The 193,410-nt window shown below is 71.8% G+C and carries 161 protein-coding genes, 6 tRNA genes, 6 pseudogenes and 1 riboswitch; of the genes and pseudogenes, 76 read left to right on the forward strand and 97 right to left on the reverse strand.

Annotated features, from left to right (window positions below; all coding sequences use genetic code 11):
* Positions 1-378: 378 nt before the first annotated feature.
* From IF99_RS0110015 to pknB, 6 genes are all read left to right on the forward strand, one after another.
* Positions 379-1,194: an FhaA domain-containing protein gene (locus IF99_RS0110015; RefSeq protein ID WP_030996035.1), complete on the forward strand. Its 816-nt coding sequence runs from the start codon at positions 379-381 to the stop codon at positions 1,192-1,194.
* Between the two features lie 10 nt (positions 1,195-1,204).
* A complete protein-coding gene (locus tag IF99_RS0110020) occupies positions 1,205-1,726 on the forward strand; it encodes an FHA domain-containing protein FhaB/FipA (RefSeq protein ID WP_030996036.1) in 522 nt (173 codons plus the stop codon).
* 160 nt (positions 1,727-1,886) lie between these two features.
* On the forward strand, positions 1,887-3,416 hold the full coding sequence (locus IF99_RS0110025) for a PP2C family protein-serine/threonine phosphatase (RefSeq protein WP_030996037.1): 1,530 nt from the start codon (positions 1,887-1,889) through the stop codon (positions 3,414-3,416).
* Positions 3,417-3,441: 25 nt separating this feature from the next.
* Entirely contained in the window at positions 3,442-4,866 is a 1,425-nt protein-coding gene (locus IF99_RS0110030) for an FtsW/RodA/SpoVE family cell cycle protein (RefSeq protein WP_030996038.1), read from the forward strand.
* The gene (locus tag IF99_RS0110035) at positions 4,863-6,314 is read left to right on the forward strand and encodes a peptidoglycan D,D-transpeptidase FtsI family protein (protein ID WP_030996039.1); all 1,452 of its coding nucleotides are present in this window, start codon (positions 4,863-4,865) and stop codon (positions 6,312-6,314) included. Before IF99_RS0110030 ends, IF99_RS0110035 begins: the two co-directional genes overlap by 4 nt.
* A gap of 237 nt (positions 6,315-6,551) precedes the next feature.
* Positions 6,552-8,516 (forward strand): Stk1 family PASTA domain-containing Ser/Thr kinase, encoded by a 1,965-nt coding sequence (pknB, locus tag IF99_RS0110040; protein ID WP_030996040.1) that lies wholly within the window; start codon positions 6,552-6,554, stop codon positions 8,514-8,516.
* A gap of 134 nt (positions 8,517-8,650) precedes the next feature.
* Here the strand turns inward: pknB and IF99_RS0110045 are convergent, their stop codons facing one another.
* The 5 genes from IF99_RS0110045 to IF99_RS0110065 form a co-directional block, all read right to left on the reverse strand.
* The gene (locus tag IF99_RS0110045) at positions 8,651-9,403 is read right to left on the reverse strand and encodes a class E sortase (protein ID WP_030996041.1); all 753 of its coding nucleotides are present in this window, start codon (positions 9,401-9,403) and stop codon (positions 8,651-8,653) included.
* Between the two features lie 32 nt (positions 9,404-9,435).
* Complete coding sequence (locus IF99_RS0110050; protein WP_030996042.1) at positions 9,436-10,710, reverse strand: class E sortase; 1,275 nt, start codon at positions 10,708-10,710, stop codon at positions 9,436-9,438.
* Positions 10,707-11,372, reverse strand: coding sequence for an aminodeoxychorismate/anthranilate synthase component II (locus IF99_RS0110055; protein WP_030996043.1), 666 nt, complete (start codon positions 11,370-11,372; stop codon positions 10,707-10,709). The genes IF99_RS0110050 and IF99_RS0110055 overlap by 4 nt, the downstream gene beginning before the upstream one ends.
* Positions 11,369-11,545 (reverse strand): hypothetical protein, encoded by a 177-nt coding sequence (locus IF99_RS34290; RefSeq protein ID WP_030996044.1) that lies wholly within the window; start codon positions 11,543-11,545, stop codon positions 11,369-11,371. The genes IF99_RS0110055 and IF99_RS34290 overlap by 4 nt, the downstream gene beginning before the upstream one ends.
* Before the next feature lie 303 nt (positions 11,546-11,848).
* Entirely contained in the window at positions 11,849-12,631 is a 783-nt protein-coding gene (locus tag IF99_RS0110065) for a DUF881 domain-containing protein (protein ID WP_030996045.1), read from the reverse strand.
* 159 nt (positions 12,632-12,790) lie between these two features.
* Between IF99_RS0110065 and crgA the strand changes: the two genes are divergently transcribed.
* On the forward strand, positions 12,791-13,051 hold the full coding sequence (crgA, locus tag IF99_RS0110070; protein WP_030996046.1) for a cell division protein CrgA: 261 nt from the start codon (positions 12,791-12,793) through the stop codon (positions 13,049-13,051).
* 437 nt (positions 13,052-13,488) lie between these two features.
* On the opposite strand, the gene IF99_RS0110075 is transcribed toward crgA, so the two are convergent.
* Positions 13,489-14,532 (reverse strand): rhomboid family intramembrane serine protease, encoded by a 1,044-nt coding sequence (locus tag IF99_RS0110075; RefSeq protein WP_030996048.1) that lies wholly within the window; start codon positions 14,530-14,532, stop codon positions 13,489-13,491.
* Positions 14,533-14,754: 222 nt separating this feature from the next.
* Complete coding sequence (locus IF99_RS0110080; protein WP_030996049.1) at positions 14,755-15,282, reverse strand: peptidylprolyl isomerase; 528 nt, start codon at positions 15,280-15,282, stop codon at positions 14,755-14,757.
* Positions 15,283-15,535: 253 nt separating this feature from the next.
* On the opposite strand from IF99_RS0110080, the gene IF99_RS0110085 reads away from it, so the two are divergent.
* Positions 15,536-16,222, forward strand: coding sequence for a DUF5324 family protein (locus tag IF99_RS0110085; RefSeq protein ID WP_030996050.1), 687 nt, complete (start codon positions 15,536-15,538; stop codon positions 16,220-16,222).
* Positions 16,223-16,480: 258 nt separating this feature from the next.
* Here the strand turns inward: IF99_RS0110085 and IF99_RS0110090 are convergent, their stop codons facing one another.
* Together IF99_RS0110090 and IF99_RS0110095 are read right to left on the reverse strand one after the other, a co-directional pair.
* Complete coding sequence (locus IF99_RS0110090; RefSeq protein WP_030996051.1) at positions 16,481-16,747, reverse strand: hypothetical protein; 267 nt, start codon at positions 16,745-16,747, stop codon at positions 16,481-16,483.
* Between the two features lie 171 nt (positions 16,748-16,918).
* Positions 16,919-16,991: transfer RNA gene (locus IF99_RS0110095), tRNA-Ala, on the reverse strand.
* A 253-nt stretch (positions 16,992-17,244) separates the two neighbouring features.
* Between IF99_RS0110095 and IF99_RS0110100 the strand changes: the two genes are divergently transcribed.
* Together IF99_RS0110100 and IF99_RS0110105 are read left to right on the forward strand one after the other, a co-directional pair.
* Positions 17,245-17,922, forward strand: a complete 678-nt coding sequence (locus tag IF99_RS0110100; protein WP_030996052.1) for a helix-turn-helix domain-containing protein — start codon at positions 17,245-17,247, stop codon at positions 17,920-17,922.
* Positions 17,923-17,930: 8 nt separating this feature from the next.
* On the forward strand, positions 17,931-19,103 hold the full coding sequence (locus IF99_RS0110105; protein ID WP_030996053.1) for a serine/threonine-protein kinase: 1,173 nt from the start codon (positions 17,931-17,933) through the stop codon (positions 19,101-19,103).
* 7 nt (positions 19,104-19,110) lie between these two features.
* Here the strand turns inward: IF99_RS0110105 and IF99_RS0110110 are convergent, their stop codons facing one another.
* The gene (locus IF99_RS0110110) at positions 19,111-20,427 is read right to left on the reverse strand and encodes a hypothetical protein (RefSeq protein ID WP_030996054.1); all 1,317 of its coding nucleotides are present in this window, start codon (positions 20,425-20,427) and stop codon (positions 19,111-19,113) included.
* Between the two features lie 229 nt (positions 20,428-20,656).
* Positions 20,657-20,785 (reverse strand): DLW-39 family protein, encoded by a 129-nt coding sequence (locus IF99_RS32185; protein ID WP_007824483.1) that lies wholly within the window; start codon positions 20,783-20,785, stop codon positions 20,657-20,659.
* 245 nt (positions 20,786-21,030) lie between these two features.
* On the opposite strand from IF99_RS32185, the gene IF99_RS0110120 reads away from it, so the two are divergent.
* On the forward strand, positions 21,031-21,717 hold the full coding sequence (locus IF99_RS0110120) for a DUF6344 domain-containing protein (RefSeq protein WP_030996055.1): 687 nt from the start codon (positions 21,031-21,033) through the stop codon (positions 21,715-21,717).
* 663 nt (positions 21,718-22,380) lie between these two features.
* On the opposite strand, the gene IF99_RS0110125 is transcribed toward IF99_RS0110120, so the two are convergent.
* The 9 genes from IF99_RS0110125 to dnaA form a co-directional block, all read right to left on the reverse strand.
* Positions 22,381-22,454, reverse strand: a tRNA-Ile gene (locus IF99_RS0110125).
* Positions 22,455-22,513: 59 nt separating this feature from the next.
* Positions 22,514-23,287, reverse strand: coding sequence for a DUF3566 domain-containing protein (locus tag IF99_RS0110130; protein WP_234340640.1), 774 nt, complete (start codon positions 23,285-23,287; stop codon positions 22,514-22,516).
* A 17-nt stretch (positions 23,288-23,304) separates the two neighbouring features.
* Positions 23,305-25,929 carry a DNA gyrase subunit A gene (gene gyrA / locus IF99_RS0110135; protein ID WP_030996057.1) on the reverse strand — a complete coding sequence of 875 codons (2,625 nt, stop codon included), beginning with the start codon at positions 25,927-25,929 and terminating at the stop codon, positions 23,305-23,307.
* 116 nt (positions 25,930-26,045) lie between these two features.
* On the reverse strand, positions 26,046-28,226 hold the full coding sequence (gene gyrB, locus IF99_RS0110140) for a DNA topoisomerase (ATP-hydrolyzing) subunit B (RefSeq protein WP_030996058.1): 2,181 nt from the start codon (positions 28,224-28,226) through the stop codon (positions 26,046-26,048).
* A gap of 663 nt (positions 28,227-28,889) precedes the next feature.
* Positions 28,890-29,432 (reverse strand): DUF721 domain-containing protein, encoded by a 543-nt coding sequence (locus tag IF99_RS0110145; RefSeq protein ID WP_030996059.1) that lies wholly within the window; start codon positions 29,430-29,432, stop codon positions 28,890-28,892.
* 77 nt (positions 29,433-29,509) lie between these two features.
* Positions 29,510-30,673, reverse strand: a complete 1,164-nt coding sequence (recF, locus tag IF99_RS0110150) for a DNA replication/repair protein RecF (RefSeq protein WP_030996060.1) — start codon at positions 30,671-30,673, stop codon at positions 29,510-29,512.
* Between the two features lie 81 nt (positions 30,674-30,754).
* Positions 30,755-31,636, reverse strand: a complete 882-nt coding sequence (gene gnd / locus IF99_RS0110155) for a phosphogluconate dehydrogenase (NAD(+)-dependent, decarboxylating) (protein WP_030996061.1) — start codon at positions 31,634-31,636, stop codon at positions 30,755-30,757.
* 78 nt (positions 31,637-31,714) lie between these two features.
* Positions 31,715-32,845, reverse strand: coding sequence for a DNA polymerase III subunit beta (gene dnaN, locus IF99_RS0110160; RefSeq protein ID WP_010268730.1), 1,131 nt, complete (start codon positions 32,843-32,845; stop codon positions 31,715-31,717).
* 2,524 nt (positions 32,846-35,369) lie between these two features.
* Positions 35,370-37,463, reverse strand: a complete 2,094-nt coding sequence (dnaA, locus tag IF99_RS0110165) for a chromosomal replication initiator protein DnaA (protein ID WP_030996062.1) — start codon at positions 37,461-37,463, stop codon at positions 35,370-35,372.
* Positions 37,464-37,936: 473 nt separating this feature from the next.
* Here dnaA and rpmH point away from each other — a divergent pair, with 473 nt between their 5' ends.
* From rpmH to IF99_RS0110205, 9 genes are all read left to right on the forward strand, one after another.
* Positions 37,937-38,074: a 50S ribosomal protein L34 gene (rpmH, locus tag IF99_RS0110170; RefSeq protein WP_003956500.1), complete on the forward strand. Its 138-nt coding sequence runs from the start codon at positions 37,937-37,939 to the stop codon at positions 38,072-38,074.
* Positions 38,075-38,095: 21 nt separating this feature from the next.
* Positions 38,096-38,467 (forward strand): ribonuclease P protein component, encoded by a 372-nt coding sequence (gene rnpA / locus IF99_RS0110175; RefSeq protein ID WP_030996063.1) that lies wholly within the window; start codon positions 38,096-38,098, stop codon positions 38,465-38,467.
* A complete protein-coding gene (yidD, locus tag IF99_RS32195; RefSeq protein ID WP_078655040.1) occupies positions 38,464-38,859 on the forward strand; it encodes a membrane protein insertion efficiency factor YidD in 396 nt (131 codons plus the stop codon). Before rnpA ends, yidD begins: the two co-directional genes overlap by 4 nt.
* 3 nt (positions 38,860-38,862) lie before the next feature.
* Positions 38,863-40,206 carry a membrane protein insertase YidC gene (gene yidC, locus IF99_RS0110180; RefSeq protein ID WP_030996064.1) on the forward strand — a complete coding sequence of 448 codons (1,344 nt, stop codon included), beginning with the start codon at positions 38,863-38,865 and terminating at the stop codon, positions 40,204-40,206.
* Between the two features lie 15 nt (positions 40,207-40,221).
* Positions 40,222-40,743, forward strand: coding sequence for a protein jag (locus IF99_RS0110185; RefSeq protein ID WP_030996065.1), 522 nt, complete (start codon positions 40,222-40,224; stop codon positions 40,741-40,743).
* A gap of 235 nt (positions 40,744-40,978) precedes the next feature.
* Entirely contained in the window at positions 40,979-41,698 is a 720-nt protein-coding gene (gene rsmG, locus IF99_RS0110190) for a 16S rRNA (guanine(527)-N(7))-methyltransferase RsmG (protein ID WP_030996066.1), read from the forward strand.
* 329 nt (positions 41,699-42,027) lie between these two features.
* A complete protein-coding gene (locus IF99_RS0110195) occupies positions 42,028-43,101 on the forward strand; it encodes a ParA family protein (RefSeq protein WP_078655041.1) in 1,074 nt (357 codons plus the stop codon).
* Positions 43,098-44,213, forward strand: a complete 1,116-nt coding sequence (locus IF99_RS30695) for a ParB/RepB/Spo0J family partition protein (protein WP_030996068.1) — start codon at positions 43,098-43,100, stop codon at positions 44,211-44,213. The genes IF99_RS0110195 and IF99_RS30695 overlap by 4 nt, the downstream gene beginning before the upstream one ends.
* Positions 44,214-44,426: 213 nt before the next feature.
* On the forward strand, positions 44,427-45,044 hold the full coding sequence (locus tag IF99_RS0110205; protein WP_030996069.1) for a GNAT family N-acetyltransferase: 618 nt from the start codon (positions 44,427-44,429) through the stop codon (positions 45,042-45,044).
* Between the two features lie 95 nt (positions 45,045-45,139).
* Here IF99_RS0110205 and trxA read toward each other — a convergent pair whose 3' ends face one another.
* From trxA to IF99_RS0110240, 7 genes are all read right to left on the reverse strand, one after another.
* Positions 45,140-45,478: a thioredoxin gene (gene trxA / locus IF99_RS0110210; RefSeq protein WP_030996070.1), complete on the reverse strand. Its 339-nt coding sequence runs from the start codon at positions 45,476-45,478 to the stop codon at positions 45,140-45,142.
* A gap of 47 nt (positions 45,479-45,525) precedes the next feature.
* A complete protein-coding gene (trxB, locus tag IF99_RS0110215) occupies positions 45,526-46,518 on the reverse strand; it encodes a thioredoxin-disulfide reductase (RefSeq protein WP_030996071.1) in 993 nt (330 codons plus the stop codon).
* Positions 46,519-46,708: 190 nt separating this feature from the next.
* Entirely contained in the window at positions 46,709-47,158 is a 450-nt protein-coding gene (locus IF99_RS30700) for a hypothetical protein (RefSeq protein WP_234340641.1), read from the reverse strand.
* Positions 47,159-47,733: 575 nt separating this feature from the next.
* Positions 47,734-48,492, reverse strand: a complete 759-nt coding sequence (gene sigM / locus IF99_RS0110225; RefSeq protein ID WP_030996073.1) for an RNA polymerase sigma factor SigM — start codon at positions 48,490-48,492, stop codon at positions 47,734-47,736.
* Positions 48,493-48,524: 32 nt separating this feature from the next.
* Complete coding sequence (locus IF99_RS0110230; RefSeq protein WP_030996074.1) at positions 48,525-50,261, reverse strand: protein kinase family protein; 1,737 nt, start codon at positions 50,259-50,261, stop codon at positions 48,525-48,527.
* Positions 50,262-50,371: 110 nt separating this feature from the next.
* On the reverse strand, positions 50,372-52,609 hold the full coding sequence (gene murJ / locus IF99_RS0110235) for a murein biosynthesis integral membrane protein MurJ (protein ID WP_030996075.1): 2,238 nt from the start codon (positions 52,607-52,609) through the stop codon (positions 50,372-50,374).
* 47 nt (positions 52,610-52,656) lie between these two features.
* On the reverse strand, positions 52,657-55,011 hold the full coding sequence (locus tag IF99_RS0110240; RefSeq protein ID WP_078655042.1) for a DUF6049 family protein: 2,355 nt from the start codon (positions 55,009-55,011) through the stop codon (positions 52,657-52,659).
* Between the two features lie 250 nt (positions 55,012-55,261).
* On the opposite strand from IF99_RS0110240, the gene IF99_RS0110245 reads away from it, so the two are divergent.
* The gene (locus tag IF99_RS0110245; RefSeq protein ID WP_030996077.1) at positions 55,262-56,731 is read left to right on the forward strand and encodes a CCA tRNA nucleotidyltransferase; all 1,470 of its coding nucleotides are present in this window, start codon (positions 55,262-55,264) and stop codon (positions 56,729-56,731) included.
* A 204-nt stretch (positions 56,732-56,935) separates the two neighbouring features.
* Here IF99_RS0110245 and IF99_RS0110250 read toward each other — a convergent pair whose 3' ends face one another.
* From IF99_RS0110250 to IF99_RS0110260, 3 genes are all read right to left on the reverse strand, one after another.
* A complete protein-coding gene (locus IF99_RS0110250; protein WP_030996078.1) occupies positions 56,936-58,216 on the reverse strand; it encodes an MFS transporter in 1,281 nt (426 codons plus the stop codon).
* 146 nt (positions 58,217-58,362) lie between these two features.
* Positions 58,363-59,445, reverse strand: coding sequence for an inositol-3-phosphate synthase (locus IF99_RS0110255; protein ID WP_030996079.1), 1,083 nt, complete (start codon positions 59,443-59,445; stop codon positions 58,363-58,365).
* Between the two features lie 55 nt (positions 59,446-59,500).
* Entirely contained in the window at positions 59,501-60,169 is a 669-nt protein-coding gene (locus IF99_RS0110260) for a PadR family transcriptional regulator (protein WP_030996080.1), read from the reverse strand.
* A gap of 370 nt (positions 60,170-60,539) precedes the next feature.
* Here IF99_RS0110260 and IF99_RS0110265 point away from each other — a divergent pair, with 370 nt between their 5' ends.
* Both IF99_RS0110265 and IF99_RS0110270 read left to right on the forward strand, forming a co-directional pair.
* Positions 60,540-63,224, forward strand: a complete 2,685-nt coding sequence (locus tag IF99_RS0110265; protein ID WP_030996081.1) for a transglycosylase domain-containing protein — start codon at positions 60,540-60,542, stop codon at positions 63,222-63,224.
* Positions 63,225-63,435: 211 nt separating this feature from the next.
* Complete coding sequence (locus IF99_RS0110270) at positions 63,436-64,950, forward strand: glycosyltransferase family 87 protein (protein ID WP_030996082.1); 1,515 nt, start codon at positions 63,436-63,438, stop codon at positions 64,948-64,950.
* 93 nt (positions 64,951-65,043) lie between these two features.
* On the opposite strand, the gene IF99_RS0110275 is transcribed toward IF99_RS0110270, so the two are convergent.
* The 3 genes from IF99_RS0110275 to IF99_RS0110285 all read right to left on the reverse strand — a co-directional run bounded on the left by IF99_RS0110275 (position 65,044) and on the right by IF99_RS0110285 (position 68,056).
* The gene (locus IF99_RS0110275) at positions 65,044-66,075 is read right to left on the reverse strand and encodes an alanine racemase (RefSeq protein ID WP_030996083.1); all 1,032 of its coding nucleotides are present in this window, start codon (positions 66,073-66,075) and stop codon (positions 65,044-65,046) included.
* Positions 66,076-66,177: 102 nt separating this feature from the next.
* Positions 66,178-67,299 carry a lipid II:glycine glycyltransferase FemX gene (locus tag IF99_RS0110280; protein ID WP_030996084.1) on the reverse strand — a complete coding sequence of 374 codons (1,122 nt, stop codon included), beginning with the start codon at positions 67,297-67,299 and terminating at the stop codon, positions 66,178-66,180.
* Positions 67,300-67,723: 424 nt separating this feature from the next.
* Positions 67,724-68,056 (reverse strand): hypothetical protein, encoded by a 333-nt coding sequence (locus IF99_RS0110285; RefSeq protein ID WP_030996085.1) that lies wholly within the window; start codon positions 68,054-68,056, stop codon positions 67,724-67,726.
* Positions 68,057-68,323: 267 nt separating this feature from the next.
* Between IF99_RS0110285 and rpsF the strand changes: the two genes are divergently transcribed.
* The 4 genes from rpsF (at position 68,324) to rplI (ending at position 70,034) form a co-directional block, all read left to right on the forward strand.
* On the forward strand, positions 68,324-68,614 hold the full coding sequence (gene rpsF, locus IF99_RS0110290; protein WP_007824576.1) for a 30S ribosomal protein S6: 291 nt from the start codon (positions 68,324-68,326) through the stop codon (positions 68,612-68,614).
* Positions 68,615-68,691: 77 nt separating this feature from the next.
* Positions 68,692-69,276, forward strand: coding sequence for a single-stranded DNA-binding protein (locus IF99_RS0110295; RefSeq protein ID WP_030996086.1), 585 nt, complete (start codon positions 68,692-68,694; stop codon positions 69,274-69,276).
* Between the two features lie 57 nt (positions 69,277-69,333).
* Complete coding sequence (gene rpsR, locus IF99_RS0110300) at positions 69,334-69,570, forward strand: 30S ribosomal protein S18 (protein WP_008746874.1); 237 nt, start codon at positions 69,334-69,336, stop codon at positions 69,568-69,570.
* Positions 69,571-69,587: 17 nt separating this feature from the next.
* The gene (gene rplI / locus IF99_RS0110305) at positions 69,588-70,034 is read left to right on the forward strand and encodes a 50S ribosomal protein L9 (protein ID WP_030996087.1); all 447 of its coding nucleotides are present in this window, start codon (positions 69,588-69,590) and stop codon (positions 70,032-70,034) included.
* A 342-nt stretch (positions 70,035-70,376) separates the two neighbouring features.
* On the opposite strand, the gene IF99_RS0110310 is transcribed toward rplI, so the two are convergent.
* On the reverse strand, positions 70,377-71,714 hold the full coding sequence (locus tag IF99_RS0110310) for an MATE family efflux transporter (RefSeq protein ID WP_030996088.1): 1,338 nt from the start codon (positions 71,712-71,714) through the stop codon (positions 70,377-70,379).
* Between the two features lie 385 nt (positions 71,715-72,099).
* Here IF99_RS0110310 and dnaB point away from each other — a divergent pair, with 385 nt between their 5' ends.
* Positions 72,100-73,647, forward strand: a complete 1,548-nt coding sequence (gene dnaB / locus IF99_RS0110315) for a replicative DNA helicase (protein WP_030996089.1) — start codon at positions 72,100-72,102, stop codon at positions 73,645-73,647.
* Positions 73,648-73,750: 103 nt separating this feature from the next.
* Positions 73,751-73,882, forward strand: a pseudogene (locus IF99_RS34830) (dipeptidase); the annotation flags it as partial.
* Here IF99_RS34830 and IF99_RS35450 read toward each other — a convergent pair.
* The gene (locus IF99_RS35450) at positions 73,855-73,986 is read right to left on the reverse strand and encodes a hypothetical protein (protein WP_267882236.1); all 132 of its coding nucleotides are present in this window, start codon (positions 73,984-73,986) and stop codon (positions 73,855-73,857) included. The pseudogene IF99_RS34830 and the gene IF99_RS35450 sit on opposite strands and share 28 nt — an antisense overlap.
* Positions 73,987-74,182: 196 nt before the next feature.
* Here IF99_RS35450 and IF99_RS0110325 point away from each other — a divergent pair, with 196 nt between their 5' ends.
* Positions 74,183-75,181, forward strand: a complete 999-nt coding sequence (locus IF99_RS0110325) for a phosphotransferase (RefSeq protein ID WP_030996090.1) — start codon at positions 74,183-74,185, stop codon at positions 75,179-75,181.
* A 99-nt stretch (positions 75,182-75,280) separates the two neighbouring features.
* Here IF99_RS0110325 and IF99_RS0110330 read toward each other — a convergent pair whose 3' ends face one another.
* A complete protein-coding gene (locus tag IF99_RS0110330) occupies positions 75,281-75,922 on the reverse strand; it encodes a maleylpyruvate isomerase N-terminal domain-containing protein (protein WP_030996091.1) in 642 nt (213 codons plus the stop codon).
* A 40-nt stretch (positions 75,923-75,962) separates the two neighbouring features.
* Positions 75,963-76,820, reverse strand: a complete 858-nt coding sequence (locus tag IF99_RS0110335; protein WP_030996092.1) for a DMT family transporter — start codon at positions 76,818-76,820, stop codon at positions 75,963-75,965.
* Positions 76,821-76,961: 141 nt separating this feature from the next.
* On the opposite strand from IF99_RS0110335, the gene IF99_RS0110340 reads away from it, so the two are divergent.
* Positions 76,962-78,377 (forward strand): serine hydrolase domain-containing protein, encoded by a 1,416-nt coding sequence (locus IF99_RS0110340; protein ID WP_234340642.1) that lies wholly within the window; start codon positions 76,962-76,964, stop codon positions 78,375-78,377.
* A gap of 203 nt (positions 78,378-78,580) precedes the next feature.
* Here the strand turns inward: IF99_RS0110340 and IF99_RS0110345 are convergent, their stop codons facing one another.
* The 7 genes from IF99_RS0110345 to IF99_RS0110375 form a co-directional block, all read right to left on the reverse strand.
* On the reverse strand, positions 78,581-79,033 hold the full coding sequence (locus IF99_RS0110345) for a GNAT family N-acetyltransferase (RefSeq protein ID WP_030996094.1): 453 nt from the start codon (positions 79,031-79,033) through the stop codon (positions 78,581-78,583).
* 74 nt (positions 79,034-79,107) lie between these two features.
* Positions 79,108-79,587: a MarR family winged helix-turn-helix transcriptional regulator gene (locus tag IF99_RS0110350; RefSeq protein WP_030996095.1), complete on the reverse strand. Its 480-nt coding sequence runs from the start codon at positions 79,585-79,587 to the stop codon at positions 79,108-79,110.
* 111 nt (positions 79,588-79,698) lie between these two features.
* Positions 79,699-80,580 carry a GNAT family N-acetyltransferase gene (locus IF99_RS0110355; RefSeq protein ID WP_037826713.1) on the reverse strand — a complete coding sequence of 294 codons (882 nt, stop codon included), beginning with the start codon at positions 80,578-80,580 and terminating at the stop codon, positions 79,699-79,701.
* Between the two features lie 169 nt (positions 80,581-80,749).
* Positions 80,750-81,232, reverse strand: a complete 483-nt coding sequence (locus tag IF99_RS0110360; protein ID WP_030996097.1) for an NUDIX domain-containing protein — start codon at positions 81,230-81,232, stop codon at positions 80,750-80,752.
* A gap of 93 nt (positions 81,233-81,325) precedes the next feature.
* A complete protein-coding gene (locus IF99_RS0110365) occupies positions 81,326-82,246 on the reverse strand; it encodes a LysR family transcriptional regulator (protein WP_030996098.1) in 921 nt (306 codons plus the stop codon).
* Between the two features lie 197 nt (positions 82,247-82,443).
* Positions 82,444-83,562 carry a cystathionine gamma-lyase gene (locus IF99_RS0110370; protein WP_030996099.1) on the reverse strand — a complete coding sequence of 373 codons (1,119 nt, stop codon included), beginning with the start codon at positions 83,560-83,562 and terminating at the stop codon, positions 82,444-82,446.
* 180 nt (positions 83,563-83,742) lie between these two features.
* Complete coding sequence (locus IF99_RS0110375) at positions 83,743-84,135, reverse strand: phage holin family protein (protein ID WP_030996100.1); 393 nt, start codon at positions 84,133-84,135, stop codon at positions 83,743-83,745.
* A 66-nt stretch (positions 84,136-84,201) separates the two neighbouring features.
* Between IF99_RS0110375 and IF99_RS0110380 the strand changes: the two genes are divergently transcribed.
* From IF99_RS0110380 to IF99_RS0110390, 3 genes are all read left to right on the forward strand, one after another.
* Positions 84,202-84,519: a cupin domain-containing protein gene (locus IF99_RS0110380; RefSeq protein ID WP_030996101.1), complete on the forward strand. Its 318-nt coding sequence runs from the start codon at positions 84,202-84,204 to the stop codon at positions 84,517-84,519.
* A 313-nt stretch (positions 84,520-84,832) separates the two neighbouring features.
* On the forward strand, positions 84,833-85,051 hold the full coding sequence (locus IF99_RS0110385) for a DUF5326 family protein (protein ID WP_030996102.1): 219 nt from the start codon (positions 84,833-84,835) through the stop codon (positions 85,049-85,051).
* Positions 85,052-85,532: 481 nt separating this feature from the next.
* Positions 85,533-85,988 carry an SsgA family sporulation/cell division regulator gene (locus tag IF99_RS0110390; protein ID WP_030996103.1) on the forward strand — a complete coding sequence of 152 codons (456 nt, stop codon included), beginning with the start codon at positions 85,533-85,535 and terminating at the stop codon, positions 85,986-85,988.
* A gap of 91 nt (positions 85,989-86,079) precedes the next feature.
* On the opposite strand, the gene IF99_RS0110395 is transcribed toward IF99_RS0110390, so the two are convergent.
* Positions 86,080-87,588: a YibE/F family protein gene (locus IF99_RS0110395; RefSeq protein ID WP_030996104.1), complete on the reverse strand. Its 1,509-nt coding sequence runs from the start codon at positions 87,586-87,588 to the stop codon at positions 86,080-86,082.
* 71 nt (positions 87,589-87,659) lie between these two features.
* Positions 87,660-87,808, forward strand: a riboswitch (TPP riboswitch).
* On the opposite strand from IF99_RS0110395, the gene thiC reads away from it, so the two are divergent.
* Together thiC and IF99_RS0110405 are read left to right on the forward strand one after the other, a co-directional pair.
* Entirely contained in the window at positions 87,801-89,603 is a 1,803-nt protein-coding gene (gene thiC, locus IF99_RS0110400) for a phosphomethylpyrimidine synthase ThiC (protein ID WP_030996105.1), read from the forward strand. (Overlaps the previous riboswitch by 8 nt.)
* A 118-nt stretch (positions 89,604-89,721) precedes the next feature.
* Positions 89,722-90,162, forward strand: a complete 441-nt coding sequence (locus IF99_RS0110405; RefSeq protein ID WP_030996106.1) for a DUF2448 domain-containing protein — start codon at positions 89,722-89,724, stop codon at positions 90,160-90,162.
* Positions 90,163-90,387: 225 nt separating this feature from the next.
* Here IF99_RS0110405 and IF99_RS0110410 read toward each other — a convergent pair whose 3' ends face one another.
* The 3 genes from IF99_RS0110410 to IF99_RS0110420 form a co-directional block, all read right to left on the reverse strand.
* Positions 90,388-91,302: a hypothetical protein gene (locus IF99_RS0110410; protein WP_030996107.1), complete on the reverse strand. Its 915-nt coding sequence runs from the start codon at positions 91,300-91,302 to the stop codon at positions 90,388-90,390.
* A gap of 475 nt (positions 91,303-91,777) precedes the next feature.
* Positions 91,778-92,926: a metallophosphoesterase gene (locus IF99_RS0110415; protein WP_030996108.1), complete on the reverse strand. Its 1,149-nt coding sequence runs from the start codon at positions 92,924-92,926 to the stop codon at positions 91,778-91,780.
* 1,381 nt (positions 92,927-94,307) lie between these two features.
* The gene (locus tag IF99_RS0110420) at positions 94,308-95,435 is read right to left on the reverse strand and encodes a LacI family DNA-binding transcriptional regulator (RefSeq protein WP_078655043.1); all 1,128 of its coding nucleotides are present in this window, start codon (positions 95,433-95,435) and stop codon (positions 94,308-94,310) included.
* 564 nt (positions 95,436-95,999) lie between these two features.
* On the opposite strand from IF99_RS0110420, the gene hisC reads away from it, so the two are divergent.
* The 5 genes from hisC to IF99_RS0110445 all read left to right on the forward strand — a co-directional run bounded on the left by hisC (position 96,000) and on the right by IF99_RS0110445 (position 105,959).
* Positions 96,000-97,085 (forward strand): histidinol-phosphate transaminase, encoded by a 1,086-nt coding sequence (gene hisC, locus IF99_RS0110425; RefSeq protein WP_030996110.1) that lies wholly within the window; start codon positions 96,000-96,002, stop codon positions 97,083-97,085.
* 1,017 nt (positions 97,086-98,102) lie between these two features.
* A complete protein-coding gene (locus tag IF99_RS0110430) occupies positions 98,103-99,728 on the forward strand; it encodes a cytochrome ubiquinol oxidase subunit I (RefSeq protein ID WP_030996111.1) in 1,626 nt (541 codons plus the stop codon).
* A 21-nt stretch (positions 99,729-99,749) separates the two neighbouring features.
* The gene (gene cydB, locus IF99_RS0110435; RefSeq protein WP_030996112.1) at positions 99,750-100,751 is read left to right on the forward strand and encodes a cytochrome d ubiquinol oxidase subunit II; all 1,002 of its coding nucleotides are present in this window, start codon (positions 99,750-99,752) and stop codon (positions 100,749-100,751) included.
* 240 nt (positions 100,752-100,991) lie between these two features.
* Positions 100,992-104,585, forward strand: coding sequence for a thiol reductant ABC exporter subunit CydD (cydD, locus tag IF99_RS0110440; protein WP_030996113.1), 3,594 nt, complete (start codon positions 100,992-100,994; stop codon positions 104,583-104,585).
* 288 nt (positions 104,586-104,873) lie between these two features.
* Positions 104,874-105,959 carry a M23 family metallopeptidase gene (locus tag IF99_RS0110445; RefSeq protein WP_199806478.1) on the forward strand — a complete coding sequence of 362 codons (1,086 nt, stop codon included), beginning with the start codon at positions 104,874-104,876 and terminating at the stop codon, positions 105,957-105,959.
* Positions 105,960-106,034: 75 nt separating this feature from the next.
* On the opposite strand, the gene IF99_RS0110450 is transcribed toward IF99_RS0110445, so the two are convergent.
* Positions 106,035-106,958 carry an HAD family hydrolase gene (locus tag IF99_RS0110450; RefSeq protein ID WP_030996115.1) on the reverse strand — a complete coding sequence of 308 codons (924 nt, stop codon included), beginning with the start codon at positions 106,956-106,958 and terminating at the stop codon, positions 106,035-106,037.
* A 1,034-nt stretch (positions 106,959-107,992) separates the two neighbouring features.
* Positions 107,993-108,160, reverse strand: a pseudogene (locus IF99_RS34835) (LLM class flavin-dependent oxidoreductase); the annotation flags it as partial.
* Here IF99_RS34835 and IF99_RS33925 point away from each other — a divergent pair.
* Both IF99_RS33925 and IF99_RS0110465 read left to right on the forward strand, forming a co-directional pair.
* Positions 108,077-108,472 carry a hypothetical protein gene (locus IF99_RS33925; protein WP_158716587.1) on the forward strand — a complete coding sequence of 132 codons (396 nt, stop codon included), beginning with the start codon at positions 108,077-108,079 and terminating at the stop codon, positions 108,470-108,472. The pseudogene IF99_RS34835 and the gene IF99_RS33925 overlap by 84 nt on opposite strands.
* Positions 108,473-108,558: 86 nt before the next feature.
* The gene (locus IF99_RS0110465; RefSeq protein WP_030996116.1) at positions 108,559-109,125 is read left to right on the forward strand and encodes a hypothetical protein; all 567 of its coding nucleotides are present in this window, start codon (positions 108,559-108,561) and stop codon (positions 109,123-109,125) included.
* A gap of 133 nt (positions 109,126-109,258) precedes the next feature.
* Here the strand turns inward: IF99_RS0110465 and IF99_RS0110470 are convergent, their stop codons facing one another.
* The 3 genes from IF99_RS0110470 to IF99_RS0110480 all read right to left on the reverse strand — a co-directional run bounded on the left by IF99_RS0110470 (position 109,259) and on the right by IF99_RS0110480 (position 112,043).
* Positions 109,259-110,224: an FAD-dependent oxidoreductase gene (locus tag IF99_RS0110470; RefSeq protein WP_030996117.1), complete on the reverse strand. Its 966-nt coding sequence runs from the start codon at positions 110,222-110,224 to the stop codon at positions 109,259-109,261.
* A 343-nt stretch (positions 110,225-110,567) separates the two neighbouring features.
* Complete coding sequence (locus tag IF99_RS0110475; RefSeq protein ID WP_051703433.1) at positions 110,568-111,041, reverse strand: NUDIX domain-containing protein; 474 nt, start codon at positions 111,039-111,041, stop codon at positions 110,568-110,570.
* Between the two features lie 66 nt (positions 111,042-111,107).
* Complete coding sequence (locus IF99_RS0110480; protein WP_030996119.1) at positions 111,108-112,043, reverse strand: FkbM family methyltransferase; 936 nt, start codon at positions 112,041-112,043, stop codon at positions 111,108-111,110.
* A 103-nt stretch (positions 112,044-112,146) separates the two neighbouring features.
* Here IF99_RS0110480 and IF99_RS0110485 point away from each other — a divergent pair, with 103 nt between their 5' ends.
* Entirely contained in the window at positions 112,147-112,647 is a 501-nt protein-coding gene (locus tag IF99_RS0110485) for an AAA family ATPase (RefSeq protein ID WP_008746724.1), read from the forward strand.
* Here the strand turns inward: IF99_RS0110485 and IF99_RS0110490 are convergent.
* From IF99_RS0110490 to IF99_RS0110505, 4 genes are read right to left on the reverse strand one after another with little or no spacing between them, the layout of a single operon-like run.
* Positions 112,605-113,495 (reverse strand): glycosyltransferase family 2 protein, encoded by an 891-nt coding sequence (locus IF99_RS0110490; protein WP_030996121.1) that lies wholly within the window; start codon positions 113,493-113,495, stop codon positions 112,605-112,607. The genes IF99_RS0110485 and IF99_RS0110490 overlap by 43 nt on opposite strands.
* Complete coding sequence (locus tag IF99_RS0110495) at positions 113,492-114,721, reverse strand: glycosyltransferase (RefSeq protein WP_030996122.1); 1,230 nt, start codon at positions 114,719-114,721, stop codon at positions 113,492-113,494. Before IF99_RS0110495 ends, IF99_RS0110490 begins: the two co-directional genes overlap by 4 nt.
* Positions 114,718-115,422, reverse strand: coding sequence for a hypothetical protein (locus IF99_RS0110500; RefSeq protein ID WP_030996123.1), 705 nt, complete (start codon positions 115,420-115,422; stop codon positions 114,718-114,720). Before IF99_RS0110500 ends, IF99_RS0110495 begins: the two co-directional genes overlap by 4 nt.
* Positions 115,419-116,573, reverse strand: coding sequence for a glycosyltransferase (locus tag IF99_RS0110505; RefSeq protein ID WP_030996124.1), 1,155 nt, complete (start codon positions 116,571-116,573; stop codon positions 115,419-115,421). The genes IF99_RS0110500 and IF99_RS0110505 overlap by 4 nt, the downstream gene beginning before the upstream one ends.
* 143 nt (positions 116,574-116,716) lie before the next feature.
* Between IF99_RS0110505 and IF99_RS0110510 the strand changes: the two genes are divergently transcribed.
* From IF99_RS0110510 to IF99_RS0110520, 3 genes are all read left to right on the forward strand, one after another.
* The gene (locus IF99_RS0110510; protein ID WP_030996125.1) at positions 116,717-117,688 is read left to right on the forward strand and encodes a helix-turn-helix domain-containing protein; all 972 of its coding nucleotides are present in this window, start codon (positions 116,717-116,719) and stop codon (positions 117,686-117,688) included.
* A gap of 5 nt (positions 117,689-117,693) precedes the next feature.
* Positions 117,694-118,254: a peptide deformylase gene (locus tag IF99_RS0110515; RefSeq protein ID WP_234340644.1), complete on the forward strand. Its 561-nt coding sequence runs from the start codon at positions 117,694-117,696 to the stop codon at positions 118,252-118,254.
* Between the two features lie 96 nt (positions 118,255-118,350).
* Positions 118,351-119,253, forward strand: coding sequence for an LLM class flavin-dependent oxidoreductase (locus IF99_RS0110520; RefSeq protein WP_030996127.1), 903 nt, complete (start codon positions 118,351-118,353; stop codon positions 119,251-119,253).
* 25 nt (positions 119,254-119,278) lie between these two features.
* Here IF99_RS0110520 and IF99_RS33930 read toward each other — a convergent pair whose 3' ends face one another.
* From IF99_RS33930 to IF99_RS0110550, 7 genes and pseudogenes are all read right to left on the reverse strand, one after another.
* Positions 119,279-120,703, reverse strand: coding sequence for a hypothetical protein (locus IF99_RS33930; RefSeq protein WP_158716588.1), 1,425 nt, complete (start codon positions 120,701-120,703; stop codon positions 119,279-119,281).
* On the reverse strand, positions 120,697-121,308 hold the full coding sequence (locus tag IF99_RS33385; RefSeq protein ID WP_158716589.1) for a hypothetical protein: 612 nt from the start codon (positions 121,306-121,308) through the stop codon (positions 120,697-120,699). The genes IF99_RS33930 and IF99_RS33385 overlap by 7 nt, the downstream gene beginning before the upstream one ends.
* Positions 121,309-121,414: 106 nt before the next feature.
* Positions 121,415-121,657, reverse strand: a pseudogene (locus IF99_RS0110530) (LLM class flavin-dependent oxidoreductase); the annotation flags it as partial.
* Positions 121,658-121,796: 139 nt separating this feature from the next.
* Positions 121,797-122,702 carry a bifunctional 5,10-methylenetetrahydrofolate dehydrogenase/5,10-methenyltetrahydrofolate cyclohydrolase gene (locus IF99_RS0110535; protein WP_051703434.1) on the reverse strand — a complete coding sequence of 302 codons (906 nt, stop codon included), beginning with the start codon at positions 122,700-122,702 and terminating at the stop codon, positions 121,797-121,799.
* Positions 122,703-122,836: 134 nt separating this feature from the next.
* The gene (locus IF99_RS0110540; RefSeq protein ID WP_078655045.1) at positions 122,837-123,466 is read right to left on the reverse strand and encodes a cyclodeaminase/cyclohydrolase family protein; all 630 of its coding nucleotides are present in this window, start codon (positions 123,464-123,466) and stop codon (positions 122,837-122,839) included.
* 118 nt (positions 123,467-123,584) lie between these two features.
* Positions 123,585-124,217 (reverse strand): RNA 2'-phosphotransferase, encoded by a 633-nt coding sequence (locus IF99_RS0110545; RefSeq protein ID WP_420705660.1) that lies wholly within the window; start codon positions 124,215-124,217, stop codon positions 123,585-123,587.
* A gap of 258 nt (positions 124,218-124,475) precedes the next feature.
* A pseudogene (locus IF99_RS0110550) lies at positions 124,476-125,375 on the reverse strand (alpha/beta fold hydrolase); the annotation flags it as partial.
* A gap of 600 nt (positions 125,376-125,975) precedes the next feature.
* Here IF99_RS0110550 and IF99_RS0110555 point away from each other — a divergent pair.
* From IF99_RS0110555 to IF99_RS35580, 5 genes are all read left to right on the forward strand, one after another.
* Positions 125,976-127,028, forward strand: a complete 1,053-nt coding sequence (locus IF99_RS0110555; protein WP_030996134.1) for an ABC transporter ATP-binding protein — start codon at positions 125,976-125,978, stop codon at positions 127,026-127,028.
* Complete coding sequence (locus IF99_RS0110560) at positions 127,025-127,912, forward strand: ABC transporter permease (protein WP_030996135.1); 888 nt, start codon at positions 127,025-127,027, stop codon at positions 127,910-127,912. Before IF99_RS0110555 ends, IF99_RS0110560 begins: the two co-directional genes overlap by 4 nt.
* Positions 127,909-128,820, forward strand: a complete 912-nt coding sequence (locus tag IF99_RS0110565) for an ABC transporter ATP-binding protein (protein ID WP_030996136.1) — start codon at positions 127,909-127,911, stop codon at positions 128,818-128,820. The genes IF99_RS0110560 and IF99_RS0110565 overlap by 4 nt, the downstream gene beginning before the upstream one ends.
* An 18-nt stretch (positions 128,821-128,838) precedes the next feature.
* Entirely contained in the window at positions 128,839-129,564 is a 726-nt protein-coding gene (locus IF99_RS0110570) for an ABC transporter permease subunit (RefSeq protein ID WP_030996137.1), read from the forward strand.
* Between the two features lie 392 nt (positions 129,565-129,956).
* Complete coding sequence (locus IF99_RS35580) at positions 129,957-130,406, forward strand: hypothetical protein (RefSeq protein WP_030996138.1); 450 nt, start codon at positions 129,957-129,959, stop codon at positions 130,404-130,406.
* Positions 130,407-130,891: 485 nt separating this feature from the next.
* On the opposite strand, the gene IF99_RS0110580 is transcribed toward IF99_RS35580, so the two are convergent.
* The 8 genes from IF99_RS0110580 to IF99_RS0110615 form a co-directional block, all read right to left on the reverse strand.
* Positions 130,892-131,728, reverse strand: coding sequence for a Cof-type HAD-IIB family hydrolase (locus tag IF99_RS0110580; protein WP_030996139.1), 837 nt, complete (start codon positions 131,726-131,728; stop codon positions 130,892-130,894).
* A 68-nt stretch (positions 131,729-131,796) separates the two neighbouring features.
* Positions 131,797-133,086 (reverse strand): serine--tRNA ligase, encoded by a 1,290-nt coding sequence (gene serS / locus IF99_RS0110585; RefSeq protein ID WP_078655046.1) that lies wholly within the window; start codon positions 133,084-133,086, stop codon positions 131,797-131,799.
* 657 nt (positions 133,087-133,743) lie between these two features.
* Complete coding sequence (gene efeB, locus IF99_RS0110590; protein ID WP_030996141.1) at positions 133,744-135,069, reverse strand: iron uptake transporter deferrochelatase/peroxidase subunit; 1,326 nt, start codon at positions 135,067-135,069, stop codon at positions 133,744-133,746.
* A 75-nt stretch (positions 135,070-135,144) separates the two neighbouring features.
* On the reverse strand, positions 135,145-137,175 hold the full coding sequence (locus tag IF99_RS0110595) for a copper resistance CopC/CopD family protein (RefSeq protein ID WP_234340646.1): 2,031 nt from the start codon (positions 137,173-137,175) through the stop codon (positions 135,145-135,147).
* Positions 137,176-137,185: 10 nt separating this feature from the next.
* Positions 137,186-137,668 (reverse strand): copper chaperone PCu(A)C, encoded by a 483-nt coding sequence (locus IF99_RS0110600; RefSeq protein ID WP_037826729.1) that lies wholly within the window; start codon positions 137,666-137,668, stop codon positions 137,186-137,188.
* 128 nt (positions 137,669-137,796) lie between these two features.
* Positions 137,797-138,483, reverse strand: a complete 687-nt coding sequence (locus IF99_RS0110605) for an SCO family protein (protein WP_030996144.1) — start codon at positions 138,481-138,483, stop codon at positions 137,797-137,799.
* Positions 138,484-138,557: 74 nt separating this feature from the next.
* Positions 138,558-139,376, reverse strand: a complete 819-nt coding sequence (locus IF99_RS0110610; RefSeq protein ID WP_030996145.1) for a YcnI family protein — start codon at positions 139,374-139,376, stop codon at positions 138,558-138,560.
* Between the two features lie 129 nt (positions 139,377-139,505).
* A complete protein-coding gene (locus tag IF99_RS0110615) occupies positions 139,506-140,261 on the reverse strand; it encodes a hypothetical protein (protein ID WP_030996146.1) in 756 nt (251 codons plus the stop codon).
* Between the two features lie 353 nt (positions 140,262-140,614).
* On the opposite strand from IF99_RS0110615, the gene IF99_RS0110620 reads away from it, so the two are divergent.
* Complete coding sequence (locus tag IF99_RS0110620) at positions 140,615-141,052, forward strand: ATP-binding protein (protein WP_030996147.1); 438 nt, start codon at positions 140,615-140,617, stop codon at positions 141,050-141,052.
* Between the two features lie 227 nt (positions 141,053-141,279).
* Here the strand turns inward: IF99_RS0110620 and IF99_RS0110625 are convergent, their stop codons facing one another.
* Together IF99_RS0110625 and IF99_RS0110630 are read right to left on the reverse strand one after the other, a co-directional pair.
* Positions 141,280-142,746: an aminopeptidase P family protein gene (locus tag IF99_RS0110625; protein WP_030996148.1), complete on the reverse strand. Its 1,467-nt coding sequence runs from the start codon at positions 142,744-142,746 to the stop codon at positions 141,280-141,282.
* A 256-nt stretch (positions 142,747-143,002) separates the two neighbouring features.
* The gene (locus IF99_RS0110630; RefSeq protein ID WP_030996149.1) at positions 143,003-144,412 is read right to left on the reverse strand and encodes a PP2C family protein-serine/threonine phosphatase; all 1,410 of its coding nucleotides are present in this window, start codon (positions 144,410-144,412) and stop codon (positions 143,003-143,005) included.
* Between the two features lie 900 nt (positions 144,413-145,312).
* On the opposite strand from IF99_RS0110630, the gene IF99_RS0110635 reads away from it, so the two are divergent.
* A complete protein-coding gene (locus IF99_RS0110635) occupies positions 145,313-146,059 on the forward strand; it encodes a bifunctional DNA primase/polymerase (RefSeq protein WP_030996150.1) in 747 nt (248 codons plus the stop codon).
* A 382-nt stretch (positions 146,060-146,441) separates the two neighbouring features.
* Here the strand turns inward: IF99_RS0110635 and IF99_RS0110640 are convergent, their stop codons facing one another.
* From IF99_RS0110640 to IF99_RS0110650, 3 genes are all read right to left on the reverse strand, one after another.
* Entirely contained in the window at positions 146,442-147,416 is a 975-nt protein-coding gene (locus IF99_RS0110640) for a DUF5926 family protein (RefSeq protein WP_030996151.1), read from the reverse strand.
* A 615-nt stretch (positions 147,417-148,031) separates the two neighbouring features.
* Entirely contained in the window at positions 148,032-148,742 is a 711-nt protein-coding gene (locus IF99_RS0110645; protein WP_030996152.1) for an ATP-binding protein, read from the reverse strand.
* A gap of 524 nt (positions 148,743-149,266) precedes the next feature.
* Entirely contained in the window at positions 149,267-150,118 is an 852-nt protein-coding gene (locus tag IF99_RS0110650) for a glycerophosphodiester phosphodiesterase family protein (protein ID WP_030996153.1), read from the reverse strand.
* A 518-nt stretch (positions 150,119-150,636) separates the two neighbouring features.
* On the opposite strand from IF99_RS0110650, the gene IF99_RS0110655 reads away from it, so the two are divergent.
* Both IF99_RS0110655 and IF99_RS0110660 read left to right on the forward strand, forming a co-directional pair.
* Positions 150,637-152,295 carry a S1C family serine protease gene (locus IF99_RS0110655; RefSeq protein ID WP_030996154.1) on the forward strand — a complete coding sequence of 553 codons (1,659 nt, stop codon included), beginning with the start codon at positions 150,637-150,639 and terminating at the stop codon, positions 152,293-152,295.
* A 43-nt stretch (positions 152,296-152,338) separates the two neighbouring features.
* Positions 152,339-152,425 (forward strand) — tRNA-Ser (locus tag IF99_RS0110660).
* A gap of 141 nt (positions 152,426-152,566) precedes the next feature.
* Here the strand turns inward: IF99_RS0110660 and IF99_RS0110665 are convergent.
* Positions 152,567-152,908: a hypothetical protein gene (locus IF99_RS0110665; RefSeq protein WP_051703436.1), complete on the reverse strand. Its 342-nt coding sequence runs from the start codon at positions 152,906-152,908 to the stop codon at positions 152,567-152,569.
* A 163-nt stretch (positions 152,909-153,071) separates the two neighbouring features.
* On the opposite strand from IF99_RS0110665, the gene IF99_RS0110670 reads away from it, so the two are divergent.
* The 4 genes and pseudogenes from IF99_RS0110670 to IF99_RS34845 form a co-directional block, all read left to right on the forward strand.
* The gene (locus IF99_RS0110670) at positions 153,072-154,022 is read left to right on the forward strand and encodes a phosphotransferase family protein (protein ID WP_030996156.1); all 951 of its coding nucleotides are present in this window, start codon (positions 153,072-153,074) and stop codon (positions 154,020-154,022) included.
* A 348-nt stretch (positions 154,023-154,370) separates the two neighbouring features.
* The gene (locus tag IF99_RS0110675; protein ID WP_030996157.1) at positions 154,371-155,096 is read left to right on the forward strand and encodes a hypothetical protein; all 726 of its coding nucleotides are present in this window, start codon (positions 154,371-154,373) and stop codon (positions 155,094-155,096) included.
* Between the two features lie 219 nt (positions 155,097-155,315).
* Complete coding sequence (locus IF99_RS0110680) at positions 155,316-156,179, forward strand: class I SAM-dependent methyltransferase (protein ID WP_030996158.1); 864 nt, start codon at positions 155,316-155,318, stop codon at positions 156,177-156,179.
* A gap of 563 nt (positions 156,180-156,742) precedes the next feature.
* A pseudogene (locus IF99_RS34845) lies at positions 156,743-157,044 on the forward strand (hypothetical protein); the annotation flags it as partial.
* Positions 157,045-157,367: 323 nt separating this feature from the next.
* Here the strand turns inward: IF99_RS34845 and IF99_RS34850 are convergent.
* On the reverse strand, positions 157,368-157,616 hold the full coding sequence (locus IF99_RS34850; protein ID WP_234340648.1) for a hypothetical protein: 249 nt from the start codon (positions 157,614-157,616) through the stop codon (positions 157,368-157,370).
* Positions 157,617-158,056: 440 nt separating this feature from the next.
* Here IF99_RS34850 and IF99_RS0110690 point away from each other — a divergent pair, with 440 nt between their 5' ends.
* From IF99_RS0110690 to IF99_RS0110705, 4 genes are all read left to right on the forward strand, one after another.
* On the forward strand, positions 158,057-158,893 hold the full coding sequence (locus IF99_RS0110690; protein ID WP_030996159.1) for a glycoside hydrolase domain-containing protein: 837 nt from the start codon (positions 158,057-158,059) through the stop codon (positions 158,891-158,893).
* Positions 158,894-159,335: 442 nt separating this feature from the next.
* Entirely contained in the window at positions 159,336-159,980 is a 645-nt protein-coding gene (locus IF99_RS0110695) for a SigE family RNA polymerase sigma factor (protein WP_078655048.1), read from the forward strand.
* Positions 159,981-160,457: 477 nt separating this feature from the next.
* Positions 160,458-162,107, forward strand: a complete 1,650-nt coding sequence (locus tag IF99_RS0110700) for a long-chain fatty acid--CoA ligase (RefSeq protein ID WP_030996161.1) — start codon at positions 160,458-160,460, stop codon at positions 162,105-162,107.
* Between the two features lie 242 nt (positions 162,108-162,349).
* Complete coding sequence (locus IF99_RS0110705; RefSeq protein ID WP_030996162.1) at positions 162,350-163,108, forward strand: FadR/GntR family transcriptional regulator; 759 nt, start codon at positions 162,350-162,352, stop codon at positions 163,106-163,108.
* Positions 163,109-163,191: 83 nt separating this feature from the next.
* Here IF99_RS0110705 and IF99_RS30710 read toward each other — a convergent pair.
* A pseudogene (locus IF99_RS30710) lies at positions 163,192-164,843 on the reverse strand (L-lactate permease).
* Between the two features lie 618 nt (positions 164,844-165,461).
* Between IF99_RS30710 and IF99_RS0110715 the strand changes: the two are divergent.
* Genes IF99_RS0110715 through IF99_RS0110725 form a run of 3 tightly spaced genes read left to right on the forward strand, consistent with a single transcriptional unit; the run spans position 165,462 to position 168,717 of the window.
* Positions 165,462-166,283, forward strand: a complete 822-nt coding sequence (locus IF99_RS0110715; RefSeq protein WP_030996163.1) for a (Fe-S)-binding protein — start codon at positions 165,462-165,464, stop codon at positions 166,281-166,283.
* Positions 166,280-168,061 (forward strand): LutB/LldF family L-lactate oxidation iron-sulfur protein, encoded by a 1,782-nt coding sequence (locus IF99_RS0110720; protein WP_030996164.1) that lies wholly within the window; start codon positions 166,280-166,282, stop codon positions 168,059-168,061. Before IF99_RS0110715 ends, IF99_RS0110720 begins: the two co-directional genes overlap by 4 nt.
* Entirely contained in the window at positions 168,058-168,717 is a 660-nt protein-coding gene (locus tag IF99_RS0110725; protein WP_030996165.1) for a LutC/YkgG family protein, read from the forward strand. Before IF99_RS0110720 ends, IF99_RS0110725 begins: the two co-directional genes overlap by 4 nt.
* Positions 168,718-168,856: 139 nt before the next feature.
* Here IF99_RS0110725 and IF99_RS0110730 read toward each other — a convergent pair whose 3' ends face one another.
* The gene (locus tag IF99_RS0110730; RefSeq protein ID WP_030996166.1) at positions 168,857-173,176 is read right to left on the reverse strand and encodes a PAS domain-containing protein; all 4,320 of its coding nucleotides are present in this window, start codon (positions 173,174-173,176) and stop codon (positions 168,857-168,859) included.
* Positions 173,177-173,649: 473 nt separating this feature from the next.
* Positions 173,650-174,108 (reverse strand): SSI family serine proteinase inhibitor, encoded by a 459-nt coding sequence (locus tag IF99_RS0110735; protein WP_030996167.1) that lies wholly within the window; start codon positions 174,106-174,108, stop codon positions 173,650-173,652.
* Positions 174,109-174,430: 322 nt separating this feature from the next.
* Between IF99_RS0110735 and IF99_RS0110740 the strand changes: the two genes are divergently transcribed.
* Positions 174,431-174,521 (forward strand) — tRNA-Ser (locus IF99_RS0110740).
* Between the two features lie 267 nt (positions 174,522-174,788).
* Positions 174,789-174,861 (forward strand) — tRNA-Arg (locus IF99_RS0110745).
* 114 nt (positions 174,862-174,975) lie between these two features.
* Here the strand turns inward: IF99_RS0110745 and IF99_RS0110750 are convergent.
* Positions 174,976-175,494, reverse strand: coding sequence for a hypothetical protein (locus IF99_RS0110750; RefSeq protein WP_030996168.1), 519 nt, complete (start codon positions 175,492-175,494; stop codon positions 174,976-174,978).
* Positions 175,495-175,694: 200 nt separating this feature from the next.
* Here IF99_RS0110750 and IF99_RS0110755 point away from each other — a divergent pair, with 200 nt between their 5' ends.
* From IF99_RS0110755 to IF99_RS0110765, 3 genes are all read left to right on the forward strand, one after another.
* The gene (locus IF99_RS0110755) at positions 175,695-176,570 is read left to right on the forward strand and encodes a DUF2797 domain-containing protein (protein ID WP_234340649.1); all 876 of its coding nucleotides are present in this window, start codon (positions 175,695-175,697) and stop codon (positions 176,568-176,570) included.
* Between the two features lie 239 nt (positions 176,571-176,809).
* Complete coding sequence (locus tag IF99_RS0110760; RefSeq protein ID WP_037826718.1) at positions 176,810-177,574, forward strand: response regulator transcription factor; 765 nt, start codon at positions 176,810-176,812, stop codon at positions 177,572-177,574.
* 664 nt (positions 177,575-178,238) lie between these two features.
* On the forward strand, positions 178,239-179,015 hold the full coding sequence (locus tag IF99_RS0110765) for a TetR/AcrR family transcriptional regulator (protein ID WP_030996171.1): 777 nt from the start codon (positions 178,239-178,241) through the stop codon (positions 179,013-179,015).
* Between the two features lie 184 nt (positions 179,016-179,199).
* Here IF99_RS0110765 and IF99_RS0110770 read toward each other — a convergent pair whose 3' ends face one another.
* From IF99_RS0110770 to IF99_RS0110790, 5 genes are all read right to left on the reverse strand, one after another.
* Positions 179,200-179,670, reverse strand: coding sequence for a PPOX class F420-dependent oxidoreductase (locus IF99_RS0110770; RefSeq protein WP_030996172.1), 471 nt, complete (start codon positions 179,668-179,670; stop codon positions 179,200-179,202).
* 50 nt (positions 179,671-179,720) lie between these two features.
* Positions 179,721-180,230, reverse strand: a complete 510-nt coding sequence (locus IF99_RS0110775) for a tetratricopeptide repeat protein (protein ID WP_030996173.1) — start codon at positions 180,228-180,230, stop codon at positions 179,721-179,723.
* 179 nt (positions 180,231-180,409) lie between these two features.
* Positions 180,410-181,228 (reverse strand): YceI family protein, encoded by an 819-nt coding sequence (locus tag IF99_RS0110780; RefSeq protein ID WP_030996174.1) that lies wholly within the window; start codon positions 181,226-181,228, stop codon positions 180,410-180,412.
* A gap of 178 nt (positions 181,229-181,406) precedes the next feature.
* Complete coding sequence (locus IF99_RS0110785; RefSeq protein ID WP_030996175.1) at positions 181,407-183,956, reverse strand: MFS transporter; 2,550 nt, start codon at positions 183,954-183,956, stop codon at positions 181,407-181,409.
* A 13-nt stretch (positions 183,957-183,969) separates the two neighbouring features.
* Positions 183,970-184,455 carry a MarR family winged helix-turn-helix transcriptional regulator gene (locus IF99_RS0110790; protein WP_030996176.1) on the reverse strand — a complete coding sequence of 162 codons (486 nt, stop codon included), beginning with the start codon at positions 184,453-184,455 and terminating at the stop codon, positions 183,970-183,972.
* Positions 184,456-184,991: 536 nt separating this feature from the next.
* Here IF99_RS0110790 and IF99_RS0110795 point away from each other — a divergent pair.
* On the forward strand, positions 184,992-185,198 hold the full coding sequence (locus IF99_RS0110795) for a hypothetical protein (protein WP_030996177.1): 207 nt from the start codon (positions 184,992-184,994) through the stop codon (positions 185,196-185,198).
* 78 nt (positions 185,199-185,276) lie between these two features.
* Here IF99_RS0110795 and IF99_RS0110800 read toward each other — a convergent pair whose 3' ends face one another.
* From IF99_RS0110800 to IF99_RS32220, 4 genes are all read right to left on the reverse strand, one after another.
* On the reverse strand, positions 185,277-186,362 hold the full coding sequence (locus IF99_RS0110800) for an RNA polymerase sigma factor SigF (RefSeq protein ID WP_030996178.1): 1,086 nt from the start codon (positions 186,360-186,362) through the stop codon (positions 185,277-185,279).
* A gap of 263 nt (positions 186,363-186,625) precedes the next feature.
* Entirely contained in the window at positions 186,626-187,450 is an 825-nt protein-coding gene (locus IF99_RS0110805; RefSeq protein WP_030996180.1) for an RNA polymerase sigma factor SigF, read from the reverse strand.
* 299 nt (positions 187,451-187,749) lie between these two features.
* Positions 187,750-187,923 (reverse strand): hypothetical protein, encoded by a 174-nt coding sequence (locus tag IF99_RS33390; RefSeq protein ID WP_030996181.1) that lies wholly within the window; start codon positions 187,921-187,923, stop codon positions 187,750-187,752.
* Between the two features lie 229 nt (positions 187,924-188,152).
* On the reverse strand, positions 188,153-188,524 hold the full coding sequence (locus tag IF99_RS32220) for a hypothetical protein (protein ID WP_234340650.1): 372 nt from the start codon (positions 188,522-188,524) through the stop codon (positions 188,153-188,155).
* A 121-nt stretch (positions 188,525-188,645) separates the two neighbouring features.
* Between IF99_RS32220 and IF99_RS0110815 the strand changes: the two genes are divergently transcribed.
* The 3 genes from IF99_RS0110815 (at position 188,646) to IF99_RS34860 (ending at position 189,998) form a co-directional block, all read left to right on the forward strand.
* Positions 188,646-189,077, forward strand: a complete 432-nt coding sequence (locus IF99_RS0110815) for a DUF3592 domain-containing protein (RefSeq protein WP_030996182.1) — start codon at positions 188,646-188,648, stop codon at positions 189,075-189,077.
* Positions 189,078-189,115: 38 nt separating this feature from the next.
* Positions 189,116-189,499 (forward strand): DUF3592 domain-containing protein, encoded by a 384-nt coding sequence (locus IF99_RS0110820; RefSeq protein WP_030996183.1) that lies wholly within the window; start codon positions 189,116-189,118, stop codon positions 189,497-189,499.
* Positions 189,500-189,779: 280 nt separating this feature from the next.
* Positions 189,780-189,998 (forward strand): hypothetical protein, encoded by a 219-nt coding sequence (locus tag IF99_RS34860; RefSeq protein ID WP_234340651.1) that lies wholly within the window; start codon positions 189,780-189,782, stop codon positions 189,996-189,998.
* A gap of 94 nt (positions 189,999-190,092) precedes the next feature.
* On the opposite strand, the gene IF99_RS0110830 is transcribed toward IF99_RS34860, so the two are convergent.
* The 5 genes from IF99_RS0110830 to IF99_RS0110850 form a co-directional block, all read right to left on the reverse strand.
* Positions 190,093-190,317: a hypothetical protein gene (locus tag IF99_RS0110830; protein ID WP_199806479.1), complete on the reverse strand. Its 225-nt coding sequence runs from the start codon at positions 190,315-190,317 to the stop codon at positions 190,093-190,095.
* A gap of 116 nt (positions 190,318-190,433) precedes the next feature.
* Positions 190,434-191,423: an aldo/keto reductase gene (locus tag IF99_RS0110835; protein WP_030996186.1), complete on the reverse strand. Its 990-nt coding sequence runs from the start codon at positions 191,421-191,423 to the stop codon at positions 190,434-190,436.
* Positions 191,424-191,779: 356 nt separating this feature from the next.
* Positions 191,780-191,867: transfer RNA gene (locus tag IF99_RS0110840), tRNA-Ser, on the reverse strand.
* Between the two features lie 65 nt (positions 191,868-191,932).
* Entirely contained in the window at positions 191,933-192,424 is a 492-nt protein-coding gene (tadA, locus tag IF99_RS0110845; protein WP_051703439.1) for a tRNA adenosine(34) deaminase TadA, read from the reverse strand.
* A gap of 68 nt (positions 192,425-192,492) precedes the next feature.
* Positions 192,493-193,059, reverse strand: coding sequence for a hypothetical protein (locus IF99_RS0110850; RefSeq protein WP_030996188.1), 567 nt, complete (start codon positions 193,057-193,059; stop codon positions 192,493-192,495).
* Between the last annotated feature and the right edge of the window lie 351 nt (positions 193,060-193,410).

Below are 193,410 nucleotides of genomic sequence, written 5' to 3' on the forward strand. Positions count from 1 at the left end.
GCCCCGCCCGGAGCGCCCCCCATCCGCCCCCTTCGCTCCCCCTGTCACCCCCGTCCCGACCCCGCCCCCGCGCAGCTCGGGGCCGAGGTGGGGGACACTGGGCGGTGAGCGGCTTTACGATCCCTGTTCGAGAGGACGGGGGCGGAAGCGGCTCACGGACCAACACCGCGTATCTGTACCGGATTCGGCGCACTCGCGGCACTGTCGGCGGGTACGTCTTGTGAGGGGCGACACTCGTGGCCGGAGGCGACATGGGGAACCACCTGTTTTCCCCGCGCGTGGATACGATCAGTAAGCAGTACCAGTAGCGGTACGCAGGAAGTACAGAACGCGGTACAGACGCAGTACAGCGACGAGCACGGCTTGGGAGGTGCCCTCATGGGAGTCATGAAACGGTTCGAGCAGCGCCTCGAAGGTCTGGTCAACGGCACCTTCGCCAAGGTCTTCAAGTCCGAGGTGCAGCCCGTCGAGATCGCCGGAGCGCTTCAGCGCGAGTGCGACAACAACGCGACGATCTGGAACCGGGACCGGACGGTCGTGCCCAATGACTTCATCGTCGAGCTGAGCGCCCCCGACTTCGAGCGCCTCAGCCCGTACTCCGGGCAGCTCGGCGACGAGCTGGCGGGCATGGTGCGCGACTACGCCCAGCAGCAGCGGTACACCTTCATGGGCCCCATCAAGGTCCACCTGGAGCGCGCCGAGGACCTCGACACCGGCCTCTACCGCGTCCGCAGCCGCACGCTCGCCTCCAGCACCAGCGCCGAGCCGCAGCACCAGCCGCCCGCCGCGCCGCCCGGCTACGGCTACCCGCCCCGCCCCGTGAGCGCACCGCCGATGCCCCAGGGCCCGCCTCCCGGCCAGCCCCACGCCCAGCCCGTGCGCCCCGCGCCCGGCGGCTTCGGCGGGCAGGACCGGATCAGACGCTGGGTCGAGATCAACAACAACCGCCACCAGATCACCCGCTCGACGCTGGTGCTCGGCCGCAGCACCGAAGCCGATGTGCGGATCGACGACCCCGGCGTCTCGCGCCGGCACTGCGAGATCCGGACCGGAACGCCCTCGACGATCCAGGATCTCGGGTCCACCAACGGCATCGTGGTGGACGGGCAGCACACCACCCGCGCTACGCTCCGCGACGGCTCGCGGATCGTCGTGGGCAACACGACCATTATTTTCCGGCAAGCCGAAGGGTGAAGCGGGGGCAATGTCAGAGCTGACCCTGACGGTCATGCGGCTGGGTTTCCTGGCTGTTCTGTGGCTGTTCGTCATCGTGGCCGTCCAGGTCATCCGCAGCGACCTGTTCGGTACGCGTGTCACCCAGCGCGGTTCGCAGCGCCGGGCCCAGCGCGGGGGTGGCGACGGGGGCAGGGCACGCGCCGCCGGCAGTCCCCCGCCGCAGCGCCAGCAGCAGGGCGGCCGGCAGCGCAGGGGCGCGCCCACCAAGCTGGTCATCAGCGAGGGCAGTCTCACGGGCACGACGGTCGCCCTCCAGGGGCAGACCATCACGCTCGGCCGCGCGCACGATTCCACGATCGTCCTCGACGACGACTACGCCTCCAGCCGTCATGCCAGGATCTACCCCGATCGCGACGGGCAGTGGATCGTCGAGGACCTCGGTTCCACCAACGGCACCTACCTGGACCGCAACCGGCTCACCACGCCGGCCCCCGTCCCGCTGGGCGCGCCGATCCGCATCGGCAAGACCGTGATCGAGCTGCGGAAGTAGTACGACAAATGAGCGAGCGGAGCGAGCGAACCCCGGCGCACGTGAAGGCGTCCGCCGCGGCGGTCCCCGACGCGGAACCGACCGTGCTCCCGACCGGAGGGTGGGCAGTGTGGCTCGACAGGACCGGTTGTCCCCGGACCAGCCGAGAGGCGAGGTACGCATGAGTCTTTCGCTGCGTTTCGCCGCCGGCTCGCACAAGGGCATGATCCGTCAGGGCAACGAGGACTCCGGCTACGCCGGCCCCCGGCTGCTCGCCATCGCCGACGGCATGGGCGGCGCGGCGGCGGGCGAGGTCGCCAGCTCCGAGGTGATCTCCTCGCTCGTCGATCTCGACGACGAGATCCCCGGCTCCGACATCCTCACCTCGCTCGGCGTCGCCGTGCAGCGCGCCAACGAGCGCCTGCGCGTCATGGTCGACGAGGACCCCCAGCTCGACGGCATGGGCACGACGCTCACCGCGCTGCTCTGGACCGGCCAGCGCCTCGGCCTCGTCCACGTCGGCGACTCGCGCGCGTACCTCCTGCGCGACGGCGTCCTCACCCAGATCACCCAGGACCACACCTGGGTCGCGCGCCTCGTCGACGAGGGCCGGATCACCGAGGAAGAGGCCACGACGCACCCGCAGCGCTCGCTGCTCATGCGCAACCTCGGCAGCGCCGACCAGGTCGAACCCGATCTCTCCATCCGCGAGGTGCGTCCGGGCGACCGCTACCTGCTCTGCTCGGACGGGCTCTCCGGCGTCGTCAGCCACCAGACGATGGAGGAGACCCTCGCGAGCTACCAGGGCCCGCAGGAGACGGTCCAGGACCTCATCCAGCTCGCCCTGCGCGGCGGCGGCCCCGACAACGTGACGGTCATCGTCGCCGACGTCCTCGACGTCGACCACGCCGACACGATGTCCGTCGCCCTCAACGACACGCCCGTCGTCGTCGGCGCGGTCGCCGAGACCCAGCACCCGTCCCACGACGACGGCGCGATGCAGACCCCGGCCGGTCGCGCCTCGGGCCTCGGCCGCCAGGCGCAGGCTTCCGCGGGCTCCGGCGGGGGGGCCTCGTACTCCTCCGACGACTGGGACGAGGACGGCGACTACGGGAAACCGCGCGGCGACAGGCGCTGGCTGAAGCGGAGCCTGTGGACCGTCGTCGCGCTCGCCGTGATCGGCGGCGGCCTCTACGGCGGCTACCGCTGGACCCAGAACCAGTACTACGTGGGCGTCGAGGACGACCACGTCGCCCTCTACCAGGGCATCAGCCAGGACCTCGCCTGGGTCGACCTCTCGAAGGTCGCCCGCTCCCACCCCGAGATCGAACTCAAGTACCTGCCGCCCTACCAGAAGAAGCAGGTCGAGAGCACGATCACGGAGTCCTCGCGCGCCGAGGCCCAGAAGAAGATCGAGGAGCTGAACACCCAGGCCGGCGCCTGCAAGAAGGACGCCGAGCGCCGCAAGGCAGCCGCCAGGGCCCAGGCCGAGAAGGAGGCCAGGGACAAGCGCGCGAAGGAGCAGCGGGACAAGGAGCGGCAGGACAGCGCGGGGACCCCGCAGGGCGTCACCCCGGGCACCACGCCCGGTGGCACGAGCACCGCGAACCCCGTCGCCTGGCACGCCACCAAGACCGCAGCAAGCCCGTCGCCCGGCCCCAGCCTCTCGGAGGAAGAGCAGAAGCTGGTCCCGCTGTGCGGAAAGCAGTAAGCGCCACAGGGGGCCGGATCACACCATGAGCAGCAGTACGACACAGACCTCGACCATCGGTTCCATCGGCGCGCCCAGCCGCCGCAACACCGAACTCGCCCTTCTCGTCTTCGCCGTCGTCGTCCCGGTCTTCGCCTACGCGAACGTCGGGCTCGCGATCGACGGCTCGCTCCCGGCGGGCCTGCTCGGGTACGGGGTCGGGCTCGGCCTCCTCGCGGGCGTGGCGCACCTCGTGATGCGCCGCTTCGCCCGGTACGCCGATCCACTGCTCCTGCCGCTCGCGACGCTGCTCAACGGGCTGGGGCTGGTGATCATCTGGCGGCTCGACCAGTCCCCGCGCCTCCAGCAACTACCGACGTTCTCGCTCGCCGCGCCCAAGCAGCTCATGTACTCGGCGATCGGCATCGCGCTCTTCGTCGGCGTCCTCGCGCTGCTCAAGGACCACCGCATCCTCCAGCGGTACACGTACATCTCCATGGTCGGCGCGATCTTCCTGCTGCTCCTGCCGCTCGTGCCGGGGCTCGGCGTGAACGTCTTCGGCGCGAAGATCTGGATCCGCGTCGGCGGATTCCAGATCCAGCCGGGGGAGTTCGCGAAGATCGTCATCGCGGTCTTCTTCGCCGGGTACCTCATGGTGAAACGGGACGCGCTCGCCCTCGCGAGCCGCCGCGTCCTCGGCCTGTACCTGCCGCGCGGCCGTGACCTCGGCCCGATCATCGCCGTCTGGGTCGTGTCGATCCTCATCCTGATCTTCGAGACCGACCTCGGTACCTCGCTGCTCTTCTTCGGGATGTTCGTCGTCATGCTGTACGTGGCGACCGAGCGCACGAGCTGGATCATCTTCGGTCTGCTGATGTCGGCGGTCGGCGCGGTCGGTGTCGCCTCCTTTGAACCGCACGTACACAGCCGTGTACAGGCGTGGCTCGACCCGATGCGCGAGTTCTCGCTCAGTCAGAAGGGCGTGGGGGGCCACTCCGAGCAGGCCATGCAGGCGCTCTGGTCCTTCGGCTCCGGCGGCACCCTCGGCACCGGACTCGGCCAGGGCAACTCCGACCTCATCAAATTCGCCGCCAACTCAGACTTCATCCTCGCCACCTTCGGCGAGGAGCTGGGGCTCACGGGTCTCATGGCGATCCTGATCATCTACGGGCTCATCATCGAACGCGGCCTGCGCACCGCCCTCGCCGCCCGCGACCCCTTCGGCAAGCTGCTCGCGGCCGGCCTCTCCGGGGCCCTCGCGATCCAGGTCTTCGTCGTCGCCGGCGGTGTCATGGGCCTCATCCCGCTCACCGGTATGACGATGCCGTTCCTCGCATACGGCGGTTCTTCCGTCATCGCCAACTGGGCGCTCATCGCCATCCTGCTCCGTATCAGCGATACGGCCCGCAGGCCGGCCCCGGCACCCGCACAGAACTCCGATGCCGAGATGACGCAGGTGGTCCGCCCGTGAACAAGCCGCTCCGTCGCATCGCCATCTTCTGCGGGCTGCTCGTCCTGGCGCTGCTGCTCCGCGACAACTGGATCCAGTACGTCAAGGCCGACAGCCTCCAGAGCGATGAGGCCAATCCCCGCGTCACCATCGAGCGCTACGCCCAGCCGCGCGGCGACATCATCGCCGACGGCAAGCCGGTGACGGGCTCGAAGAACACCAACGGAGTCAGCTACAAGTACAAGCGCACCTGGAAGGACGGTCCCATGTGGGCGCCGGTCACCGGGTACTCCTCGCAGCTCATCGGCGCGACGCAGCTCGAAAACCTGAACGACGACATCCTCACCGGCAACGACGACCGGCTCTTCTTCCGCCGTACGCTCGACATGCTCACCGGCAAGAAGAAGCAGGGCGGCAACGTCGTCACGACGATCAACACAGCCGCCCAGAAGGCCGCGTTCGACGGGCTCGGTTCCCGCAAGGGCGCCGTGGCCGCGATCGACCCGTCCACGGGCGCGATCCTGGCGCTGGCCTCGACGCCCTCGTACGACCCCTCGTCCTTCGCGGGGATCTCGAACAAGGACGGCGAGACCTTCGCGAAGCTCGACAAGGACAAGGACAAGCCGCTCACGAACCGCGCGCTGCGCGAGACGTACCCGCCCGGTTCGACCTTCAAGGTCGTGACCGCGGCGGCGGCGCTGGAGAGCGGCAAGTACCAGCCGGACCAGAAGACGGACACGCCGCTGCCGTGGATCATGCCCGGCACGAAGACGCCGCTGAACAACGAGGGGAACATCCCCTGCAAGGACGCGACGCTGCGCAACGCGCTCAAGTACTCGTGCAACACCGTCTTCGGCAAGATCGGCGCGGACCTCGGGCAGGACACGATGCTGGAGGAGGCCGAGAAGTTCGGCTTCAACGCCAAGCACGACGTCCCGGTGCGCACCGCCGCCTCGAACTTCTCCAAGGACATGTCGCCCGACGGCGTCGCGCAGTCCTCGATCGGCCAGTTCAACACCGCGGCGACCCCGCTCCAGATGGCCATGGTCGCCTCGGCCGTCGCCAATGACGGCAAGCTCATGAAGCCGTACATGGTGAGCGAGCTCCAGTCGCCGAGCCTCGACACGATCGAGAAGACCGAGCCGAAGGAGATGAGCCGCCCGCTGTCGGCGGAGAACGCGCAGAAGCTCCAGTCGATGATGGAGACCGTCGTCAACGAGGGCACGGGAACCAACGCGAAGATCCCCGGCGTCACCGTGGGCGGCAAGACCGGTACGGCGCAGCACGGTGTCGCGAACAGCGAGCTGCCCTACGCCTGGTTCGTCAGCTACGCCAAGACCGGCGAGGGCTCCCCCGTCGCCGTCGCCGTCGTGGTCGAGGACGGCGCCGCGGGGCGCGACGACATCTCCGGTGGCGGTCTCGCCGCGCCGATCGCCAAGGCGGTCATGGAGGCGGTCGTCAAGAAGTGACCCCCCGCGTGCCCCGGAAGCGGGGTCCCGGCGGTGCGAGAGGTGACCGGAATCGCCCCTCCCGGGTGAAGCCGGTCACGGCCCCGCCGCATCCGCGCACGTGGCGGTACCGGTCCGGTATCAGCTTGCCGGTCCGGGCCGGGAGGCGTGGTACGGGGCGGGTACGGTAAGCCGGACAGCACACCGCCGGACCACACACGGGTGCGGTCGGGATCGACGGAGAGGGCTGGATCAGTTATGGAAGAGCCGCGTCGCCTCGGCGGCCGGTACGAGCTGGGCCACGTGCTCGGCCGCGGTGGCATGGCCGAGGTGTACCTCGCCCACGACACCCGTCTCGGCCGCACCGTCGCGGTCAAGACCCTGCGCGTCGATCTCGCCCGTGATCCCTCGTTCCAGGCCCGGTTCCGGCGGGAGGCCCAGTCCGCGGCCTCGCTCAACCACCCGGCGATCGTCGCGGTCTACGACACCGGCGAGGACTACGTCGACGGCGTCTCGATCCCGTACATCGTCATGGAGTACGTGGACGGCTCGACGCTGCGCGAACTCCTGCACTCGGGGCGCAAGCTGCTGCCCGAGCGCTCGATGGAGATGACCATCGGCATCCTCCAGGCGCTGGAGTACTCGCACCGCGCCGGGATCGTTCACCGCGACATCAAGCCCGCGAACGTCATGCTGACGCGCACCGGGCAGGTCAAGGTCATGGACTTCGGCATCGCCCGCGCGATGGGCGACTCCGGTATGACGATGACGCAGACCGCGGCCGTCATCGGCACCGCGCAGTACCTCTCCCCCGAGCAGGCCCAGGGCGAGACGGTCGACGCGCGCTCCGACCTGTACTCGACGGGCTGCCTGCTCTACGAACTCCTCACCGTGCGGCCCCCGTTCATCGGTGACTCACCCGTCGCGGTCGCCTACCAGCACGTACGCGAGGAGCCGCAGCCGCCGAGCGTCTTCGACCCCGAGATCACGCCCGACATGGACGCGATCGTGCTCAAGGCGCTCGTGAAGGACCCGGACTACCGCTACCAGTCCGCCGACGACATGCGCGCCGACATCGAGGCGCTCCTCGAAGGCCGCCCGGTCGCCGCGAGCGCCGCGATGGGCATGGCGGGCGCGGGCGGCGGCTACGGCTACGGCGGCGACCAGCCGACGCAGGCCTTCAACGGGCAGAACGGCGCGGGCCCCACCTCCATGCTGCCCCCGGTCAACCCGGACGACGGCGGCTACGGCTACGGCGAGGAGCCGCGCGGACGGCGGCGGCAGGCGCCACCGAAGAAGAACCACACCTCGACGATCCTCCTCGTCGTCGCCGGCGTCCTCGTCCTCGTGGGCGCGATCCTCATCGGCAGCAAGTTCATGGGCGGCGACGACAAGGGCAGCGACAAGGTCACCGCGCCGAGCTACGTGGGCAAGACCTTCGCCGAGGCGAAGGTCATGGCGCAGAACAACGGCGACTTCGAGCTGAAGAAGGTCAGCGAGCCCTGCAAGGACCAGCCGGCGAAGAAGGTCTGCAAGCAGGACCCGGTCGCGGGCACCGAGGTCGACAAGGGCTCCACGATCACCCTGACCATCTCCACGGGCGCCCCCAAGGAGACCGTCCCCGACGTCACCGGGCTCACCTACGAGACGGCGCAGGCCAAGCTCCAGAAGCTCGGCTTCGAGGTGAAGCAGGAGACGAAGGAGTCGGAGCAGAAGGAGGGCGTGGTCATCGAGCAGAGCCCGAACGGTGACACCGACCTTCAGATCGGCAAGACGATCACGCTCACCGTTGCGCGCGCGAAGGAGATGGCCACGGTCCCGAGCGTCGTCAACCAGAGCTGCGACGACGCGACGGCCCAGCTGGAGAAGAGCAACCTCAAGGCGAACTGTGTCGAGAAGGAGAACGACACCGTTCCCGAGGGCACCGTCTTCGAGCAGAGCCTCGCCCCCAACACGCAGGCGGAGCCGGACTCCGTCGTGACCCTCTCGGTCGCCAAGAAGCCGGAGGAGCAGGAGCCCGAGAAGGTCAAGATCCCGGAGGACATCCGCATGAAGTCCCTCCAGGAGGTGCAGGGCATCCTCGGCGGCCTCGGGCTCCAGGTGAACGTCCAGCCGGGGATGCCGAACGACCCGGGCTCCAGGGTCATCAACTCCAACCCGGGACCGGGCTCGGAGGTCGACAAGGACACGCCCGTGACGGTCTACACGATGCCGGGCCGGTAGGGCCAGTACGCGTACGAGGAGGGGCGCCCCCGCAGCGGGGGCGCCCCTCTTCCTGTGCGCTGCGCCCTCAGGGGCGTTCCGTCCTGGGGGGCGTTCCGTCTTCGTGAGCGGCTTCTTCGGCCTCGCGCGGTCCGCTAGCGCAGTTCCTTGGGAAGCGTCCGCTTCGCGTCGACCGGGTCGACCCGTTCGAGCTTGCCCCACACGATGTACCGGTAGTTCGACGTGTAGACAGGCGTGCACGTCGTGAGCGTGATGTACCTGCCCGGCTTCTTCACACCCGCCTTCTCCGGCACCTGGTCGAGCACCTCGACGTCGTACTTCGAGGTCTGCGGGAGGATCGCGAAGACGCGGTAGACGTACCAGCGGTCCTTCGACTCGAAGACGATCGGGTCGCCCTTGTCGAGCTTGTCGATGTTGTGGAACTTGGCGCCGTGCCCGTCGCGGTGCGCGGCGAGCGTGAAGTTCCCCTTCTCGTCCTGCGGCAGCGCGGACTTGACCGGGTCGGTGTAGTAACCGGCCACGCCGTCGTTGAGGATGTCCGTCGCGGTGCCCTTCTTGACCAGCACCTCGCCGTTCTTCATCGCCGGTACGTGCAGGAAGCCGATGCCGCTCTTCGCGTCGAAGGCCCTGGAACCCTGCTTCGGCTGCCGCGCCCAGTGGTCGCGCACGCGGTCGCCCTGCCGGCCCGCCTCGCGGTCGGCGACGACGTTGGTCCACCACAGCGAGTAGACGACGAAGAGGGCGAGGACGAGTCCGGTGGTGATCAGCAGCTCGCCGAGGAATCCGAGGAACCCGGCGGCCCTGCCGCGGCGCGGTCGCCCGGCGGATTCGGACGGTTCGGTCTCCGCGCCGTCCGCGGGCGCCGTCTCGTCCTTGGTTGCCGACACTCTGTACGCCCCGTTCCTCGGCCCGCGCTCGCTCACAGCAGCGCGTCGGGCTTGCCTTCGCCCCGCGGCCGTTCCTCGACCATCTTGCCCCAGACGATCATCCGGTACGTACTGGTGAATTCCGGCGTGCAGGTCGTCAGAGTGAGGTAGCGGCCCGGCTTCGTGAAGCCCGATCCGGCCGGTACGGGGTGCAGGACGGCGGTGTTCGCGGGCGAGGTCTGCGGGAGGATGCTCGTCATTCTGTACACGAAATACGTATCGCGGGTTTCTACGACGATGGGGTCACCCGGCTTGAGGCGATTGAGGTAACGGAAGGGCTCTCCGTGCGTGTTGCGGTGTCCAGCGAGCGCGAAGTTGCCGCTCTTCGCGGCGGGCATCGCCGTCTTGAGCGCGCCCTGCCCGTAGTGGCCGACCATCCCCTTGTCGAGGACCTTCGCCTTGCTGACGCCCTCGGCGATCGGGACGACGACGTCGAGCTTGGGGATCGTGAGGATCGCGAAGCCCTCGCCGGGCTGGAAGGCGCCGGGGCTGCGCTTGCCGTCGGCCCAGTCGTCCTGGAGCTGGTGCGCGGCGCCGTTCGCCTCGCGGTGCGCGCGCACGTTCGTCCACCACAGCTGGTACGCGACGAAGAGGAGCATCACGAGGCCGAGCGTGATGAAGCCCTCGCCGAGCGCCGCGCTGACGCGGGTCCCCGCACTCGGCCTGCGCGCCCGCTCCGCCCTGCGCGCCTCGACGCGCGAGAGGGGCCGCCCGTCCTGCGGCGGGCTGCCGACGGCACTCGCCGGGGCCGGGGCGGGGGCTCCGGGGGCGGTACGGCGATGCCCTCCGGCGCGGCGGCGTCCCTGGCCGGTACGGGACGCCCCGGCGGAGCCCGTCCCCCTGGCGCCCTTCGCGGCGGCGCGGCGGCGCGCGGCACGGCCCTCGCCGGGAGGCGGCCCGGGGACGGGCGGCACGGAGACGGGGGACCCGGGGGCGGGGGACCCGGAGGCCGGGGGCCGCGCGGGGACGGCCCCCCGCGCGTCCAGGAGGCTCGCCGGGAGCCGCAGGGCCATCGTGGAGTCGTCGTCAGGCCCCGGGGTCTCCCGACCCTCCGGAGCCCCGGCCTGCGGGGCTCCGGAGGCCGGGGCCCGCGAGACTTCGGAGGCCGGGGCCTGCGGGGACTCGGGGCTCGGGGCCGCCGCGGGGGCGGGAACGACGGGCGTTCCCATGACCGGTGTGCCCATGACCGGTGTGCCCATGACCGGCGTGTCCGTTAACGGCGCGCGCGGCTCGCGTCCCGTCTCGTGCTCGGGCCGCAGCGCGGTCACGCCGAGGCCCTGCCCACCACCGGCGCGAGTCCTGCCGAGCGGCCGACCGCGCCCGTGTCGCCGCAGGCGGCGAGCCAGTTGGCGAGCATGAGGTGGCCGTGCTCGGTGAGCACCGACTCGGGGTGGAACTGCACGCCCTCGACCGCGAGTTCGCGGTGGCGCACACCCATGATGATCCCGTCGCGGGTGCGCGCGGTGACCTCCAGGACTTCCGGCAGTCCGGTGGGCTCGGCGGAGAGCGAGTGGTAGCGCGTCGCGGTGAAGGGCGAGGGGAGCCCGGAGAAGACGCCACCGCCCTCGTGCAGCACCTCGGAGGTCCGCCCGTGGAGCAGTTCGGGGGCCCGGCCCACGACGCCCCCGTAGGCGACGACCATCGACTGCATCCCGAGGCAGACCCCGAAGACGGGCAGGCCCGTGTCCCCGCAGTGCCGCACCATCTCGACGCACACCCCGGCCTCCTCGGGGGTGCCGGGGCCCGGGGACAGCAGGACGCCGTCGTAGCGGGCCGGATCGGCGTCGGCGGTGCTCACCTCGTCGTTGCGCAGCACCTCGCACACGGCACCGAGCTGGTGGAGGTACTGGACGATGTTGAAGACGAAGCTGTCGTAGTTGTCGACGACGAGCACCCGGCTCGCGGTACGGGCGGGGGCCTCGGTGGTCATCGCACTGCTCGCATTCCCTGGTCGACGGTGACGTCGTTGAAGGGGAGCAGCGGCTCCGCCCACGGGAAGACGTACTGGAAGAGGAGGAAGACCACGGCGAGGGCGAGGACGAGCGAGAGAAGCGCCTTGATCCACGTGTTTCCCGGCAGATGCCGCCAGATCCACCCGTACATGTGCCGTGCCGTCCCTGCTGTCGCTCTTGCCGTTGTGCCGTTCGCTGCCGTCACCCCGGCCTTCCCGAAGGCTCCGGGGGTGCGGCCCCAGCCTAAAGGGACGAGGGCCCGCCGCGTGGGCGTGCTGCGGAAAGCCTTGGTGCGGCGCGAGGTTGTTCTTTACCCTGCGGGACCTCGCCGGGACTCCGCGCGGCCTCGCGGGGGCTCCACGCCTCGCGCGGAGCCGGTGGACTCTTGCCGCGCTCCGCCCCACCTTGCGGTGCTGCGCCGGGCCTCATGGGGCCCGCGGAGGCCCGCGCGGCCTCAGTCCACCGGCTCCGCGTAGTGCAGGTCCACCGTGCCGGTGTACCCCGGCAGGGTCCTGGTGCCCTCGTCCTCGGCCTTCCAGCCGAGCCCGTAGGCGTTGACGTAGAGCATGTAGTTCTGGATCGCGGAGGACTCCGAAAGGGCCGTGCGCAGCTTGTCGGGGTCACCTACAGCGGTGATCTTGTAGGGCGGCGAGTAGACGCGGCCCTGGAGGATCAGGGTGTTGCCGACGCAGCGCACCGCGCTCGTGGAGATGAGCCGCTGCCCCATGACCTCGATGCCGCGCGCCCCGCCCTGCCACAGCGCGTTGACGACCGCCTGGAGGTCCTGCTGGTGGATGACGAGGTCGTTGGGCTGCGGCTCCGGGTAGCCGGGGAGCTTGGGCCCGGCGTCGGGGGGCGCGTCCTGGAGCGTGACGGAGACGGCCTGGCCGCGCACGGGCCGCGTGCCGGCGCGGTCCTCGATCCCGGTCAGCCGCTTGTCCTCGGCCTCGCTGCGCCCGTCGTCGCGGGCGGCGAGCGATTCGACGTGGCGGCGCAGCGCGGTGTTCTCGCGCTCGGCGTCGCCGTTCTTGTCGCTGCGCTCCTTGATGAGGTCGGAGAGCTTGAGGAGCGAGGCGTCGGTACGGATGTTGGTGCCGCGCGCGGTGTGGAAACTCGTGAAGAAGATCAGCCCGGCGAGGGCGAAGACCGCGAGGGTGAGGATTCTCGCGGGGCGGAAGCGGAACCCGTGGCCTGCGGGGCTGGATCGCTTCGGGGGGGAGTCGGCAGAATTGCTCAACGTACCCTGATCTCCTTCGGCGCCGTGGAAGCACTACGCTAACGGACGCCCGGAGGGTCCCGGGGTCCGCCCGAGCGCCCGAAGAGCGCCCGCCCCGTTCCTTGCGGCCGGCCTCGTACGGCTCCGCACCGAACAGCGCATCGACAGGAGAGCCCCCTCGTGCCGAAGTCCCGTATCCGCAAGAAGGCCGACTACACGCCGCCGCCCGCCGCGAAGCAGCAGGCGACGACGGTCAAGCTCAGCAACGGAAGCTGGGTCGCCCCGCTGATGCTGGCGATGTTCGCCCTCGGGCTCGCCTGGATCGTCGTCTTCTATGTGACGGACGGCAGTCTGCCGATCGACTCGCTCGACAACTGGAACATCCTCGTCGGCTTCGGCTTCATCGCCGCGGGCTTCGGCGTATCGACCCGCTGGAAGTAGCGCGCGAGCCGTACCGGCCGGGGTCCTGGTCCACCGGGACTCCGGCCTTCGGCGTGCCCGCGCACAGGGCCGTGCACAAGCCCTGCCCTGAGTTATCCACAGCGCTATCCACACTGGGGAAAAGTTCAGACGATCTGTGGATAACTCTCAGAGGGTTGACGCCGGTATGACCGCGAAGGGCATGCCGGAACCCCTCCCGCGTGCACGTTCGAACGCGGCTCGACAGAAAAAGCTCCTCACGAACCCGCAGGTCAGGGCCAGTACGGTGCCCCACACCCTCCAGCCCCTCCTCCGAACGCACACCTCGCGACACCGCCCGTGTACGAGCTGTGGACAACTGGGCTCGAACATTCGAACACCTGTGCATAAGCGGGGAGCGGTGGCCCTCGATGGCTCGCTCCGGTGAGCGAGCCGCTCAGAGGCCGGGGCAGGTCAGCTCACGTCAGGGCGGCGGTACGGACGAGCACGCAGACGACGAGCGCGACGAGGACGACGGCGCACGTCCCCCACTGCACGAGCGCGCGGTGCCGGCGGGGCGCGTAGACGAGTCCGGCGGCGACGAGCACGCCGACGACGAGGCCACCGATGTGGGCCTGCCAGGAGATGTTGCTCCAGCCGAAGGTGATGATCAGGTTGATCACGAGCAGCGCGACGAAGGGCCGGACATCGGCCCGGACGCGCAGCACGAGGATGCCGGTCGCGCCGAAGAGGCCGAAGATCGCGCCGGAGGCACCGAGGGAGGCGGTGTTGGGGGCCGCGAAGAGGTAGCAGGCCACGCTGCCGCCCACGGCGGCGAGGAGATAGAGGGTGAGGAAGCGCGCGCGCCCCAGCATCGACTCGATGGCCGGGCCGAGGAACCACAGGCTCAGCATGTTGACCGCGATGTGCCAGATCTGCTGGTGCAGGAAGGCGGCGGTGAGCAGCCGGTACCACTCGCCCTCCGCGACCCCGACGAGGTGGTCGGCGCCGTAGTAGGGAAGCGCCCGCCCGATCATCTCCAGGTTTTCGAGCAGCCGCTGCTGATCGGGGACGGCCTGCACGAGCAGGAAGACCGCGAGGTTGAGCGCGATCAGGATCTTGGTGACCAGCCGGGGATCGCCCTGCACGACTCCGCCCGCGAGGGTCCGCGGCCGGGCGTCCCCGCGCGGAGCACCGCCCGCGCCGCCACCCCGCTGCCACGGCCGCGACACCCGCGCCGCCGCGCTCGCCCCGCCGGGCGCGCCCGCCGGGACCGGCACGGGGCCGCCGCCCTGCCGTACGCAGTCGGGGCACTGGAAGCCGACCGAGGCGCTGATCATGCAGTCCGTGCAGATGGGCCGCTTGCAGCGGGTGCAGCTGATGCCCGTCTCCCGCCCCGGGTGGCGGTAGCACGAGGGGGCCGCCGCCTCCGGGCCGCCCGGTCCGGCCGCTCCGGGGCCGCCCGGTCCCGTCGGCTCCCCGCCCGGCACACCGGCGCTGCCGGGCTGGTCCTTCGGGTCCATGGGGCTCCTCCCTGAGCCGAGTGCGCCACCGCCGCTCGGCGGGGTCGGGACGTGGGCACGCCCCGTCCCCCTTGACGGATGGACGGGGCGTTTTGTTCCCGCGCGGCTCGGCTCCCGCTGGGCGGGCCGGGGAGCCCGTGGCGGGGAGACCCGGCTCCGGGAATCCCCGCGCGACTCACTGCGGCCCCGCGGGACCCCGCGCGGGAAACGCGCGAGAGCGCCTCAGCGGCTCTCGATCACCACCTGCTCGATGACGGCGTCCTTGAGCGGACGGTCGGTGCGCGGGTTGGTGGCGGTGCCGGCGATCGCGTCGACGACCTTCTGGCTCGCCTCGTCCTCGACCGCGCCGAAGATCGTGTGCTTGTTGTTCAGCCAGTCCGGCTTGCTCACGGTGATGAAGAACTGCGAGCCGTTGGTGCCGGGGCCCGCGTTCGCCATCGCGAGCAGGTACTCGCGGTCGAAGCGCAGGTCGGGGTGGAACTCGTCGGCGAACTGGTAGCCGGGGCCGCCGGTGCCGTTGCCGAGCGGGTCGCCGCCCTGGATCATGAAGTTCTGGATCACGCGGTGGAAGATCGTGCCGTCGTAGAGCGGCGCGTTGGTCTTCTCGCCGGTCGCCGGGTTGACCCACTCGCGCTCGCCCTTGGCCAGCTCGACGAAGTTCGCGACCGTCTTCGGGGCGTGGTCCGGCAGCAGCCGGACCTGGATGTCGCCGAAGGTGGTCTTGAGGGTGGCGTAAAGCTGCTCAGCCACGATGTGCCTTCCGTTGTCCTTGAAGCTCTCGCCCCGATCCTCGCACGGACGGCCCCGGGAGCCACGCCCCGTCGAACCCCTGTACGAGAACGAGTGCGGCCTCGCGCCCCGCCCGGCCCCGCCTCCGGTCCCGCCCCGCGCCCCGGCTGACCCGGATGGCCCGCCACTTGGCCCCCGTACGGCGATCCGGCGGGCATGATCGCGCCGGGGGTGGAAAGGTGAAATACCGTACGCCACCGAGGAGGAGGAACCCGTGACACGCATCGACAGCGTGCGCGCCGCGACGGGCTCGGCGAGGGAGAGCGTGCTGCACGCCGCGGAAGCGGTTGCTCCCTACGCCGACACCGCCCGCGAGCGCGCCGCGCTCTACGCCGGCGAGGCCCGTTCCCGGCTCGCGCCGAAGGTCGCCCAGGCCGCCGACCAGGCCAAGGTGCAGTACGACGCCTACCTGGCCCCGCGCCTGGAGCAGGCCCGTACCCACATCCCGCCGCGCGTCGACGAAGCGGCCCAGCAGGCCGCGGTCCAGGCCCGCAAGGCCGCCAAGCAGACCCGCAAGGCGGCCCACCAGGCCGCCGACTACTCCCGCCCGCGCATCGAGCAGGCCCGCGCCGCCGCGACCCCGGTCGCGGAGGAGGCGAGCGCGCGCAGCGCGGCGGCACTCGCCGCACTGCGCGGCCAGGTCTCGCCGAAGGACGTGCAGAAGCTCGTCAAGAAGAACCAGCGCCGCCGCGGCGGTGGCTTCGTCAAGGGCCTCGCCGTCGTCACCCTGCTCGCGGGCGGTGCCTACGCCGCCTGGAAGTGGTGGGACAAGCAGGCGAACCCGGACTGGCTCGTCGAGCCCCCGGCCCCCACCGAGGTCCCGGAGAGCGGCGGCCACCTCAGCGCGGTCGACGGCACCTCCGACGCCGAGTCCCCGTCGAGCGCCGAGCACAAGGGCTGAGCCACCGGCCCTCCCGCACGCGTACGCCCCCGGACGGAGCCTTTCCGCCCGGGGGCTTTGCACGCCCCGGGCCGGGCGGCGTTCCCTGGACCAGGGACAAGCCGTTGTCCTCGTGGGCCGAGGGCCGGTCGGCTCGCGCGATGTTCCACGTGGAACAGGGACCGAGCGGCCGAGCGATGTTCCACGTGGAACACGCGCCGACCGCCCTTCGCTGCCGGGAAACCGGGATGGCCCCGCGCCGCCGACCGCCCCGCCGCCTCAGGCCGGCAACTGGTCCACGTACCGCTTGGCCGTCACCAGCGAGACCCCGGGATGGGCCTCCCGTACCTCCTTGACGGCGGCGACCTTCCCCCGCTTCCGCGCGACCTCCCGCACCCGCCCCGCGTCCACCTGCCGCCGGAAGCCCTCGTAGGAGCCGTACCGCTCCTCGAAGACCCGCGCCCGCTTCCGTGCGCCCAGCCGGCTCACGAGCCCGGCCGCGAGCACCACGGCCATCCCGCCGTACAGCGCCGCCTCACCGATCATCGCTCTCCCCCCTTGTCCGTGTCCGGACCGCTTTCCCGGCTCCTCCCCCGGCTTCGCGCGGGCGAACCCGTCACTTGCCCGGGAGGGGAGCGCGGGGGAGGTGGAGTCGCCGTGGACTCCCGACACGAAAGAGCCCCCCTCGCGCGCGGCGAGGGGGGCTCCGACCTGCGGTGGACCCTAGGAGAGTCGAACTCCTGACATCCGCCATGCAAAGACGGCGCTCTACCAACTGAGCTAAGGGCCCTGGATGCCGTGCCACCGCCGGAAGCGACGCTGACACCTGCCACAGGATAGCGGTACACCCCCCGGCTTCCGCAAAAAGCGATGCGGACGGCCCCAGGAGGCGGCCTCGCGGGGCTGCCCTCGGCGGGGACCGCTCCGTAGGATGCGGTCAGGCACGTGGGGCCGGAGGGGGCCCGGGCAACCGGCCGCCGGCGCACGGCCGGTGGTTCGCCCGTACGAACCGCGCCTGTGGGGAAGCCAAGGGGAGACGCGCCATGGACGCAGCACACCGGGAAGCGACGGCGAGAGCGGCGACGGGGGAGAGCGCCCGGCTCCCGCAGCCCTCCACGGAGACCGCCCGCCTCCCGCAGGAGAACGCCCCGGAGACGGCCCGCCCGCACGAGGAGCGTGGCCGGAACCACGAAACCGCCGCGAAGTCGCGGGAGTTGCAGCGCGTCTGGTACGGCGAGCCGCTCGGCACGCTCTTCCGCCGCCTCATCGACGACCTCGGCCTCAACCAGGCCCGCCTCGCCGCGGTCCTCGGACTCTCCGCGCCGATGCTCTCGCAGCTCATGAGCGGCCAGCGCGCCAAGATCGGCAATCCGAGCGTCGTCCAGCGCGTCCAGCTCCTCCAGGAACTCGCGGCCCAGGTCGTCGACGGCAGCGTCCCCGCCGCCGAGGCCACCCTGCGGATGGACGAGATCCGCGCCTCGCGCGGCGGTTCCGTGCTCTCCACCGGACAGACCGGCTCGACGAGTGGCGGCGCCCCCACCGTGCGCCGCGTCGTCCGTGAGATGCAGGCCCTCCTGCGCTCGGTCGCCTCCGCCCAGGACATCGTCGCCGCCGCCGCGCTCATCGCCGACGACCACCCCGAACTCGCCGAGCTGCTCCGGGTGTACGGGGCCGGGCGCACCTCCGAAGCCATCGACCACTACGCCACGCACCAGGGCTGAGCGCCGCCATGGCCGAGACTTTCGCGGGCCGTTACGTCCTCGCCGACCCCATCGGTCGCGGCGGCGCCGGAGCCGTCTGGCGGGCCTGGGACCGACGGCGCCGCCGCTACGTGGCGGCGAAGGTGCTGCACCGCCGCGACGCGCACACGCTGCTGCGCTTCGTACGCGAACAGGCCCTGCGCATCGACCACCCGCACGTCCTCGCCCCGCGCAGCTGGGCCGCCGACGACGAGCAGGTCCTCTTCACGATGGACCTCGCACGCGGCGGCAGCGTCGAGCGCCTCGTCGGCGACTACGGGCCGCTGCCGCCCGCGTACGTGTGCGTCCTGCTCGACCAACTGCTCGCCGGGCTGGGCGCGGTGCACGCCGAGGGCGTCGTCCACCGCGACGTGAAACCGGCGAACCTCCTCCTCGAAGCGACCGGGACCGGCCCCCCGCACCTGTGGCTCTCCGACTTCGGCATCGCCGTGCACCGCGACGAGCCGCGGCTTACCGAACCTGACCACGTCGTCGGCACCCCCGGCTGGATCGCCCCCGAACAGCTCCTCGGCGCCGAACCGGACGTACCCGCCGACCTCTACGCCGCCGGGCTCGTCGCCATCCACCTCCTCACCGGCGGCCGCCCCGACGCGCAGGGCCTCGTCGCGGCCTACGCGCGCGGCGTCCCGCCCGCGCCGCGCGACGTCCCCGCGCCGCTGTGGGAGGTGCTCGGCCCGCTCCTCCACCCCGATCCGCAGCACCGTTTCCGCACCGCGACGGCCGTGCGCAAGGCCCTCGCCGAGGCCGCACGACTCCTTCCGGAGCCGACGGCAGACGAGGAGCCGATCGAGGTCTTCGACCAACTCGGCCCGCCGCCACCCGGTTTCACCGAGCGGGGCCCGCTCCCGCGCCCCTTCGACCCCGAGGTCCCGTACGAGCGGAGCACGCCGCCGTACGCGCGCGGGACGACGCCGCCGAGCTCGGCCTCGCTGCCGCACGCCGCCCCGACCACGACCGTGGCCCGCCCCGTTCCCCCGCCGCCCGCGCACCCGCCGGTCCCGGGGCCCGTGCCCCGGCGCGCGGAGCCCGCGGCGCGGCCACGGCCAGGCGGCGGGCCGCCTGCCAAGGTCGCGGTGCCCGTCCTGCTGCTCGCGCTCCTGTGCTTCGCCGTCGGCTTCTGGGCGCTCACCCAAGCCCCCTGATGTCGCGTCAGGCGGTACGCCGTCCCCGCAGCCGCCACACGCCGAGCCACCCCACCAGCGCGAGCCCCGCGGCGAAACTCCCGGCCGCGAGCCGGCGCATCCCCTCCCCGCCCGGCGCGGCGGCCCGCCGCTCCCCCCGGGGCCCGTTCCCCGCCGGGTCGTCCCCCACCTGGAAGATTCCCGGGTCCCCGGAGTAGGTGACCGCCTTGCCCGCGCGCCCCTCGTCCCGCACCGCGACCCGCAGGACGACCCCGAGCGGCTCGTCCCCGTAGGCCGCCGCGAGCTCCGGGCTCAGCGAGACCCGCACGACGTAGGTCCCGGGGAAGCGCAGCGTGCGCAGGCCGCCGCCCGCGTAGCGGTTGGCGAAGGAGACGGGGGCACCCGTGTCGAGGTGCGCCGATGCGGGCGTGCCCGCGTAGAAGGCCACGTCCGAGACGACCTCGGCCCGCACGGGGCTGTCGAGCGCGGCCCGCAGCGCCGAGGCGACGGTCTTCCCGCCCGAGCCGCCCGCCACGGCACTGCCCAGCTCGACCTCCACGGAGGCGCGCCGTCCCCAGTCGAGCGGCAGCGCGTAATAGCGGGTGGTACCAGGACGCAGCCGGTCGCGCCACGTCCCCGGGCCGATGCGCGCCCTGTCGCCCAGGTGGGCGGGCCCCTTGCCGCCCTCGCGCTCGCGCGGCGTCCCGCCGGGCGGCGCGGGCGGGGTGCTCGTGGCGCGCGGCGGCGCCGTGGCCGGGGGAGCGGTGCGCGGGGCGGGCTCGGTGAAGAGCCGCAGGTCGAGCGCCCAGGCGGCGACCGAGGGCGCCACCTCGTCCGTCCCGCGCCCGGTCGTGCGCTCCACGACGACGTAGTACGTGCCGGGCGCAGCGCACTGCCCGGTGAGCCGGGGCGTCTGCTCGACGACGGCGCTCATCGGCCGTGCCCACGGGGTGCCGGCCGCCTGCGCGTCCGCGCTGTCGCAGTACCCGCCCTCCGGGCTCCGCAGGGCGACCCGCACCCCGTCCCCGTAGGTCAGCCGCGTGCCCGCGGGCGGCACGGCGACGACGGAGGCGTAGGACTCGCCGCCGCCCGGGAGTTCGACGCGGTAGTACAGCGCCCCGTCGGAGGGCCGCACGCTGCTGCGGTACGGCGTCCCGCCCTCCAGGACGGGCGCCTCCGCGCTCGACGCGACACCCCGGACCGTGCGCGTGCCGGGAGCGAAGGCGTAGTCGCCGAAGGGGTCCCGCGCCGCCGGTGCGGGACCGGCCGCCGCGAGGACGAAGCCCAGCCCGAGCAACGCGCCCGTGCCCGCGCGCCACGCCGTCCGTATCCGCCTGCCCCGCATCCGCAGCCCCCTGTCCCCCGGGAGCCCGCGCCCCCACGCCCGGCCCATCCTGCCGCCCCGCACAGCCCGCTGTCCCGCACGAGCGCCGAATTCACGGCAGCGGCAGGCCCCTTGGGGGCAGGGACGCCCGGGCGTGCCTCCGGGGTGCCCCACCCGGGGAGCCCGGACACGACAACGGGCCCCGGTCGCCCGTGGCGACTGGAGCCCGTTTCAGCGGGAGCGCGACTGCTCAGGAACCCGAGGGAACCGAGTCGGTCGCCTCCGTCCACAGATCCTGCTCGGCGCGATCCGCCTGGATCTGGCGGTACACGAGGAGCCCGCCGATGGCGGCCAGTGCGACCAGGAGAAGCTTCTTCACCGCGCGACCTCGTCCTTCTTTGACGTTCAGGGACCTCTGCCGCCCGACTATACACACCGGCCCATACCACTCGGCGCCCCCTTCGGCACCCGGGCGGCAGCCGTCCCCCGGACTGTCAGGGGACCTCCGTCCGAGTGACGTTCATCAGAAGAACTGCGCGCCACGGGCGTCGCTCCCTCCCTGGGCACCGTCGGTACACATCATGAGGAAGTACGCAAATCGACCAAGCTGAAAGCGAGCACACCGTGGCTGCCCAGACCTTCTCGACGCTGTGGAAGGCGCTCGTCGGCGCTTTCCTCGCGCTCTTCGCCTTCCTCGGCTTCACGGCCGCCCCCGCCCAGGCCGCCGCCCCCACGACCCCGGCGCCGCAGCCGCGCGACCTCCCCTGCGAGGAGAGCGGCCCGCAGGGCTTCGCCGTCGCCCCGGCCCTCTTCGGGCCACCGCCCGTCCAGGGGCGTTCGCTGCCGCCCACGATGAAGCAGCGCATCAGGGCCGAGCAGCACGGTTCCTCACCGTCCTGCCGCCAGCTCGTCGTCCCGCTCGACCACCCGTACACCACGGGCCCGGCTCCCGCACTGCCCGCCGCACGCGCGGCGCTCGGAACCCCCCGTACGGCAGCCTCGGCCGTCTCCCCCGCCACGGCGCACACGCACGTCACACCAGGCACCTCCGAGCCGGTCGCGGACACGCTCGCGCCCTCGCTGCCCGCCGCACGCCCCGCCGAGTCCACGCCGGTCGCGGCCCCCGCCCCGCTCGCCCCCGGCATCCCGGCCCCTGCGGACGCCCTCGACTCCGCCCTGTCCCGCCCGGCCGAGACCCCGCTCGCGCTTCCCGGCATCCCGGCCGCCCGCGAGCACCACGACAGCGCGCAGGCGCGCCCGTCGTCCGCCGGTCTCCACAAGACGGCCCCGCTCGTCGCCTCCGCCCCGTGAGCCGCCCTCCCGCCGCCGCGCACGCGCCACCCCGCCCTGTACCGCGCGAGCACCACGACGCGCCCCCGGTCGCCGGACGCCGGAAACCCTCACCGGCACGACCGCCCGAACCACCTGAACCGCCGGAACCACCACCGTCACCGGCCCTCGCACCAGCACCGCAAGCACGAGCAGCGCAGGCGCCGGCACCCTCGGCGCCACGACGACCGGCACCACCCACCGGGGCACGCCGCCCCGGCCCCGTACGACCCGCGCGGCATCCCCCAGAGCCCGCCCGCACACCGGGCGTCCCCAGGGCGACACCTCCGTCCTGCCCCCGCCCCGCCCTTGCGCACGTCCCTCCAGCACGTCCCGTCAGCGCGACGCACCCTCAGCCCGCCCCCCTTCTCCACGCCCGCCCACGTCCCCCTGTTGCGTATCCCCTTGTACCGTGCCGTCCCTGTCCGCAGGACCCCGCACGCCCCGCGCGACCCCGCGCTCCCGCCCCCGGCCCCCGGCCGCAGGGGCCATTGGCCGTATCCCCACCCGTATCCCCCGTGCCTCCCCCGCGTCCCCCGCGTCCCCTCGTCTCTCCCCGCCTCCCCCTCGCCCCACCGCCAGGCGCCGTCCCCCCGGAGACAGCAAAAGACCCCCGGTCCTGAGACCGGGGGTCTTTCGTGTCGGTGGGGCTAACAGGACTTGAACCTGTGGCCTCTTCCTTATCAGGGAAGCGCTCTAACCGTCTGAGCTATAGCCCCGCGCGCTCGCGCGCTGACCTCTGAAGATTAGCGCACGAGGCGGCCAGTCCCAAAATCGGTTACTCGTCCTCGGCGAGCGTGAGCTCGACACCGCCGAGGAAGCCGGCCGAGAGGTTGTAGATGAAGGCCCCGAGCGTGGCCAGGGCCGTCATCAGGACGACATCGATGACCGCGATCACCGAGGTGAACATGAGCACCCGCGGCAGCGAGAGGAAGGACTCCAGATCGAAGCCGCCCCCGTCACTGGAGCTCGTCGCCTCCGAGACGGTGTCGCCGACGGTGGAGAAGACGCCCATCGCGTTCATCACCATCCACAGCACCGCCGCGGCGACGATCGTGCAGATGCCGAGCGCGATGGAGAGCAGGAAGCTCACCTTCATGACCGACCACGGGTCGGCCTTCGCCACCCGCAGCCGCGCCTTGCGCGTGCGCGGCACCGGACGGGCGCCCGTCCGCGGCTTGCGCACGCCCCGGCCAGCGGAGCCACCGCCCGAGGTCCCGCTCAGGCCGCCGGGCCCCTGACCGCCCGTGGGCGGCTGGTACGCCTGCGGAGGCTGGTACGGAGCGGCCCCCGCGGACTGCGTCGCCGCCGGGCCACCGGCGCCGCCGTGGCGGCCACCGCCGACGGTCCCCTGGCCCGTCTGCCCCTGCGGGCCCACCGCGCCACTGCCGTAGGGATCGGGCCCGCCGCCGTACTGCTGCGCTTGCGGGCCTCGGGTATCGGTCACAGTTCCCCCCTGGGAATCCGGTGCGCGCCGGCGTCTGCCGCTCCCGGAACCACGGTCGCCCTCCGGCGGGGTCCCGTTGGTGCCCGCGCCCGTGGTTCCAGTCACGTCCTCACTCCTCGCGCTTATTCAGCCGAAGGCTCCGTGCCCTCGGCCGTGCCCTCGGCCGGGTCCGCCTGGGGTTCCTCGTCAGGACCGTCCGCGTCGACCTCTTCGGCCTCGCGTCCGGCCTCGGCGTTGCGCGCGACGGCCACGACGGCATCGCGCTTGCCCAGGTTGATCAGTTGGACGCCCATGGTGTCACGGCCCGTCTGCCTGATCTCATTGACTCGCGTACGAATCACCCCGCCCCCGAGCGTGATGGCGAGGATCTCATCGGTCTCCTCGACCACCAGCGCACCGACGAGCGAACCCCGGTCCTCGACGATCTTGGCAGCCTTGATGCCGAGGCCGCCACGTCCCTGGACCCGGTACTCGTCGACGGGGCTGCGCTTCGCGTAACCGCCGTCGGTCGCGGTGAAGACGAACGTACCCGCACGCACGACATTCATCGAGAGCAGTTCGTCCCCGTCACGGAAACTCATGCCCTTCACGCCCGAGGTGGCGCGGCCCATCGGGCGCAGGGTGTCGTCCGTCGCGGTGAACCGGATCGACTGCGCCTTCCTGCTGATGAGCAGCAGGTCGTCGTCGGCCGAGACCAGCTCGGCGCCGATCAGCTCGTCATCGCGGCCGTCGTCGGTCTCGCGCAGGTTGATCGCGATGACGCCACCGGAGCGGGGCGAGTCGTAGTCCTTGAGCGAGGTCTTCTTGACCAGGCCGCCCTTGGTCGCGAGGACCAGGTACGGGGCCGCCTCGTAGTCCTTGATCGCGAGGATCTGCGCGATCGACTCGTCGGGCTGGAAGGCGAGCAGGTTCGCGACGTGCTGCCCGCGGGCGTCGCGGCCGGCGTCCGGCAGCTCGTACGCCTTCGCCCGGTAGACCCGGCCCTTGTTGGTGAAGAAGAGCAGCCAGTGGTGGGTCGTGGTGACGAAGAAGTGGTCGACGATGTCGTCTTCCTTCAGCTTCGCCCCGCGCACGCCCTTGCCGCCCCGCTTCTGCGAGCGGTAGTCGTCGGTACGGGTCCGCTTGACGTAACCGCTGCGGCTGATCGTGACGACGATGTCCTCCTCGGCGATCAGGTCCTCCATGGACATGTCGCCGTCGAAGGGCACGAGCTGGCTGCGACGGTCGTCGCCGAACTTGTCGACGATCTGGCCGAGTTCGTCGCTGACGATCTGCCGCTGCCGCTCGGGGGAGGCGAGGATCGCCTTGTACTCGTCGATGCGCCGCTGGAGTTCGTCGTGCTCCTGGGTGAGCTTCTGCCGCTCCAGGGCCGCGAGACGGCGGAGCTGCATCTCCAAGATCGCGTTCGCCTGGATCTCGTCGATCTCCAGGAGGCCCATCAGGCCGCCGCGCGCGTCCTCGACGGTCTCGCTGCGGCGGATGAGCGCGATGACCTCGTCGATCGCGTCGAGCGCCTTGAGCAGACCGCGCAGGATGTGGGCGCGCTCCTCGGCCTTGCGCAGCCGGAACCGCGTGCGCCGGACGATGACCTCGATCTGGTGGGTGACCCAGTGCCGGATGAAGGCGTCGAGGGAGAGCGTGCGCGGCACACCGTCGACCAGGGCCAGCATGTTCGCGCTGAAGTTGGTCTGGAGGTCCGTGTGCTTGAAGAGGTTGTTGAGGACGACCTTCGCGACCGCGTCCCGCTTGAGGACGACGACGAGCCGCTGTCCGGTGCGCGAGGAGGTCTCGTCACGGACGTCGGCGATGCCGCCGATCTTGCCGTCCTTGACCAGGTCGGCGATCTTCTGCGCGAGGTTGTCCGGGTTGACCTGGTACGGCAGCTCGGTGACGACGAGGCACTGCCGGTTCTGGATCTCCTCGACCTCGACGACCGCGCGCATGGGGATGGAGCCGCGCCCGGTCCGGTAGGCCTCCTCGATGCCCTTGCGGCCGACCACGAGGGCACCGGTGGGGAAGTCGGGGCCCTTGATGCGCTCGATGAGCGCGTCGAGGAGTTCCTCGTTGCCCGCCTCGGGGTGGGCCAGGTACCACTGGGCACCGGCCGCGACCTCGCGCAGATTGTGCGGGGGGATGTTGGTGGCCATGCCGACCGCGATGCCCGCCGAGCCGTTGATCAGCAGGTTCGGGAAGCGCGAGGGCAGGACGTCCGGCTCCTGGGAGCGGCCGTCGTAGTTGTCCGAGAAGTCGACGGTCTCCTCGTCGATGTCCCGCACCATCTCCATCGAGAGGGGGGCCATCTTGCACTCGGTGTACCGCATGGCGGCGGCCGGGTCGTTGCCCGGGGAGCCGAAGTTGCCGTTGGAGTCGACGAGCGGCATGCGCATCGCCCAGGTCTGGGCGAGACGGACGAGGGCGTCGTAGATCGAGGAGTCACCGTGCGGGTGGTAGTTCCCCATGACGTCGCCGACGACGCGGGCGCACTTGTAGAAGCCCTTCTCGGGCCGGTAGCCGCCGTCGTACATCGCGTAGAGCACGCGGCGGTGCACGGGCTTGAGCCCGTCCCGCACGTCGGGCAGCGCACGCGAGACGATGACCGACATCGCGTAGTCGAGGTACGAGCGCTGCATCTCGGTTTCGAGCCCGACGGGCTCGACGCGCATCGCGAGTCCTGCGACGCCCTCGCCGGCTGCGGGGATCGGCCCCGTGGGTTCCTCGTCGGGAGTGGGGGTGTTCTCGTCGGCCATGTGCCGTACTGGTCCTTTCGGCCTGCTCGCTATCCAGGGGCTGTCCGGCCCGGTGCTCCGGGCCCGGGCTCCGGTGTCTGGGGGCGCGCGGGCCGCCGGACACCGGAGGGGGATGCCTAGATGTCGAGGAAGCGGACGTCCTTGGCGTTGCGCTGGATGAACTGGCGGCGCGCCTCGACGTCCTCGCCCATGAGGACGGAGAAGAGGTCGTCTGCCTGAGCGGCGTCGTCGAGGGTGACCTGGCCGAGAACGCGGTGGTCCTGGTCCATCGTCGTCACCCGCAGCTCCTCGGCGTCCATCTCGCCGAGCCCCTTGAAGCGCTGCACCGCGCCCTCGCGCAGCCGCTTGCCGTTCTCGCGGCCCAGGGTGATGAGCGCGTCCCGCTCGCGGTCGGAGTAGGCGTAGTCCACGTCGTCCTTGCCCCACTTGATCTTGTAGAGCGGGGGGCGCGAGAGGTAGACGTGCCCTGCCTCGACGAGCGGGCGCATGAAGCGGAAGAGGAAGGTCAGGAGCAGCGTGTTGATGTGCTGCCCGTCGACATCGGCGTCCGCCATCAGGATGATCTTGTGGTAGCGGAGCTTCTCGATGTCGAAGTCGTCGTGCACCCCGGCGCCGAAGGCCGAGATGAGCGCCTGGATCTCCTGGTTGTGGAGGATCTTGTCGACGCGGGCCTTCTCGACGTTCAGGATCTTGCCGCGGATCGGCAGGATCGCCTGGTACATCGGGTCACGGCCGGACTTCGCGGAACCACCGGCGGAGTCGCCCTCGACGATGAAGATCTCGCACTTGGTCGGGTCGTTGGACTGGCAGTCCGAGAGCTTCCCGGGGAGCGAGGCCGTCTCCAGGAGGCCCTTGCGGCGCGTGAGGTCGCGGGCCTTGCGGGCGGCGACACGCGCGGTCGCCGCGGAGATGCCCTTGCGGATGATGTCCGAGGCTTCGTTCGGGTTCCGGTCGAACCAGTCCGCGAGGCGCTCGTAGACGATCTTCTGCACGAAGGTACGGGCCTCGGTGTTGCCGAGCTTCGTCTTCGTCTGGCCCTCGAACTGCGGCTCGCCGAGCTTGACGGAGATGATCGCCGTCAAACCCTCGCGGATGTCGTCACCCGTGAGGTTCCCGTCCTTCTCGCGGAGCAGCTTCTTGTCGCGGGCGTACTTGTTGACGATCGTCGTCAGCGCGCCGCGGAAGCCTTCCTCGTGGGTACCGCCCTCGTGGGTGTGGATCGTGTTCGCGAAGGAGTAGACCCCCTCCGTGTACCCGGCGTTCCACTGCATCGCGACCTCGACGGAGAGCAGCTTCTCCTTGTCCTCGGCCTCGACATCGATGACCGAGGGGTGAATGACCTCGCCCTTGCGGGAGTTGAGGTACTTCACGAAGTCGACGATGCCGCCCTCGTAGTGGTACGTGACGGTGCGGGCCTGGGGCGGCTCCTCCGCGTCCACGACGTCGGCGCTGTCGGCGCCGGCCGTGGCCTTCGCGGACTCGCGCTCGTCGGTGAGCTTGATGGTGAGGCCCTTGTTGAGGAAGGCCATCTCCTGGAAGCGCCGCGCGAGGGTCTCGAAGGAGTACTCGGTGGTCTCGAAGACGTCGCCATCGGCCCAGAAGGTCACCGAGGTGCCGTGCTCCTGCGTCGCCTCGCCCTTGTGCAGGGGGGCGATGGGCACACCGCGCTCGTACTGCTGGGTCCAGACGTGACCGTCGGTCTTCACCTCGACCTCGACGCGCGTGGAGAGCGCGTTGACGACCGAGACGCCCACGCCGTGCAGACCGCCGGAGACCGCGTAGCCGCCACCGCCGAACTTGCCACCCGCGTGCAGGACGGTCAGCACGACCTCGACGGCCGGCTTCCCCTCGGAGGGCACGATGCCCACCGGGATGCCTCGCCCGTTGTCGACGACCCGGACGCCGCCGTCGGAGAGGATCGTGACGTCGATCGTGTCGGCGTGCCCGGCGAGGGCCTCGTCGACCGAGTTGTCCACGACTTCCTGGACGAGGTGATGCAGGCCGCGCTCACCGGTCGAGCCGATGTACATGCCGGGGCGCTTGCGTACCGCGTCCAGCCCTTCCAGGACCGTGATCGCGTTGGCGTCGTAGGACGACTCGGGAAGGCTCGATGTTTCACGTGGAACATCACCGCTCACCGCGTCCGCCTCCACCTCGGCCGCCGCCGATGTTTCACGTGAAACATCGCTCTGCCCCGGGTCGGGCACGGCGCCGGGGCCGTCCTCGTCCGGGGTCGACGGATTGTTCTCGTTGGGGTTGCCGGAATCGGCCACGAAGCGCCCTTTCTGGCACAGCACAGACCTGAACCCGAAGGGCGGGAGCGGCTGCGTCGTTCTACTCGGCGTTAGTCGGCGGTGCGGTGTCTCGCGGTGTGCGAGGTGGTGCGGTGCTGCTGAAGCGGGGCTCACCGAGCGTCGATCTCTCGTCACTCGCCAAGCCCCCGCTCCGGGAGCGGGATTACTGCTCAGTCTACCGGTAACGCCGACAGTGATGGGGGTTTGCGGGTAGCTGAGTACGCATGTGCCGCCCTCAACCGACCGCTTCCGACTCCCCATATGCGGACCGGGGCTTCAGGGGGCTCACAGCGGCACTCAGCGCTTCGAACCGGTTCCGGGGTGTCAACCACCGGTGACGACTCCGCACCGGACCCACCCAAGTCCCCAAGAACCCCAGGTCAGAGCCGTCGTCGCGGAGGCGGGCAAGCCCTTTCGGCGGGGCGGACCGGGCGTCCGCCAGGGCGCGCGGAGTACGGCCGTGAGGGGCCGTGCCCGCAGGGGCACCTGTGCAGGGGGCGTACGGGAGGGGGCGGGGGTGGGGAGGGACACATGAGCGGATCGCGGCCGGGTGCGCGAAGCGGGGGCTGGTCTCCGGGGGCGGGATCGGGCGGGCCGCGGAAGGGGGCTCGCGGCGGGGACATGCCGAGCGCCGTGGGCACGGTGCAGGACTTCGGGGAGCGGACCCTAGTCCCAGGTGTCCCTGTCCCCCCGGCTGCCGGGTGCCCGGAGCGGACCGTAGCGGCGGGCCGGGCTGGAGGGGCCCTCGATGCGCAGCAGCCGCACGGTGTCGGGGCCGAGGGCCTCGTTGAGGCGGGCAACGAGCTGGGGGGCGAGGAGGCGCAGTTCGGCGGCCCAGGTGCTGGAGTGGCAGCGGATGCGCAGCACCCGCTCGTCCTCGTCGTAGTGCTGGGGCTCGCAGTTGCGTGCCACGTTCTCGCCGACGATCTGCGGCCAGCGGTTCATGACCCCGCCGACGGCCGCGCGGGTCTCCCAGCCGCGATCGGACATGAGCCGGTGGATGGCGGCACCGAAGGCGAGCGGCTCGCGCCCCTCGCCCCGGGCGCCGCGCCGGTTGCCCCGCCGCTCGGGGCCGCGCGCGTGGACGCCGAGTCCCTGTTCGCGGGCCTGCTTCTGGGCGGCGCGCAGCGCCTCGCGCGCGAGGTCGGCGCCCGACCCGGCGGGCTTCGGCGCGGACTGCCCGGCGGGCCGGACGGGCTGTTCGGGCACGGCGGCGGCGTCGAGAGCGGGCTGATGCGCGCCGGAGGACTGCCCCGACGCCTGCCCGCCCTTCGGCTGCTCCTCGCTCATGCGCGCCGCACCGTCCCCTCGGAGACCGCGTACCTGGTGCCCTTGAGCGGGGCGGGTACGTCTTCCTCGACGGCCGCGGTGACGAGGACCTGCTCGCCGGGAGCGACGTGCTCGGCGAGGCGGTCGCGGCGGCGGGCGTCGAGTTCGGCGAAGACGTCGTCGAGGATCAGGACCGGCTCGCCGCTGCGCTGCCCCTCGGGCCCGGGCGCCGTCTGCGGGCCCCAGGGCTCGGCACGGAGCAGGTCGTACGAGGCGAGGCGGAGCGCGAGCGCGAACGACCAGGACTCGCCGTGGCTCGCGTACCCCTTCGCGGGGAGGTCGCCGAGCTTGAGGAGAAGGTCGTCGCGGTGCGGCCCGACGAGCGTCACGCCGCGCTCGATCTCCTGCTTGCGCACCTCGCCGAGCGCGGCGAGCAACTGCTCGTAGAACTCCTCGCGGCGGTGCGCGGGGCCGGGCGCGGAGGGCCGGTACTCCAGGAGCGCGGGCCCGCCACCGGGGGCGAGCTGCTCGTAGGACTTGTCGACGAGAGGGTGCAGCGCGGCGATGAGGTCGGTGCGCTGGGCGAGGAGTTCGGCGCCCGCGCGGGCGAGGTGCTGGTCCCAGATGTCGAGCGTGGACAGGTCGAGGGTGCGGCCGCCGTGGCGGCGGGCGAGCGCGGCGGACTTCAGCAGCGTATTGCGCTGTTTGAGGACACGCTCGTAGTCGGAGCGGACCCCGGCCATCCGGGGGTGGCGCGCGGTGAGGAGCTCGTCGAGGAAGCGGCGGCGCTCTCCGGGGTCGCCCTTGACCAGGGCGAGATCCTCGGGGGCGAAGAGCACGGTGCGCACGATGCCGAGCACGTCGCGCGGGCGGACCTGCGAGGAGCGGTTGATCCGGGCCCGGTTGGCGCGGCCGGGGTTGATCTCCAGCTCGACGAGCTGGCTGCGCTCGCCCTGGGTCACGGCGGCGCGCACGAAGGCGCGCTCGGCGCCGGCCCGGACGAGGGGCGCGTCGGAGGCGACGCGGTGGCTGCCGAGGGTCGCGAGGTAGCCGACCGCCTCGACGAGGTTGGTCTTGCCCTGCCCGTTGGGGCCGACGAAGGCGGTGACGCCCGGTTCGAGGCTCACCTCGGCGCGCTCGTACGAGCGGAAATCGGCCAGCGACAGATGCGTGACGTGCATGGGCTGAGCGGGCTCCTCGACTCCCGGCGCGGGGCGGCGCGCGTCACGTCGACCGTGCCGCACACCGCCCCGCCGGGCGTCCTACTTGCTGTTCTTCTCGACCGCGTGGCCGCCGAACTGATTGCGCAGCGCGGCGATCATCTTCATCTGCGGCGAGTCCTCCTGGCGCGAGGCGAAGCGCGCGAAGAGCGAGGCCGTGATGGCGGGGAGCGGCACGGCCTTGTCGATCGCGGCCTCGACCGTCCAGCGGCCCTCGCCGGAGTCGGCCGCGTACCCGCGCAGCTGCTCCAGGTGCTCGTCCTCGTCGAGCGCGTTGACCGCGAGGTCGAGGAGCCAGGAGCGGATGACGGTCCCCTCCTGCCAGGAGCGGAAGATCTCCCGCACATCGGTGACCGAGTCGGCCGCCTCCAGGAGCTCCCAGCCCTCGGCGTACGCCTGCATCATGGCGTACTCGATGCCGTTGTGGACCATCTTCGCGAAGTGGCCGGCGCCGACCTTGCCCGCGTGCACGGAGCCGAAGTCGCCCTCGGGCTTCAGGGCGTCGAAGACCGGCTGCACCTTGGCGACGTTCTCCGCCGTGCCGCCGTACATCAGCGCGTAGCCGTTCTTGAGGCCCCAGACGCCGCCGGAGACGCCGCAGTCGACGAAGCCGATGTCCTTGAGCCCCAGCTCGACCGCGTGCTTCTCGTCGTCGGTCCAGCGGGAGTTCCCGCCGTCGACGACGACGTCGCCCGGCTCCAGGAGCCCGGCGAGTTCGTCGATCGTGGACTGGGTCGCGGCACCGGCCGGAACCATCACCCAGACGACACGCGGGCCCTTGAGGCGGCTCACCAGCTCCTCGAGGCTGCCGACGTCCGAGACGTCCGGATTCCGGTCGTAGCCGATGACGGTGTGGCCTGCGCGGCGGATGCGCTCGCGCATGTTGCCGCCCATCTTGCCGAGGCCGATGAGACCGAGCTCCATCACTGTTCCTTAGGTCGCGTGCTGGCTTTCGTACCGGTGTCCGAGCCTACTGCCGGGGGGCCGCGCACACCTGTGGGCTCAGCCGCTCAGCCGTACCGGCATGATCAGGTACTTGTAGGCGTCATCGGCCTCGGCGTCGACGGCCGGACGACCGCTCAGCAGAGCGGGCTTCGTCGAGGTCGTGAAGGAGAGCTGGGCGACCGGCGAGTCGATGGCGCTGAGCCCGTCGAGCAGGAAGGTCGGGTTGAAGGCGATGGAGATGTCGTCGCCTTCGAGCTGCGCGTCGACACGTTCCACAGCCTGTGCGTCGTCGCTGGAGCCGGCCTCCAGGATCAGCACGCCCTGCTCGAAGCTGAGCCGCACCGGGGTGTTGCGCTCGGCGACGAGGGCGACGCGCTTGACGGCCTCGACGAAGGGCGCCGTCTCGATGACGGCGACCGAGTTGAACTCGGTCGGGAAGAGCGTGCGGTACTTCGGGAGGTCGCCCTCCAGGAGCCGCGTGGTGGTACGGCGGCCCGCGCCCTCGAAACCGATGAGGCCCTCGCCCGAACCGGAGCCGGAGAGCGCGATCGTCACGTTGTCGCCGTTGGTGAGCGACTTGGCGGTGTCGAGGAGCGTCTTGGCCGGGACGAGCGCGACGGCCGAGATCTCGGCGTCCTCGGGCTTCCACAGGAACTCGCGGACCGCGAAGCGGTAGCGGTCGGTGGAGGCGAGCGTGACGGTGTCGCCCTCGATCTCGATGCGCACACCGGTGAGGACGGGGAGCGTGTCGTCACGGCCCGCGGCGATGGCGACCTGCTGGGCGGCGGAGGCGAAGACCTCACCGGGCACGGTGCCGGTCGCGGAGGGCATCTGCGGCAGTGCCGGGTACTCCTCGACGGGGAGCGTGTGCAGCGTGAAGCGCGACGATCCACAGGTGACCGTCGCCCGTACACCGTCTGTGGAAATCTCCACGGGCCGGTTGGGCAGGGCACGGCAGATGTCGGCGAGGAGCCGCCCGGAGACGAGGACCGTGCCCTCCTCCTCCGTCTCGGCCTCGACGGAGACCCGCGCCGAGACCTCGTAGTCGAAGCCGGAGAGGCTCAGCGTCCCTTCCTCCGCCTTCAGCAGCAGGCCCGCCAGGACCGGAGCCGGCGGGCGAGCCGGGAGGCTGCGTGCCGCCCACGCCACTGCCTCCGCGAGTACGTCGCGTTCCACCCGGATCTTCACCTGAGCCCGCCTCCTGCGTGATTCCTGCTCGTCTGCCGCCGCTCGCTGTTTCTCGCGGCAGCTGCGCTGTCTGGTGCCCCCTCCGCTCGGGGCCGGGACCGTGTCGCCCCCGGCGAGGGGGAGCGAGGTGTCCCTCGGGCCTCGGCGGGGAAGGACGTCTGTGCCCAGTCTGACGTACCGCACTGACAGCTGGTGCCCTTGGTCGTCAAATCGGCCTCCGGGCTCTTCGGAGCCCTCGGAGCGAGTTGTGCACAGGCCCCGCTTCGAAACGAATTCCCAGCTCTCTCTAGTCGTTAGTAGTAGTAGGGCCTGTGGATACCGTGGATAACCTCGTTTCCGCAGCTCAGAGCCGGTTTTTTATCCCCAGGTCCTGGGGACGGCGCCTGGGGAGAACCCGGGGTAACTGTGGACAGCCGAAAGTTGTGCACAGGCCGTCCACAAGAGGGGCCGACTTGTCCCCAGCTGCGTCCCCAGATTCGCGACCGTTTCCCACAGGGGGCCCGTCAGCTTCACTGTGACGCCTTTCACTCGCCCTGGTGAGAGCGAGTGTTTCGTTGCCGAACAGTGGACAGCCCTGTGGAGAAGCTGTGCACAACCACCCTCTCCCTGTGGGCAGCCGACCGAACCCGGTGGACAAGCCTTCCGGGCGGCCTGTGGACAAAAAGTTCTCCACAGCCTGTGGATAACAGTTTTCCACTAATCCCCAGCCACCTGACCAGCCAGGACCGTGTCCACACACCCTCCCCTGTGGACAGGATCTGGACAACTCCACTGTCCCCACCATGTGGAGGAAAAAAAGTCGCCGAATCTGTGGACAACACCCGTAACCCGCCGGGGAATCGAACAGCAAGGGGAGGGACAAGCGGGCGGGGCGGGGTGCGGTGAGGGGTGGGAAGCGCGGGCGGAGAGGGGCGGCAGGGCGGATTGGGGGTAGTTGGCGGGCGCGGGAGGGGAGGTGACGGAGGGACGGGAAGGGGTGGCGCGAGGGCGGTGGGCGGGGGAACGGGCGTGAGGGGCACTCAGGGGCTGGTCGGCGCGGGCGGAGGCGCGGCGGCACAGCGGCGGGGGCGTGACGGGGCGTTTCCCCGGCGGTGGGGATGGTGGGGCGTCAGGGAGAGGGGGCGCGGGCCTCGATGGCAGGTCAGGTTGAGGGGGTGCGTCGGCGGGTGGGGTGTGGATGGGCGGGCGGAAGACCGTGGGGGTGGGGGCGAACAGGCAAGGGCAACGGTCCGGGCTGGCTGTTTGACTGCCGCGCGGGGGCCGCATCGGCTCCGTGACCTCGCGCGCGTTTTGCGGGCGCGGCGGGCGGCGGCCCGGGTGTGCGGGCTCGCGGGGCGCACCACGTCTCGTGTTGTGCCGGACTACGGGGGGCCGGGCGTACGCCGAGGACGGACCGTCTTGGGGGGTGAGGACGAGGCCGGGTGAACGCTGCGCTGTGGCGCGGCGGTTGGCTGTGTGCGCGTCGAATCGCGAGAGGGCGCCGGGCATCCGAGTGCTGTCTCGTGGGGTGCGCGGGGCGGGGCCGGGGTGCGGTTGGGGTGGGGTGCAGCCGGGATGGCGTCGGGGTGCGGGCCGGTCGGGGAGGGGGCGTGACCGGTGTGACCCGCGCGGGGATGCCGCACGGGCTTCGTTCTGTCCCTGCGGCTGGCTCCAGCCTCGCGGCCTTTGCGAGACGCAGGTGGGGCGACGCGAAGGCGGCGGGAGAGAAGCTGCGTCAGGTGAATCGCTCTCAACGGCGTTGGCAGCGCCGTTCGATGGGCCGGTCAGGAGGTTTTGGCACGCGGGCCCGGGCCCGGCAGCCCGAGTACATGGGCAGGGCGCAGGTGTTCCGTACTGGGGTAGCCGGGAGGCGCTTGCTGTACGGCAGCGCCGGGCCACGCACCACCGCACAGCGGACAGCCCCCACCCGCCCTGGGGGGCTCCCCTGCATCCATCATTTCGCGGATCGCAAGCCGCTCCCCACCATTCCCCCCAATCTGTGGATAACCAAGGCCGAATGAAAAATCCCGCCACTCTTTTCAGTGACGAGATTTCAGCGACGATGCAAGAGAACCCACAGACCAGCGGATCAACGGACCAAGGGACCAGCGCCCAAGCGGACTCACCCTCCCGCGCGGTCACGTCCCGCCTCGGCCCGCAGCTACGCCACCGAGCGGCCTGTGCCCCCGGCAACGCGCCTGTCTCGAAGACCCGCACTGCTGGGGCGACCGCACCGCTTGAGGACCCGCACCACCTCACCGCCTCGAGACGCCAGGGTCCGCAACTCCACGGCCTCGAAATCGCAAGGCCCGTCCCACCTCAAGCCCCGCACTGCCGCCCACCCCACCCCGCGACGCGCCTGCGCCCCGTCACTTGCCCGCGCCCGGGCCCCGCGACCCGCCTGCGCCCCGAGTCTCACGACCCATCTGCGCCGCGCGCCCGGACCTCCGTGACGCGCCTGCGCCCCGGGCCCCCGCCCCGGACCTGCCTGCACCGCGCGCCCCGGGCCCCGCATCCCCGCCGCCGCCCCCGAAACCCCCGCCAATCACCCGTTCTTGATCCGGTTGGTCAGCTCCGTGACCTGGTTGTAGATCGAGCGCCTCTCCGCCATGAGAGCGCGGATCTTCCGGTCGGCGTGCATGACGGTGGTGTGGTCGCGGCCGCCGAACTGCGCGCCGATCTTCGGCAGGGAGAGATCGGTCAGTTCGCGGCACAGGTACATCGCGATCTGCCGCGCCGTGACCAGGACCCGGCTGCGCGAGGAACCGCACAGGTCCTCGACGGTCTGCCCGAAGTAGTCGGCGGTCGCCGACATGATCGCGGAGGCCGTGATCTCGGGCGAGGCATCCTCGCCGCCTGGGATGAGGTCCTTGAGCACGATCTCCGTGAGGCCGAGATCGACGGGCTGCCTGTTCAGCGAGGCGAAGGCCGTCACGCGGATGAGCGCGCCCTCCAGCTCACGGATGTTCCGCGAGATGCGCGAGGCGATGAACTCCAGGACCTCGGGCGGCGCGTTGAGCTGCTCCTGGACCGCCTTCTTGCGCAGGATCGCGATACGGGTCTCCAGCTCCGGCGGCTGGACGTCCGTGGTCAGTCCCCACTCGAAGCGGTTCCTGAGCCGGTCCTCCAGCGTCACCAGCTGGCGCGGCGGACGATCGGAGGAGAGCACGATCTGCTTGTTCGCGTTGTGCAGCGTGTTGAAGGTGTGGAAGAACTCCTCCTGCGTCGACTCCTTGTCCGCGAGGAACTGGATGTCGTCGACGAGCAGGATGTCCATCTCGCGGTACCGCTTGCGGAAGCTGTCGCCCTTGCCGTCGCGGATGGAGTTGATGAACTCGTTCGTGAACTCCTCGGAACTCACGTACCGCACCCGCGTCCCGGGATACAGGCTGCGCGCGTAGTGACCGATCGCGTGCAGCAGGTGCGTCTTGCCGAGGCCGGACTCGCCGTAGATGAAGAGCGGGTTGTACGCCTTCGCCGGTGCCTCGGCCACCGCGACCGCGGCCGCGTGCGCGAAGCGGTTGGACGCGCCGATAACGAAGGTGTCGAAGAGGTACTTCGGGTTCAGCCGCGCCGTCGGCTCGCCCGGACCCGCCGCGGGCGCGGGCTGCGCGGCCAACGGCCCCGGCGCTCCGCTCGGTGCCAGCGACGGTCCGGCCTGCGAGGGCAGCGGCACACCGGCGGGGCCGCGCTGCCTCCCGGGCCCCGGCCGCGCCGGCTCCTCGCCGCGCTCCCGCTGCTCACCGGCGCCGTGCTCCTCGTACCCGCGCACCTCCTCGCGCGGGCGCTGCTCCTCGTAGCCGCGCCCGTACCCACCGCGCACACCCGGCTTCTCGTACGTCCCGCGCTGCTGCTCGTACGGGGACGAGGGACGCTCCTGCTCGTAGCGCTCCCCGGAGTCGTAGCGCTCGCCCGAGTCATAGCGCTCGCCGGACTCGTACCTGTCCCCCGCGTCGAAGCGCTCCGGACGCTCGCCGCGTTCGGAGCGGTCCGGCTGCTCGTACCGCTCGTCTCGGCCCTCGCGCCCGTCCTGCTTCTCGTACGGGGGGCGCTCGGCCGGTGGCTGACGGTAGTCGCCGCGGCCGCCCTGGCCGTACGCGTCGGACTCCGTGTAGCCGAGGCGTTGCTGCTGCCAGCCGTAGCCCTCGTGCACGCGCGGCCAGGAGCCGGGCGCCTGGTACTCGTGGTAGACGGGACGGACGTGCGGGCCGCGCTCGATCGGCGGCTCGTAGGGCTGGGCCTCGATCTGCTCGTACCGCTCCTGATTGTCGTAGCGCGGCTGAGCCGGCTCCTCGAAACGGGGGCGCGGGACCTGGACGGGCTCCTCGTAGGGGGGGGCCGCGGGAGCGTCGCCCATCGACTCGTCGACCGTGATCGCGATGCGGATGGGGCGCCCGCACTCGCGGCTGAGCGTCTCGCTCACGACCGGGGCGAGCCGCCCCTCCAGAACCGTCTTGGCGAACTCGTTCGGCACCGCGAGCAGCGCCGTGTCGGCGACGAGCGCGAGGGGCTGGCAGCGCCGTACCCAGTGCTCGTCCTTGCCCTCGACGCCCGGGGCCCTGCTGTCGGGGCCTTCGCCGAGCAACTGGTCCACCACGCGCGGCCACACTGCGGCAAGATCGGCGGGTACATCAGCCACAGGGCACGCTCTCTCACACGGTTCCGGCGCACTCCGTGGAGTGGTTCCGGGGCGGGTTCACACAGGTCGGATCGGGGTCGATCAGTGGCTGGGGCTCAGCCGCGGCATCCGGGAAGGCTTCCCGGGCGGCGGCGTGGCACAAAGGCACGCGGATTCCAGTCCAGCCACGGTAGTCATCGGGGCCAGTACGGTTCAAGTTGTTGTCCACAGCCTGTGCACAGTGTCGCGCACCCGGCCTGGTTTGACCGGAAGAGCCGCGCCCGCGTACCGTGCACAGGTCGAGTTGTCGATGGCTGCTGCCGCCTGCCTCCGATGGGCATGGATCGCAACCGAACTTCACGATTCCGATGAGTCGCGGTCCGGGTGATCAATACAAAAGCGGTGCACTCGGTGCGTTGAACGAGCTACTCGTGGGCGCACGGTGACAGCCAGGGCGACGCCCGCCACCTATCGATCTTTACTGGAGCCCCCGAGTGAGCAAGCGCACCTTCCAGCCGAACAACCGTCGTCGCGCCAAGACCCACGGCTTCCGGCTGCGGATGCGTACCCGTGCCGGCCGCGCGATTCTCGCGTCCCGCCGCAGCAAGGGTCGCGCCCGTCTGTCCGCCTGATCCTGTACAGGTCATGACGCCGTGCTGCCTTCTGACAACAGGCTGAGGCGGCGCGAGGACTTCTCGACCGCAGTACGCCGAGGACGCCGCGCGGGTCGCCCGCTGCTGGTAGTCCATCTCCAAAGCGGTTCCACGGACCCGCACGCCACCGGGGAGAGCCCTCCCCCGGTGCGTGCGGGTTTCGTCGTGAGCAAGGCGGTCGGCAAGGCCGTCGTGCGCACCTCGGTGAAGCGGAAGCTTCGTCACCTCATACGGGACCGCCTTTCGCTTCTGCCCCCCGGTAGCCTGGTGGTCGTACGCGCGTTGCCCGGGGCGGGCGACGCCGATCACGCCCAACTGGCCCGAGACCTCGACGCCGCCCTGAAGCGGCTGCTGGGAGGGGGCACCCGATGAAGTACCCACTGCTCGCGCTGATCAAGCTCTACCAGTGGACCATCAGCCCCTTGCTGGGGCCGGTGTGCAAGTACTATCCGTCGTGCTCCCATTACGGCTTCACGGCCATCGACCGCCATGGAGCGATCAAAGGGACGGCGCTGACCGCCTGGCGCATCCTGCGCTGCAATCCCTGGTCGCACGGTGGGGTCGATCACGTACCGCCGCGCAAGCGCCCTCGATGGCACGAGGCGCTGCGTGCTGCCTGGCGGTCGCGGTCCCAGGGACCCGCCGCCACTTCTGTGTCTCCCGAGGGCGGTACGCCCCCCGAGGGTGGTGCCCCGGCCGGGGTCAGTGCCCCGGACTCATCCAGCCCGGTCGCCGAGACCCCGTCCCCCGCTCAAGGAGCCTGATTAGTGGACACGATTGCCAGTTGGTTCAGTTTCATCACGACACCCGTCTCCTGGGTGATCGTGCAGTTCCACACGCTGTACGGATGGATCTTCGGCGCTGACACCGGCTGGGCCTGGGGCCTGTCCATCGTGTCCCTCGTGATCATCATCCGGATCTGCCTGATCCCGCTCTTCGTGAAGCAGATCAAGGCGACCCGCGCCATGCAGACGCTGCAACCCGAGATGAAGCGCATCCAGGAGCGCTACAAGAGCGACAAGCAGCGTCAGAGCGAAGAGATGATGAAGCTGTACAAGGAGAGCGGCACCAACCCGCTCGCCTCGTGCCTTCCCATCCTCGTGCAGTCCCCGTTCTTCTTCGCGCTGTACCACGTGCTCGACGGCATCGCGTCGAACAAGAAGATCGGCGTCATCAACGACAAGCTCCTCGACTCCGCCCAGCAGGCGCACATCTTCGGTGCCCCGCTCGCCGCGAAGTTCACAAGCGGCGCCGACTCGCTCGGTGCCGACCTCACCACGGTGCGCATCGTCACCGCGTTCATGATCATCATGATGTCGGCCTCGCAGTTCTTCACGCAGCGCCAGCTGATGACGAAGAACGTCGACACCTCCGTGAAGACCCCCTTCATGCAGCAGCAGAAGCTGCTCATGTACGTCTTCCCGATCATGTTCGCCGTCTTCGGCATCAACTTCCCCGTCGGTGTTCTCCTCTACTGGCTGACCACCAACGTGTGGACCATGGGCCAGCAGATGTACGTCATCCGCCAGAACCCGACTCCCGGCTCGAAGGCCCAGGCCGCCTACCTGGAGCGCCAGCTCAAGCACCTCACCCACACCGGCAAGGTCCGCACCAAGCGCGACCGCACCGCGATCAAGGCGATCGTCGCGAAGGGCCGGGAGCGCAACGAGGCCGAGCGGAAGTTCATCAACGGACTGAACAAGGCCGGCTTCGCGGCCCAGCCCGACGGCACCATCGAGAAGGGTGAGAGCTCGGTCGCGACCCTTGAGGGCGACGAGACCACCACCGGTGCCGTGCCGCGGCGCCAGCAGCCGAAGCGCCAGTCGAAGTCGCAGCGGCAGTCCGGTACCGCCGCTGGTGGCGGCGCGGCAACCGGTACGGACGCGGACTCCTCCGGCACGGGCAAGGGCGGCGCCGGCGGGGCCAAGCCGCAGGGCGGCAACCGGCCCACGCAGAAGAAGAGCGCGGGCAAGAACACGGGCGGCGGCTCCACCGCCGCGAAGCCCGCGGGGGGCGGCAAGTCCGGTGCGTCCGGGTCCGGCTCCCAGGCCAAGCAGGGTCAGCGCAAGGGCGGCCCGCAGCGCCCCAAGCACCCGTCCTCCAAGAAGTAAGAAGGAGTCCAGCCCGTGACGGAAGGCACTACCTCCGCCGCTCCCGAGGAAGCCACCGACGGTGGCGACTCGCTGAGCCGTCTGGAGCAGGAAGGCGAGATCGCCGCGGACTACCTCGAAGGTCTGCTCGACATCGCCGACCTCGACGGTGACATCGACATGGACGTCGAGGCCGATCGTGCCGCGGTCTCCATCGTCAGCGACAGCGGCCGGGACCTCCAGAAGCTGGTCGGCCGCGACGGCGAGGTCCTGGAGGCTCTCCAGGAGCTGACCCGGCTCGCCGTGCACCGGGAGACCGGTGACCGCAGTCGGCTGATGCTGGATATCGCGGGCTACCGCGCCAGGAAGCGCCAGGAGCTGAGCGAGCTGGGGACCCAGGCCGCAGCCGACGCGAAGAGCAGCGGTGAGCCGGTCCGCCTGCGTCCCATGTCGCCCTTCGAGCGCAAGGTCGTGCACGACGCGGTCAAGGCGGCGGGACTTCGCAGCGAGTCCGAGGGCGAGGAGCCGCAGCGGTTCGTCGTCGTCCTGCCCGCCTGAGCCCGCAGGAACGGGCGCGACAGGTACGTCCGTACCGGCCGCGCCCCGGGTGGCCGGGGGGACCCGGCCCGCAGTCCCCGTGTCCGGCCCCGTCTGACCACAGACGGGGCCGGATTGCGTCGGGCGTCCCGACGCCCTGTCCCTCTTTCTTTCCCCTTTTCACGTAGCTGTTCCAGAAACGAGCCCCCGGCCACCGCGGCCGGGGGCGAGAGCGCGGTACGGAAGGACGGTCCCCGTGACGGAGGCAGCACAGCTCCCCCCGGCCCCGGAGGTGGCCCAGCAGGTCTTCGGCGAGAGCTTCGCCGATGCGGTCCGGTACGCGGAACTCCTCGCCGACGCGGGGGTACGCCGCGGGCTGATCGGGCCGCGCGAGGTGCCACGGCTCTGGGAGCGCCACCTCCTCAACTGCGCGGTGCTCTCCGAGGTCGTCCCCGAAGGGGTCACCGTCTGCGATGTGGGCTCGGGTGCCGGGCTTCCCGGTATCCCGCTCGCCCTGGTCCGCAGGGATCTCAAGATCACTCTCCTTGAGCCGCTCCTCCGGCGCACCAACTTCCTCACCGAGGTCGTGGAACTCCTGGGCCTCGATCACGTGACGGTGGTCCGGGGGCGGGCCGAGGAGGTCCTCGGCACCCTCCAGCCCGTCCACGTCGTGACCGCTCGTGCCGTGGCCCCGCTGGACCGCCTCGCAGGCTGGGGCGTCCCGCTCCTGCGGCCGTACGGCGAGATGCTGGCGCTCAAGGGCGATACCGCTGAGGAGGAGGTCCGTCAGGCGGGCGCCGCGCTCAGCAAGCTCGGTGCCGTACGCACCTCTGTCCTGCACGTCGGCGAGGGCCTGGTGGACCCGCTCTCGACCGTCGTCCGCGTCGAGGTGGGGGAGAGCCCGGGCGGGGTGCGCTTCGCGGCGAAGCGGGCGAAGGCAGCGCGGACGGGACGGCCGCCCCGGAGGCGACGCTGAGGAGCCGTTGCTGAGAGGTGCTTGCCGAGCGGAAGCGTTCGTCTCTGAGAAGGGGCGGGGGGGTGTTTTTCGTGAAAAAACGCCCCCCCCCCCTCTTCTTGGGGGGGGGGGGGGGCGGGCCGCGGGGGGGGGGGCACGTGAAACATCGCTCGTTGCTTCAGGGCATCATCGGCCGGGGCCGCTCGGCGGCCGAACCGCGCGAACGCAGGCCCCTGGGGAAAACTTCGGGGAAGTCTGCACCGCGCTCACTCGGAAGAGTGGCGGGATTTTCGGAAAGGGCGAGTCTATCCACAGAAGACAGGACCTCACTGGTTGCAGGGGCTCCCGGCATGGGAGGCTCTGTTCAACGCGAGCCTGAAGTCGAGGAGGGTGAATCCTTGCGGTCCGATGCCCCTATCGCAGGACCGATGACCGAACCGGTCCCCGGTCCCCGTACCGAAGCAGAGGGCGATGTTTCACGTGAAACATTGCCGTCCGCTCAGAACATCCCGGTCGTTCCCGGTGGTCAACGCGCTGCCGCGGAAGCCCTCGGCCGTAGCGCCGAGGGAATGCCGCGTCCGGAACAGACCCGGGTCATGATCGTGGCGAACCAGAAGGGCGGAGTGGGGAAGACCACCACCACCGTCAATCTCGCCGCGTCCCTCGCCCTGCTCGGCTCGCGTGTTCTTGTGATCGACCTCGATCCACAGGGAAACGCCTCGACCGCCCTGGGGATCGACCACCACGCCGAAGTCCCTTCCATCTACGACGTGCTGGTGGAGAGCAAGCCGCTCTCCGATGTGGTGCAGCCCGTACGTGATGTCGAAGGACTCTTCTGCGCCCCCGCCACCATCGATCTCGCCGGCGCCGAGATCGAACTCGTCTCGCTGGTGGCTCGGGAGAGCCGCCTCCAGCGGGCGATCCAGTCGTACGAGCAGCCGTTGGACTACATCCTCATCGACTGCCCACCCAGCCTCGGCCTGCTCACCGTGAACGCACTGGTGGCCGGAGCCGAGGTACTCATCCCGATCCAGTGCGAGTACTACGCCCTGGAGGGCCTCGGGCAGTTGCTGCGCAACGTCGAGCTCGTGCGCGGGCATCTCAACCCCGCGCTTCACGTCTCGACGATCCTGCTGACGATGTACGACGGCAGGACGCGCCTCGCCTCGCAGGTGGCCGATGAGGTGCGCAGCCACTTCGGAGCGGAGGTGCTGCGGACGAGCATTCCTCGCTCGGTCCGCATTTCCGAAGCTCCCAGCTACGGCCAGACGGTGCTGACGTATGACCCGGGTTCCAGTGGTGCTCTCTCCTACTTCGAAGCGGCTCGTGAGATCGCGCTTCGGGGAGCGGGGGTCTTCGAGGTCCCGGACTCCGCCCCTGGCACAGAGACCGAACAACACAGCATGGTGGAGGGGACACAGTGACAACACAGCGCAGGGGGCTCGGGCGTGGGCTCCAGGCCCTCATCCCGACGGCGGCGTCTGCCGAGAAGGCTGCCGCCGCCACGGCGACGCGGCAGGACGTGCCTCGGGTGCCGGCGGCCGGCGGACCCGCACTGGGCGAACGAGGCGTGGCAGCGGCCAAGCTCACGACGTCTGCCGAGAGCGATGTTCCACGTGAAACGTCGGAGAGCGGGCAGCGGAGCGGGCTGCCCCCGGCTCCGGAAGGCGCCTTCTTCGCGGAGCTTCCGCTCGATCAGATCATCCCGAACCGCGATCAGCCGCGCGCGATCTTCGATGAGGACGCTCTGCGTGAACTCGTCGACTCCATCAAGGAGGTGGGGCTGCTTCAGCCCATCGTCGTGCGCCAGCTCGACGAGAAGCAGTTCGAGCTCATCATGGGTGAGCGCAGGACGCGGGCGAGCAAGGAGGCCGGCCTCACGACGATCCCCGCGATCGTCCGGGCTACGGAAGACGACCGGCTCCTCCTGGACGCCTTGCTGGAGAACCTGCACCGCTCCCAGCTCACGCCGCTCGAAGAGGCACACGCCTACGAGCAGTTGCTCAAAGACTTCAACTGCACCCAGGAGGAACTGGCGAAGCGGGTGGGCCGTTCGCGTCCGCAAGTGACCAATACGCTCCGCCTGCTGAAGCTCTCGCCGTCCGTGCAGAAGAAGTTGGACGCGGGAGTGCTCTCCGCCGGTCATGCGCGCGAGTTGCTGTCGGTGGAGGACTCCGCCGAGCAGGACAAGCTTGCCGAGCGGATCATCAGGGAAGGGCTCTCCGTCCGCGCCGTGGAGGAGATCACCCACCTCATGCGCTCACACCCCGGTCCGGCGAAGACTGCGCCGAAGCCCCGGGCGGGCTCGGTGACCTCGCCGGCGCTCAGTGAGCTGGCCGGTCGGCTCTCGGATCGCTTCGAGACGCGCGTGAAGGTGGACCTGGGGCAGAAGAAGGGGAAGATCGTCGTTGAGTTCGCCTCAGTGGACGACCTTCAGCGCATCCTCTCCCAACTTGCCCCGGGTGAGGGTTCCCTCTTCTCTAAGCAGCCCCGGGCGCAGGAGGAGAAGGACGAGAAGGACGAGGGCGACAGCTGATCCCTCTCTCTCGGGGCCGATGTTTCACGTGAAACATCGGCCCCGACTGATGTGGTGGAGCGGAAGCGGTGCGCTCTTTGCCCGCCTGGTGTTGGCCCGGCGGCGTCATGGATACGATGCGACCGGGTCGGGCGTTTCGGGCGTCGGTGAGCACCGCCGCGCCGGTGGGCGGTGAACCGGAGCGGCGGCCCAAGGAAGTGAGGAACTGCCTGCATGGGGCGTCGCCTGGTACCTCTCACCCTGGACAATCTCGCCGATCTGCCGACGCCGTGTCGGGAGTGCGTCTTCTGGGAGCTCGACTCGGTCCGTGGCGGTGAGGCCGTGGCGCAGGGCACGGCGGCGCGGGAGAAAGAGGCCTGGCTCTCCAGCGTCCTTCTGGAGTGGGGCTCCAGTGGCCGCCTCGTCTACGTGGACGATGTCCCCGCGGGCTTCGTGCTCTACGCGCCTCCCGCGTACGTGCCGCGCTCCACGGCCTTCCCGACGAGCCCGGTGAGCCCCGACGCCGTACAGCTCATGACCGCCCGCGTCCACCCGGGCTTTCAGGGACAGGGCCTGGGCCGGGTACTCGTGCAGACGGTCGCCAAGGACCTGTTGCGGCGCAACTTCAAGGCGATGGAGGTCTTCGGGGACACCCGCGGGGCTTCTGCCACGTGTCTCCTGCCCGCAGAGCATCTGCTCGCGGTGGGCTTCAAGACCGTGCGGGCGCATCCGACGAGGCCGCGCTTGCGGCTGGAGTTGCGGTCCACGGTCTCCTGGAAGGAAGACGTGGAACACGCGCTGGACCGGCTTCTCGGCGCCGTCCAGAAGGAGCCGACCCTCCGACCGCTCTGAATCCGCGATGTTTCACGTGAAACAGCGGGCCCCATGTTTCACGTGAAACATGGGGCCCGCCGTGATCGTCCCGGCGCGGACGCGCCGCGTGGGACTCAGGCAGTCGGCGACACGAAGGCGTCGAGGTCGCGCAGAATGGCGGCCTTCGGCTTCGCACCGACGATCGTCTTCACGACCTCGCCGCCCTGGTAGACGTTGAGGGTCGGGATGGACATGACGCCGTACTTGGTCGCCGTCTCCTGGTTGGCGTCGATGTCGAGCTTCACGATCTCGATCTGCTCGCCGTACTCCTTGGCGATGGCCTCCAGGGAGGGGGCGATCTGGCGGCAGGGACCGCACCACTCGGCCCAGAAGTCGACGAGAACGGGCTTGTCGCTCTTGAGCACGACCTCTTCGAAGTCGGCGTCGGTGACGCTCTTCAGGTTGCCAGCCACAGGGGGCTCCTTCATTCCAACGGGGGGTGGGGTGGAGAGGAACCGGGTCAGACGGCGGCCGTCTGCTCCGGAGCCGGGGTCTTCTCGGGCTCGGGGGTCTGCTCCGAGTCCGAGAGGGCAGCCAGGTAACGCTCGGCGTCGAGAGCCGCGGAGCAGCCCGTGCCGGCGGCGGTGATGGCCTGCCGGTAGGTGTGGTCCACGACGTCGCCCGCGCCGAAGACACCGGGCTGGTTGGTGTGGGTCGAGGGGGCCTGGACCTTGAGGTAGCCCTCGTCATCGAGGTCGAGCTGACCGCGGAAGAGATCGGTCCGCGGGTCGTGCCCGATCGCGATGAAGAGTCCCGTGACGCCGAGTTCGCTCTGCTCACCGGTCTTGAGGTTGCGCAAGGTGAGGTGCGAGAGCTTCTGGTCGCCGTGGATCTCGGCCACCTCGCTGTCCCAGACGAAGGAGATCTTCGGGTCGGCGAAGGCACGCTCCTGCATCGCCTTGGAGGCGCGCAGGGTGTCCCGGCGGTGGACGATGGTGACGGACTTGGCGAAGCGCGAGAGGAAGGTCGCCTCCTCCATCGCGGTGTCGCCGCCGCCGATAACGGCGATGTCCTGGTCCTTGAAGAAGAAGCCGTCGCACGTCGCACACCAGGAGACACCGCGCCCGGACAGCTCGTCCTCATGCGGCAGACCGAGCTTGCGGTGCTGGGAGCCGGTCGTGACGATGACGGTCTTGGCGCGGTGGACGGTGCCCGTCGTGTCCGTCACGGTCTTGATCTCGCCCGTGAGGTCGACGGAGACGATGTCGTCCGGGATCAGCTCGGCACCGAAGCGCTCGGCCTGGGCCCGCATGTTGTCCATGAGCTCGGGGCCCAGGATGCCCTCCTGGAAACCGGGGAAGTTCTCCACGTCGGTCGTGTTCATCAGCGCACCGCCGGCCGTGACCGCGCCCTCGAAGACCAGCGGCTTGAGCGACGCGCGGGCGGTGTACAGGGCGGCCGTGTAACCGGCGGGGCCCGAGCCAATGATGATCACGTTTCGCACGTCACTCACGGCTTGCTTCCTCGTCTCTGCCGACTGCGTCCACTACGGAGGGAAGGGCTCTCGGTGCCTTCATCCCACCCAACCGATCCTACGGGCCGGACATTCCCGCCCCGCCCGTGGCTCACGGTCCCGGCTGGCACGAGACAGCAGCGGCCCCGGGATCAGCACGCGTGGGCGCAGGAGAGAGGCACTGGGCACCTCACCGGGGGTAGGAGGCGGAGTGAAGTACTTCGCCCTTCGCGGCGGGGCGCCGAGAGGCGCAGGCGGCGTCCACGATGTACGCGGTGACCCGCGCGGTGTCACTGCTGTGGGGCAGCACCACGAGGTACGCGTCCCGGCCCAGGTACGTTCCCTTCTCCACGCCGAGGGCCGTCTCCTCGCGCCCTATCCCCTGTGCCACACACCGTGGCACCACGGGGGCGTCCGCGCGCAGCGGCGTCTCGACACCCGTCTCGTGCTGCGGCTGCCGAGTGCTCGCGGGGGCGGTGCCCGCACTCTTGGGGCTGTTCGGGGAGGCGTTTCCCGTGTCCTGGAGCAGCGCGCTCACCTCCCTCTTCAGCGGGCTCCCGGAGAAGACCAGGGACTGCTGGCTCTGCTCGGCGGAAGGGGAGCGTTCCTCCTCACCGCTGCCGAGTGAGGAAAGCAGCAAGGAGCCGGCGCCCAGCGCGAGCACGGTAGCCGTGCCGCCCCAGAACAAGCGACGCCTCGACCTCCCCCTCGCCCCCCGCCTACCGGGACCACTCGGAGCGGGACGGGCGGGCGTGGGGCGCGTGCGCCGCGATGTTTCACGTGAAACATCACGAGGCGGAGAGGGAAGCGAGAGGGCGGCAGGGGATGTTTCACGTGAAACATGAGCGTCGAGCGGGGACACCGTGCGGGACGTTTCATGCGCAGCCGCCGCGCCCGATGTTTCACGTGAAACATCGGAGAGGCCTTCCTCGTAGTCCTCCCTGCCGCGTGTTTCACGTGAAACATCCGCCTCCTCCGCCACTTCGCGAAGCGCCGCGTCGATCCGCGCGCTCACGTCCGCCGGAAGGGGCGGCGGAGCCGGGAGGGCGCCGAGCAGCGAGCGGATCTCCGCGAGTGAGGAGTAGGTCTCCGCGCAGTCGGGGCAGCCGGTGAGGTGTCCGCGCAGGGTGGCGCTGTGCTGGGGCGGCAGAAGGCCTTCGGCGAGGTCGGCGAGTTCCTCCGGGGTGGGGTGCCCGGTCGGTTCCGTTCGCGGGGTCATGCTCGCCCACCTCCGTCCTGTGCCGTCGTGGGGTCCTGGGGAGCTGCTTGCGGTGGGACGGGAGTGCCCGCTCCCTGGTTCCCCTTGTCGGGTCCCTTTCGGCCGGGCGGGGGAACGGTCGCCGGAAGGGATGCCCCCCTCGGTCCCTTGCGTGGTGCGGCAGGCGCCCCCGATTCCGTGGAGCCCGTGCGGAGGTGGCTGAGCAGCGGGAGGAGGCGGGCGCGACCGCGGGCGCATCTGCTCTTGACGGTTCCCGGAGCCACGTCGAGGATGCGGGCGGCCTCGGCGACGGGATAGCCCTGCATGTCGACGAGGACGAGGGCGGCGCGCTGTTCGGCCGGGAGGGTGCGCAGAGCGGCGAGGAGTTCGCGGTGCAGATCGGCACGCTCGGCGGGGGCTTCCGCGGATTCCTCCGGGCGGAGCAGGTGCTCCAGGCGGACCGTGTCCTCGACGGGGGAGGTGTGCCGGGCCTCGGCCTTGCGGGCGCGGTCCAGGCAGGCGTTGACGGTGATGCGGTGGAGCCAGGTGGTCACCGCGGACCGGCCGCCGAAGGTGTGGGCGGCACGGTAGGCCGAGACGAAGGCGTCCTGTACGGCGTCGGCGGCGTCCTCGCGGTTGCCGAGGGTGCGCAGGGCGACGGCCCACAGCCGCTCGCGGTGGCGGCGCACGAGCTCGCCGAAGGCTTCGTGCTCGCCCGCGACGTGCCGGGCGAGCAGGTCGTGGTCGCTGAGTTCTCCGTACCGGCCTTCGTCCACGCTGCCCTCTCCCTGCGGACGCCGACTCGAACCTAGCCCATGAACGTCACATCGGTAATGGCTTGCTTGTATCCGGCACCGCTGAAGCCGTCCTTGGCCGCGTACGGCATGGCCGTGATCCACATGACCACGTAGCGGGCCTTCACGGGCTTCTTGGCCTTGATGGTGACCTTGGAGCCGCTGGTGGAGTTGTCCGCGATCTTCTTCATCCCGGAGAGCGGGGCGGAGGAGGTGAGCGAGTCGGTGGCGTAGAGCGTCACCGTCGTGTGATCGCCGGGGTACAGCATGTCTATCGACGCCGTGGAGAGGTTCTTCTCGGACCCGAGGTCGTAGGTGATGCCCACGCCCTTCTTGAAGGCCGGGTTCATGTCGGGGCCGTCCGCGTAGGACTTCGTCCGCCAGTAGGTGTCGCCCTTGCCGTCGTACGTGAACCCCACCTGGTCGGTGTGCTGCGGGGTGCCGTCCGGGTAGTACTCGGCCGCGTCCTTGACGGGGAGCTGCTTGGGGGTGGCGGCGGCCTTCTCGCCGGAGCCCTTGTCGATCGTCGAGTCGCTCTTCGGCTTCTCGGGGCTCTTGTCGAGGAAGGTGTCCGCGAGCTGCCAGCTGCCGAGGCCGAGGGCCACGATGAGCAGACCGGACACACCCCACTTGAGCGCGCGCCCGGTGCGTCCCTGGAGCGGGGGCGGCGGGGCGGGAGGCGCCTGGGGCGGTGTGGGACCCGCGGGCGGCCGCCCGTACGGGTTCTGCGGGAAGGCGGGGGCCTGGTACTCGGGCGGCGCGGTGTAGGCAGGCTCGGGCGGGCGGATGCGGGGCAGCTCGTCGACCGCCGCGGCGAGCTCCGCGGGCGTGGTGCAGGGCGGCTCCTGCCGCGAGGCGGTGGCGCCCTCGTTGGCGAGCGCGCGCACGGACAGCTCCGACAGGCCCCGGTGGACACCGGCGCGGACCTGGTCGGGCGGGAGCAGACCGACGCCCTTGGGCAGTCCCGAGAGTCCGTAGGCGTCGTCCTCGTACGGCCAGCGCTGCGTGAGGGAGGCGTACAGGAGGGCGCCGATGGCCTCCGTGTCGGCGCGGGCGGGGTCCTCGGTCGTGACGCCGCGCAGCGCGGCGTTGACGGCGAGTCCGCGGATCCGGTACTGGCCGGTCGACGTGCGCAGCACGGAGCCCGGGTTGAGCCGGAGGTGGGAGAGACCGGCCCGGTGGGCCGCCGCCATCGCCTGGGAGACGTGGCGGACCATCTCGTACGCCTCGTGCGCCTCCAGCGGTCCGGCGGCGAGCAGTGTGGTCAGCTCGGTGGCGTCGGGGAGCCACTCGTGGACGACGTAGACGAGGTCGTTGTCCTCGACGGCGTCCAGGATCTGCACGAAGCGCGGATCGCTGAGGAGGGCCGTGGAGCGGGCCGCCGCGAGGACCTCGCGGGCACGGGGGTGCTCGGAGGGCAGGAGGTGGACGCCGACCGCGCGGCGGAGTTTTTCGTCCACGGCGCGCCAGCTGCTGAAGCCGTCGAGCCGGGTGAGGCACTCCTCCAGGCGGTAGCGTCTGGCCAGCTTGTGGCCGCTGTGCAGCTCGGGAGGCGTGGCGGACTCGGCCCCGCCGGTGGGGGGCTCCGCCTCGCTCTCCTCCTCCTCGCTGTGCTGTGTGTCCTCGTGCCCGGTGTCCCGCTCGGGGGCACCGGCCTTCGCGTCGGCCGTGGCCTGCTCCGCCTGAGCGGTCTGCGGTTCCTGACCGCTTTCCCGGGCCACGTCGACGGCAGACGTGCTGCGTTCCGCCACCGTCGTCCCTGCCTCCCCATCCGTTGCGCGCCCGTTGTGGCGCCGAACCAATTGTGCCCACGGACCGGCGTAATGCACGACACGCGGTGAGCGCCGAGGGTTGTGCCCGTTCAGCGGCCGAGCCGTCCGCGCACCATACCGATCATGGAGTTGAGCTCTGCGATCCGCATCCTCCGTGCTGCCACGTAGAAAACTCCGAGCAGGGCGATTCCGCCCACGACCAGGGAGATCAGCGCGCCGCCCGCCCCGTTGCCGAGTGCCTTGAGGAGGGCGTAGGCGAGGCCGCCGCCGACGAGGGCCGCCGGGATGGACGCGCCGATGAGCCGCGCGTAGGTCCGTACGACGTGCGCGCCGTCCAGATCGCCTCCCAGCCGCTTGCGCAGGCGCCGCCAGGCGATGCCCACGCCGACGACGTAGGCGAGCCCGTAGGAGCCCGCCATCCCGGCGACCGCCCAGCGGGCGGGGAGCACGAGGAAGCACAGCCCGGAGGCCGCGGCGTTGGTCACGGCGACGATCACGGTGTTGTAGAAGGGGGTGCGGGTGTCCTCGTAGGCGTAGAAACCGCGCAGGACGACGTACTGCACCGAGTACGGGATGAGACCGAGGCCGAAGGCCATCAGGACGAAGCCGATGCCGCGCGCGCCCTCGCTGCCCGAGCCCGCGTAGAGCAGCAGCGTGGTCGGCACGCCGAGGGCGAGGAACGCGAAGGCGCACGGGACGATCGCGACGGCGGAGGTGCGCAGCCCGTAGGAGATGTCCTCGCGGACCGCGGCGGCGTCGCCGTCCGCCGCGGCGCGTGAGATGCGCGGCAGGACGGCCGTCATGACCGAGACCGTGATGATCGCCTGCGGCATCTGCCACAGCAGCAGCGCGTAGTTGTACGCAGTGATGCCGGTGCCGGTGACGCCGTCCTTCTCGGCGGCGTGCCCGGCGGCGGTCGCGAGCTGGGTGACGACGACCATGCCGAGCTGGTTGGCGAGGACGAAGAGGAAGGTCCACTTGGCGAGGCCGATCGCCTTGCCGAGGCCGTGGCCGCGCCAGTCGAAGCGGAGCCGGAGCTTGAAGCCGGCGTCGCGGAGGTAGGGGACCATGGCGAGCGCCTGGACGACGAGACCGAGCAACGTGCCGATGCCGAGGAGCCGCACGCCGTCCGGGGTGACGTTCCCGGCGCTCACGCCGGAGGAGGTGTAGCCGCCGAAGACCCAGATGAACGCGCCGAACGTGGCGATGATGACGATGTTGTTGAGGACCGGGGTCCACATCATGGCGCCGAAGCGGCCGCGTGCGTTGAGGATCTGCCCGAGGACGACGTGGACGCCCATGAAGAACATCGTGGGCAGGCAGTAGCGGGCGAACTCGATCGCCACCGCGCGCTGCGACGGGTCGTTGGCGATCTCCGTCGACATGAGCCGGATGAAGAGGGGCGCAGCCAGGACACAGACGAGGGTGACCGCGGCCATGAGCGAGACGACGAGGGTGAGGAGCCGGTTGGCGTACGCCTCGCCGCCGTCGTCGTCGTTCTTCATCGCGCGGACGAGCTGCGGGATGAAGACGGCGTTGAGGGCGCCGCCACCGACGAGGACGTAGATCATCGTCGGCAGTGTGTTGGCGACCTGGTAGGTGTCGTTGAGCGTGCCGACGCCGATCGCGCCGGCGACGACGAGGGTGCGCAGGAAGCCGGTGATGCGGGAGACGATCGTGCCCGCTGCCATGAGCGCGCTGGACTTCAGCAGGCTCGCGGCCCGGTTGGCCTTCGCGGGCGCGGCGGCGGGGGCCTCGGGCTCCGGTTCGGGCGCCGGGGGGTGGGCCGCGGGTGCGCTAGTGCCCTGCTGGTCGCGGTAGAGGTGGGCGAAGGCGTTCTGCTCCTCGCCGGGGCGCCCGCCGATGATGCGGTCGACGCCGACGAACTTGGTCGTCCGCGGGTCGTCCCCGTACGGCAGGTGCTGCGAGGGGCCTTCGGGCTCGGGGGCGGGGGTCCGCGCCCACAGGCGGGGGTCGGGGCCCTGGGGAGCGGCGGGCGGGGGGCTGTAGAGCGGGCCGTTCTCCTGGTAGGTGCCGGGCGGTGGCGGGGGGTGCGCCGAGCGGTCGTAGTACGCCTCGGTGACGGGGTCCTGGGCGTACGGGTTCTGGCCGCCGTAGGGGTCCTGCTGGTAGGCGTCCTGGAGGTAGGCGTCGTGCGGGGGCTGGGCGGTCTGCGGGGGCGGCGGGTACTGCTGGGGGGCCGGCCCGGGGTACGGCTGTGCCGGGCCGGGCTGTGCGGCGGGGCCGTCCTGCCCCGGCGGTTGCTGCCCGTCCGGGGCGGGGCCGCTCGCGCCCTGCCCACGGTCACCGTCGTACGGCGCGTTCATGGTCTACCCCACCTCATCGTCCCCTGGCCCGGGAGCCACGACATTGCTCAGCGGTCCACTCTCTCACCCGCACCGGAACGCTCGATGTTTTCGCTTCCGGTGTCGGGGCCCGCCGCGGAGTCCCCCGGCGGGTTCTCGGCGGGGGACTCCGGGCTGTCCGTGGCGGGGTCGCGCGGCGTGTCCTCGCCCGCAGGGGCGGGGCCGCCGTCCCCGGGGCCCTGGGGCCCGGGCGCGGTGTCGGCGCCGCCGGTGCCGTCCTCGCGGGCGCGGCGCTTGCGCTGGGTGTACATCCGGAGCCCGGCGAGGACGAGGAGCAGGACGCCGCCGGCGATGATCAGCATGACGGTCGAGGTGACCTCGGTGGCGTCCACGCTGAACTCGACGGGCTGCCCGTAGGGCCGGTTGTCGTCCGTGACCAGCTGTGCCTTCACCAGCACCGGGCCGTTGGCGTTGATCGTCGTGTCGAACTTCACCGTCTGGCTGTGCCCGGCGCCGATCTTGACCGGGCGTTCCTCCCAGGGGCCCTCGCCGATCTTGAGGCGTGTGGGTTTGGTGGAAGTCAGCCGCACCTTGAGGTGGCGCGCGTCCTGGAGCAGGTTGTTCTGCACCGTGACCGGGATGGTGGCGCTGTGGCCCGAGAGCTTCGCGTCCGTCTTCGGGATGAGCCGCACCTGCCGGACGAGCGAGTCGAGGTAGCCGCGCACGTCGGTGCGGTACGTCGCCGCCTGAGCGGCCCGGCCGCGCCAGGAGGTGGCGACGGCGCGGTCCATGGCGAGACCGAAGGGGGTGATGACGCGCTCGGGCTTCTGGAGGATCTCCTGGAAGCTGTCGAGCCCCTTCTGCGTGGTGTGCAGCGAGGTGAAGGCGGCGGTGGGCAGTTCCTGCGCGCGCAGCGACTTCGGGTACGCGGAGCGCGGCGGCACTCGCGTGTTGGCCTGCGGGTCGGCCTTGGTCTTCGCCGCCTTGTCGAGTTCCTGGGAGAGCGACCAGCGACCGCCCTGGAGAGCGCGCAGCGCCGTGGCCATCGCCTCGGCCTGGGCTGTCGTGGGAGTGCGCTGCGGGGCGACCACGACCGTGCGCTGCTTCTGCTCGTTCTGCCGGGTGAGCGCCAGGCTCTGGGCGAGGAAGCGCTGCACCGCGAGGGTGGAGCTCTGCGGGGAGTCCATGGAGCCCTCGAAGGCGGTGGACAGGCGGCTGTCGCTGACGACCGCGGTGACACCGCCGCCGATGGGCCGGGCGGCCGAGGGCGTGTACAGGAGGCTGTCGGGCTCGCTCAGGCTGTCGCTGCGCGCGATGACCTTCGTCGCGCCCGCCGAGGTGGCCACGTCGACGATCGAGCGGTCGATCGCCCCGTCCACGGGCCAGGCGTAGTCCGTGCTCACCTTGACGTCGAGATCGGTGTCGGGGATCGACAGGGTGATCCGGCCGACGTCCGTGGCGGTCTTGAGGCGGGCGAGGGTCGTGGGGATCTTGGCGCCGTTGTGCGCGATCGAGGCGAGGTCGGGGTCGCCGTAGGGCAGGGCGACGACGGATTGCCCGGTGAGGGCCTTGCCGAGCGCGTTGAGCCAGGTGGCGGCGGCGTCCCGGTTCTTCTTGGACCCCGCGACGGTCTTGCCGTCCGCGCCGGCGAGCCGGTAGCCGTTGGCCATGTCCGCGACCGTGTTGATCAGGTCGGGGTCGATCACCCAGGTGACGTCGAGGCTCTTGCCGAGCGAGACCATCCGGTCGAGACGCCCGCCGGGAAGGATCTCCTTCGCCAGGTCGTCGTTCTCGAAGACGTTGTTCTGGTCGTCGCCACCGCCCACGGTGCGGGCGCCGACGTGGGCGGTCGAGACGAGCGGCCACAGGACCGTCGTTTTCGACTGGCGGGCGGTGGGTTCCGGTTGCCAGGGGAGGTACGTGCGCTTGATCCCGAGGACCTGTTCCTGCCACGGGACGCCGCTGGTGCGGCCGTCGAAGGAGACGCCGATCTGGTAGACGCCGTCGGCGCCGAGCTGGAGATCCTTGACCGGCACGGAGACGGAGAAGGACTCCTTCTGCTTCGGCTTCAGCTTGTCGACCTTGTGGTCGTACTTGTCGGCGATCTCGTTGCCGTCGAGCCCCGGGGTGTAGCCGGAGCGGCCGTCGGCGACGTCGATCGCGCTGCGGCTGCTGAGCAACTGCCCCGCCCGCAGCGCGACGTGCCCCTCGGTGATCGTCTCCTTGCTGCGGTTGGTGAGCGTCCCGGTCACCGTGACGGTGTCGCCGGCCTCGGGTGCCTCGGGGGTCAGCCCGGTGAGCTGGACGTCGACCGTGCGGGAGCCCGTGGGCTCGGCCGCCGCGGGCTGCCGCGGGGTGTCCGCCTGGGCGGGCGTGAGGTGCGCGAGGAGCCCGAGAAGCGGCACCGCCGCCGTGACGGCCATCACTCGTCGCAGCCGTCGCCGGGCAGGGGAGGGGCAGGGGGTTCGATGGGTTGCTGCCGCCTCGGCCACGCGCTCGCCCGTCCTCGTCGTCGTCAGTGGTCGGTGGTTGTCGCTTGATGCGTCCACGCATGGTAACGAGGTCGGCTGGGCCGAAGTGCCGCGGAGTCGGCTGGGCGATCTTGTGAAGGCCGAGGCCGGGCGCTCCGGCACGATTCGGAGGGCGCGGCGGGGCCACGTACCCTCTCCTGTTGTGCCGAACGCCAACCATGACCCCAGCAGTGCACTGAGCCAGGTGCAGCAGCGCGCGGTGAGCGAGCTGTTGCGTGTCTCGCCCGTCGCGGACGAACTCGCCCGTCGTTTCGAGGAGGCCGGCTTCACGCTGGCGCTGGTCGGGGGTTCGGTACGGGACGCCCTGCTCGGCAGGCTCGGCAACGACCTCGACTTCACGACCGACGCCCGTCCCGAGGACGTGCTCGCGCTCGTGCGGCCCTGGGCGGACGCGGTGTGGGAGGTGGGCATCGCCTTCGGCACGGTCGGCTGTCAGAAGGCGGCGCGCGTCGGCGAGGAGGAGCAGAGCTTCCAGATCGAGGTCACGACGTACCGCTCCGAGGCGTACGACCGCGGTTCCCGCAAACCGCAGGTCTCCTACGGTGACTCGATCGAGGAGGACCTCGTCCGGCGGGACTTCACCGTCAACGCGATGGCGGTGTTCCTGCCCGAGAAGCGGTTCGTGGACCCGCACGGCGGCCTGGACGATCTCGCCGCCAAGGCGCTGCGCACGCCGGGCACTCCCGAGGCGTCCTTCTCGGACGACCCGCTGCGGATGCTGCGCGCGGCGCGCTTCGCCGCTCAGCTCGACTTCGAGGTGGCTCCCGAGGTGGTCGCCGCGATGACGGCGATGGCCGAGCGCATCGACATCGTCTCGGCGGAACGCGTGCAGGGCGAGCTGAACAAGCTGCTGCTCTCCGCCCACCCGGTGAAGGGACTGCGCCTCCTCGTCGGCACCGGGCTCGCGGACCGGGTGCTCCCCGAACTGCCCGCGCTGCGGCTGGAGAGCGACGAGCACCACCGCCACAAGGACGTCTACGAGCACTCGCTCACCGTCCTGGAGCAGGCGATTGACCTGGAGGAGGACGGCCCCGACCTCACTCTGCGCCTCGCCGCCCTCCTGCACGACATCGGCAAGCCGAAGACGCGGCGCTTCGAGGGCGACGGCCGGGTCTCCTTCCACCACCACGAGATCGTGGGCGCCAAGCTCGCCAAGAAGCGGCTGGCGGCGCTCAAGTACTCCAACGAGCTGATCCGGGACGTCTCCCGGCTCATTGAGCTGCACCTGCGCTTCCACGGCTACGGGACCGGGGAGTGGACCGATTCCGCGGTACGGCGCTATGTGCGCGACGCGGGCCCGCTGCTCACCCGGCTCCACAAGCTCACGCGCTCCGACTGCACGACGCGGAACAAGCGCAAGGCCAACGCCCTGGCCCGGGCCTACGACGGCCTGGAACAGCGGATCGAGGAGTTGCAGGAGCAGGAGGAGCTGGACGCGATCCGCCCCGACCTCGACGGCAACGAGATCATGGCGCTCCTCGGCATCGCCCCCGGCCCCGCGATCGGCAAGGCGTACGCCTTCCTCCTCGATCTGCGGATGGAGAAGGGCCCCCTCGGCAAGGAGGCGGCCGGCGAGGCGCTCAGGGAGTGGTGGAGCGCCCAGCAGCAGTGAGGGAGAACGCCCGGCGGCAGCGCGTGAGCGGATCCTGGCGCGATGTTTCACGTGAAACATGAGGACGTCCGCCGCAGGGGCGTGCCGCGCGATGTTTCACGTGAAACATGAGGACGTCCGCCGCAGGGGCGTGCCGCGCGATGTTTCACGTGAAACATCCCGAGGTGCCCCGTGGATGTTTCACGTGAAACATCCCTCCCCTCCTCAGCTCGCCCGCGCCGGTACCCCGAGCGCGCGCCCGGCCAGCACGGCCACGCACGCGTAGATCACGGCGACCCCCAGGACGAGCGTGACCGAGCGCCCGTCCCCCGGCAGGACGAGGGCGGAGGCTCCCGCCGCACCGACGAAGGCGACGTTGAAGAGCACGTCGTACACCGAGAAGACCCGTCCTCGGTAGCCGTCCTCGACCTCGGACTGCACCACGGTGTCGGTCGCGATCTTCGCGCCCTGGGTGATGACGCCGAGGAGGAAGGCGAGCGCCATCATCACGGGCTCGACGAAGAACGGGCCCGCGAGCCCGGCGAACACCGCCGCGAGGGCCGCGCAGCCCGCGATCCAGCCGAGCGGGCCGAAGCGCCGGATCGCCCACGGGCTGAGCAGCGCCGCCACGAAGAAGCCCGCCGCCGAGAGGCCGAGGGCGAGCCCGAGCAGGGCGAGGCCGTCCTCCTCCGTCGTCGACCACGCGTACCGGCAGAGCATCAGCAGGGTGACGGTGAGCGCCCCGTAGCAGAAGCGCAGGAGGGTCATCGCGGCGAGCGAGCGCGCCGCGGGACGGCGGGCGGGGCCGGCGAGGTGGCGCAGGCCCTGGAGGAGGCCCTGCGCGGACGCGGCGAGCGCGGCGCGTACGTGGGCACGGGGTCGTTCCTCCAGGGCCGGGCCGAGCACGTCGACCGGGATGCGGAGCGAGGCGAGCGCGGTGGCGAGGTAGAGCGCGGCGCCGAGCAGCACGACGGCGGCGTCCGAGTCCCGGCCGAGGAGCCGGACGAGGAAGGCCAGACCACCGCCCACCGTGGCGGCGAGAGTCCCGGCGGTCGGGGAGAGCGCGTTGGCCACGACGAGACGGGGGCCGTCCACGACCCGGGGCAGCGCGGCGGAGAGCCCGGCGAGGACGAAGCGGTTGACCGCGGTGACGCACAGGGCCGCCGCGTAGAAGAGACCGTCGGGGACGCGGCCGAGGATCAGCACGGCCGTGAGCGCGGCCAGCAGCACGCGCAGCAGGCTGCCGTACAGGAAGACCTGGCGGCGCCGCCAGCGGTCGAGGAAGACGCCCGCGAAAGGGCCGACGAGAGAGTAGGGGAGCAGCAGGACTGCCATCGCGGAGGCAATCTGGCCCGGGGTCGCCTGCTTCTCCGGGGAGAAGACGACGTAGGTGGCGAGACCGACCTGGAAGATGCCGTCCGCGGCCTGGGAGAGCAGCCGCACGGTGAGCAGGCGGCGGAACCCGCTCCGCTTCAGCAGGAGACGGAGATCGGGGAGGACAGCCATGCGGCACAGCTTCACACGCGGGGTACGGGCTCCCGCGCACAGGTACGGCGAAGGGGCCCGTACCTGTGCGGTACGAGCCCCTCCGGACACACGGTTCCCGGCGCTCATCGCCGCGGGGGCGGTGGGCCGGACGGAGTGTCAGCCGCTCAGCGCTCGACCTCGCCGCGGATGAACTTCTCCACGTTCTCGCGAGCCTGGTCGTCGAAGTACTGGACCGGCGGGCTCTTCATGAAGTAGCTGCTCGCCGAGAGGATCGGGCCGCCGATGCCGCGGTCCTTGGCGATCTTCGCGGCGCGGAGCGCGTCGATGATGACGCCGGCGGAGTTCGGGGAGTCCCAGACCTCCAGCTTGTACTCCAGGTTCAGCGGGACGTCACCGAAGGCGCGGCCCTCAAGGCGCACGTAGGCCCACTTGCGGTCGTCGAGCCACTGCACGTAGTCGGACGGGCCGATGTGCACGTTCTTGGCGCCGAGGTCCCGGTCGGGGATCTGCGAGGTGACGGCCTGCGTCTTGGAGATCTTCTTGGACTCCAGGCGCTCGCGCTCCAGCATGTTCTTGAAGTCCATGTTGCCGCCGACGTTGAGCTGCATCGTGCGGTCGAGGACGACACCGCGGTCCTCGAAGAGCTTCGCCATCACGCGGTGCGTGATGGTGGCGCCGACCTGCGACTTGATGTCGTCGCCGACGATCGGGACACCGGCCTCGGTGAACTTGTCGGCCCACTCCTTGGTGCCCGCGATGAAGACGGGGAGGGCGTTGACGAAGGCGACCTTGGCGTCGATGGCGCACTGGGCGTAGAACTTCGCCGCGCTCTCGGAGCCCACCGGCAGGTAGCAGACGAGGACGTCGACCTGACGGTCCTTGAGGACCTGGACGACGTCGACCGGCTGCTCACCGGACTCCTCGATCGTCTCGCGGTAGTACTTGCCGAGACCGTCGAGGGTGTGGCCACGCTGCACGGAGACGCCGGTGCTGGGCACGTCGCAGATCTTGATGGTGTTGTTCTCGCTGGCGCCGATGGCGTCCGCGAGGTCGAGACCGACCTTCTTGGCGTCCACGTCGAAGGCGGCGACGAACTCGATGTCCTTGACGTGGTAATCGCCGAACTGCACGTGCATGAGACCCGGGACCTTGCCCTCCGGGTCGGCGTCCTTGTAGTACTCGACGCCCTGCACCAGCGAGGCGGCGCAGTTGCCCACGCCGACAATGGCTACGCGAACCGAACTCATTCCGGTTGCTCCCTGTGTGATCTCTGAGTCCTATGAGAGCCGCGGTGCTGCGGTCTCAGGTGGGTGTGCCAGGCGAATCCGGCCGGGAGTCGCTCCCGGACCGGGGCAGATCGCCCGGCGCTCCCTTCTGCCGCTCCGCGTCCCCCGGCCGGGAGGTCCGCAGGTCGCGGCCCACGCGCTCGCTCTCGATCAGCTCGTTGAGCCAGCGCACCTCGCGCTCCACGGATTCCATGCCATGGCGCTGGAGTTCGAGGGTGTAGTCGTCAAGACGTTCCCGGGTGCGGGAGAGCGAGGCCCGCATTTTCTCCAGGCGCTCCTCCAGCCGGCTGCGACGGCCTTCCAGGACGCGCATGCGCACATCCCGGGAGGTCTGGCCGAAGAAGGCGAAGCGGGCGGCGAAGTGCTCGTCCTCGTAGGCGTCCGGGCCGGTCTGGGAGAGCAGCTCCTCGAAGTGCTCCTTGCCGTCCGCGGTGAGCCGGTAGACGATCTTCGCGCGCCGCCCGGAGAGGGCGGTGGCGGGTTCGCCCGGGGCGGCGGCCGACTCCTCGGCCAGCCAGCCCCGCGCCACCAGCGTCTTGAGGCAGGGATAAAGGGTTCCGTAGCTGAAGGCCCGGAACACCCCCAGCGAGGTGTTGAGGCGCTTTCGCAGCTCGTACCCGTGCATGGGGGATTCGCGCAGCAGGCCGAGGACGGCGAATTCAAGGATGCCCGCACGTCGGCTCATCCTCTCCTCCTCCTTCTCCCGGACCGCCGTAGCGCGTCTTTATCTCGTGCTGATGTATCGAGTCGATACATCAGCACGATAGAGGGGTGTCCTCGTGACGACAAGTGGAGGCTCAGTGACCGGCGTCACATCGCTGTGAGGATGGGAGCAAGTTGCCTGTTTTGGGGTGAACTTCGGAGTCTGTGCAGTGAGCCGGTGCGTAGTCTGGGCGCCATGCTGTCCACCGGGAACCAAGAGGCGCCCGGGAACGTCGTCGTCCCAGACGTAGTGCGCGCGAACCCGCTGAGGGCTCCGCGCCACGACGAGGGAACCGCTTCAGCCGCCGTTTCCAGGCGCGTAAGCCTGCGCCTGCCCGAGGAGTAGTCGTTCGATGAGCGAGCACCGTCGCAAACCGCCGCAGCCGGAAGGCGGCGGACGGGCCGCGGCCCGACGCGCCCGTTCCGGGAATACGGGACGCCGGGCGACGTCCCGTGGTTCCGCCCCTTCTTCCTCCGCGCACGGCTCAGCCGGTGTGGAACCGCCGTCCCACGGAGGCGGACGGGCGGAGGCCCGGCGCGCCGCCCAGCGCGGCAGCGGCGGGCGCAGGCGCGCGGCCCCGGCGGGCCAGGGCGGCGGAAGGCGCGGCGGCCCCCCGGCGAAGAAGCGCTTCATCGACTACCCGCGCGCGGGCAAGACCGGCGTCGGGCGCTGGATTCCCTCGTGGAAGCTCGTCACCGGCCTCTTCGTCGCCTTCATAGGCGGGCTCATGGGCATCGCGGGCATCGCGTACGCGATGGTCGAGGTCCCTGACGAGGCGTTGAGCGCCAGGGCGCAGAACAACGTCTACTACTGGGCCGACGGCAGCCAGATGGTCGCCACGGGCGGCGAGAGCCAGCGCAACCGGCAGATCGTCCACCTCGACCAGATCGACAAGTCGATGCAGTACGCGGTCATCTCGGCGGAGAACAAGTCCTTCGAGACGGACAGCGGCGTCGACCCCATGGGTATCGGCCGCGCGCTCTTCAACATGGCCAAGGGCGGTCAGACGCAGGGTGGTTCGACCATCACCCAGCAGTACGTCAAGAACGCGGTGCTGGACGATCAGGAACAGACCCTGACCCGCAAGTTCAAGGAACTGTTCATCTCGATCAAGGTGGGCACGACCAAGAGCAAAGACGAGATCATGGCGGGCTATCTGAACACCGCCTATTACGGTCGCGGTGCCTACGGGATTCAGGCCGCCTCGCGCGCGTACTTCGACAAGGACGCGGTCGATCTCAACCCCAGCGAATCGGCACTTCTCGCAGCCGTCCTCAAGGGCGCCACGTACTACGACCCGGCGGGCGTGGCCTCGGACAACCCGGCGAAGACCACCAAGGAAGCCAACACGGTCCGCGCGACGGAGCGCTGGGCCTGGATTCTCGACGAGGAGGTCAAGGACGGCCACCTCAGCCAGAGCGAGCGGGCCAAGTACACCGAGCTGCCGAAGACGAAGCCCCCGCGCGCCAACAGCGCCCTCGGCGGGCAGGTCGGCTACCTCGTGGAACTCGCCAATTCCTGGGTGACGAGCCACAGCGAGGAAACGGGCATCAGCCAGAACAAGCTGAACCAGGGCGGCTACCGGATCTACACGACCTTCAAGAAGAGCAGGGTCAAGGAGCTGGAGAAGTCCGTCACCAAGGTCTACGACGACAACATCGACCCCAAGAAGCGCCCGAAGACGGACAAGCACGTGCAGTTCGGCGGCGCTTCGGTCAACGCGCGGACCGGGGCGATCGAAGCGATCTACGGCGGTACGGACGCCCTCACGCACTGGACGAACAACGCCGACGTCACCGGCGCGCAGGTCGGCTCGACCTTCAAGCCGTTCGTGCTCGCCGCCGCGATGGAACACGGGGTGCGCGACCCGAAGCTCGGTCCCAACCAGGACGACTCGACACGCACGCCCGTTTCGCAGATGAGCATCTACAGCGCCAAGAACAAGCTGAAGATCAAGAAGTACGACGGCACCATCTGGACCGACAAGAACGGTGACCAGTGGCTCCAGACGAATGACGGTGGAGAGTCCCCCAACGCGGACGACAACAACCGCATCACCCTGCGTGAGGCGATGCAGCACTCCATCAACTCCGCCTTCGTCCAGCTCGGTATGGATGTCGGCCTGGACAAGGTCAAGGACGCCGCGATCAAGGCCGGCATCCAGGACGGTCCCAATATCTTCGCCAGCAACAACTACCCCTCCTTCTCGCTCGGTACGTCCTCGCCCAGTGCGATCCGCATGGCGGGTGCGTACGCGACCTTCGCGAACGAGGGGGAGCAGAACGACCCGTACTCGGTGACCAAGGTGGAGAGCGAGAAGGGCACGCTCTTCCAGCACAAGAAGAAGAGCAAGTCCGCCTTCCCCAAGCCGGTGGCCGACAACGTCACCGACGTCCTCAAGAACGTCGTGGAGAAGGGCACCGGTACCTCGGCCAAGATCCCGGGCCGGGACGTCGCCGGAAAGACCGGTACGACGGACGGCAACAAGTCCGCGTGGTTCGTCGGCTACACCCCGCAGGTCTCCACCGCGATCGCCATGTTCCGCTTCGACGACAACGCGAAGAACAAGCAGCGCAAGTTCGAGGAGATGTACGGGACCGGCAACCAGACCTCGATCCACGGTGCCTCCTTCCCGGCCCAGATCTGGAAGGACTACATGCTGCTGGCGCTCAAGGACGCGCCGAAGGAGTCCTTCCCGAAGCCCGAGAAGATCGGCAAGGTCGTCGAGACGGTCGACTCCCCGCCCTCGCCGAGCAAGGAGCCGTCGGAGTCCCCCTCCGATTCCCCCTCGGAGTCGCCCTCGGATTCCCCCTCCTCCGAGGCCCCGCCGAGTCCCTCGGAAACGGAGTCGGAGAACACCTGCGGTCCCCTCGACTTCGACTGCCAGGACGGCGGTGGCGACGAAGGCGGTGACGGCGGGGACGACCAGGGCGGTGACAATCAGGGGCCGGGCCAGACCTCCGGGCCACCCTCGCCCTCGGTACCAGGGGAAGGGGACCCCGGGGGCGAGGAGGACAACGGCTGGTTCAAGCCGTGACCACGCCGGGATGATGTTCCACGTGAGACATCAAGCGGCCGGATGTTTCACGTGAAACACCGGCCAGCCGGATGTTCCACGTGAAACATGGGCAGCCCGCCCGAGTCGGGCGTACGAGGGCCGCGGTACCGACATCCGGTACCGCGGCCCTCGCCGTCTTCCGGCCCCGCCCGGCGTTCCCGGCCACCGCCGCTCAGGCACGTACGGCAGGATGGCCGTCATGACGAGTACCCGCGTGCAGCAGTCCGGGCCGGTGCTACCCACCGAGGAGGACGCCGTCGCCGCCGAGGGCAGCGAAGTGCTCGGCGGCCCGGTGGGGCGTCATGCCCTGCTCGGCTCCACGTGGTGGACGCCGGTACGGGTCGTCGCGCTCGTCGCCCTGGGGCTCTTCGCGCTCGGCATGGTGCAGAAGATCCCCTGCTACAACGGCGGCTGGTTCTTCGGGGCGAACGCCCAGTACACGCACGCCTGCTACTCCGACATCCCCCATCTCTTCCAGGGGCGCGGCTTCGCCGACGGACTCGTTCCCTACTTCGACCGGCTCAGCGGCGACATGGAGTACCTGGAGTACCCCGTGCTCACGGGCGTGTTCATGGAGGTCGCCTCCTGGCTCACCCCGGGCGGGGACGACCTCGTCCACCGTGAGCAGGTCTACTGGCTCGTGAACAGCGGGATGCTCATGATCTGCGCGGTGGTCCTCGCCGTGTGCGTGAGCCGCACCCACCGCGGCCGCCCCTGGGACGGCCTGCTCGTCGCTCTGGCCCCCGCCGCCGCGCTCACCGCCACCATCAACTGGGACCTGCTCGCCGTCGCGCTCACGGCCGTCGCGATGCTCCTGTGGTCCCGCGAGCGCGCCTTCGGCTTCGGCATCCTCCTGGGCCTCGCGACCGCCGCGAAGCTCTACCCGGTCCTGCTCCTCGGGCCCGTGCTGCTGCTGTGCTGGCGTACCGGGCGCTGGCGGGAGTTCGGCAAGGCGCTGGGCGGTACGGCGGCGGCCTGGCTCCTCGTGAACCTCCCCGTCATCCTCCTCGCCCCGGACGGCTGGGCGAAGTTCTACACCTTCAGCCAGGAGCGCGGGGTGGACTTCGGTTCCTTCTGGCTCATCCTGACCCAGCGGCTCAGCTCCCCGCCGAGCACCGACACGATCAACACGCTCGCGACGCTGCTCATGGTCCTCGCCTGTGCCCTCCTCGCCGTGCTGACGCTCACCGCTCCACGCCGGCCGCGCTTCGCCCAGCTCGCCTTCCTCGTCGTCGCGGCCTTCATCCTCACCAACAAGGTCTACTCGCCGCAGTACGTCCTGTGGCTCGTGCCGCTCGCCGCGCTCGCCCGGCCGCGCTGGCGGGACTTCCTCATCTGGCAGGCCGGAGAGGTGCTGTACTTCCTCGGCATCTGGCTCTACCTCGCCTACACGAGCGGCGGCAAGGGCGCGATGGGGCTCTCCCAGGAGGGCTACCACCTCGCGATCTGCTGCCACCTGCTCACCACGCTCTACCTCTGTGCCGTCGTCGTGCGGGACATCCTGCTGCCCGAGCGCGACCCCGTCCGTGCCTCCGGCGACGACGACCCCTCGGGCGGAGTCCTCGACGGAGCGCCCGACCTCCACGTGTACGGCCGCGCCGCGAGGCCGCCCCAGCACGGCGGCGGGACGTACACGGACTGGGGCAAGAGGCCGGAGGAGCCGGCGGAGCCGTTCGCGGACGAGGAGCCGGAGCGGCGGGCCTGACAGGGCCGTCGCGACGAGTACGGAGAAGGGCGCCCCCTCGCCAGGGGGCGCCCTTCTCCGTACCCGAGCCCGTACCCGCCGCGCGGGCCGCGCTCAGTGCTCCACGAGCCGGTCGTACTGCGTCGTCGTGTGCCGCAGGTGCGCGACCATCTCCTCGCCCACCCGGGGCTCGGCGGCGTCGCCCGGCACGAAGAGGATCGAGACCTGCATGTGCGGCGGCTCGGCGAACCAGCGCTGCTTGCCGTCGTGGACGAACGGCGAGAGGTTGCGGTTGACCGTGGCCAGTCCGGCCCGCGCCACGCCCTTCGCGCGCGGCATCACGCCGTGCAGTGCCTTCGGCGCCTCAAGCCCCACCCCGTGCGAGGTCCCGCCCGCGGCGACGACGAGCCAGCCGTCCGAGGCCGCCTTCTGCTGCCGGTACCCGAAACGCTCACCCTTCGCGACCCGGGTCACGTCGAGGACCGTCCCCCGGTACTGGGTGGCGTCGTGGTCACCGAGCCAGAGCCGGGTGCCGATCCGCGCGCGGAAGTTCGTCTGCGGGAACTGCTGGCTCAGCCGGGCCAGTTCCTCCGCCTTGAGGTGGCTCACGTACATCGTGTGGAGCGGCATCCGCGCGCCGCGCAGGGTGTCCATCCACGCGATGACCTCCTCGACCGCGTCCGTGCCGTCGGTGCGGTCGAGCGGGAGGTGGATCGCGAAGCCCTCCAGGCGCACGTCGTCGATCGCGCTGCCGAGGGCCTGGAGGTCGTTCCGGGTCACGCCGTGCCGCTTCATCGAGGACATGACCTCGATCATCACGCGCGCGCCCACCAGGGCGCGGACGCCGTCCACCGAGGAGACCGAGCGGATCACGCGGTCGGGGAGCGGTACCGGCTCCTCACCGCGCCGGAAGGGCGTGAGGACCAGCAGATCGCCGCTGAACCAGTCCTTGATCCGCGCGGCCTCGTACGTGGTGCCGACAGCGAGCATGTCGGAGCCGAACCGGGTCGCCTCCTCGGCGAGCCGCTCGTGACCGAAACCGTAGCCGTTGCCCTTGCAGACCGGGACGATCCCCGGGAACTGTTCCAGGATGTGCTTGTGGTGTGCCCGCCAGCGCGTGGAGTCGACGTAGAGCGTGAGCGCCATGGCCGGTTCCGGACCTTTCTTCTAGCTGTGTGGTGCGGAGGGGAGCCGGGTCGCGCGGGACCCGGCGGGGACCGGGGGCGGCGACTCGGGGGAAGGGGGAGGTCAGCGGCGCGACATGTACATGTCGAGCGCCTTGTGGAGCAGCTTGTTGAGCGGGAAGTCCCACTCCCCGAGGTACTCCGCCGCCTCTCCCCCGGTGCCCACCTTGAACTGGATGAGACCGAAGAGGTGGTCGGTCTCGTCGAGCGAGTCGCTGATGCCGCGCAGGTCGTAGACGCTCGCGCCGAGTGCGTAGGCGTCGCGCAGCATCGCCCACTGCATCGCGTTCGACGGGCGCACCTCGCGCCCGATGTTGTCCGAGGCGCCGTACGAGTACCAGACGTGCCCGCCGACGACGAGCATCGTGGCCGCCGAGAGGTTCACCCCGTTGTGGCGTGCGAAGTACAGGCGCATCCGGTTGGGGTCCTCGCTGTTCAGCGCCTGCCACATGCGCTCGAAGTACGCCTGCGGACGGGGCCGGAACTTGTCGCGGATCGCGGTGATCTCGTACAGCCGCTGCCACTCGGCGAGGTCCTGGTAGCCGCCCTGGACGACCTCCACGCCGGCCTTCTCGGCCTTCTTGATGTTGCGCCGCCAGAGCTGGTTGAAGCCCTTGTGGACCTCCTCCAGGGAGCGTCCCGCGAGGGGCACCTGGAAGACGTAGCGGGGCTGGACGTCGCCGAAGCCGGCGCCGCCGTCCTCGCCCTGCTGCCAGCCCATCCGGCGCAGCTTGTCGGCGACCTCGAAGGCGCGCGGCTCGATGACGTCCGCCTCGATGTCGCGCAGCCGCTTCACGTCGGGGTCCTGGATGCCCTGCTTGATCGTCGGCGCCTTCCAGCGGCGGATGACGACCGGCGGGCCCATCTTCACCGAGAAGGCGCCCTGCTTCTTGAGGTGCGCCAGCATCGGCTGGAGCCACTCGTCGAGGTTCGGCGCGTACCAGTTGATGACCGGGCCCTCGGGAAGGTAGGCGAGGTAGCGCTTGATCTTGGGGAGCTGCCGGTAGAGGACGAGCCCGGCGCCGACGAGCTGTCCGGTCTTCTCGTCGATCCAGCCGAGGCTCTCGGAGCGCCACTCCGACTTCACGTCTGCCCAGGCGGGGACCTGCATGTGGCTGGCCGCGGGCAGGCTCTGGATGAAGGCCAGATGGTGCTCGCGGCTGATGGTCCTCAGGGTCAGGCTCATTCGGGGCGCTCCTCGGGCTGGTGTGTCCCCGTCGGTACAGGGCTCCGGCTCTCGCGCCGAAGCCTACTGCGCCTGTCCGGGGCGCTCACTGGGCCGTACCGCTCGCCGGGGCGGCGCGGAAGCGGGGAGACGGCCGGGCGGGGACCGCGGCGGGCGGCGCGCACTGCTCCAGGCGGGCGACGGCGGCGAGGCGGCGGGCCCGTGCGGAGGAGCGTTTTTCATACGGAGCCGGGGGCCTCTCGCGTCTCTACGGGGCGGAGGCGGCGGTACGGGGACGGGGTGTGGTGGGTCCGGCGGCGGGACGAAGCGGCGGGGCGGTCGCCCTCCAGCGGCGGCAGCCCGCGGCCCGCGGTGCCGGGCTCCCCCGCTGGTGGGCGGGCGGATTCCGGCGCCACGGGCCGTTCGGCTCGGGCGGCCCTGGGGCTCAGCCGCCGATCAGGCCGCCGAAGAGGCCGCCATGGGCCATGCCGACGAGAAGGCCGACTCCCGCGGCGCCCATGCCGATGATCAGTCCGAAGCGCTCCCGGGTGGTGACGGAGATGTACTGCCCCCAGCCGCCGACCGCGAGGCCCGCGAGCCCCGTCCAGGAGCTCAGCAGGTGGAAGCTGTGGAAGAAGGACGAGATGAAGGCCAGGAACCCCAGCAGGAGTGTGAGTGCGGTGAGGGCGTTCTGCAGGGGGTGTGGCCGCCCGTCTCCGGAGACGAGCGAGTTCGCAGAGGGCTGATGTGTGGACGGGGGACGCATTGCCTGTGCCATCGGGCACCTCCTGACGGGACCGGTGCCCTGTAGCGCCGGTCACATCCTTTCTGTACAGATTGCGTCCCCCCGGGTCCGGATTTCAACCGGAAGCCGGTGTGCGGGTACTGTGTACCGTCTGCGCCGGTGTCTGTCCGGTCACCCGGACGGCCCTCCTCCTCGGCGGAGGGCTCGTTGTCCGTGGGGCCCAGTACCGTCGCTACGCATGAACAACCCTCCTGCCACGGATTGTCCGTGGCCGCTGAGTCCGAAGGAGGTGGGTTACCTATGCGTCACTACGAGGTGATGGTGATCCTCGACCCCGATCTGGAAGAGCGCTCGGTCGCTCCCCTGATCGAGAGCTTCCTCTCCGTGGTCCGTGAGGCCGACGGAAAGGTCGAGAAGGTCGACACCTGGGGCCGTCGTCGTCTGTCCTACGAGATCAACAAGAAGCCCGAGGGGATCTACTCGGTCATCGACCTCCAGGCCGAGCCCGCGGTCATCAAGGAGCTCGACCGTCAGATGAATCTGAACGAGTCGGTCCTCCGGACCAAGGTCCTCCGTCCCGAGACCCACTGAGCGCTCTGGCTCAGGGACTCGCGGACGTCGAGTAGCCACGTACCCGCCAGAGCACATTCCGCCGAGAGGTACATCCCATGGCAGGCGAGACCGTCATCACGGTCGTCGGCAATCTTGTCGACGACCCGGAGCTGCGCTTCACCCAGTCCGGTGCGGCCGTCGCGAAGTTCCGCGTCGCGTCCACGCCGCGCACCTTCGACCGGCAGACCAACGAGTGGAAAGACGGCGAGAGCCTCTTCCTCACGTGCTCGGTCTGGCGGCAGGCCGCGGAGAACGTCGCGGAGTCGCTTCAGCGCGGCACCCGCGTCATCGTTCAGGGCCGGTTGAAGCAGCGGTCCTACGAGGACCGTGAAGGCATCAAGCGCACGGTCTACGAGCTGGACGTCGACGAGGTCGGCGCCAGCCTGCGCAATGCCACCGCCAAGGTCACCAAGACCAGCGGCGGGGGCGGGCGCGGCGGTCAGGGAGGCTACGGCGGAGGCCCGCAGGACGGCGGCTGGGGCGGAAACCCCGGTGGCGGTCAGCAGCAGCCGCAGCAGGGCGGCGGCGGTGCACCCGCCGGCGACCCCTGGGCCACCGGTGCTCCCTCCGGCGGAGGGCAGCAGGGCGGCGGCTGGGGCGGGAACTCCGGCGGCGGCTACTCGGACGAGCCCCCCTTCTAGGACCTCCGGGTCCTGGGGGTGGGCCTTCCCACTTCTTGATCACACAGGAGAAACACCATGGCGAAGCCGCCTGTGCGCAAGCCTAAGAAGAAGGTCTGCGCATTCTGCAAGGACAAGGTCACGTACGTGGACTACAAGGACACGAACATGCTGCGGAAGTACATTTCCGACCGCGGCAAGATCCGTGCCCGCCGCGTGACCGGCAACTGCACCCAGCACCAGCGCGATGTCGCCACGGCCGTGAAGAACAGCCGTGAGATGGCGCTGCTGCCCTACACGTCCACCGCGCGCTGAGAGAGGGTGACCATCGCATGAAGATCATCCTCACGAACGAGGTCTCCGGTCTCGGTGGCCCCGGCGAGGTCGTCGACGTCAAGGACGGGTACGCCCGTAACTACCTGGTCCCGCGTGGTTTCGCGATCCGCTGGACCAAGGGTGGCGAGAAGGACGTCGCGCAGATTCGTCGCGCGCGCAAGATCCACGAGATCGCCACGATCGAGCAGGCCAACCAGATCAAGGCCGAGTTGGAGGGTGTCAAGGTTCGCCTTGCGACCCGCTCCGGCGAGGCCGGCCGTCTGTTCGGCTCCGTGACCCCGGCCGACATCGCCTCGGCGATCAAGGCCGCGGGTGGCCCGAACGTGGACAAGCGCCGCATCGAGCTGACGACGCCGATCAAGTCGCTCGGCGCCCACGAGGCGTCCGTGCGTCTGCACCCCGAGGTGGCCGCCAAGGTCAACATCGAGGTCGTCTCCGCCTGAGCGTCCCGCTGACGCTGAAGCAGCGAAGGGGCCGCACCACTCGTGGGTGCGGCCCCTTCGGCGTTTGTGGGGTCCGCGCATTCGGCGTGTACGGGGTCGGTCGCCGCACGGGGTCGGGGCGGGGCGCAGGGGCCGACGCCCAGGGTGTGTGCACCGATGGCGGGTACGGGCGAGGCGGCGCGTACGCGGCTCGGGCTGAGCGGGAGCGTCCGATGCGGTGCGTACAGGTCCCCCAGGCTCGCGGGTCTACACCCGGTGCGGCGCGTACGTGCCCGGTGGGCGTTTCACGTGGAACATCCACCGGCGGGCTCGCGATGTTTCACGTGGAACATCCCCGCCGCCTCAGCGGCTCGCCCCGGTCACGACCCAGCCTCCCGAGCGGGAGCGCAGCCAGAGGGTGAGCATCCGGACCACCATCATGAGCGCCATCGCCCCCCACAGCGCCGTGAGCCCGCCGCCCCACACTGGGACGAGCAGGGCGACCGGCGTGAAGACCGCCAGGGTGAGGATCATCGCGGCGGCGAGGTAGCGCCCGTCACCCGCCCCCATCAGCACCCCGTCGAGGACGTAGACGATCCCGCAGACCGGCTGGACGAAGGCGACGACGAGCAGGGCGGGGAAGGCGGCGTCGTGGACGACGGCGTCCCCGGAGAAGAGCGGGATGTACAGCGGGCGTCCGGCGATGACGAGGGCGCCGAGGACGACGCCGGAGGCGATGCCCCAGTGGACCATCCTGCGGCACACATTCCTGGCGCCCTCGGCATCGTCCGCGCCCAGGTAGCGCCCGATGATGGCCTGGCCCGCGATGGCGATGGCGTCGAGGGCGAAGGAGAGCAGGCTCCACAGGGAGAGCACGATCTGGTGCGCGGCGATGTCGGCGTCCCCGAGCCGTGCCGCGACGGCTGTGGCGATCATGAGGATCGCGCGCAGCGAGAGGGTGCGGACGAGGAGCGGGGCCCCGGCGCGTGCGCTGTTGTGTATCCCCGCGAGATCGGGGCGCAGGGAGGCGCCGTGGCGGCGGGCGCCGCGTACGACCACGTAGAGGTAGACGAGCGCCATGCCGCATTGGGCGATGACCGTGCCCCAGGCCGAGCCGGCGATGCCGAGGCCCGCCCCGTACACGAGGACGGCGTTGAGCACGCCGTTGGCGAGGAAGCCCCCCACGGCGACGTAGAGCGGTGTCCGGGTGTCCTGGAGGCCGCGCAGCACGCCTGTCGCCGCGAGGACGATGAGCATGGCCGGGATGCCGAGGGCGGAGATGCGCAGATAGGTCGTGGCGTAGGGGGCCGCCGTGCCCGAGGCACCGAAGAGGTCGACGAGCCAGGGTGCGCCGGGGAGGGCGAAGGCGACGACCAGGAGTCCCAGAGCCAGGGCCAGCCAGATACCGTCGATCCCCTGGCGCAGCGCGGCGGCCAGGTGGCCCGCGCCGACGCGCCGGGAGACGGCCGCCGTCGTCGCGTAGGCGAGGAAGACGAAGACACTGACCGCCGTGGTGAGCAGGGCGGAGGCGACGCCGAGGCCGGCGAGTTGCGGGGTGCCGAGGTGGCCGACGATGGCGCTGTCCACCATGACGAAGAGCGGTTCCGCGACGAGGGAGCCGAAGGCCGGGAGGGCGAGAGCGATGATCTCGCGGTCGTGTCGGCGCGGGTCCGTGCGGGACTGCTCGGGAGGGCGGGGCATGGATTAAATCTAATCTTCCACAGGTAAGAGACGCAAAGCTCTGCGGCCCTTACGTAACCATGCGGCGGTCCCGCTCGGGGGCGCCTGGTTTCGTGATCTTGGGCCACTCGGGAAATTTTTTCTTCCCCACAGGCGGTGGATGAGGAAAACCCAGGTCAGGTCGGGTCCCCGTGCGGGTGGCCGGGCTTGTTCACAGACCTTTCCACCGGCTCATGCACAGGTTCGGGCGAGTTCTCCACAGCTCTGGGCTGGTTATCCACAGTGCCTGTGGATAACCAGATTGGCTGACGGTGCCGACGGGCCTAACGTTATGCGGCGCCCACCGTGCGGCGGCGCGTGGAACGGTACGGCAAGGTCCGTTCCACGGATGTGAGGAGGAGGCCCGGTGAGCATTTCCGAGCCCTTGGACGATCCCTGGGCCGAGAGCGGGCCCGGTGACCGACTGCCCTCGACCCGCAGACGCCGCGAGGACGACGACCGGGGCGGGCGGGGGGACGGACACGGCGGGCGCGGTGACCAGGCCCGCAGCGGTCAGGCACGGGAGGAGCAGGGGCGCGGCGAGCGCCACGACCGGGGCCGGGAGGGCGGCGACTGGGACGGCCCGGCCGCCTTCGAGCGCGTACCCCCGCAGGACCTGGACGCCGAGCAATCGGTGCTCGGCGGCATGCTGCTCTCCAAGGACGCCATCGCCGACGTCGTGGAGATCCTCAAGGGCTCCGATTTCTACCGGCCCGCGCACGAGGTGGTCTACCAGGCGATCCTCGACCTGTACGCGAAGGGCGAGCCCGCCGACCCGATCACGGTGGCCGCGGAGCTGACCCGGCGCGGGGAGATCACCAAGGTCGGCGGAGCCCCGTACCTGCACACCCTCGTGCAGACGGTGCCCACGGCGGCCAACGCGGAGTACTACGCCGAGATCGTCCACGAGCGGGCCGTGCTGCGCCGCCTCGTCGAGGCGGGCACGCGCATCACGCAGATGGGATACGCGGCGGACGGCGACGTCGACGAGATCGTCAACAACGCGCAGGCCGAGGTCTTTAAGGTCACCGAGCAGCGCACGAGCGAGGACTACCTCCCGCTCGGGGACATCATGGAAGGCGCGCTCGACGAGATCGAGGCGATCGGCTCGCGCAGCGGCGAGATGACCGGTGTCCCGACGGGCTTCGCGGACTTCGACGCGCTCACCAACGGCCTGCACCCCGGACAGATGGTCGTCATCGCGGCCCGCCCCGCGATGGGCAAGTCCACCCTCGCGCTGGACTTCGCCCGCGCGGCGTCGATCAAGAACAACCTCCCGAGCGTCATCTTCTCGCTCGAAATGGGCCGCAACGAGATCGCGATGCGCCTCCTGTCGGCCGAGGCACGCGTCGCCCTGCACCACATGCGCTCCGGGACGATGACCGACGAGGACTGGACCCGCCTCGCCCGCCGGATGCCCGAGGTCTCCGCGGCCCCGCTCTACATCGACGACTCGCCGAACCTGTCGATGATGGAGATCCGCGCGAAGTGCCGGCGGCTCAAGCAGCGGAACGACCTCAAGCTCGTCGTGATCGACTACCTCCAGCTCATGCAGTCCGGTGGCAAGGGCCGCGCCGAGAGCCGCCAGCAGGAGGTCTCGGACATGTCCCGAAACCTGAAGCTGCTCGCGAAGGAACTGGAGATCCCGGTGATCGCGCTCTCGCAGCTCAACCGTGGACCCGAGCAACGCACCGACAAGAAGCCGATGGTCTCCGACCTGCGCGAATCGGGATCGATCGAGCAGGACGCCGACATGGTCATCCTGCTGCACCGCGAGGACGCCTACGAAAAGGAGTCCCCCCGCGCCGGCGAGGCCGACCTCATCGTCGCCAAACACCGCAACGGCCCGACCGCCACCATCACGGTGGGCTTCCAGGGCCACTACTCCCGCTTCGTGGACATGGCGCAGGTGTGAGGGGGGAGAGTTCCCCCTTTCGTGGCCGAGTCCCATGAGCGGCGGCCAAACGATGGCCTGTCTGGCGCGAACCTGAGACTGGCGGGCCACGACGTGTGCGTCCATGACGGAGATCGTTCTGATGTCCGACCGGAAGGTCGCAGCCGTGCCTGTGAAGGAGTGCGGTGAACGGCTCGTGGATGTGCGACGAGTCAGTCCCCTGCTGGCCTACGAGCGGAAGGGGCAGGACTGCGCGAAGGGCTGGCGTGCCCCGTCCGGCCAGCGGTACGGAAAGACACGGGTGCCCGCCTCTGCCGCCATGGTCACCTGGGTGGTGAACGACGGGACGTCGACGACCATGAGGTACGTGGCCTCCCTGGCGAGGAGCCCGGCGGTGATCGGCCTCCGCTCGGACCGGGGCAGCCGACGGCGTGGACCGGCCGTTCCCCGAGCGGCGATGCTGCCGGATCGCGCGTGGGCCGCGCTTCCGGGCGGCTCGCTCCGACCGCCTCGTAAAAGGCTGGAGAGCCGTGGCCCCGACTGTTCTGATGGCTGGATGGACGACGACGCCGAGGTTGTGGAGCGAGGGCGGTACGAGGGCGTGGCGACGCCCTGGGACGGGGCGGCGTGGCGCCGTGCGGCCCTGGACTGGACCGGGGAGGCGCTCGCCGCGCGGGGGCTGCGCCAGCGCGGGCGGCGAACAGTGCGCTTGCGGCCGTGGTCGGTGCTGGTGCGGGTGCCCGTGGAGGGTAGGGGCGACTGCTGGTTCAAGGCGCATCCGCCGGGGAGCGCCTTCGAGGGCGCGTTGACGGAGGCGCTCGCGCGGTGGGTGCCGGACTCTGTGCTGCGTCCGCTCGCGGTCGACACCACGCGCGGCTGGACGCTGCTCCCGGACGGCGGGCCGCTGGTCCTCGACGTGCTCGACCGGCTCGACGCGAGCGACGGGCAGCGGCTGTGGGAGGAGGTCGTGCGGCGGTACGCGGAGACGCAGCGGACGTTGACCGCGCACGTCGGGGAACTCGCCTCGCTCGGCGTCCCCGTGGTCCCGACAGCGGCGCTGCCCGAGTTCTTCGACGACGTGCTGGCGAGCGCGCGCACGGCGGCGGAGGAGCGCGCGAGGCTGGAGGCGCTGCGGCCGCGCGTCGCGGAATGGGCCGGGGAACTCGCCGCCCTGGGCGTCGCGGACTCGCTCGACCACGCCGACCTGCACGAGAAACAGGTCTTCCACCCGGCGGCGGGCCGTTTCACCTACTTCGACTGGGGAGACGCGCTCGTCTCGCACCCTTTCGCGAGCTTCCTCGTCGCCGCGCGCGCCGCCCGTGAACGGTACGGGCCCGCCGCACTGCCCCGGCTGCGAGACGCCTACCTCGAACCCTGGACCGGCGGAGGTGCGAGCGCGGCCGAGCTGCGGCGTGCCCTCACGCTCGGCGCACGGCTCGGCGTCCTCGGCCGCGCCGCGTCCTTCGGCCGCCTCTTCCCGGGCAACGACGACGGGGAGTTGCCGCAGGCGCAGGGGCGCTGGCTCTCCGAACTCCTCCGTGAGCCGGTGGCCTGACCGCGCCTCAGGAGATGCCCGGATGAGCGACCTCATCTGATGGCTGATGCGCGTGGGACGGCACGACGCGGGGCGTCGTACGCCGTGACCGCCCGTTCCTCAGCCGAGGACGAGGCGTACCGGGGCGGACGCGCGTTCCTCGGGGGTGGGCGTGCGTCGGCCCGTACCGACGAGCAGGGCCTCTCGGTCCGAGAAGGAGGGCGGGAAGGGGGCGCCCGCGATGCGGCCGAGGAGGGCGCGGGAGCTTTCGAGGCACGCGGCGGGGGGCGCGGCGGCTTCCGGGAGAGGGGCGATGAGGTCGAGGTGGTGGAGAGTCCACTCCAGGACATAGGCGGAAAGGTAGTCCGCCACCGTCAGGACCTGTCCCCGTGTCCCGACGTGTGCCTCCGGCGCGGCGAGGCGGGCCGCGCGTCCCGCCGCCCAACCGACGTCGTCCAGGTGGGACTTCAGCAGCGCCGGATCCTCGTAGGCCGCCGCGAGACGGACGGTGAGCGCGTCGAGCGGGTCGGTGCCGTCCGGTGGCGTCTCGCCCACCTGCCAGTACGTCACGGCGTCGCGCGTCGGCGCGCCCCGCTCGGGCGTGGCGAGGGTGATGAGGACGTCCTGCGTGCCGATGACGAGGTGGCAGACGAGATCCCGTACGCGCCAGCCCGCGCAACCGCTGGGCCGGTCGAAATCCTCGTCGCGGAGCCCGGCGACCGTGTCGAGCAGGGAGGTGAGGGCCTGGGAGAAGAGATCCACCCGGGCAGGCTACGCGGCAGAGGCGGGGCGCGCGGCTTCGTTATGAGGCGAGGTCGCGGATGTGGGGGACCGCGCGGGTCAGCGCGAGGACGCCTGCGGCGATCAGTGCGACGCCGAGCAGCTCGGGCACGACGAGCCAGCCCAGGTGGAGGCGTTCCTGGAAGACGAGGACGCCGAGCAGAAGGCTGACCGTGGCGTCACCGATCGTCAGGGCGGGCTGCGAGGCGGCGAGCGAGCCCGCCTGCAAGGCGTTCTCCAGGAGCAGGAGGGCCGCGATGCCGGTGAGCGCGAAGCCGTAGGTCTGCCAGGAGGCGAGGAAGGCGCCAGGACCGTGGTCGGCGAAGGTACGGGTCGCCGACTTGAGGAGCGCCGCGGTCAGCGCGTTGCCCACGGCCGCCGCGAACCCGAGCACGCTGGCGCGCAGCAGCGAGGAGCGGGTGCGGCGCGCGATGAAGACCATGAGGCCCATCGCCGCGAGGCACAGTGCCACCGCCGGAGTCCAGCGCTCGGCCGAGGCCTGGCTCGTGCCCCCGTGCGGGGCCGCGCAGCCGAGCAGCAGCACGAGGCCGGCGACGACGCTCGCGATCGCGTACCAGCCGGTCACCGGCATCGTGCGGTGCAGCAACGGCAGCCCGATGAGCAGCGCGAACGGCAGCTCCAGGATGAAGACCGGCTGGACGAGCGCGAGCGGCCCGTTCGTGAGCGCGAGGGCCTGGAAGAACGCGGCACCGATCACGCCGCCGATGCCGAGGAGCCAGGCGGGCCGGTGGGCCAGGGCGAGAACGAGGCGCAGGCCGCCGCCCCGGGACTGGTTGGCCGCGGCCTTGCGCTGGAAGGCGGTTCCCATCGCGTTGCTCGCGGCGCCGAGTACGGCGAAGACGACAGCCAGGATGATCACGTCACCTGACTCCCCGTTCTCACGGCGCGTCTCACGCCTCCCGGCGGCACGTCCGCCCTACGAAGGACGGGCGCGTGGGGGAGCGGCCCCGGGCCGAAAGGGGCTGGTGGCGCCGGGCGGCGGCCGATTAGCGTGCCACGCATGACTTCCTTCGACGAGGCCGGCGGCGCGTCCGGCGAAAAGCCCGGCGAGGTGTCCGGCGCACTCCTGGACGGGACGCGGCGGGCGCTGCTGCGCCGGATCGCCGTGGCACAGGCCGAGCAGCGGGTGCCGTCCGTCGTGGCGGCGGTGACGCGGGGCGGACGGCAGGTGTGGAGCGGAGCACGCGGCCGGGTCGACGGGCACGCCCCCGACGACCAGGTGCAGTACCGCATCGGCTCGATCACCAAGACCTTCACGGCGGTGCTCGCGCTGCGCCTGCGCGAGGAGGGCCTGCTCGAACTGGGCCAGCCTGTGGAGCGGTACGTGCCGGATGCGGGACTCGGGGCCGAGGTGACGGTGCGCCAACTCCTCGCTCACACAGGGGGCCTGGCGGCCGAGGCGCCCCCGCCCTGGTGGGAGCGGACGCCGGGGAGTCTGCGCCCGCGGCTCACCGACGTGCTGGGCGCGGAGCCCTTCCGTCACGAACCAGGGTTGCTGCACCACTACTCCAACCCCGGCTTCACGGTCCTCGGCGCGCTCGTCGCCGCCGTGCGCGGGAGCACGTGGGAGGAGGCCCTGCGCACGGAGATCCTGGAGCCGCTCGGCCTGCGGCGGACCGGGGTACGCCCCGAGGCGCCGAGTGCCTGTGGCTGGGCCGTGCACCCGTGGGCAGATCTGCTCCAGGAGGAGAAGGTGGAGGATCTGGGGATCATGGCGCCGGCGGGGCAGCTGTGGTCCACGGCCGCCGACCTCGCCCGCTTCGCGGACTTCCTGCTCCACGGGGACGACGAGGTGCTCGGCATCGAGGGGGTGCGGGAGCTGCGTGTTCCAGCGGCCCCCGGGGACGGGGACAGCGGGTACGGCCTCGGCACGCAGCTTCTGCATCGCGGGGGCAGGGACCTGGCCGGGCACACGGGCTCCGTGCCGGGGTTCACGGCCGGGCTGTGGATCTGTGAGAAGGAGGACCTCGGCGCCGTGGTGCTGGGCAATGCCACGTCGCAGCTCAGCTCGGGGACGCTCGCCGCCGAGCTGCTCGAACTCGTGGCGGAGGCCGAGCCTCGTATCCCCGAGCCGTGGAGGCCGCTGCCGCACGTGGACAGGGAGCTTCTGGCGCTCACGGGCCTGTGGTACTGGGGAAGCGACCCGGTCGCCGTACGTCTCCGGGCAGGTGGGGGGCTGGAACTCGGCCCGGTCAAGGGCGGGCGGCAGTCCCGCTTCGTACCTGCGGACGACGGGAGCTGGGTGGGACTCGACGGCTACTACTCGGGCGAGGTGCTGAGCGTCGTACGGGGGACGAAGGGCGAGGTGAGCCACCTCGACCTGGGTTCCTTCGTCTTCTCGCGCGAGCCGTACGCGGAGGGCGGCCCGACGCCCGGCGGAGTCGTGGCGAAGGGGTGGCAGGGGCTGCCGGGCTGAGGCCGGGGATGTTCCACGTGAAACATGGGGCGCCGACCCCTGAGGGGTACGTCCGCCCCTGTGAGGGGGCGACCCCGGGGGATGTTCCACGTGGAACATCCCCCGGGACAGCTCAGCCCCGGGGGTTCTGCCGTGTTTCACGTGAAACATTCCGTGTGCGCGGCCCGCGATGTTTCACGTGGAACATGGGGTGCGGGGCGGGCTCAGAGCGTGAGTTTGAAGCCGACGTGCGAGTCGACGAAGCCGAGCCGCTTGTAGAAGCGGTGGGCGTCGGTGCGGCTGGCGTCCGAAGTGAGCTGGACCAGGCTCGCGCCCTGGCGGCGGGATTCCTCGATGGCCCAGGTGATGAGCTGGGTGCCGAGACCTCCCCCGCGAGTCGTCGCGGACACCCGTACGGCCTCGATGATCGTGCGGGTGGTGCCCTGCCGGGACAGGCCGTGCAACACGCTGAGCTGCAACGTGCCCACGATCTCGCCGTCGCTCTCCGCCACGACGAGGTGCTGGTTCTTGTCCTCGTCGATGCGGGCGAACGCCTCGCGGTAGGGCGTGAGGTCGTCCGGGGACTCACGCTGGGCGCCGAGCGGGTCGTCCGCGAGCATCGCGACGATCGCGCTGATGTCGTTGTGCGTGGCCGGGCGTATGTGAAGGGTGCTCATGCCCGCGATCCTAGGCGCGGCGTCCCGGGCGTCACCGGAGTTCCCCGGCCGGGGGCCCGAGCGGCCGGTCCGGTTCAGGCGGGCTGGCCGAGGAGCCGGGGCGAGGCGTCCAGCTGTTCCATGGCGGTGACGAGCGGGGCGAGTTGCGGGTCGAGTGCGGCCTCGTCGAGTGCGGCGCGCAGGGCCGCGTCATTGGTGGGACGGGCCTCTTCCAGGAGGGCTCGGCCCGCTTCGCTCACATCCGTGTAGATGCCGCGCCGGTCGGTGGGGCAGAGGTAGCGGGCCAGCAGGCCACGGTCCTCCAGGCGCGTCACGAGGCGTGTCGTCGCGGACTGGCTGAGCACGACGGCTTCCGCGACCTGCCGCATCTGGAGGTGGCCGCCGTCGCCGTCGTGCTGACGGCTGAGGACGTCGAGGAGGGAGTACTCCCGCACGCTGAGGTCGTGTGCCGCCTGGAGGGCGCGTTCGATGCGCGTCTCGATCCGGCTGTGCAGCAGCGAGAGGGCGGACCAGCTGTGCGCGAGCGCCGTCAGAGCGGGGTCGGTCGCCGTCATCGTTCTCCTCCGTCCGTCCCGGATGTTCAGCCTAGGTCACATACGAAATAACCACTCGCTGCAACTATACGGCGTATGCAAATATTCCGGCCGGTTCCGGGCCCCGCTCGCTCAGCCCGTCGCCGTGCTGAGCGGCGCGTACCGCCGGGGCCGGTCCCCGGGCAGTGCGGCGGTACCGCGCAGCATCAGGCGGCTGCGGAGTACGGGACGCAGACCGTGGGCGGTGAGCCAGCCGCGCAGTTCCTCCTGGTGGCTCTCCAGCACGATCCGTACCGGCGTACGTGCCCCGTGGACGAGGTCGGCGACCAGAGCCTGCGCGAGGAGCGGCTCGCGGGCGACGAGGGGGCCGAGGAGAGCGGCGTGCGGTTCGGTGCGGAGGGCGGCGAAGCCGAGGACCCGGCCGTCGGTGTCCTCGGCGAGACTCATCCGGTCGGCGAAGGCAGGGAGCCGGGCGAGCAGGGGAGTGCGGTCCAGGCCGAAGACCTCCCGGTCCACATCGAGCAGAGCGCGCAGATCCCCGGCGGTCGCCCGCCGGACCCGGACCCCGGGAACCGGTCCCGCGGTGACGAAGTGCCCCTCCAGCGTCTCGACATCCCCCGTGGCCGCCGCGCGGAAACCGAGGTCCTCGTAGAGCGGCGCGCGCTCCTCGCTCGCGTAGAGAGCGAGGGCTTCGACGGGCTCCTGAGCGATCACCTCGCTGAGCAGGCGGCGACCGAGCCCCCGGCCCGCGTGGTCGCGGCTCACGAGCAGCATGCTGAGCACGGTCAGGCCGGAGTGCCCCTCGGGGCCGTAGCGATGACTGACACAGACGGCGCGGAGCCCACCGCGCGGGTCGTCGATGCCGTATCCGGTGCCCGCCGTCAGCAGCAGGGTCCACAGCCGTCGGTCGGGGAACCAGCCTCTGTTCTGTGCCAGCTCCAGGCAGTGCGGGAGATCGTGCAGGGTCAGCCTGCGGAGAGCCAGAGCGGCGGACGGCGGAGGAGTGGGCAGCACGCGCTCAGGCTTACCGACGTCAGGGGCGTGCGTCCACCCTCTTTTCAGACTACGGACCTGTTCCGCGGTGAGGGATGTTTCACGTGGAACATCGCGTGACGCGGGAACAACGTGCGGATGCTCGCCGGATGACTCACGAGGAGCGGCGCCCCGCGCGGTCTGCGCCGCGTCAGCCGAGATCCGCGTCGAGGAGGGCGAGTACCCCCTCGATATTGCCGTCGAGGTAGTGCCGCAGGGAGAGCGGGACGAGGTGGACGGAGGCGATACCGACACGGGTGAAGGGGATGCGGACGATCTCGTAGGTTCCACAGGGCTGTTCCATCTCAGGTCCGTGCCGCTGCTCCAGATCCATGGACACGAGGCGGCAGACGAAGAAGTACTGGACTTTGACCCCGGTGGCGCCGCCGTCCGCGCCGATGTGTTCGACCGTGTCCACGAAACACGGGACGACATCGGTGATCTTCGCGCCCAGCTCCTCGTGGACCTCCCGGTGCAGGGCGTCGATGACGGTCGCGTCCTCCGGCTCCACGCCGCCCCCCGGGGTGACCCAGTAGGGATCGACGCCCGGCTTGACGCGCTTGATGAGGACAAGGTCCTCGCCGTCGAGCAGGACGGCGCGAGCGGTGCGCTTGACCACGGGGCGAACGGTCATGGAAGGAATGTGGCCCGGGTTGTTTCACGTGAAACATGCGCGCCCCGGGCGCTTGAGGGCCGCGCCTGGCGTGGAGCGTGCTCCGGGGCACGTTCAGCTCCATTCCGCCGCCGCGCGCAGCAGGCGGTCGTGGGCGCGGGAGAGGTGGGGCAGGGCGAGAGTCCCCGTGCGGGCGACGAGGAAGTATGTACGGAGCGGAGCCACCGCCGGATGGAGCAGGAGCCGGAGCCGTCCCTCGGTGAGGGGGTCCGCGCAGAGGTAGCGCGGCAGGACCGCGAGGCCGGCACCGGCGAGGACGCAGCCGAGGACGGCCCGCAGATCGGGGACGATCACCGCACCGGGGCCCGGGGGCAGCGCGTCGAAGACGGTGGTCCAGTACCGCGCGACGAGGGGCAGCGACTCGTGGCAGTCGACGAAGGGGAGTGGCTGAGCACGGCCTGCGCCCGGCGTCGGGCCGACGCCGTGGAGGCGCTCGACGGGGAGCCGGTCCGCCCAGGCCGGCGCCGCGACGAGGACGAGTTCCTCGTCGCACAGCGCGGTAGCCGTGAGCAGTCCCCCACGGGGGCGGACCGTGCTGATCGCCAGATCGTGATGCCCTGCGGCGAGCCCTGCGAGGCTCTCCTGCGCGGTGCCGAACGTGGCCCGGATCCCTGAACCCGGGCCGTCCCCCTTGTCGATGCCGCTGAGCGCGGGCAGTGCGCGTTCGGCGAGGAACTCCGGGGGCCCTGTGAGGTGGAGTGTGCGGGCCCGGCTCCCGCTCGCGGCGACACCACCCTCCGCGATCTCCAGGAGGGCGTCGAGGTGCGGGGCCGCTTTGTGGGCTAGTTCCTCACCGAGCGACGTGGGCGTCACCCCGCGCGCCTGGCGCAGGAAGAGCGGGCGGCCCACTTGGCGTTCGAGGGCTCTTATCTGGGAGGTCACCGCGGGTTGCGAAAGGCCGAGCAGGGCGGCGGCACGGGTGAAGGAACCCGCCCGGTGCACGGCGACGAAAGTGCGCAACAGGGCGAGATCCATCGCGACTTGCCCCTCCCGGTGGTCGGCCCCGGAGCGGACCCGGGCGGTCAACGATAGAGCTGGCGGTACCCCGTCGTCTCTCCAGGGAGGGGAGAGGGGAAAGCAGTCAACTGCCCTGGGACGGGCGGCCCTTCACACAAGCCGTGGTGGTCCGGGCCACCAGAGGGCTCGGACCACCCGCGTGCCTTCCGGTCCGCTCAGTCGCCGCTCTCGTCGAGCGCCCGCAGCACGTCGGCCACGAGGTCCTCGGTGTCCTCGACGCCCGCCGAGAAGCGGATGAAGCCCTCGGCGACCGCGTCCCCGCCCCAGCGACGGCGCCGCTCGGCGGTGGAGCGCACGCCACCAAAGCTCGTGGCGTCCTCGACGAGCCGGGCGGCGGCGAGGAAGCGCTCGGCGTGCGCGCGCGAGGGCAGCGTGAAGCCCAGGACGGTCCCGTACCGCAGCATCTGCGCCGTGGCGAGCCGGTGCGCGGGATCCTCGGGGAGGCCGGGGTAGCGCAGGCCGCTCACCTCGGGCCGGGCGCGCAGTGCCTGCGCGACGGCCAGCGCGTTGGCGTTCTGCCGGTCGAGGCGCAGCTGGAGCGTCGCGAGCGAACGGTGCGCGAGCCAGGTCTCCATGGGGCCCGGGATGGCGCCGATGATCTTGCGCCAGCGTCGTACGCCTTCCAGGAGGGCCGGATCGCGCGTGGTGACGTGGCCGAGGAGGATGTCGCCGTGGCCGGTGAGGGCCTTGGTGTCGGAGGCGACGGAGAAGTCCGCGCCGAGGTCCAGCGGGCGCTGGCCGAGCGGCGTCGAGAGGGTGTTGTCGACTCCGACGAGCGCCCCCTTCTCGTGCGCGGCGGCGACGAGCCGCCGGATGTCACAGACGTCGAGGCCGGGGTTCGAGGGCGACTCGATCCATAGCAGTCGCGCACCGTCGAGCGCGTCGAGTGGGGCGGCCTCTCCGGTGGGGGTGACGCGCACGGTCACGCCGTACGCGGTGAGCTGTTCGCGCACGAGGGGCAGGACCTGGTACCCGTCCGAGGGGAGCACCACGGTGTCCCCGGCCCGCAGCTGGGAAAAAAGCACCGCCGAGATCGCGGCCATCCCGGAGGCGAAGAGCAGCGTCCCCGCCTCTTCGCCGGGCGCCTCCAGCTCGCTGAGGGCGCTTTCGAGGTGGGCCCAGGTCGGGTTGCTGTCGCGCCCGTACGTATAGGGCCCGGCTACCTCTCCCGGGAGGTGGAAGTGCGCGGCGAAGACCGGACCCGGCATGGTCGGTTCGTTGCGTGCCGCCTCCGGCAGTCCCGCGCGCACTGCCCTCGTTCCGTCGCCGGTCATGCTGTCCCTCTTCTCGTCCGCTGCCGCTCCCCGGCCGTCTGCCGGGCCGTGAACGGGCTGACCGTCACCGCTCCCGCACCGCGCTGTGCCGGGTCCCCAGGATGGGGCACGCGGCGGCCTGCCCGGGAGGCGGCCCTCCCCGGGGGAGGGGCGCGACGGTGGGGCCCTAGCGCCGGGGGCTCAGGCGCGCTCGGTGGGGCGGCCGTCGGGCAGGGCGAGCGAGACGGCCCAGGAGACGACCGAGACGATGAGCCCGCCGAGCACGGCGGTCCAGAAGCCGCTGACGTGGAAGGGGACGTGGAGGAGGCCGCAGATCCATGACGTCAGCAGCAGCATGAGGGCGTTCACGATGAGGGTGAGAAGCCCGAGGGTCAGGATCAGGAGCGGCAGGGTCAGCAGCTGCACGAGCGGTTTCACCAGGACGTTCACCACGCCGAAGACCAGTGCGACGATAATCAGCGTGAGCGCCCTGTGGCCGGTGTTGTGGCCGGTGAGGGTGATGCCGTCGAGCAGCCACACGGCCACCGCGAGGGCCGCCGCGTTGGCGAGGGTCCTGAACACGAAGGTCTTCATGGGCTGATCGTGACAGACGTGGGCGGTACCGGCGGCACCGGAGCGGCGAAGGGGTGGATGAAGTCGATGAAGGCATTCCGGCTGGACGAGCTGGACCTCGAACGGTCCGTGAACGACGGCGCGTACCTGCAGTTCCTGCGCGAGCGGAACATGTCCGTGGGGCTGTACGCGCTCGACGCGGGGGCCACCGACCCCCAGCAGCCGCACCGGCAGGACGAGGTCTACCTCGTGGTGAGCGGACGGGCCGCGCTGACCGTGGGGCAGGAGACGACGGAGGTCGCGCGCGGCAGCGTCGTCTACGTACCGGCGGGGACGCCGCACCGCTTCCACCACATCAGCGAGGATCTGCGGGTCCTCGTCGTCTTCTCGCCGCCGGAGGGCTGAGCGGGCGCCGGGGAGCGGACGCCAGGGAACCCGGCGAGCGGCCCGGGCGAGCGGCGCCGGCGACACCGCCGGGAGGGAAGCGGGCCCGGACGGCGCCCCTGAGAGGGAGCAGGCACCCGAAGTCGACCCTGAGAGAGAAAGGCCAGTTCAGCGGGGGCTTTCTCAGGGTTCCCCGGGGACAGGGGGCGCTGTCCCCTAGGGGTACGAATCAGGGATAAGCCAGGGTTGCCGAGTGCCCACTCGCCGGGTTTTCCCCCCTAGCATCGAAGCAGGCCGGGCAGGACCCGGAACCGGTTGAAGCGAGGTAGCAACGATGGGTGTGCGGGAGATAGTCACGGACTTGCCGTGGTGGGTGAAGTGGGTGGCCGTTCCGCTCATCGCGCTGGCGATCTTCGGCGGGGTGATCGTCTCGATTCTGAGCGTGGTGGTCGGCCTGCTCTTCAAGGTGCTCGTCTTCGTCGTCGTGGTCGCGGCGCTCGTGTTCGTCGTGCGGAAATTCAAGGAGTCGGCGGGGCCGGGAAGCCGGCACTGACCGAGTGCCTCCGCCGGTCGGCGCCGCGCCCGTCGCGCGGCCACCGGCGGGGGACATCCGCGTCCCGGAGTTGACGGGGAGCACCCCGAATGGACGCTCTTGACCATCAACTCCCTTCCGCAGGAGTGCCTTTGCCCTCCGCTGATGCATAGCTCTGCGTGACGCTTGGGCCGTCGGTGTCGCCGCCTGGGGCCGGTGTGTTCGTATGGCCCATGCGGGCCGAAGGGGTGAACGTGGGCGAATCCCCGCGTGCCTTGCATGTGCGGACCGCCTGGGGGCAGCCGGAATACGGGTGATCGGTGCCGGGGATTCCACGAACCGCCCGGGCGGAAACCGCTCGGACGGATTTTCCCGCTCGTTTCTTCCCGCAATCAGCAGCAGCGGGATCACGCACTGTGATGTGATGTGTTCACTGAGCTAGATGTCAGGAGTGTCAGGGGATTTTCCTCTGGCAAGGTGACGGCAATCGACGGGGTTGGCGATGCGCGAGTCCGTACAGGCAGAGGTCATGATGAGCTTCCTCGTTTCCGAGGAGCTCTCGTTCCGTATCCCCGTCGAGCTTCGCTACGAGGCCGCCGATCCCTACGCGGTCCGGCTGACCTTCCACCTGCCCGGTGATGCCCCGGTCTCGTGGACGTTCGGGCGGGAACTGCTCGCGGACGGCATCGACGAGGCGTGCGGCGACGGGGATGTGCGGGTCTCGCCCGTGGAGCCGGAGCCCCTGCTCGACGGCGAGGGCCCCGGAGAGCTGCACATCAGGCTCCAGGTCGGCGCCGACCAGGCCCTCTTCCGGGTGGGCATGGCGCCGATCGTCGCCTTCCTCGACCGGACCGACCGCCTCGTCCCCCTGGGTGAGGAGCGTGCCTCCGCGGACTTCGAGAGCCACCTCGACGACGCCCTGCACCGCATCCTCGCCGAGGAGCCGAGCGCGGGCTGAACCCCGGAGCCGGGGCGTCCCCCGTGCCCGCGGCGGCCCGCCCGCTCTTCGTGCGCGCAGCATCCTGAGGTCTCCGCGGTGCTCCCGCTCCTCAGTGTTTCCTGCGGCGTCCGCCGCCTCCGAGCAGCCGCCCCGCGGCCGGGCCGGGCACCTCGGCGTGCGGGGGAACGGCCTGAACGGGGGACGACGGCGGGTGCGGCACACGGTCCGCCGAGACCACGAGCGTCGCGAGCGCCGTCGTGACCGGCACCGAGGCGACCAGGCCGATCGAGCCGACGAGGGTCCGCACGATCTCCTCGCCGACGAGTTCGCTCGTCGCGACCGCGCCCACGTCGCTCCGCGCGAGCGAGAAGAGCAGCAGGAGGGGCAGCGCGGCCCCCGCATAGGCGAGGACCAGGGTGTTGACCACCGAGGCGATATGGTCGCGGCCGATCCTGATCCCCGCGCGGTACAGCGCGCGCCGCGTCATCCCGGGGTCGGCCTGGTGCAGCTCCCAGACGGCCGAGGTCTGCGTGACCGTCACGTCGTCGAGCACCCCGAGCGAGCCGATGAGCACTCCCGCCAGGAGCAGTCCGCTCATGTCGATGTGCGGGTAGAGCCCGTGGATGAGGCCCGTGTTGTCGTCGGTGTTTCCGGTGAGCGCCGCCCAGCCGATGAAGAGCGAGCCCAGCACCCCGATGAGCAGCAGCGAGGTGAGGGTGCCGAGCACCGCGACGGAGGTGCGCGCGCTGAGCCCGTGGCACAGGTAGAGGGCGATGAGCATGATGGCGCTCGCCCCGACCACGGCCACGACGAGCGGATTCGACCCCTCCAGGATCGCGGGCAGGATGAAGAAGGTCAGCACGAGGAAGCTCACCGCGAGCGCCACGAGGGCCATGAGCCCCCGCATCCGCCCGACCGCCACGACGACGAGGGCGAAGACCGCGGCGAGCACCACCATCGGCGGGGTACGGCCCACGTCCGTGACGGAGTACTGGAGCGCGCGCGGCGCGTCGGGCGCGTAGGCGAGAACGACCTCCTGGCCCGCGTGGAGCCGGCGCGAGGTGTCGGGACGGATCAGCTCGGGGTAGCGGTGCCCCTTGTCCTTCCCCTCGGTGACCTCGACCGTCGCCTGCTCGCAGACCCCCGCCGCGTGCTCCCCCGAGGCCGCGTCAGAACCCGCGCCCGACGACCCCGCGCCCGACGATCCCGTGCCGCCGGACTCCGAGGTGCCGCCGGATTCCGAGGAATCCGTACCGCCGGACGACGACGGGTCCGGCGGGCCGTTCCCGCCGCTCCCCTGCCCCGAGCCGCCTCCGGCCGCGTCGTTGCAGCCGACGTGCTCCATGCCGACGACCTTGCCGCTGACGGTCTGCCGGTCGAAGCCGACGCCCGACCGCTCGTGCGCCCCCGGAGCCCCGGGCCACAGCAGGACGAGCCCGGCGACGACGACGGCGGCGAAGGGGACCAGGACCGCCGCGATGACCGTGCGCAGCCGGCGCGAACCGGGGGCCGCCGGGCCGTGGTGGTGGCTGTGCCCGTGGCCCGGGGAGGGATGGTCGCCCTCCGGGGACGAGGGGGGCGGCGGGGGCGCCTGAGGCGTGGGAGGTAGCGTCGTCACCGGCCGATCATCGCAAGAACCGAGGGGGCCCTCTGGCCAGCACGCCCGGACGGGCGCTAGCGTGGCACGTGATTTGTCCCCGCGGGAGCTCGGAGCACCGGGCTGAGAGGGCGCTGATCTCCTCGTGCGGCCGCACACGCGGCCCAAGGGAGGAACGCTGCGCCGACCGCTGAACCTGTTACCGGGTAATGCCGGCGTAGGGAGTAGGTCTCATGACCACATCGGACGCGCACACCCCTGCCTCCGCACAGCAGCACGACACCCCCGCACCCGTCCACGCCCTCGGTGCGCACAAGGCGTACGTCGAGGGTGAACGGGCGGGGCTGCGGGTGCCCGTGCGGAAGGTGCACCTGAGCGACGGCCGTGCGCTGACGCTGTACGACACCTCGGGCCCGTACACCGATCCGTCCGTCACCACGGACGTACGGCGCGGGCTCGACACCCTTCGCGCCTCGTGGATCGCGGCGCGCGGCGACACCGAGACGTATCCGGGCCGGAGGGTCCGGCCGGAGGACAACGGCCTTCAGCACACCGTCCCGCGTGGCGGTGTGCGCGAGCTGGACGCCGTCTTCCCCGGACGCCCGCGCCGTCCGCGCCGGGCCCGTTCGGCGGCGCCGGTGACGCAGCTCGCCTACGCCCGGCGGGGCGAGATCACGGCGGAGATGGAGTACGCGGCGCTGCGCGAGGGCGTCGCCCCGGAGGTCGTACGCGAGGAACTGGCCACCGGGCGGGCGGTACTACCCGCGAACATCAACCATCCCGAGAGCGAGCCGATGGTCATCGGCAAGCGGTTCCTCGTGAAGATCAACGCGAACATCGGCAACTCGGCGGTCACCTCCTCGATCGAGGAGGAGGTCGAGAAGATGACGTGGGCGACGCGCTGGGGCGCGGACACCGTCATGGACCTCTCGACGGGCCGGGACATCCACACGACGCGGGAGTGGATCCTGCGCAACTCCCCCGTCCCCATCGGCACCGTGCCGCTCTACCAGGCGCTGGAGAAGGCCGGCGGGAAGGCGGAGGAACTGAGCTGGGAGCTGTACCGCGACACGGTCGTGGAGCAGGCCGAGCAGGGCGTCGACTACATGACCGTGCACGCCGGGGTGCGGCTCGCGTACGTACCGCTCACCGCGCGCCGGACCACCGGCATCGTCTCGCGCGGCGGTTCCATCATGGCGGCGTGGTGCCTCGCGCACCATCAGGAGTCCTTCCTGTACACGCACTTCGAGGAGCTGTGCGAGATCCTCGCGGCATACGACGTGACGTTCTCGCTCGGCGACGGTTTGCGGCCGGGCTCCGTCGCGGACGCCAACGACGAGGCGCAGTTCGCCGAGTTGCGCACGCTCGGCGAACTCACCGCCGTCGCACGCGAGCACGGCGTGCAGACGATGGTCGAGGGCCCCGGGCACGTACCGATGCACAAGATCAAGGAGAACGTCGAACTGCAGCAGGAGCTCTGCGACGGGGCGCCGTTCTACACGCTGGGGCCGCTGACCACGGACGTCGCGCCGGGCTACGACCACATCACCTCCGGCATCGGCGCCGCGATGATCGCGTGGTGGGGCACCGCGATGCTCTGCTACGTCACGCCGAAGGAGCACCTGGGGCTTCCCGACAGGGACGACGTGAAGACCGGCGTCATCACGTACAAGATCGCCGCCCACGCCGCCGATCTCGCCAAGGGGCACCCGGGGGCGCAGGAGTGGGACGACGCGCTCTCGCAGGCACGCTTCGACTTCCGGTGGGAGGACCAGTTCAACCTGTCGCTCGATCCTGAGACGGCGCGCGCCTTCCACGACGAGACGCTGCCCGCCGAACCGGCGAAGACGGCGCACTTCTGCTCCATGTGCGGTCCGAAGTTCTGCTCGATGCGGATCAGCCGGGACATCAGCGAGCGCTTCGGGACGGAGGGGGGTACGGAGCTGAGCAAGGAGGAGATCGCGGCCGGGATGATGGAGAAGTCACGGGAGTTCGCCGCTTCGGGGAACCGCGTGTATCTGCCGCTGGCGGAGTGAGCGCGGCTCTCTGCGCGGGCGGGGAGGGGGCCCTCCTGGGGCGTACTCGCCCGGTTCCGGGGTCACTTCGCCGCTCGGTCGCGGGTTTTCTCCGGTGCTGAGCGGCAACCCGAAGGCCATGACTGGAGAGAACCCGCAGACCAAGCACTCCCGCGACGCCGTGGCCGGTTCGGCCTCCGCGACCGGGACCGAGGATGCCCCGGTGGCGGCAAACGTGTCGGAGAAGGCCGATGGGGCGCTCTCCGCGGCCGGGGTGAAGACGGAAGAGGCCGCCGAGGCGGCGCGGGCACGTGTCCGTGCCGCCGGAGCGGCGGGCAAGCGCGTGGAAGCCAAGGCGAGGACCGGCGTGGACGCCGGGCGGCGCAAGGTCTCCGAGGTCTCGGAGAAGGCCGTCGCCTCGGCGGGCACGGCTTGGCAGACGGCGCGCGAGCACAAGGTGGCCGTGACGAGCGCCGGCGCCGGGCTGCTGACGGTGGCCACGGCCTCGTTCCTCGCGGGACGGAAGTCCGGGGTACGAGCCGTGGGGCCGCTCACGCGGCTGACCGGCGGAAGGCTGTAGCGGGGGATCGGTCCCTCGTGGCCCGATGTTTCACGTGGAACATCCACTGTGGTGTTTCACGTGAAACATCGGGCTTTTCCGCGTGGGGTGCGGGTGCGGATGCGAGTGCGGGCGCTGGTGTGGGGGGCTGGGAGGCGGGTGCGCTCGGGCCACGTCGGCGAGTACGGGGGCACACCGCGCTCCGTACGCGGGGAACGGCCTGCGATGTTTCACGTGAAACATCGCTCACTCCGGGCGGTGCTCCGGGCCGCCGTAGTCCGGGCTGCTGAAGTCGGGGCTGGAGTAGCGGGGACGGGAGGCCGCCTCGCCGTCCGCCTCGGGGCTGCTGAAGCCAGGACGGTGGTAGCCGAGCCGGGGCATACGGGAGGGGCCGCCGCTACGGCTGGGCATGGGACCGTCCCGCGCGGGGCCCTCCTCAGCCGGTATGCCCTCCCCGCCCTGCTGCTCGAAGCGCGCGTGCTGCTGGAAGAACGGCAGGAACCCCTTTTCCAGCAGGGCACGTTGCCAGTCGGCACGGGCGCGGTCCACCTCCTCGGTCTCCGGATCGGGCGCGGCCGTGCGCGGACGGCGCGGATCGGCGGGGAGCGCGGTGGCTCCGTTCCGCAGCGCGGCGAGGAGCAGGGCGGTCCCGGCGACGAGGATGGCCGCAGCCGCGAGAACGGCGAAGATCCAGCCCGCGGTGAGCAGGGCGTCCCCGATGACGTGCTCGCTGTCCAGGAGTCGCAGCAGGTAGCCGATGAGCAGCAGGACGACGGCGGCGACCCCGGCGAGCACCGGGGTGAGCGCGGCGACCACGACGACAGCCCCGGCTCCTGAAGCCTCGGTCACCTCGCCGAGCGCCGCGGCGAGCCCTCCGCTCTCCTGCGCCCGCGTCGGCACGTCGGCCTTCTCGGTGTCCCCGGCCGTGCGTATCCGCAGGTCTTCGCGGACTCTGACGTAGCGCTGGTACTCGGGCGCGGCGGCGGCCGCGAGGGGAGCCGCCGAGTCGAGCGCCAGGGCCTTCAGGCGCGTGGCGGGGAGCTGCCCGTCGGGACCCGGCGCGGCCGGCCGTGGGACGGCCTGGCGCAGGGCCTCGTCGAGGACCCGCTCGAACTCGGGGTGGTCCTCGGGCAGCAAGTGCGGAGCGCTGTTCATGTGCATCCCCCGATGCTCCGTAGGGCCAAGGCGCCCGCTGGGTGCGGGCAGAGGGCGGAAGCGGAGGAGAGCCTGCTACGGATAAGGCGATGGTAGGCCGGGGACGGCGCAGGGTAACAGGGTGTTTCCGGAAATTGACCGGTCGTACGGTGGGACGCGGCGGCACGTGCGCCCCCCGCACGCCGGGTGGCGCGCCCGTCCGGGCAGGCAGGGAGGGGCGTACGGGCGGCGAGCGCGTGCACGCGCGGGGCGGCGGGGGGATCGCCCGTACGCCGGAGCGGGGGCGGCGTGCGGACATGTGGCGGTGGTACAGGGCCGGGGCGGGTGGCGCCGCGGGCCGCACGGGACCTTGCGGGGTGGCGGCTGCCTGCCGCAGCGTGTGGGCAGTGGAGGGCCTACAGTGCGGCATCGTGGCGCCGCACGGCACGGCGGCAGGGGGCAGCGGGGGTCCAGCGGGGAGGGCGCGAGGCCGGGGTAAGCGTCAGGTAGGGAAGGGCACTTGACGTACCAGCAGCGTCCCCGCCATGGTCACTCCGCCGTCCATCGCGACGGCCAGCCGGTCGGCGTAGATGTGCGGCTCCTCGATCACCGGACGCGGGGTCTCCTCACCGTCCTCGGTTCCGACGTCGCCGAGCAGATACGGGATGGGGCTGTGGCCGTGGACGATACGGGAGCCGCCGAAGGTGTCGAGCAGCTCGCGCGCCGCCTCGGGGCCCGTCTGCTCGTCACGGAAGGCGAAGCGCTTGGTGAACTTGCGGAAGAGGTCCCAGCATTCGTCCGGATCGTTGCGCGTGAGGACCTCGTGGATCGTGTCGTTGACGGCCTCGATCGTGGAGCCGTAGTCGAGGTAGGCGGTGGTGTCGGAGTGCACGAGCAGGTGCTCGTCCTCCTCCACGATCGCGTCGAGCCGGGACATCCACTGGAGGTGGACGTCCTGGAGCCGGTCCATGTCCGCCTTCTGGCCGCCGTTGAGGAGCCAGGCCGCCTGGAAAGTGGCGGTACCCGCTCCGGAGCTGACCGGGGTGTCGCCGAAGCGGCGGGCGCCGAGGAGGAGCAGCTCGTGGTTGCCCATGAGGGCCTTGCAGTAGCCGCCGGCGGCGGCGGCCTCGGCCGAGAGGCGCATGACGAGGTCGATGACCCCGATGCCGTCGGGGCCCCGGTCAGTGAAGTCGCCCAGGAACCAGAGCCGGGCGTTGCCCGCGGCCCAGCGGGCTTCCTCGTCGAGAAGGCCCTGCTCCTGGAGGGCGGCGACGAGTTCGTCGAGATACCCGTGCACGTCGCCGACGACGAAGAGCGGGCCCGGGCCGTCCGCGTGCGCCTGGGGCGCGGCTTCCGGCTGGGAGCCGATGACGGGCAGGTCGCGCTGAGTGGGGGTGTAGTCCTCGTCCACGGGGGCCTCGGGGCCGGCGGACGGGACGGCCTCGGGCGTCGTCGCCGCCTCGGGGGCCTGGCGCTCGGCGTACGCCTGAGCCGCGTCCGCGTACCTGTCGCCCTCGCCCGGATAGGGCTCGGCCCCGTCCGCGAAGGCTTCGGGCTGGGGCATGTAGGCGGGGACGCGGAAGTCGCGCACCGTCGGTGTTCGTTCCGCGGGTCCCTGACCGGCCCCCTGAGTCATTGACCCCTCCACCACGATCGCGCCGCTCCCCACCGCCCGGCCCGCTCGGTCGCAGCGGCCCTCGGTGTCGTGCGCCCATCATAGGAATGCGGTGCGGGGTGTGGGACGCATCAGGGTGGTGAATCCCGCCGCACTCCGCCCCCGGACGGCGTTTTGAGCCGAAATGGCGGGGCGCGGCGCCCGTTCGGCTCCGGAAACGCCGCGACGAGCCGCGGAACCGGTCCCCCGTAGGGAGTACCGGGTGAGGGAGGTGACGGCCCGTGAGGGAAAGGACGGTGAACAGCGAGGCGTGCCGGAACAGCGGCAGGCTGCTCCTGAAGCTCTGCCCCGGGGCCGTCGCGGCTCAGGCGCCGCCGCTTCCTGGTGCTGTGCCGCCTCAGAGGACGGGCTGCTGCGCCTGAGGGCCATGATCGGGCTCTGGGGCCACGTGCGGGGGGTGAGCGACGGACGAAGGCCGGGGGCGGGTCGGCGAAGTCCCGCACAACACCCGCAGCGCCCGGCAGGGGCCCCACCCTCGGAAGGCGAGTACGACACGTCGCTTTGCCGTGGGGCCGCCGGGAGCGGTGGGCTCTGTGAGGCGCTGTGGTCCCGGGCCAGCGGGGCCGCCGAGGGGGCCGACCTCGTGGGCGGCGTCGAGGCGTGGCCTCGGGGTGGTGGTCCGCCCGGAACACCGGGGTCCCGGGGGCGTGCGGTTTTGCAGTGGCCTCGGGGCGGTGCGGCGACTTCCGGAGCGGCGTCCCCACGATGTGGATGCGTGGCGTGACGTCTGCCTGGCCTCCTGATCAGTGGGGTTCCCGGGGCGTGTCCGCGAGGTCCCGTGCGGTGCGGTCGGTGTTCGGCACGTGCGCTCGGTGTGCCGGTTCCAGGTCCTCGTAGTGGCGTCTCGTCGCCGCCTCCGGAACGAAGCGCGGTCCCGAGGGGACATGGCACCAAGATCACCACCGCCCCGGGGCTCCCAAGCCGACCTTTCGAGGCTCTGCTCGGAGGCACCTTCGTGAGGACGCGCGGCCTTCGAGGCTTCGACACCTGCCGGGGCCACGTGGTCCGAGGAGTGTCACACCGTCCCCGGGCCATGTCCTCGAAGCCGCCTCGTCCGTTTCGTGGTCGCGCCCTCTCTGTAGCGACGCGGCCCAGCAAGGCCACCGGCCCGGCGCCGCGCCTTGACGCCACCACCCCAGGCCGCTGCCGGTGGTCAAAGCGAACCCGGGAGCTGCCCCACCTCCCGGGTCCCGTCCCCGAGCTGCGAACCGGGTCGCGTGCCGAGACGCTGTAACCGCCTCGGGGCAGCGGCCCCAGAAGGGCCCCGACCGTGCTCCAGGGGCCTCGGCGTCCGAGGTCGCGGCCCCCGAACCGCCCCCGGCCCCCGTCGCGTCCCGCCGTGCGTCCGTCCGCCCCGCTACCCCCTCCCCTCCCCCGACTCCCGTGGCGGGCTCACCTTCGTGCGAGGAGACCGGCGTTGGGACGAAGTGCGGATGATCAGTTCCGTCGGGATGACGCGTTCCAGCTGGTGCGGTGCGCCGATGCCCTCGATCGCGTCGATGAGGAGCTGGACGACGGCCGTGCCGATGCGGCGCGGCTTGAGCGAGAGCGTCGTGACGGGCGGCTCGGTCGAGGCGTAGACCGTCGACTCGCTGCAACACACGAGGAGGAGGTCCTCGGGAACGCGGAGCCCGTACCTGCGTGCCGCCGCGAGCAGATCCGTGCCGTTGGGGTCGAAGAGACCGTAGACGGCGTCGGGGCGGTCGGGACGGGCCAGGAGCCGGTCGGCGGCGACCGCGCCCGCGCAGGGGTCGTGGGCCGGGTACGACTCCAGGACGGGGTCCTGTCCCACCCGGCGGCACCATTCGAGGTAGGCCGTCGTGGAGAGCCTGGTGTACGTGTCGGTCGTGTTCCCCGTGAGGAGGCCGATCCGGCGAGCCCCCGAGTCCGCGAGGTGGTCGAGTATGCCGAGGACCGCCGCCTCGTGGTCGTTGTCCACCCAAGCCGTCACCGGAAGGGTGCCGTCCGGTCGCCCGTCCGAGACCACCGGAAGCCCCTGCCGCACGAGTTCCGCGACGACCGGGTCGTGGTCGGCCGGGTCGACGACGAGGGTGCCGTCGAGCGCGACGTTGGACCACACGTCCACCGGGCTGAGGCGCGAGGTCGCCGGGAGGATGACGAGGGCGTAACCCCGGTCGAGCGCGGCGGAGGTCGCCGCTCTCGCCATCTCGGCGAAGTAGGCGAATTCCGTGAAGGTGAAAGGTTCATCCCCGTACGTGGTCACGGTCAGGCCGATCAGGCCCGATTTGCCCGTACGGAGGGTGCGTGCCGCCGCCGAGGGGCGGTAGCCGAGTTGCTCGGCCACCTCCCGCACATGGTGGCGGGTGATGTCGGGGAGGCGGCCCTTGCCGTTGAGGGCGTCGGAGACGGTCGTGATCGAGACCCCCGCCGCCGCTGCCACATCTCTGATTCCCGGCCGTCCGGACCGTTTGCCCCTGCGGGGAGTTTCCGCTCGGCTCACCTGTCGCTTCCCTGCTGCTGTCATGGGTTGCCGATAGTAGGGGTCTGTCAGGGGGGTACGGCGGGTGCATATGCAGACCTGTGATGTCACGTTTCTGCAAGGCGACACCCCGTCAAAGCCCTTATATTGCAAGGAACTTAGCCGCTCCCGAGCTGGCTACCCGCCAGTGGGCCGGTGGTACGGCGCCTCTCTGTGCGGGCCGCTCCGGGGGTGCGGCTCACCTGTACGGGCGATGCGCGCCACGGCGCCAGCCAGCGGCGCACGCAGATGAGCGCGCGCCCCTGGCGGTCGCCGCGAAGAAAGCACCGCGGGCGGCTCTGTTCCGGTCTCCCCCGGAGGGCGGCCGACGGCACCTCTCTCGCGAGGCGAGGTGAGGGCGCCCGCGTCAAGGTGAGGGCGCGTGGGTCATTTCATGCGCGGGATACCTACCGGGAGCGCTCTCCACGGTGTCCAATATGCGGACGGGCGCGGCGAGAGCGGCCTGGCGGCGATGGGCGATCCCCGGCCGGCCGGGAGGCTCGAGGGTCCGTTTCCCGGGGCGGCACGGGCCGCGCGGGAATACCGGCACGTACAGAAGGAGGTCCCGCGGTGAGCGGTACGAACCCCAGACTGCGAGCGGTACTGGACGACATCCCGGCCTACGTGCCGGGCAAGGCGGCGACGGGCGGGAACGGCCCGGCGTTCAAGCTGTCCTCCAACGAGAACCCGTACCCGCCGCTCCCCGGGGTGATGGAGAGCGCGCTCACCGCGGCGGGGAAGCTCAACCGCTATCCGGACCTCGCGGCGACGGGCCTCGTGCAGGCTCTGGCGGAACGTTTCTCCGTGCCGGCCTCGCACCTCGCCACCGGTACGGGCTCGGTCGGTGTGGCGCAGCAACTGTTGCAGATCACCGCTCAGGCCGGTGACGAGGTCGTCTACGCCTGGCGCTCCTTCGAGGCTTACCCGATCATCACCCGGATCAGCGGGGCGAAGGCCGTCGAGGTCCCGCTCACGGGCGACGAGGAGCACGACCTCGACGCGATGCTCGCGGCCGTCACCGAACGGACCCGGCTCGTCTTCGTCTGCAACCCCAACAACCCCACGGGGACGGTGGTGCGGAAGGCCGCGCTGGAACGCTTCCTCGACCGGGTGCCCTCCGATGTGCTCGTGGTGCTGGACGAGGCGTACCGGGAGTTCATCCGTGACCCGGAGGTCCCGGACGGGGTCGAGCTGTACCGGGATCGGCCCAACGTGTGCGTCCTGCGCACCTTTTCGAAGGCGTACGGTCTCGCCGGGCTCCGGATCGGGTTCGCGATCGCGCACGAGGCGGTGGCCGCCGCACTCCGCAAGACCGCCGTCCCCTTCGGCGTGAGCCAGCTCGCGCAGGACGCCGCCGTCGCCTCGCTCGCCGCCGAGACCGCGCTCTTGGAGCGCGTGGACGCCCTCGTCGTCGAACGCGCGCGTGTCGCGGGGGAGTTGCGCGCCCAGGGATGGACCGTCCCCGAGACCCAGGCCAACTTCGTCTGGCTCCGGCTCGGCGAGCGCACCCTCGACTTCGCCGCCGCCTGCGAGCGCGCGGGTGTCGTCGTGCGCCCCTTCGTGGGCGAGGGTGTCCGCGTCACCGTGGGGGAGACGGAGGCGAACGACCTCTTCCTGTCGGCTGCGGCGGGTTATCGCAAGGAACTGGGCCTCTGACCGCCTGTTTCGCGCATACGTGACGGAGCCGCCGGGCGCAGAGGGGGCGGGGCCCGTCCCCGGAGGGGCGCGCGGCGGCTCCTTCACGCCCACCCGACGCCGCGCGCCGCGCCGCCCCACCGCCGCGACCGGGCCGCGATGCGATGCCCGCCGGGCGGATGCCGCGCCCCGGCCGCCCGGTGTCGCGCCCGCCCCCTACCCTCGCCCGGGACGCTGCGCCCGTCCGCAGGCCGCGACCGTAGAAGGCCCGCCCGCGACGTCACACCCATCTGCGATGTCCCGCACGCTCGCGACGTCACGGTCCCCCGTGTGGTGAGGCCGTTTGCCGCACGCGAGGCCGGACCGCCCCGCCCCCGGCAGAGGCCCGCTCGTCACGTAGTACGCAGGCGAGGCCGGCACCCCGGCGCATCGGCGAGCCGGACCGGCCTCACCCACGCACTCGCCCCTGATCCGCGCAGAGAGCGCTAGGGCCTGTCTTCAATCTCGCCTCTGCCGCGCGACGCCCGGTACGCACTCTCGCCGCACCGGCCGAAATCCCAAGTACGCCCAGTACGACGGATTCCCATCGGCCCGGCCCCTTCGGCACCGCCCTGCCCTCACCGGCCCCTGCCCTGACCCTTCGGGGCACGGTCCCGCCCCCTGCCCTTTGCCCCGCCCCCTTCCGCCCTTGGCCCGGAGCGGAGGGCTCCGTACCGCTGTAGCGGACGTCACAGCGCCCGGTTTCGTAGGCCCGACGAGGCTCAAAGATGCCCGCAAAACCTCGCAAACCTGACAAAACCAAGCGGACAAACCCCTTAAAACGGCATCCCGCAGGGCTCCCGCCCCGGGGACCCCCTGTTCGCATGAAACGACGGTGGGACATAATGCTTGTGAATGTGAACGCTTTCACAAGCTCGCCCGACTGGGGCCGCTTTGCCCTGGGCGAATGCGGATCAATCGGGAGCCGTGAGAGCGGAATCAGGTTGTGCCCACGGTGTCCACCGCGTGCACAGAGATCAGCGGAGCGAGGAGGATTTCGTGGATCTCGCACTGGCGCCCGAGACGCTGGCCCGTTGGCAGTTCGGCATCACGACCGTCTACCACTTCCTGTTCATACCCCTGACCATCTCGCTCGCCGCGCTCACCGCCGGCCTGGAGACGGCCTGGGTCCGTACCGGCAAGGAGAAGTACCTCAGCGCGACGAAGTTCTGGGGGAAGCTCTTCCTGATCAACATCGCGATGGGGGTCGTCACCGGGATCGTGCAGGAGTTCCAGTTCGGCATGAACTGGTCCGACTACTCGCGGTTCGTCGGTGACGTCTTCGGGGCGCCCCTCGCCTTCGAGGCGCTCATCGCCTTCTTCTTCGAGTCGACCTTCATCGGTCTGTGGATCTTCGGCTGGGACAAGCTGCCGAAGAAGCTGCACCTCGCGACCATCTGGCTGGTGTCGATCGGCACGATCCTCTCCGCGTACTTCATCCTCGCGGCGAACTCCTGGATGCAGCACCCCGTCGGCTACCGCCTGAACAAGGGCACCGGACGCGCCGAACTCACCGACTTCTGGGCCGTGCTGACCCAGGAGATGACCCTCACGCAGATGTTCCACACGCTCGCCGCCTCCTTCCTCACCGGTGGCGCCTTCATCGTGGGCATCGCGGCGTGGCACCTGGGCCGCAAGCGCCGGGCGAAGCACGACAAGCGGCACATCGCCACGATGAAGACCTCGCTGCGGCTCGGTCTCGTCACGCTCGTCGTCGCTGGTCTGCTCACCGCGATCAGCGGGGACTCGCTCGGCAAGGTCATGTTCAAGCAGCAGCCCATGAAGATGGCGGCGGCGGAGGCGCTGTGGGAGGGCCAGGACGCCGCACCGTTCTCGATCTTCGCCTACGGGGACGTGGACAAGGGGCACAACAGCGTCGCCTTCGAAATCCCCGGCATCCTCTCCTTCCTCTCCGACAACGACTTCACCTCGCACGTCCCGGGCATCAACGACACCAACAAGGCCGAGCAGGAGAAGTACGGTCCGGGCGACTACAAGCCGAACATCCCGGTCGCCTTCTGGGGCTTCCGCCTGATGATCGGCTTCGGCATGACCTCCTTCGCCCTCGGCCTCGCGGGTCTGTGGCTGACCAGGAAGAAGTTCATGCTGCCGCACCACCTGCGGGTCGCCGAGGACGAGATCCCGCACCTCGTGCTCTGGCGGGACAAGGTGCTCAGCCCGCGCTTCACCAAGCTCTTCTGGCTCGCCGCGCTCGCCACGATGTGCTTCCCGCTCCTGTCGAACTCGGCAGGGTGGATCTTCACCGAGACGGGCCGCCAGCCCTGGGCGGTGTACGGCCTCTTCAAGACGGCCGACGCGGTCTCGCCGGGCGTCTCGCAGGCCGAGGTGATCATCTCGCTGAGCGCCTTCACGCTCCTGTACGGAGTGCTCGCCGTGATCGAGTCCAAGCTCATGATCACGTACGCGAAGGCGGGCCCGCCCGAGCTGACGGAGGCCGACCTGCATCCGCCGACGCGCATCGGGGGGCGGCCCGGCCCAGCTCGTACGGGCGGAAGCGGCGGCGCGGCGGAGAGCGCGCCGGGAGACGCCCGTGACGCCGATCGCGAGGCCGCGCGGGACGAGGACGATGACGACGCCGACCGGCCGATGGCCTTCTCCTACTGAGCCCGAAGGAGGGAAACGACCATGGAACTCCACGACCTCTGGTTCGTGCTCATCGCCGTCCTGTGGACCGGCTACTTCTTCCTGGAGGGCTTCGACTTCGGCGTCGGCGTCCTGACGAAGCTGCTGGCCAGGGACCGTACCGAGAAGCGCGTCCTCATCAACACCATCGGCCCGGTCTGGGACGGCAACGAGGTCTGGCTGCTCGCGGCGGGCGGCGCCACCTTCGCCGCCTTCCCCGAGTGGTACGCGACGCTCTTCTCCGGCTTCTACCTGCCGCTCCTGGTCATCCTGTTGTGCCTCATCGTGCGCGGCGTCGCCTTCGAGTACCGCCACAAGCGGGACGAGGAGCGCTGGCAGCGCAACTGGGAGCACGCCATCTTCTGGGGCTCCCTGCTGCCGGCCTTCCTGTGGGGCGTCGCCTTCGCGAACATCGTGCGCGGGGTGAAGATCGACCGCGATCTGGAGTACGTGGGCAGCCTCGGCGACCTCCTCAACCCCTACGCGCTGCTCGGCGGGCTCGTCACACTGAGCCTCTTCACCTTCCACGGCACGGTGTTCACGGGGCTCAAGACCGCCGGTGACATCCGGCACCGGGCCCGCGCCCTGGCAGTGCGGCTCGGGCCCGTCACCGCTGTGCTCGCGCTCGGCTTCCTGGTGTGGACCCAGGCGGACAGCGGCAACGGGAAGAGCCTCGTCGCCCTGGTGGTCGCCGTGCTCGCGCTCGTCCTCGCGCTCCTCGCGACCCTGCGCGGGCGGGAGGGCTGGGCCTTCGCCCTCTCCGGGGTGACGATCGCCGTCACGATCGCGATGTTCTTCCTGACCCTCTTCCCGGCGGTCATGCCCTCCTCGCTCAACAGCGACTGGAGCCTCACCGTCGAGAACGCGTCGTCGAGCCCGTACACGCTCCGGATCATGACGTGGTGCGCCGCCGTCGCGACCCCGCTCGTCATGCTCTACCAGGGCTGGACGTACTGGGTCTTCCGCAAGCGCATCGGGACGCAGCACATCGCCCGGGCGCGCTGAGACCGGTGCGGGCCCGTCGGCCGGCGACCCGACGGGCCCGCACCTTCCTCTCGCGGCGCCGATCGCGTACAGCCAGGGCTTCCATACGGCCGAGGCCCCGTACGGGACCCGTGCCAGAGGTCCCGTACGGGCTCCGGGCCCGAGGCCGCCCGCAGCGGAAGAAGTCACCCCGACGCTCTCGCCTCGCTCCACCCCGCTGACCATCCCCCCATCCGCCTCGCTCGCGGAAGGATGTTTCACGTGAAACCTGTAGATCCCCGGCTCCTGCGGTACGCACGCGCCACCCGCTTCTTCCTGGTGGCCGTGGTCGGACTCGGGGTGCTCGGCGCCCTGTTGGTGGTCGCGCAGGCGATGCTCATCGCCGAGGTCGTCGTGGGCGCCTTCCAGCACGGCAGGGACGCGGGCGAACTGCTGCGCCCGCTCCTGCTGCTCGTCGCGGTCGCGGGCGGGCGCGGGCTCATCTCCTGGCTCACCGAGACGACGGCGCACCGCGCGAGCGCGGCGGTGAAGTCCGAACTGCGGCAGCGGGTGCTGAGCAAGGCGGCGGCCCTGGGCCCGGACTGGCTCGAAGGCCGCCGGACCGGCTCGCTCGTGAACCTCGCGACACGCGGTGTCGACGCGCTCGACGACTACTTCTCCCGCTACCTCCCCCAACTGGGACTCGCGGTCGTCGTCCCCCTCGCCGTGCTCGCCCGGATCGTCACGGAGGACTGGGTCTCGGCGGCGATCATCGTCGTCACGATCCCGCTCATCCCGGTCTTCATGATCCTCATCGGCTGGGCGACGCAGAAGCGGATGGACCGCCAGTGGCGGCTGCTCTCGCGCCTGTCGGGGCACTTCCTCGACGTCGTCGAGGGGCTGCCGACGCTCAAGGTCTTCGGCCGCGCGAAGGCGCAGGCCGAGTCGATCCGCCGGATCACGGGCGAGTACCGCCGCGCCACGATGCGCACGCTGCGGATCGCCTTCCTCTCCTCCTTCGCGCTCGAACTCCTCTCGACGCTCTCCGTCGCGCTCGTCGCCGTGACGATCGGCATGCGGCTCGTCCACGGCGACATGGACCTTTACGTGGCGCTCGTCGTGCTCGTCCTGGCTCCCGAGGCGTACCTTCCGCTGCGGCAGGTCGGCACGCAGTACCACGCGGCGGCCGAGGGACTCGCCGCCGCCGAGGAGGTCTTCGAGGTCCTGGAGACGGAGGAACGGACGGCGGGCGACGCGGACGCGCCGGAGGGCGAACTGCTGATCGAGAACCTGACCGTTCGCTACCCGGGTCGCACCGCACCCGCGCTCGAACGGGTCTCGCTGCGGGTGCGCCCGGGGGAGACCGTGGCGCTCGTGGGCCCGAGCGGTGCGGGCAAGTCGACGCTGCTCCAGGCCGTCCTCGGCTTCGCCCGCCCCGACACGGGCCGGGTGACCGTGGGCGGCACGGATCTCGCGGAGATCGACCCCGCCTCCTGGCACGCGCGGATCGCCTGGGTCCCGCAGCGCCCCGCGCTCTTCGCCGGCACGCTCGCGGAGAACGTCCTCCTCGCCCGCCCCGATGCCACCGAGGCCGAGGTCGTACGCGCGCTGTGCGACGCGGGGGCGTGGGACTTCGTACGGGAGCTGCCCGAGGGCGTGCGGACGGTGCTCGGCGAGGACGGCGCGGGGCTCTCGGCGGGACAGCGGCAGCGCCTGGCGCTGGCCCGCGCCTTTCTCGCCGACCGCCCCGTCCTCCTCCTCGACGAGCCGACCGCGGCGCTCGACGGCGCGACCGAGGCGGGCGTCGTCGAGGCCGTGGGGCGCCTCGCGGCGGGCCGCACCGTCCTCCTCGTCGTCCACAGGCCCGCGCTGCTCGCGGTGGCGGACCGGGTGGTGCGGATCGAGGCGCCCGCCAGGGCGGAGACCGCGTCACGGGATGGTGTTCCCGTCGCTGTCGGTTCTGCGGCCGTTTCTGCTGGTACGAGGCCGGAGACGCCGTCCGCGGGGGCCGCCCGGCCCGTGCCGGGGGAGTCCGGGACGCGAACGGGTGGCTCTCCTCTCGCCCGTGTGCGGGCCCTCGGCGGCGCGCACCGGCGGCGGCTCGCGCTCGCGCTGCTGCTCGGGGCGCTCGCACTCGCGTCCGCCGTGGGACTCATGGCGACGTCCGGATGGCTCATCTCGCGGGCCTCGCAGGAACCGCCGGTGCTCTACCTCATGGTGGCCGTCACCGCGACGCGCGCCTTCGGTATCGGGCGGTCCGTCTTCCGGTACGCCGAACGGCTCGTCTCGCACGAGGCGGTGCTGCGGATGCTCGCGGACACACGCGTCGCCGTCTTCCGCGGGCTGGCTCGCCTCTCCCCCGCCGGGCTGCGCGACCGCAGGCGCGGCGACCTGCTCTCGCGGCTCGTCGCTGACGTCGACGCCTTCCAGGACTACTGGCTGCGCTGGCTGCTCCCCGCGGGGGCCGCGTTCCTCGTGAGCGCGGGCGCGGTCGGCTTCACGGCGTGGCTGCTCCCCGAGGCGGGCGCGGTGCTCGCCTCGGGACTGCTGCTCGCGGGCGTCGGCGTCCCGTGGCTCACCGCGCGGCGGGCCCGCGCCACCGAGCGGCGGCTCGCCCCCGCGCGCGGCGTCCTCGCCACGCGCGTCACCGAACTCCTGACCGGTACCGGTGAACTGACCGTCGCGGGCGCGCTGCCGGACCGGCTGCGGGCCACGCGGGCGGCGGACGCCGAACTGACCGGCATCGCGGCGCGCGCGTCCGCCTTCACCGCGCTCGGCGACGGCCTCACGTCGCTCTTCACGGGTCTCACCGTCGCGGGTGCGGCGGCGTGCGGTGCGAGCGCCGTCGTGGACGGGCGGCTCTCCGGGGTGGCCCTCGCCGTGGTCGTCCTCACCCCGCTCGCCGCCTTCGAGGCGGTGCTCGGCCTGCCGCTCGCGGGGCGGCAGCGGCAGCGCGTACGGCGCAGCGCGGAGCGCGTGTACGAGGTCCTGGACGCGCCCGCGGCCGTACGGGAACCCGAGCGGTCGGCCGAGCCGCCCGCCTCGCCCTTCCCGCTGCGGCTCGAAGGAGTGGTGGCGCGCCACCCGGGCGCGGCGAGGCCCGCGCTCGACGGCGTGGACCTGACGCTCGACGCGGGGCGGCGGATCGCCGTCGTCGGGGCTTCCGGCGCGGGCAAGACGACGCTCGCGCACGTCCTGCTCCGCTTCCTCGACGTGGAGAGCGGCGCGTACCGCGTCGGGGAAACGCCCGCCGCGGCCCTCGACGGGGACGCGGTGCGCGAGGTCGTCGGCCTGTGCGCCCAGGACGCGCACGTCTTCGACAGTTCCGTACGCGAGAACCTGCTCCTCGCGCGCAAGGACGCCACCGAGGCCGAGTTGCGGACGGTGCTCTCGCGGGCGCGGCTCCTGGACTGGGTGGACACGCTGCCCCACGGGCTCAGCACGCTCGTCGGGGAGCACGGGGCACGGCTCTCGGGCGGTCAGCGCCAGCGGCTCGCACTCGCGCGCGCCCTTCTCGCCGACTTCCCCGTCCTCGTGCTCGACGAGCCGGCCGAACACCTCGACCTGGAGACCGCCGACGCGCTCACCCGTGACCTGCTCGCCGCGACCGAGGGGCGCACGACGCTCCTCATCACCCACCGCCTGGCGGGCCTCGAAGGCGCGGTGGACGAGGTCGTCGTTCTCGACGAGGGGCGCATCGTGCAGCGCGGCGACATGAGCACGCTGCTCCGCACCCCGGGCCCGCTCCACCGCATGTGGCGCCAGGAGCGGGCGACGGACGCGCTGCGCGGAGCGGTGGGGGTGACACCGGCCGGGGCGGCCCCTGCGGAGGACAGCGCGTCGGCGGAACGGGACACGGTGACTGCCGCGCCCTGAAGGGCGGGCCGTGCGGGGAGGCGGGCGTCTCGCACCGACGCGGGGTGACGATGTTTCACGTGAAACATCGGGGGTGTCCCGGACGAGGGCGATGTTTCACGTGAAACGTGGAGGGCGGTCGGACGCCCAGCGAGCGGGACGTTTCACGTGAAACATGCGGTGAGGCGCTTGAGGGATGTTTCACGTGAAACATCATCAGGCCCCCTCCTCCTCCGTACGGCTCAGTGGGTCCCCCGGGTGTACGCGCTGCGGAGGCGCGCGCTCTTCGCGGCGCCCACGATCCGGGTCATGGCACTCCGATCCGGAACTCCCGCGCCACCGCGTGGCATCCTCGTGGCCTCGGCCCTGTGTCTTCTCCTGCTCGGCGCTCTCGGGCTGACCGGCTCGGCGGCCGGGGCGGATCACACCGAGAACGACGGGCCCGCGACGCCGAGTGCCGAGGTCGCGGTTCTCTACCGCGAGGCGGCCGTGGCGACCGCGAAGTACGAGGAGGGACGGAAGGCCGTCCAAGCGCTGCGGGCGAAGTCGCGGGCCCTGGAGGCGCATCTCACGAAGGAACGCGGACGGCTGCGGCTGTTCCGCGAGGATGTCGGGCGCCTCGCGCGGGCGCAGTACCGGGGCCATGACGACGGTCTCTCGCTCACCGCCAACCTGCTCTTCTCGGATGACCCCGAGACGCTGATGGACAGCGTAGGGCTCGCGGGCATCGGTGATCGGGCGGTGACCCACCTCGTGCAGCGTTCGGCCCGCGCCGAGGACGCCCTGGAGAAGGCGGAGCGGGAGGTGCGGGCGAACCGTCGGGCCGTGGAGGCGCGCACCGCGCACATGGCCGCGCTCAAGAGGCAGGTCGACGCGAAGCTCCACAGCGCGCAGACCCGGCTCCAGGCGCAGGGGGAGAGCGCGGTGCTCGCGGGACGCTGCCGGGGCGCGACCCGGATCAAGCAGGCGGCCTCCGAGTACCCGAAGGGGCGGTGGGTGACGCCCGTGCAGAACTTCGTCCTGTCGGCGGGCTTCGGCGGCTCGGGAAGCCACTGGTCGCAGGGGCATACGGGGCAGGACTTCGCCGTCGGGATCGGCACCCCGGTCCGGGCCGTGGGCGGGGGGCGGGTCGTGCGCGTCTCCTGCGGAGGGCCCTTCGGAATCGAGGTGGTGCTCCAGCACCCCGGCGGCTACTACACGCAGTACGCGCACCTCTCCTCGGTCGCCGTGGACCAGGGCGAGACCGTGCGGACGGGGCAGTGGATCGCCCAGTCCGGCACGACGGGGAACTCGACCGGCCCCCATGTGCACTTCGAGGTGCGGCTGACCCCGGACTACGGCTCGGCGGTCTCGCCGCTGCCGTGGCTGCGGGAGCACGGGGTGCCGGTGGGGTAGTGCCCCTGCCATGTGCGTGAGCATGTGCGGAGGCTGGCCGGCGGGGGCCGCCCAGCCGCCCACGGGGTGGAGCGCTCAGGCCAGCAGGCGTTCGATGACCGCGGCGACGCCGTCCTCCGTGTTCGGGTGCGTGACGGCCGAGGCGGCGAGCCGGACCTCGGGGTGAGCGTTGCCCATCGCCCAGGAGCGGCCGGCCCAGGTCAGCATCTCGATGTCGTTGGGCATGTCCCCGAAGGCGATGACCTCCTCGGGCGCGATGCCCCGTTCCGCGCAGCATTGCGCGAGCGTGCTCGCCTTGGACACCTCGCGTGCGCTGATCTCCAGGAGCGCGGTCGGGCTGGAGCGGGTGACGGTGACGAGGTCGCCGACCGTGTCCCTGGCGAGCCGGAGGAAGGCGTCCGGCGCGAGTTCGGGGTGGTGCGCGAGGAGCTTGAGCACGGGCTCGGACTCCTCGCTGCCGGGCAAGGGCGCGGAGCCGGACCCGAGGAGCATGGTGATCGGGGCGATGCTCGACGCGGGGTCGAGATGGAGGGGCGGATAGCCCGGCTCGTGGTGGATGCCGCCCGTGCGCTCGACGGCGTACTGCGTACCGGGCGCGGCACGTCGCAGCCGCGCGGCGACATCGAGCACCGTGGCGGAGGGCAGCGGCCGGACCCGTACGAAGCGGTAGGGCACGCCGCGTTCCCGGTCGGGGGTGCGCAGATCGACGATCGCGGCGCCGTTGCCGCAGATCGCGAGACCGTGGCCGTCCACGTGCCCGGCGACCACGTCCATCCACCGGGCGGGCCGCCCGGTGACGAAGAAGACGGTGACGCCCGCGCGTTCCGCCGAGGCGAGAGCGGCGAGGGTGCGCGGGGAGACGGTCTTGTCCTCGCGGAGCAGGGTCCCGTCGAGGTCCGTCGCGATGAGGCGAGGTCTGGGGCCGGGCGGGATCTCGGGCCAGGCACGGGCGGAGACGGCGGGCGGCGCGGGACGGGGGGAACTGTCCGCGAGCCGCAGCCGGTTGGTGACGGCGGCCTCCACCGCGGCGGTTTCCTCCGCTTCGGCTTCCTCAGCCGCGCTCGCCTGGCCGTTCGCGCAAGTCGGGAACGCTTCCTCACGGCTGGGCGGCTCGGGGGAGGGCTCCGGGCCGGTGCTCCCGCACACCGGCGCGGCCGGTGGCTCGCCGTTCGGGCGGGCGCCGGACTGCGAAGACCGGGACGGACAGTTCGTGCCGGGCTGGACGGCCGCAGGCCCTGCGGTCGGAGAGGTCGCTGAGGTCACTTCGGCATTGTCGCGCATATGCCAGCACGGGCGTGCGACTTCCCGCACAGATGAGCCATTCGCGCCCCCTAAGAGCGCAATCCTCCTCGCGAACGCATCGGACCGCTAAACAAACCCCCTGTCCTGGACAGACGCCGCTTTCCGGTCAGCCGCTCCCGCGGCGCCCGGGGGCGTACGGCCCGTACGCGCCCCTCCACCGCCCCGCCACCCGTCACCCCGCTCCCCCACACCCGTCCGCGCACCTCCCGCCCCTCACCGCGCCCGAGTGCCCTCTCCCAACCGGGCCGGGCCCCGCCCCGTGCCTCCCGACCTGCACACCGGCCACCCCTCACGCCCCGCCGCTCAGGCCCCTCCGCCTCCTCGCGTGGCCGCCCCCCAGCGACGCGAAGGGCTGCCGTCCGGGCACGGCCTTCGGCCACGGGGAATCGGCCGAAAAGGGGAGCGGGACGGCCGTACACCCGACAACGGCCGGGTGCCCGCACTGAGCCCACAGTCCGTGAACAGTGAGATGCACGCCCCTTGGAGACACGCCGACCGGCACCGCGCAGGCTCCCCGTCGACACTTCCGCTGCGGAGCGCCGCTGCCCCCGAACCCGGCCGGAGCGTGCAGCCCGACGCCGCAGGCCGCCCGACGCCGCACGCCGCCCGACGGCGTGCGACGCCGGCGGCGTGCGGCACCCGACGCCGCATGCCGCCGGATGCCACACGCCGCCCGGCGGCGCTTCCGCACGTGAGAGCGCCCGCACGTCATTCAGTGCGGCCCCGGGCCCTCACCCCAGCTGTGACAGCCCCTCGGTCGCGATGCGTTCGAAGACCGCCTGGTCGGCGGCGAAATCGGAGTCGGCGATCGGCCAGTGGAGTACCAACTCGGTGAATCCGACCTCGCGTTGGCGACCGGCGAAGTCGACGAAGGCGTCGAGCGAGGTGAGTATCGTGGAGCCCTTTCAGCCCGTCGCCCGCCCGGAAACAGCACGGCCCGGCGCGCCCGCCCGCCCGGACAGGCCGGGCGGGCATGGTGGACGCTTCCGACCGCCACCGGTACGGCTCCCGAGCCTCGCCAGTCCCGGGGCCACAAGCGCCTGATGAAGCGTTGGTCTCACACGGGCGAGGAACGAGGTGGAAGCTACTTCTGGTGTTCCGACGCGCTGATAGTCGGGCATCCGGGTATCGGCAATATGACGCGGGCCCTGACCGAGCTCATTGATGCCGGCGACCTCGGACGTATCCTCCTGCCGCTCGACGACGACTAAAACCGCAGGGTGATCACGACGCCGCTACCCTCGCTCCGTGACTGGTCACGTCACCTCCGCACCGGACCGAGGACCAGAAAACGTTCATGACGTCGTCTCCCGACACTGTCCGCGCGCACGCGGCTGCCACTTTCGACATCGATTCCCGGCTGCCCGCGCAGGTCTTCCGCGAGCTGGCTGACGAAGCGGTGGTCTTCGAGTTCGATCTGCTGCTCACACCTGACGCCTGGCCGGCGCTCGCCGCGATGGCCAGGCTGCACGGTGACCGCCAAGTAGACCTCCTTGTGATCGAGGGGGCGTATGTCTCCGGACGGGCGTTGTCGTTCTCCATTGAGGCCACGCCGGACGACTACTGGGCGGAAGTCGGGTTCGACTCGGGCCGGGAAGCGCTGGAATCGATCACCATAGCGGCGCAGACCGTCGCACTGACCGGCTCTTCCGGACGCTGGGGCATCTGGGCCGAGCGGGACCCGGAGATTGCGGTCGTCCGAGGATTCCCGGAAGCGACTGCGCGGCGCGAATGGATTAGCCACTACGGACCGTGCGTCGACATCGCCGACGCCATGGCGTCCTGGATGCGGCTCGCTTTCCGCGACGCGCGTGTTCCAGACGAATACGCCGCCAGGTTGGTCGCCAACTACGGCACCGGCTAGGTGGATAAGGGGCCCGCTCAGAGTCCGCCGCAGCGCTTTCGCAACGATGAGAGGCACTGAATTCCTCGCTTGATTGCAGCGCGCTGCGGCCGCATAGGAGCACGGCCGATCTCCGCACATCGAGCTCGGAGACCTACAGACGCGCACGTCTCGGTTGCGCCGACCCGAGCACTTCCCCGGCGCACCCCCACGACAACGTCACCCCCGCACGCCCATGCCCGTAGTTGTGCACGACCCGCGCCCCGCCCGCCGCCCACGTCTCCTCCACGCGCACGGCGGCGCGGGTCGGCCTTGCTCCGACCCGGTGCTCCAGGACGCGTGCCCCGGCCAGTCGCGGCTCGACCTCCGCGCAGCGGGCGAGAATCCCGGCCGCCGCCTCGTCGCCCCGCGCGAGGCCGCCTTCGCCCTCGACCGCCGTACCGCCCAACACGACTGTCTCCCCGTGCGGGTAGAAGCACAGCAACTCCGGCGAGGTCCCTGTGCCCTCCGAGAAGAACTCCGTCAGGCCCGGGTTCCCGACCACGACGTGTTGACCGCGAATCGGTCCCAACCCAGGGTCCCGGGCCAGCTCCCGTGCCCCCATCCCCGAGCAGTTCACGAGCACGTCAGCCGGCCCCGCCTCCGCGGGCGAGGTCACGTGCCGCTGCTCGACCGTCCCTCCGGCCGCGTCCAGCAGGCGCAGCAAGTACCGCAGGTAGACGGGCATGTCGATCAGCGGGACGGTGAACCGGTACCCGGCCGTGAACCCCGGTGGCAGCTCGGCCGCCTCGCACGGGCGGTAGTCCGGCAGTGTCGTCGCCCACTCCGGTGGAGCCTCCGCCGTACGGGATGCCTCGACGCCGCTCGTCAGACGTACGCCCGTCGCCGGGTCGCCCGCCAGATCCCGGAAGACCTCCAGCGACCGTCGGCTCCACTCGTCCACCTTGGCCTTCGGCTCGACCAGGTACGGGCCCCACATCGCGCCCGCCGCCAGCGACGTGACCCCCGGGATCTGCTCGGCCACCACGTGCACCGCCAGTCCCGCCTCCGCGAGAACGACCGCGGTGGTGAGCCCAGCGACGCCCGCTCCGACAACGACGACGCGCCTGCGTTGTGTCACGTCTACGGCTCCCCAAGCTCTGCGGATTCCGGCCCGGCGCCGCATCTCACGCCCCCTCGGAGTACACCGGGTTGAATCCATTCTCCGCCGGTCTGCCCGGCCTGGGTGTTCTCCCGCAGCCATGCCGGCCTCCGCAACGCCACCGCCGCCCGCATCGTCGAGCGAGTCCAGGCTGCCCGAGTTCACAACACCAGCCCCACCACGCCGTCCACGCACCCGCACCCGCCGTGGCGACCGGCGCCGAGGACCGCCAGCGTCCCGGCACGTCGATGCCGAGAGCCAAGGGAAGCGACTGAATTCCCGAGCGCGCCCGGCGAAAGGGCTTGAGGGCGCCCGCCCCCACCTACCGCGCGGTGACCGACCATCCGTGGCGAGAGAAGGAGGGACCTCCTTCGTGGTAGGCGGCCAGTGCCTGCGCGGAGGTCGGGAACGCCGGTTCGGGGAGGTGGTCCGCCGCCACCCACCGGGCGGCCACGTGCTTGTCCGGCTCGGTGTTGATCAGTTCGCCGGTCCACTTGTCGGTGGCGAAGACGAAGAGGACGAACTGGCCGGCCTGGTCAAAGCCCTGCTCTACGTGAATGACCTGGACGAGTACGAGATCGGGCGGGTCGACGAGCAGGCCGGTCTCCTCCTCAAGTTCGCGCGCGGCGGCCTCGTCCAAGGCTTCACCGGGCTCGGCCTTGCCGCCGGGGAGGGTCCAGGCGGGCTGCGGAGACCAGTTGCGGGCGGCGTAGAGCACAGCGGCGATCGTGCGGTTGTTCCGGTCGTGGACGATCACGCTGACCACGTTGCGGCTGTTCATGACGTTGGTGGTCACGGTGCCACTCCTTGGTGAAGTGCCTGAGGATTCCGGTGATCCGGGGAACTGAGACTGGCTCCGCGGCTAGGACAGCCTGGTCGCTCGGCGCCCGAGCGTGAGCCGGGCGGCGTCGGTGCGCGAGAAGACGAGGTCGGTCATGTGCTTCGGGGGTTCGGTGCACCGGACGGGCGACTTCGGTCGGCGCATGGCTCGGGGGTACGTGGCCGGGTCGTAGTCGTTGGTGAGCGTGTATGGGTGGAAGCCGTGCTCGCGCAGGGCGTCGATGATGCCGGTGGCGCTCTCGCCCTGCCTGGCCAGGAGCTTGGGGGTGACTTCCACGACCAGCTCCACATCCTCACGAAGATGGGGCAGTGCGGGCCGCAGCCCCCTGACCGCCGCTGCCTCGGCGCCCTCGACGTCGATCTTGATGACTCGGGCGGTGGCGAGTTCGGTCTGGTCGAGGAGTTCGGTGAGCGGTGCGGCCGGCACGTTGAAGGTGGAGTGGAAGTGGCGGGGCCGGGTGGCGGTGGTGTGGCCGAGGTTGGCCGGGTCCTCCAGGTACAGGGTCAGCGTGCCGGTGTGGTCGGAGGCGGCGGCGCGGACGGGGCGGATGTTGGTCCGGTGGTTGGCGGTGGCCGCACTGGTGAGGTCGTCGTGGAACTGCGGGGTGGGCTCGATGGCGACGACCCGGCCGGTCGGTCCGACCGCGTGGGAGGCCAGGAGGCTGAACGCGCCGCGGTGAGCCCCGACGTCGATGAAGGTGTCCCCGGGCCGCAGGCGGTCGCGCAGAAATGTGCTCAGGTTCGGCTCCCACTCGCCGAAGAGGTACTGGTAGCGCTGGATGACGTCGCTGGTGGTGACGGTGATCAGGTCACCCGAGCGCAACCGGGCCTTGGTGTCGAGCGGACGGGTTCGCAGGTGGTCGTCGAGGAAGCGGTCGACGAGCTGGGCCTTACCGATCGTTCCGGGAGTGTGGCGGACGTAGGCCCGCAGGAGGCGGGCGAGTGCGGAGGAGGGCACGCGTGTGCTCCTTCAGGTGGCGGAGAGGGCGGAAGGCGGTTCCTGAGTAGGCCGTGGTGGCAGACTTGCTGGTGACCATGGGTGGTGGTGAAGGGAGTTGTCGGTGACCGAGAGTGCTCCGGTGGTGTTCCTGCTGGTGGGGATCACCGGTTCGGGGAAGACGACCTACGCCCGGCGGGAGCTGGAGCCGCAGGGGGCGGTTCGGCTGTCGGTGGACGAGGTCGTCCACGAGCGGCACGGCCGGTACGGCGTCGACTACCCGGAGAACACCTACTTCGAGAAGGAGGCCCCGGTCGTCGCAGAACTACACTCCCGGCTGGTCGAGTTGGTCTCCGAGGGCCGGGACGTGGTGTGGGACCACGGGCTGTGGCCGCGCAAGGACCGCGACACGATGAAGGAGCTGGTGGAGTCGGCCGGCGGTCGGTGGCGCCTGCTGTACTTCCCGGTCGAGCGGGACGAACTGCTGCGCAGGCTGGCCGAGCGCAACCAGCGGGGGGACGCGAACGCGCTGATCGTGACCCCCGAGGCGCTGGACGACTTCTTCGCCCGCTTCGAGGCGCCTCACGGCGAGGGCGAGGAGATCGTGGAGCCGGGCCGGCTCTGACGGGGCGGTCGCCAGGCGGTGGCGATACGGGCGGCTTCGGTGGCCCAGCCGTGGGGCATCCGCTCCAGGGTGACGTGGCGGAAGCCGAGGCGGGGGTCGGAGACGTCGATGCGCCTGTTGTGGCGGTCGACGTGCTCCAGCAGGCGGCCGGCCTCGTCCCGGACGGCGGGGCTCTGCTCGCTCCATGCGCCGGAGGCGAAGCGGTCGACGCGGCGGCGGAGGTCGTCCAGAACACCGGAGCGCCACTTGAAGTGGTGGACGCAGGCGAGGGCCTGCGGGTCGGGCTTGCGGCCGGGTGCGCGGTGGTTGCCGGAGGCGACGGTGACGTCCGAGAGGGCGAGGACGATCTTGCGGGGGTCGCCTCGCAGGAGACGGTGGGTGAGGTGGCCGCCGAGCGGAAAGGTGCGGTCGAGCCCACTCTCGGGACGCCAGAGGGCGAGTCTGCCGTCCGCGCTGACACGGTCGAGCATCAGGCCGCCCACAACCGCCCGGCCGTTCTCCTCGGCATCCGCCGCCACGTCGTTGAGCGTGGCCGGGTAGGTCTGGAACTCGTCGGAGTCGGCGAGCAGGTGCCAGCCGGGGCCTGCCTGCTCGCGCAGAGCGTCGCGCAGTTCGGTGTTGGTGTGCTCGTGCCACGGCCCGGTGCTGACCAGGCTTGTGGGTAGGCCGAGTTCCCGGGCGGTGTCCAGCAGTTGGCGACGCCAGGCGTCAGGGACGTGCTCGGCGAAGTGGAAGGCGAGGTGGAAGCGCTCGACGCCGAGCCCACGGTAGTGGGCGGTCCAGGCGTTCAGCAGAGCCGGTTCGACCGCGCCGATCACGGCGACCAGCGCGGGGGCTGCGGGCATCATCGGTGCTCCTTGATCAGCTCGGTGTAGGTGTCGATGAGGTAGGCGGCCTGCTCGGTTGCCGACGGCATGTCCACTGCCGTGGGGGCCTTCAGTCCCGGCCGCTCCGGCGGCCCGTCCGCCAGAGCGTCGAGCGCAGCGGCAAGGGCACACGGGTCGCCGGCCGGGACCACCCGGGCCCAGCGCTGCCCGGCCAGCCGCTCGGTCAGGTCCGGGTCGTGGTCGGAGACGATCAGCGGGACACGGAGCCGGGCGGCGTCCATGACCAGGCCGGACTCCTTGCCCGTACCGGGACACCGGGCCACTACGGCGGCGTCGGCGGCGGCGTAGACCAGCCGGAGTACGTCTTCGCCGACCGGGCCGGGCACGGTGTGCACCCGTACGCGGGGCAGGCGGTGCCACCGTTCGAGTACCGCGTCGTCCAGCGGAGTGCCGCAGACAAGGACGTGCAGCGGCTCGGTGAGACGGGCCAGGGCCGCGTCGATGGTGGCGATGTCCTTGTAGGGCCACCAGCCGCCGATCAGGCAGACCGCCGCTGCCGAGGAGGAGATGGTGAAGGCGGCGCGGGCTCCGTCGCGTTCGGCGGCGGTGAGGGGCTGGCCGTCGTCGACCGCGAACACCCGTACCCGCCCCGGGAGATGGGGGAAGAACGGGGAGAGCCGGTCGCGGACGGCGGTGGTCGGGTAGAGGGCGATCACGCGCTTCTCGCTCCGCCGGGCGAGCCGGCCGAGCAGCCGGACCGGCGAGTCTTCGGTGGTGACCAGCTCGTGCACGAACCGCAGGTGCGGGGTGCCACCGAGGAGAGCGGCCAGGCCGTGCAGGGCTTCGCTCGCGCTGAGGATCACCACGGCCGCCGGCTGAGAAGCCAGGCGGCGGGCGGTGCGCAGGCATCCGGCTTCGGTGAGGCAGCGCGCGACCAGGGTGATTTGGTGCGGGAGCCGACGGAGCGGCAACGGCCAGCGCCGTGAGCGGAAGGCGCGCTTGCCGACGGTTGAAAGGCGCTCCGCCGCGCGCGCTGCGGCCAGCAAAGTCTTCGCCGCCGGGCCCACCGGCCGCGTGGCGACGCGGGCGCCGGACGGGAGCAGCGGCCCGGGTCCGTCGGCGATCCCCTGCGGGGTGATGACCACGGCACCCGGACGGGCGGCGGCGAGCGCCGTCAGCGTGCGCTGGTGGTGCCCGCCGCCGAGGTGCGCCAGCGGCTCGATCAGGACCAGTGGGCCCGTACTCATCCGGCGACCGCCTGCTCGCCGTGCAGCGCGATGAAGTGCCGGTGCAGCGTGAGCGGGTCGTTGAGCGCCTCGAAGCGCTCGGGGTCACGAGCCGCAGTACGAGCGAAGTCGATGCCGTCGCGGGCCCCGGCTGCCGCGTAGTCGGCGAAGTCGCCGTCCTTGCCGGCCGTCCACGCCTCGATACGTTCCTGGGCGGAGGAGTCGGTCATGCCGTACTCGCTGCCGCGCGCGAGCATCGCGCACTCCCGGAAGCCCGCCTTCCAGGCATGGAACGGGGTTTGGTTGAAGAGGGTGACTCCGGCGCTGTGCGGGCTGAACTCGACCCGGCCGGGCAACGCCGCCAGTACGTCGACGGCCTGGCCCATCTCCCGCAGTGCGCTGGTGCGGATGAGCTTGAGACCGCCGTAGCCGTAGGTGAGGCCGTTGACCGGGTTCACGGCCTGCCAGACCCGCATCGACACGCCCGCTGCCAGCGGCTCCACCGCGTCGGCAGAAAAGGCGGGGTCGATGGCGAAGTCGCCGTCGGCGAGGAAGAACTGCTCGGTATCGGTGAGTTCGGCGGTGAGCCGGTAGGCGCGACGCATCCCGCGCACCCCGTGCAGGCGCTTGACGGTTCCGCCCAGCACACGGGCCAGGCGGGTGTGCAGGGAGTCGGCCAGCGGCTCGTCGTAGGAAAGCAGGACCGCGTCGAAGCCGGTCACTTGATCGCCTCCAGGTAGCGGGCGGCCACCGCGGCGGGAGCCAGGTCACTGGTGGAGGCGTGCGCGCGCTTGGCGTGCACCAGGTAGAAGTCCCGGTCGGTGGCGAGGCGTTCGGCGATGCGGACGGCCTGGTCGTCCGTGTCGAACACCAGCTCCGGGTCGAGGTGCTCGGCCAGCCAGCCGATGCGAGGGCCGATCACGGGCAGGCCCATCGCCTGGCAGTCGATGACCGACATGGACCAGGGGCAGCCGGGCCGGAACGGCGCGATGCCGAAGTGAGCGCCGGCCAGCAGGTTGCGGTAACGGATGCGGTCGCCGCGGTCGGAGGCGATGGCAACGCCGTCCATCGAGGCAAGCTCCTCCAGGTTCCGCTCGGGGCTGGGGTCCAGCCGGACCCGCTTGGCGCTACGGGTGCCGAACAGGTCCATCACAGTGAGCCGCACCGGGGCCTCGGCGACGAGGCGGCGGGCGAGCCGGGTGAAGCGGGCGGTGCCGTAGTGGGCGTACAGGCGGTGGTTGTAGATGCCGACAGCCCGGCCGTCCGGCGGGGTGATCTCGGCGGGGTCGCGGACCAGGCGCACGTCCCTGGGCGCGGGGACCACATGCAACTTGTCGCTGATCTCGATACCGGTGCGGGTGGCGGCAGCGGCAGTCCAGGAGGCGGCGGTGCCGGAGTGGACGAGGACGCGGTCGCAGGCCGCGAGACCGGCGGCGAAGGCCAGCAGCACGCTGCGGCCCAGCCCACCGTCGTCCATCGCGGGGTCCGGCACCAGCCGGCCGGTGTCGCTGAAGGAGAACGGCAGGTAGTGGCAGTAACCGGCGATCCTCGCGTCCACTCCGGCTTCCAGGAGCGCGGCACGGATCGCGGGGGCGGCCTCGATCTGGTTGGCCACGACCACCTCAGGCTGCTCGCGACGGAACAGCCGGACCAAGGCGCCGACGCTCGGGTCGAAGCGGGCCCGGTACTTGGTCGACGGCGACGTGATCTGCACGAACTCCACGCGGCCGCCACCGGCCGGCACGGGAGCGGCCACGGTGACCTCGACCCCGGCGTCGACCAAGGCCGGGGCCAGCATGTCGGCGAAGGTATAGCCGGAATCGGCAGTGAGCTGACTGGAGTTGGAGACGTTGAGCAAGTACAGCAGGCGCATCGCTTGAGCCTTCCTTCTCTCGGCCCGGGTGGAGACCCGGGCTGGCAGAAGAAGGAAACCGGCGACCAGGAGCGTGACAGAATGATGAATCGAGATCACTCACGGTTCATTCATCTCATCCAGCAGTCGGGGCGGGGGCCTTGATGGACGAGCGCGACGACAGCCCGACCGTCGAACAAGCCGCCGAGGCGTTCGCAGCGGAGCTCGCGTACTGGCGCGAGGTGCGCGGTCTGTCCAAGCGCGGGCTCGCCCTCAAGATGGGCTTCGACCCGTCGTACGTGAGCCACGTGGAATCCGGCCGGCACAAGCCGACCGGAGACTTCGCGCGTCGCTCGGAGGAGACCCTCAACGCGGGCAAGGCCCTCTGGAAGCGCTGGCTGGACTACGAGGCCGCCAAGAACCGAACGGCCCCGGCGGCGGCTCCACCCGCCCCACGCCGCCCCGAGCAGCCTTACGCGACGGGCTCAGCGATCATCGTGGCACACGACGGCGCCCGCCTGGACTTCGACGGCACCCACTACCGGCTGACAATGCGCCGACTGTTGCGGAACACCGGCAGCGAGCCGATCACCCGCTACCTGATCCGCATCAGCGTCGACCGCTACCCCGGCGAGCCCGAGCGCTCCAACGCCCACTACCGCGAACACCCGCTCACCTGGGACGAACTCGCGCTGACCGCGACATGCCACGGGGAGACGATGAAGTGGCAGACAAAGCACGATCGCGACGCGTTCAAGGAAGTGTGGCTGCTGTTCGAGAACGAGCAAGGCCGCTTCCCGCTCTACCCGGGTGAGGAGGTCTGGATCGAGTACGCCTACTCGGTCGGCGAGGAGAAGTGGGGCCGCTGGTTCCAGCGCGCGGTCCGCCTGCCCACCGAGCACCTCGAAGTCGAACTTGCCTTCCCCGCCGACCTCGACCCAGCCGTATGGGGCACGGAGTCATCGATGACGGCCGAGGCCGCGCCGCTGCGGACCGCCCCGATCCGGCGGGAGGAGGAGGGAATGCGCGTCTTCTCCTGGAGCACGTCCACGCCGGCCCTCCACGCTCGGTACCGTCTGGAGTGGCGGTTCCGGGCCGGACCCGAACGCCCAACGACACAAAGAGAGATCAGGTGATCCAGGTGCGGCCCAGCCTGCAGATGCGTGACCTCGGCGTCGTCCAAGAGGGCGCCCCCATCCTCGCCGAGCCCGCCCGACCGTTCGACCTGCCCGCCGAGCGCGAGGCCGCCGAGGAAGTCGTCGAGAAGCTGTTCACCGCGATGGAGCGCATCGGCCAAGTCCACCCCTTCGCCAAGGGCATGGGCCTCGCGGCACCGCAGATCGGTATCAGCCGGGCCGCTGCCATCGTCCGGCCCGCTGCCCCGGACGCTCCGGCGATCGTCCTGCTCAACCCGCGGATCACCGACCGCTCCGACGAGACGGACGAGAAGTTCGAGGGCTGCCTGTCCTTCTTCGACGTGCGGGGTATGGTCCCCCGCCCGCTGTGGATCACCGTGGAGGCCAGCACACTGGACGGCCAAGTGGCCACCACCACCTACGAACGCGGAATCGCCCGCCTGATCCACCACGAGATCGATCACCTTGATGGCCTGCTCTACACCGCTCGTATGGCAGCGGGCGTCGAGCCCATCCCCGTCGAGAAGTACCGGCAGACGGGAAGGGCGTGGGCATACGAGCGGTGAAAGTCGGCACGGCGCGTTCAGCCGCAAGTGCGGGTGCCGGCCCGCGCGCGAGCCGCGGAGCTGGGACGGCTCGGTCCCCGGCGTAGGCTCGGCCGCATGAGCATGCGCCTGAGCACCGTGATCCTCCCTGTCGACCGCTGGCACGAGGGAGGCCGCGCGAAGTGGCAGCGCGCGGAAGAGCTCGGCTTCCACACGGCGTACACCTACGACCACCTCTCGTGGCGCACCTTCCGCGACGGCCCCTGGTTCGGCGCCCTGCCCACTCTCACCGCCGCCGCCACCGCCACGGATCGCCTGCGCTTGGGCACCCTCGTCACGTCACCAAATTTCCGCCACCCCGTGACGCTCGCCAAGGAGCTGATCTCGCTCGACGACATCTCCGGCGGCCGGGTCACCCTCGGCATCGGAGCGGGTGGCAACGGCTTCGACGCCACGGCGCTCGGCCAGGAGCCGTGGACGCCGAAGGAGCGCGCTGACCGTTTCGGCGAGTTCGTACCGCTGCTCGACCGCCTGCTCACCGAGGACGCGGTGACGGACCGGGGCACGTTCTACTCGGCCGAGGAGGCCCGCAACATCCCCGGCTGCGTCCAGCGCCCCCGCTTGCCCTTCGCGGTCGCGACAACCGGCCCACGCGGCCTGAAGCTGGCCGCCCGCCACGGCCAGGCATGGGTCACGACCGGCGACCCGAAGCTCTACGAGGAGGGCACACCGGAGCAGTCGCGGGAGGCCCTCCGCGGCCAGATCGCCCGCCTCGGCGCGGCGTGCGAGGCCGCAGGCCGCGACGTCGCCGCCCTCGACAAGATCCTCCTCCACGGCTTCACCCCCGACCGCAACGGACCGCTGGCCTCGCTCGACGCGTTCGTCGATTTCGCGGGCCGCCACCAGGAACTCGGCTTCACGGAGATCGCCATCCACTGGCCGATCCCGGACTCGGACTTCGCTGTGGATCTGGCGGTCTTCGAGCGGATCGCTACTGAGGCCATCGGGCTTCTTAGCTGAGGACACGATGGCGCGCTCGTCTGACCTACACACCGTCGAACGTCGGCTGAGTCCAAGGTTGGTCAGGCGGCGGACCCTGGGCCCCCAGTAGGTCTGCAATCTGCTCGGCCTCGTCATCCGAGAGCGGCAACAACATACGGACCGTCGTGCCAAATAGTGTGTCGAGACGTACCTGCGTGCGTGCACCGCGCGCACTGGCCGTCCGAGTCCCAAAGGCGCATTGCAGTGTCACACCGGAGGCGACTTTCGCGTCAGCCTCAATTACGCCTTCCGCCTGCCCAAGAGCACTGCTGATTCCGTCAAGTTGCACGTCCCGGGAAATGTCGTCTCCCGGACCGCCATACCCCACGTGGCGATCGGTGACCACCATACTCAGGGAAGTGAGCGGGATGTTGAATCGAGCGGCGCGAGCTCTAATTTCGTTTAGAAGGGGAAGGTCGTGCTCCTCCGCTGTTGGCAGTTGGCGCCTGGATTGAGCAGCCATGACCTGGAAGCCCGGGGCCTGCAGGATCAGTCGACCTGCCCTGATCCCCCACCGCCATGGGCCTGCATCTGAAGGAGCCGACTCGGGCATAATCATGCAGACACGACTTGTCCACGATTGAATTGCCTGCCGCATCAGGTGCTGCAGGTTCTCCGAGTCGGAAACGGCTGTCCGTAGCAGCGTGGGGAGGCTTAGCATGCGGACCACGCGATTCCAGAATCGCGTGTCCGGAATCGCTTCGGACTCCAGCAAATACGTCAGCGCTGTCTCGTCAAGCTGGCCGAGGAGCCTCTGCGGACCAGGGAAACTGGCAAGGCTGGCCCCACCACCCTGCCAGAGCGCGGCTAGGAAGGCCGCCATACGGTCAGAGACGTCAACGGTCATCTGGCCTGTAAGGGCATCAATAGCCTCACGAGTTGGCTCTGTGTCTCCTGTGCGTGCCGCCTCGGCACCCCTAGCAACAGTGGCAACAAACCGCTCGGTTTCAGGACCGTCGAGCTTGCCTCGCCCGCCTTCGAGTACGGACCGCGACACCAGTTGGGGGAGGTTCGGACGCTCAACCTGTGGCTGGAGAGCATCGAGTGCCGGGGTGTCAAGTAGTAGTTTCGGGTCTATCGCTCGGCGGAGAGATGATTCCACTGAAGCGCGCTGAGCTGGAAATCGCCCAAGAGTCAGCAATACAGGGCTCTCGGTCGCTGGGAGGCGCTCCAAGTCATCTTGCAACTCATGCTCGTTTGCAGTGGTCCGCAGATAGATAAACCTTCGCGGGGTGCGTGGCTGAGTAGGCCACTGCACAACCATGTCGGGCACATGTGTGTGATTAAAAAATTCAGTCAAGGTGACTGTGGCGTGCGGATCCAATCTCCTGAAGTGGTTAGCCACCGCGCTTTTGACCCCGTCGACCATGATGCGGTCGTTAGGTTGATCCATGGCCTGCGCGATCAATTGCTCAACGACGTTCACCATGAGCCATCCCCCCTGCGTGTGAGCTCACCCGCCACGATGGCTTCCCAATCCTTGAGCGGCACAAGCGTCTCCTGCTTGTCCGAGAGCACGATCAGCCAAAGCCTTTCGGCGACAGATTGCGCGAGAGCACGATCGAGCTTCCCTTTGGCCTGATCGAGATCGGTGGTGCCAAAAATGCGTTCGCAATTTTGTAGAACGGCGGACTCCACCAGTGTCGACGACTGCAGTGTGGCCCAAGAATTCGCGCGAAATGGTGCCCAGGTGATCCACATAAAGTGATCGCTTAGGTGATGTCCGGCCTGAGCGGCGACATAGCACTTAGCGAGGAAGGCGTCGTACTGAACTCCCTGATCGCCAGGCTGGCTGTAGTTCTTAATCTCCGCGCAGAAGGCGTCGTGATCATAAGGCTCGCCGCGCATGGCTCCTCCCAGGTCGAAGGAGAACGTTTGACCTCCATGCGGCCACGGCACGGTTAGACGGCGCCCACAGGACGGGGAGTCCGTGTTTGCGTAGGCGGTACGAATGCGCATGGTGCTCTCGAGCCACTGCTTGGCTCTACGTGCTCCCGAAAAGCCCTTGAGCTGGGCATCCTCACCAACTACCACGCTTAACACCCTAGGACGATGACCACACCGTTGTCTCGCGATTGCGTGATTCGGGCCGCCTCTGCCGTGCATGGGGTCAGCTGTGGCCAAACACAGCAGCTCACCCCGTGATAGGTGAACGAGCCTTGACCGACGTGACGAGCGTTCCCAGGCGCAGCCTGGTTGTGGCTGTGGCGGCGGCCGTGAGGGTGGGGAGGGCGGCGAACCAGGGGCCGTCGCGGAAGGTGCGCCAGGAGAGGTGGTCGTAGGTGTACGCGGTGTGGAAGCCGAGGTCTTCGGCACGCGTCCACTGGGCGCGGCCTCCTTCCGACCAGCGGTTCACGGGGAGGATGACAGTACTCAGACGCATGAGAGGACTTTACGAGGTGGACCGTGCGCCTGTCCGCACTCTTGTGTGAGGCCCGTCCCCACGGTTGCCCTGATCGCTCGGCCTCCTCGCGTGCCGCGATGTTTCACGTGGAACATCGCGCGCGACAGTCCGCCGCGGCTCAACCCCGCAGGCCCTCCCTGATCCCCGCTTCCCGCGCCGCCCGCACCACGTGGGCGAGCAGCACCGCCGTCGTCACCGGGCCCACGCCGCCGGGAACGGGGCTGAGCGCTCCGGCGACGCGTGCCGCGCCGGGGGCGACATCGCCCGTGAGGCCGCCGTCCGGGGTCGGGTTGGTGCCGACGTCGATCACGATCGCGCCGGGGCGTACGTGCTCCGCCGTGAGGAGACCCGGCTGCCCCGCGGCGGCGATCAGGATGTCCGCCTCACGCGTGACCTCGGGCAGGTCACGTGTGCGCGAGTGGCACACCGTCACGGTCGCGTCGCGCGCGAGGAGCAGGTGCGCGAGCGGTTTGCCGACGACCGTGGAACGCCCCACGACGACCGCCCGCGCCCCGCGCAGCGGGATCTCGTAGTGGTCGAGCAGTGCGATCACGGCCTCGGCGGTCGCGGGCGCGAAGGCCGCCAGCCCGGCGGCGAGACGGCCGAGCGACAGCGGGTTCGCGCCGTCGATGTCCTTCGCCGGCGGCACCGCCTCGGCGAGCGCCCGCGCGTCGACGCCCGCGGGCAGCGGGGTCTGGAGGATCACGCCGTCCACGGAGGTGTCCTCGCCGAGTCCGCGTAGCGCGTCCCGTACCTCCTCCGTGCTCGCCCGGGGACCGAGGTGGACGACCTCGTGGAGCAGCCCGGACTTCCCGGCCGCCGAGACCAGGGAGCGCACGTACCAGGCGCTCGACTCGTCGTCGGTCGCCGTCACGACGGCGAGCTTCGGCACTCTCCCGGCCTCGGGCGCGGCCTCGACGGCGGCGCGCGTCCCTTCGCGCAGCGAGGCGGCGAGCGCCTTCCCCGACAGAGAGCGGGCGCCTTCGCCGCTCTCGGTACCGGCCGGGTTCAGTGGGGCGTTCATGAAGGCTCCTCGGTGCGGGGAGGGGGGTGGCGCGGTGGGGCTTGGGCGGCGCGGGCAGATGCGGAGGGTGGGGCGGGCGTCGGGCAGGCGCGGAGGGCGGCGCCCGTGGCGGTATGTACGGGGAGCGGTCCCGCTCAGGGCCGCAGCCGGTTCCGGACCTCGGCTGTGACCGCCTCGGCGCGGGCGAGGAGAGGGCCGGTGCGCCCGAGGGTCGCGGTGAGGCGCTCGCGGGCCTCCGCGTCCTTGATACCGCCGAGGTTGACCTCGACGTTGACGCGCGCGGTGCTCGCGGCGGCGCGCGCGGCTTCGGCCGCGGCGGCGACATCGGTGACGACGTTCGGGTTGCCCACCGGCAGCAGCTCTTCCGCGAGGCTGATGATCCGCTCCGTCAGGGACAGGAGTGTGGCCGGGGGAGTCGCCGCGCCGAGCAGCGCCGCCGCGATGGCGCCGGAGCGGGCGGACTTCTCCGCGGGCGTGTTCTTCGGGAGCCGGTAGGCGTCCGTCACGGCGGTGAAGGCGGCGGCGTCCTCGTCGGCGAGGGTCAGCGCGCGCTCGCGCAGGTCGTCGGCCTCCGTGGTGATCCGCGCGATGGCCTCGGCGTGCGCCGCGTAGGCGGGGCCCGTCGAGTAGCGCGCCACCATGGCGACGAGCGCCGCGCCCTGCGCCGCGTGCACGGCCGCCGCCGCGCCGCCGCCGGGGGCCGGCTCGCGCGCGGCGAGCCGGCCGAGGTAAGCGTCGAGCGGCGTGGTGCGCACGGCGGGCACGGGCGTGGGGGCGTGGGTTCCTGGCGACTCGCTCATGCGGTGATTCTCCCGTGCGGGACGGCTGCTTCAGGCGCTTTCCGGACCGTTTCGGCCGACGAGGGCAACGGCTGACCGGGACTCAGCCCGACCGCGCGTCCGGGAAGCGCAGGTAGCCGGGTGGGACGTGCGCGGTGAGCCAGACGCCGTTGCCCGAGCGCAGGAACGTGGCCCCGTCCTCGTGCAACCGCCCCGCGCTCACCGTGAGGACGACGGGCCTGCCGCGCCGTGCCCCGACGCGGCGCGCGGTCGCGCGGTCCGCGGAGAGGTGCACGTGGTGCCGCGTCATGGGGCGCAGACCTTCCGCCCTTATCGCGGCGAGTGCGGCGGGCCGGGTGCCGTGGAAGAGGTACGGCGGCGGCGCGAGCGGTACGAGACCGAGGTCGACGGGGACCGAGTGGCCCTGCTGGGCGCGGATGCGGTCGCCCTCGACGGCGAAGCGGCGCTTGTCGTTGCCCGCGACGACCCGGGCCAGATCCGTGCGCGTCGCGGGCAGGCTGTGGCGCGCCGCGGCGTCCAGGAGCGGGCCGATGGCGGTCCATCCGGCCTCGTCGAGCGTGATGCCGATGCGGTCCGGCGCGTGGCGCAGGTGGCGGGAGAGGAAGCGGGAAAGGGCGACGAGACCGCGGTCGAGGGCGTCCTCGGGCACGCCTTCACTGGCGGGCCCTGTCGTGCCCGTCTTCGGCGATTCGTTCGGTAAGCGCTTCTCGCTCATGCGTATCAGCAGACCATCGGATCAGTAAGATCGCACCGCGTTTTTGCCTCACTCGTATGGCTGAACAGGTTTGATCCACAAGCAACTCGACTTATCCACAGGGATATTGGCGCTTCTGTGGATAACTGGCCTGCGATATGTGGCACTTGTCCAATTGCGCGCTCGCGGTGCGCGGTTGTGTGATGCGCCATCAACAGGCTGTGGGAACAGGCGCCTTGACGTCCTGGCCCGCCCTCCTCACTCCGTGTGCTCCCTCAACTCATCGCGCTCCGAGACGAAATCGGCGATCCATCCGGCGAGCAGCTTCGGCTGTGAGCGCGGCAGCCAGTGCTTCGCGGGGACAGCGCGGCGGCGCAGCCCGCGCGGGGTCCAGTCCCCGACCTTGTCGTAGAGGTAGGGGGAGAGGAAGGCGTCGCGCGTGGGGACGACGAGCTGCACGGGGATGTGGGCGAAGGCGTCCGGGCGCGGCCTGCGCAGCCGGGGAAGGATGTTGTCGCGGTAGAGCCAGGCGCCGTTCGCCGCGTCGGAGGGGAGCGAGGCGGTCGGGTACGTGGTCGAAGCGAGCTTCTCGGTACGGCGCAGCAGGCGCGGCCAGGCCCGGCCGAGCGGCCCGCGCCAGGCGAGTTCGGGCAGGCGGGGCAGGTGGAGAGCGCCGATGTACCAGGACTTGAGGCCCTGGTCGACGAGTTGGAGCAGTCCCTCGGGGCTCGGGTGCTTGCCGCGCGCGGCGTACCAGTGGCCGAGGTGGTCGAGCGAGGGCCCGGAGATCGACGTGAACGAGGCGATCCTGCCCTGCGTACGGCCCACGGTGGCGAACTCCCAGCCCTGCACGGAGCCCCAGTCGTGGCCGACCAGGTGCACGGGTCGCGTGGGGCTCACCGCGTGCGCGACGGCGAGGAAGTCGTCGGTGAGCTTCGGCAGCGTGAAACCGCCGCGCAGGGGCAGCGGTGCGCTGGAGCCGCCGTGTCCGCGCACGTCGTAGGTGACCACGTGGAAGCGGTCCGCGAGATGGTCCGCGACCTCCTCCCAGACCTCCTGCGAGTCCGGGTAGCCGTGCACGAGCAGCACGGTGGGCCGCGCCGCGTCCCCGCGTTCGAGCACCCGCAGCCGCACGCCGCCGGTCTCCACCCAGCGCTCGCGGACGCCGGTGGGCGGCACGGACGCCTCGCCCTCGCGGTCCGGGCCGGCGCCGGTGCGGGTACGGTCCCCGGAGTCGGCGTGGGTACGGTCCCCGGCACCGGCCCGGCTCGCACGGTCCGGGCCGCCCGCCCCGCCCGTACGGTCCGCCGAACCCTCAGCCGCGCCCGCGCCGCCCGTACGGTCCGCCGCGCCCGCCCCGCCCGTACGGTCCGCCGCGCCGTCAGCCGCCCCCGCGCCGCCCGCCTCAGCCGTTGCGCCCACGTCCGCCGCCTCACCCGCGGCGCCGTCGCCCCGCCCCGTACCCTCTTCCGCTCGTCGTTCAGGCACCCTGCCCCCTGTCCGTCCGGCGGACCCGTGCGGGTCCGGCTCCGGTGACGACCGTCGCAACCCCGTGCCGTCCGCGTCAAGACCCAGGTGTTACCCCGGGAAACCCCGAGGGAGCTGCGGAAACCTTCCTTCACAGGTGCGACGGGGGCGAAACCGCAGGCCGGGAGCGGTCGCCTCCGCCCTGACCCCGCAGGACCCTTAGGGGGCCCGTAGTACCCGAGAGGGAGCCGAAGACCAATCCACAGGTTGACGACGCGTGGGGGCCGGGCCACTAGCGTCTTCGCTGTGACTGTGATCGCGACCGAAAGCCTGAGCAAGCGGTACCCCAAGGTGACCGCACTCGACCGGCTCACCGTGGAGGTCGGGCCCGGGGTGACCGGGCTCGTCGGCTCCAACGGGGCCGGTAAATCCACCCTGATCAAGATCCTCCTCGGCCTGTCCCCGGCCACCGAGGGTCGTGCCGCCGTGCTCGGACTCGATGTCGCGAGCCAGGGCGGTGAGATCCGCCGCCGCGTCGGCTACATGCCGGAGCACGACTGCCTGCCGCCCGACGTCTCGGCGACCGAGTTCGTCGTCCACATGGCGCGCATGGCGGGGCTCCCCGCCACCGCCGCGCGCGAGCGCACGGCCGACACCCTGCGCCACGTCGGCCTCTACGAAGAGCGCTACCGCCCCATGGGCGGCTACTCGACGGGCATGAAGCAGCGCGTCAAGCTCGCGCAGGCCCTCGTGCACGACCCCGAACTCGTCTTCCTCGACGAGCCGACCAACGGGCTCGACCCCGTCGGCAGGGACGACATGCTCGGCCTCATCCGCCGTGTGCACGCCGATTTCGGCATCTCCGTCCTCGTCACCTCGCACCTGCTCGGCGAACTGGAGCGCACGTGCGACCACGTCGTCGTGATCGACGGCGGCACCCTGCTGCGCTCCAGCTCCACGAGCGACTTCACGCAGACCACGACGACCCTGGCCGTCGAGGTCACCGACTCCGAGGCGCACCCGGACGGCACCAAGGCGCTGCGCGAGGCCCTCGCCGCCGCCGGGATCGCCCTCGCCGAGGGGCCCGCGGAGCAGGGCCTGCCGGGCGCGGGCCACATCCTGCTCCTGGAGGCCGCGGGCGAGCAGACGTACGACCTCGTCCGCGACACCGTCGCCGACCTCGGTCTCGGCCTCGTCCGCATGGAACAGCGCCGCCACCACATCGCCGAGGTCTTCCGCTCCGGGGCGCCCGCCGCCACCGGGGCGCCGGACCGCGGCGCCCCCGCACTGCCCCAGCCCACCGGGTCCTCCCCGTCCGCCGCCGCAGCCGCCGGCCCGTCCCCGCAGGAGGTGCGGAACCGATGACAAGCCCCGCCGGGTCCTCGACGATCCACGACATCGGCTACCGCCACTACGACGGCCCCCGCCTGGGCCGCACCGCCATCCGCCGCGCGCTCTACGCGCAGTCCCTGCGCGGCAGCTTCGGCCTCGGCCGTGCCGCGAAGTCCAAGGTGCTGCCCCTCCTGCTCTTCGGCGTCATGGTCCTCGTCGCCGGCATCATCGCGGCCGTCACCATCCAGGCGAAGCTCACGGACCTGCCGCTCGACTACACGCGGTACGCGATCATCATGCAGGCGATCATCGGCCTCTTCCTCGCCGCCCAGGCACCCCAGGCCGTCTCGCACGACCTGCGGTTCAGGACGATGCCGCTCTACTTCTCCCGCCCCCTGGAGGCCGCGGACTACGTGGGCGCGAAGTTCGCCGCGACGGCGACCGCCCTCTTCGTCCTCACCGGCACCCCGCTGCTCGTGATGTACATCGGGGCGCTCCTCGCCAAATTCGACGTCGCGGAGCACACCAAGGGCTTCGCACAGGGACTGGTCTCCGTGGCGCTCCTCTCGCTCCTGTTCGCCGGTATCGGGCTCGTCGTCTCCGCCATCACCCCACGCCGCGGCTTCGGTGTCGCCGCCGTCATCGCCGTCTTCACCATCAGCTACGGCGCCGTGAGCACCCTCCAGGGCATCGCCTACACGCAGAGCAGCGGCAGTGCCGTCTCCTGGCTCGGGCTCTTCTCGCCCATCACGCTCATCGACGGAGTGCAGACCGCCTTCCTCGGCGCCACCCCGGCCTGGCCGGGCGGAGAGGACCTCTCGGTCGCGCAGGGCCTCGTCTTCCTGCTCCTGGTCCTCGGCCTCGTCGCCGGCTGCTACTCGCTCCTGCTGCGCCGCTACCGAAAGGCCGTGCTGTGACCACCCTCCACCTCGACCACACCTCGCGCTGGTTCGGCAACGTGGTCGCCGTCAACGACGTCTCGATGACCGTCGGCCCCGGCGTCACCGGGCTGCTCGGGCCCAACGGCGCGGGGAAATCGACCCTCATCAACATGATGGCGGGCTTCCTCGCCCCCTCGGGCGGCACCGTCACCCTCGACGGCACGCCGATCTGGCGCAACGAGGAGAGCTACCGCGCGATCGGTCTCGTCCCCGAGCGCGAGGGCATGTACGACTTCCTCACAGGGCGCGAATTCGTCGTCGCCAATGCCGAGTTGCACGGGCTCGACGACAAGGCGGCGACGAAGGCGCTCGCCACGGTCGAGATGGAGTACGCGCAGGACCGCAAGATCTCCACGTACAGCAAGGGGATGCGCCAGCGCGTCAAGATGGCGTCGGCGCTCGTGCACGAGCCGTCCGTGCTGCTGCTCGACGAGCCCTTCAACGGGATGGACCCGCGCCAGCGGATGCAGCTCATGGACCTGCTCCGGCGCATGGGCGACGAGGGCAGGACCGTGCTCTTCTCCTCGCACATCCTGGAGGAGGTCGAGCAACTCGCCTCGCACATCGAGGTGATCGTCGCCGGGCGGCACGCGGCGAGCGGCGATTTCCGCCGTATCCGCCGCCTGATGACCGACCGGCCGCACCGCTACCTCGTGCGCTCCAGCGACGACCGGGCGCTCGCCGCCGCGCTCATCGCCGACCCGTCGACCGCCGGTATCGAGGTCGACCTCAAGGAGGACGCGCTGCTCGTCCAGGCCGTGGACTTCGCCCGCTTCACCACGCTGCTCCCGCAGGTCGCCCGCGCGGGCGGCATCCGCCTGCTCACCGTCTCGCCGTCCGACGAGTCGCTGGAATCCGTCTTCTCCTACCTCGTCGCGGCCTAGCGGGCCGGAAGGAGTCCGATGTACCACCCCACCGTCGCCCGGCTCACCTACCGGGCACTGCTCGGCCGCCGCCGCGCGCTCATCCTCTTCGTCCTGCCCGTCCTCCTCCTCGTCATCGCCGTCTTCACCCGCGTCCTCGCCGGGGCCGACAACAGCACGGCGGGCAACGTCCTCGGGGGCTTCGCGCTCGCCACGATGGTCCCGATCATCGGCGTCATCGCGGGTACGGGCGCGATCGGCCCCGAGATCGACGACGGCTCCGTGCTCTACCTGCTCGCCAAGCCGGTGAAGCGGCCGACGATCATCTTCACGAAGCTGATCGTCGCGATCGCCGTGACCATGGCCTTCGCCGCGGTGCCCACGCTCATCGCCGGTCTCATCCTCAACGGCAACGGCCAGCAACTCGCCGTCGCCTACACCGTCGCCGCGCTCGTCGCCTCCATCGCCTACGCGGCGATCTTCCTCCTCCTCGGCACGATCACCCGGCACGCGGTGATCGCCGGGCTCGTCTACGCGCTGGTCTGGGAGGCCCTCTTCGGCTCCTTCGTCGCCGGGGCGCGGACGCTCAGCGTGCAGCAGTGGGCGCTCGCGCTCGCTGAGAAGGTCGTGGGACGACCGGACCTGGTCAGCTCCGACGTGAGCCTGCCGGTGGGCATCGTGCTCCTCGTCGCGGTGACGGTGCTCGCCACCTGGTACGCCGGTCAGAAGCTGCGCAGCCTGAAGCTCGCGGCGGGGGAGGAGTAGCGGGCTCCAGCGGGCTGCTCCGGGGCGGCGCGCGGGTGGCCAGGGGCTCGTGCGGGGCGGACGTGCCGGGGGCGGGTGCTCCGGCTTCGCGCGGGGCGGGCGGGCCGCGTGCGGGCGCCTCGGAGGCTCGTGCGGGGCACTCCGGCTGCTCGCGCCGCCTGCCCGGCTGCTCGCGCAGGCGGACCCGGGCGCGGGCGCGGCGCACGGTGCTTCCCGGAGGGGGTTCGGGAGGCCGGGGTGGTGCTCCGGGGTACTCACGCCGTTTTGATGTCGTGCGCGCGACACTGGAGGAGAAGGGACGGATCGGTATGAAGTGTGCCCAATGCACTCATCGTGCCGGGCCCGTGCAGACGACCCGCCGCCGGTCCCCGGACTCGTGAGGAGCGGAACCCATGACCGGACACGACAGCCCACCCCCGGAACAGCCGGACCGCTCGGCCCGCCCTGAGGCGGAGGACCGCGGGGACGCGGAGACGGGTTCCGGTGCGGAGGGGAAGGCCACTGATCCCCGTACGGGTACGGGGGTGGACGGCTCCGGAGCGGGCGACGGGCGCGAGGGAACCGGGGCCCGCGAGGCCCGGACCGGTGACGGGGAAGCGGAAGCCGAAGAAGGCGCGGACGAGGGCGGGGACTGGGACGACGTGGAGTTCGACATGGACTTCATCCGGGCCGCGGGCACCGCGGAACCCTCTGCGCGGGCGCGGATGCTCGCCGCCCGCTGGCGCGAGGAGGGCGGCCCGCCGTCGCCTCAGCCGTGGCGTGCCGACGAGCCCCCGGCCGGCTGGTTCTTCAGCCGCTCCCGGCGGGCGCGGAGGCGGAGGAAGCGGCGCGGGGACGGCTGAGCCGACGCGGATGACGCTCTCTCCCCGCCCGGGGAAACCGCTCATCCTCCCGCCCGGGACTTCAGGCCGTGCCCGGCGCCGTCGTCGGAGTTCTCCGACCGGGGCGGGAAGGCAGCCGAAACGTAATGAAAAAGACCTGGCGCGGGCGGGCGGGGGCGGGCAGAGTTGTGCGTGCCGGACCCCTCACCCGAGTCCGGTCTCCACGGGGAGTGGAACGTGGCGCGGACCTCCGCGTCCCCCACGCTCCCGAAGGGCGGACCCTCGCGTCCGAGCAGCTCCGGAGTCGACCACCTCCGCTCCGTCGAGCTCCGCGCGACCCGCCCGGGGCGGTCTTGGTGCGCTTGTCGCCCCGGACCGCCCACCCCCTGGGGTTGACCCGTACGCCACACCCGCCCGCGGCGTACGGGTGTGCCCAAAACCGCGCGCGACCCCAGACGGCCCGCGCCCGCCGCAAGCCCCGGCTCAGGCCCTCGGCCGCCGCGCTCTCACGCCCCGAGCAACCGCTCCAGCACCACGGCGATCCCGTCCGCGTCGTGGGACAGCGTGATCTCGTCGGCTACGGCCTTCAGGTCCTCGTGGGCGTCCGCCATGGCGACGCCGTGGGTGGCCCAGCGGAACATCGGGATGTCGTTGGGCATGTCGCCGAAGGCGATCGTCTCGGACGCCTTGACGCCCAGACGGCGGGCGGCGAGAGAGAGGCCGGTGGCCTTGGTGAGACCGAGCGGCAGGAGTTCGACGATTCCCTCCCCGGCCATCACCACACCCACGAGCCGGCCCGCGATCTCGGCGGCCACCGTGGCGAGGGCGTCGTCGCTCAGCTCGGGGTGCTGGATGTAGACCTTGTTGATCGGCTGGTCCCACAGCGCGGCGAAGCGCTCCGAGTCGTCGAGCCGGATGGAGGTCAGGTCGCCCTCCTGGACCCGGTAGCCGGGTCCGGTGAGGACGTCGCCGTTCAGGCCGTCCCGGCTCACGGCGAGGGCGAGGGGTCCCGTGTGCTCCTCGATCAGCTCGATCGCCCGCCGGGCGAGCCCGCGCTCCAGCGTCACCGAGGTGAGCAGTCGCCCGCTCCCGGCGTCGTAGACCTGTGCGCCCTGCGCGCACACCGCGAGCCCCTGGTAGTCCAGCTCCTCCAGGACCTTCTTCGTCCACGGCACCGCGCGCCCCGTCACGATGATGTGCGGCGCGCCCGCCTCGGCCGCCGCGACGAGCGCGGCGCGCGTACGCGGCGAGACGGTGTCGTCGGAGCGCAGGAGCGTCCCGTCGAGGTCGGTGGCGACGAGCCTGTACGGGAAACGGCCGGGCCCCCGGGCCTGCCCGGGCACGGCACCGGTCGCGGGCACCCCGCCCGTCACGAGGGGCGTCCCGTCCCCCGTACGAACGGACTCGGCGCTCACTTGGCGTGGGCCGGGGCGACCGGCTCCAGGACCTCGCGGCCGCCCAGGTACGGCCGCAGCACCTCCGGCACCCGCACCGAGCCGTCCGCCTGCTGGTGGTTCTCCAGGAGCGCGACGATCGTGCGCGGGACGGCGCACAGCGTGCCGTTGAGGGTGGCGAGCGGGCGGGTCTTCTTGCCGTCGCGCATCCGGATGGACAGGCGCCGCGCCTGGAACTCGGTGCAGTCCGAGGTCGAGGTCAGCTCACGGTACTTGCCCTGCGTGGGAATCCACGCCTCGCAGTCGAACTTCCGCGCCGCGGAGGAACCGAGGTCACCGGTGGCGACGTCGATGACGCGGAACGGCAGCCCGAGCGAGGTCAGCCACTGCTTCTCCCAGTCGAGGAGCCGCCGGTGCTCCGCCTCGGAGTCCTCGGGGGCGACGTACGAGAACATCTCCACCTTGTCGAACTGGTGGACGCGGAAGATGCCGCGCGTGTCCTTGCCGTGCGAGCCGGCCTCGCGGCGGAAGCAGGGCGAGAAGCCCGCGTACCGCAGGGGCAGCCGGTCCGCCTCGATGATCTCGTCCATGTGGTAGCCGGCGAGGGCCACCTCGGAGGTGCCGACGAGGTACAGGTCGTCGTCCTTGAGGTGGTAGACGTCCTGCCCGGCCTGGCCGAGGAAGCCGGTACCGTCCATCGCCTGCGGGCGCACGAGCGCGGGCGTGAGCATCGGCGTGAAACCGGCGGCGGTGGCCTGGGCGATCGCCGCGTTGACGAGGGCGAGTTCGAGGAGCGCGCCGACGCCGCTGAGGTAGTAGAAGCGCGAACCCGAGACCTTCGCGGCGCGCTCCACGTCGATCGCGCCGAGCAGGTGGCCGAGCTCCAGGTGGTCCTTGGGCGCGAAGCCCTCGGCCTCGAAGTCGCGGATCGTGCCGTGCGTCTCCAGGAGGGCGAAGTCCTCCTCGCCGCCGACGGGGACGTCGGGGTGGACGAGGTTGCCGAGGCGGCGCAGGAGGTCCTGCGTCTGCGCGGCGGCGTCGCTCTGCTCGGCGTCGGCGGCCTTGACGGCGGCGGCCAGCTCGCCCGTCCGCTTCAGCAGTTCCTGCTTCTCGTCCCCCTGTGCCTTGGGGATGAGCTTGCCGAGCTGCTTCTGCTCGGCGCGCAGTTCGTCGAAGCGGACCCCGGAGGAGCGGCGGCGCTCGTCGGCGGAGAGGAGGGAGTCGACGAGCCCGACGTCCTCTCCTCGGGCACGCTGCGAAGCGCGCACACGGTCGGGGTCCTCACGAAGCAGGCGAAGGTCAATCACAGAGCCAGGCTACCGGGGCGGCGGTCCTCGGCTCGACCGGGATTCGGGGGCGCCTCGGCTCCGGGGGGACGCATCGGCTCGGGGGCGTGATCATTTCGGCGGCCCACTGGAGCAGTAAGGGCGAAATGGGTGATTTGCCGGAATGCCGTCGCGGCTCATTCCGCATTCCCCTCGGTGGGTCGCGCTGGTGGGCGTACGGTCGCGGAGATCGCGAAATGGCGCGGGGCGCCCGGTCGGGCCGTACGGGAAGGCCCTCCGGGGGCGGTACGGGGCGGAGTTGTCCACAGGGGCGCGCGTTCCCGAAAAGTTATCCACAGGCTGCGGATGGTCGCTGTGGATGTCGGAATGCGAGGTTCCGAATCCAGTCGTTCGTTCCGTGGATTTCCCTTTCGAAACCTTCTAGGCGACCCCTTTCGGGTGGAAATTCTCGTTCCCATAGAGTCGATCAAGGGGAAAGTGCCGTCGAATGGCGGTGAACCGGCCGGAGCGGCCCAGAAATGACTGTGGACGGACGGGGCGGTCGTAGAGGTCTCTAGGGCGATTTATCGACCATGTCGGGCGCGTCTGTCGACTTGTCCCCAGGTTCGGGCGCCTGCCTGTGGATAACTCTGTGGACAACTTCCTCATCTTGTCCGACGAGATGGCGAGGGCGGGAGGTCAGCCCTCCAGCAGCCTCTGCCCCACGTACTCGCCCTCCCTCGCGCCTCCCGGCACCGCGTAGAGCCCGCTCGCCTCGTGGCGGATGTACTCGGAGAGCGCGTCGCCGCGGTCGAGCTTGCGCTGCACCGGGACGAAACCCCGCAGCGGGTCCGCCTGCCAGCACAGGAAGAGGAGCCCCGCGTCCGGGACGCCGTCCGCGTCGATGCCGTCGTGGTACGAGAACGGACGGCGCAGCATCGCGGCCCCGCCGTTCTGGTCGGGGCGGGTGATGCGGGCGTGGGCGTTGAGCGGAATGACGAGATCGCCGTTCCCGTCCGTCGCGTCGAGTTCCGGTGCGGTGTGTTCCCCGCCCCCGGTGAGCGGGGCGCCGGTGGATTTCCGGCGGCCGATGACCTTCTCCTGCTCCGCGAGCCCGAGCCCCTCCCAGTCGTCGAGCAACATGCGGATACGGCGCATGACGACGTACGAGCCGTTCGCCATCCACTCCGGACCGTCCTCGGGTCCCACGAAGACGCGCTGGGCGAAGTCCTTGTCGCTCTCCTTCGGATTGCCCGTCCCGTCGAGCTGCCCCATGAGGTTCCGCGCGGTCCGGGGGCTCGCGGTCGCGCCCGGGGAACGGTTGAAGCCGTTCATCTGCCAGCGCACCCGCGCCGTCCCCCGCGCGTCCTTCTGGAGCGCGCGCAGCGCGTGGAAGGCGACGAGCGCGTCGTCGGCGCCGACCTGCACCCACAGATCGCCGTTGCCGCGCTTCGGGTCGAGGTGGTCCGAGGAGAACTGCGGCAGCGGCGCGAGGGCTTCGGGCCGCCGCTTCTCCAGCCCGGTACGGCCGAAGAAGCTGTGCCCGAAGCCGAAGGTGACCGTGAGCGAGGCGGGCCCGGCGTCGAGCGCGACACCCGTGTCGTGCCCGTCCGCCGCGACCGGCTCGCCCGCCATGAGCCGCCCGGCCGTCTCCGACCAGCGCCGCAGGAGGTTCGCCGCCTCGCGCCTGCCCTTCCCCGCGAGCAGGTCGAAGGCGAGGAGGTGGCCCTTGGCCTGGAGCGGGGTGGTGATCCCTGGCTGGTGCCGCCCGTGGAACACCGCGCGGCGGGCGCCTAGCCGGGTGAGCGCCTCCGTCGGCCCCTCGTCCTCCCCCGGCGCGAGGGCGTACCCCACGCCGCCACCGACGGCTCCCAGGGCGAGCCCGGTGGCTCCGGCGGTGCCGAGCAGCGCGCGCCGGCTGACGCCCGCGGGGTGCTCCGGGGCCGTACGGTCCTCGGCGGCCCGGGACGTGGCGGCCGTCCGGCCGGTGGTGGTCCGGTCCTGGGACGGGATGCGGTCTGTCATGGTGCTTCCGTGCTTCCGTGCTTTCGGTGCGGTACGGCGCGCGCCGCCGGGGCGGCTGTGCGTGCGCCCGGGGTCTCAGCCGACGCGGACGGTCTTGTCGACGGTGACCTGGTCGATGTCGGAGGTGCGGATGGTGACGCCGAGCTGCCAGTCGCCCGCCATCGGGATCTGCACCCCGGACGCGCTCCAGTGCCCGGCCGCCAGGTGCTGCGGGCGGACCGCGATCGGGCCGAGGTTCTTCTCGGGGAGCGTGAGCGAGAGGCGGACCTCGGGCACGTCGAAGGGCGCGCCGCCCGGGCGCTCGATGTAGACGTGCACGGCGTTGGCCCCCGGGCGGCCCGGGTCGATGTCGAGCTGGACGGTGCCCTTGCCGTTCGACCCGCCGGTGTCGAAGGGGAGTTTCACGGAGACGGGCGCGCCGCTCGTGGCCCCGCTCGCGCTCTTCGCCGCGGCGACCTGTTCCTCGGTACGGGCCGGCTCGGTCGTGGTGAGGACGGTCGTGACGCCGAGCAGGACGACCGCGATCCCGGCCTCCCACAGTACGGAGCGGCGCAGCCCGGAGCGGAGCGGATCGGCGTCCCTGGTCCGCTTCTCCTTCGCGACGCGGACGGCCGCCCGCTGCCGCGCGAGCTGGGCGGCCCGCACGGGATCGGGGGCGTCCCCGCCCTCGGCGGCCTTGCCACCGCCGCCTCCTTCCCGTGCGACGGCCTTCTTCGTACGCTTCGGCTCCGCCTTCCGCGCGGCGGGAACCCGCTTCCCCGCCGCCTGCGCCGCCGACTCCCCGCCTGCCGGGAGGCGGTTCGTCCAGCGGCGGGAGAAGAAGGCGACGGCGACGAGGACGACGACGAGCCCCACCTTCACGAGGAGGAGGCGCCCGTAGGAGGTGTCGGTGAGCGCCGACCAGGTGCCGACCTGACGCCAGGACTGATAGATCCCGGTGCCGACGAGGACGACGACGCTCGTGAAGGCGAGCCGTGAGAAGCGGTGGACGGCCGCGGACTCGACGGAGGGATCGCGGTAGAGGGCGACGAGCAGGGCGGCGAGTCCGCCGAGCCAGGCCGCCACCGCGAGCAGGTGCAGGATGTCGACGGGCATCGCGACGGAGGTCTGGAGCCCGGCCGAGGCGTGCTCGGCGAGCGCCCAGGTCGAGGCGAGGCCGAGCGCGACGACGGGACCGCCGATCGCGAGCCCGAAGCCGAGGTCGCGGCGCTCGGCCGCGTCCTCCCGCCGCGCGTACGCGCCGAAGAGCACGGCGATGAAGAGCGCGGCGACGGCGAGCAGGAGCAGCCGCGAGACGAGGGCGGCGCCGGGCTTCGTCTGGAGCACGTCGCCGAGCGCGCCGAGGTCGAAGACGTCGGCGAACTCCCCCGAGCCCGTGTACGCGCCGCGCAGCAGGAGCAGTGCGAGGGTCGCGGCGGTGAGCGCGGCCCAGCCGCTCACGACGAGGCGTTGCAGGGCCCGCAGCCGGGTCCCGCGCGGCCAGCAGCCGAGGACGAAGGCCGCGCCGCCGACGAGGACGACGAAGCCCGCGTACGCGACGTACCGCCCCACGTCGTAGAGGAAGCCGACGAGCCCGCCGCCCGCCTCGGTCTCGGGGACGACCGCGCTCGTCTTGGAGGGCGCGCCGATCGAGAAGGTGAAGGCACCGGCGACGGGGTGGCTGTCGGCGGAGACGACCTGGTAGGCGACGGTGAAGGTGCCGTCGGGGAGGCCGGCGTGCAGCTTCACCGCGTAGCGGGCACGGGAACCGCTGCTCAGCTCGGTGAGCCTGCCGGTGTCGACGCGCTCGCCCGAGGGGTCGAGAACGCGGACCGCGTCGTCGGAGACGCCGATCTTCTCCGAGAAGTCGAGCACGACGCGCTCGGGCGCGGTGTCGAGCACCGCGCCCTGCTTCGGGTCGCTGTCGACGAGCGCCGCGTGCGCCGAGGCGGGCGCGGCCCCCGCGAGCACCGCGAGCAGCGCCGCGGCGAGGCTCGCGAGGAGGAGGGCGAGCCTGCGGCCACCGGGGGCACGGCGGCGGCCCGCACCGGGCCGGCCGCCCCCGGGGGCGCGACCGGCCCCCGGGGTGCGGGCGGTGCTCAGAGCGAGTGGTGCGGGGCTGCGCATCGGGTGCTCCTCACTGCTTGTCCTGCGTCTCTCCCGCCGAGGGCGGCTGGTAGGTCGTCTCCTTCACCGGCAGGACGGCCTTGACGGCGCCGGACGTGGCGAAGTGCAGGGTGACCGTCACGGTCTCCCCGCGCTTCGGCGTGTGCCGGAGCCCCTCGAACATGAGGTGGTTGCCGCCGCGCGCGAAGTCGAGGCGGCCGTGCGCGGGGACCGCGAAGGAGTCCTGCTCGCGCATCTGGCCGTTCTCGGTGCTGTGCAGGGTCACCTCCTCGGCGAGCGGACTGGTCACGGAGGTGAGGCGGTCGGCGCCGCCCTTGTTGGTGACGACGAAGAAACCCGCGGCCATGTCGTGGCCGACCGGCTGCGGCACGTAGCCCCCGCTGACCTTCGGCGCGGGCTTCGCGTCGTCGCCGCCGCTGTCGCCGCCGCAGGCGGTGAGGGTCAGGGCGAGGCCGCCCGCGAGGAGCGCGAGCAGTTCCGCACGCCCCCGCACGCCCCGTCCACGCGCCACCCGCGCGCCCGGCGTCCCGGAGGCCTCGCGCGGGCCGCCTGCCGCCGAGGTGCCGCCGGGCCCGCCTGCGGCCGAGGTGCCGCGCGGGTCGCGTACCCGTGCCCGGGCCGTCACGGCTTGCGTCCCTCGACGAGCCGGGGCAGGTCCTTGGTGTAGTCGTCGGCGGTCGCCTGCTCGCCGTACAGGACGTAGCCCTTGTCGGTCTTCGGCGAGAAGGCGACGACCTGGGTGCCGTGGGTCGAGACGGTCTTGCCGTTCTTGTCCTTGTGCGCGGGCTCGACGCTGATGCCGAGCCGGCGCGCGCCCGCCTGGATCGCGTCGAAGTCGCCGGTGAGGCCGATGAAGTCGGGGTCCTGGCCCTTGAGCCAGGAGCCGAGCGCCTTCGGGGTGTCGCGCTTCGGGTCGGTCGTGATGAAGACGACCTGGAGCTTGGCGCGCTCGGCGGCGGGCAGCTTCTTCGCGGCGATGGCGATGTTGCTCATGGTGAGCGGACAGACGTCGGGGCAGTTGGTGTAACCGAAGTAGACGAGCGTCGGCTTGCCCGCCGTCCGCTCCCGCAGGTCGAACTTCTCGCCCGTCGTGTCGGTGAGGACGAGGTCCGGCTTCGTGAAGGGCTGGTCGAGCACGGTCGCCGCCTTCTGCGAGTCCGGGGCGGCCGAGACGTCGAGGACGGCGGCGTCGTTCTTCTTGTCGTCGTCGCTGCCGCCGCAGGCGCCGAGGGTGAGCGCGGCGGCGGTGGCGAACGAGGCGGCCAGAAGCGTCGAACGGCGGAGACGGGTGGTGCTGGTGGTGCGCATGTGCGGAGTCCTGAGGTGAGGAGAAAGGGGGTGGAGGGGCGGGGCGCCCCGGGGAGCGCCCCGCCCGCGGTGCGTCAGTCGGTGGCGGTGGTGCGGCGGCGGCCCGCGAGCACCCCGAAGGCCACCCCGGCAGCGCCGACGACGATGCCGACGACGGCGAGGACCCGCGCGGTGGTGTCGGACGAACCGCTGTCGCTGTCGGAGGAGGCCGTGGCCGTCTCGTCGTGAGCGCCGTCGCTCTTGCCCTTGGCGTCCGTGCCGCTGGTCGCCGTGCCGCCCGCGGCGCCGTGCGCGTCCTCGGCCGCGGCGCTCAACGCGAGCACGGGCGCGGGGTCGTCCGGCTCGCTGCCGTCGCTCTTCGGCTCCTCGATCCACCGGACGACCTCCTTGTCGGAGTACGTCTGGAGGGCCTTGAAGACGAGCTGGTCCGCGTCCTCGGGCAGAGGCCCGACCGAGAGCGGGAACTGCTGGAACTGACCGGGCTCGACGCCCTTGCCCTCAGCGGTCCAGGTGATCTTCGTCGGGGCCTCGGTGACCTTCTCGCCGTGCATCTCGACCGGCTTGTCGAGCTTCGCCTCGGTGACCTTGACGGTCCAGCCGGGGACCGGCTGCGGCTGCACGGAGGCGAGCGGGTGGTCGCTCGGGAGGCTGACCTCCAGCTTCACGGTCGAGGCGTCGTCGCGCTCGTTGGGGACCTTGAAGTTGACGGTCGCGTAGCCGCCCTTGGCGGCGGTCCCCTGCGGGGCGACGCTGACGTGCGCGGCGGCGGGGCCCGCGAGGACGAGGACCCCGGAGGCGGCGACCGCGCCGAGGACCGCGAGGCGGGTACCGCGACGGCGGCGCCCGGCGGGGGCGGTGGTGGGCGCGTACGTCTCGTCGTACGAAGCGTGCATGGCGAAACTCCACTTTCGGCAGTGGGGAACGGTGAGGTGGCCACCCGCCCGTCGAAGGGCGCGCGGCGGCACGACGCGGCGGCACCGGGGCACGGACGGAACCGGGCCCGGCGGGTGTGCCGGTCGTGGTCAGGCGGCGAGAGTCAGGCCCGCGCGCGGCGGGCCCCGCCTGGTCACCGAGTGCCGCAGGACGGCCCCGTCCCGGGGCAGCCGTTCCTCGTCCCCGCGGCCGGCGCGCGGGCGCCGCAGCAGCGCGAGGACCGCGAGCCGCAGCCGTACCAGAGCGAGCGCCCACCGCAGGCCGCGCAGCCGCGCCCCGGCGGCGACCGCCGCGAGCAACTGCGCCGACAGACGCAGGAGCCCGAAGAGGGACCGCTCGCCGTGGCGCAGGAGCCAGCCCGCGACGAGCGCAGCGAGCAGGTGCAGGAGAAGCATCGGCAGCGAGGGCAGCAGGCCCATGCCGGAGTGCGCGTGCGCGGCCGGGTCGTCGAGGCCGGCGGTCGCGAGGATGTGGTGCGCCTCCAGAGGACTCAGCGAGGAGGCCCCGGCGCCGCACACGAGGCGCGCGGCGCGTTCGGCGGCGCTGTCCTTCGCCGCGTCCATCGCCATGCCCTGCTGGCCGAGCCCGAAGAGGGCGTGGAGGCCGAGCTGTCCGGCGGCGAGCAGCGCGGCGATGCCGGGCAGGGAGCGTTCCCGGCCCGCGAGCGGGCAGACGACGAGGAGGACGAGGAGGAAGCCGAGGCCCAGGCTCCCCAGCGGAACACCGGCCCCCGAGGCCGTGGAGTGCCCCAGCGCGGACAGCGCGACGCAGACCGCGGTGAACACCGCGGCCCTCAGCAGCCGGAGTGCGGCTCCGGCGCGCGTGAACACGTGGGGGGCAGCCATGGCGGCCCCATCATCCCACCGCCGTCCCCGGCGCGGGCGGGCAGGTCCGCAAGGTCCTGAAGGTCTGCTTGGACGGGGATGGCGGCGGTACGGGGGAATGGGAACGTCCGGCGTGCGACGGGCGTGACAGGTGGGGCGCCCGGGGCGGGGGACCGGTGGCCGACACGCGACGGCTGTGACGCGTGGGACCCCCGGGACGGGGGACGGGTGGCCGACAGTGGCGTGAAGTTCCCGCCCGATTCACGTGGTTCGCCCCGTATTGCCCTGACTTCATGCTGTCAAGAGGGCGGTTGAGAGGCGGGGTTGACGGCAATACGTACTTCTATGTCGAGCCGCGCACAGGAGGCTGGAACATGAGCATCTGGTGGTCACTCCATCTGCGGCGCGAGGCCGCGAGCGTCCCGCTCGCCCGGAAGCTGCTCGCCGGTGCCATGGACACGGCCGGCGTCGATCCCGAGACCGCGTTCGACCTCTCCCTCGCGCTCACCGAGGCGTGCGCCAACGCCGTCGAGCACGGCGGCGAGAGCACCGCGAAGTACCGCGTCACGGTGCGCCTCGACGAGGAGCGCTGTCACGTCGAGGTGAGCGACTCGGGGCCGGGCTTCCCCGGCCGCCGCGGGGTCCCGCTGCGCCGCACCCGCCTGGAGGCGGAGAACGGCCGCGGGCTCGGCATCATCAGCGAACTCTCCGACCACGCCCAGTTCCGAAACCGCGCGGGCCGCGGCGGCGCGGTCGTCCGCTTCGACAAGCTCGTGAAGTGGCGCGAAGGCGCCCCGCTGGCGGTGGCCTGACGGGAAGGGCGGTGGGCTGCCCGCCGGGAAACGCCGGACCGGCCTGACGGGTCATCGGCGGCGGCCTGCCGGGGGACGGCATCGGCGGCGGCCCGCCGGGAACGCCGGTGGCTGCCCGCCGCCGTGCCCAGACGGCGCCTGACCGGGCCACCGACGGCCGCTCGGGTCGCGCCGACGGGCCGGCGCCCCCCAGGGAGACCGGCCCGTCGCGTACCTCCGTGTGCGGCTCAGCCCTGGACGCGCGCCATCCACGCCTCGATCTCGTCCGCCGTGCGCGGCAGCGCGGCCGACAGGTTCCGGTTGCCGTCCTCCGTGACCACGAGGTCGTCCTCGATCCGCACGCCGATGCCCCGGTACTCCTCCGGCACGGTGAGGTCGTCGGCCTGGAAGTAGAGGCCGGGCTCGACCGTCAGGCACATGCCCGGCTCCAGGACGCCGTCCTTGTACGTCTCGGTGCGGGCCACCGCGCAGTCGTGCACGTCGAGGCCGAGCATGTGCCCGGTGCCGTGCAGCGTGAAGCGACGCTGGAGACCCAGTTCGAGCACGCGGTCGACGGGGCCTTCGAGGATGTTCCACTCGACGAGCCGGGTGGCGAGCACGCGCTGCGCGGCCTCGTGGAAGTCCGCGTACTTGGCGCCGGGGCGCACGGCAGCGATCCCGGCCTCCTGTGCCTCGTACACCGCGTCGTAGATCTTGCGCTGGAGCGCGGTGAAGCTGCCGTCGATCGGCAGTGTGCGCGTCACGTCGGCGGTGTAGAGGGTGTGCGTCTCGACCCCGGCGTCGAGGAGCAGCAGCTCACCGGGGCGGACCGGGCCGTCGTTGCGGACCCAGTGCAGGGTCGTGGCGTGCGGCCCGGCGGCGCAGATCGAGCCGTAACCGATGTCGTTGCCCTCGACGCGGGCGCGGAGGAAGAAGGTGCCCTCGATGTAGCGCTCGGAGGTCGCCCGCGCCTTGTCGAGCACCTTCACGACGTCCTCGAAGCCGCGCACGGTGGAGTCGACGGCCTTCTGGAGCTCACCGATCTCGAAGGCGTCCTTGACGAGCCGCGCCTCGGAGAGGAAGACGCGCAGCTCCTCGTCGCGCTCGCCCGTCACCTTGTCGGTGAGCGCGGCCTCGATGCCCGCGTCGTAGCCGCGCACGACCCGTACCGGGCCACTCGCTTCGCGCAGCGCCCCGGCCAGCTCGCGGACATCCTTCGCCGGGAGGCCGAGCAGCTTCTCGGACTCGGTGAGCGAGTTCCGGCGGCCGACCCACAGCTCGCCCTGGCCGTCGAGCCAGAACTCGCCGTTCTCACGGTTCGAGCGGGGCAGCAGGTAGACGGTCGCCTCGTGGCCGCTCGCGGTCGGCTCCAGGACGAGGACGCCGTCCTGCGTCTGGTCGCCGGTGAGGTACGCGTACTCGACCGAGGCGCGGAAGGGGTAGTCCGTGTCGTTCGAGCGGACCTTCAGGTTGCCCGCGGGGATCACGAGGCGCTCACCGGGGAAGGCGGCCGACAGCCGTGCGCGCCGCGCGGCGGTCTCCGCGGCCTGCGGGATCGGCTTCAGATCGTGCAGCTCCGTGTCGGCCCAGCCGGTCCGCATGCTCTCCGCCAGCTCGTCCGAGACATTGCGGTAGAGACCGTTCTTGCGCTGCTCGATGGCCTCCCCCTCCGCCCCGTCCTCGGTGCTCGGAACCTGCTGTCCGCCGTCCTGCATGGGCTGTCTCCTTTACGAACGCCTGATTCAGCCATCGTACGGTTGTCCGCACTGTCGGCCAGGGCGTGCGCGAGGGCGCGAGGGGCGCGCGGGGGTGGGCCGTGGCCCAACTCCGGTACGGACTCCGCTCCTCCCGACGCGGCGGCGGTACGGCTGTGAGCAGGACAACAGCACAGGGCGTGATGTTTCACGTGAAACATCGCAAGAAGGGCCCTCGGCGATGTCCCACGGGGAACATCGCCGTTCCGGCCGGGGCTCAGTCGAACGTCAGCACGAGGAGCGCCAGGTCCTCGCCCGTGGGCAGCGCCCGCTCCGGCAGCAGCCGCCCCAGGAGATGGTCCGCGAGTGCACCCGGATCGCGCCGCAGCCGCAGCGGGGTGCTCGCCGCCGCCGCGTGCAGCCGGACGAAGGCGCGGTCGGCGGTGTCGCCCGTGGCCCGCAGCAGCCCGTCCGTGTAGCACACGAGCGACTCGCCGGGCTCGGGCCGCACCTCGACGCTCGGCGCCTCCCAGCAGCTCAGCATCGTGAGCGGCGCCGAGACGGTGCTCTCCAGGTACTCGACGCGGCGCGGGCCGATCAGGAGCGGCGGCGCGTGCCCGGCCCCCGCGAAGCGCAGCCGTCTGCCGTCCTGGCCGAGGTGCGCGTAGAGCGCGGTCGCGCTGCGGCCCGGCTCGCTGAGGCGCAGGACGAGTTCGAGGTCGGCGAGCACCGCCGCCGGGTCCTCGCCCTGGAGCACGGCGTACGCGCGCAGCGCCCCGCGCAGCCGGGACGCCGCGGCGAGCGCCTCGGGGCCATCGCCGCTCGCGGTCCCCACCGCGAGCCCGCAACCCCCGTCGGGCAGCGTCAGCGCCTCGTACCAGCTTCCGGCGCCACCGGGACCGGCGAGCCAGCGGCCCGCGAGGCGCGCACCGGGGACACGGGGCAGCGTCCCGGGGCCGAGATGGGCGCGCAAGGCCGCCGCCTCCCGTACCGCCGCGTCCCGCGCGCCGAGCACCAGGAGGTGGCCGGCGGCCTCGCGCGCGTAGAGCGAGAGGAGGCGGCTCTGCCGGGAGGAGGGAGCGGTCGGCTCGGGGAAGGTCCACAGCGCCGAGGCGAAGACGCGGCCCGCCTCGCAGAGAGGCACGGCGTACGTGGCGGCGCAGCCCAGGCTCCGCGCCACGGCGGCGCAGCGCGGGTCGAGGCCGGGTTCGGCGAGGAGGTCCCTGCGGGTCACGGGCGCGCCGGTGCCCGCCGCGAGCAGCGCGCCGTGCGAGGTGCACTCCTCGGGCAGCGCCTCCAGACGGCCGAGTTCGCCGCGGTCCAGGCCGAGACCGTGGAGGCGGGCGGGGTGGGCCGAGGCGCGCGTGAAGCGGACGAGGCCGCGTTCCGCGCCGAGCAACGTGGCGCCCGCGCGCAGGAGTTCGCCGAGGGCGTCCTCGGTCGTACGGGTGCGGTGCAGTCGTTCGCTCAGTTCGTGGAGCGTGCTGAGGTCGAGCAGCCAGGAGGCGAGGCGCTCCTGGAGGGCGAGCGGCGCGCGGGCCGGGGCGCCGCCCGGCCGGGACTCCCCGGCGCGGGGAGCGCTCGCGGGGGAGGGGAGCGAGGCGTCGGCGGAGGCGTCGGCATTCTCGGCGGAGGAGGGCTGCGGGGAGTGGGTTCCGGCCACTTTCGGGGCGGGTGGGGTGCTCATGGTGTCCGGCTCTCTGACAGGTGCCGGTGGCGCGTCAGCATCGCAAACCCCCAAAGTGTGCTGCGACTGGGCGAGAGATTCACATCTACACGGGTACGTCACGGCATGTCCAGCATTGTCCGGTGCTGTTTCCCGGTGTCCGTGGCCCCGGCAACGGCACAGGCGCGGGGTGGTCGCGGGGCGTGTGTTCCGTCGCACGGTGCCAGGTTGGCCGGAAAAAGAGGTGTGGACAGGGGGCTGGGGTCGACTGGAGGAGTTCGCCCTCCGGCGACGCCGGAATGCGAACGGCGCTCGGAGAGCGTCACCGAGGTCGCTCGGGGTACTTACGTGGTGGGGCTGCGGACCAGTGGGGGTTGGGCCGGAACCCGGTGACGCGCGGAAAGCGTCCTGAACGACAGCACAACGGGGCGGTACGGCAGGGAGCCAGGCGTGACGCGCCGGAATCCTGGCCGACCGGGGCTGGGGCCCGCCGGGGCGGGCGGGCCCACCACCGGCCGGACCACGCCGGTCCGGACCACGACCGGCCCGCGGGGAGCCCGCGCACCGGCCAAGGGCCCCGGCGCGAGTACGCGTCCGCCCGGCGCGCACGTACGACAGCGACACGCGACAGAGACCACGTACGACGGAGACCACGTACGACTCCGGCCGGCGCGCACCGCGGACAGCGCGGGGCCGCCCTCGGGCCGGACCGCACCAGGCGCACGTACGACAGCACCACACGCACGCTCGGCGACCGGGCCGCGCTCCCCCGCCCGGAACAGCACCGGCACCGCACGCACCACCGGCACCGCAGGCAACACCCGCGCCGCAGGCACGCTCCCGGCGCGGGGAACGGCAGACAGACGATCCGCACCGCAGTGGTGTGGCTCCTCGGCGTCCCACGGAAAGGAACGAGCGCGCATGTGTGAGGTCCCCGGAAAGCACCGCGGCTCAGGACCGGGCCGTACGGACGGCCCCGGCAACCCCGAGGCCGCCGCGCTCTTCGCGACGTGCTGGAAATGGCCGGTCCTGCCGGGCGCCGGTACCCGCCCCGCGCGCCGCGCCCCGCGCGCCCTGCGTCCCGCCGCCCACTGCGCCTGCCCCGACCCGCTGTGCGCCCGCCCGGGCGCGCACCCCTTCGAACCCGGCGTGCTCGCCGCGACGACCGATCCGCGCATGGTGGCCTGGTGGTGGCGGCAGCGCCCGGAGGCTCCCGTCCTGCTCGCGACGGGCGAGGGCGGGGCGCCCTGCGCGCTCAGCGTGCCCGCCGCCGCGGGCCCGGCGGCGCTCACGGCGCTCGACCGCGCCGGGGTGCGCCTCGGCCCCGTCGTCGCGGGCCCCGAACGCTGGGCGCTGCTCGTCGCCCCGTACGACCTCGCCCGCCTCGGCGCGCTGCTCTACGCGATGGACAGCGTCCCCGGCACGCTGCGCTTCCACGGCAGCGGCGGCTACCTCGTGCTGCCGCCCTCGCGCACGGGGGCCGGGACGACGAGCTGGGCGCGTGAACCGCTGCCTGAGCGGGAGGACGCGGCGGGGGCAGCGACGGCGGGAGCGCGGCCGGGTGCAGGGGGCGGGACGGCGCGTCCGTGGCTGCCGGAGGTGGAGACGGTGCTCGGGCCGGTCGTGGAGACGCTCACCCGGCCGTGGGTCAACGCGCCGGAGTTCTGAGCGCGGGGGCGGGGGAGGGACCGAGCCGGGGAGCGCTGCCGAGACGGCGAGCGGCGTCGGCGGGGCCGTGCCAGGGGAAGGCTCAGCCGGGGAATGAGGCCGATCCGGGGGACGCGGGGGCGCGTTTCGCTGCGCGCGCCGCCGCCCGCGTACGGAGCGCGCGCCGCCGCCCGCGTCCGGACATGAAAGGGCCCGGTTGCTGGCGACGGGGGATGCACCAGCAACCGGGCTAGTTGAACGGTAACAAGAGATCGCCGGTTCGCAAATTCGATCTCATCCGTTCGGGCGCGGTCTCAAGCGGACTCTGCCTCCGGCTGTGACCTGGTTCACGCGGGTGCGCGGGCGTTCACGCGGGTGCGCGGCGCGCGTCCGGCGTCATCCCTCAGTTGAGCGTGACCTGGCGGTTGGTGAGACCGGCGCGGGCACGGCGTTCCTCGGCGGTGAGCGGCGTCGTCGCGGCGAGCGCCGTGTCGAGGCGCTCGGCGAAGGCGGCGGCGGGCTTCTCGGTGTCCGCCGCGCTCATCGTGCTCGGCAGGTCCCAGACGGGCACGGTCAGCCCGTGCGCGCGGAAGGAGCCGACGAGCCGGGTGCCCTCGCCGAGCGAGGACTCACCGGCGGCGTGGAGCCGTGCGAGCGCGTCGAGCAGCTTCTCCTCGGGCACGGTCGTGACCCACCGCAGATGGTTCTTCTCCGGCACCTCGCACCAGTACGCGGCGTCGACACCGCTCAGTCGCACGGTCGGCACCGCCGCCGCGTCGGCGCGCTCCAGGGACGCCGTGACCTCGGCGGACGCGTTCCGCGCCTCGCCCTCGGGCAGCCAGAAGGCGAAGCCCTCGTGGACCTCGGGAACGAAGGGCGCGCCGAGATCCAGGAGGTCCTGGAGGCGCGGCCCGTCGACCGGGGCGCGCCGCGCCTCGACCGGGTTGCCCGGCTCGGCCGTGAGCGCGCGGCGCAGCGTGTCGGCGAGGTCGCGGCTCAGGTCGCCCGAGGCGGTGTCGTTCTGGAGGCCGAGCAGGACGGAGCCGTCCTCACGGCGCAGCGCGGGCCAGGCCATGGGCAGGACGGTCGCGAGGGTCACGGCGGGCACGCCCTCGGGCAGTCCGTCCGCGAGGTGGAGCGGAACGGTCGCGGCCGGCACGAGTTCGCGCAGCGCGACCCAGTCGGCCTCACCGGGCAGGCCCTCGAACGGGCGGCTGACGAGCTCGGTCGCCGCCTGCGCGGCGGCGCGCCCGTGACACGCCTTGTACCGGCGGCCCGAACCGCACGGGCAGGGCTCCCGTGCCCCGACCACCGGCACCTCACCGCCCGGGAACGCGGTGCTCGCCTTGCCCTTGGACTGCGGGCGCTTCTTGGCCATCGTCGGTGTTCTCCCGTCACGGCTCGGCAGGTACGGCGGCGAGCCTAACGTCTCGGGCCTTTGCGTCCCGACGCACTCGAACAGGTGAACGGAGGCGGGGGCGGGAGCGAGGCGCCGTGGACGGCCGTTCGGGTGGGTGAGGGGTCCGGGAGGGGGCCGGGTCCGCACGTCCGTGCGGAGGGGGTTTTGATGCGGGGCGGCGCCGTGCGGCTGGTGGTGCGCGGCGGTGGCGGGTGGCGCGCGAAGACGGTCGGGATTCGGGCAGGGAGAAGGGGGGATGGTGCCCGAGCGGGCACGGGGTGGGGAGCAGGGGGCGCGCTGGAGGGGGCGGGTGCTTCCGCTGCCTCTCCTTCGTCGCGCACCGCACCGGCTGCTCGCGCGGGCGGGAACGGGTCGGACGTAGCGGCAGCGGGCGGCTGGCCGCGCGGGCGGGGGCTTCTCGGCGCTGGTTCGGGGCGGCGAGGAGGGTGGCCCGTGCAGGTGAGTGGCCGTCAGCCCTGCTGAAGGACTTGCCTCCTCGCGCCTGCCCCCGCGACTTACCTCTGCTCAGGGTTCGGCCCGGTCTGCGGCGCTCGCGGGGTCCCGCCTTCGCTCCCGCTCAGCCCCCCTCGACGGTCAGCTCGCTCCGCCGAAGCGCGGTGTCCCGTACGGGGAGCCACCGAAACCGCCGCCCCGCCCGAAGCCCTTGCCCCGTCCGAAGCCGCTGCCGCCGTTGAGACCGCCGCTCTTTCCCCTGCGGCCCCCGCTGCCGCCCCCGGTGGTCTCTGGCTCCGTGTCCCCGAAACCGGTCTCGTCGAGACCCAGTTCCGCCAGCCCCGGGACGGCCGTCGCGCCGGTGACGCGGCTCGCGAAGTCCTCGGCGCGGTGGTCGTCGGGAGAGAGCGTGGCCCACACGGTCACCTCGCCGTGCGGTTCGTCCCTGACGCCCCACTTCTCCGCGAGCGCCGTCACGATGCCGAGACCACGGCCACCGTGCGCGCTCACCGACGGGGTCGAGGGAACGGGCCGGGTGGGACCCCCGCCGTCCGTGACCTGCACGGTCAGCCGACCGCCGGGCGTCACCTCCCAGGCGGCGAGGACGTCACCCTCCTCGAACTCCTCCGCGCCCGGACGCGTCGTCTCCTCGGGCAACGGCCTGCCGTGCCGACAGGCGTTGCTGAGCAGTTCGGAAAGGACGAGGACCGCGTCGTCGATGACCGGGTCGGGTACTCCGTGCCCGGTCAGCTCGTCCCGCAGCCGATGCCGTGCCCTGTGTACGCCCGATGGACCGTGCGGTACGGCCATGCTCGACGACGCGGGTACCTCCTGTGCGACCACCGTTGCCACCCCCGGAACCTCCTTCACCCCCACGCCAGGGAGTCAATGCCCCCCTGGACTGGACCGGAAACCGGCCAACGGCCGCGGTCCGGAGGCATTCGCCCCGCCCACCACGCAGCGAGTGCGCCGGAGCACTCCGCGTACAGAACGGCCCGCGCGGAAGACAGCGGTTACCACGAGCGGACCGGACCGACCGGTTCCGTGCCGGGCACGCGGCCCGCGCCGGGGGCTCACTCCACCCCTGGTGTCCTGCGAACATGTCTTCGTCATATGCACGGGGCGCCCACCTGCGGTACCCCGCCCCGGACAGGCGCCCGGGCCGCCCGCGCGTGCCGCCCGCGACCCCCCCGCGCCCGGCGCTCCCCCGCCCGCGACCCGCCCACCTCTCCATCACGCCCTACCGCAAGACGTTTTCCAGCCGCCGCCGGGGCCCCGTCCCGGCCTTCTGCCGCCGGGGCCCGTTCCCGGCCCCTCCGCCGCCCGGTGTCCGCTCCCGGCCTCTCCGCCGCGGGACCGCCAGGAGCCGCGCCGTCTCACCGCCCGAGCTGCTGGAGCACCGCCCGGGGCCGGTTCGTGATCACCGCGTCGACGCCGAGCCGTACGCACAGATCCACGTCCGCCGGATTGTTGACGGTCCAGACATGCACGGGGTGCCCCGCCTCCTGCATCCGCGCCACGTACGCGGGATGGTTGCGGATCAGCCGGATGCTCGGCCCCGCGATCCGCACCCCCGGGGGCAGGCGCCCCTCGCGGTGCCGGGGGGAGGCGAACTGGGTGAGGTGAACGGTCGGCAGGAGCGGCGCGAGCACCCGCACGCGGTTCAGCGACCTCGCCGAGAAGCTCATGACCCGAACGGGCGAGGGGGCGGGCAGGAACGGATCGCCCGTCCCTTCCTCGTTCTCGGCGACCCCCGTCTTGCCCGTGAGCCCGAAGCGTTCGAGCAGGTGGATGAGGCGCTCCTCCACCTGCCCGGCCCAGCGGGTGGGGTGTTTCGTCTCGACGGCGAGTTCGAGCCGCCGCCCCGAGGCGTTCGTGTCGACCAGAAGTTCGAGCAAGCGTTCGAGGGTCAGGACGGAGGTGGTCTCCGGGTCCCAGTCGGGCGACTCCTCGGCCTCGTCCCGGCCCTTCCAGGAGCCGAAGTCGAGCGCGGCGAGTTCGGCGAGTTCGAGCGCCGAGACGGCACCGCGCCCGTTCGACGTGCGGTTGACCCGCCGGTCGTGGACGCACACGAGGTGCCCGTCCGCGGTCAGGCGGACATCGCATTCCAGGGCGTCGGCGCCCTCCTCGATGGCCCGCGCGTAGGCCGCGAGCGTGTGTTCGGGCGCGGCCTCGGAGGCGCCGCGGTGGGCGACGACCTGGGGGGTGTGGTGTCGAGCGTCGGTCACGCCGCCATGCTCGCACCGCCCCCCTTCCCCCGCGCGGCACATAGAGCGACCGGGGATGCCACCGCTTCTTCGCCCGCGCCTCCCGCGCCCGGCTCCTGTGCGTGCGCCCCGCCAGGGCCTGTACGAGGCGTGTACACGCCCTGTGCGGGGCCTGGGTGGGGGCGCGCGCGGGGGGCGTGCGGGGGTGTTTGATGGGGGCGTACGGGTGCACGTCCGGAGTCTTCCGGGGCGCACTCCAGTCGGGTTGCCGTAGGTATTCCGGTGGGCCGAAGGGTGCGCTCGCGGTGATGATCGACATGACGCGTACACACAGGGTCGGCTTACAGTGCCCTGACGTGCGGTGGGAAAAGCTGACCGCAGACGAATGACCGTGGACGACGATCGTGCGCAACGATCGAGAAACCCAGTACCGGCGCTCCGGCGCCGGGCGGGTGGACGGTTCGCCGGGAGGCGGCCGTGCACCCACTCGTGGGACCCGTACCGACCGTGGGACCGCCGTGACCGAGGAGACTGAGCCCGTGAGCACCGAGAACGAGGGCAACGAGGTACCCCCCGCCCCGTCCGCACCTCCCGCTTCGGCCGAGGGCTCGGAGCGGCGAGCGGAGACCGTCCCGAGCGACCGGACGGGTCCGGCCGCGCCGAGCGAGCCGGGCGCCCCCGCCCCGGCGGCGCCCGCCGCCGAGCCCTCACCGCGCACCATGGCCTTCGACAAGCCGGTCACCCGGCCGGAGTCCCAGGCCGCCACCGGCGCGGCCCCCGAGGCCGGCGTCCAGCCGCCCGCCATGCCCGGCCGGCCCCCGCAGGCCCCCTCCGCCGCTTGGCCCCCGCCCCCGCCGCCGGTCCCCGCCTACCAGGCCGGTGGCCCGCAGCAGGTCCACCCCGGCGTGCCCGGGGCCCCCGGTGAGGGACAGCAGGACGCGCGGCACGGCCAGGGCGGCTACGCCGCCTACGGCGCGGGCGACGCCCAGGGCTACGGCGGCTACGGCGGTGACCAGGGCGGCCACGGAGGCTGGGGCGGCGGTCCCTTCCAGCAGCCGCAGCCGCCCCGCCGCAAGCGCGGCCGGGGCGCCTTCCTCGCCGCCGTGATCGTGGCCGCGCTCGTCGCGGGCGGCGTCGGCGGCGGCATCGGCTACTGGGCCGCCGACCGCGACGACAACGGCACGGGCTCCACGACGATCGCGGCGGCCGACAGCCCCGCCAGCACCAAGCGCGCCGCCGGTTCCGTCGCGGGCATCGCCCAGGCGGCCCTGCCGAGCGTCGTGACGATCGAGGCGCAGGGCGGCGACGGCGAGGGCTCCACGGGCACCGGCTTCGTCTACGACAAGCAGGGCCACATCCTCACCAACAACCACGTCGTCGCCTCCGCCGCGTCGGGCGGCAAGCTCACCGCGACCTTCTCCAACGGCAAGAAGTACGCGGCCGAGGTGATCGGCCACGCGCAGGGCTACGACGTCGCGGTGATCAAGCTCAAGAACGCCTCGGGCCTCAAGCCGCTCGTGCTCGGCGACTCGGACCGTACGGCCGTCGGCGACTCGACGATCGCGATCGGCGCCCCCTTCGGCCTGTCCAACACGGTGACCACGGGCATCGTCAGCGCCAAGGACCGCCCGGTCGCCTCCAGCGACGGCGAGAGCGCGAAGAGCTCGTACATGAGCGCCCTCCAGACCGACGCCTCGATCAACCCGGGCAACTCCGGCGGCCCGCTCCTCAACGAGCGCGGCCAGGTCATCGGCATCAACTCGGCGATCCAGCCCGGCAACTCGGGCGGCGGCCTCGGCGGCGGCTCCAGCCAGGGCGGCTCGATCGGCCTCGGCTTCGCCATCCCGATCAACCAGGCGAAGCGGGTCGCCGAACAGCTCATCAAGACCGGCACCCCGGTCTACCCGGTGATCGGCGCGACGGTGTCCCTTGAGGAGGGCATGGACGGCGCCACGGTCTCCGACCAGGGCACGGGCAGCGACCCGGCCGTCACCCCCGGCGGCCCCGCCGCCAAGGCCGGTCTCAAGTCCGGCGACACGATCACCAAGCTCGACGACACGATCATCGACAGCGGCCCGACGCTCATCGGCGAGATCTGGACCCACCAGCCCGGTGACAAGGTCAAGATCACCTACAAGCGCGACGGCAAGGAACGCACCACCGAAGTCACCCTCGGCCAGCGCAAGGGCGACGACTAGACCGGTACGCTGTACCCCGCCCCACCGGCCTCCGGCGGGGCGGGGAGGGTTGCCCGAGCGGCCTAAGGGAACGGTCTTGAAAACCGTCGTGGTGGCGACACCACCGTGGGTTCAAATCCCACACCCTCCGCCCGAGGTCGCAAAGACCGCAGCTCAGAAGGGGCGCACCGCAGACGCGGGGCGCCCCTTCGGCGTGTGGGGTGTCTCAGGCTGAGCGCGTAAATCCCGCCCGTGACCAGGGCGTGCGGGCCATACACGGGCCAAATCCGAGCTACTCCGGGGCCTCAAGTGCGGCGGAGATACGGCGGTTGGCCTCGGTCTGGTCCTTGCGGAGCACCTTCGCGTAGAAGCGGTAGAGGACGGCAACGCTGTGCCCGGCGCGGCGGGCGACCTCGGCGGGCTCAAGGCCCTGCTCGATCCACAGGGACACGCCGGCGGCGCGGTTGCAGTACGGGTCCTCGGCGAGCGGCGTCTTGAGTTCCTTCGGGGTGAGGACCGCTTCGCGGGCGGCCTGCCACGCCTCGGTGTACTCGGTGGAGCGCAGTCGGCCGCCACGGACGGCGGGGAAGAGGCGGCCGTCGGTCGGAGGCCGAGAAAGGTCTTCTCGGGCCACGGGCTCGCCCTTCTTGGGTCGTCCGCCGCCCCTCCCGGACGTGCCTCCCCGCCGCGCCGGTGTCTTCTCCCCCCAGTGAGCACCGGGGCGCCCCCAGGCCGGGCGGTCGCGCACGGTGGCGTGCTCCTCCCTGCACCGAGAGCGGGTGACATACCGTCCGGGGATGGGGAATGCGGAGGCAGTGGGGGCGGAGGCGGCGGTCGCGTGGGCGCGGGAGATGCTGCCCGCGGGGGACCGGGTTGTCGGGGTGGAACGGCTGCGGGGCGGCTGGACCTCGGAGATGCGGCGACTGGAGGTGCGGGGGGTCTCGGGCTCGTACGGGGTGGTGCTGCGCAGCTTCGTGAAGGAGTTCTACGTGCGGCACGCCGCTGGGCTGCTGCGGCGCGAGGCCGATGTGCTGCGCCTCCTGGAGGCGGAAGCCGGGGTGCCGGCGGCGCGGTGTCTCGGGGTCGAACCGGCGGGAGAGCCGCCGTCCTTGCTGATGACGCTGCTGCCGGGGAGCGTGCGGCTCGACGAGGAAGGGGCGGAGCGGCGCGCCGAGTTGCTCGCCCGGCAGCTTCTGGCCATCCATGAAGTGCGGCCCCCGGCCGCCGAGAGGCGGCCCCGCGTCTACGAGGCATGGACCTCGTCGGCGCGGGTGCGGGTCCCGGAGGGGACACGCCGGCCGGACGTGTGGGCGCGAGCCATCGGCCTCATCGGTGCCGCCCCACCGCCGTACGTGCCCCGCTTCCTGCACCGCGACTTTCATCCCGGCAACGTCCTCTTCACGGGGACCGGCGCGGAGACCGCTGTCAGCGGCGTCGTCGACTGGGTCGAGACGTCGTGGGGGCCCGTCGACCTCGATGTCGCCCACTGCTCGACCGCGCTCGCGCTGCTCCACGGCGTGCCCGCCGGGATGCGCTTCGCCGAGCGGTACGTCGCGGCGGGCGGGACGCTGGCTCCCGAACCCGCCGCGCACTTGTACTGGCGCCTCCTCGACGCGCTCGCCTTCGCGCCGGACGCCGAGAAGGTCGCCGAGCCGTGGCGCGAACTCGGCCGTACCGACCTCACGCCCGCGCTGCTCGGCGAGCGCTTGGAGGAGTACGTGGCCGAGCTGCTGCGACGGTACGACTGAGAGCCGTCCCGGCCCTCGCCCGGGCATCAGGCTCACGCCCGGCCCCTCCTGCTCACCGCACGGCGGGTATTGCGGGTCCAGTGCAGGTGTCGGCGGGGCGGGAAGGGCGCCGGTTCGCGGAAGCGGAGCGAATTCCGGCCGGGTAGGAGCGTGGACGTGACACCGAGAGGGGCGGGCGGTCGGCGGCGATGTTTCACGTGGAACATCATCAGGGGGGTGGGAAGTGCGGGATGTTTCACGTGAAACATGTGCCCTATTCCATGAGACTTGGACGATGTTTCACGTGAAACATCCGGTTATGCGACGTACTTATAGGGATGTTCCACGTGAAACATCGAGATACGCGGGGTGTTCATGACGGAGGTCCGAAGGCTGGAGCCCTGGGAAGGCGCCCCGGAGAGCGCCATCGGCCGGGTCTGGTACGTCAGTTACGGCTCCAATATGCGGCTCGCCCGCTTCCTCGCGTACGTACGAGGTGGGCGGGCCGAAGGCGGAGCGCTGGAGCACCCGGGGTGCCGCGATCCCGAACCCCCGCGCTCCTGGGCGGCTCTGGAGTTGCGGGGACGGCTGTACTTCGCGACGGAATCGCGGATCTGGGGCGGCGGGCGCGCGTTCTTCGAGCCGCCGGACGGCTCGCGTGTGCGGCAGGCGGACCGCGACACGGGGCTGATCGGCTCCGACGCCGGGCAGGCGGTCGCCGGGGCGCTGGGTAGCGTCTCGGGCGCTGGGCGAGTGCTCGCGCGGGCTTACGACGTGAGCCGGGAGCAGTTCGCGGACGTGGCCGCGCAGGAGATGTACCGGGCGCCGGGTGACGGGCCCGGTCTGGAAACGGTGCTCGCCGGCGGTGAACGCGCGGTGCGGTGCGGCCCCGGGCGTTATGAGACGTTGCTCTGTCTCGGCGCGCTGGACGGACGCCCCGCCCTCACCTTCACCGCACCGTGGCGGGCGGCCGACGCGGTGCCCAACTCTCCCTCGGAGCGTTATCTGGCCCAGCTTGCCGGGGGGTTGGCCGAAACGGAGGCGTGGAGCGCGGCCCGCATTCGTGCCTACCTGGCGGCGGCAGCGGTGGAGTAGAGCGTCGTTTCCCGGCCGGGTGCGGGACGTTTCCCGGTCGCTCTGCGTGCCGGGCCGTCGCTCCTCGGCCGCATGCTCGTTGCTCTGGACAGGGCTCCGTCGGCCCGGCGTCCGTCGCCGCGTACCGCCGGGGACAGCACGACGGCACGACAACACGACGGCACGACGCATAGACAGCGCACGGCGACAGAGCACCGACGACGGAGTGAGGTAACGGGCGTGGTTTCCGGCTGGGAGTGGGACGAGACGCTGTTCTCGGGGGCTGCCCCGTACTACGAGCGCGGGCGCTTGCCGTACGCGCCGGGGCTCGCCAAGGCGCTCGCGGGAGCGCTGCGTCTGGACGGGCGCGGACGCCTGGTGGACGTGGGCTGCGGCCCCGGCACGCTGACGCTGCGGCTCGCACACCTCTTCCGCGAGGTCGTGGGCGTCGACCCGGACCGGGGAATGATCGCGGAGGCGGGTCGGCGTGCCGCGGGCGCCGGGTTGACGGGCAAGGTGCGGTGGGTGCGGGCGCGGGCCGAGGAACTCCCGGCGGGGCTGGGCAGCTTCACGGTGGCGACCTTCGGCCACTCCTTTCACTGGATGGACCAGGAACGGGTGGCCCGCACTGTGCGCGCGATGCTGCGGCCGGGCGGCTCGCTCGTGCACGTGGCGGATCTCAAGGAAGAGGCGCGGACGCATACGGGGCTGCCGTACCCGGGCGTGCCGCACCAGGCGATCGAAGAGCTTGTCCAGCACTACCTCGGGCCCGTGCGCCGCGCGGGACAGGGGGTGTTGCCGGAGGGGACGCCGGGCGGCGAGCGCGACGTGCTCGCGCGCTCGGGCTTCTCGGGCCCGGAGCGGCACGTGATCCCGGGCGGCCAGCCGCTGGAACGCACCGACGACGACCTCGTGGCTTGGGTCTTCTCGCACTCCTCGGCGGCCCCCCACCTCTTCGGCCCGCGCCGCGAGGACTTCGAGGCCGAACTGCGCCGCCTGCTGCGCGAGACGTCCCCACCCGGTCTTTTCTCCGAACGCCTCCCCAGCACCGAGGTGTTCGTGTGGCGGCGCGAGGACACGTTCGCGGAGCCGGAACGGGTGTGAGGCGAGGCAGGGGCGTGTCGCCCGGGCCTCGCGGGCCGGGTTTCCGCGAGGCCGTGCCGCTTGGGCGGCGGGGTCGTGTGGGGTAGCGCTTCTTGCGGGGCCCGCCGGGGCGTGAGGCTCGCGGATGGGCGGAGCCGCGATCCATCCCCCTTGTTTCGAACGTCAGTTCGCGCAGGGGGAGGGTGTGCGAGGGGTGCGGTGGCGCGTCAGCGGCGCGCGGCTGCCTGGCGCGGTGAGAGGGGCTAAGGCTCTCGTCCAGGGCTGATCTCGGGGTCGATCTCAGGGTTCACCCTGAGGAACCCTGATACGCCACGCGGGTGTATTTCAGGGTCATGTGGGGTTTATCCAGCGAGCATCACGCGTGCGGGCGAAAAGTGCCCCGTGGGCTGGTTCTACGGCTGTCACCTGGGCAATTCTGGATGCACGACGTCGCACAGTTCACTCCGGAACGGTCGGCCAACCGCTCCGGTGTTTACGCGGGGTTGACCGGCCCCTCTACTCATCGCAAGAGGACCGGGTCAGCCGACGACCGCACCGGTCATCCCAGTCAGTGGAGGAAGGACATGACAAGCATCCGTACCGCCCGCCCCTCGCCCCTGGCGCCGCGCTCCGGCTCGCCGCCGCGCCGCTCACCGGCGTCGCGCAGGCCGACAACGGCGCCGCCGCGGGCGACGGATCGAACGCGGCCGTGTCGGCGCTCGGCGCCTCCGGTATCGGCGGCGACAACTTCGGTAACTCATCCACGACTCAGCGGCGGGCCGTAGGAGCAGGCGCCTCGAACCAGAGCGACTTGGCCCAAGCCGCCGCCTTCACGGCCATCGACCAGCACCACTTCAATCCGGCCGTCGACCACACCGATCTCTGGTCGTCGTTGGGGCCCGGAGTCACGCGGTACGACCGAGGCGAACGCCCGCCAGAGCGCGCCCGGGAGGACGCGACTCGTGGCAAGACACGGACGCCGAACTCGATACGGGGCGGCGCCCTGGAGGAGCGAGAGGGAGAGGGGTGCACCCGGAGGGCCTGTAACCGGTGTGAGTGCTTGAGGCGGTACGAGGACGCCCGAGCGGCGCGGCGTGCGGGGGCGCACCGAGCGGCCGCGAGACGAGAACAGCGGTAACGGCGCGCACGGCGCCGGGGGACGACAACGGCCCGAGGGGGAGAGGGGCCCGCAGGGGGAGACATGGGATTTCAGGGGGCGGAGACCCGGACAACGCGCCCGGGCCGGAAGTGGACGGCACCGGCGGGCGAGAATTCCGGGACACCGGAAAGAGCCTCGTACGGGGCGGCGAGGGGCGCCTCGTACGAGGAAGCGAGCACCACCGGCGAGGCGTCGACCGCCACGCCGGGAGACGGTGATCCGGTCGGCAGCAGGTCTCGGCCGGTCGGCCGGTTCGCGACCGGAGCGACCGCGCAGGGCGTGGCGGCGGGCAGGGCCATCGGCGGGACGGGCGAGACGGGCCGGGTGGCCGCTGGCGGTGTACGCGCGGGGACGCGAGGGGCGACGTGCGGCGTGCGTGTCGTGACGCGGGCGGGCGGTGGCGGCGTGTGGGTCGTGACAAGGGTGGCCGGTGATGACGGGCGGGCCACGACGCGGGGTGATGACGGTGATGACTGGGGCTTGTGTGCCCCGGCACGAGTCGTCGGGGGCGGCCGGCGGGGTGCTGCGCGGTCGGTGTGGCGTGACCCGAGGGGGAGGGGCCCTGTCTCCGGAGTGAGGACGGCGCCCCACGGTCCGCGCGAGCCTGTCGCGGCGGACGGCCCCGGCCCGCGCGGGGGCGCGTGGGCGGCGGAAGACGGGCAGACGAGGGAGTCGGCGCGAGGCGGGGTGTGTCCACCCGGAGGGCAGGGCTTGGAGAGCCTTGACTCGGGGGATGCGAATGCGACGACTCGCGGGCACGGTCCCGCTCCGGCTGGGCGTCCTGGGTTCTGTTCTCCTCCTTCTCCTCGGGGGTGCCTCTCCCGCATCCGGCGGGGAAGGGCCCGCCTGGTCGGCGCGCGGGGTGGCGACCTACACGGGGCGCGCCTTCGACACGTGCACCGCGCCGCCGCTGGCGACGATGCGGGCGTGGCGGGACTCGCCGTACCGGGCCGTGGGCGTGTACGTCGGCGGCCGGGCACGCGCCTGCCCGCAGCCGGAGCTGGACGCGGGCTGGCTGCGCGAGGTACGGGGACTGGACTGGTCGGTGCTGCCGCTCTACGTCGGCTCGCAAGCGCCCTGCGTCGAGGCCGAGAACAAGAAGAAGTACCGCCTGGGCGGGGACCCCGCGGGCACCGGGACGGAGGAGGGACGCGACGCGGTCCGGTCGGCGCGGGCGCTGGGGATCACCCCGCGCAGCCCGTTGTACCTGGACGTGGAGGCGTACGACGAGCGGCGGGCGGAGTGCGCGCGGGCGGTGCTCTCCTTCGTGCGGGCCTGGGACCGGGCGGTCACCGCGGAGGGATACGTACCGGGTTTCTACAGCAGCGCGGATTCCGGGGTGGCCCAGTTGGAGCGGGAGCGGCGGGCCGGGACGGCGAACCTGCCGGAGGTGATGTGGTTCGCGCACTGGACGGGAAAGGCCTCGCTCGACGCTCCAGGGGTACTGGCGCCGCAGGCGTGGACGCCCCAGCGACGCATCCACCAGTACAAGGGGAACGTGAAGGAGACGTACGGCGGAAAGACGCTCTCGATCGACAGGAACCAGGTGGACGCGCCGGTCGCGAGCCTCGGCTGAGCCGTTGCCCGGCTCGCTCCACCGGAGGGGAACGAGGCTCAACCCTGAGGGGGCCGGGGTGCGTCCTCCCCCTTCAGGAGGTGGTGCGGACCCCCCGTCCTACTCCCCAAGGGGGACGGGCGGCCGGGACCTGCGGGCGATCCCCGGCACGCGCCGCGCTTCTAGCGTGGGGGATATGACTGTGACCGAGGTCCCCAGGCGCCTTGCCGCGCCGGCCGCCGCACCGACCGCCCCCGCGCGCACCGCTCAGCGGTCCTCGCAGGCGTCCGTGCCCGCGTCCGCGGGTCCCCGGCCGTCCGCGGCGCCGGCGACCCCCGTACCCCCGCGTGGCCCGTCAGCCCCCCGCCCGCCCCGCATCTCCCCGGACCGCGACCGCGCCACCGCCCGCGCGATCGCGGACCACACGGCAACGGCCCGCAAGACGGAGGCGCGTAGGGCGGAGGTGCGTGGGACGGAGGCTCGTGGCAGAGAGGCCCCTCACGCGGAGGCTCGCAGGACCGGGGCCCGTACGAGCGCGGAGCCGGTCCCGGCCTCCGCGCCTCAGCCCGGCAGCGGGCGGGCCCGTGCCCGCTCCTCCCGCACCGCACCCGCCCTCCCCCTCACCTTCGAGTCCTACGTGCGGGCCCGGGGATCGGTGCTGTTGCGGACCGCGCGGTCGCTCACGCCGAATCCGTACGACGCGGAGGACCTCCTCCAGACCGCGCTGGCGAAGACGTACTCCGCCTGGGAGCGGATCGAGGACCACGGGGCCGTGGACGGGTACGTGCGCCGGGCGCTCGTCAACACGCGGACCTCGCAGTGGCGCAAGCGGCGCGTCGACGAGTACTCGTGCGCGGAGCTTCCCGAGCCCGAGCCGACGCCCGTGTCCGATCCGGCGGAGGCGCAGGCGGTGCGCGACGCGATGTGGCACGCGGTGCGCAGGCTCCCGGCACGGCAGCGGGCGATGGTCACGCTGCGGTACTACGAGGACTTGAGCGAGGCCCAGACGGCGGAGGTGCTCGGCGTCTCCGTGGGAACGGTCAAGAGCGCCGTCTCGCGCGCCCTCGCCAAACTCCGCGAGGACCGCGAACTGGTTTTGATCCGCTAACCCCAGGCCCGCGTGCCCACCCTGCGGCGCGCTCCACCTGGGTCCGCGCCGACCCCGCGCCCGGCCCGCGCGCTTGCCCTGCGGCGCCTGACCCGGGTCCGCGCCGACCCCGCGCCCGTCCTGCGCGCCTGCCTGGCGGCGCCCGACCCGGGCCCACCCCGAGCCCGCGCCCGGCCCGCGCGCTCACCCGGCGGCGCCCGACCCGGGGCCGCCCCGAGCCCGCGCCCGGCCCACGCGCCCGCCCTGCGGCGCCACCCCGGTCCGCCCCGAACCCGCGCCCGGCACGCACGCCTGCTCACCGCGCCCCGGTCCCCCCTTCGCGTGTTCCGTGAATCGATTGGCTGCCGCTAGTGACATACCGCCTGGTATGTGCGCAGAATCAGGCCACGACCCCCACGGGCCGCACAGCACCCCCACGGACCGTTGAGACGACAGAGCCGTTGCCTACAGGCGCGTAGCGCCCATCGGGAGGACGCCGTGCTGAGCACGATGCAAGAGACCCCGCTCCTGATCAGCAGGATTCTGGAGCACGGGCGGAGGATTCACGGGCGTTCGACCGTGACGACGTGGACCGGTGAGGCGGAGCCGCACCGCCGTACGTTCGCCGAGATCGGCGACCGCGCCGCCCAGCTCGCCCACGCCCTTCGTGACGAACTCGGAGTCGAACCCGGTAGTGTTTTGGGGACTCTGATGTGGAACAACGCCGAGCACGTCGAGGCGTACTTCGCGCTTCCGTCCATGGGCGCGATCCTGCACACCCTCAACCTCCGCCTGCCCGCCGCGCAGCTCGCCTGGATCATCCAGCACGCCGAGGACAAGGTGATCATCGCGAACGGTACGGTGCTGCCGCTCCTGGCGCCGCTGCTGCCGCAGCTGCCGGAGGTCGAGCACGTCGTGGTGTCCGGCGCGGGCGATCGCTCGGTGCTCGAAGGGACCGGGGTGCGCGTCCACGACTACGAGGAACTGCTCGCCGGCCGTCCGACCACGTACGACTGGCCGCAACTCGACGAGCGGGAGGCCGCGGCGCTCTGCTACACCTCCGGCACGACGGGCGACCCCAAAGGGGTGCTCTACTCGCACCGGTCGGTCTACCTGCACTCGATGCAGGTCAACATGACGCAGTCGATGGGTCTGACCGACCGCGACACGAGCCTCGTCGTCGTGCCGCAGTTCCACGTCAACGCCTGGGGCCTGCCGCACGCGACCTTCATGACCGGCATCAACATGCTCATGCCGGACCGTTTCCTCCAGCCCGCGCCGCTCGCCGAGATGATCGAGTCCGAGCGCCCCACGCACGCGGCGGCCGTACCGACCATCTGGCAGGGGCTGCTCGCCGAGCTGACGGCGAAGCCGCGCGACGTCGGCTCGCTCGGGCAGGTGACGATCGGCGGTTCGGCGTGCCCGCCCGCGCTCATGGAGGCGTTCGACCGGCTGGGGATGCGGGTCTGTCACGCCTGGGGCATGACCGAGACCTCGCCGCTCGGCACCGTGGCGCGCGCCCCGGGCACCGCCGACACCCCGGAGAAGGAGTGGCGCTACCGGCTCACGCAGGGGCGTTTTCCCGCCGGGGTCGAGCCGCGGCTCATCGGCCCGAACGGGGACGTACTGCCGTGGGACGGGGAATCGGCCGGTGAGCTGGAGGTGCGCGGCTCGTGGATCGCGGGGGCGTACTTCGGCGGCACGGACAAGGAGCCGGTGCGGCCCGAGGACAAGTTCAGCCCGGACGGCTGGCTGCGCACCGGGGATGTCGGTGTCATCTCGGAGGACGGCTTCCTCACCCTCACCGACCGGGCCAAGGACGTCGTGAAGTCCGGCGGCGAGTGGATCTCCAGCGTGGCGCTGGAGAACGAGATCATGGCGCACCCGGATGTCGCCGAGGCGGCGGTCATCGCGGTGCCGGACGAGAAGTGGGGCGAGCGCCCGCTCGCGACGGTCGTCCTCAAGGACGGCGCCACGGCGGGACCGGCCGAGCTGCGCGCCTTCCTCGCGGAGCGCGTCGCGAAATGGCAGCTTCCCGAGCGCTGGTCGGTGATCGAGTCGGTGCCGAAGACGAGCGTGGGCAAGTTCGACAAGAAGGTGCTGCGCGCGCGGTACGCGGAGGACGGGCTCGACGTCACGGTGCTCTGAGGCGCGGGGGCTGCACGGTGGCTCCAGGAGGCACGACGGCCTTTCCGGCCGGTACGGGGGCGAGGCACGGCACCTGCGCGACCCGCCCCGCCCCCCGTACGGTCTGGGCGCTCCGCCCCCAACCCAGGCCGCCCGCCCGTACCGCACCCACCACCGCACAGCCCCCGCCCACAGGTCCGACCATTCCCCGTGTGTGACATAGATTGGGGGACCTCACGTCGGTTCCTGTCGGGGAGGTGCGCATGGCCGCGGAGTGGCGACCGGTGCGGCAGGCGCGTACCCATGAGCTGGTTCTGGAGCGCATCGAGGAACAGGTGCTCACCGGAGAGCTGAAGGCCGGCGACCGGCTGCCCCCCGAACGCGAACTCGCCCCGGCGCTCGGCGTCTCGCGCTCCGCGCTCCGCGAAGCGCTGCGGGTGCTGGAGACGATCGGGGTACTCGTCGCCCACCCGGGGCGCGGTGCCGACGCCGGCGCCAGGATCGTACGGAACCCCGACGACGCCCTCGGCCGTCTCCTCCGCCTCCACTTCGGCCTCGGCAGTTACCGCCTGGAGGACGTGCTGGAGGCCCGCGTGGTCCTGGAGCGGTCCAGCTTCGAGGCCGCCGCGCGGCAGGCGGCGCCCGAGGAACTCGACGAGGCCGCCGGCATCCTCGGCCGCCTGTGCGAACCCGGCCTCGGCCCGGCCGAGTTCAACGAACTGGACACCGCCTTCCACGTCGCCGTCGCGCGGTCCTCCGGCAACCGCCTCGTCTCCACGCTCACCGCCGCCGTGCGCGAGTCCGTCCGCCCCCTCATCCTGCGTGCCCTCGAAGCGGCCGAGGACTGGCCCGCCACCGCGGCGGCCCTGAACGCGGAGCACACCGAACTGCTCCGCCTCGTCCTCGCCGGAGAGGCCACGGCCGCCGCCGACCTCGCCGAACGCCACATCCGCGGTTTCCACGGCACGCTGGTGAACGACGAATCGGCCGAGCCTGAAGGCGAGGCGGACGGCGAGCGGTAGAAGCCGGTCCCACGTGAAACAGGGGGAGCCCCGACTCCTGGGGCCCCCTCATGTTTCACGTGAAACAACGTCGCCCCGCTCCCTCACGCGAGCATCCACGACAGCACCGCCGTGGACTGGAGATACACCAGCGCACACAGCACGAGCAGCATCCCGAGGCTGTACTTGGCGACCTCGCGGAGCAGGACGCGTTCGCTGCCCGGCTCCTCGACGGCGGTCGCTGCGATGGTGAGGTTCTGCGGGCTGACGAGCTTGCCGACGACGCCGCCGGAGGAGTTGGCGCCGACGAGGAGGGTCGAGTCGATGCCCGCCTTGTGGCCCGCCGTCTGCTGGAGCGTCGCGAAGAGCGCGTTGGCGGAGGTGTCGGAGCCGGTGACGGCCGTGCCGAGCCAGCCGAGGATGGGTGAGAGGAAAGCGAAGGCGCCGCCCGCCGCCGCGAGCCAGGTACCGATCGCGACCGTCTGACCGGACTGGTTCATGACGTAGCTGAGCATCAGGACGGTCGCGACCGTGGCGATCGCGCCTCGCATGGTGACGATCGTGCGCCCGGCGGTGCGCAGGCTGAGCCTCGCCGACATCGGGTACTGATCCTTGTCCTTGACCAGGCTGTAGACGATCGTCACGAGGACGCCCGAGACGATCAGCAGCGTGCCCGGGTTGGCGAGCACTTCGAGCGAGTAGACCGCGCTCGTCGACGGTGTGCCATCCCGGGGTGACGATCTCGCCGTGGAGCCCCGGCCACTCCCACCTGATGTTCGCGACGCTCAGGATGCCGGGCATGTCGAAGCCGCCGACGTCGATCTTGGCGACGGCGAAGATCGCGATGACGAGGACGTACGGGAGGACGGCCAGTGTCACGCGGCGGGCGGGCAGCCGCTCCGCCTCGACCCGCGAGCGCTGGTCGTCCGGCGTGCGCGGCTGCCACCAGCGCAGCATGAGCACGCCCGCCGCGAAGCCGGCGAGGGAGGCGACGACGTCGGTGAGCTCGTAGGCGAAGTGAGCCGAGCACCAGTACTGGGCAACGGCGAAGACCAGGCCGACGACGAGCGCGACGGGCCAGAGCTGACGGAGCCCGCGCCTGCCGGTCGATGAGGGTGCGGAGCAGCAGCGGCACGAAGAGGGCGAGGAGCGGGCTCTGCCGTCCGATGACGGAGGCGATGTCCTCCGGCGGGATGCCGGTGAGGTTCCCGGCCGTCGTCACCGGGATCGCCATGGCGCCGAAGGCGACGGGCGCGGTGTTCGCGACGAGCACGGTGATCGCGGACTTGAGCGGGGGCAGACCGAGCGCCATGAGCATCGCCGCGGTGATCGCGACGGGCGCGCCGAAACCGGCGAGCGCTTCGAGCAGGCCGCCGAAGCAGAAGGCGATGAGCATCGCCTGGACGCGGAGGTCCCCGCGCCCCACCGCGTTGAAACAACGTCGCAGGTCCTCGAAACGGCCGCTGACGACAGTCAGTTCGTAGAACCAGAGGGCCGCGACCACGATGAGCATGATCGGGAGGAGGCCGGTGAGCAGCCCTTGGCTCGCGGAGAGCAGGGCCAGCCGGACGGGCATGCCCATACCGAAGATGCCGACGAGCAGCGCGGCGACGAGTGCGCCGAGGGCCGCCTGAAGGGCGGGGCGGCGCACGACCATGAGGAGCACGAAGAAGACCGCGAGCGGGACGAGCCCGAGCAGCGCGGTCCCGGCGAGGCTGCCGCCGACGGCGTGCACGTCCGGGGTGAACGAGGCCAGGGAGAAGCCATTCGTTCCCGTGCCCGGTACGGGGAGACCGGACGGCGCGGTACCCGGTACGAGGAGGCCGTTCGTCCCAGTGCCCGGTACGGGGAGGTCGTTCGTTCCCGTGCCCGGTACGGGAAGGCGGGACGGCGCGGTGCCCGGTACGGGGAGGCCGTTCGTCGCGATGCCCGGTGCCGGGAGGCCGGAGACGGCGGTTTCCGGGGCCGGGGCATCGAGGGCGGGCCCGGCGCCCGTGGCCCGGAGGGCCGTCAGCAGGGAGGCCACAAGATGCTCCTCGTCGAGTCTGTGCGCCGCGCTCCTGCCGTACCGCCCGGATGGCATCTCGGGACCGGGCCGCGGCCGTTCGGGCAGGCGGGAGCCGGTCCCCTCGCGCGTCACGGGAAACGGGGGCGTCGGGTGTGGCAGGGAGGTGGACTACCCGAGAAGTAGCGCACCCCCTGAAGTCCTATGTCAATAAGGTCCGACCAAAGTGTTGTCGACCACTCATTGCTCCACATGGCGTCGCAACCGCGGCGGCAGGGGTTCCAGGGCGGTATGGTCGGACCGTAAATCATCCATACTGCCCCCCGTACGGCTCCGCCCCGCGTACGGGCCGCGTACGGGAAGGCCCTCATGCGCATCGGACTCTTCGCCACCTGCCTCGGCGACACGATGTTCCCCGACGCCGTCTCCGCGACAGCCGTGCTGCTCACCCGGCTCGGCCACGAGGTCGTCTTCCCGCCGGGCCAGACCTGCTGCGGGCAGATGCACGTCAACACCGGCTACCAGCGCGAACCGGTCCCCCTCGTGCGCAACTTCGCCGAGCAGTTCGGGGACCCCTCGCTCGACGCCGTCGTGATGCCCTCGGGATCGTGCGCCGGCTCGGTGCGCCACCAGCACGAGATCGTCGCCGAGCGCTATGGCGACGCCGCACTGCGCCAGGGCGTCGCGACCGTCAAGGCGAAGACCTACGAACTCTCCGAGCTCCTCGTCGACGTGCTCGGCGTGACCGAGGTCGGCGCCTGGTTCCCCTACCGCGTCACGTACCACCCCACCTGCCACTCGCTGCGGATGCTGCGCGTCGGCGAGAAGCCGCTGAAGCTGCTCCGCGCCGTCGACGACCTGGACCTCGTCGAGCTGCCCGAGGCCGATTCCTGCTGCGGCTTCGGCGGCACCTTCGCGGTCAAGAACGCGGACACCTCCTCGGCGATGCTCGACGACAAGGTCGGCAACGTCGTGGCGACGGGCGCCGACGTCTGCACGGCGGGCGACTCCTCCTGCCTCCTGCACATCGGCGGCGGCCTCTCCCGCATCCAGGCCGGTACGCGCACCCTCCACCTCGCGCAGATCCTCGCCTCGACCCGCACGACCCCGCACGTCCTGCCGGGCGTCCCGGCCACCGCGCGCGCGACCCCCGGCGGCGCCCTCGCCACCACCCCGGAGGTGACCCGATGAGCACGACGTTCCTCGGCCTGCCCAGCGCCCCGCCCCGCGCCCCGTACGGCGTGGGCAACCTGCGCGGCGACAAAAAGTTCCCGAAGGCCGCGCACACCGAACTCCAGAACACCCAGCTGCGCGGCAACCTCCACAAGGCGACCCACACGATCCGCGCCAAGCGCCTCGCCGTCACCGCCGAACTCCCCGACTGGGAGCACCTGCGCGACGCGGGCTCCGCGATCAAGTCGGACACCCTCAACCGCCTCCCGGAACTCCTCGGACAACTGGAGGAGCGGGTCACCGCGCGCGGCGGCACGGTCCACTGGGCGCGCGACGCCGTCGAGGCGAACGAGATCGTCACCCGCCTCGTCCGCGCCAAGGGCAGCGAGGAGGTGATCAAGGTCAAGTCCATGGCCACGCAGGAGATCGGGCTCAACGAGCACCTGGAGGCCCAGGGCATCACCGCACACGAGACCGACCTCGCCGAGCTGATCGTCCAGCTCGCCCACGACAAGCCCTCGCACATCCTCGTCCCCGCGATCCACCGCAACCGCGAGGAGATCCGCGAGATCTTCCTCAAGGAGATCCCCGGCGTCGACCCGGAGCTGACCTCCGTCCCCGCCGAACTCGCCGCCGCCGCGCGCGCCTATCTGCGCGAGAAGTTCATGACGACGAAGGTCGCCGTCTCCGGCGCCAACTTCGGCATCGCCGAGACGGGCACGCTCGCCGTCGTCGAGTCCGAGGGCAACGGCCGCATGTGCCTGACCCTGCCCGAGACGCTCATCACCGTCATGGGCATCGAGAAGGTCCTGCCGAGCCACCAGGACCTGGAGGTCTTCTTCCAGCTCCTGCCGCGTTCCTCGACCGGCGAGCGCATGAACCCGTACACCTCCCTGTGGACCGGCGTCACCGAGGGCGACGGGCCGCGGGAGTTCCACCTCGTGCTCCTCGACAACGGCCGCACCGCCGCGCTCGCCGACAAGATCGGCCGCGAGGCGCTGCACTGCATCCGCTGCTCGGCCTGCCTCAACGTCTGTCCCGTCTACGAGCGCGCGGGGGGCCATGCCTACGGCTCGACCTACCCGGGCCCGATCGGCGCGGTGCTCACCCCGCAGCTCGCGGGCATGGACGCGGCCAAGGACGACCCCAACGCCTCGCTGCCGTACGCGTCGAGCCTGTGCGGGGCGTGCTTCGACGCCTGCCCCGTGAAGATCGACATCCCCTCGCTGCTCGTCGAACTGCGCCACCAGAAGACCGAACAGGCGGGCACGACGGCGGAGTCGCTCGCGATGAAGGCGGCGGCGGCCGTCATGGCACGACCCGCGCTCTACACGAGCGCGCAGCGCGCCGCGGGGCTCGGCCGCCTCGTCGCGGGCCGCGACGAGAAGATCAAGCACCTCCCTGCGCCCTTCGACGGCTGGAGCGACAGCCGCGACACCCCGGCCCCTCCCCGGCGCAGCTTCCGTCGCTGGCTCGACTCGGCGGAGGGCCGCGAGGCGCTGCGCGCCGCGAAGGCGGAGGGCGAGGCGTCCCGCGCAGAGGCGGAGCGATCCGGTACGCAGGCGGAGCGATCCGGTACGGAGGCGGAGCGATCTGGTACGGAGGCGGAGCGATCCGGTACGCACGCCAAGCGACCCGGTACTCAAGCGGACGCGTCCTCTGCGCAGGCGGACGACTCGTGTGCGGGTGCCGACCCGTCCCGTACGCAGCCCGACGCGTCCCCCGCGCACGCCGAGGCACCCGCCGACACGGCCGCCGAGATCCGCGACGACCAGGACAAGGGCGAGAAGGCATGAACGAGACCACCCCCCAGGCCCGGACGGGCACCGCGCGCGAGACCGTCCTCTCCCGTGTCCGGGACGCCCTCGCGCTCGCGCCGAAGGACCCCGTGGCCGTCCCCCGCGCCTACCGCACGGGCCGTACGCTCCCGGACGCCGAACGGCTCGCCCTGCTGACCGACCGGCTCCTCGACTACAAGGCATACGTGCACCCCTGCACCGCCGCCCGGACCGCCGCGACCGTCGCCGAGGTCCTCCGCGCGCGCGGCGCGCGCCTCGTCGGCGTCCCCGCCGGGCTCGACCGCGCCTGGCTCGCGGACTTCGACGGCGAGGCGCGCACCGACAGCCCCGATGTCCCCGCGCCCGAACTCGGCGAGCTGGACGGCGTCGTGACCGCCTCGGCCGTGACCTGCGCCGAGACCGGCACGATCTTCCTCGACGGCAGCGCCGACCAGGGCCGCCGCGCGCTGAGCCTCGTCCCCGACCTGCACGTGTGCGTCGTGGATCTCTCCACCGTCACCGTCGGGGTCCCCGAGGCGATCGCGCGCCTCGTCCCCGGCCGTCCCACCACTCTCATCAGCGGTCCCTCCGCCACCTCGGACATCGAACTCGAACGCGTCGAGGGCGTGCACGGACCGCGCACGCTCGACGTCGTCATTCGCACAGACGTCTGAGATCGGTCCGGAGTGCCGGAAAGGGGCGAATCCGTTGAGGATTCGCCCCTTTCGTGTGAGTGTGCAGACGGACGGTTGACGTAAGGGTGGGGCGGGCGAGGGAAGAGCGGGTGCGGACCCGCCCCCGTACCGAATCGCCCTAATTGGTCCCGATCTTCGTCAGCAGATCCACGATCCTCGTCTGCACTTCCTCATTGGTCGAGCGCTCCGCGAGGAAGAGGACCGTCTCGCCGGTCGCGAGCCCGGCCAACTCGCCCGTACCCATGCCCGGCGCCGTGTAGACGACGAGCGGCGTGTGGTTGAGCTGGCCGTTCGCGCGCAGCCAGTCGATGATCCCGGCGCGGCGCCTGCGGACCTGCATGAGGTCGAGGACGACGAGGTTCGGCGGCACCTGGCTCGCGGCGGCGACCGCCTGCGCGTCGTCGGCGGCGCGCGTGACCTGCATCGCGCGCCGTTCGAGCGCTGTGGTCAGCGCGCCCGCGAGATCGTCACGCTCCTCGACCAGGAGGACGCGCGGCGGGTGCTGCTCGCTGTCGCGCGGCGCGAGCGCCTTGAGGAGCACGGCCGGATCGGCGCCGTACGCCGCCTCGCGCGCCGCCGCCCCGAGCCCCGCCGTCACGAGGACGGGCACCTCGGCCGCGACGGCGGCCTGCCGCAGCGACTGGAGTGCCGTGCGCGTGATCGGCCCGGTGAGCGGGTCGACGAAGAGCGCGGCCGGGAAGGCGGCGATCTGCGCGTCCACCTCGTCGCGCGAGGAGACGACGACAGGGCGGTAGCCCCGGTCGCTCAGCGCGGCCTGCGTCGAGGCGTCGGGGGCGGGCCACACGAGCAGCCGCCGAGGATTGTCGAGCGGCTCGGGCGGCAGCTCGTCGTCCTGCGGGCGCGGGGCGGGCCGGTTCGCGACCTCGACGGCCCCGTTCGGCCCGTCGAGCGGCTCGGGCCCCTCGGCCCCCGCGTCGGGTGCCCCGATCGCGTACGAGCGCCCGTGCTCCTGCCCGGCGAGCCGCTGCTGCGCCGCCGTGGAGGCGTGCGTCTCGGCGGGACGCGGCGACGCGGGCTGCGGCGGTACGGGCTGCGCGGGAGCGGCCTGCGCCGGTCCGCTCCGCGCCGGTCCGTTCTGCGCGGGCACGGTCTGCGGCGGTACGGGGGGCTGCGGGGGGGCCGCGAGCGGCGGGTGGGGCGCGGAGTCGGCGGCGGCCGGGTGCGGGCGCGCCCCGGTGCTCTCCTGGTCGCCCGTGTGCGGCGCGGGACGCGAGACATCCGCCGTCCCCGTACCCGCCGCGCCCGTCGCGCCCTCGCGGTCCTGCGGTGTCGCGAGCTTGCGTCGCCTGCCGGGGCCGTGGGACCCGGTGCCGTGCGCGGGGGTGCCGGGCGCGGGCTGGCCCTGACGGTGCGCCAGGCGCGCCTGCCGCAACTGCTGCGCCGCCTGTGCGGGCAACTGCCCGGCGGCCGGGCGCGGACCGCCGATGCCCTCGTCGAAGGGCACCCCGGCACCGAGCGTGCGCACGCTGAACGCCCGCCCGCTCCGCGTCGTCGCGCCCTGGTGGTCCTCCTCGCGCCCCGCCACCTGCTCCTCGGCGGGCAGTGCCGGGGAGAGCGTCTCGGGCGATTCGGCGGGCGGTGCGGTGGGCGATTCGGCGGCGGGCGCGGCAGCCGGATCGGCCGCCTGGGCCGCCGGGGCGGCAGCCGGACCTGTGACCGGCTCGGCGGGCGGGGTGGCGGCACCGCCGTGGTACTGCCCGGCTCCCGGCACGTGCGTCGTGGGCCCCTGCGCGGCGGACCCGGCCTGCGGCCGCGCCACGGGCGGGGCGACCGGCGGGGCCACGGGCTGCGCCTGCGGCTGCGGCGGCGCGGCGATCGGCGGCTGGATCACGCCGTACGCGCCCCCGGGAACGGCGGGCGACGGTGCCTCGGACACGACCTTCGCGACGTTCCCGGCGGCCGGGGGCCGCAGCGGGGAGGCCGGAAGAGCCGGTGCGGGCGTCGTGTCCTCCGCGTCCTCGGCCGCGGGCGGCAGCGCGAACGGCACGCGGGGCCCCGTCTGAGCCGCCGCGGCCTCCTCGGCGGCACGGGCCGCCGCACGCCGCGCCCTGCGCCCCTGCGGTGCCCCCGCGTTCTCCGCGGGCGCCGCCTCGACGGCGAGCGGCTGGGCGCCCCCCGCCTCGGGCCCGGCGGCGAGCGGCAGCGCGGGAGCGAGCGCCGACTGCGCGGCCCCGACCCGTACCGGCATTCCACCCGGCGGCACGCTCACGGGACCGAGCGAGGCGGAGACCGCGGCGGTCCCCGCGGCGTGCTCGGCCGCGGTCACGACCGCGCTGTGCGGCAACGCGTGCCCCGCCCCGTCGGCGGTCCCGCCCGGCCCCGCGACCGCGAGGGCCGCGCCCGGCGCGCCCGACGGGCCCGCGGGCAGTGCGAACGGCGAGCCGCCCGCAGGCCCGCCGGCCTGCGCCCCACCGGGCGCGGGAAGGGCCACGGCCCCCGCGGCCCCGCCCGCCGTGTCCTCGGCGTCCGGCCCGCCCGCGCCCTCCGCCGAGGGCCTCCGCCGCCGTCCGGTCGGGCGCGTGTCCGTCGTCTCGGCGGCGCTCCCGAGGAAGGCGTCCACGGAGGAGCGACGCGCGCGGCGCCGCCCGTGCCCGGCCGTCGTGCTGTCGGCGTCGCCCGTGCCATCCGCCGCACCCGTGCCGGTGCCGCCGCCGTCCGTACCGCCGTCCGCGCCCGCGTCGGCCCGCGGCCCCACCGGTGCCGCCACCGCCCCGGCGCCCTCGCCGAGCGGTACGTCGAGCACGTACGTCGCGCCGCCCATGCCCGGGACCGCGTGCGACTGGAGGACGCCGCCGTGCGCGCGCACGATGCCCGTGACGATCGGGCCGTGCACCGGGTCGCCGCCCGCGTAGGGGCCGCGCACCTCGATCCGCACCGCGTCACCGCGCTGCGCCGCGGCCACCACGATCGTGGAGTCCACCCAGCCCGTGTTGACGAGCCCCTGGCGCGCGTTGCCCGTCGCGTCGATGCCCGCGACGTCGGCGACGAGGTGCGCGAGCGCCGTCGCGAGCCGTTCGGGATCGACCTGCGCCTCGATCGGCGGCGCGTGCACCGCGAACTGCGCGCGGCCCGGCCCGATCAGCTCGACCGCCCCGTCGACGCCCGCCTGGACGACCGCGTCGAGCATGACGTTGCGCCGGTGCAGCGTGTCCGTACCGACATCGAGCCGCTGATAGCTGAGCACGTTGTCGACGAGCGTGGTCATCCGCGAATAACCGGCGGTCAGGTGGTGAAGGATCTGGTTCGCTTCCGGCCACAACTGACCGGCCGGGTCGTCCGCGAGGGTCCCCAGCTCCCGCCGCAGTTCGTCGAGCGGCCCGCGCAGCGAGGTCTCCAGCACGGCGAGCAACTGCTCGTGCCGCGCCGCGAGCGCCTCGAAGCGGTCCTTCTCGCGCTCGGCGAGCGCCGCGTACCTGTCCTGCGCCTGCGCCGCGGCCTCCTCGTGCCGCGACTCCAGCTCGGCGATCCGCGCCTCGTAGTCCTCGGTCAGCCCGGTGACCTCGGCCGCGTGCGCCTCGCGCAGTCCCGCGACCTCGCTCGCGTGGCTCTCGCGCAGCTCCGCGCTCTCCGCCGCGTGCCGCTCGACCAGTTCCTCGTAGGCGCGCCGGTCGGTGAAGGTCATGACGGCGCCGACGAGTTGATCACCGTCGCGCACGGGGGCCGTCGTGAGGTCGACCGGGACCTTCTCGCCCTTCTTGTTCCACAGCACCTGACCGCGCACCCGGTGCTTGCGCCCGGAGCGCAGCGTGTCGGCGAGCGGCGACTCGGCGTACGGGAACGGCGTGCCGTCGGCGCGCGAGTGCAGCACCAGCGGGTGCAGCTCGCGCCCGCCGAGGTCGCTCGCCCGGTGCCCGAGGATCTGCGCCGCCGCCGGGTTGACGAGCACGACGTGGCCCTCGGTGTCCGTCCCCACGACACCCTCGGCCGCCGCGCGCAGGATCATCTCCGTCTGCCGCTGCGAGCGGGCGAGTTCGGCCTCGGTATCGACAGTTCCGGTCAGATCGCGGATCACGATCATCAGCAACTCGTCGCCGGAATAACGCGAAGCGTCCTCGTACGGACCCGAGTACGTGCCCGGGGACTGGGCGGCGGGGTTGATGCTCGCGCTCGTGACCTCGACGGGGAACTCGCCGCCGTCCGTACGCCGCGCGATCATCCGCAGCGGCTTCGTACGCCCGCGCTCGTCCCGCGCGTCGGGACGGCGCATCGAGCCGGGGATGAGCCGGGAGTCGAACTCGGGGAGCAGGTCGAGCAGTCCGCGCCCGACGAGCGCCGTGCCCGGCGACTCCAGAGCCTGGAGGGCGATGGTGTTCGCGTTGACGACCGTGCCGTTGGTGTTGACGAGCACGAGGGCGTCGGGGAGGGAGTCGAGTATGGCTGCGAGGCGAGCAGTGCCCCGGGATGGCCTGCTGCTCACGACGAACGTTCCTCCCTGCCGTTCCGCGGGACCGCGCCTGCGGCTCCCCGCCCTGCCCTCCCGGACCGTCCCGCCGGCGGCCCGCCCGGGCCATCGTGCCGCGCGGTCCGCGACGTGTCACGCCTGGGAGTCTACGGGCAGCGGCGCCCGCTCGTACGAGGGAGCCGGGAGCGGTCGTACGAGGAAGTCGTGAGCATCCCGCGCGGAAGCGGCGACGGCCCGTGCGCGGGAGCTTCGCGAGGTGGCGGCGCGGGGACCGGGGACGGGCGAAGGGAGGGGGAGCGGGTCGGCGGGTCGGGAGCCGGGGCGGGCGGGGGACGTGTGGGGGCGCGTACGGGGTCGACACGCGCGCCGGGTCGCGTGTGGGGCGCGCGTGCCGGACCGGGCGTGGGGGGCGGGTGAGAAGCGCGTGGGGGTAGGCGTGCCGGGCCGCGTCGGGTCGGAGCGCGTCGGCCCACGCGCGGCGTACAGCTCTAGACGGCGCCCGTCCCCGCCTCGCCCTGCGCGGGCAGCAGCGGTACGAGCCTGTCCCAGCGCGCGATCTCGCATCCGTTGGCCCGCGTGAACGTGGTGTCGACGGGCCGCCCGGCCCACTCCCCGGTGACATGCGCGGTCCGCGACCCGCCGTACTGCATCGTGCAGATCGCGTCGGACGGTACGGGCGCGAAGGTGTCGTGCCCCCACACGGTCGCCTTGTCGAGCCGTGCGCAGGCGGCGCGGGCGTCGGGGTGGTCGCCGCCGGTGGGGTGGCAGCGGAGTTCGTACCGCGTGACGGGCCCGCCGTCCTCCTTCACCTCCACGTGGAGCCGGTCACCCCGCACCGGCCCCGCCACGGAGACGGCGGCGGCCGGCCCGGCCCCGGCGCCGAGGCCCAGGAGGCAGCCGAGGAGGAGCAGGGAGGAACGGGAAGCACGCGGACGGAAGACGGACATGAACCCTCGCTCAGGCCAGGCGCGCGGCACGGTGGCCCCGTCCCGCATCAGCGTGCACAACGGGAGGGGGCGGGGGGAGGACACGCGGGGTCTTCGGCGGGGAGGGGGCTCGCGACGGCGGGCGACGGCGGGCGGAGAGGGCGCGCGACGCCGCGCGACCAGCGGTGGAGCGCCCGCGCACGCCCCGGGAACGGGCGCCGAAAGCTCTTTGCCCCACCCCTTGCCGCCTAGTACCGTGGGTGCCGATTGGTGGCAGCCCGCACGGCTGTGTCATCATCTCCACGCACCCGCAGGCGCTCGTTCGCAGGCAGGTGTGGCTTTTGGAGGCGTCGCCTAGTCCGGTCTATGGCGCCGCACTGCTAATGCGGTTTGGGGCTTACCCCCCATCGAGGGTTCAAATCCCTCCGCCTCCGCAGCACCCTCAGGGCCCCGCTCGTCCCCAGGACGACGGGGCCCTGAGGCGTTCCCGGCCACGGAAGCGGAGGCTCGGGGGCGCCGGGGAGAGGGTGGCGCACGGGGTGCTCCAGGGAGGCGCTTCGGCGCGCGCGGGCAACCCCCGAAAACAGCCGTACGCCCAGCTCAGACCAGGTATGCGATACGGATTTCGCGTCCGGGCGACCTTCATGTAATGTTGTTCTCGCAAGGCCGCCGGGGGACAAAAACCCAGGCGCCGAGCACAAGCACTCGTAGCTTAACGGATAGAGCATCTGACTACGGATCAGAAGGTTGCAGGTTCGAATCCTGCCGAGTGCACACAGGGAAGAGGCCCCGGAGAGATCCGGGGCCTCTTTGTGTTGCGTGGGCGGTGTTCCGGGGCGTCTTCTCGTCTTCGCGTACAGGGGTGGTCCTGACGGGTGGGGTGTGGCGTCAGTAGGTCCAGCGCCAGGCGTTTGAGCGGTAGGAGCAGGTGATCGGGGTGCCGGCGGCCGTGGTGGTGCGGGCGCCGTGGTCGGTGTTGCGGCAGAACTGGCCCGCCGCGTAGCAGTTGCCCGCGTCGGAGACGATCGAGCAGGTGCTGGTGCCGCTTTGGGCCGTGTCGCTGTCGCCGCTGTTGCCCGAGCCGGTGGTCGCACGGGCGGTTCTGGTGACCGTGACGGTGACGGTGGGGGCGGGTTCGGGCTTGGCCTTCACCGTCGTGGTGACGGTGGGCGCGGGCTCGGGGGTGGCCGTGGCGGTAACGGTCGCCCGCGCGGTCACGGTGGTCGCGGGTGCCGCCTTCGCCGCAACCGTCTCCTGGTCGCCGGCTCCGGCGGAGCCGATGAGCCCGCCGGTGAGCAGGAGGGCCGTGCCGCCCACCCAGACGAGGACGCGCTTGTGCAGGGGGCGCGCGGGGCCGGGCCCCGTGGTGGACGGCTCCGGTGTGCCGTACGGGTGCGGGCTGTTCATCTGGTCCCCCCCCCCGGGAGCGCTCTTGGTGAAGTGGGACGACGGTAGTGAGCCGGTGGGGAATGTGGGGGCGATGTGGGGGAGATGTGTCCTCTTCGTGATCCGCGCCGTTGTGCGGACGGACGAGGATCGGGGGCCCCGGGTAGTACGTGGGAGGTGGCGGGGGTCCGTTGTCAGTGGCTTCCGTTACGGTCGGCGCGATGGAACGTGGTGGGTGGTGGTGTGCCGGGGCGCGGTGGGAGGCGTCCGGGCGAGTGGGGCTGCGGTGGGTGGGGGAGCGGGTCAGCGGGCTCGGCGCGGGGGAGCGGGTCGGGTTCCGGGTGGTGGGTGAGCGGCGGTGCCTCGGGGTGTGGCGGGGCGGCCGGTGGCGCGAGTGCGGCCGGGGGGCCGTGCTCGGGGAAGGGGGTGCGCGGGCGCAGTGCGAGGAGTGCGCGACGCTGGACCGGGTGCGGTCCGTGGCGGCGGATACGTACGCGGACGACCCGCGCCCGTACCGCGTGTACCTGGCGTGGTTCGGGCCGGGGCTCGTGAAGGTCGGGATCACGGGGGCGGCGCGCGAGGGGGTGCGGCTGCTGGAGCAGGGTGCGCTCGCGTACTGCTGGCTCGGGCAGGGGCCGTTGATGGCGGCGCGGCGGGCCGAGGAGGTGGTACGGCACGGACTGGGGGTGCCGGACCGGATTCCGTACGCGCGCAAGCGGGCGGCCCGCGGGGGCGGCGGCGACTGCCGGGCGGAGCTGGGGCGGACGCATCGGGCTGCGCGGAGGCTTGCCGGATGGCCGGAGACGCTGGCGCCGCTGCCCGGTGAGGTAGTGGAGCACGGCGGCTTCTTCGGGCTGCCGCTGCCGTACGGGGGGTTCGTGCGCGGGCTGCGGGACGGGGCGGTGCTCGTGGGGACGGTACGGGGTGTGGCGGGTCCCGATGTTCACCTCGATGTCGCGGGCGAGCCCGGGACCGTCGTGCTGGACACCCGGCGGCTCGCGGGGTGGTGCCTCGCGGGGGTGGGAGAGGACGAGGTGACGACGGCGGGACTCGTCGAGCGGGTGGGGGAGGGAGGAGAACAGGGGGAGTTGTTCTGAGGGCCGCCTGCCTCCGGTCCGTGCGGCTGCCTGCGGGAGGCTTCCGGCCCGGCCTGTTCCCCACGTTGGCGGAGGTCCACCACAACCCCAGGGCCGCCCCCGACACCCGTCCCTCCGCGTTCTTCCGGGCCCCTCTTTGCCTACGCTCACCCTCCCTTTGCCACCGCCCGACGGATTTCTCAGCGAAATCACAGATTCGCGCAAGGGGCCTCTCAGAGGGGACGCACAGGATGGGGCGCATGACCACGATTCCGCCCCAGGGGCACACCGAAGCGAGCGTGGACGGGCGTCCCGTCCGGGTGCTCGTCGTGGACGACGAGACCAATCTGACCGAGCTGCTCTCGATGGCTCTGCGCTACGAGGGCTGGGAGATCCGGACCGCGACGGACGGCGCGGGCGCGGTGCGCGAGGTGCGGGGGTTCCGGCCGGACGCCGTCGTACTCGACATGGTGCTGCCGGACATGGACGGGCTCAGCGTGCTGCACCTCATGCGCCGTGAACAGCCCGATACGCCCGTGCTCTTCCTGACCGAGAAGGACGCCGCCGACCGCGTCGCGGGGCTGACCGCCGGTGGCGACGAGTACGTCAGCAAGCCGTTCAGCCTGGAAGAGGTCGTGGCGCGGCTGCGCGGGCTCATCCGGCGCGCGGGTGCCGGGCGGCGGTCCACCTCCGTCCTCACGGTCGGCGATCTCGTACTCGACGAGGACAGCCACGAGGTCTCCAGGGGCGGTACGCACATCCATCTCACCGCGACCGAGTTCGAGTTGCTCCGCTACCTCATGCGCAACCCGCGGCGGGTGCTCAGCAAGGCGCAGATCCTCGACCGCGTGTGGAGTTACGACTTCGGCGGTCAGGCCAACGTCGTCGAGCTGTACATCTCGTACCTGCGGCGGAAGATCGACCGGGGCCGCGAGCCGATGATCCACACCCGGCGCGGCGCGGGATACCTCATCAAGCCGGCCGAACTCCCCGCCACTGCCGCCGTCCCCGCCGGACGCCACTGACCGGACTCGATCGCGCCGAACGCGCTCTCGCGCAGGGCTCCCGCGCACCGGCCGTACCGGGCCCCGCACGCACTGGCCTCCGCACCGGGCCCGCTTGCAGCGGCTTCCCGCGCACAGGCCGTACCGGGCGCGCCCGTACTGGCCGCACCGGGCGCGCCCGCACCCCGCCCCGATGCACCACCCGCCCCAGGCACCCCGCCCCTCAACCTCCTCCCCGCGACGCCGACCACCCCGGACGCCGCCCCGCGCGTCCGCCCGCGCCGGGCCTGAACGCCCCGCACCCATCCCTCACTTCACTCGCAGGGATGAAAGCGGGCGCGGGCCGGTTTCGGGGTGGTCCGTGCCGTGCAGGCTCTGCGCGACAGCCGCTCACCCGCGGTTCACCGCCTGGCGGTCCGCCCCGCCGGCGCCCTCGCGGTGTCCCGCCACGCCTCACCGGCCCCACCCCTCCACCCCGCTTCCCGCCCCGCCGAACGTCCCCTTCCGTGAGGGCCGCTCGGCCCGGTCCGTGCAGGTCGCGGGGGCGCGAGGGCAGACGTGGGCGAGGACAGGGCGCATCATGGGGTACGCGGTCCTCAGCGGTCCGCACACCCGTGCGGGGCGCGGGTGGGGCCGGCAGGGGCCGCTCCGGCGGCGGAGGTGAGGGCAGCGTGGTGAGGTGGGCATGGTGAAGGGGCGCGCCGTGGGTGCTCCGCGGGCGAGCGTGTGGCTCACGGACGCCGCCGCCCGGACACGTACCCGCAGGAGCGAGCAGCCCTCCGGGCTCGACCGTGAGCGCATCACGGCGGCGACGGTGCGGCTCCTCGACCGCGAGGGGCTCGCGCGGTTCTCCATGCGGCGGCTCGCCGGTGAGCTGAAGGTCACCGCGATGTCCGTCTACTGGTACGTGGACACCAAAGAGGACCTGCTCGAACTCGCCCTCGACGCCGTGGTGGGCGAGCTGACCGTGGGCCCCGAGGGCCTGGAGGGCGACTGGCGGCAGCGGCTGCGGGAACTGGCCCGCGCCTACCGCGCGATGATGGTCCGCCACCCGTGGGTCGCCCCGCTCATGGGCAGCTATCTCAACATCGGCCCGTGCTCGCAGGCGTTCTCACGCCGTATGCGCGCCGTGCTGCACGACTCCGGGCTCGGCGCCAGGGAGCAACTCGGCGCGCTCTCCGCCGTCTTCCGTTTCGTCTACGGGTTCGGCGCGATCGAGGGCAACGTGATCCGCCGCTGCCGCGCGGCGGGCCACACGCAGGACGAGTACTACCGCGAAGCGATGGGCTCGATGGCGCGTCGTCCCGAGTTCGTCGAGTCCTTCGGCGACACCGAGGAACTCTTCGGCCCCGAGGGCATGGGCGGTGGCGTCGCCGAGATGCGCGAGCGCGATTTCGCCTTCGCCCTCGACCTCCTCGTCACCGGCATCGAGGCGATGGCACGGGAGACGGCCGCCACCTGAGGGCGGGGAACGAACGGCCGCGCGGACAGGTACGGGTGAGGCGCCCGGCCCGACCGCCGAGTCCCCCACCCGGCGCCTCCCGCGCCGCGCCCGCGCACCCGGCGCCTCCCGCGCCCTCGCGCACCCGTTCCGCCGCGCCCCCGCGCACCGGCCCCCGGCGGCCCCCCCGCCCCTCGCGCCCCCCTCAGTCCTCCTCCACCAGCCTCGCCGGGAAGCCGCCCGTCGCCACCGGGCCCCAGCGGGTCGGCGTGACGCGGATGATCGACTTGCCCTGCTTGAGCATGGCGGCCCGGTACTCGTCCCAGTCGGGGTGCTCGCCGGAGATGTTGCGGAAGTACTCGACGAGCGGTTCGACGGAGTCCGGGGCGTCGATGACCTCGGCCGTCCCGTCGACCTGGACCCAGGGGCCGCCGAAGTCGTCGCTCAGGACCAGGACGCTGACGCGCGGGTCGCGGCGCGCGTTGCGGGTCTTCGCGCGCTCCGGGTACGTGGAGACGACGATGCGCCCCGAGTCGTCGACGCCGCAGGTCAGCGGTGAGCCCTGGGGGGAGCCGTCGGCGCGGCGGGTGAGGAGGATGGCGTGGTGCCGGGGCCGTACGAACTCGAGCAGCCCGGCCAGGTCCACGGTGGTGTTGGTCGCGACGGAAGGTGCCATGGCGGGGAGCCTACGCCCGTCGCCCTGTCCCGCGACGGGACCGGGCGTCCTCACTCCGCGCGTGCCGCCTCCCCCATCAGCCGCGCGTAGTTCGCCATCGAGCGCTGGTAGCGCGGCAGGTGCGGGGCGAGCGCGGCGACCGCCTCGGCGACGCCCTCGCGGGCACGTCCCGCGTCGGCGAGCGCCAGGGCGAGCACGGCGGACAGCGCGTCGCTCAAGTGGTCCTCACCGTGGGCGCGTTCGGCGGTCAGCAGACTGATGGCCTCCTCCGGGTCGCCGAGCGCGCGCCGGGAGCTGGCGAGCTGGATGACGGCGCGGCGGCGGCGCTCGCCGGGCAACTCGCCGCGCAGCGCCCGCCGGTAGAGCGGTACCGCCTCCTCGGTGCGGCCCACCGAGTCGCGTGCCGCCGCGCGCTCGAAGAGCGCGACGGGGTGCTCCGCGCCCAGCTCGGCGGCGAGCGCGTCGGTGCGGGCGAGGAAGTCCTCGGGGGCGAGGGAGTCGATACGGGACCACAGCGCGGCGTTGCGGCCCTCCCAGTCCTGGGCGGTGGGAGCGGTCATGGCGGCGGCACGTCCTTCCGGGGGCGGTACGGGTACGGGGCGCCCGGCCACGTACCGGCGGTCGGCGGGCCCGCCACATACCGGAGCGGCCGTCACCGTACCGGCTCGGGCCGCCGCCGCGCCTGCGATAAAGCGCGCCCCCGCCGCAGCGGGAGCGCGCCTTCTCCGGCCGGGACCGGTCACATCTGGGGCAGTTCCGCTCCCTGGACCGCCTGGATGTCCAGTTCGACCCGCAGCGTCGTGCCGATCGCGGCGATGCCCGCCTGGACGACCTGGTTGTAGTTCATCTTGAAGTCCTCGCGGTGCAGCTCCGTCGTCGCGCGGAAGGCCGCGCGGGTGCCGCCCCAGGGATCGGCGCCGGTGCCGAGGTAGCTGAGGTTGAGGGCGACGGGGCGGACGACGCCGCGCATCGTCAGCTCGCCCTCGACGGTCCAGCGGTCCTGGCCGGCGGGGACGACGGCGGTGGAGCGGTAGGTCAGCTCCGGGTAGCTCTCGACGTCGAGGAAGTCGGCGGAGCGCAGGTGGCCGTCGCGCATCTCGTTGCCCGTGTCGATCGACGCGGCCTCGATCGTCGCGCTGACCTGCGAGCGTGCGACGTCCTCGGAGATGTCGATGCGGCCGCTGAAGCGCGTGAAGCGCCCGCGGACGCTGGAGATGCCCAGGTGCTGCGCGACCGCGCCGACCGCGGAGTGCACCGGGTCGATCGACCAGGGGCCCGGCGGCGGCAGCTCGGTGCCGCCCTGGCGGGCGAGGACGACGGTCCCCGCCTCCGCGCGCCCCGAGGCGGTCACGAGCGCGGTCGAGGCGGCCGGCGCGTAGCCCACGGCAGTGACGATCACCGTGTACGGCCCCGGCTTGAGGTCGGTGGCGTCCTGGACGTCGCCGTCGGTGCCGGCCTGTGCGCGCAGCACCTGCGTGCCGGTCATATCGGTCATCGTGACGACCGCGTGCGGTACCGCCCACCCGTCACGGGTGCGGATACGAGCGCTGAGTCCCATCCGTTTTCATTCTCCTTGCCCCCCGGGAGCGCGCCCCCGGCGTCCGTACGACGAAATGCGGGCCCCGGTGCGCGGTGGTGGCCGGCCGTCCCCTGCCGGCCGCCGCACACCGGGGCCCTTCCCGCGAAGGGCCCGCGCACGCCTCCGCTCCGGGCGCGCGCGGGCCCACCGGGGTTCTCTACTCGCCCGGGTGAGCGAGCTCGATGTCGTGGCCCTGGGCCCCGGCACCGCTGACTGTCAGGCCGGTGGCCACCGGCGGGTATCCGGTCGCGATGACCGTGTACTCGCCGCTGTCCAGGTCGGCGAAGCCGTAGGCCCCGTCGTCCCCGGTCGTGGTGGTTCCGACCACGTTGCCCGCCGCGTCGACGAGCGTGACCCGCGCGTCGCGCAGCGGCCCGCCCGCGGCGCGGACGACGCCCTGCACCTGGGCGCCCGACTGGAGCGCGACCTCGATCCGGGTGATCCCGGTGCCCGCGATCTCGACGGGGAGGGCCGCCGGGCGGTGGCCGCTCGCGTTGACCGCGACCGTCACCTGTCCGGGGACCAGCTCGCCGAAGGCGAACTCGCCCTGCGCGCCCGACTTGCCCGTGGCGAGGACGTCCCCGCGCACGTCGGTCACGATGACCATCGCGTCCGGGATCGGCTCGCCCGCCTCGGCGGTGCGGACGATGCCCGCGAGCCCGCTCGTACCGCTCAGGACGATGTCGTACGTCACCGGCTCCTCGCCGACCACGATCGTCGTGGCCTGCGGCTGGAAGCCGTCGGCCGAGGCGATCAGTACGTACGAGCCCGCGCCGGGGGCCTCGGTCGCGTACCCGCCGTCGAAGCGGGCCGCGGCGCGGCCGAGCTGCCTGCCGCCGAGCGAGATGAGCGTGACGCTCGCCTGCGCCACCGGGGCGTTCTCGGCGCCGCGCACGTAGCCGCTGACCGGGATCCCCCCGGTCGGGGCCGCGTCCTGGGGCTCCGCGGCCGTCGCCTGGGCGACGGGGGCGGTGGCGAGGGCGGTCGCCGTGCCGCCGCCCTGCGCGGCGAGCGGCTGCGTCTCGCTGAGCGCGGCGGCGGGCTGCGGGGCCGGGGCCTGGGCGGTGGCCGCCGCGGGCGCCTCCGAGGTGACCTGGCCGGTCGTGGCCGGTTCCTGGCTCATCGAGGTGCGCAGCGGCACCTCCTTGATGAACCACGTGATGAGGAAGGCGACCAGCGCGCACGGGGCGGCGAAGAGGAACACGTCCGCGACGCCCGAGCCGTAGGCGCTCTCGACCACGGTCTTGAAGGGCTCCGGGAGCGCCTTGACGTTGGGGATGCCCCCGCCGTTGCCCAGCGCGCCCCCGGCGGCCTTGGCCGCCTTCGGGCCGAGGTCGGCGATGCCGTCCTTGATGTTGTCGCTGACCCGGTTGCCGAGCACCGCGCCGAGCGCCGAGACACCGACCGCACCACCGAGGGAGCGGAAGAAGGTGACGACGGAGCTGGCGGAGCCGAGGTCCTGCGGCTTGACCTGGTTCTGCGTGCAGAGCACGAGGTTCTGCATCATCATGCCGATGCCGAGACCCATCAGCGCCATGTAGATCGCGATGTGCCAGTAGGCGGTGTCGTACTCGATGGTGCCGAGCAGGCCGAGGCCCGCCGTGACGAGCGCGCCACCGGCGACCAGCCACGCCTTCCAGCGCCCGGTCTTGGTGATGATCTGCCCGGAGACCGTCGAGGAGACGAAGAGGCCCGCGATCATCGGGATGGTGAGGACACCCGACATCGTCGGCGACTTGCCGCGCGCCAGCTGGAAGTACTGGCTGAAGAAGACGGTGCCCGCGAACATCGCGATGCCGACGAAGAGCGAGGCGAGCGAGGCGAGCGTGATCGTCCGGTTGCGGAAGAGCCGCAGCGGGATGATGGGCTCCGACGCCTTCGACTCGACGAAGACGAAGATCAGCGCGAGCACGACCGCGCCCGCGACCATCGTCCAGGTCTGCCAGGAGATCCAGTCGTACTTGTCACCGGCGAAGGTGACCCAGAGCAGGAGCAGCGAGACCGCCGCCGAGATGAAGAAGGCGCCGGTCCAGTCGACCTTGACCTTCCGCTTCACGACGGGCAGGTGCAGCGTCTTCTGGAGGACGACGAGCGCGATGACCGCGAAGGGAACGCCGACGTAGAAGCACCAGCGCCAGCCGAGCCACGAGGTGTCGGTGATGACGCCGCCGAGCAGCGGGCCGCCGACGGTCGCGACGGCGAAGGTCGCGCCGATGTAGCCCGAGTACTTCCCGCGCTCGCGCGGCGGGATCATGGCCGCCATGACGATCTGGGCCAGGGCGGAGAGACCGCCCACACCTATGCCCTGGAAGACGCGGCAGACGATCAGCATTCCGGCGCTCTGCGAGAGCCCGGCGGCGGCGGAGGCCAGCACGTAGATGACCAGGGCGATCTGGACCAGCAGCTTCTTGCTGAACAGGTCGGAGAGCTTGCCCCACAGCGGCGTCGTCGCGGTCATCGCGAGGAGCGAGGCCGTGACCACCCAGGTGTAGGCGCTCTGGCCGCCACCCAGGTCGCCGATGATCTCCGGCAGGGCGTTGGAGACGATCGTGGACGACAGGATCGCCACGAACATGCCGAGCAGCAGCCCGGAGAGCGCCTCCATGATCTGCCGGTGGCTCATCTGCACCTGGCCGTTGTCGCCAGGCGCCGAGGAACCGTGCTTGGCATGGCTGCCCCGCACACCGGATGGTGTGGTTGTTGCCATGAACTTCCTTCTTCTACGAGGGTGTACCAGTGGTCTGTGCGAGGGAGTCCGGGAGCTTGGACCAGGCGGTCCGGCAGTCCCCGAAGCTGTCGCGCAGGCGCGCGAGCAGTGAGTTGAGCTGGTCGACGTCTTCGTCGGACCAGTCCTCCAGGTAGTAGGAGAGCGCCGCGACGTGGCGCTCGGCGAGCTGAGCCAGCAGGTCGGTGCCGTCGGGTGTGAGCCGCAGGATGCGGGACCGCTTGTCGTGCGGGTCCGCCACGCGTTCCACCCACCCCCGGTCGGCCACGTGCGCCACGTGCCGGCTGGTCACGGACATGTCCACCGCGAGCAGCTCTGCCAGCCTGCTCATCCGCATCTCTCCGTACCTGCTCAGCAGGTGGAGGACGGCGGCGGAACCACCGGGGCAGTCGGGGGGGAGGATACGGCCGAGGCTGCGTTTGACGACGCCGAAGGCACTGAGCTGACGGGCCAGCTCCTCGTATCGAGGCTGCTTGGCCATCTCGATCTCCCGTTTTTGTTGCTTAAGGCAAACATAAAACTGATGGTTGCCCCAGGCAAACGAAATCGGACCAAGCGAGTCAAAGGTTTCGCAAAGGGTCAGCAAAGGGGTGGGTGTGGGGGCGCGGAGTGGCCTGTGAGGGGGGTGTTGCGTCGCGGGACGCTGCTCCGGAACTCGGCTTCGGGAGTCGCTCCGGCGCCGGGGGCGGGGCGTCGCGGGGTGCCGCTCCGGTACCCGGCTTCGGGCGTCGCTCCGGGGTCGGGGGCGGGGCGGACGTGAGGGGGCGGCTCTGCGGGCTCCAGTTTCGGGCGTCGATCCGGCCCGGTGGCGGTGTGGCCCGTGAGAGGGGTGCGGGCTCGTCGGGCTCGCGGGGGCCCCGGCGTCGGAGTGCTGCCCGGCCCCGCTCCTCGCTCGCCGGAGCGTCTGATTCCGCCCGCCCCGCGCCCTTCACTGACCGGTGCTCAAAACCCGGGCGAATCGGGCTTGTTCGGGGGGCTGGCTTGGGGCTCGGCCCAGGATTCGCTAGGGTCCCGCCCATGGCACACAACCAGGGCCCCGAGCAGACCCCCGACCCGGCCGGCAACACGCAGATGTTCCGCGCCTTCGTGGACGAGGAGGCGCCGCGCCGCCAGGGCGGCGCTCAGCAGCCCGCCGCGTCCTCCGGCCCCCGCGTCGGAGTGATCATCGGCGTCGTCGTGGCGATCATCGTCATCGCCGCCGTGGTGTGGCTGGCCGTCGGCTGACCAGCGGTTCCACCTGTTCGTACGCGTCCGGGGCGGGCCTCCTCAGGGAGGTCCGCCCCGGATTTCGCGTCCCCGCGGTCAGTCCGCGATCAGCCCTTCCCGCAGCTGCGCCAGTGTCCGCGTGAGCAGCCGTGACACGTGCATCTGCGAGATCCCGACCTCTTCGCCGATCTGCGACTGGGTCATGTTCGCGAAGAAGCGGAGCATGATGATCCGCCGCTCACGGGGCGGGAGCTTCGCGAGCAGGGGCTTGAGCGACTCGCGGTACTCGACGCCTTCCAGCGCCGTGTCCTCGTAGCCGAGCCGGTCAGCGAGCGAGCCCTCGCCGCCGTCGTCCTCGGGAGCCGGGGAGTCGAGCGAGGAGGCGGTGTAGGCGTTGCCGACCGCGAGACCGTCGACGACGTCGTCCTCGGAGACGCCGAGCGCCTTCGCCAGCTCGGGCACCGTCGGGGAGCGGTCGAGCTTCTGTGCCAGCTCGTCGCTCGTCTTGGTGAGCGCGAGGCGCAGCTCCTGGAGCCGCCTCGGCACCCGTACCGACCACGAGGTGTCGCGGAAGAACCGCTTGATCTCGCCGACCACGGTCGGCATCGCGAAGGTCGGGAACTCGACCCCGCGCTCGCAGTCGAAGCGGTCGATCGCCTTGATCAGGCCGATCGTGCCGACCTGGACGATGTCCTCCATGGGTTCGTTGCGGCTGCGGAAGCGTGCCGCCGCGTACCGCACGAGCGGGAGGTTCAGCTCGATGAGGGTGTCACGGACGTAGACGCGCTCGGGGCTGTCCTGGGCGAGGGTCGCCAGGCGCAGGAAGAGGGCGCGCGAGAGGGTGCGGGTGTCGAGGCTCGCGGAGGAGGCGGCGCCCGTCTCCGGCGCCGCTCCCGTCGGGGCGTCGGCGGGCGGGGCGTCGACCGGCGGGACGCCGGCCGGTGGCGCGTCGATCAACGGAACGTCAGCCGCGAGGAGCGGCAGCACGTCTGACGGCACATCGGTGGCCTCCTCGGCGAGGCGCTCCGTGAGGGCTTCGGTGCGGGGCTGCGGGAGCGCCGTACCGAGTGTGCTGCGGCCCGCGAAGGGCCTGGCGGGAGGCGTGGCGGCCACCCGGTCGAGCCCGTCGGGGGTGCCCTTGCTGAGCGTGAGCACCTTCGAGCTGCCCTGTTCTGCGGACATGGCGGACATGGAGGACATGCCACCCCCTTGAGGTCGCGGACGGTCGCGGCGGGCGCTCCCGTCTGAGGAACGCAGCCTTCCCCCTGAATACCGGAGGGCGGGCTGCGGCAAACGCCGTTCCAGCAGAATGTCACATGTCGGCAACACGCTGTAGCGGTATGTCGACAAAGGGCGGCCGGGCAGACCAAGGAAAAGGGGCTTCTGGGGCCATTTCAGGCGGGTCACGGCCTGAGGGGAGGAAAAAGCGAAAGTACCCGTTCCGGTTACGCGTCGATCCTGTTTGCGGATCTGAGACGCGCGAAGCTGCGCGCGAGCAAACGTGACACGTGCATTTGCGAGACGCCGAGCTCGGCGCTGATCTGGCTCTGCGTCAGGTTGTTGTAGTAGCGCAGCAGGAGGATGCGCTGCTCGCGCTCGGGGAGCTGGACGAGCAGGTGGCGTACGAGGTCGCGGTGTTCGACGCCGTCGAGCGCGGGGTCCTCGTACCCGAGCCGGTCGAGCAGCCCGGGGAGCCCGTCGCCCTCCTGCGCGGCCTCCAGCGAGGTCGCGTGGTACGAGCGGCCCGCCTCGATGCAGGCGAGCACCTCGTCCTCGTTGATGCGCAGCCGCTCCGCGATCTCGGCGGTGGTGGGGGAGCGTCCGTGCGCGGTCGTGAGATCCTCGGCGGCGCTGTTGACCTGGACCCACAACTCGTGGAGCCTGCGAGGTACGTGGACGGTGCGGACGTTGTCGCGGAAGTACCGCTTGATCTCGCCGACCACGGTGGGCATCGCGAAGGTCGGGAACTGCACGCCCCGGTCGGGGTCGAAGCGGTCGATCGCGTTGATCAGGCCGATCGTGCCGACCTGGACGACGTCCTCCATGGGCTCGTTGCGGCTGCGGAAGCGCGCCGCCGCGTAGCGCACGAGGGGCAGGTTCGCCTCGATGAGCGCGGCCCGCACCCGCCCGTGCTCCGGGCTGCCGGGGGTGAGGTCCTTGAGCCGGGCGAAGAGCACCTGGGTCAGGGCGCGGGTATCGGCCCCCCGGCTCCGGGGCGTCGTCGACGGCGGTGTCGCGGGCGTCGTACTGGCCGGCACGGTCATCGCCATCCCTTTTCCGCCTCGGTCTGTCCCTGACCCGACCTGTTCACTCTTCCGTCAAAAGCGGTCATAGCATCACAAGACATGCGCATCGTGCGCAAGCACCGGTGAAGGTCGTGTTGGGGGCGCGGAAGGGCGGCGCGAGGGGGCGCGCGCGGTGGTACGGGGGCGAGGGCGGGTCTGCGGGGCGCGGCTCCACGGGGGCGCCGGGCTTACCCTGGCGCGGCGCCGTGCGTGGCGCCACGGAGCGCCGGGCGCGGCCTTACGGGGTGTGCGGGCCCGGCGCGGGCGTTACCGGGCGGCGGGGCTCACTTGCCGCCGTTGGCCACCCACGTCATGAAGTCGCCGACGGCGCTGGCGCCGTCCGAGACGCCCTCGAAGCCCATCTGGACATAGTCGGCGGCCTTGGCGGGATCAGTGATGATCACGTACAGCACGAAGACGATCACCGCGAAGAGCGCGAGCTTCTTGGCCTGCGGCACCCCGGTCCCCTCCCCTGTGCGTGACGTACTGTCATCCCGCCCGTGACGACCAATCGTACGGTCGTACGGTACGCGCGGGGAGTCTAGCCTGTCCCCTCACTCGGAGGCCGCTCCGCAGGCACCCCGGCCCGCCCGGGTCGCCATTCCGCCAGCCGGGGGCGAGGGGGCGGCGGGGCGCCGTGGGTCTCCTGGAGACGGCGGTTCGTGTTCCGCAGTCCCCGCCGCACGGTCAGCGCGGTGCCGTCGGTGTTCTCCGGGCGGTTGCGTGTGCTGTCGAGGCCGCGCTGCAACGTCTCGAACCGCGTGAACTTCGTATCGACTTCCTCGCAGAGGGGGCGACCAGCACCTCCGGGGAGTCGCCCTTCCTGAAGAACAGCCAGCGCCCCTCCCCGCGGGCCCTGCCCGACTTCTTCTCCGCGGCCGTTTCGACGTTCTTGCCGGTATCGGTCAGAGGCGGGAATCCGATCGTGATGAGCGTGCGTGCCTTGGTGACGGCGACGACCGCGAAGAAGTCCCAGAGTTCCAGCCCTCCGTGTGGAACTCGAACCCATGGTTCCCGATCTTCCTCGCCTCCTAGGCGGTTGAGGAACTCATGTGTCACCCCTTCTCTTTCGGTGTGGCCTGTCCGCTCCCGCCGTGATCTGATGTTCTGTTGAGGCGCGCGGCGAGAGCCCCGGAGCGACCCCGACAGGTATGGACGGGGCGGGCACGGAGGTAATCGGGTGCTGTACGAGGAATTGGCGCTGGATCTGTCGGGGGGCAGGATCTGGTTCTTCGCGGGGGGATTCGTGTGGATCGGTATCGGGATCCTGCTCTCCTTCGGGGAGATGCGGCGCGGGCGGCGCAGGCGGGAGACCACCGGGAAGTGCGTCTCGTCCTCGCACCGGCCTTCGGACAGGTCGTACTCGTACCTGTTCAGGGATCCGACCGATTCGACGATCGAGGCGCACATCAGGGTGAGGTCGGGCGGTGGCCGGCGGCACTTCAAGAAAGGGCAGAGCGTCACGCTCTCCTACGACCCCAAGGATCACAGGGACACGAAGCTCGCCGAGGAGCGTTCGCGCCTCGATCCGTGGAAGGGCGTGCTGTACGTCTCGCCTTTCGGGCTCATTCCCCTCGCGTTGGCGTGGATCGGGCTCTCGATACTCCAGTAGGCGGCGGAGGTCACCCGAGCAGACAGAGGTGCTGTGTCATGACCGTTCTTCTCTATTCGCCCGCTGTCCTGGCCGCGTTGATCGGGTTGTTCATGCTGCTGCCGAGGCTTTTTCTGAAGCGGCATGGGAAGCCCGTGGTGGGGGAGCGGGGGAGCGCGAGCTTCGGGACCGGCTCGCTCGATGTCGTCGTGCACTACGCGGATCAGCACGGCACGGAGCGGCGGATCACGGTGGACTTCTCGGATATCGACGGTGAGGAGCGCGGTGACCCTGTCGCGCTCGTCTACGACCCTGGCAGGCCGGGGCGTGCCATGACCTTGATGGAGTTCACCGCTCCGTGGTGGCGCACGGTCGGCGGGTTTGTCGTGCTGCTCGGAATGCTCCTGGCTGTCGGCGCGACCGTCCTGCTGATCTTCGCGTGAGCCGGAGCGAACCGGCTCCCGGGCCCCGGGGGCCGCTCATATCGTTGGCGAAGCCGCTGGCCGGTCTCCTCCGGAACTGGCGGACGAGTGCCGGAAATGAAGGGCTGCGATGCTCGCTGTCTGTGTATTTCTCTTTGTCTTCTCGGTTCTCGTTTTGGTTTATATAGGCATCCCCTTCGTCCAGCAAAAGCCCTTGCGGGCACGGGGGAAGCACACTCTCGCGTGGGAGGTGCGGCGCGTTCGGTCCTGGGGGAAGTTCCGTGTCGAGTGGGCTTTCGACATGTGGGGAGGGGCCGGGACGGTCACGGTGTGGTCGACCAGCAAGTCATCAGAGCCCTCGGAGAACAGGCCGCTGGTCTACGACCCCGAGGACCCGCAACGGTGGTGCTTCAGCGCGCAGATGCCCCGCAATCCCGCACGCGTCCGGAACTGGCTCCGGGGCTTCTGGGTGGTGGCCGTGGTGTCGCTCGTTCTGTCGATCGTGCTGCTGGTGAGCTGAGCTGAGCGCCCGGCGCGGCCCGGCCTCGCCGTCTGTCAGCGGAAGAAACCGCTCAACTCGTTCGGCATCGGCAGCGGTTCGGAGTCGTCGGTAGTCAGGGAGGAGGGCAGTTCCTCTGTCGCGTGCGCTGCCCCCTCTCCGGCCTCGGGACCGGTTCCGGCATGTCCGGTTGATCGGACTCGCCGTCGCTGTTGACGAGGGAGAACATCCAGTTCGCGGCGGCCAGGTGGTCGACCACCGCCGCGAGAAGGTAGTCGGTGACCGACCACTCGGCCGCCTCGCCCTCCGTGGCCCGGACCGTCGCGCTGTCGCGCGGCAAGTGGCGGATCAGGAGGGCGAGGGGCCCGGCGGGCTGGAGGCCGGTGGTTCGGCGGTGTACCGCCCCCGGGCCCCGGCCGGGGTGCGTCCCCCCCCCCGGGCCCGGCGTACTCCACCTCAGCGGTTGACCGCGCGCATTCCCGCCTCGTCGTAGCGGTCGCCCGCCGCCTTCGGCAATTCCGCGTCGATGCGGGCCAGTTCGTCCGACGTGAGCGTGACGTCCAGCGCTCCGACGTTCTGTTCGAGGTACGAGCGCCGCTTCGTGCCCGGGATCGGGACGAGGTCCTCGCCCTGGGCCAGGACCCAGGCGATGGCGAGCTGGGCCGGGGTGACGCCCTTCTCGGCGGCGATCTCCTTCACCTTCGCGGCGAGGCGCTGGTTCGCCGTGAGGTTGTCGCCGGTGAAGCGGGGACCGCGCCGGCGGAAGTCGTTCTCGTCCAGCTCCTCGGGCGAGGAGAACCTGCCCGCGAGGAAACCGCGCCCGAGCGGCGAGTACGGGACGAAGCCGATGCCCAGCTCACGGCACGTGGGCAGCACCTCGGCCTCGGGGTCGCGCGTCCAGAGCGAGTACTCGGTCTGCACGGCCGCGATGGGGTGCACCGCGTTCGCGCGCCGGATCGTCTGCGCGCTCGCCTCGCTCAGCCCGATGTGGCGCACCTTCCCCTCGGCGACCAGCTCCGCGAGCGCCCCGACCGTCTCCTCGATCGGTACGTCGGGGTCGACCCGGTGCTGGTAGTAGAGGTCCACGTAGTCGGTCCCGAGCCGCTTCAGCGAGCCCTCGATCGACGTGCGCACGTGCTCCGCCGAACCGTCCTGCCGCCCGACCGTGCTCGGGTCGCCCGGGACGGCGTCGTCCATCCGCAGGTTGAACTTCGTCGCGATCACGTACTCGTCTCGGTGGCCCTTGACCGCGCGGCCGACCAGCGACTCGTTCGTCAGCGGGCCGTACATCTGCGCCGTGTCGAGGAAGTTCACGCCCAGTTCGAGGGCGCGGTGGATCGTCTCGATCCCCTCCTTCTCGTCGGCGGTGCCGTAGAAGGCGGACATCCCCATGCAGCCGAGACCGAGCGGCGAGACCTCCAGGTCCCTGAGTGTGCGCTGCTTCATGTGCGTACGAGCCTTTCGTCGAGTCCTTTGTCCGGTTACGAGCAGCCGGTACCAAGAAATGACGCTAGGAGATGGAGTGCGCTCGAAGTCAAGAGGCGCCCTGCCGCCATTCGGCTGGGCCGGAGGCCCCCGCCCGAGAGCCCGCCTTCGACGCGGCGGCGGACGCCGTCCCGCACGCCCTATCGGCACGCCTCACGGGCACGCCGTCCCGCACGCCCTATCGGCACGCCTCACGGGCACGCCGTGCCCGCCGCACGAAGGGCCGAAGGGCCACGTGCGGCCCCACCGAGACGAGAACGGAGACGGAGCAGCACGAAGGGCCCGGTCCGCAATGGACCGGGCCCTTCGTCTACCTGCGGTAGCGGTGGGATTTGAACCCACGGTGACGGGTTACGCCACACTCGCTTTCGAGGCGAGCTCCTTCGGCCGCTCGGACACGCTACCGAGACAGACTCTAGCCCATGAGGGGCCGTGCTTTGAAATCGGTCGGGTGCCGGCCGGGGAGCGGTTCAGCGGGTGGCCGCGAAGAAGGCGTCCAGGAGGGCGGTGGACTCCGGGGCGAGGACGCCCTCGATCACCTCGGCGCGGTGGTTGAGGCGGCGGTCGCGGAGCAGATCCCACTGCGAGCCCGCCGCGCCCGCCTTCGGGTCGCGCGCCCCGTACACGACCCGCTCGACGCGCGACTGCGCGAGCGCCCCCGCGCACATCGGGCAGGGCTCCAGTGTCACGACGAGCGTGCACCCCGTCAGCCGCCACTCGCCGCGTACGGTGGCGGCGCGGCGCAGCGCGAGCACCTCGGCGTGCGCGGTGGGGTCGTGCGTCGCCTCGCGTTCGTTGCGGGCCCGCGCCACCTCCGTACCGGACGCGTCGAGCACGACGGCCCCCACCGGGATCTCCCCGGCGCCGGCCGCCTCGGCGGCCTCGCTGAGCGCCGCGCGCATCGCGGGCCGCCAGGGGTCTCGTACGGGATCGGGCTGCACGGCACGTGCCTCGGGCTGCATGGCACGTACCGTAGCGCCGCCGCACGAGGGGGCCCGTACGGCGGCGCGGTGGCGGTGCGGAACGGGGGTCAGCGCACGGCGTCCGCCAGTTCACCGAGGCCGAGGGCCTCCCCGATGGCGGCGAGCGGGTCGGCCTCGTCGACCGTGAGCAGGTCGGCGGGGGCCATGCCCAGGTCGGCGAGGATCTCCGCGTCACCCACGGGGCCCGGCGGTACGGAGTCGCCGGACGCGGAGACGTAGTCCTCGCGGTCCGCGTCCTCCTCTTGGTCGGGGTCGCCTTCCTCGGTGCCGTCGAGGTCCAGGGCGTCCAGGTCGGTCGAGGGATCGACGTCGGTCGGTTCGCGGCCGAGCAGTTCATCGGTGAGGAGGATCTCCCCGTACGAACTGCGGGCGGCCGCCTGCGCGGCGGAGACGTAGACGCGGGGATCGTCCTCCCCGTCGACCCGGACGAGGCCGAACCAGGCCCCCTCCTCCTGCTCCACGTAGACGAGCACGGTGTCGTCCTCGGCACCGGTCCTCTCCGCGTACTCCCTGGCCAGATCGGTCAGGTCGGACAGGGTCTCCACATCGTCCAGCTCCGTGTCGCTCGCTTCCCACCCGTCTTCGGTGCGCGCGAGCAGTGCGGTGAAGTACACCGTGACTCTCCCACTGGTTCTGAGGGTGCCGGTCGCCCGGCTGAGGCCGGGGGCGGAGGGCGGTGCGAAGTCCCCGTCCCCTTCATCGGAATCGTGGCAGAAGCGCGGTCGCCGGGTGAAGTGTTCCCGCCTCTGTGTCCGCACCCCGCCTCGACTCCGCCACCGAGTCTGCGCCGCCCGCCCACCCGAGGAACAGGGGCCGCGCCGAAACGGGGTCGGCATTGGGGTGGTCCGGGGGAGTGGAGGGAGGAGCGGGGGCCGGTGGAGGTGTGGGGATGGGTGGCTGGGACATGAGTGGCGGGCTGGGGGCTGGGGGGTGAGGGCGTTGCGGGGGCGGGGGCGCGTGCGGCG

Source organism: Streptomyces sp. NRRL F-5630 (genome assembly GCF_000719475.1).
GTDB lineage: Bacteria > Actinomycetota > Actinomycetes > Streptomycetales > Streptomycetaceae > Streptomyces.

Bases quoted from the DNA above. Each gene is read 5' to 3' on its own strand.
- IF99_RS0110015 (WP_030996035.1), top strand. From the start codon at position 379: ATGGGAGTCATGAAACGGTTCGAGCAGCGCCTCGAAGGTCTGGTCAAC.
- IF99_RS0110020 (WP_030996036.1), top strand. From the start codon at position 1,205: ATGTCAGAGCTGACCCTGACGGTCATGCGGCTGGGTTTCCTGGCTGTT.
- IF99_RS0110025 (WP_030996037.1), top strand. From the start codon at position 1,887: ATGAGTCTTTCGCTGCGTTTCGCCGCCGGCTCGCACAAGGGCATGATC.
- IF99_RS0110030 (WP_030996038.1), top strand. From the start codon at position 3,442: ATGAGCAGCAGTACGACACAGACCTCGACCATCGGTTCCATCGGCGCG.
- pknB (WP_030996040.1), top strand. From the start codon at position 6,552: ATGGAAGAGCCGCGTCGCCTCGGCGGCCGGTACGAGCTGGGCCACGTG.
- IF99_RS0110055 (WP_030996043.1), bottom strand. From the start codon at position 11,372: ATGACCACCGAGGCCCCCGCCCGTACCGCGAGCCGGGTGCTCGTCGTC.
- IF99_RS34290 (WP_030996044.1), bottom strand. From the start codon at position 11,545: ATGTACGGGTGGATCTGGCGGCATCTGCCGGGAAACACGTGGATCAAG.
- IF99_RS0110075 (WP_030996048.1), bottom strand. From the start codon at position 14,532: ATGGACCCGAAGGACCAGCCCGGCAGCGCCGGTGTGCCGGGCGGGGAG.
- IF99_RS0110090 (WP_030996051.1), bottom strand. From the start codon at position 16,747: ATGATCGGTGAGGCGGCGCTGTACGGCGGGATGGCCGTGGTGCTCGCG.
- IF99_RS0110100 (WP_030996052.1), top strand. From the start codon at position 17,245: ATGGACGCAGCACACCGGGAAGCGACGGCGAGAGCGGCGACGGGGGAG.
- IF99_RS0110105 (WP_030996053.1), top strand. From the start codon at position 17,931: ATGGCCGAGACTTTCGCGGGCCGTTACGTCCTCGCCGACCCCATCGGT.
- IF99_RS0110110 (WP_030996054.1), bottom strand. From the start codon at position 20,427: ATGCGGGGCAGGCGGATACGGACGGCGTGGCGCGCGGGCACGGGCGCG.
- gyrA (WP_030996057.1), bottom strand. From the start codon at position 25,929: ATGGCCGACGAGAACACCCCCACTCCCGACGAGGAACCCACGGGGCCG.
- recF (WP_030996060.1), bottom strand. From the start codon at position 30,673: ATGCACGTCACGCATCTGTCGCTGGCCGATTTCCGCTCGTACGAGCGC.
- gnd (WP_030996061.1), bottom strand. From the start codon at position 31,636: ATGGAGCTCGGTCTCATCGGCCTCGGCAAGATGGGCGGCAACATGCGC.
- yidD (WP_078655040.1), top strand. From the start codon at position 38,464: ATGAAGTACCCACTGCTCGCGCTGATCAAGCTCTACCAGTGGACCATC.
- IF99_RS0110195 (WP_078655041.1), top strand. From the start codon at position 42,028: ATGGGAGGCTCTGTTCAACGCGAGCCTGAAGTCGAGGAGGGTGAATCC.
- IF99_RS0110205 (WP_030996069.1), top strand. From the start codon at position 44,427: ATGGGGCGTCGCCTGGTACCTCTCACCCTGGACAATCTCGCCGATCTG.
- murJ (WP_030996075.1), bottom strand. From the start codon at position 52,609: ATGAACGCGCCGTACGACGGTGACCGTGGGCAGGGCGCGAGCGGCCCC.
- IF99_RS0110240 (WP_078655042.1), bottom strand. From the start codon at position 55,011: ATGGCCGTCACGGCGGCGGTGCCGCTTCTCGGGCTCCTCGCGCACCTC.
- IF99_RS0110250 (WP_030996078.1), bottom strand. From the start codon at position 58,216: ATGGCTGTCCTCCCCGATCTCCGTCTCCTGCTGAAGCGGAGCGGGTTC.
- IF99_RS0110255 (WP_030996079.1), bottom strand. From the start codon at position 59,445: ATGAGTTCGGTTCGCGTAGCCATTGTCGGCGTGGGCAACTGCGCCGCC.
- IF99_RS0110260 (WP_030996080.1), bottom strand. From the start codon at position 60,169: ATGAGCCGACGTGCGGGCATCCTTGAATTCGCCGTCCTCGGCCTGCTG.
- IF99_RS0110265 (WP_030996081.1), top strand. From the start codon at position 60,540: ATGAGCGAGCACCGTCGCAAACCGCCGCAGCCGGAAGGCGGCGGACGG.
- IF99_RS0110270 (WP_030996082.1), top strand. From the start codon at position 63,436: ATGGCCGTCATGACGAGTACCCGCGTGCAGCAGTCCGGGCCGGTGCTA.
- IF99_RS0110275 (WP_030996083.1), bottom strand. From the start codon at position 66,075: ATGGCGCTCACGCTCTACGTCGACTCCACGCGCTGGCGGGCACACCAC.
- IF99_RS0110280 (WP_030996084.1), bottom strand. From the start codon at position 67,299: ATGAGCCTGACCCTGAGGACCATCAGCCGCGAGCACCATCTGGCCTTC.
- IF99_RS0110285 (WP_030996085.1), bottom strand. From the start codon at position 68,056: ATGGCACAGGCAATGCGTCCCCCGTCCACACATCAGCCCTCTGCGAAC.
- rpsF (WP_007824576.1), top strand. From the start codon at position 68,324: ATGCGTCACTACGAGGTGATGGTGATCCTCGACCCCGATCTGGAAGAG.
- IF99_RS0110295 (WP_030996086.1), top strand. From the start codon at position 68,692: ATGGCAGGCGAGACCGTCATCACGGTCGTCGGCAATCTTGTCGACGAC.
- rpsR (WP_008746874.1), top strand. From the start codon at position 69,334: ATGGCGAAGCCGCCTGTGCGCAAGCCTAAGAAGAAGGTCTGCGCATTC.
- rplI (WP_030996087.1), top strand. From the start codon at position 69,588: ATGAAGATCATCCTCACGAACGAGGTCTCCGGTCTCGGTGGCCCCGGC.
- IF99_RS0110310 (WP_030996088.1), bottom strand. From the start codon at position 71,714: ATGCCCCGCCCTCCCGAGCAGTCCCGCACGGACCCGCGCCGACACGAC.
- IF99_RS35450 (WP_267882236.1), bottom strand. From the start codon at position 73,986: ATGGTCGTCGACGTCCCGTCGTTCACCACCCAGGTGACCATGGCGGCA.
- IF99_RS0110325 (WP_030996090.1), top strand. From the start codon at position 74,183: ATGGACGACGACGCCGAGGTTGTGGAGCGAGGGCGGTACGAGGGCGTG.
- IF99_RS0110340 (WP_234340642.1), top strand. From the start codon at position 76,962: ATGACTTCCTTCGACGAGGCCGGCGGCGCGTCCGGCGAAAAGCCCGGC.
- IF99_RS0110345 (WP_030996094.1), bottom strand. From the start codon at position 79,033: ATGAGCACCCTTCACATACGCCCGGCCACGCACAACGACATCAGCGCG.
- IF99_RS0110350 (WP_030996095.1), bottom strand. From the start codon at position 79,587: ATGACGGCGACCGACCCCGCTCTGACGGCGCTCGCGCACAGCTGGTCC.
- IF99_RS0110360 (WP_030996097.1), bottom strand. From the start codon at position 81,232: ATGACCGTTCGCCCCGTGGTCAAGCGCACCGCTCGCGCCGTCCTGCTC.
- IF99_RS0110365 (WP_030996098.1), bottom strand. From the start codon at position 82,246: ATGGATCTCGCCCTGTTGCGCACTTTCGTCGCCGTGCACCGGGCGGGT.
- IF99_RS0110370 (WP_030996099.1), bottom strand. From the start codon at position 83,562: ATGACCGGCGACGGAACGAGGGCAGTGCGCGCGGGACTGCCGGAGGCG.
- IF99_RS0110375 (WP_030996100.1), bottom strand. From the start codon at position 84,135: ATGAAGACCTTCGTGTTCAGGACCCTCGCCAACGCGGCGGCCCTCGCG.
- IF99_RS0110380 (WP_030996101.1), top strand. From the start codon at position 84,202: ATGAAGGCATTCCGGCTGGACGAGCTGGACCTCGAACGGTCCGTGAAC.
- IF99_RS0110385 (WP_030996102.1), top strand. From the start codon at position 84,833: ATGGGTGTGCGGGAGATAGTCACGGACTTGCCGTGGTGGGTGAAGTGG.
- IF99_RS0110390 (WP_030996103.1), top strand. From the start codon at position 85,533: ATGCGCGAGTCCGTACAGGCAGAGGTCATGATGAGCTTCCTCGTTTCC.
- thiC (WP_030996105.1), top strand. From the start codon at position 87,801: ATGACCACATCGGACGCGCACACCCCTGCCTCCGCACAGCAGCACGAC.
- IF99_RS0110405 (WP_030996106.1), top strand. From the start codon at position 89,722: ATGACTGGAGAGAACCCGCAGACCAAGCACTCCCGCGACGCCGTGGCC.
- IF99_RS0110410 (WP_030996107.1), bottom strand. From the start codon at position 91,302: ATGCACATGAACAGCGCTCCGCACTTGCTGCCCGAGGACCACCCCGAG.
- IF99_RS0110420 (WP_078655043.1), bottom strand. From the start codon at position 95,435: ATGACAGCAGCAGGGAAGCGACAGGTGAGCCGAGCGGAAACTCCCCGC.
- cydB (WP_030996112.1), top strand. From the start codon at position 99,750: ATGGAACTCCACGACCTCTGGTTCGTGCTCATCGCCGTCCTGTGGACC.
- IF99_RS0110445 (WP_199806478.1), top strand. From the start codon at position 104,874: ATGGCACTCCGATCCGGAACTCCCGCGCCACCGCGTGGCATCCTCGTG.
- IF99_RS0110465 (WP_030996116.1), top strand. From the start codon at position 108,559: ATGACGTCGTCTCCCGACACTGTCCGCGCGCACGCGGCTGCCACTTTC.
- IF99_RS0110490 (WP_030996121.1), bottom strand. From the start codon at position 113,495: ATGATGCCCGCAGCCCCCGCGCTGGTCGCCGTGATCGGCGCGGTCGAA.
- IF99_RS0110495 (WP_030996122.1), bottom strand. From the start codon at position 114,721: ATGAGTACGGGCCCACTGGTCCTGATCGAGCCGCTGGCGCACCTCGGC.
- IF99_RS0110505 (WP_030996124.1), bottom strand. From the start codon at position 116,573: ATGCGCCTGCTGTACTTGCTCAACGTCTCCAACTCCAGTCAGCTCACT.
- IF99_RS0110510 (WP_030996125.1), top strand. From the start codon at position 116,717: ATGGACGAGCGCGACGACAGCCCGACCGTCGAACAAGCCGCCGAGGCG.
- IF99_RS0110520 (WP_030996127.1), top strand. From the start codon at position 118,351: ATGAGCATGCGCCTGAGCACCGTGATCCTCCCTGTCGACCGCTGGCAC.
- IF99_RS33930 (WP_158716588.1), bottom strand. From the start codon at position 120,703: ATGGTGAACGTCGTTGAGCAATTGATCGCGCAGGCCATGGATCAACCT.
- IF99_RS0110535 (WP_051703434.1), bottom strand. From the start codon at position 122,702: ATGAACGCCCCACTGAACCCGGCCGGTACCGAGAGCGGCGAAGGCGCC.
- IF99_RS0110545 (WP_420705660.1), bottom strand. From the start codon at position 124,217: ATGAGCGAGAAGCGCTTACCGAACGAATCGCCGAAGACGGGCACGACA.
- IF99_RS0110560 (WP_030996135.1), top strand. From the start codon at position 127,025: ATGACAAGCCCCGCCGGGTCCTCGACGATCCACGACATCGGCTACCGC.
- IF99_RS0110570 (WP_030996137.1), top strand. From the start codon at position 128,839: ATGTACCACCCCACCGTCGCCCGGCTCACCTACCGGGCACTGCTCGGC.
- IF99_RS35580 (WP_030996138.1), top strand. From the start codon at position 129,957: ATGACCGGACACGACAGCCCACCCCCGGAACAGCCGGACCGCTCGGCC.
- efeB (WP_030996141.1), bottom strand. From the start codon at position 135,069: ATGACAGACCGCATCCCGTCCCAGGACCGGACCACCACCGGCCGGACG.
- IF99_RS0110595 (WP_234340646.1), bottom strand. From the start codon at position 137,175: ATGCGCAGCCCCGCACCACTCGCTCTGAGCACCGCCCGCACCCCGGGG.
- IF99_RS0110605 (WP_030996144.1), bottom strand. From the start codon at position 138,483: ATGCGCACCACCAGCACCACCCGTCTCCGCCGTTCGACGCTTCTGGCC.
- IF99_RS0110610 (WP_030996145.1), bottom strand. From the start codon at position 139,376: ATGCACGCTTCGTACGACGAGACGTACGCGCCCACCACCGCCCCCGCC.
- IF99_RS0110615 (WP_030996146.1), bottom strand. From the start codon at position 140,261: ATGGCTGCCCCCCACGTGTTCACGCGCGCCGGAGCCGCACTCCGGCTG.
- IF99_RS0110620 (WP_030996147.1), top strand. From the start codon at position 140,615: ATGAGCATCTGGTGGTCACTCCATCTGCGGCGCGAGGCCGCGAGCGTC.
- IF99_RS0110625 (WP_030996148.1), bottom strand. From the start codon at position 142,746: ATGCAGGACGGCGGACAGCAGGTTCCGAGCACCGAGGACGGGGCGGAG.
- IF99_RS0110630 (WP_030996149.1), bottom strand. From the start codon at position 144,412: ATGAGCACCCCACCCGCCCCGAAAGTGGCCGGAACCCACTCCCCGCAG.
- IF99_RS0110635 (WP_030996150.1), top strand. From the start codon at position 145,313: ATGTGTGAGGTCCCCGGAAAGCACCGCGGCTCAGGACCGGGCCGTACG.
- IF99_RS0110640 (WP_030996151.1), bottom strand. From the start codon at position 147,416: ATGGCCAAGAAGCGCCCGCAGTCCAAGGGCAAGGCGAGCACCGCGTTC.
- IF99_RS0110670 (WP_030996156.1), top strand. From the start codon at position 153,072: ATGGGGAATGCGGAGGCAGTGGGGGCGGAGGCGGCGGTCGCGTGGGCG.
- IF99_RS34850 (WP_234340648.1), bottom strand. From the start codon at position 157,616: ATGGCCCTGCCCGCCGCCACGCCCTGCGCGGTCGCTCCGGTCGCGAAC.
- IF99_RS0110690 (WP_030996159.1), top strand. From the start codon at position 158,057: ATGCGACGACTCGCGGGCACGGTCCCGCTCCGGCTGGGCGTCCTGGGT.
- IF99_RS0110705 (WP_030996162.1), top strand. From the start codon at position 162,350: ATGGCCGCGGAGTGGCGACCGGTGCGGCAGGCGCGTACCCATGAGCTG.
- IF99_RS0110715 (WP_030996163.1), top strand. From the start codon at position 165,462: ATGCGCATCGGACTCTTCGCCACCTGCCTCGGCGACACGATGTTCCCC.
- IF99_RS0110720 (WP_030996164.1), top strand. From the start codon at position 166,280: ATGAGCACGACGTTCCTCGGCCTGCCCAGCGCCCCGCCCCGCGCCCCG.
- IF99_RS0110725 (WP_030996165.1), top strand. From the start codon at position 168,058: ATGAACGAGACCACCCCCCAGGCCCGGACGGGCACCGCGCGCGAGACC.
- IF99_RS0110735 (WP_030996167.1), bottom strand. From the start codon at position 174,108: ATGTCCGTCTTCCGTCCGCGTGCTTCCCGTTCCTCCCTGCTCCTCCTC.
- IF99_RS0110750 (WP_030996168.1), bottom strand. From the start codon at position 175,494: ATGAACAGCCCGCACCCGTACGGCACACCGGAGCCGTCCACCACGGGG.
- IF99_RS0110755 (WP_234340649.1), top strand. From the start codon at position 175,695: ATGGAACGTGGTGGGTGGTGGTGTGCCGGGGCGCGGTGGGAGGCGTCC.
- IF99_RS0110760 (WP_037826718.1), top strand. From the start codon at position 176,810: ATGACCACGATTCCGCCCCAGGGGCACACCGAAGCGAGCGTGGACGGG.
- IF99_RS0110765 (WP_030996171.1), top strand. From the start codon at position 178,239: ATGGTGAAGGGGCGCGCCGTGGGTGCTCCGCGGGCGAGCGTGTGGCTC.
- IF99_RS0110770 (WP_030996172.1), bottom strand. From the start codon at position 179,670: ATGGCACCTTCCGTCGCGACCAACACCACCGTGGACCTGGCCGGGCTG.
- IF99_RS0110775 (WP_030996173.1), bottom strand. From the start codon at position 180,230: ATGACCGCTCCCACCGCCCAGGACTGGGAGGGCCGCAACGCCGCGCTG.
- IF99_RS0110780 (WP_030996174.1), bottom strand. From the start codon at position 181,228: ATGGGACTCAGCGCTCGTATCCGCACCCGTGACGGGTGGGCGGTACCG.
- IF99_RS0110785 (WP_030996175.1), bottom strand. From the start codon at position 183,956: ATGGCAACAACCACACCATCCGGTGTGCGGGGCAGCCATGCCAAGCAC.
- IF99_RS0110790 (WP_030996176.1), bottom strand. From the start codon at position 184,455: ATGGCCAAGCAGCCTCGATACGAGGAGCTGGCCCGTCAGCTCAGTGCC.
- IF99_RS0110795 (WP_030996177.1), top strand. From the start codon at position 184,992: ATGGCACACAACCAGGGCCCCGAGCAGACCCCCGACCCGGCCGGCAAC.
- IF99_RS0110800 (WP_030996178.1), bottom strand. From the start codon at position 186,362: ATGTCCGCAGAACAGGGCAGCTCGAAGGTGCTCACGCTCAGCAAGGGC.
- IF99_RS0110805 (WP_030996180.1), bottom strand. From the start codon at position 187,450: ATGGCGATGACCGTGCCGGCCAGTACGACGCCCGCGACACCGCCGTCG.
- IF99_RS0110820 (WP_030996183.1), top strand. From the start codon at position 189,116: ATGACCGTTCTTCTCTATTCGCCCGCTGTCCTGGCCGCGTTGATCGGG.
- IF99_RS34860 (WP_234340651.1), top strand. From the start codon at position 189,780: ATGTGGGGAGGGGCCGGGACGGTCACGGTGTGGTCGACCAGCAAGTCA.
- IF99_RS0110835 (WP_030996186.1), bottom strand. From the start codon at position 191,423: ATGAAGCAGCGCACACTCAGGGACCTGGAGGTCTCGCCGCTCGGTCTC.
- tadA (WP_051703439.1), bottom strand. From the start codon at position 192,424: ATGCAGCCCGAGGCACGTGCCGTGCAGCCCGATCCCGTACGAGACCCC.